General features: G+C 37.8%; 211 protein-coding genes, 3 tRNA genes and 1 other RNA gene. 32 read left to right on the top strand and 183 right to left on the bottom strand.

Features of this window, described 5'->3' with window-relative positions:
• Positions 1-223 precede the first annotated feature (223 nt).
• The 7 genes from NHH15_RS04710 (at position 224) to NHH15_RS04680 (ending at position 4,490) form a co-directional block, all read left to right on the top strand.
• The gene (locus tag NHH15_RS04710; protein WP_262065497.1) at positions 224-538 is read left to right on the top strand and encodes a LysM peptidoglycan-binding domain-containing protein; all 315 of its coding nucleotides are present in this window, start codon (positions 224-226) and stop codon (positions 536-538) included.
• A gap of 428 nt (positions 539-966) precedes the next feature.
• The gene (locus NHH15_RS04705; RefSeq protein ID WP_262065496.1) at positions 967-1,503 is read left to right on the top strand and encodes a V4R domain-containing protein; all 537 of its coding nucleotides are present in this window, start codon (positions 967-969) and stop codon (positions 1,501-1,503) included.
• Positions 1,504-1,529: 26 nt separating this feature from the next.
• Positions 1,530-2,774 (top strand): sensor domain-containing diguanylate cyclase, encoded by a 1,245-nt coding sequence (locus NHH15_RS04700; RefSeq protein WP_262065495.1) that lies wholly within the window; start codon positions 1,530-1,532, stop codon positions 2,772-2,774.
• A gap of 65 nt (positions 2,775-2,839) precedes the next feature.
• The gene (locus tag NHH15_RS04695) at positions 2,840-3,061 is read left to right on the top strand and encodes a hypothetical protein (RefSeq protein WP_262065494.1); all 222 of its coding nucleotides are present in this window, start codon (positions 2,840-2,842) and stop codon (positions 3,059-3,061) included.
• 24 nt (positions 3,062-3,085) lie between these two features.
• Positions 3,086-3,211, top strand: coding sequence for a hypothetical protein (locus tag NHH15_RS04690; RefSeq protein WP_262065493.1), 126 nt, complete (start codon positions 3,086-3,088; stop codon positions 3,209-3,211).
• Between the two features lie 38 nt (positions 3,212-3,249).
• Entirely contained in the window at positions 3,250-3,399 is a 150-nt protein-coding gene (locus NHH15_RS04685) for a hypothetical protein (RefSeq protein WP_262065492.1), read from the top strand.
• A gap of 29 nt (positions 3,400-3,428) precedes the next feature.
• Positions 3,429-4,490, top strand: coding sequence for a tyrosine-type recombinase/integrase (locus tag NHH15_RS04680; RefSeq protein ID WP_262065491.1), 1,062 nt, complete (start codon positions 3,429-3,431; stop codon positions 4,488-4,490).
• Between the two features lie 2 nt (positions 4,491-4,492).
• Here the strand turns inward: NHH15_RS04680 and NHH15_RS04675 are convergent, their stop codons facing one another.
• On the bottom strand, positions 4,493-5,149 hold the full coding sequence (locus NHH15_RS04675) for a hypothetical protein (RefSeq protein ID WP_262065490.1): 657 nt from the start codon (positions 5,147-5,149) through the stop codon (positions 4,493-4,495).
• Positions 5,150-5,265: 116 nt separating this feature from the next.
• On the opposite strand from NHH15_RS04675, the gene NHH15_RS04670 reads away from it, so the two are divergent.
• A complete protein-coding gene (locus NHH15_RS04670; RefSeq protein ID WP_262065489.1) occupies positions 5,266-6,000 on the top strand; it encodes a tRNA lysidine(34) synthetase in 735 nt (244 codons plus the stop codon).
• 40 nt (positions 6,001-6,040) lie between these two features.
• Here the strand turns inward: NHH15_RS04670 and NHH15_RS04665 are convergent, their stop codons facing one another.
• From NHH15_RS04665 to NHH15_RS04525, 29 genes are read right to left on the bottom strand one after another with little or no spacing between them, the layout of a single operon-like run.
• Positions 6,041-6,673, bottom strand: coding sequence for a cytidylate kinase-like family protein (locus tag NHH15_RS04665; RefSeq protein ID WP_262065488.1), 633 nt, complete (start codon positions 6,671-6,673; stop codon positions 6,041-6,043).
• Between the two features lie 40 nt (positions 6,674-6,713).
• Complete coding sequence (locus tag NHH15_RS04660) at positions 6,714-7,619, bottom strand: RluA family pseudouridine synthase (RefSeq protein ID WP_262065487.1); 906 nt, start codon at positions 7,617-7,619, stop codon at positions 6,714-6,716.
• Positions 7,591-8,091, bottom strand: a complete 501-nt coding sequence (gene lspA / locus NHH15_RS04655; protein ID WP_262065486.1) for a signal peptidase II — start codon at positions 8,089-8,091, stop codon at positions 7,591-7,593. Before lspA ends, NHH15_RS04660 begins: the two co-directional genes overlap by 29 nt.
• Before the next feature lie 10 nt (positions 8,092-8,101).
• Positions 8,102-8,857, bottom strand: coding sequence for a YlmH family RNA-binding protein (locus NHH15_RS04650; RefSeq protein WP_262065485.1), 756 nt, complete (start codon positions 8,855-8,857; stop codon positions 8,102-8,104).
• A gap of 2 nt (positions 8,858-8,859) precedes the next feature.
• Positions 8,860-9,408, bottom strand: a complete 549-nt coding sequence (locus NHH15_RS04645) for a cell division protein SepF (RefSeq protein WP_262065484.1) — start codon at positions 9,406-9,408, stop codon at positions 8,860-8,862.
• 25 nt (positions 9,409-9,433) lie between these two features.
• Positions 9,434-10,144, bottom strand: a complete 711-nt coding sequence (locus NHH15_RS04640; RefSeq protein WP_262065483.1) for a YggS family pyridoxal phosphate-dependent enzyme — start codon at positions 10,142-10,144, stop codon at positions 9,434-9,436.
• A 24-nt stretch (positions 10,145-10,168) separates the two neighbouring features.
• Positions 10,169-11,542 carry a biotin/lipoyl attachment domain-containing protein gene (locus tag NHH15_RS04635; protein WP_262065482.1) on the bottom strand — a complete coding sequence of 458 codons (1,374 nt, stop codon included), beginning with the start codon at positions 11,540-11,542 and terminating at the stop codon, positions 10,169-10,171.
• 1 nt (position 11,543) lies between these two features.
• Positions 11,544-12,491, bottom strand: coding sequence for a tRNA modification radical SAM protein MnmL/YtqA (gene mnmL / locus NHH15_RS04630; protein ID WP_262065481.1), 948 nt, complete (start codon positions 12,489-12,491; stop codon positions 11,544-11,546).
• Positions 12,484-13,455 carry a D-alanyl-D-alanine carboxypeptidase family protein gene (locus NHH15_RS04625; protein ID WP_262065480.1) on the bottom strand — a complete coding sequence of 324 codons (972 nt, stop codon included), beginning with the start codon at positions 13,453-13,455 and terminating at the stop codon, positions 12,484-12,486. Before NHH15_RS04625 ends, mnmL begins: the two co-directional genes overlap by 8 nt.
• Positions 13,439-13,834, bottom strand: coding sequence for a methylglyoxal synthase (gene mgsA, locus NHH15_RS04620; protein ID WP_262065479.1), 396 nt, complete (start codon positions 13,832-13,834; stop codon positions 13,439-13,441). The genes NHH15_RS04625 and mgsA overlap by 17 nt, the downstream gene beginning before the upstream one ends.
• 13 nt (positions 13,835-13,847) lie before the next feature.
• The gene (locus tag NHH15_RS04615; protein ID WP_262065503.1) at positions 13,848-14,960 is read right to left on the bottom strand and encodes an FtsW/RodA/SpoVE family cell cycle protein; all 1,113 of its coding nucleotides are present in this window, start codon (positions 14,958-14,960) and stop codon (positions 13,848-13,850) included.
• A gap of 53 nt (positions 14,961-15,013) precedes the next feature.
• A complete protein-coding gene (locus tag NHH15_RS04610) occupies positions 15,014-17,881 on the bottom strand; it encodes a penicillin-binding transpeptidase domain-containing protein (protein ID WP_262065478.1) in 2,868 nt (955 codons plus the stop codon).
• A gap of 55 nt (positions 17,882-17,936) precedes the next feature.
• On the bottom strand, positions 17,937-18,455 hold the full coding sequence (gene mreD / locus NHH15_RS04605; protein WP_262065477.1) for a rod shape-determining protein MreD: 519 nt from the start codon (positions 18,453-18,455) through the stop codon (positions 17,937-17,939).
• A 3-nt stretch (positions 18,456-18,458) separates the two neighbouring features.
• The gene (mreC, locus tag NHH15_RS04600) at positions 18,459-19,319 is read right to left on the bottom strand and encodes a rod shape-determining protein MreC (protein WP_262065476.1); all 861 of its coding nucleotides are present in this window, start codon (positions 19,317-19,319) and stop codon (positions 18,459-18,461) included.
• A gap of 1 nt (position 19,320) precedes the next feature.
• The gene (locus NHH15_RS04595; protein ID WP_262065475.1) at positions 19,321-20,343 is read right to left on the bottom strand and encodes a rod shape-determining protein; all 1,023 of its coding nucleotides are present in this window, start codon (positions 20,341-20,343) and stop codon (positions 19,321-19,323) included.
• Between the two features lie 19 nt (positions 20,344-20,362).
• Positions 20,363-21,052 (bottom strand): RadC family protein, encoded by a 690-nt coding sequence (gene radC / locus NHH15_RS04590; RefSeq protein ID WP_262065474.1) that lies wholly within the window; start codon positions 21,050-21,052, stop codon positions 20,363-20,365.
• Positions 21,053-21,076: 24 nt separating this feature from the next.
• Positions 21,077-22,693: an NAD(P)/FAD-dependent oxidoreductase gene (locus NHH15_RS04585; RefSeq protein ID WP_262065473.1), complete on the bottom strand. Its 1,617-nt coding sequence runs from the start codon at positions 22,691-22,693 to the stop codon at positions 21,077-21,079.
• Positions 22,690-23,904, bottom strand: coding sequence for a BaiN/RdsA family NAD(P)/FAD-dependent oxidoreductase (locus NHH15_RS04580; RefSeq protein WP_262065472.1), 1,215 nt, complete (start codon positions 23,902-23,904; stop codon positions 22,690-22,692). Before NHH15_RS04580 ends, NHH15_RS04585 begins: the two co-directional genes overlap by 4 nt.
• On the bottom strand, positions 23,901-25,166 hold the full coding sequence (locus tag NHH15_RS04575; protein ID WP_262065471.1) for a methionine gamma-lyase family protein: 1,266 nt from the start codon (positions 25,164-25,166) through the stop codon (positions 23,901-23,903). The genes NHH15_RS04580 and NHH15_RS04575 overlap by 4 nt, the downstream gene beginning before the upstream one ends.
• Entirely contained in the window at positions 25,159-26,091 is a 933-nt protein-coding gene (miaA, locus tag NHH15_RS04570; RefSeq protein WP_262065470.1) for a tRNA (adenosine(37)-N6)-dimethylallyltransferase MiaA, read from the bottom strand. The genes NHH15_RS04575 and miaA overlap by 8 nt, the downstream gene beginning before the upstream one ends.
• Position 26,092: 1 nt before the next feature.
• The gene (gene mutL / locus NHH15_RS04565; RefSeq protein ID WP_262065469.1) at positions 26,093-27,940 is read right to left on the bottom strand and encodes a DNA mismatch repair endonuclease MutL; all 1,848 of its coding nucleotides are present in this window, start codon (positions 27,938-27,940) and stop codon (positions 26,093-26,095) included.
• A complete protein-coding gene (gene mutS / locus NHH15_RS04560; protein WP_330639148.1) occupies positions 27,927-30,587 on the bottom strand; it encodes a DNA mismatch repair protein MutS in 2,661 nt (886 codons plus the stop codon). Before mutS ends, mutL begins: the two co-directional genes overlap by 14 nt.
• 11 nt (positions 30,588-30,598) lie before the next feature.
• The gene (miaB, locus tag NHH15_RS04555) at positions 30,599-32,056 is read right to left on the bottom strand and encodes a tRNA (N6-isopentenyl adenosine(37)-C2)-methylthiotransferase MiaB (RefSeq protein WP_262065468.1); all 1,458 of its coding nucleotides are present in this window, start codon (positions 32,054-32,056) and stop codon (positions 30,599-30,601) included.
• Between the two features lie 18 nt (positions 32,057-32,074).
• Complete coding sequence (locus tag NHH15_RS04550; RefSeq protein ID WP_262065467.1) at positions 32,075-32,257, bottom strand: DUF4250 domain-containing protein; 183 nt, start codon at positions 32,255-32,257, stop codon at positions 32,075-32,077.
• Complete coding sequence (locus tag NHH15_RS04545) at positions 32,254-32,799, bottom strand: 5-formyltetrahydrofolate cyclo-ligase (RefSeq protein WP_262065466.1); 546 nt, start codon at positions 32,797-32,799, stop codon at positions 32,254-32,256. Before NHH15_RS04545 ends, NHH15_RS04550 begins: the two co-directional genes overlap by 4 nt.
• The gene (locus tag NHH15_RS04540) at positions 32,777-32,998 is read right to left on the bottom strand and encodes a DUF896 domain-containing protein (protein WP_262065465.1); all 222 of its coding nucleotides are present in this window, start codon (positions 32,996-32,998) and stop codon (positions 32,777-32,779) included. The genes NHH15_RS04545 and NHH15_RS04540 overlap by 23 nt, the downstream gene beginning before the upstream one ends.
• A gap of 20 nt (positions 32,999-33,018) precedes the next feature.
• Positions 33,019-34,674: a putative polysaccharide biosynthesis protein gene (locus NHH15_RS04535; protein WP_262065464.1), complete on the bottom strand. Its 1,656-nt coding sequence runs from the start codon at positions 34,672-34,674 to the stop codon at positions 33,019-33,021.
• Positions 34,675-34,685: 11 nt separating this feature from the next.
• Positions 34,686-35,174 carry an rRNA maturation RNase YbeY gene (ybeY, locus tag NHH15_RS04530; RefSeq protein ID WP_262065463.1) on the bottom strand — a complete coding sequence of 163 codons (489 nt, stop codon included), beginning with the start codon at positions 35,172-35,174 and terminating at the stop codon, positions 34,686-34,688.
• On the bottom strand, positions 35,171-36,163 hold the full coding sequence (locus NHH15_RS04525) for a PhoH family protein (protein ID WP_262065462.1): 993 nt from the start codon (positions 36,161-36,163) through the stop codon (positions 35,171-35,173). Before NHH15_RS04525 ends, ybeY begins: the two co-directional genes overlap by 4 nt.
• A 353-nt stretch (positions 36,164-36,516) precedes the next feature.
• On the opposite strand from NHH15_RS04525, the gene NHH15_RS04520 reads away from it, so the two are divergent.
• A complete protein-coding gene (locus NHH15_RS04520; RefSeq protein ID WP_262065461.1) occupies positions 36,517-39,021 on the top strand; it encodes a helix-turn-helix transcriptional regulator in 2,505 nt (834 codons plus the stop codon).
• A gap of 201 nt (positions 39,022-39,222) precedes the next feature.
• On the opposite strand, the gene rlmH is transcribed toward NHH15_RS04520, so the two are convergent.
• The 14 genes from rlmH to NHH15_RS04450 form a co-directional block, all read right to left on the bottom strand.
• Positions 39,223-39,702: a 23S rRNA (pseudouridine(1915)-N(3))-methyltransferase RlmH gene (gene rlmH, locus NHH15_RS04515; protein WP_262065460.1), complete on the bottom strand. Its 480-nt coding sequence runs from the start codon at positions 39,700-39,702 to the stop codon at positions 39,223-39,225.
• A gap of 5 nt (positions 39,703-39,707) precedes the next feature.
• Positions 39,708-41,096: an NADPH-dependent glutamate synthase gene (gene gltA / locus NHH15_RS04510; protein ID WP_262065459.1), complete on the bottom strand. Its 1,389-nt coding sequence runs from the start codon at positions 41,094-41,096 to the stop codon at positions 39,708-39,710.
• A complete protein-coding gene (locus NHH15_RS04505; protein WP_262065458.1) occupies positions 41,096-41,989 on the bottom strand; it encodes a sulfide/dihydroorotate dehydrogenase-like FAD/NAD-binding protein in 894 nt (297 codons plus the stop codon). Before NHH15_RS04505 ends, gltA begins: the two co-directional genes overlap by 1 nt.
• Positions 41,990-42,132: 143 nt before the next feature.
• Positions 42,133-43,314 (bottom strand): iron-containing alcohol dehydrogenase, encoded by a 1,182-nt coding sequence (locus NHH15_RS04500; RefSeq protein WP_262065457.1) that lies wholly within the window; start codon positions 43,312-43,314, stop codon positions 42,133-42,135.
• 97 nt (positions 43,315-43,411) lie between these two features.
• A complete protein-coding gene (locus tag NHH15_RS04495; protein WP_262065456.1) occupies positions 43,412-44,572 on the bottom strand; it encodes a chitobiase/beta-hexosaminidase C-terminal domain-containing protein in 1,161 nt (386 codons plus the stop codon).
• A gap of 24 nt (positions 44,573-44,596) precedes the next feature.
• A complete protein-coding gene (locus tag NHH15_RS04490; RefSeq protein WP_262065455.1) occupies positions 44,597-46,267 on the bottom strand; it encodes a formate--tetrahydrofolate ligase in 1,671 nt (556 codons plus the stop codon).
• Between the two features lie 15 nt (positions 46,268-46,282).
• Positions 46,283-48,529 carry an FtsK/SpoIIIE family DNA translocase gene (locus tag NHH15_RS04485; RefSeq protein ID WP_262065454.1) on the bottom strand — a complete coding sequence of 749 codons (2,247 nt, stop codon included), beginning with the start codon at positions 48,527-48,529 and terminating at the stop codon, positions 46,283-46,285.
• A 21-nt stretch (positions 48,530-48,550) separates the two neighbouring features.
• The gene (locus tag NHH15_RS04480) at positions 48,551-49,831 is read right to left on the bottom strand and encodes an O-acetylhomoserine aminocarboxypropyltransferase/cysteine synthase family protein (protein WP_262065453.1); all 1,281 of its coding nucleotides are present in this window, start codon (positions 49,829-49,831) and stop codon (positions 48,551-48,553) included.
• A 16-nt stretch (positions 49,832-49,847) separates the two neighbouring features.
• Positions 49,848-50,612 carry a CFI-box-CTERM domain-containing protein gene (locus NHH15_RS04475; protein WP_262065452.1) on the bottom strand — a complete coding sequence of 255 codons (765 nt, stop codon included), beginning with the start codon at positions 50,610-50,612 and terminating at the stop codon, positions 49,848-49,850.
• A 9-nt stretch (positions 50,613-50,621) separates the two neighbouring features.
• Positions 50,622-51,347, bottom strand: a complete 726-nt coding sequence (locus NHH15_RS04470) for a YebC/PmpR family DNA-binding transcriptional regulator (protein ID WP_262065451.1) — start codon at positions 51,345-51,347, stop codon at positions 50,622-50,624.
• Between the two features lie 39 nt (positions 51,348-51,386).
• A complete protein-coding gene (locus NHH15_RS04465; protein ID WP_262065450.1) occupies positions 51,387-52,181 on the bottom strand; it encodes a hemolysin family protein in 795 nt (264 codons plus the stop codon).
• 21 nt (positions 52,182-52,202) lie between these two features.
• Positions 52,203-53,366, bottom strand: a complete 1,164-nt coding sequence (gene alr, locus NHH15_RS04460) for an alanine racemase (RefSeq protein ID WP_262065449.1) — start codon at positions 53,364-53,366, stop codon at positions 52,203-52,205.
• A complete protein-coding gene (locus NHH15_RS04455; RefSeq protein WP_262065448.1) occupies positions 53,363-54,868 on the bottom strand; it encodes an NAD(P)H-hydrate dehydratase in 1,506 nt (501 codons plus the stop codon). Before NHH15_RS04455 ends, alr begins: the two co-directional genes overlap by 4 nt.
• A gap of 69 nt (positions 54,869-54,937) precedes the next feature.
• Positions 54,938-55,585 carry a redox-sensing transcriptional repressor Rex gene (locus NHH15_RS04450; RefSeq protein ID WP_262065447.1) on the bottom strand — a complete coding sequence of 216 codons (648 nt, stop codon included), beginning with the start codon at positions 55,583-55,585 and terminating at the stop codon, positions 54,938-54,940.
• A gap of 124 nt (positions 55,586-55,709) precedes the next feature.
• On the opposite strand from NHH15_RS04450, the gene abc-f reads away from it, so the two are divergent.
• Entirely contained in the window at positions 55,710-57,608 is a 1,899-nt protein-coding gene (gene abc-f, locus NHH15_RS04445) for a ribosomal protection-like ABC-F family protein (RefSeq protein WP_262065446.1), read from the top strand.
• Between the two features lie 14 nt (positions 57,609-57,622).
• Here the strand turns inward: abc-f and NHH15_RS04440 are convergent, their stop codons facing one another.
• The 12 genes from NHH15_RS04440 to mgtE form a co-directional block, all read right to left on the bottom strand.
• A complete protein-coding gene (locus NHH15_RS04440) occupies positions 57,623-58,819 on the bottom strand; it encodes an NADP-dependent isocitrate dehydrogenase (protein WP_262065445.1) in 1,197 nt (398 codons plus the stop codon).
• A gap of 22 nt (positions 58,820-58,841) precedes the next feature.
• Positions 58,842-60,056 (bottom strand): threonine ammonia-lyase, encoded by a 1,215-nt coding sequence (gene ilvA, locus NHH15_RS04435; protein ID WP_262065444.1) that lies wholly within the window; start codon positions 60,054-60,056, stop codon positions 58,842-58,844.
• Between the two features lie 20 nt (positions 60,057-60,076).
• Positions 60,077-61,012, bottom strand: coding sequence for a signal recognition particle-docking protein FtsY (gene ftsY / locus NHH15_RS04430; RefSeq protein WP_262065443.1), 936 nt, complete (start codon positions 61,010-61,012; stop codon positions 60,077-60,079).
• Positions 61,013-61,026: 14 nt separating this feature from the next.
• Positions 61,027-64,587 carry a chromosome segregation protein SMC gene (gene smc, locus NHH15_RS04425; protein ID WP_262065442.1) on the bottom strand — a complete coding sequence of 1,187 codons (3,561 nt, stop codon included), beginning with the start codon at positions 64,585-64,587 and terminating at the stop codon, positions 61,027-61,029.
• A gap of 8 nt (positions 64,588-64,595) precedes the next feature.
• Complete coding sequence (rnc, locus tag NHH15_RS04420; protein WP_262065441.1) at positions 64,596-65,291, bottom strand: ribonuclease III; 696 nt, start codon at positions 65,289-65,291, stop codon at positions 64,596-64,598.
• Positions 65,292-65,338: 47 nt separating this feature from the next.
• Complete coding sequence (gene acpP, locus NHH15_RS04415) at positions 65,339-65,572, bottom strand: acyl carrier protein (RefSeq protein ID WP_262065440.1); 234 nt, start codon at positions 65,570-65,572, stop codon at positions 65,339-65,341.
• Between the two features lie 3 nt (positions 65,573-65,575).
• A complete protein-coding gene (gene plsX, locus NHH15_RS04410) occupies positions 65,576-66,586 on the bottom strand; it encodes a phosphate acyltransferase PlsX (RefSeq protein ID WP_262065439.1) in 1,011 nt (336 codons plus the stop codon).
• Between the two features lie 88 nt (positions 66,587-66,674).
• Entirely contained in the window at positions 66,675-66,854 is a 180-nt protein-coding gene (gene rpmF, locus NHH15_RS04405) for a 50S ribosomal protein L32 (RefSeq protein ID WP_262065438.1), read from the bottom strand.
• A gap of 3 nt (positions 66,855-66,857) precedes the next feature.
• Positions 66,858-67,310 (bottom strand): YceD family protein, encoded by a 453-nt coding sequence (locus NHH15_RS04400; RefSeq protein ID WP_262065437.1) that lies wholly within the window; start codon positions 67,308-67,310, stop codon positions 66,858-66,860.
• Between the two features lie 59 nt (positions 67,311-67,369).
• Positions 67,370-68,557 carry an acetate kinase gene (locus NHH15_RS04395; RefSeq protein ID WP_262065436.1) on the bottom strand — a complete coding sequence of 396 codons (1,188 nt, stop codon included), beginning with the start codon at positions 68,555-68,557 and terminating at the stop codon, positions 67,370-67,372.
• 18 nt (positions 68,558-68,575) lie between these two features.
• A complete protein-coding gene (gene pta / locus NHH15_RS04390; RefSeq protein WP_262065435.1) occupies positions 68,576-69,577 on the bottom strand; it encodes a phosphate acetyltransferase in 1,002 nt (333 codons plus the stop codon).
• A 117-nt stretch (positions 69,578-69,694) separates the two neighbouring features.
• Entirely contained in the window at positions 69,695-71,032 is a 1,338-nt protein-coding gene (mgtE, locus tag NHH15_RS04385; RefSeq protein ID WP_276008663.1) for a magnesium transporter, read from the bottom strand.
• Positions 71,033-71,133: 101 nt separating this feature from the next.
• On the opposite strand from mgtE, the gene NHH15_RS04380 reads away from it, so the two are divergent.
• The gene (locus NHH15_RS04380) at positions 71,134-72,342 is read left to right on the top strand and encodes a nucleotidyltransferase (RefSeq protein WP_262065434.1); all 1,209 of its coding nucleotides are present in this window, start codon (positions 71,134-71,136) and stop codon (positions 72,340-72,342) included.
• Here NHH15_RS04380 and NHH15_RS04375 read toward each other — a convergent pair.
• The 14 genes from NHH15_RS04375 to NHH15_RS04310 all read right to left on the bottom strand — a co-directional run bounded on the left by NHH15_RS04375 (position 72,334) and on the right by NHH15_RS04310 (position 85,731).
• Complete coding sequence (locus NHH15_RS04375; RefSeq protein ID WP_262065433.1) at positions 72,334-73,188, bottom strand: DegV family protein; 855 nt, start codon at positions 73,186-73,188, stop codon at positions 72,334-72,336. The genes NHH15_RS04380 and NHH15_RS04375 overlap by 9 nt on opposite strands.
• 18 nt (positions 73,189-73,206) lie before the next feature.
• Complete coding sequence (locus NHH15_RS04370) at positions 73,207-74,571, bottom strand: PFL family protein (RefSeq protein ID WP_262065432.1); 1,365 nt, start codon at positions 74,569-74,571, stop codon at positions 73,207-73,209.
• Positions 74,572-74,586: 15 nt separating this feature from the next.
• On the bottom strand, positions 74,587-74,859 hold the full coding sequence (locus NHH15_RS04365; protein WP_262065431.1) for an ACT domain-containing protein: 273 nt from the start codon (positions 74,857-74,859) through the stop codon (positions 74,587-74,589).
• 19 nt (positions 74,860-74,878) lie between these two features.
• Positions 74,879-75,676: an MBL fold metallo-hydrolase gene (locus NHH15_RS04360; RefSeq protein WP_262065430.1), complete on the bottom strand. Its 798-nt coding sequence runs from the start codon at positions 75,674-75,676 to the stop codon at positions 74,879-74,881.
• Between the two features lie 12 nt (positions 75,677-75,688).
• Positions 75,689-76,279, bottom strand: coding sequence for a dephospho-CoA kinase (coaE, locus tag NHH15_RS04355; RefSeq protein WP_262065429.1), 591 nt, complete (start codon positions 76,277-76,279; stop codon positions 75,689-75,691).
• 21 nt (positions 76,280-76,300) lie between these two features.
• Positions 76,301-78,847 carry a DNA polymerase I gene (polA, locus tag NHH15_RS04350; protein WP_262065428.1) on the bottom strand — a complete coding sequence of 849 codons (2,547 nt, stop codon included), beginning with the start codon at positions 78,845-78,847 and terminating at the stop codon, positions 76,301-76,303.
• Between the two features lie 111 nt (positions 78,848-78,958).
• The gene (locus NHH15_RS04345; protein ID WP_330639146.1) at positions 78,959-79,729 is read right to left on the bottom strand and encodes an SDR family NAD(P)-dependent oxidoreductase; all 771 of its coding nucleotides are present in this window, start codon (positions 79,727-79,729) and stop codon (positions 78,959-78,961) included.
• A 114-nt stretch (positions 79,730-79,843) separates the two neighbouring features.
• Positions 79,844-80,260 (bottom strand): YbaN family protein, encoded by a 417-nt coding sequence (locus tag NHH15_RS04340; RefSeq protein ID WP_262065427.1) that lies wholly within the window; start codon positions 80,258-80,260, stop codon positions 79,844-79,846.
• A 68-nt stretch (positions 80,261-80,328) separates the two neighbouring features.
• Positions 80,329-80,952, bottom strand: a complete 624-nt coding sequence (locus NHH15_RS04335; RefSeq protein ID WP_262065426.1) for a GNAT family N-acetyltransferase — start codon at positions 80,950-80,952, stop codon at positions 80,329-80,331.
• A gap of 151 nt (positions 80,953-81,103) precedes the next feature.
• Positions 81,104-81,186 (bottom strand) — tRNA-Leu (locus NHH15_RS04330).
• Between the two features lie 75 nt (positions 81,187-81,261).
• Positions 81,262-82,557 (bottom strand): diaminopimelate decarboxylase, encoded by a 1,296-nt coding sequence (locus NHH15_RS04325; protein ID WP_262065425.1) that lies wholly within the window; start codon positions 82,555-82,557, stop codon positions 81,262-81,264.
• 1 nt (position 82,558) lies between these two features.
• Positions 82,559-83,269, bottom strand: a complete 711-nt coding sequence (locus NHH15_RS04320; RefSeq protein ID WP_262065424.1) for a TrmB family transcriptional regulator — start codon at positions 83,267-83,269, stop codon at positions 82,559-82,561.
• Positions 83,270-83,404: 135 nt separating this feature from the next.
• On the bottom strand, positions 83,405-84,841 hold the full coding sequence (gene pyk, locus NHH15_RS04315) for a pyruvate kinase (RefSeq protein ID WP_262065423.1): 1,437 nt from the start codon (positions 84,839-84,841) through the stop codon (positions 83,405-83,407).
• Between the two features lie 20 nt (positions 84,842-84,861).
• On the bottom strand, positions 84,862-85,731 hold the full coding sequence (locus tag NHH15_RS04310) for a diguanylate cyclase (RefSeq protein WP_262065422.1): 870 nt from the start codon (positions 85,729-85,731) through the stop codon (positions 84,862-84,864).
• Between the two features lie 171 nt (positions 85,732-85,902).
• Here NHH15_RS04310 and NHH15_RS04305 point away from each other — a divergent pair, with 171 nt between their 5' ends.
• Complete coding sequence (locus NHH15_RS04305) at positions 85,903-90,159, top strand: 2-hydroxyacyl-CoA dehydratase (RefSeq protein ID WP_262065421.1); 4,257 nt, start codon at positions 85,903-85,905, stop codon at positions 90,157-90,159.
• A 66-nt stretch (positions 90,160-90,225) separates the two neighbouring features.
• On the opposite strand, the gene gpmI is transcribed toward NHH15_RS04305, so the two are convergent.
• The 23 genes from gpmI to NHH15_RS04190 all read right to left on the bottom strand — a co-directional run bounded on the left by gpmI (position 90,226) and on the right by NHH15_RS04190 (position 114,736).
• Entirely contained in the window at positions 90,226-91,761 is a 1,536-nt protein-coding gene (gene gpmI, locus NHH15_RS04300; protein WP_262065420.1) for a 2,3-bisphosphoglycerate-independent phosphoglycerate mutase, read from the bottom strand.
• Between the two features lie 13 nt (positions 91,762-91,774).
• Entirely contained in the window at positions 91,775-92,524 is a 750-nt protein-coding gene (gene tpiA, locus NHH15_RS04295) for a triose-phosphate isomerase (RefSeq protein ID WP_262065419.1), read from the bottom strand.
• A gap of 23 nt (positions 92,525-92,547) precedes the next feature.
• Entirely contained in the window at positions 92,548-93,741 is a 1,194-nt protein-coding gene (locus NHH15_RS04290; protein WP_262065418.1) for a phosphoglycerate kinase, read from the bottom strand.
• A 75-nt stretch (positions 93,742-93,816) separates the two neighbouring features.
• Positions 93,817-94,830, bottom strand: a complete 1,014-nt coding sequence (gene gap / locus NHH15_RS04285) for a type I glyceraldehyde-3-phosphate dehydrogenase (RefSeq protein ID WP_262065417.1) — start codon at positions 94,828-94,830, stop codon at positions 93,817-93,819.
• A gap of 143 nt (positions 94,831-94,973) precedes the next feature.
• Positions 94,974-95,792 carry a histidinol-phosphatase HisJ family protein gene (locus NHH15_RS04280; RefSeq protein WP_262065416.1) on the bottom strand — a complete coding sequence of 273 codons (819 nt, stop codon included), beginning with the start codon at positions 95,790-95,792 and terminating at the stop codon, positions 94,974-94,976.
• Positions 95,779-96,864, bottom strand: coding sequence for a tRNA 2-thiouridine(34) synthase MnmA (gene mnmA / locus NHH15_RS04275; protein ID WP_262065415.1), 1,086 nt, complete (start codon positions 96,862-96,864; stop codon positions 95,779-95,781). Before mnmA ends, NHH15_RS04280 begins: the two co-directional genes overlap by 14 nt.
• Positions 96,864-97,304 carry a Fe-S cluster assembly scaffold protein NifU gene (gene nifU, locus NHH15_RS04270; protein ID WP_262065414.1) on the bottom strand — a complete coding sequence of 147 codons (441 nt, stop codon included), beginning with the start codon at positions 97,302-97,304 and terminating at the stop codon, positions 96,864-96,866. Before nifU ends, mnmA begins: the two co-directional genes overlap by 1 nt.
• 16 nt (positions 97,305-97,320) lie before the next feature.
• The gene (gene nifS / locus NHH15_RS04265) at positions 97,321-98,502 is read right to left on the bottom strand and encodes a cysteine desulfurase NifS (protein ID WP_262065413.1); all 1,182 of its coding nucleotides are present in this window, start codon (positions 98,500-98,502) and stop codon (positions 97,321-97,323) included.
• Between the two features lie 9 nt (positions 98,503-98,511).
• Positions 98,512-98,973: an RrF2 family transcriptional regulator gene (locus tag NHH15_RS04260; protein WP_262065412.1), complete on the bottom strand. Its 462-nt coding sequence runs from the start codon at positions 98,971-98,973 to the stop codon at positions 98,512-98,514.
• 87 nt (positions 98,974-99,060) lie between these two features.
• On the bottom strand, positions 99,061-99,609 hold the full coding sequence (locus tag NHH15_RS04255; protein WP_262065411.1) for an NUDIX domain-containing protein: 549 nt from the start codon (positions 99,607-99,609) through the stop codon (positions 99,061-99,063).
• A gap of 15 nt (positions 99,610-99,624) precedes the next feature.
• The gene (locus tag NHH15_RS04250; RefSeq protein ID WP_262065410.1) at positions 99,625-100,824 is read right to left on the bottom strand and encodes a pyridoxal phosphate-dependent aminotransferase; all 1,200 of its coding nucleotides are present in this window, start codon (positions 100,822-100,824) and stop codon (positions 99,625-99,627) included.
• 230 nt (positions 100,825-101,054) lie between these two features.
• A complete protein-coding gene (gene rny, locus NHH15_RS04245) occupies positions 101,055-102,608 on the bottom strand; it encodes a ribonuclease Y (RefSeq protein ID WP_262065409.1) in 1,554 nt (517 codons plus the stop codon).
• A gap of 65 nt (positions 102,609-102,673) precedes the next feature.
• Complete coding sequence (locus tag NHH15_RS04240; protein ID WP_262065408.1) at positions 102,674-103,276, bottom strand: regulatory protein RecX; 603 nt, start codon at positions 103,274-103,276, stop codon at positions 102,674-102,676.
• Positions 103,273-104,298, bottom strand: a complete 1,026-nt coding sequence (recA, locus tag NHH15_RS04235; protein WP_262065407.1) for a recombinase RecA — start codon at positions 104,296-104,298, stop codon at positions 103,273-103,275. The genes NHH15_RS04240 and recA overlap by 4 nt, the downstream gene beginning before the upstream one ends.
• 187 nt (positions 104,299-104,485) lie before the next feature.
• Complete coding sequence (locus NHH15_RS04230; RefSeq protein ID WP_262065406.1) at positions 104,486-106,009, bottom strand: sodium/proline symporter; 1,524 nt, start codon at positions 106,007-106,009, stop codon at positions 104,486-104,488.
• Positions 106,010-106,105: 96 nt separating this feature from the next.
• Positions 106,106-106,582 carry a methylglyoxal synthase gene (locus tag NHH15_RS04225; protein WP_262065405.1) on the bottom strand — a complete coding sequence of 159 codons (477 nt, stop codon included), beginning with the start codon at positions 106,580-106,582 and terminating at the stop codon, positions 106,106-106,108.
• A 10-nt stretch (positions 106,583-106,592) separates the two neighbouring features.
• Positions 106,593-107,258 carry an LbetaH domain-containing protein gene (locus NHH15_RS04220; protein WP_262065404.1) on the bottom strand — a complete coding sequence of 222 codons (666 nt, stop codon included), beginning with the start codon at positions 107,256-107,258 and terminating at the stop codon, positions 106,593-106,595.
• A gap of 10 nt (positions 107,259-107,268) precedes the next feature.
• Positions 107,269-109,227, bottom strand: coding sequence for a DNA topoisomerase III (gene topB / locus NHH15_RS04215; RefSeq protein ID WP_262065403.1), 1,959 nt, complete (start codon positions 109,225-109,227; stop codon positions 107,269-107,271).
• Positions 109,228-111,354, bottom strand: coding sequence for a polyphosphate kinase 1 (gene ppk1 / locus NHH15_RS04210; RefSeq protein ID WP_262065402.1), 2,127 nt, complete (start codon positions 111,352-111,354; stop codon positions 109,228-109,230).
• 81 nt (positions 111,355-111,435) lie between these two features.
• Positions 111,436-112,521, bottom strand: coding sequence for an aspartate-semialdehyde dehydrogenase (asd, locus tag NHH15_RS04205; protein ID WP_262065401.1), 1,086 nt, complete (start codon positions 112,519-112,521; stop codon positions 111,436-111,438).
• Positions 112,522-112,535: 14 nt separating this feature from the next.
• On the bottom strand, positions 112,536-113,918 hold the full coding sequence (gene argH / locus NHH15_RS04200) for an argininosuccinate lyase (protein WP_262065400.1): 1,383 nt from the start codon (positions 113,916-113,918) through the stop codon (positions 112,536-112,538).
• 74 nt (positions 113,919-113,992) lie between these two features.
• The gene (locus NHH15_RS04195) at positions 113,993-114,607 is read right to left on the bottom strand and encodes an epoxyqueuosine reductase QueH (protein ID WP_262065399.1); all 615 of its coding nucleotides are present in this window, start codon (positions 114,605-114,607) and stop codon (positions 113,993-113,995) included.
• A gap of 56 nt (positions 114,608-114,663) precedes the next feature.
• A tRNA-Thr gene (locus tag NHH15_RS04190) sits at positions 114,664-114,736 on the bottom strand.
• Positions 114,737-114,844: 108 nt separating this feature from the next.
• Here NHH15_RS04190 and NHH15_RS04185 point away from each other — a divergent pair.
• Positions 114,845-115,720, top strand: a complete 876-nt coding sequence (locus NHH15_RS04185; protein ID WP_262065398.1) for a DegV family protein — start codon at positions 114,845-114,847, stop codon at positions 115,718-115,720.
• Here NHH15_RS04185 and NHH15_RS04180 read toward each other — a convergent pair.
• The 17 genes from NHH15_RS04180 to NHH15_RS04100 form a co-directional block, all read right to left on the bottom strand.
• Positions 115,690-116,568 (bottom strand): mechanosensitive ion channel family protein, encoded by an 879-nt coding sequence (locus NHH15_RS04180; protein ID WP_262065397.1) that lies wholly within the window; start codon positions 116,566-116,568, stop codon positions 115,690-115,692. The genes NHH15_RS04185 and NHH15_RS04180 overlap by 31 nt on opposite strands.
• Positions 116,569-116,582: 14 nt before the next feature.
• Entirely contained in the window at positions 116,583-117,416 is an 834-nt protein-coding gene (gene pgeF / locus NHH15_RS04175; protein WP_262065499.1) for a peptidoglycan editing factor PgeF, read from the bottom strand.
• A gap of 13 nt (positions 117,417-117,429) precedes the next feature.
• Entirely contained in the window at positions 117,430-117,783 is a 354-nt protein-coding gene (locus NHH15_RS04170; RefSeq protein WP_262065396.1) for a YraN family protein, read from the bottom strand.
• Positions 117,784-117,794: 11 nt separating this feature from the next.
• Complete coding sequence (locus NHH15_RS04165; RefSeq protein WP_262065395.1) at positions 117,795-118,430, bottom strand: ribonuclease HII; 636 nt, start codon at positions 118,428-118,430, stop codon at positions 117,795-117,797.
• Positions 118,423-118,977, bottom strand: a complete 555-nt coding sequence (lepB, locus tag NHH15_RS04160; RefSeq protein WP_262065394.1) for a signal peptidase I — start codon at positions 118,975-118,977, stop codon at positions 118,423-118,425. The genes NHH15_RS04165 and lepB (NHH15_RS04160) overlap by 8 nt, the downstream gene beginning before the upstream one ends.
• Before the next feature lie 32 nt (positions 118,978-119,009).
• Positions 119,010-119,858 carry a ribosome biogenesis GTPase YlqF gene (gene ylqF, locus NHH15_RS04155; RefSeq protein WP_262065393.1) on the bottom strand — a complete coding sequence of 283 codons (849 nt, stop codon included), beginning with the start codon at positions 119,856-119,858 and terminating at the stop codon, positions 119,010-119,012.
• Between the two features lies 1 nt (position 119,859).
• Complete coding sequence (lepB, locus tag NHH15_RS04150; RefSeq protein ID WP_262065392.1) at positions 119,860-120,435, bottom strand: signal peptidase I; 576 nt, start codon at positions 120,433-120,435, stop codon at positions 119,860-119,862.
• 63 nt (positions 120,436-120,498) lie between these two features.
• Positions 120,499-120,846, bottom strand: coding sequence for a 50S ribosomal protein L19 (rplS, locus tag NHH15_RS04145; RefSeq protein ID WP_262065391.1), 348 nt, complete (start codon positions 120,844-120,846; stop codon positions 120,499-120,501).
• Between the two features lie 89 nt (positions 120,847-120,935).
• Entirely contained in the window at positions 120,936-121,679 is a 744-nt protein-coding gene (trmD, locus tag NHH15_RS04140; protein WP_262065390.1) for a tRNA (guanosine(37)-N1)-methyltransferase TrmD, read from the bottom strand.
• Positions 121,680-121,690: 11 nt separating this feature from the next.
• Positions 121,691-122,194, bottom strand: coding sequence for a ribosome maturation factor RimM (gene rimM / locus NHH15_RS04135; protein ID WP_262065389.1), 504 nt, complete (start codon positions 122,192-122,194; stop codon positions 121,691-121,693).
• 41 nt (positions 122,195-122,235) lie between these two features.
• Positions 122,236-122,466 carry a KH domain-containing protein gene (locus NHH15_RS04130; RefSeq protein ID WP_262065388.1) on the bottom strand — a complete coding sequence of 77 codons (231 nt, stop codon included), beginning with the start codon at positions 122,464-122,466 and terminating at the stop codon, positions 122,236-122,238.
• 16 nt (positions 122,467-122,482) lie between these two features.
• Positions 122,483-122,728, bottom strand: coding sequence for a 30S ribosomal protein S16 (gene rpsP, locus NHH15_RS04125; RefSeq protein WP_262065387.1), 246 nt, complete (start codon positions 122,726-122,728; stop codon positions 122,483-122,485).
• A 32-nt stretch (positions 122,729-122,760) separates the two neighbouring features.
• A complete protein-coding gene (ffh, locus tag NHH15_RS04120) occupies positions 122,761-124,113 on the bottom strand; it encodes a signal recognition particle protein (protein WP_262065386.1) in 1,353 nt (450 codons plus the stop codon).
• 1 nt (position 124,114) lies between these two features.
• Positions 124,115-124,429 (bottom strand): YlxM family DNA-binding protein, encoded by a 315-nt coding sequence (ylxM, locus tag NHH15_RS04115; protein WP_262065385.1) that lies wholly within the window; start codon positions 124,427-124,429, stop codon positions 124,115-124,117.
• A 69-nt stretch (positions 124,430-124,498) separates the two neighbouring features.
• Positions 124,499-125,197, bottom strand: coding sequence for a hypothetical protein (locus NHH15_RS04110; protein ID WP_262065384.1), 699 nt, complete (start codon positions 125,195-125,197; stop codon positions 124,499-124,501).
• Complete coding sequence (locus NHH15_RS04105) at positions 125,197-126,732, bottom strand: DUF1538 domain-containing protein (RefSeq protein ID WP_262065383.1); 1,536 nt, start codon at positions 126,730-126,732, stop codon at positions 125,197-125,199. The genes NHH15_RS04110 and NHH15_RS04105 overlap by 1 nt, the downstream gene beginning before the upstream one ends.
• Before the next feature lie 70 nt (positions 126,733-126,802).
• Complete coding sequence (locus NHH15_RS04100; RefSeq protein ID WP_262065382.1) at positions 126,803-127,279, bottom strand: acyl-CoA thioesterase; 477 nt, start codon at positions 127,277-127,279, stop codon at positions 126,803-126,805.
• Positions 127,280-127,377: 98 nt separating this feature from the next.
• Here NHH15_RS04100 and NHH15_RS04095 point away from each other — a divergent pair, with 98 nt between their 5' ends.
• Positions 127,378-128,115, top strand: a complete 738-nt coding sequence (locus NHH15_RS04095; RefSeq protein WP_262065381.1) for a tRNA pseudouridine synthase A — start codon at positions 127,378-127,380, stop codon at positions 128,113-128,115.
• On the opposite strand, the gene NHH15_RS04090 is transcribed toward NHH15_RS04095, so the two are convergent.
• Entirely contained in the window at positions 128,112-128,966 is an 855-nt protein-coding gene (locus NHH15_RS04090) for a patatin-like phospholipase family protein (protein ID WP_262065380.1), read from the bottom strand. The two genes, NHH15_RS04095 and NHH15_RS04090, sit on opposite strands and share 4 nt — an antisense overlap.
• Positions 128,967-129,084: 118 nt before the next feature.
• Here NHH15_RS04090 and NHH15_RS04085 point away from each other — a divergent pair, with 118 nt between their 5' ends.
• Positions 129,085-130,722, top strand: coding sequence for an ABC-F family ATP-binding cassette domain-containing protein (locus NHH15_RS04085; protein WP_262065379.1), 1,638 nt, complete (start codon positions 129,085-129,087; stop codon positions 130,720-130,722).
• A gap of 112 nt (positions 130,723-130,834) precedes the next feature.
• Here NHH15_RS04085 and trpS read toward each other — a convergent pair whose 3' ends face one another.
• Both trpS and NHH15_RS04075 read right to left on the bottom strand, forming a co-directional pair.
• Positions 130,835-131,839: a tryptophan--tRNA ligase gene (trpS, locus tag NHH15_RS04080; RefSeq protein WP_262065378.1), complete on the bottom strand. Its 1,005-nt coding sequence runs from the start codon at positions 131,837-131,839 to the stop codon at positions 130,835-130,837.
• Between the two features lie 10 nt (positions 131,840-131,849).
• On the bottom strand, positions 131,850-132,485 hold the full coding sequence (locus NHH15_RS04075) for a histidine phosphatase family protein (protein ID WP_262065377.1): 636 nt from the start codon (positions 132,483-132,485) through the stop codon (positions 131,850-131,852).
• A 90-nt stretch (positions 132,486-132,575) separates the two neighbouring features.
• Between NHH15_RS04075 and NHH15_RS04070 the strand changes: the two genes are divergently transcribed.
• Positions 132,576-133,055: an S-ribosylhomocysteine lyase gene (locus NHH15_RS04070; protein ID WP_262065376.1), complete on the top strand. Its 480-nt coding sequence runs from the start codon at positions 132,576-132,578 to the stop codon at positions 133,053-133,055.
• Here the strand turns inward: NHH15_RS04070 and NHH15_RS04065 are convergent.
• From NHH15_RS04065 to trpE, 14 genes are all read right to left on the bottom strand, one after another.
• Positions 133,048-133,899: a magnesium transporter CorA family protein gene (locus NHH15_RS04065; RefSeq protein WP_262065375.1), complete on the bottom strand. Its 852-nt coding sequence runs from the start codon at positions 133,897-133,899 to the stop codon at positions 133,048-133,050. The genes NHH15_RS04070 and NHH15_RS04065 overlap by 8 nt on opposite strands.
• 12 nt (positions 133,900-133,911) lie before the next feature.
• The gene (locus tag NHH15_RS04060; protein ID WP_262065374.1) at positions 133,912-134,541 is read right to left on the bottom strand and encodes a cytidylate kinase-like family protein; all 630 of its coding nucleotides are present in this window, start codon (positions 134,539-134,541) and stop codon (positions 133,912-133,914) included.
• An 11-nt stretch (positions 134,542-134,552) separates the two neighbouring features.
• Complete coding sequence (locus NHH15_RS04055) at positions 134,553-135,263, bottom strand: ABC transporter ATP-binding protein (protein WP_262065373.1); 711 nt, start codon at positions 135,261-135,263, stop codon at positions 134,553-134,555.
• 20 nt (positions 135,264-135,283) lie between these two features.
• The gene (locus NHH15_RS04050; RefSeq protein ID WP_262065372.1) at positions 135,284-136,042 is read right to left on the bottom strand and encodes an ABC transporter ATP-binding protein; all 759 of its coding nucleotides are present in this window, start codon (positions 136,040-136,042) and stop codon (positions 135,284-135,286) included.
• Entirely contained in the window at positions 136,043-137,083 is a 1,041-nt protein-coding gene (locus tag NHH15_RS04045; protein WP_262065371.1) for a branched-chain amino acid ABC transporter permease, read from the bottom strand. It lies immediately after the preceding gene.
• 14 nt (positions 137,084-137,097) lie between these two features.
• The gene (locus NHH15_RS04040) at positions 137,098-137,982 is read right to left on the bottom strand and encodes a branched-chain amino acid ABC transporter permease (protein WP_262065370.1); all 885 of its coding nucleotides are present in this window, start codon (positions 137,980-137,982) and stop codon (positions 137,098-137,100) included.
• Between the two features lie 107 nt (positions 137,983-138,089).
• Positions 138,090-139,265: an ABC transporter substrate-binding protein gene (locus NHH15_RS04035; RefSeq protein WP_262065369.1), complete on the bottom strand. Its 1,176-nt coding sequence runs from the start codon at positions 139,263-139,265 to the stop codon at positions 138,090-138,092.
• A gap of 67 nt (positions 139,266-139,332) precedes the next feature.
• Positions 139,333-140,103, bottom strand: coding sequence for a tryptophan synthase subunit alpha (gene trpA, locus NHH15_RS04030; protein ID WP_262065368.1), 771 nt, complete (start codon positions 140,101-140,103; stop codon positions 139,333-139,335).
• Positions 140,096-141,280, bottom strand: coding sequence for a tryptophan synthase subunit beta (gene trpB, locus NHH15_RS04025; protein ID WP_262065367.1), 1,185 nt, complete (start codon positions 141,278-141,280; stop codon positions 140,096-140,098). The genes trpA and trpB overlap by 8 nt, the downstream gene beginning before the upstream one ends.
• Complete coding sequence (locus NHH15_RS04020; RefSeq protein ID WP_262065366.1) at positions 141,267-141,872, bottom strand: phosphoribosylanthranilate isomerase; 606 nt, start codon at positions 141,870-141,872, stop codon at positions 141,267-141,269. The genes trpB and NHH15_RS04020 overlap by 14 nt, the downstream gene beginning before the upstream one ends.
• Positions 141,869-142,654: an indole-3-glycerol phosphate synthase TrpC gene (gene trpC / locus NHH15_RS04015; protein ID WP_262065365.1), complete on the bottom strand. Its 786-nt coding sequence runs from the start codon at positions 142,652-142,654 to the stop codon at positions 141,869-141,871. The genes NHH15_RS04020 and trpC overlap by 4 nt, the downstream gene beginning before the upstream one ends.
• Positions 142,651-143,670 carry an anthranilate phosphoribosyltransferase gene (trpD, locus tag NHH15_RS04010; RefSeq protein WP_262065364.1) on the bottom strand — a complete coding sequence of 340 codons (1,020 nt, stop codon included), beginning with the start codon at positions 143,668-143,670 and terminating at the stop codon, positions 142,651-142,653. The genes trpC and trpD overlap by 4 nt, the downstream gene beginning before the upstream one ends.
• A 4-nt stretch (positions 143,671-143,674) precedes the next feature.
• Positions 143,675-144,241 (bottom strand): anthranilate synthase component II, encoded by a 567-nt coding sequence (locus NHH15_RS04005; protein WP_262065363.1) that lies wholly within the window; start codon positions 144,239-144,241, stop codon positions 143,675-143,677.
• Entirely contained in the window at positions 144,238-145,689 is a 1,452-nt protein-coding gene (gene trpE, locus NHH15_RS04000; RefSeq protein ID WP_262065362.1) for an anthranilate synthase component I, read from the bottom strand. The genes NHH15_RS04005 and trpE overlap by 4 nt, the downstream gene beginning before the upstream one ends.
• Before the next feature lie 634 nt (positions 145,690-146,323).
• Between trpE and NHH15_RS03995 the strand changes: the two genes are divergently transcribed.
• The 3 genes from NHH15_RS03995 to NHH15_RS03985 are packed head-to-tail and all read left to right on the top strand — an operon-like array spanning position 146,324 to position 148,155.
• Entirely contained in the window at positions 146,324-146,695 is a 372-nt protein-coding gene (locus tag NHH15_RS03995) for a GntR family transcriptional regulator (RefSeq protein WP_262065361.1), read from the top strand.
• Between the two features lie 3 nt (positions 146,696-146,698).
• A complete protein-coding gene (locus NHH15_RS03990) occupies positions 146,699-147,502 on the top strand; it encodes an ABC transporter ATP-binding protein (RefSeq protein WP_262065360.1) in 804 nt (267 codons plus the stop codon).
• A complete protein-coding gene (locus NHH15_RS03985) occupies positions 147,502-148,155 on the top strand; it encodes an ABC-2 transporter permease (protein WP_262065359.1) in 654 nt (217 codons plus the stop codon). Before NHH15_RS03990 ends, NHH15_RS03985 begins: the two co-directional genes overlap by 1 nt.
• A gap of 72 nt (positions 148,156-148,227) precedes the next feature.
• On the opposite strand, the gene NHH15_RS03980 is transcribed toward NHH15_RS03985, so the two are convergent.
• The 6 genes from NHH15_RS03980 to NHH15_RS03955 all read right to left on the bottom strand — a co-directional run bounded on the left by NHH15_RS03980 (position 148,228) and on the right by NHH15_RS03955 (position 154,884).
• Positions 148,228-149,235 (bottom strand): Gfo/Idh/MocA family protein, encoded by a 1,008-nt coding sequence (locus NHH15_RS03980; protein ID WP_262065358.1) that lies wholly within the window; start codon positions 149,233-149,235, stop codon positions 148,228-148,230.
• 58 nt (positions 149,236-149,293) lie between these two features.
• Positions 149,294-150,193 (bottom strand): myo-inosose-2 dehydratase, encoded by a 900-nt coding sequence (iolE, locus tag NHH15_RS03975; RefSeq protein WP_262065357.1) that lies wholly within the window; start codon positions 150,191-150,193, stop codon positions 149,294-149,296.
• A 19-nt stretch (positions 150,194-150,212) separates the two neighbouring features.
• Entirely contained in the window at positions 150,213-151,223 is a 1,011-nt protein-coding gene (locus NHH15_RS15575; protein WP_262065356.1) for a Gfo/Idh/MocA family oxidoreductase, read from the bottom strand.
• A 12-nt stretch (positions 151,224-151,235) separates the two neighbouring features.
• On the bottom strand, positions 151,236-152,225 hold the full coding sequence (locus NHH15_RS03965) for an ABC transporter permease (protein ID WP_262065355.1): 990 nt from the start codon (positions 152,223-152,225) through the stop codon (positions 151,236-151,238).
• 21 nt (positions 152,226-152,246) lie between these two features.
• Positions 152,247-153,749, bottom strand: coding sequence for a sugar ABC transporter ATP-binding protein (locus NHH15_RS03960; RefSeq protein ID WP_262065354.1), 1,503 nt, complete (start codon positions 153,747-153,749; stop codon positions 152,247-152,249).
• A gap of 97 nt (positions 153,750-153,846) precedes the next feature.
• Positions 153,847-154,884, bottom strand: a complete 1,038-nt coding sequence (locus tag NHH15_RS03955; RefSeq protein ID WP_262065353.1) for a substrate-binding domain-containing protein — start codon at positions 154,882-154,884, stop codon at positions 153,847-153,849.
• Positions 154,885-155,327: 443 nt separating this feature from the next.
• Between NHH15_RS03955 and NHH15_RS03950 the strand changes: the two genes are divergently transcribed.
• On the top strand, positions 155,328-156,344 hold the full coding sequence (locus tag NHH15_RS03950; protein WP_262065352.1) for a LacI family DNA-binding transcriptional regulator: 1,017 nt from the start codon (positions 155,328-155,330) through the stop codon (positions 156,342-156,344).
• A 150-nt stretch (positions 156,345-156,494) separates the two neighbouring features.
• On the opposite strand, the gene NHH15_RS03945 is transcribed toward NHH15_RS03950, so the two are convergent.
• The 11 genes from NHH15_RS03945 to NHH15_RS03895 form a co-directional block, all read right to left on the bottom strand.
• Positions 156,495-157,064, bottom strand: coding sequence for a Fic/DOC family protein (locus tag NHH15_RS03945; protein ID WP_262065351.1), 570 nt, complete (start codon positions 157,062-157,064; stop codon positions 156,495-156,497).
• Positions 157,065-157,394 carry a type II toxin-antitoxin system RelB/DinJ family antitoxin gene (locus NHH15_RS03940; RefSeq protein WP_262065350.1) on the bottom strand — a complete coding sequence of 110 codons (330 nt, stop codon included), beginning with the start codon at positions 157,392-157,394 and terminating at the stop codon, positions 157,065-157,067.
• A gap of 137 nt (positions 157,395-157,531) precedes the next feature.
• A complete protein-coding gene (locus NHH15_RS03935; protein WP_262065349.1) occupies positions 157,532-158,533 on the bottom strand; it encodes a GGGtGRT protein in 1,002 nt (333 codons plus the stop codon).
• 18 nt (positions 158,534-158,551) lie between these two features.
• Positions 158,552-159,244 carry an iron-sulfur cluster assembly scaffold protein gene (locus tag NHH15_RS03930; RefSeq protein ID WP_262065348.1) on the bottom strand — a complete coding sequence of 231 codons (693 nt, stop codon included), beginning with the start codon at positions 159,242-159,244 and terminating at the stop codon, positions 158,552-158,554.
• Between the two features lie 66 nt (positions 159,245-159,310).
• Positions 159,311-160,762 carry a GNAT family N-acetyltransferase gene (locus NHH15_RS03925; protein WP_262065347.1) on the bottom strand — a complete coding sequence of 484 codons (1,452 nt, stop codon included), beginning with the start codon at positions 160,760-160,762 and terminating at the stop codon, positions 159,311-159,313.
• Between the two features lie 2 nt (positions 160,763-160,764).
• The gene (locus tag NHH15_RS03920) at positions 160,765-162,012 is read right to left on the bottom strand and encodes a competence/damage-inducible protein A (RefSeq protein ID WP_262065346.1); all 1,248 of its coding nucleotides are present in this window, start codon (positions 162,010-162,012) and stop codon (positions 160,765-160,767) included.
• 1 nt (position 162,013) lies between these two features.
• Positions 162,014-162,556: a CDP-diacylglycerol--glycerol-3-phosphate 3-phosphatidyltransferase gene (pgsA, locus tag NHH15_RS03915; protein WP_262065345.1), complete on the bottom strand. Its 543-nt coding sequence runs from the start codon at positions 162,554-162,556 to the stop codon at positions 162,014-162,016.
• The gene (gene rimO, locus NHH15_RS03910) at positions 162,540-163,880 is read right to left on the bottom strand and encodes a 30S ribosomal protein S12 methylthiotransferase RimO (RefSeq protein ID WP_262065344.1); all 1,341 of its coding nucleotides are present in this window, start codon (positions 163,878-163,880) and stop codon (positions 162,540-162,542) included. Before rimO ends, pgsA begins: the two co-directional genes overlap by 17 nt.
• A gap of 60 nt (positions 163,881-163,940) precedes the next feature.
• Positions 163,941-164,177 carry a DNA-directed RNA polymerase subunit omega gene (gene rpoZ, locus NHH15_RS03905; RefSeq protein ID WP_262065343.1) on the bottom strand — a complete coding sequence of 79 codons (237 nt, stop codon included), beginning with the start codon at positions 164,175-164,177 and terminating at the stop codon, positions 163,941-163,943.
• Positions 164,174-164,800, bottom strand: coding sequence for a guanylate kinase (gene gmk, locus NHH15_RS03900; RefSeq protein WP_262065342.1), 627 nt, complete (start codon positions 164,798-164,800; stop codon positions 164,174-164,176). The genes rpoZ and gmk overlap by 4 nt, the downstream gene beginning before the upstream one ends.
• Positions 164,801-164,811: 11 nt before the next feature.
• Positions 164,812-165,693, bottom strand: a complete 882-nt coding sequence (locus NHH15_RS03895) for a YicC/YloC family endoribonuclease (protein WP_262065341.1) — start codon at positions 165,691-165,693, stop codon at positions 164,812-164,814.
• A 135-nt stretch (positions 165,694-165,828) separates the two neighbouring features.
• Between NHH15_RS03895 and NHH15_RS03890 the strand changes: the two genes are divergently transcribed.
• Positions 165,829-167,565: an Rqc2 family fibronectin-binding protein gene (locus tag NHH15_RS03890; protein ID WP_262065340.1), complete on the top strand. Its 1,737-nt coding sequence runs from the start codon at positions 165,829-165,831 to the stop codon at positions 167,563-167,565.
• Here the strand turns inward: NHH15_RS03890 and NHH15_RS03885 are convergent.
• Together NHH15_RS03885 and pheA are read right to left on the bottom strand one after the other, a co-directional pair.
• On the bottom strand, positions 167,562-168,824 hold the full coding sequence (locus tag NHH15_RS03885; RefSeq protein ID WP_262065339.1) for an ATP-binding protein: 1,263 nt from the start codon (positions 168,822-168,824) through the stop codon (positions 167,562-167,564). The two genes, NHH15_RS03890 and NHH15_RS03885, sit on opposite strands and share 4 nt — an antisense overlap.
• 12 nt (positions 168,825-168,836) lie before the next feature.
• Complete coding sequence (gene pheA, locus NHH15_RS03880) at positions 168,837-169,967, bottom strand: prephenate dehydratase (RefSeq protein ID WP_262065338.1); 1,131 nt, start codon at positions 169,965-169,967, stop codon at positions 168,837-168,839.
• Between the two features lie 123 nt (positions 169,968-170,090).
• On the opposite strand from pheA, the gene pyrB reads away from it, so the two are divergent.
• Positions 170,091-171,017, top strand: coding sequence for an aspartate carbamoyltransferase (pyrB, locus tag NHH15_RS03875; RefSeq protein ID WP_262065337.1), 927 nt, complete (start codon positions 170,091-170,093; stop codon positions 171,015-171,017).
• 3 nt (positions 171,018-171,020) lie between these two features.
• On the top strand, positions 171,021-171,467 hold the full coding sequence (locus NHH15_RS03870) for an aspartate carbamoyltransferase regulatory subunit (protein ID WP_262065336.1): 447 nt from the start codon (positions 171,021-171,023) through the stop codon (positions 171,465-171,467).
• On the opposite strand, the gene rnpB is transcribed toward NHH15_RS03870, so the two are convergent.
• The 9 genes from rnpB to der form a co-directional block, all read right to left on the bottom strand.
• An RNA gene (rnpB, locus tag NHH15_RS03865) (RNase P RNA component class A) lies at positions 171,461-171,805 on the bottom strand. The two genes, NHH15_RS03870 and rnpB, sit on opposite strands and share 7 nt — an antisense overlap.
• Entirely contained in the window at positions 171,799-172,257 is a 459-nt protein-coding gene (gene rnhA / locus NHH15_RS03860) for a ribonuclease HI (protein ID WP_262065335.1), read from the bottom strand. Before rnhA ends, rnpB begins: the two co-directional genes overlap by 7 nt.
• 12 nt (positions 172,258-172,269) lie before the next feature.
• A complete protein-coding gene (locus tag NHH15_RS03855) occupies positions 172,270-172,956 on the bottom strand; it encodes an MBL fold metallo-hydrolase (protein ID WP_262065334.1) in 687 nt (228 codons plus the stop codon).
• Between the two features lies 1 nt (position 172,957).
• Positions 172,958-173,428, bottom strand: a complete 471-nt coding sequence (locus tag NHH15_RS03850; protein ID WP_262065333.1) for a MogA/MoaB family molybdenum cofactor biosynthesis protein — start codon at positions 173,426-173,428, stop codon at positions 172,958-172,960.
• Between the two features lie 54 nt (positions 173,429-173,482).
• Positions 173,483-174,172 (bottom strand): LrgB family protein, encoded by a 690-nt coding sequence (locus tag NHH15_RS03845; protein ID WP_262065332.1) that lies wholly within the window; start codon positions 174,170-174,172, stop codon positions 173,483-173,485.
• Positions 174,156-174,539, bottom strand: coding sequence for a CidA/LrgA family protein (locus NHH15_RS03840; RefSeq protein ID WP_262065331.1), 384 nt, complete (start codon positions 174,537-174,539; stop codon positions 174,156-174,158). Before NHH15_RS03840 ends, NHH15_RS03845 begins: the two co-directional genes overlap by 17 nt.
• Position 174,540: 1 nt before the next feature.
• On the bottom strand, positions 174,541-175,554 hold the full coding sequence (locus NHH15_RS03835; RefSeq protein ID WP_262065330.1) for an NAD(P)H-dependent glycerol-3-phosphate dehydrogenase: 1,014 nt from the start codon (positions 175,552-175,554) through the stop codon (positions 174,541-174,543).
• A gap of 11 nt (positions 175,555-175,565) precedes the next feature.
• Positions 175,566-176,207, bottom strand: a complete 642-nt coding sequence (gene plsY, locus NHH15_RS03830) for a glycerol-3-phosphate 1-O-acyltransferase PlsY (protein ID WP_262065329.1) — start codon at positions 176,205-176,207, stop codon at positions 175,566-175,568.
• 2 nt (positions 176,208-176,209) lie between these two features.
• On the bottom strand, positions 176,210-177,538 hold the full coding sequence (der, locus tag NHH15_RS03825) for a ribosome biogenesis GTPase Der (RefSeq protein ID WP_262065328.1): 1,329 nt from the start codon (positions 177,536-177,538) through the stop codon (positions 176,210-176,212).
• 143 nt (positions 177,539-177,681) lie between these two features.
• On the opposite strand from der, the gene NHH15_RS03820 reads away from it, so the two are divergent.
• Positions 177,682-178,854 (top strand): ribose-phosphate pyrophosphokinase, encoded by a 1,173-nt coding sequence (locus NHH15_RS03820; protein ID WP_262065327.1) that lies wholly within the window; start codon positions 177,682-177,684, stop codon positions 178,852-178,854.
• A 58-nt stretch (positions 178,855-178,912) separates the two neighbouring features.
• On the opposite strand, the gene NHH15_RS03815 is transcribed toward NHH15_RS03820, so the two are convergent.
• The 13 genes from NHH15_RS03815 to NHH15_RS03755 form a co-directional block, all read right to left on the bottom strand.
• Positions 178,913-180,376: a polysaccharide deacetylase family protein gene (locus NHH15_RS03815; protein WP_262065326.1), complete on the bottom strand. Its 1,464-nt coding sequence runs from the start codon at positions 180,374-180,376 to the stop codon at positions 178,913-178,915.
• A 90-nt stretch (positions 180,377-180,466) separates the two neighbouring features.
• A complete protein-coding gene (locus tag NHH15_RS03810; protein ID WP_262065325.1) occupies positions 180,467-181,630 on the bottom strand; it encodes a phosphoglycerate dehydrogenase in 1,164 nt (387 codons plus the stop codon).
• A 1-nt stretch (position 181,631) separates the two neighbouring features.
• Positions 181,632-182,714: a 3-phosphoserine/phosphohydroxythreonine transaminase gene (gene serC / locus NHH15_RS03805; protein ID WP_262065324.1), complete on the bottom strand. Its 1,083-nt coding sequence runs from the start codon at positions 182,712-182,714 to the stop codon at positions 181,632-181,634.
• A gap of 4 nt (positions 182,715-182,718) precedes the next feature.
• Positions 182,719-184,398, bottom strand: coding sequence for a biosynthetic-type acetolactate synthase large subunit (ilvB, locus tag NHH15_RS03800; RefSeq protein ID WP_262065323.1), 1,680 nt, complete (start codon positions 184,396-184,398; stop codon positions 182,719-182,721).
• Between the two features lie 14 nt (positions 184,399-184,412).
• Entirely contained in the window at positions 184,413-186,089 is a 1,677-nt protein-coding gene (gene ilvD / locus NHH15_RS03795; RefSeq protein WP_262065322.1) for a dihydroxy-acid dehydratase, read from the bottom strand.
• 13 nt (positions 186,090-186,102) lie between these two features.
• A complete protein-coding gene (gene leuB, locus NHH15_RS03790; RefSeq protein ID WP_262065321.1) occupies positions 186,103-187,188 on the bottom strand; it encodes a 3-isopropylmalate dehydrogenase in 1,086 nt (361 codons plus the stop codon).
• Positions 187,189-187,335: 147 nt separating this feature from the next.
• Positions 187,336-187,734: a cytidine deaminase gene (gene cdd, locus NHH15_RS03785; protein WP_262065320.1), complete on the bottom strand. Its 399-nt coding sequence runs from the start codon at positions 187,732-187,734 to the stop codon at positions 187,336-187,338.
• Between the two features lie 12 nt (positions 187,735-187,746).
• Positions 187,747-188,445 carry a purine-nucleoside phosphorylase gene (gene deoD, locus NHH15_RS03780; protein WP_262065319.1) on the bottom strand — a complete coding sequence of 233 codons (699 nt, stop codon included), beginning with the start codon at positions 188,443-188,445 and terminating at the stop codon, positions 187,747-187,749.
• A 70-nt stretch (positions 188,446-188,515) separates the two neighbouring features.
• Positions 188,516-189,253 carry a pyruvate formate-lyase-activating protein gene (pflA, locus tag NHH15_RS03775; protein ID WP_262065318.1) on the bottom strand — a complete coding sequence of 246 codons (738 nt, stop codon included), beginning with the start codon at positions 189,251-189,253 and terminating at the stop codon, positions 188,516-188,518.
• Positions 189,254-189,278: 25 nt separating this feature from the next.
• Complete coding sequence (gene pflB / locus NHH15_RS03770) at positions 189,279-191,531, bottom strand: formate C-acetyltransferase (RefSeq protein ID WP_262065317.1); 2,253 nt, start codon at positions 191,529-191,531, stop codon at positions 189,279-189,281.
• Positions 191,532-191,727: 196 nt separating this feature from the next.
• Positions 191,728-192,033, bottom strand: coding sequence for a preprotein translocase subunit YajC (gene yajC / locus NHH15_RS03765; protein WP_330639144.1), 306 nt, complete (start codon positions 192,031-192,033; stop codon positions 191,728-191,730).
• A gap of 60 nt (positions 192,034-192,093) precedes the next feature.
• Positions 192,094-193,224, bottom strand: coding sequence for a tRNA guanosine(34) transglycosylase Tgt (tgt, locus tag NHH15_RS03760; RefSeq protein WP_262065316.1), 1,131 nt, complete (start codon positions 193,222-193,224; stop codon positions 192,094-192,096).
• Positions 193,225-193,232: 8 nt separating this feature from the next.
• Positions 193,233-194,939, bottom strand: coding sequence for a L,D-transpeptidase family protein (locus tag NHH15_RS03755; protein ID WP_262065315.1), 1,707 nt, complete (start codon positions 194,937-194,939; stop codon positions 193,233-193,235).
• Between the two features lie 106 nt (positions 194,940-195,045).
• Here NHH15_RS03755 and aroC point away from each other — a divergent pair, with 106 nt between their 5' ends.
• From aroC to NHH15_RS03730, 5 genes are all read left to right on the top strand, one after another.
• A complete protein-coding gene (aroC, locus tag NHH15_RS03750; protein WP_262065314.1) occupies positions 195,046-196,155 on the top strand; it encodes a chorismate synthase in 1,110 nt (369 codons plus the stop codon).
• 121 nt (positions 196,156-196,276) lie between these two features.
• Complete coding sequence (locus NHH15_RS03745) at positions 196,277-196,813, top strand: helix-turn-helix domain-containing protein (protein ID WP_262065313.1); 537 nt, start codon at positions 196,277-196,279, stop codon at positions 196,811-196,813.
• A 21-nt stretch (positions 196,814-196,834) separates the two neighbouring features.
• The gene (locus tag NHH15_RS03740; protein ID WP_262065312.1) at positions 196,835-197,908 is read left to right on the top strand and encodes an ABC transporter ATP-binding protein; all 1,074 of its coding nucleotides are present in this window, start codon (positions 196,835-196,837) and stop codon (positions 197,906-197,908) included.
• A complete protein-coding gene (locus NHH15_RS03735) occupies positions 197,898-198,728 on the top strand; it encodes an ABC transporter permease (RefSeq protein WP_262065311.1) in 831 nt (276 codons plus the stop codon). Before NHH15_RS03740 ends, NHH15_RS03735 begins: the two co-directional genes overlap by 11 nt.
• A complete protein-coding gene (locus NHH15_RS03730; protein ID WP_262065310.1) occupies positions 198,728-200,593 on the top strand; it encodes an extracellular solute-binding protein in 1,866 nt (621 codons plus the stop codon). Before NHH15_RS03735 ends, NHH15_RS03730 begins: the two co-directional genes overlap by 1 nt.
• A 39-nt stretch (positions 200,594-200,632) precedes the next feature.
• Here NHH15_RS03730 and NHH15_RS03725 read toward each other — a convergent pair whose 3' ends face one another.
• Genes NHH15_RS03725 through pap form a run of 7 tightly spaced genes read right to left on the bottom strand, consistent with a single transcriptional unit; the run spans position 200,633 to position 209,168 of the window.
• Positions 200,633-202,297 (bottom strand): nucleoside kinase, encoded by a 1,665-nt coding sequence (locus NHH15_RS03725; protein WP_262065309.1) that lies wholly within the window; start codon positions 202,295-202,297, stop codon positions 200,633-200,635.
• Between the two features lie 16 nt (positions 202,298-202,313).
• The gene (locus tag NHH15_RS03720) at positions 202,314-203,090 is read right to left on the bottom strand and encodes a Nif3-like dinuclear metal center hexameric protein (protein ID WP_262065308.1); all 777 of its coding nucleotides are present in this window, start codon (positions 203,088-203,090) and stop codon (positions 202,314-202,316) included.
• Positions 203,080-203,775, bottom strand: a complete 696-nt coding sequence (locus NHH15_RS03715) for a tRNA (adenine(22)-N(1))-methyltransferase (RefSeq protein ID WP_262065307.1) — start codon at positions 203,773-203,775, stop codon at positions 203,080-203,082. Before NHH15_RS03715 ends, NHH15_RS03720 begins: the two co-directional genes overlap by 11 nt.
• Positions 203,776-203,788: 13 nt before the next feature.
• A complete protein-coding gene (gene rpoD / locus NHH15_RS03710) occupies positions 203,789-204,901 on the bottom strand; it encodes an RNA polymerase sigma factor RpoD (protein ID WP_262065306.1) in 1,113 nt (370 codons plus the stop codon).
• A gap of 18 nt (positions 204,902-204,919) precedes the next feature.
• Entirely contained in the window at positions 204,920-206,692 is a 1,773-nt protein-coding gene (dnaG, locus tag NHH15_RS03705; protein WP_262065305.1) for a DNA primase, read from the bottom strand.
• A gap of 20 nt (positions 206,693-206,712) precedes the next feature.
• Complete coding sequence (locus NHH15_RS03700) at positions 206,713-207,714, bottom strand: deoxyguanosinetriphosphate triphosphohydrolase (protein ID WP_262065304.1); 1,002 nt, start codon at positions 207,712-207,714, stop codon at positions 206,713-206,715.
• The gene (gene pap, locus NHH15_RS03695) at positions 207,711-209,168 is read right to left on the bottom strand and encodes a polyphosphate:AMP phosphotransferase (RefSeq protein WP_262065303.1); all 1,458 of its coding nucleotides are present in this window, start codon (positions 209,166-209,168) and stop codon (positions 207,711-207,713) included. Before pap ends, NHH15_RS03700 begins: the two co-directional genes overlap by 4 nt.
• Before the next feature lie 167 nt (positions 209,169-209,335).
• Here pap and NHH15_RS03690 point away from each other — a divergent pair, with 167 nt between their 5' ends.
• Together NHH15_RS03690 and NHH15_RS03685 are read left to right on the top strand one after the other, a co-directional pair.
• Positions 209,336-209,743, top strand: a complete 408-nt coding sequence (locus NHH15_RS03690) for a DUF4430 domain-containing protein (RefSeq protein ID WP_262065302.1) — start codon at positions 209,336-209,338, stop codon at positions 209,741-209,743.
• Positions 209,712-210,248, top strand: coding sequence for a hypothetical protein (locus NHH15_RS03685; protein ID WP_262065301.1), 537 nt, complete (start codon positions 209,712-209,714; stop codon positions 210,246-210,248). Before NHH15_RS03690 ends, NHH15_RS03685 begins: the two co-directional genes overlap by 32 nt.
• Before the next feature lie 71 nt (positions 210,249-210,319).
• Here NHH15_RS03685 and NHH15_RS03680 read toward each other — a convergent pair.
• From NHH15_RS03680 to NHH15_RS03665, 4 genes are all read right to left on the bottom strand, one after another.
• Positions 210,320-210,404 (bottom strand) — tRNA-Leu (locus NHH15_RS03680).
• A gap of 66 nt (positions 210,405-210,470) precedes the next feature.
• Positions 210,471-211,007 (bottom strand): DUF5662 family protein, encoded by a 537-nt coding sequence (locus NHH15_RS03675; protein WP_262065300.1) that lies wholly within the window; start codon positions 211,005-211,007, stop codon positions 210,471-210,473.
• Positions 211,007-212,701: an alpha-amylase family glycosyl hydrolase gene (locus NHH15_RS03670; RefSeq protein WP_262065299.1), complete on the bottom strand. Its 1,695-nt coding sequence runs from the start codon at positions 212,699-212,701 to the stop codon at positions 211,007-211,009. The genes NHH15_RS03675 and NHH15_RS03670 overlap by 1 nt, the downstream gene beginning before the upstream one ends.
• The gene (locus NHH15_RS03665) at positions 212,701-213,714 is read right to left on the bottom strand and encodes a substrate-binding domain-containing protein (protein WP_262065298.1); all 1,014 of its coding nucleotides are present in this window, start codon (positions 213,712-213,714) and stop codon (positions 212,701-212,703) included. The genes NHH15_RS03670 and NHH15_RS03665 overlap by 1 nt, the downstream gene beginning before the upstream one ends.
• A gap of 137 nt (positions 213,715-213,851) precedes the next feature.
• Here NHH15_RS03665 and NHH15_RS03660 point away from each other — a divergent pair, with 137 nt between their 5' ends.
• A complete protein-coding gene (locus NHH15_RS03660) occupies positions 213,852-214,145 on the top strand; it encodes a DUF1292 domain-containing protein (RefSeq protein WP_262065297.1) in 294 nt (97 codons plus the stop codon).
• Here the strand turns inward: NHH15_RS03660 and NHH15_RS03655 are convergent.
• From NHH15_RS03655 to NHH15_RS03640, 4 genes are read right to left on the bottom strand one after another with little or no spacing between them, the layout of a single operon-like run.
• Positions 214,140-215,972 (bottom strand): ATP-dependent helicase, encoded by a 1,833-nt coding sequence (locus NHH15_RS03655; protein WP_262065296.1) that lies wholly within the window; start codon positions 215,970-215,972, stop codon positions 214,140-214,142. The genes NHH15_RS03660 and NHH15_RS03655 overlap by 6 nt on opposite strands.
• Positions 215,973-215,976: 4 nt before the next feature.
• Positions 215,977-217,431 carry a glutamate--tRNA ligase gene (gene gltX, locus NHH15_RS03650; RefSeq protein ID WP_262065295.1) on the bottom strand — a complete coding sequence of 485 codons (1,455 nt, stop codon included), beginning with the start codon at positions 217,429-217,431 and terminating at the stop codon, positions 215,977-215,979.
• Positions 217,424-217,900, bottom strand: coding sequence for a threonine/serine exporter family protein (locus NHH15_RS03645; protein ID WP_262065294.1), 477 nt, complete (start codon positions 217,898-217,900; stop codon positions 217,424-217,426). The genes gltX and NHH15_RS03645 overlap by 8 nt, the downstream gene beginning before the upstream one ends.
• The gene (locus tag NHH15_RS03640; protein WP_262065293.1) at positions 217,897-219,135 is read right to left on the bottom strand and encodes a GNAT family N-acetyltransferase; all 1,239 of its coding nucleotides are present in this window, start codon (positions 219,133-219,135) and stop codon (positions 217,897-217,899) included. The genes NHH15_RS03645 and NHH15_RS03640 overlap by 4 nt, the downstream gene beginning before the upstream one ends.
• Positions 219,136-219,290: the final 155 nt, after the last annotated feature.

Here is a 219,290-nt window from a genome sequence, read left to right as displayed (position 1 = left end):
AAAGCCACTTAAGGCTTTTACGAGGGTGGAATGCAAATAAGGTGTCAAAGACCCGATTTTCCCTTTACTCATCAAATCCACCTCTCAAACTTTTTCTTTATTCTATCACAAAAAAATGAGATAGGCAAACAAAAGTTCGAAAAAAGCATTGACAAACATTTGTTCTTTTGATATTCTAATACCAGAACAAATGTTTGATATATTGATGTCGGGGGAATTTACAATGAAAAGTAAAAAGAGAAAAAGAGAAATGTATATTAAGAAATTTACGGCGGTGGTTATATCTCTTGCCTTAGTTGGTACTTTAAACATAGTTTATGGCAGTCAAATTACTGCAAAAGGCTCTGAAAATGCCTTGAAAAAATATTATAAGAGTGTAGAAATTGAGGCGGGCGATACCTTGTGGGATTTAGCTCAAAAGCATAAAGGTGATGCTGATATTAGAGATTATATAAATGAGATTAAGCAATTAAATCAACTTGATTCTGATACAATACATTATGAAAATTACTTGACCGTATCTTATTACGGAGAATAAATGCTATGATACAGTGTTCGCACTGATCATATATACAACTCACCCTGGGACAATGCTTATCACATTGTCCCAATTCAAATTCTTAAGTATATCTTCATAATTTTTTATAAGGATTCTTCACTATATAACCACATAATGGTAAACAATAGCAGAAAAGTAATCAGTGAAGAAATCGGAGGAAAATGATGAGTGGAGAAGATAAAAAAGGACTTTATAAGATTGCGATAACTTTAATAGTTTTAATGGTAATACTAATTATATGTAATTTTTTTCAATAAATAGAGATTGAACGAAAAGTTTATGTAATATGATAGATAAACAAATAAAAACTCCCGATAATTTTCGTATCGTGAGTTTTTATTTGTTAAAACGCTTTTATTGCACTATAATATATATGATTGATTAAAATTAAACGGGGGAAGTAAAATATGGAAAATATTTTTAAGAGTGGTACAAAACACAGTAAATTTTGTTGGGAGAATTTAGGTGATATCAAAGAAGGCAGAGGTGAGTTAGGGGAGGATATGCCAGTGCTGGTCTATCGCCTTATGCAATATACGATGCTCGATGCTTTGTCGAAGGATTTAGGAGAGGAGCAGGCCAATATTTATTTTCGCAAGGCAGGTCATTTAGCAGGGGTTGAATTTGCAAAGAATACATTGGATTTAAATGTTGATTTTGATGCCTTTGTAGCCGACCTTCAGAAAGCGCTTGAGGATTTAAAGATTGGAATATTAAGAATGGAAGCATATGACAAAGAAACAGGGGATTTGATTTTAACAGTTGGTGAGGACTTAGATTGTAGTGGAATACCTGTATCGAATGAAAATGTATGTACTTATGATGAAGGATTTATTTCGGGGATTCTTTATGCATATACAAATAAGAAATATGAAGTTAAAGAAGTTGATTGTTGGGCTAATGGAGATCGGGTTTGCCGTTTTACCGGTGCAATTCAAGAATAAATATTTGGTTGAGAAGAGGTAATAAAATGGTAAATGATACAGATATTCTTTTTGAATATTTGAAGAACTTAATGTATAACCCTAAAGAAGCCCATTTGGATTTAGCAGAATTGGGAGAGGATTTCCAACATTTAGGGCAAGGACTGTTGTATTTCGGAGAGTGTATAAATGAGCAACGGGATTTTGCAAACGCTTTGGCAAAAGGGAATTTGAGTCTGGAACCTCCTTCTCGTGAGAATGAGTTGGCGGCACCTCTTAAAGCCCTTCAGGCATCCTTGCGTCATATTACGTGGCAGTCTCAACAAGTGGCCAAAGGGGATTATGGTCAAAAAATAAATTTTATGGGTGAGTTTGCAGAAGCATTTAACACAATGATTCAGCAGTTAGATCACCGGCAGAAAGAATTAGTTGCTAAAATCGAAGAAAGCCAAAGAAAAACTGCAGCGTTGGAACAAAATAATAAATTATTAGAAGCCATGGGTGCTGGGTTGCCAGATTGGATTATTGTGGTCAATAATAAAACAAAAGAGTATATGCATTATAATCAGTCAGCCCTTTTGGCTATGGACAGCGATAAAATCGTTGAATTAGAGGTTGAAAAATTGATTCTTGATTATCTTGCACAGGAGAATCCAAATTATCACAATAAGCAGTTAAGCATAGTAAATAGCAGGACTGGAAAACGATATTTAGAGATCAATACATACAATATCCAATGGGATGAGGAGAAAGCAACTACTTTTGTTTTCTCTGATGTAAGTAAAGAGCTTGCAGAGAAAGAGCAGTTGGAAAATTATGCCTATTTTGATGAGCTTACACGATTGGATAATCGACATCGCGGTATGATGATATATCAGCAGTGGCTCGCAGAAAGAAGAGAATTTTGCCTCTGCTTTATTGATTTGGATAATTTGAAATATATTAATGATACTTTTGGTCATAATGAAGGAGATTATTACATCATTACTGCAGCTAAATTATTAAGTGGTTTGGCCAGCAAATATTCGGAGGTATTAGTTTGCCGTCTGGGTGGAGATGAATTTATGCTTTTAATTGATGAAAAGGATCCAACACTGATTGAAACGCAGCTAATCAATTTGCGAAAGAAGCTTGGGAGTAAAACACGAAATAAATCATCTAAATATCCATTCAGTTTAAGTTTTGGTATTGTTAAAATTAAAAAAAATGAAAAACGTGATGCATCAGAACTTTTAAGACTTGCAGACGAACGAATGTATCTTTACAAGCGTGCAAATAAAAATATGAAATAGAAGAAAAACCGCTTAATATAGGGCGGTTTTTAAATAGATATTAATGGCCAAAGGGGGCTTTATAAATGAAAAAGAAATCAAAGTTGGATAAAGAACTTGATAAAATAGTAAAAAAACGCAAAAAAGAAAAGGGCGTTCCTTTTGGTTTGAAAAAATATGTTTTGAACTTATATAAAAAGTTTGTGAAGACAAGTACTTTATATAAAATAATCATTATTACGGTTGTATTATATTTTATGATTGTGATATTACAAGCTATTAGATATGGTAAAATACCACAACTTTAGGAATAATACAAAGGGGGCAATTTGATGGGAATATTACAACGTGATTATATGGGTGAATCATACGAAAAGAAACAAGCAAGTAAAAAGTATTGGCAAAAAAAAAGACCGCTTAAGAAACGAATTATTTGCATTATATGGAAAGCAAAGTAAAAGCATCTTGGATAGATATAAAATCAGAAGAATAGAGAATGAACTTCGTAAAATGTCACAAAATCAACCGTCTTAAAATGACGGTTTTAAAGGGTATTGTATTGGGAAAGACATATCTGCAGAATACAATCTATACTACAAATACAGATTTTACCAATAGACATACGTATAAAAAGGTGATAAAATAGAATTACCATGTGATTAGGAGGTTTTATATATGGCAGATAAAAACAAAACATATCATGAAGAAATTGATATTAAAAACACATTACGGCTTCGAGAGGTTCTTTCTAGTTTGCCACCATTTGCAAAGGATTACTTTCGGGCAATTGAGCCAACCACATCATCTAATACAAGAATTAATTATGCATATGATATCCGGGTGTTCTTTCGTTTCTTAACAGAGGTTAATCCAGTCTATCGAAACTATGAATTGAATCAATTTAAATATACAGATTTAGATCGTATTGAGGCTGTCGATATTGAAGAATATATGGAATATCTTAAAGTTTATACCGACGATAAACAAGATTTACAGACGAATAAGGAACGTGGTCTGGCAAGGAAAATGTCCTCTTTACGTTCTTTTTACGCTTATTATTTCAAACGTGAAATGATAAAAACAAATCCAACTGTTCTGGTAGATATGCCAAAACTACATGAAAAAGCCATTATTCGTTTGGATGCAGATGAGGTGGTTGAGCTTTTGGACTTTGTAGAAAGTGCTGGATCCAAATTGTCGGGACAAGCGCTTAATTATTATGAAAAAACAAAAGAACGTGATTTGGCTATTCTAATTCTGTTATTGGGAACAGGTATTCGTGTCTCAGAATGTGTTGGATTAAATATTAAAGATGTTGATTTTAAAAATAATGGAATTACCGTAACAAGAAAAGGTGGAAACCAGATGGTTGTCTACTTTGGTGAGGAGGTTGAAAAGGCTCTTTTGAACTATATAAATGGGCAGAGAAAGCATACTACTCCTCTTCCTGGCCATGACGATGCTCTGTTTTTATCAACCAGAAAAAGTAGAATGGGTGTCCAGGCTATTGAAAATATGGTGAAGAAATATGCCAGACAAGCAACACCAAATAAAAAAATAACGCCCCATAAGCTAAGAAGCACCTATGGAACTGCGTTATACAAGGAAACAGGAGATATTTACCTGGTTGCTGATGTTTTAGGTCATAAAGACATAAATACCACGAGAAAGCATTATGCAGCCCTTGACGACGAAAGGCGCCGCCGGGCTGCATCTGCTGTAAAACTTAGAGAGTAGGGTTAATTCTTCCTGCTCTTTTCTTTTTTATATAATAGTGTGGCGATAACTAAATATACAACTCCAAATAGAAGCCAGAAAATATTTACACCGGTATTCAGTGCATACTGGCTTCCTGAAGAATTCAGTATGTAAGCACTACTAAAGTGTATAATAAGCAATAGAATGTTCAAAATAAGTAGAATCACGCCCATCAAAATACAATGAGGCAATCGTTTGTAATTACCAGAATATTTTTTGCCCATATACCCCGCCAGAATATAAACGGCATTCTTTAAGATTAAAATTACAAATGTTGTATGATAAACTGCTATAGCATCCACACCCAAAATTGCAAACAAAGAAACGATATTGATAATGGTAGAAAGCATTGCAATAGCCCCCACAATTAAAAATAAATTACTAATCATATAAAGAATTTTCTCTTCTTTCGGTATTTTATACCCTCTCTTCTCTTCTACAAGCTGATCACAATATTCGGTCTCACTTTTTCCTAAATACTGTTTAAGAGATACTCCTTGTTCTTGTGCCATTAGTGCATCTTGTGTTAATTTTGCCCTTAAAGATGAGAAATCTTCCTCGGAAAAAGAAAAACGATCAATATACTTTAGCATTTTTTCCAGAGTTTCCTGATCTTTTTTGTTTGTTAATTCACTCATTAAAATCCCCCCATTTTTTTATTTACACTAATATAATACCGTTTTATCTTCTCTATGTCTAGCAATCTGCTGAGAAAATGTTATACTGATAAAGGATTTGTTTTAAGGAGGTTTTTATGAAGTTACAAGAATTATTAAGTCATACCAGAAAAGCAGTTGATGAATATCAGATGATACAGGAGGGTGATCACATTGCAGTAGGCATCTCAGGAGGCAAAGATTCCCTTACATTGCTGTATGCGCTCCATGGATTAAAACGCTTTTATCCAAAGAAGTTTGAGCTCAGTGCCATCACAGTTGATTTAGGATATAAGGATACTGACTTTACAGAAGTCAGTAAATTGTGTGAGGAAATGAATATTCCATATAGAATCGTAAAATCAGATATTGCCAAAATTCTTTTTGAGGATCGAAAGGAAAAGAATCCTTGCTCTCTTTGTGCAAAAATGCGGAAAGGTGCTTTGAACCAAGCAATTAAAGAAATGGGGTGTAATAAAATAGCTTACGCTCATCATAAAGATGATATTATAGAGACCATGTTACTATCCCTTCTATATGAGGGTAGATTTTATTCATTCTCACCCATGACCTATTTAGATCGAATGGATTTAACTGTAATTCGTCCAATTATGTTTGTAGAAGAGTCTGACGTAATTGGTTTTAAAAATAAATATGATTTACCAGTTGTAAAAAGCCGCTGTCCTGTTGATGGGTATACAAAACGTGAATACGCGAAAAACCTGGTAAAAGAGTTAAATAAAGAAAATCCAGGAGCAAAACAAAGAATGTTTACAGCTATTTTAAATGGAGATATTAAAGGCTGGCCACAACGTGTTATTCGGACACGATGACAAAGAAACAGCACACACCTATAAAGGTATGTGCTGTTTTTTATAATGATTTATCCTTACAATTTTCTTTTGCATCAATTAAGTATTTGATTGCATCAACGGTACCATTTATACCAAGTGCTGAGCTGTTTAAACATGCATGATAGCTTTCTGCAGCACCCCATTTTTTATTGGTATAATAGTTGTAATAGCTTGCTCGCTTTTTATCAGTTTTATGAATCATTTCTTTTGCTTTACCTTCGGTCAGGTTATAAATACGAGCAATACGCTTTGTTCTGGCTTCAATTGAAGCATGGATATAAACACTGAGAAGGTTTTCATTATCGGCTAAAGCATAATCTGCACATCGGCCAACTAAAATACAAGGCTCTTCTGCAGCCATTTTCTTAATTGCATCAAACTGTGCAAGGAAAATTTTATAATTAATAGGCATATCAGAATATGCAGTTGAATACCCTAAAGAATAAGTATCCATCACTAAGGAATATAAAAAGCTGCTGGTAGGTTTTTCGTCATGAGTTTCGAATAGCTCTTCCGCAATTCCGCTTTCTTTTGCAGCGCGATCAAGCATCTCTTTATCATAGAGCTTAATCCCTAAATCCTCAGCCACCTTGTAGCCGATTTCTCTTCCTGCACTGCCAAACTGTCTTCCTATTGTAATAATTGTTTTCATACTACCACCCCTTTTCTTTGTTACTATTATAGCTGAAATATCAAAGAGTTTCCAGCAATTTTATAAAATATTCAGGAAGTGGACTGATCACTTCAATGTATTCCTTCGTACGGGGATGAACAAATCCCAATATTTTTGCATGGAGAGTTTGACCGATTAATTTGGGAAAAGGATTCTTTTTTGGTCCATATAAGGTGTCTCCAAGAAGTGGATGTCCTATGCTTTTTAGATGAACTCGTATCTGATGGGTTCGTCCTGTTTCTAAGATACATCGAATATAAGTATAATTCCCAAATCTTTTTAATACCTTATAATGAGTAATTGCGGTCCTGCTTACTCGGGCATGAGTACTCATCTTCTTTCGGTCATTGGTATCCCGGCCAATGGGACAATCAATCGTGCCTTCATCTTCCTTTATATTTCCAAATACAATAGCTTCATATTCCCGCCGTATCGTATGCTCTTTTAACTGTTGGGAAAGAGAATTATGAGCGAAATCATTTTTACAAACAATGAGTGCTCCTGTTGTATCCATGTCAATACGATGAACAATTCCAGGACGAATGTCTCCATTTATACCAGAAAGCTCGTCTTTACAGTGGTATAAAAGAGCGTTCACTAGAGTTCCGCTGCTGTGGCCAGGTGCTGGATGGACAACCATACTTTTGGGCTTATCAATCACAATAACATCTTTATCTTCATAGAGAATGGATAGTGGAATATTTTCAGGCAAAATCTCAACCTCTTTTGCTGCAGGAAACTCCACTTCTACTGTGTCACCAGAATCCAAGCGGTAATTTGGCTTAATACTGTGGCCATTTACAAGGACACAGCCCTCTTTTATTAGTCTCTGAAGAAAAGATCGGGAGGAATCGGGAAGCATCTCAGATAAAAATTTATCGATTCTTCCTTCCTCATTATCCTTTACGGTGAAGTAATTGCTCAAAATCTTCCTCCTTGTAATAAAACAAACATAAAATAATAAGTAAAATCATAGATACTGTTACATAGATATCTGCCACGTTAAATACTGGAAAATCAATCAACTTAAAATAGATAAAATCAATTACGTAACGAAGACGGATACGGTCAATGAAGTTACCGATTGCTCCAGCTAAGACAAAAACAAGTAAAATACGTAAAGGCTTCATTCTCTGAGTTAAAGGTACTCTCATTGCAAAGAAACACATAAACACAGCTAAAACAATAAATGTAAATACAAAGAAGACAAAGCCACCTTGAAAGGTTCCAAAGGCAGCGCCCCTATTTTCAACATAATCCAAAACCAATACATCTTTAATGATTGGAATTGCGTTTTGATTCTTTAAGTGGATATCAGCCAGGAGCTTCGTTACTTGATCAAGAAGAATCAAAGGAATGAGTGAAAGGATAATGCCTATATAATATTTTTTTCTCATAATCGCTCCTTTATAAATATTTTCGTATTTGTATCATTTGTCTTTTTTTCTTTGTTTCCGACAGAATGCCCAAGTACTGGACTCTGCCCATTTTTCTTAGGGTAATTAAATCTCCTTCTTTTAAAGGATGACCATTGTTGGTAACAAGCTTTCCATTTACAAAGGTTCGTCCCTCTTGAATAAACAAGGTGATTTTACTTCTGGACAAAGGAAAAGCCAGGGTAAGAACAGTGTCTAAACGAATAGAAGCAACACTTCCTTTGATTAATTCAAAAGAAGGTTCATAAGTAAAGTCTGTCTTAGTTTCCTCACGTACTATTACTGTTGTATGGCGTACTCGCGTTAATTCATCTGTGATATAAGAACTGAGCTTTTCAGAGACAAACAAAAATGTCCCTTCTTCTGCCATTATAATATCCCCAAGATTACTTCTCTCAATTCCCAAATTCATAAGAGAACCAAGATAATCTCTGTGAGAAAGGTTTTCAGCAAAGCGCTTATTTACGGGAGAAATACGTAGGATTTTAATTGGATAATTATACTCATAACAAAGAGCATCAGGTAGAAATGCAACCATCTGACGCTCTGCTAATTTATAGCCTCCAAAAGTCTTATATTGCGTAGGCAACAGAGACTTATTGATACTGTTTAAAATATGTAATTCATTTAGATTCAGAAAATCTGAAAACATCACAATATTTTTATGATAGGATACGTTTGACAATTCAATCAAACGGTTCTGTATCATTTGCTCTTCTTTATTCATCTTTAAAATCTGGTTCTCATAGAGGAATTATCAAAAGAGGTATTTAATAAATCCTGCAAATCTCCTGATATTTCCACATTATTTGGAGTTACCAAGAAAATATAATTCGAAATTTTCTGCAGATTACCACCAATTGCAAAAGCAGCTCCAGATGTAAAATCAATGGTTCTTTGTGCAATTTCCAAATCAAGACCCTCAAGATTAAGGATTACTGTTCGTCCAGTTATTAATGTCTCAGCAATTTCTCTGGAATCATCAACAGAATTTGGTTTAATCACAACAACCTCCATATTTCTGCCACGTCGAGAGCTATTTGCGGGACGCATTGGAGTAACGTTTGAATTTAAAGAACTGTTGTTGTCAACGAATTCGTCCTCTTCATCCTCGAATCTAGTTTTACTTTTTGTGCTTTTTTTATTTCCGAATAATGATTTTTTAGGTTTGTCTCCGAAGTCTTCATCCTCAAAATCATCCTCGTCATAAAAATCATCTTCGTAGTCATCATCATCTGTCATCTTAATGAAGTCTAAGAATTTATCCAGTACTCCCATAATTATTAATCTCCTATCGTCTCTTTTATTCTTCTATTTCTTCGTGTAAAGTATATTCCCGTTCTCCAAAGAGTCCTGTTCCAACTCTGACCATTGATGCCCCTTCTTCTATGGCAACCATGTAATCTCCGGTCATACCCATGGAAAGTATACTCATATCTGTATTATCAAGGTTTTTCATACTGATGTCAACAGATATTTTGCGCAGCTCCTGGAATACCCCTCTATTTTCCTCGGGATTATGAACATATGGTGCAATTGTCATCAATCCTTTTATCTCGATATGCTGAAACTGTCTGACTTCATCAAAGAAATCATCTAATTCTTCAGGATATAGTCCAAATTTACTCTCTTCTCTTGCAACATTTACCTCAATTAAAACCGGCATTCTTAAATTGTGCTTTTTCCCTTCTTTCTCTATTTCACGGGCAAGCTTAATGGAGTCAACGGAATGAATAAGGGAAACCTTATCAATAATATATTTTACTTTATTACGTTGAAGATGTCCAATCATATGCCAGCGAATGTCTTTGGGCAAGGCTTCGTATTTTTCAACAAGCTCTTGTACCTTGTTCTCACCAAAATCTCGGATTCCAAGCTGATAAGCTTCTTCCAGTTTCGGGATGGGTTTCGTCTTACTAACAGCAATTAAAGTGACATCCTCTGTGCTGCGTCCGGAATTTTTACAAGCGGCAGAGATATTCCTCTGAACCATTTGATAGAGTGTTTTAATCATTTATCATTCATTCCTTTCCCAAATTTAGAATACAACATCGTTTTCTTTTGTGGTTTTTCCGTCAAGGGCAATATGATCATAATTACTAAGTCCGTAATTGCTGCCACTTTTTACAATATAGTAATCGTCACTTTCTGTTAAAATATCAATTTTATTAAAAACCGAATACCCTTTGTTAATATTATAGACACCCTTCATAGTCGTTGTTTTTCGAAGCTTATAGGTTTCATCGGAATCGGTTTTAATTAAGGTGGAATGGGTTTTCGAGAAGCTGTTCATATCAAGATAAACTGTGCCATCTTCCTGATTTTCACCATAAATTTTTACGGAAACAAATTCCGGATTACCATTCTGAGTGTCCACTAATACGCCATCACTTTTTGAATTACCACCTTGCGTAATAAAATCTTTTGGTACAACGTAGAACTCCTTTTCTACTACAGACGTCTTGGGTATTTTGAGACCTGTCACATCTTCTAAAACCAGCTCAATATCTAAGTAACGCTCATTAAAATAACGAGTCATTCCTTTGTCGAAACTTAATATGCCGTAGTATGCATCTTCAACCGTTGCAGTTGAAAAGCTGGCAGTTGCTGAGGTTCCGTCTTTTACGAAGGTTATTTTCATGGTCTTCTTCTCACTATACTCTTTTGCCTCTTCCTCACTTAAAGGAATATAAATCTCCCAATAGTCACTGTTCAGTATTTTATAAACCGGTTGGTTAGCACTTAGCTTTTCGTTGTTCTTGAAGACGTTTTTCTTATAGTTTTTCTTTTCCATAATATCTTCGGTGAGACTATTTAAATCTATATTCTCATAACCATCAATACTATAGCTTATAACTCCATCTACAGCACTATTATAAACATCTAAGCCTTCAGCCCCGTTTTGGAGCATTTGATCTAAGAGAAGCCCCCGGCTTTGATTGGACTTATTGTCAATTGCAGAAGCAATTGTATCCTTTAAAAGATATACATCATCAAAATGTACCGAGTTGTAAGAGGATGCAAAAGACCCGACTTTTCCGTAAAGCTGAGTTTTTTCATCCTCAGAGAGACTGCCCTCCTCATCAGAAGTGTTTGTAAAGTCTAATTTTTCGTTTGAAGAGGCATACACTCTTGTGCGCACACCTACCTTGCTTCCCTCCGAGGCAAAATAATTAACATAACCTTCTCGATCAGTATTCACAATGACCTCACTACGATGTATAAAGCCAGTATAGGAAGTATCGCGATAAACACTACCCTCTCTCACTTCGTAGATTGTTACGTGCTTATTGGTTAAGAAAATAAGGATATTAAAGAAAATATAGATAAATGTGATTCCAAAAATCACAATGCCTACATTAAATCCAGTTTTTCTTTTATATGCATTTATATGTTTGATATTATTTTCCATGTTATAAATTCCTTACTTTGTCTCCCCCTAAATAGTTAAAGTCTTTTCCTTGAAAAGAACCTTGGTTCGTCATATACAGTAAAAATTCGTCCTTTAATTTCCACCAGCTGGTACCCCAGTTAGAAAAACAGGATTCTTCTTTTGGAATACGGCTAAAAAGACGTTCTATGGCTATATTTGGATTCAAATGATTTAAAAAAACCTCCAACCCTTTGAAATAGTCTTCTTTTGAACACAAAGTGAATTCCTTAGCTTCGAACATTGCTGCAAGCTTGGTTTCCCGAGCAAGATACAGGGAATGAACTTTTACAATATCCACTCCAAGAGCAGAGAGAATTTTGGCTGTTTCCACACTGTCTCGTATATTATCCCAAGGTAAATTCAGGATAATATGAGTACAAATAGCGAAGCTATATTTCTTGATTTGTAACACAGCATCTATAAATTCAGCCAGTGAATGACCACGGTTAATTTTATCTAAGGTATGGTAATTTACAGTCTGTAGTCCCAATTCAATGGTTACGTTTTTACTGTACTTCTCAGATAATTCTGCCAGGATATCAAGATATTCTAAAGAAATACAATCCGGCCGTGTAGAAATAGATATTTCTACAATATCACTTACTTGTAAGGCTTCATCTACAGATTTCTGAAAATCCATAAGGGGCATATAAGTATTCGTATAATTTTGAAAATATGCAATATACTTATTGGCTTTGTATTTTTTGTGAATATGTGCTTTTGTTCTTTCCAACTGCTCTTGAATGGAAATATTGGCTTCCATTGCTTCAAAACCAGTGCCTAAATCAGAACAGAATATGCAACCGCCATTTCCATTTTCTTTGTTGGGACAACTAACAGGCAGGTTTACAGGAAGCTTGTAAACTTTCTCCAGATATTTTTCTTTTAAGTATTCAGAGTATGGATAGAATATTCTTGCATTATTCATAATCAACACTTTCTAAAAGTCCCGTTGTAGTTTCATAACCGATATTTTTGGCTTCAGCACCTAAGGTTATAACAATATACTGTCCGTTATTGATACTATTTTGGGCAAAAGTTAAAAGACAATTTCCAGCTTCTAATGTTGTTCCGGTTTTGTTGCCTAATATTTGATAATTAGAGGGAAAAGGTATTTCTCCCTTTTTGTATAGGCTTGTGGTAGTCCATGTTACTTCCCGCTGGCTTTGATCGGCCTGTGTTATGGAAAGTGAATAAGTACTTTTTCCAGCAATTTCTGCTAATTCAGCATTTTTAAGATAAGCATTGAAAATCAAATACATATCATAAGGAGTTGTATAATGATTTTCATCATGAAGCCCATGGGAATTTATATAATGGGTTCCAGTGGCCATAAGTTCCTGGGCTTTTTTATTCATTAATTCTACGAAAGCTGTTTCGCTTCCCGCAATATGTTCTGCTATGGCTACAGCCGCATCATTTCCAGATTGCAGCATCAATCCATTAATTAAGTCCCGTAACGTTAAAACATCTCCTGAGGCTAAATAGCATAGAGAGGAGTCAGGTGATACATTTACAGCGTTCGGTGATACCGTCACGAAATCATCAAGATTTCCGTATTGGCTGGCAACTAATGCTGTCATGACTTTTGTCAGACTTGCCGGATACATTTGCTGAAAAATAGACTGACCAAACAAAACTTTTTGATTTGTTACATCAAAAAGTCCGCCACCATAAATGGTATTAACATTGGGAAAGCCTGTTTCATTTACATCACCTAACGTTACGCACAAATCCTGAAAGTTAAGTTCTGCTAAAAACAAGCTTTTATCATAGGTAGATAATTCATAGTCTACAACTACCTCTTCTGGAGTTCTTATACACCCTGTCAACAAAAAGATAAGAGTGCACAAAAGCACCAATAGATTCATTTTTTTATTTATACATTTCACGCCAGTCCAAATCTCCTCTATCCAGAGCTAAAATTACAATTTCTGCAGTAGCTAAATTTGTAGCCATTGGGATGTTATAAACATCACATAGGCGAATGACATCATTTACTTCGGGTTCATGAGGTTTTGGGTTGGTCGGTTCACGTAAAAAAATCAGAGCATCAATTTCATTTTGAGCAATCTGAGAACCCATTTGCTGTTTTCCCCCTAAAGGACCTGCTAAATACTTATGGATATTTAAATTTGTAACCTCTTCGATTAAGCGTCCAGTTGTTTCTGTTGCATATAAAGTGTGTTTACTTAAGATACCACGATACGCAATGCATAAATTTTGCATCAGTGATTTTTTTGAGTCGTGTGCAATTAAACCTATATTCATGGGTAAACCTCTCTTACTTATATTTTTTTTGTTGCAAACCAATATTTAAGACCACTCCGATTGCTAGAAATAAGCATACCAGGGATGTCAAACCATAACTCACAAAAGGAAGTGGTACACCGGTATTAGGCAATAGCTTTGTTGCAACCCCGATGTTTATAAAACTTTGAATGCCAATCCAGCCCCCTACTCCACAGCAGACTAAATATCCTGCAAAATTTGAGGCTTTTATCCCTATCAACATACATTGTATCACAATAAACAAGATTAGTGCAATAACAAGGGAACAACCTATAAAACCTAATTCTTCTCCAATAATTGCAAAAATGAAATCTGTCTGTGGTTCTGAGATGAAATTCCCGTTTTTAACAGAGGTTGTTGTGTTATTATTTAAACCTTTTCCTTGTAATTGACCGCTTCCAATTGCCATGACAGAATTATTTTGTTGGTGAGCCAGGGTGGACTCATATTTCTCCGGCTGGATAAAGGCCATTATTCTTCCACGTTGATAGTCTTTTAATAGTTTTTGATCTGGTTGAACAACAATGCTTAAAAAGATAATGGCAAGGGGGGCTAACACTAAAAGAACTCCACCAATTAGCTTGAAACTTAAGCCACCGGCCAAAATCACTGTAATTAAAATCAGGGAAATGGTTATAGTACTACTTAAACTAGGTTCGACTACGACTAAGAACAAAGGAATTCCACATAAAACAGCATATTTAAATAAAGTCCATTTTGAATTTAAGTTGTCCTTATGCTTCATAACAAATTGAGAAAAAAACAAAATGAGTAAAACTTTCGATAGTTCGGAAGGCTGAAATTGGACAAAGCCTATGTCAATCCATCGAGTAGCCCCTCCTCTTTCCACACCAAAAATAAGTACAGAAACAAGAGATAATATTGTAAATGCATAAGTAATCCAATAGAAGCTTAAAATCCATTTGTAATCAATTAAGGAGACAACAACCATAATGACAAGACCCATTGCCACCCCCATAATTTGGCGGTTTCGCAAATCAGGTCTTGCGCTGCCTACTGCTAAAATTCCAATCGTAGACAGTATTAAGATGCTGATAATAAGCAGGAATTTGTAATCTCGTAAATGATAGGACTTAAATATCATTTTATATATTCGTTTTAGTTTATCCGATTTCAATGGAAAAATCTCCTCACTTTTTAGTCTCGCTGGGCCGTGCTGGTCGTCGAGAGGTCTTTTGCTGATTTTGTCAGAATTTCTTCTTCTGATGCAATCTGATAATAGTAACGTAAGATATCGCTGGCAACTTCTGCGGTATAGGTTGAAGTATAACCATTTGCAATTCTTGTGGCAAATGCAATCTGTGGAGTATCGCTGGGAGCAAATCCAATAAAGAGTGCGTGGTCTGCATGTTCGTCACTTTGCTGAGCAGTACCAGATTTACCGGACACTGCAATACCATTGGCTTCCAGAGGACTAAAAACAGTGCTGAGTCCTTCTGTTACGACTCTTCTCATACCATTTTGAACAACACCCCAAGATTCAGATGCAATATCGGTAACACGGTTTTTTTCAACGGCATCAAAGCTTTCCACAATCTCTCCTTTTTGATCTACTACCTTATTCAAAACAGACAAATCGTATAACACGCCTCCGTTTGCAAGGGTTGTTGTATATTTGGCAAGCTGACTAGTTGTAAAGTTATTTGTGCCCTGACCAATGGCGGAAGGGACACTCATTTCGGTGGATACATGGGGTTCTGTTTCTGATATTTCGATACCGGAAGGTTCTCCCAGACCAAATTTATTTGCGTAGGTTTCTAATTTATTCGTTCCCAGTGTGCTGGAGTAATAAGTCTCAGTTTCATCTCCTGTCGCATTCTCGGTGCCATCATTGATACTGAGGCCATTTCCTTTTAGACTGAGGCGATAACCAATTTCGTTGAAAAATTCATTACAGGAATTTGCCAAGGCAGAAGTAATGTCTTGATTTCCGTGAGAACCGGGATAAATCCAACAACGGATATTGGGCTCAACTTTTTTATAAACACCATCACAAGCTACAATGGTATCCGTCGTTACAACACCCTCTGACAGCCCTGCAATGGCTGCGATAGGCTTGTAGGTAGAACCGGGAGCCGTTGCTTCCTGTGTTGCGTTGTTATAGAAAGGCTTTGCCTTATCATTTACCAGCTTGTTGTAATAAGTGGAATCCATTGTATTCGCAAGGCGGTTGTTATCGTAGCCTGGATAGGAGACACAAGCTAACACCTTGCCCGTATTTGTATCAGTCATAACAAATGAGCCGGTACAAGGCTCTAAGGCCAATTGACCAGGAGTTAACTCCAGGTTTGTAATCTTAGCAACAAAAAAATCATTGGAAGTCAGACTTCCATTATTAAGAGCCTCTACAGTTCCTTCGTCAGCAGGAAGTACACCTTGTTCATACAGAATCAAAGCCAATTGTGAACCGGATACTTCGCCAGAACGAATTAACGACTCGTAAACCAGTTTATCGAAACCATGATCTGTATTTAGTTCCGTACGTATATAGTTACTCATGCCTTCATAAAGCTCCGTGGAGTCGGAATATTTCGCTGTTTGATCTTGACTGACATTTAATTTTGACGAATCAATCCAGTTTTTGGAAATCAAATAATTCAAATAGGTATGAATGTTTATACTTCCATCCAGCCAAGCCAGATAGGTCTCGTCTTCTGTATCAATACTTTTTGCCTGTATAACCTGATCAGCAGATGTAAGCATGTTGTTGACAATATAGCTTAGATAGCCCTGAATCTCCTTGGACTGTTCGTTATACGTTCCAGAACTTGGGTCATTCAAGATTCCGGAAACAGTCTCCAGAACTTGGGCCTTTTTTACATCGAAAATTCCTTGAACTTCTTTTTCTTTCACGCCGGCGTCGTCAGAAGTAAAGTGGCGAATGTTTAAAACTTCATTTGCAATTAATGCATTATACACATCACCAATGGGGATGGGAATATCTTTACTGCTTTCTAAATTAGAACGGTCAAAATCCAGCACATTCGTAAGCTTTGATACAATAATTCCTGCCAACTCCTGTTCAAGTACGTGATAAGCCACTCTTTGTAAATCTGCATCAATGGAAAGGTATAAATCATTACCAGCCTTCGGTTCTTTTTCGGATTCGGCATCAATCACCTTCCCAACGTTATTAACGTAGATTTTATTTTCTACTTTTTCTCCCTGTAAGTAGGAATCCATTTTCTGTTCCAGTCCAGATTTCCCTACAATATCTGTTAGAGAATAGTTCTTTTTCTCTTCTTTGCTTAAAGAATTATATTCATCCGTTGAAATGTGTCCTGTATATCCAATCAGAAAGGCCATTGTTTCACTGTCGGTATAGCGTCTTAATGAGTCTTCTTTGATATCGATGCCTTGAAGGGAGCTTAAGTTTTCCATGATATCTGCCACAGTCTCGTCGGACACATCCTCCGCCATTGTAATTTCAATATATTTTTCAAAGCTGTGCAAAGCAATGGCGTAACGTATGGTGACAAGCTTTAGAACTTCTGTCTTTTCCAGCTTTTTCGTATTAATTCCATAGCCATAGGACTTATCAGTACATAGATAGTCCATCATTTCTTCGGCAGTGCTGTTTTGTTGTTCTGTGGTAAGCTTATCGATCGTAGTCAAACCATAAATATCCGCTATAAAACGAAGTCTTTGGGTTTCATCCTGGGCAACGAATTGATAGACATTGTCTTGATCCAGAAAAATCCCAAAATCATTCACCATGGAATCGCCATTACGTTCCACAATCTGAATAACAGAAGTAATGACTTTATTAATTTCTTCGTTACTGCTTTCGCCATTGTCTTCAATGGTAACAGAGTAGGATAATTCACTATAAGCCAGCAGTTTTCCATTACGGTCATAAATGTTTCCTCGCGTACCCTGGACTCTTTTGGTCTTCAATATTTGTAGTTTATAATCATCAGAATACCCTTGGCCATTTATGATTTGCAAATTAAAAATGCGGCCAAGGAGAATAGAAAACAGTATGCATATTATAATTATTATCATATAGACTCTCGTTTGAGTAAGAAACGAGAGTCCATTCCGAATTTTATTCCATAAATTAGACAAATTTGCTTGCACTCCTTTGTTCTTCTTTTGTTAGTTTTTTGTTAATATAAAGAATGATTTGATACAGTACCAAGGTAATTACTATTGTATATACAAGCTCGGGTAAAATGACATGGAGAAGATAATAAGGAAAACGGAAATCTCCCTGCAGCAGAAAGGCTGTTAAATACACCACGACTCCATACAGGAAATCACTGATGCCAATGAGGGCAAGGGGAAGCTTTATATCATCGTCAAAAAAGATACGATGGAAAAATCCATTTCCATATCCAATAAGAGTGAAAATAATTCCATCAAAGCCTAAAATATTACCAAAGGCCATATCACTTAATAAGCCACAGATAAAACCTACAAACATACCGGATTTTTTCCCTCGCATAAATCCAAAAGATGCAGTAACGATTATGAGTAAATTGGGCTTTATATGGGAAAATGAAAGAGCATCAAATACCGTTGTCTGTAAGAGAAAGCAGAGGACAATAATAATGCCTGTAATTATTTTTCTTTTCATAGCCTACTCCTTACTCTGAGTGAGTTCTTCCTTTGTAGTTGTAATGACTAAGACCTCTTGCAGTTTTGAAAAATCCACCGCTGGTGTAATATATCCAGATCGGGTTAGTTTGTTGGCATCAACATTGACTTCACTCACATATCCGATTAAGATACCCTGTAAAAAAGAAGGGCTGATGTGAGAAGTTACAATCTGCTCTCCTACCTCTACCACATTATCATTGTTGGCCAGTTTTTCGAAGGGGATTTTTCCATTGGAAAGTTCCGTTAAATCACCTCGGACCACACAAGTATCTGACGTAGATAAAATCATTCCACTTACATTGCTGGCATCATCGATAATGGAGCGCACAATGGCAGTATGGCTATTGACTTCCGTAACAATCCCAACAAGACCGGCACCGGCTAATACAGTGGCATTTTTCTTAATGCCGTCTTTGCTGCCTTTATCAATAAGAAAATCACTAAACCAATTACTTCCGTTGTTTGCAATCACTCGTGCACCCACTTTTTCATAATCCGAATAATCTTCGTCTAATTTGTAGAGATCTCGAAGTCTTTCTAATTCGAATTGATTTTGATTCAAACGAATATTCTCTGTCGTAAGCTCATTTACACGATTTTCCAATTCCTTATTTTGTTCCTTCATCTCAGCCAGTGTTTTGTAACTGTCTGAAAAATCATTCATCCAGGCACCTACGTTGCTAATTCCTTTTTGCAGAGGAACAATGGTGTAGCTTGTTAAATAGCGAATCGGAGTTTTTCCATCTGTCAGGGAATCAATTCCGACCAAAAGCACTCCTACTGCCAGGAGAATAAGCAACCAATGTTTACTTTTTATCGAATTTAAATTTCTGATTTTCATATTATCTCATCCACCTGTAGCTTTCGTTTAACATCGAATAAGCCATTTTCTTTAATTCTTTTGACATGACAATTTTGTTCAAACCACGGATCGCGGTAACACTTGGTTTTGCAGCCACTTTTGTTTTGATATTAATAGAGCGTTCGATATAATGCTCAAGGCCTTTCATATTGGCAATACCACCTGTAATATAAAGTCCATTTTCATAAATAGCCTTACGTACTTCAGGGGGCGTTCGATCCAAAAGGGAGAACATAGCGCGCACGCATTCATTTAGAGGATCTTTTATAGAAGCTCGTACCACATTGATTCCGATGTTTTTCTGCATAGGAACACCGGTAATCAAATCTCTTCCTGAGACCACCTTACCGGATAAAGTATCATCACTAAATACAGAAAATTCTTTGCGAAGCACCTCAGCAGTTCTCATTCCAATTAAAAAGTCCTGACTGCGTCGTACCAGGTTTACAATGGCTTGATCATAATGATAACCACCGATTTTAACCAATTTATTCAGAACCATACCGCCACCGGCTAATACAGAAATCTCCGTAGTCTCACCACCGAAGTTGGCAATCATAACACCGTTTGTGTTTTCTACATCAATATTAAGACCTATCGCATCGGCAATAGACCTTTCAACAATATTTACCTCTTTGGCTTTTGCATTCGAATGAATTACTAAATCAAAGAAGGCCTTCTTCTCAACTTCAGTTACATCAGTAGGAACTGCAACTACGTAGGCAGACCCTCTTGAAAAGTTCTTGTCTTTTCTCAAAAGCAAAGAAAGTAAATTCTGCATATTGTCAAATTTTGAGATAACACCCTCTTTCATGGGAAAGACAACCTCGATATTACCGGGAGTTTTTTCGTACATTTCAAAGGCGTCGTTGCCAAAAGCGAGAATATCCGTTCTATTAGAGAGGGCTAAAACCGTCTTTTCTGACCAAATTTTATCCTGTCTTTTGTCGTAAATCTTTATTTCACTGGACCCTAAATCAAGTCCGTATACATTTCGCACCACAGTTGCTCCCCTTTCTCTGTTACAGCAAGTTTTTTTGCCTGAGACTAACATAGCATTTGTCACCAATTATAATGTGATCTAAAAGATCAATTCCAATTAGTTTTCCACACTGTTCTATCCGCTTGGTAATCACAATATCCTCGCTGCTGGGAGTTGGATCTCCACTGGGGTGATTGTGAATCAGGATAATGGAAACTGCCTGAGATTTTAAAGCCTCAATAAATAATTCTCTTGGTGTTATCATACTTGCATTGACTGTCCCCTTAAAAATATCTCTCTCCCCAATAAGTCCTGCTTTTGTATTTAACATCAAGAGTTTTACTTGTTCTTGCTTTTTGTGTCGTAATTCTTCCATATAATAGCTTGCAATGGTGGAAGGATTGGTAAAACATAAAGGCTCTTTCGCTTTCGCTTGCGAGAGCCTTCTTGTAAACTCGGAAAGACACAATATCTGAACTGCTTTCACGTGACCGATGCCTTTTTTTTGAATCAAGGTTTCATAGTTATAGTGGTGAATCGATAAAATACCATCTCCAGAACCTTGATAGAGAAGGGATCGTGCCAAATCTAAAACATTGATTCCGCTGGTTCCACTTCTTAAAAGAACAGCTAGAAGTTCTGCATCTGTCAGGGCGCTGACACCGTGTTTTAGACATTTTTCATAGGGACGTTCAGACTCATGAATTCCTTTTATATTTGATTGTTTCATTATTAATTACAGACTCGTACTATCCTAGGTATCATAGCATATCTTAAAATCCTTTGCAATGAATTGTGCAATCTTGAGACCGTCCATAGCGGCAGAGGTAATGCCCCCTGCATAGCCTGCACCTTCTCCACATGGGTAAAGTCCCCGGACATTACTCTGGCCCTTTTCATCCCGTTGTATACGTACTGGAGAAGAGGTCCGGCTCTCGATTCCGGCAAGAAGTGTATCAGGTGAAGCGTAACCTTTGATTTTTTGATCAAAAGCCAAAATACCTTCTTCAATAGCATCCCCTAATTCTAGAGGGAAAATGCCTCTGACATTCCCCCATTTGATTTGGCCTTTTACAGCACCACAAAGAGAGGGACCGGTTTGGGAAGGTTTGTTTTTTTGATAATCTCCAAAGGTTTGCAATAGGACACAGCCTGTTCCCATCCTGTAGGCCTTTTCTTCTAAAGTCCGTTGAAATTCAATGCCAGCTAAGGGATGCTCGGAAGCATAGTCCTTCGGTGAAACCGTTACAATAATTGCTGCGTTTGCATAATCTCCTCCACGATCATGATAGCTCATACCATTGATTGCCAGACGTCCTTCTTCTGATGAGGCATTTACAACATAGCCACCTGGACACATACAAAAAGAATAGACTCCTCTTCTATTGGGCAGATTAGCCGTGACTTTGTAAGGGGCAGCAGGAAGTTTATCTGCCATTTCGATTCCATACTGGGAGCGGTTGATTAAAGATTGCTTATGGAGAACACGAACCCCCAGAGCAAAAGACTTCGGCTCCATACAAACCCCTTCATTGAAGAGTTGATAAAAGGTATCTCTGGCACTATGGCCAATAGCCAGGACACAGATAGAGGTTTTTATTGAATAGGTCTTATTTTCTTTGAGATTCTTTACAAGAATCTCCTCGAGACAATTGCTGGAGTTTTTGATAATGCCTTCAAATTTTTGGTTGAAAAGAACCGTACCACCAAGAGATATTATCTCCTCCCGGATTCCTTTTACAACTTCACGAAGAAGATCGGTGCCAATATGTGGCTTGTGGTCATAAAGAATGTCTTTCGGAGCACCGTGACGTACAAAAAGTTCCAATACATATCGGCCTCTTTTATCCTTATCCTTAATAAGAGTGTTCAGTTTTCCGTCGGAAAATGTTCCTGCACCACCTTCTCCAAATTGTACATTCGTAAAAGGGTCTAGTTCACCAGTTTCCCAGAAGTAATCTACGATAGCAGCTCTCTTATCTACGTCATCCCCTTGCTCGATTAAAATTGGCTGATAGCCCAAACTTGCAAGGAGGTGGGCAGAAAACAAACCTGCCGGTCCGCTCCCAATTACAACAGGAGGATGACAAAGAGGTCTCTCTCCTTCTATTTCTACAGAAAAAGGAACCTCCTTACTGACAGAAGTAACATTTGGTCCGTGAAAGTAGGATGATTTTTTTTCGTTTTTTAAGAGGACATCAATGGTATATACATAAAAGATATTCGGTTTCTTTCTTGCATCCATTGAGCGTTTACGAATTTCAAAGGAAAGAAGAAAATCTTCTTTTATTTTTAATGTTTTCAGTATTTTTTGCTTCAGTTCCTCGTCACTGTAGGTAACGGGAAGCTTTAATTGACTAATTCGAATCATACATTTCTCCCTGCAAGATTTCCTGTTGCCCAAGCCCACTGGAGGTTATATCCTCCACAAATCCCGTCGGCGTCTAAAACCTCTCCTGTGATATAAAGCCCAGGATACTGATAAGATTCCATAGTTTGAGGGTTGATTTCTTTGAGAGAAATTCCACCCTGACAAATTTGTGCGCTGTCAAAGCCTTTTGTGTCTGTGATTGTTAATTTCATTTCTTTGATATTTTTCAAAAGAACTTCCAAGTCCTTTTTGGAGATGGTTGTGTTCTTTTTGTTACCATCTATACCACTTTGCTTTAACAAAACCTTACCAACCTTTCGATGGAAAAAACCTGCCATTACATTTTCACAGGAAGTAGTCCGTGAGTGATAAAAGTATTTTGTTAATAGACGAAGGACTTCTTCTTTGGTGTACTCGGGCATAAAATCAAGAAGTACAGAAGCCCTCTTCTTTTCCCATAAGGCTTTTGAAATATGTCTGCTGATTTGAAACACTAAGATGCCAGAGATACCGTAATCAGTAATTTGAAGCTCTCCTTTGTGGGAATCACCTTCTTGCTGGTCAATCACGGAAGTAACTCTTGCATAACAGCGCGTTTTTGCAGCCGTTTTTAATGGATTGTTGGCAACTACAAGCTGTACAAGAGCGGGAAGAACGGGGACAATTTGAAGACCAAGTTTTTTTCCAAACAAGTATCCATCACCGTAACCACTTAACTTAGGATTTGCTTTGCTGCCTGATGCAATGATTATTTTATCGAAGAAAAAATTTTGTTGTTCCGTTCGAAGACAGTATCCCTGCTTAGTTCTGTCCACTGCAGTGACAGCCGCGTTACAATGAAGTACAACGCCAAGATGGTTAAGTTCCTGGGTAAAGGCATCTACCACGGTTGCAGCTTGTTCGCTTCTGGGATACGCATAGGTATCTTTTAAATGATAAAGAACACCTAGATCATTGAAAAAATCAAGGGTATCATTTGGAGAGAAAGCTTCTAATATGGAAAGGATTCTATCCCTCTCCTCGCCAAAATAAAAATTTTTATCAAAACAGAGATTTGTAAAGTTGCACCGTCCATTGCCTGTGGCGTTTATTTTACGCCCAAGTATCTCATTGCGTTCAAAAATATGAACTTCATATTGGGGATTTTTTCTTTTTGCGGAAATGGCAGCCATCATTCCAGATGCGCCGCCACCTATAATTCCTATTTTCATATAGAAACAAGCCCTCCTCTGTGGAGATATTCTAAGGACATTAAAATACCAAATTTTGCATGTGGCCAAGTAAGGCCACCTTGAAAATAGACGTTGTAAGGCGGTTTTATAGGACCGTCAGCACTTAATTCAATGGAAGAACCTTGCACAAAGGCTCCAGCAGCCATAATAACATCGCTGTCATAACCAGGCATTGGCCAGGGTTCTGGAGAAACGTAAGAGTCCACCGGGGCAGCAGCTTGGATTCCTTTACAAAAGGCGATTACTCTTTCCGGGCTATTAAGAGTAACAGCTTGAATAATATCAAAGCGGTCTTCTCTTCCATTTGGATAAACCGAAAAGCCAAGAGCCTCATAAATATTTGCTGCATAGATTGCTCCTTTTAGAGCAGATGCGACTACGGTAGGAGCTAAAAACAATCCTTGATAAAAGGATTGCATAACAGAAAGGGAAGCGCCTACTTCTTTTCCTAGTCCTGGGGCACTTAACCGATATGCACAAGCTCTTACGTACTTTTCTTTTCCGGCAATATATCCGCCAATCGGTGCCAAACCACCACCGGGATTCTTAATCAGAGAACCAACCACTAAATCTGCACCAACATCAGAAGGCTCAATATTTTCGACAAATTCACCGTAACAGTTATCAACCATGATAATGACATCTGATTTTATTGTTCGGATAAATGAAATAAGCTCGCCGATTTTTTGGACGCTAAGAGTAGGCCTTGTCTGGTATCCTTTTGACCGTTGAATGGTAATCATTTTTGTTTTTTCGTGAATGGATTTTTTGATGTTTTCGTAATCAAAATCTCCACTTTCCAGTAAATCCACCTGCCGATAGGTAATACCGTACTCAGCTAGAGAACCTTCTTCTTTTCGGATGCCAATCACACCTTCAAGGGTATCGTAAGGTTTTCCCACCGGTGAAAATAGTTCGTCTCCCGGTCTTAAATTTGCAGATAACGCGATATTAAGAGCGTGAGTTCCACAAGCAATCATAGGACGTACCAAGGCATCCTCTGTATGGAAAATGCTTGCATATACCTTTTCTAATGTGTCCCGTCCCACATCATCATAGCCATATCCACTTGCAGATTGAAAGCAAGAAACGTTTACTTTATTGTCTTGCATTGCTTTGATTACCTTAAGTTGATTGTATTCTGCAACATCATCAATTTTTTGAAAGCGATTTGTGAGCTTCTCTTCTATTTTCGTCCCAAATGTTTCTACAAGTTCGCTGATTCCAAGTTCTCTATACATAAATATTCATATCTCCTTTTAAACAAGACAAGATTGTTGCCAGAGAATCTTCATTCTTCTCAATCCAGATCACATCTTTTTTCCCATTGTGCCATGTGAGCTGTCTTTTTGCAAAATGTCTTGTGTCTCTTTTAATTAAATAGATTGCCTCTTCCAGTGTGATCTCACCTTCTAAAAAGGCTAAGATTTCTTTATATCCCAGGCCTTGCATAGAGACCATGTTTTTAGTTAATCCTAATTCTTTCAAGTGGGTAACTTCTTCAACAAGACCCTCTTCTATCATAATATCCACCCGTTTGTCAATCCGATCATAAAGAATTGCCCGTTCCATATTTAAAACAAAGTAATAATATTGATAGGGAGATTCTTTTTCTTTTTCACGCTTATTATGCTCCGAAATAGGAGAACCTGTTTCGTTGAAAAATTCCAGAGCACGAATGACTCGTTTTACATTATTAGGATGAATAATTTTCGTACTTTTTTCATCCACTTTTTTTAACATGTCAAAAAGAACTTCTTTACCCTCCTCTTTTGCAATGTTTTCTAAATAATTACGGTAAGATTTGTCTTCTTTGTTTTCTGCGAATTCCGTATCATAGAGCAATGCCTGAATATAAAATCCTGTACCGCCTACAAGAATAGGGATTTTTCCTTTTTGGTAAATCTTATCCATTGCTTCGAGTGCCATTTTTTTGAATGTCACCACATTAAAATCTTCTCTCGGATTTAAAACATCAATCAAATGATGGGGAATGCCTTCCATTTCCTCCGAGGTGATTTTGGCAGAACCAATATTCATTTCCTGATAAACTTGCATGGAATCAGCAGAGATGATTTCACCGTTTATTTTTTTTGCCAATGCAACTGAAAGTTCTGTTTTTCCAACTGCAGTTGGTCCAGATATTATAATTAAGGGTTTTTTCATTTTAAATAATCCTTTTAAACATTTTTTCGATGTCTCTTTTTGTCATAGACACAATTGTTGGACGTCCATGTGGGCAGTGATAAGGGTTGTCCAATTCAAGAAGCTCGCTGATTAACTGATCAACCTCGTTTTTAGACAGAAGCACATTTCCTTTTACAGCAGCTTTACAAGACATGGATGCGATTTTTTCATCCAATATATCTGGTGTCAATTTTTGATTAAAATCATCAGATAGGGAGTCAATCATTTCCATTAACAAATCTTTTTTTGCAATACTGTAAAGGTTACCAGGAACGCCTCTTACAGTAAAAGCATCCTGACCAAAATCTTCAATTTCATATCCAATTCTTTCAAAGGCCTCCAAGTTCTTTCGCAGAAGGTCTGCTTCTTTCATCGAGAGCTGCAAAATAATAGGGGGCTGAATCATTTGAGAAGTATGATCCTTTTCCTTAAGCTGCATCATGATTTTTTCATACAATACTCGTTCGTGGGCAGCATGTTGATCGATGATATATAGCTTTTCATCTTTTTCAATCATCCAATAGGTTTCAAATGCTTGGCCAATCAAACGATAGGTTGTTTTAACATCTCGTTTCAATAATTTTTCTTCAAAAAGATCGAGCTGAACTGGAGCACTTGGGGTGTCTTTTGGTGACACTGCTGGCACTACAGAAGGAGTCTCCTCTTTTGGTTTTTCATGATAAGCAGAAACACGCTTTTTCATTTCTTCCAGATAGTAATTCAAGTTTGGAGATGGCTTTTCCTCTTTCACAATATTGGGTTGTGAGGTAACCGGTGTAGAATAGGCTGGTACTTTTTCTATCATAGGCTTTACAGAAGGCTCCACAACAGGAATCAGTTCCTTTTCATGTAAAGCAGTGCTAATGCCCTCATAGATGCCATCGTAAATCTCGCTGGAGTTGGAAAAGCGCACTTCCATCTTTGTGGGATGGACATTGACATCGACTGCCTCTTTATTCACTTCAATATTCAAAACAACAAAAGGGAAACGATGGAGCATTGTAAAGTCTTTGTATGCATCTTCAATTGCTTTTGAAATGATATGGTTTTTGATATATCTTCCATTTAAGAAAAATGTCTCATAGCTGCGGTTCCCTTTTGTGATTTCTGGCTTCCCGGCAAATCCGGATATGGAAATCCGGCCATTATCAAAGGATACCGGGAGCAAATTAGTGGCAATTTCCCGGCCATACATATGGTAGATCGTATCCTTTAGATTTCCGTTTCCGGCAGTATGAAGCTTTGTCTGATTATTGTTCAGAAAATGAAAAGAAACCTCAGGATGGGACAAGGCAAGTCTTGAAATAACCTCAGAAATATGACCGGCTTCTGTCATTGCTGTTTTTAAAAATTTCCTTCTGGCAGGTGTATTATAAAATATTTGACGAATCTCGAAGGTAGTGCCGTTGGGCGCACCTGTTTCAGAAAAATCCACTTCTACTCCGCCGTGAATCTGATAGCGAATTGCGAAATCCTGTGTCTTTGGTTTGCTCACCATCTCTACCTGGGATACTGCTGAAATACTGGAGAGTGCTTCACCACGAAAGCCTAGTGAAGAAATGGAGTTCAAATCAGCTTCCGTTCTGATTTTACTGGTGGAATGGCGCAAAAAAGCTTTTCGCACATCCTCACGTGAAATACCTTCTCCGTTATCCGCTATACGAATATAGGAAATACCACCATCATTGATTTCTACAATAATGGAGCTGGCATTTGCATCGATGGCATTTTCCAATAATTCTTTTACAATAGACGCAGGTCGTTCTACTACTTCACCGGCGGCTATTTTATCAATTGTAAGTTGATCCAAAACGTTAATTTGATTCATAATCCCACCTGTTCTTTAACTTGTTTTGTAATTGAAAAAGTGTGTTTAGGGCTTCGAGAGGTGTTAAGTTTGATATTTCCAGTTCTTCGATTTCTTTTAAAACATCATCATCTTTTATGGTGTCAAAAAGTGACATTTGAGCAAGATCCACCTCATCATAATATACTTTTTTCTGGGTTCTCTTTTTCCCGGATATTTCAATGTCTTTTATTTTATTTGTAATATCTGCATGATCCAATTCTTCCACAATGACTTTTGCCCGTTCGATTACAGTGGTTGGAACACCGGCCAGTTTTGCTACCTGGATTCCATAACTTTTATCAGCTCCACCTTTTACAATTTTCCGGAGAAAAACAATATCATCGCCTTTTTCTTTTACGGCGATACAGTAATTGTTTACATTTTCGATTTTTCCTTCTAGTTCTGTTAATTCATGGTAATGGGTTGCAAACAATGTTTTTGCACCGAGAAGTTTTGAATCACTGATGTGTTCAATTACAGCCCAGGCTATACTTAAACCATCAAAGGTACTGGTTCCCCGTCCAATTTCATCAAGAATCAATAAACTTTTCCCAGTTGCATTTCTGAGAATATTTGCAACCTCGTTCATTTCAATCATAAAAGTACTTTGCCCGGAAGCCAAATCATCAGAAGCTCCTACCCGGGTGAAAATACGGTCTACTAAGCCAATATTTGCTTTTGCAGCAGGCACAAAGGAACCAATCTGAGCCATTAATACAATAAGAGCAGTTTGTCTCATATAAGTTGATTTACCTGCCATATTTGGTCCGGTAATAACAGAAATCCGATCCTTTTTATCGTTTAAGAAGGTATCATTCGTCACAAAGGAACCACTTGGAATCATTTTTTCTACGACAGGGTGTCGTCCTTCTTTTATATCTATGATACCTCTTTCATTTAAAGAGGGTTTTACATAGTTGTTTTTTTCAGCCACGTAAGCCAGGGATGCAAGCACGTCAAGTGTTGCGATAATTCCTGCCGTCTTTTGAATACGACGGACTTCATCAGAAATGGTTTGCCGTATCCCGGCAAAGAGTTCATATTCTAATGCGTAGAGTTTGTCCTCGGCGTTTAGAATGGTATCTTCTAATTCTTTCAGCTCGGGAATAATATAACGCTCAGCATTTGCAAGAGTTTGCTTTCGAGTATAGTAATCTGGAACCATATCTTTAAAGGAATTGGTTACTTCAAGATAATATCCGAAAACCTTATTGTACTTTATACGCAAATTTTTAATTCCTGTTTTTTCCCGCTCTTTATTTTCCAGTTCAACCAGCCATTCTTTCCCTTTTGTTTTGGCACTTCTTAAGGTGTCGACCTCGCTGTGGTATCCCTCCTTAATTATATTTCCTTCTTTCATAGCAAGAGGGGGATCCTCTTGTATCGCGTCATAAATCAAGGTATATAAGTCCTCCAGAGGATCTAAGGTATCATGGAGTGTCTTCAAAAGAGGACTTGTAAACTCGTCCATAACAGTTTTGATATGAGGAAGCATACGAAGGGAGCTTAAGAATGCAATTAAATCCCTGGGATTTGCAGACTGATAGGTTACCTTACTAAGAAGACGCTCTAAGTCATAAACAGGGTTTAAATATTCACGAATTTCTTCTCGTTCGAAAACTTGATTTTTAAGTTCCTCAACGGCTAGTAATCGTTCGTTAATCTTAGATTTTTCAAGAAGAGGCTGTTCGATTTGTTTGCGAAGAGCTCTTGCTCCCATGGCAGTTTTGGTTTTGTCCAAAACCCATAAAAGGCTGCCTCTTTTTTGTTTTTCTCTTATGGTTTCTGTCAGCTCCAGATTTCGTCTTGCCACGTTATCTAAGATCATATGACGACCAGATGAATAGATTCGAAGCTCTGAAATATGAGAAAGAGAATTCTTTTGTGTTTCCCGAAGATAAGAAAAGAGGCTTCCTGAGGCGATAAGACCGCAATCTAAATCTTCTAAACCAAGAGCTGTTGTGCTGCTTGCATGAAAATGCTCTAACAAGACCTTTTTACAAATATCTTCATCAAAATACCAGGTATCCAAGGTGGCAATGGAGAGCTGAATTCTGCTTTTCAGGTCATCAATATCCAATCCGCTCATGTAGAAGGAATCGTTACATATGATTTCAGCAGGCGCATATTTTAAAATTTCATCTAATACTTTTTCGGGATTATCCAATTCTGTTACCAGGAACTCTCCTGTTGTTACATCGGATATGGCAATTCCAAAGCGCTCCGTCATGTAAACAATACACATAAGGTAATTATTTTTTGTTTCATCCAACACCTTTGTATCCAGATTGGTTCCTGGAGTTACAATTCGTACGACTTCTCGTCTGACAAGACCTTTTGTTGTCTTGGGGTCTTCTACTTGTTCGCAGATTGCAACTTTATAGCCTTTGGATACAAGCCGGTTTAAGTAGCCATCTACAGAATGATAAGGAACTCCACACATAGGAGCCCTTTCTTCCAGTCCGCAACTTTTTCCGGTCAGTGTGATTTCTAATTCCTTTGAGGCAGTTAAAGCATCCTCGAAAAACATTTCATAAAAGTCTCCCAGTCGATAAAATAAGATACAGTCCGGGTTTTCTTTTTTTGTGTTCATATATTGCTGCATCATTGGGGTTAATTCAGCCAAAATAATCTCCTTTACACTATTTCTCCAGCATAATAAAAGCCTTTGCATTCTGTAAGTTTCACATTAATCAGTTCACCGATTAAGTCTTGATTTCCTTTAAAGTGAACCAATAGATTATTACTAAGCCTTCCGGTCATGAGGGTGGGGTCTTGTTGGTTTACGTCTTCCACTAAAACCTCCATCACTTTTCCTTCATGAATTTTCGTGACTTCCGCAGATATTTTCTGTACTTCTTTTAATAAACGGTCAAATCGATTTTTGACTACATCTTGGGACACTTGATCCGGGAGAGCTGCAGCCGGTGTTCCCGTTCTTTTTGAGTAAATAAAGGTAAACGCTGAGTCGTAGCGCACTTTTTTTACGATATCCATAGTCTCTTCGAAATCTTCTTCGGTTTCCTCAGGGAATCCTACAATAATGTCTGTTGTTAATGACAAATCAGGGATGGCAGCTTTTAGCTTTGATACCAGCTCAAGATAACCTTCCTTCGTATATTTTCGATTCATTTTCTTTAAAATCTGATTGCTCCCTGCTTGCACTGGAAGGTGAAGATGTTTGCAAATCTTTTTTGAGTTCTTCATTACAGCAATGAGTTCATCGGACAAGTCCTTTGGATGAGAAGTCATAAACCGAATGCGTTTTAAGCCATCAATTTTCTCGATTTCCTGTAAAAGCTGTGCAAAGCTCATAGGCTCTTCTAAGTTCTTACCATAGGAGTTTACATTTTGTCCCAGAAGCATGACCTCTACCACGCCGTCTGCAACTAATGCTTGGATTTCTTTTATAATGTCTTTGCTTTTTCTGCTTCTCTCCCGTCCTCTTACGTAGGGAACAATGCAGTAACTACAGAAATTATTACATCCAAACATAATATTGACACCGGATTTAAAAGAGTATTTTCGTTCTGAAGGCAGATCCTCCACAATATTATTGGTATCCTCCCATATATCAATGACGGAGCTCTTTGATTCCAGGCGGTTCACAATTAACTCAGCCAGTTTATATACATTGTGGGTGCCAAAAATAAGATCTACATAGGAATAGCTTTGACGTAGTTTTTCAACTACGTTTTCTTCCTGCATCATGCAGCCACACAGACCAATCATCATATTTGAATTTTTCTTCTTCAATGGTTTTAATCGTCCTAAGCGGCCGTACACTTTTGTGTTGGCATTTTCTCTTACGGTACAGGTATTAAAGATAACAAAGTCTGAATCTTCATCTTCTCCTTTTACGTATCCAATTTCTTCTAAGATTCCCTCGAGCTTTTCGGCATCTCGAGCATTCATCTGACAACCGAAATTTACAACCTTATGAGTCAAAGGGCGTCCCAGCTTCTGGGATAAGGCTGTAATATAGCTCTTTGCTTTTTTTATGTAATAATACTGTCTTTGTGGCTCTTCTATTGGTGCTTCGCTATTTAAGTCAATATTTTCAATTTTGTCATGTAGTTCTTTATTGTATGACATCGCTTTATTTTTTCCTTCCTAAACAAACTGATTTCTTTTCTTATCGTATTGGTAATCTATACTGTTTAAGGTATTCTCCAATTCCGTCTTTTCAATCGACATATCTTCACACAAATCATCTAAAGTGGAATAAAAATCCCGTAATTTTGTATTGATAACACTTAACAAAATAACAGGGTCTGTAGGTAGTTTCATTATCATATTAATCTCCTATCTGTTACAATGTAATCCATAGGAACATCATAAGACTCTTTTGGGAGCGTGGCAAGAAGCTGGAAATCATATGCAATTCCAGCTTTTGTAAGCGTATTATGTTCCTTTAAATACTGGTCATAATAACCCATTCCATAACCTAAACGGTGCTTTTTCAGGTCAAAGGCTAAACCTGGGACTAAAACGAATCCATTTTCTTCCCTGGGAACATCCCGATTATTTGGCTCACGTACTTGAAAATTTCCGATAGTTAAATCATCAAATCCTGTAAAACGGTGAAACTTCATGGTCTTACCATAGGTTTTAGGAAGCCATACTGTTTTATTTTGTTTCATGGAAATTTGTATTAAATTTGTTGTAAGAACTTCGTTACGCATATCACAGTAAAGATAAATATTATTCGTATTGATAAATTCTTTTAAAGTAAGAATTTTTGCTGTAATCTCTGCACTGCTTTGTAACATAAAGTCCTTGGAGAGCTCCCCGCGTTTTTTCAATAAGAGCGCTCTAATTTCCCTTTTTGTCTCCATACTTTTCTCCAAGATGTGTGATACTCCCGTCCTTTTCTTTAATGGATATATTATGAAGATGATTTTTCAGATTCCCTTTCACACTTTCAATATATTCTTTCCGTAAAATTTGCTGTTCCTTTTGTTCCTCTACCGAGAGTTTACCTTCTTTTGATTTTTTATATAATTCATTAATGCGTTTGATTTTTTTTTCGTCCATAGAATCCTCTTTTTTTTATACTATCTATATAGATGTAATTTTTTTGCGATTTTCACTAAGGTGCGTCCCTTAGGCATTGCATTCATTTCTTCTTGAGTGATTCCACCAAGTAATACCAGTGAAATGCTATAGGTACTTACGGCAACCAGGCAAGCAATCAGAGTTGCCAGCTTACCAGGGATAAATAATTCGATCACTAAATGTATGAGGAATGTAACAACTCCCATAATAAGTGATGCAATACCTGGAATAATAACTGCTCTTTTAAGCTCTTGTACGTACCCGATACAATGCTTAATAGAACGACTATTAAAGATGCTTAATGCCAAAGAAAAAATAATACGTCCCCAAATAACCGAATAGATTCCCCATTTAAATACGATTAGCATAAGACATAAACTGGCAATATAAATAATAAGGGCAATTACTGAGTTTTTCACTGGCAGCAGCATCTCGTCTAGTCCAATTAAGATAGAGGTTGTAATATTTCCCAGACAGAAAAAAATCACACTGACTGCACCTAGATGAAGCATACTGCCCGCCAAGGTATTATCCGAAGTAAAAAGTAAATCTAGTATAGGACGTGCCAGGACAAAGAGACCTACGGCACTTGGAATTGCAATCATCATATTAAAGCGTATGCTAGCATCGATTTTCTGAAAAACAGGCTTTTTCTTTCCTTCCTGCATTGCAGCTACAAGGCTGGGAATAAAGGAGGAAGATACTGCCATGGAAACCGACAAAGGAACAAGAGTTATTGTTACGTATTTTCCACTGAATTCACCTAGGATTTTAGCAAATTCCCGTTTTGGTACACCTTGAGCGGCCATCACACCGTTGTAGATGGCAACATCTAAAATATCGCTGATACTATTGATTGCCGAACTTAAAATAACAGGGGTTATGGTTAGTATTAATGCAATAAAAAGACTTTTGTAAGATTCTGTCTTTTTCGTTACGTCCTTTTGCATTTTCCTTTTGTAGTATTTTTTGTAGCTAAAGAAAATTAGAGCCATAAAAACAAGGGCAAAGAAAGCACCCATTACTGTTCCAAGTGTACCACCAGTGGCTCCATATGCATAAGCAAGGGAAGGGTTATTTTGTTCTTTACCAAGGGCTGTTCCTGCTTTAAATAGCAGATAAGCTCCGGAAATACTGACAACTGCATTTACAATTTGTTCAATGACTTGGGAGATTGCCGTTGGAACCATAGAGCCCATTCCTTGAAAAAAACCACGTATTACACCAAGCAATGCAACAATCACGATGCAGGGTGCTAAAACACGAAGGGAATAAGCGGCCATGGCCATATTCATAACGTAAGACGAAAGAAATCCTGCGCCAAAAAACAAAAACAGAGTCGTGAGCCCGCCCACGACTAAAGCAAAGAAAAGTGCTCCTAAGAATACCTTGTATGCATTTTTATACTGTCTTTTTGCTACACGTGCTGACACAAGCTTTGAAACAGCCAATGGCAGACTGTAAGATGTGAGCGTTAGAGCGACGACATAGATTCCGTATGCAACGGAGTAATATCCCATCCCCTCTGGTCCGATAATATTATTTAATGGAACCCGGTAAACAAGTCCAATGATTTTTGTGATGATTCCTGCGATTGCTAAAATAGAACCTTGTAATAAAAAGTTGTTTCCTTTTGACTTATTTGTATTGCTCATTCTTCACTCCACTATCTACTAATTTTCAAATATTCCATAATGGCTTTTTGAATCCGTTCCATTGTTTCTTTTTCATCTTCTTCCATATGGTCATATCCAACTAAGTGTAACACAGAATGAACGATTAGAAAAGCGTATTCTCGCAGGGGGCTGTGACCATATTCATCCCCTTGTGACAGAACTTTTTCTTTTGATATTACGATGTCACCCAGAATTAATTCTTTGGTTTCAGGGTTTAAATCAAAGGTTGAGACATCCGAGAAATCACCTGGAACTTCAAAATCAATTGCAGGAAAAGACAAAACATCAGTTGCCTTATCTATATTTCTATGTTCCTGATTGATTTCACGTATTTCATTATTCATGGTTAATAATAGATTTACCTCGGCATCATATGGAGACTCCAGATAACGTAATGTTCCTTGTATAACGGTTTCAGCAATTGATAAAGATTCAAAAGGGAGCTTCGTGTCCCCGGTCTCATCGTAGTATAGTGTCATAGTCGTTTCCTCTTCCTCTGTCCTCTTCCCTTTTCTTTCTTTTCGAAATCTTCATAAGCTTTTACGATTTTCTGCACCAAGGGATGTCTTACGACATCTTTACTGCTTAATTGACAGATACCAATGTCATCAATTTTACCAACAATATTTACGGCTACATCTAGTCCGGAAGCTTGTCCTTTCGGTAAATCTTTCTGGGTTGCATCACCAGTGACAACAACTTTTGAGCCAAACCCAATACGGGTTAAAAACATCTTCATCTGCGCTGGGGTGGTATTTTGTGCCTCGTCTAAAATAATAAATGCGTTGTCCAGAGTTCTTCCTCTCATATAAGCTAAGGGAGCTACTTCTATTAGACCCTTTTCCGAGTTCTTAATAAAGCTCTCTGCCCCCATAATCTGATAGAGTGCATCATATAATGGGCGTAAATAGGGATCGATTTTACTTTGTAAATCACCAGGAAGAAATCCTAGCTTTTCACCGGCTTCAATAGCAGGTCTGGTTAATATAATCCGACTTACCTCATTTGTTTTAAATGCTGCAATAGCCATAGCCATAGCAAGGTAAGTTTTACCGGTTCCGGCAGGTCCGATTCCAAAAGTAATCATGTTTTTTCGTATGGAATCGATGTATTTTTTTTGACCAAATGTTTTCGGTTTAATGGGTCTTCCCTGAAGGGTATGGTTCACAACATCTTTATCAATTTCAACCAAATCGGCATTACTATTTTCTAAAACAAGAGACAATGCATAATCGACATTCTGTTCCGTAATGTCATTCCCGCGTTTTGCAAGATCAACCAGAGCTTGTAATACTTTTTTTGCCCCCTCAACTTGAGGCGGGTTTCCCATAAGTTTCACATGGTTGTCTCTGGATATTAATGTAACATGAAGTGTTCTTTCGATTTTTTTTGCATATAAATCCTGTATTCCAAAAACATTACTTTCATATTCTGAAGGTATTTCTATTACTGCTTCCATTGTATTCATAAAAAAATCTCCTTAAAGTGGTATGTATAACATATACATTTTACCATCTTTAGGAGAAATTTCCACGTTTATTTTATTATGAGTGTACAGGTAATGGCTGAATCATATAATACTAATATTTGCTTTATTGGGGATAAGGCAATAAACGAAGTTATTTAGTGTGCTTACAACAAACGACATACACAATGAAACAGCCATTTATGGAGTGAAATCCATTCCTTTGTACAGGTATAATTTATCATGGTATGAAAGTGCATGTACTAACCTTTTGAAGAAAAAATTCTAAAAAACACTACCCTTTTGGGTACCAAATGTCTTTTTAATCATGATATTATAAGTCTAGAGGTGATTGTATGGCAGAACATATTTTAATTAAAGAAAAGGTTGAAGCATTATTAACGACTGGACTGCAGAGTCCATTGATTACAGTTGTGGCTCCTCCGGGATACGGCAAAACTACTGTGGTTCGAGAGTATATATCGCGACTATCTACTCCATGCATATGGATAAATATAACAGAATTAGAAAATGATATCGATTTTTTCTGGAATACTTTTTCTCGTGCTCTGATTGGTAGTTTTCCAGGAGTTGCGTCTGTTTTGAAAAACATATCCATGCCGGTGAATATAGAAGATTTCACTCAATTTTATCACCTTTTGCGTTCCTGTAGCAAGGAGCAAATCGAAATTACAGTGATCTATGACAATTATGAAATCTTAACCAATAGAGATATCCTTCAATTTATCAACCGCTGTATTAAACTTGACACCTTTGAGAAGGCATTTATTCCCCATCATATATTACTCAGCTGTGAGCGGCTCTCTTCCTACAAAAATCCATTTTATGATGATTATAAAAATCCGGGATCTTATACAAGAATAACAGCAAATGATTTGGCTTTTGATTATGAAGATGCAAAAAAATATATGGAAATAAATAACTATGTACTTGATGGGAGATTTTTAGATGAGGTTCTCAAAAAAACAGATGGCTGGCCGATTTTTTTGGATATGCTTTGCGAAACAATGGATGAAAATAAAACGTATATGATCTTATTTGAACTGTTTGAAAACCATTATTATGGAAACTATAGTCAGGAGATACAGATTGCCTTGATTAAATGCTCCCTCTTTTCTTCCTTTTCATTAGGACTAATGAAGCAGATTCTTCCAAATCCGTCAGAAGAGACTCTTTCGGAAATTTCATTGAATATACTGGTAGATTTTAACTTCAACACAGAGGTTTTTACGTTTCATAAAGTCTATCACACCTTTCTAAAGGGGAAATTGATTGTTTTAAGTGAGGAAGACAGAAGAAACATCTTAAATGCTGCTGCTGAATGGTATTTTAAATGCAAAAAATATGAAGAGGCAATGGAAATGTTTATGAAAGTTGAAAACCACGAGGGCTTTTTAAAAACATTACCTCTTGTATCACTCGACCGTTCTTCTTATACATTATCTAAAGACTTACAAAGTTTTTACGGTTCCACTCCTCAGGAATTATTGGAGGATAATTTATGGATTGATTTTTATCTGGCGCAAACATATGTAACCTGTGGACAAATAGATTATGCTAAAGGAATGTTTTTAGCTTTGCTGAAAACCGTAGAAAAGAAAAAGAATCCTTGCAAGAAGCTAGTTGTGGAAATATACTGTATGCTGGCTGATATCAGCTTGATTAAGAATAACACAATGGCTATGGAATACATAAATTGTGCTCTTAATGAATGGGAAGAGAATATTTTGATTGGCAATCGAACCCTTGCAAATTTTGATGAAAATCCAGTTTTCTATCTTCCAAGTGATGGAAGTAAAAATGTGGAGGAAATGATTGATTATATTCATACTTTTGTCAAACTAAGAGATAAAATACGTGTGAATTGTAATTATGGTTTCGAACATCTATTTGAAGCAGAGGCCTATTATTACACAAAGGAATTTAATAAATGCAAAGTGGCAGCAAGACTTGCAATAAGTAAATCTGTTTTAACGAAGCAGTTCGATATTACGATGCAAGCTCACTATATTTTAGCTCTTATTGCGCTGTGTGAGAAAAACTACGAGGGTGTTGTACAGGAAACGAATTTATTAAATACGTATGTATCCGGAGACCAAAATTTGTCACTCTCAAAATTGAAAGAACTCTTAAATGCTGGAATTTACTTTCAAGTTGATGATGAGAATAAGGTGGCTGATTGGATTAAAGAAGGAGAATTTGAATCGTATAAAGAGTATCCAATTCGCAATGGGCGGAATTATTTCTTTAGTGCACTTTATAATATGCATATAAGCAACTATACAAAAAGTGCCTCTATGCTCTTCCACCTTGAGCCACTCTTCGGGCAAAGAGGCCTCTTTATTTTGAAAATATATTACCATGTCATCAGTGCAATTTATTTTATGCAGGAACAGGAAAAAGAAAAAGCGGTAGAACATTTTCTCAAGACCTATAATTACGTATATGAAAATAAAATTGTGATGCCTATAGTAGAATTTGGGAATCAAATTGTTCCCACTCTTTATTACGTTAAACAAAGAACAGATTTAGACATTGACTTGGAGTGGGTAAAAGAATTAGAAGTTCAAGCAAAAAGACATGAAGACAGCCGACAATATATTCGAAGTGCATATAAAAGCGCTAAAAGAAAAATTGGAAGCAACACCTTCGCCCTGACAAAAAGAGAACGCGTTGTTTTAAATCTCCTATCCCAAGGGTTTACAAGAAACGAAATTGCAGAACAACTAGGCATTTCTCTTAATGGAGTAAAAAAATTTATTAATAACATTTACATTAAACTAGGTGCTAAAAATAGAGCCGACGCAATCTACATTGCGGTACAAAATCACATCATATGATACCAAGACTTTCAAAGTCATGCTTGCATACGCGTATGCAGAAGCATGACCTTGAAAGTCGCAAAAACATGAGGAAGTAGCCCGATCGGGCGGATTCCGAATGTTTTTAGGATTGTGAGAGCACGAAGTGGGAAACAATCCGTAGGTATCATAATAGAAAAGGAGGTATTGTAGAACTTACTACAACGCCTCCTCTTCTATTTATTTATGGTACGGTTGATTATGAATGATACGATAGCTACGATAAATCTGTTCCAAAAGTATGACCCTCATCATCTGGTGAGGAAATGTCATATCTGAAAAACTAAGAGAATAGTCCGCCCGTTTTAAGACCGTCTCGCTAAGCCCTATTGATCCACCAATTACAAAGCATATATGGCTGCATCCACTAATTCCAAGAGAATTGATTTTCTTAGATAATTCCTCAGAAGACAGTTTATATCCTTCGATTGCAAGAGCAATCACGTAAGAATCCTCTCGAATCAATCGAAGAATACGCTCACCCTCTTTTTCCCGAATCTTATTTTCAACAGCCTCACTTGCCTGATCAGGAGTTTTTTCATCCGGAACCTCAAGAACCTCCAGTTTACAGTATTTTTGAAGTCTTTTTGAATATTCAGCTATCCCATCTTTCCAATATTTTTCTTTTATTTTTCCGACGGTTATAAGGGTTATTTTCATTCGTCTTATTTGCCTGAAAGAGCCTCATCAATACCCTTTGCCCCTGCTCTTCCAGCTCCCATAGCAAGAATAACAGTTGCGGCACCTGTAACAGCATCTCCGCCTGCGTACACAAGAGCTTTAGATGTTGCACCATTTTCTTCATCTGCAACGATACATTTTCTGCGGTTTGTTTCAAGTCCTGTTGTAGTGGAAGCGATTAATGGGTTTGGTGAAGTACCAAGAGACATAATCACTGTGTCTAATTCGATTTCGAATTCTGATCCAGGGATTTCTACAGGTCTTCTTCTTCCAGAAGCATCTGGTTCGCCAAGTTCCATACGAATACAGCTCATTCCCTTTACCCAGCCTTTGTCATCAACAAGAATCTCAGTTGGATTAGTCAATAAATCAAAGATAATACCCTCTTCTTTTGCATGGTGAACTTCTTCTACTCTGGCAGGAAGTTCTTCTTCACTACGACGGTACACTACATGAACCTCTGCGCCTAGGCGAAGGGCGGTTCTGGCAGCATCCATTGCAACGTTTCCACCACCAACTACTGCCACTTTTTTTCCAGCAGATATTGGAGTATCATAAGAATCATCAAATGCCTTCATCAAGTTACTTCTTGTTAAATACTCATTTGCAGAAAATACACCATTTGCTGTTTCGCCTGGAATTCCCATAAACATAGGAAGACCTGCTCCGGAACCAATAAATACAGCTTCAAATCCTTCTTCTTCCATAAGTTGATCGATGGTAGTAGATTTTCCGATTACAACATTTGTTTCAAATTTTACGCCAAGACTTTTTACCTTGTCGATTTCTTTTTGTACTACTTTTTGCTTTGGTAAACGGAACTCAGGAATGCCGTAAACCAAAACTCCACCAAGCTCATGTAAAGCTTCAAAAACAGTAACTTCATAGCCCATCTTTGCAAGATCGCCGGCACAAGTTAATCCAGCAGGACCAGATCCGATTACAGCAACCTTATGTCCGTTTTTATTTTCAGGTGTCTTAGGGTTAATGTTGTTTTTCAATGCATAATCGGCAACAAATCTTTCTAATTTACCGATGGATACAGCATCTCCCTTTATACCACGAACACATTTCGCTTCACACTGTGACTCCTGAGGACAAACACGTCCACATACTGCAGGCAAAGCAGATGATTCACTAATTACATCATAGGCACCTTTGATGTCACCATCTTTTACCTTCATAACAAAACCAGGAATATTAATCGACACCGGGCACCCTTGAATACATCTTGCATTCTTACAGTTTAGGCATCTGGTTGCTTCGTCCATAGCTTCTTCTTGATTATATCCATAACATACTTCTTCAAAGTTTCTTGCTCTTTCAGCAGGATCCTGCTCACGCACAGGCGTGCTCTTTAATATATCAGCCATTATTCATCACCTCCACAATTTCCACATCCACCATGGTGGGTATCGCCTTCTTTTAGCTTAAGCATTGCACGGCCTTCCTGTGTTTTGTAGAGTGCCTGTCTTTGCATTGATTCATCAAAATCCACTAAATGTCCATCGAACTCAGGTCCGTCTACACAGGCAAATTTCACTTCGTCACCTACGTGTAACCGACAAGCTCCACACATCCCGGTTCCATCAACCATAATTGGATTCATACTAACGATGGTAGGGATTTCAAGTTTTTTTGTAAGGAGACAGACGAATTTCATCATGATCATCGGACCAATTGCCACACATACATCATACTTTTTGCCTTCATTTACTAAAGCTTCTATTTTTGTCGTAACCATTCCACTATGACCATAAGAACCGTCATCTGTACATGGATAATAGTTTCCTGCAACGGCTTTCATCTCATCCTGCAAGATCAGCATATCCTTTGTCTTGGAACCGATGATAACATCAACATCAACATCAACACCTTGTTCTTTTAACCACTTTACCTGAGGGTAAACAGGCGCGGCCCCAACACCACCACCTACAAAGAGTATTTTCTTCTTTTTCAACTCTTCTAAATCTTCGTGGACAAACTCTGATGCAACACCAAGAGGTCCAACGAAATCTCTGAAGTAATCTCCTTCTTTTAATGACGCCATTCTTTCAGTTGAAGCTCCTACTGTTTGCAAAACAATTGTAACAGTCCCTGCTTCTCTGTCATAGTCACAAATAGTTAAGGGAATACGTTCCCCTTTTTCATCAATTTTAACAATCACAAATTGACCCGGTTGACAGTGCCTAGCTACACGGGGTGCTTCTACGTCCATCAGATAAATCAGGTCGGCCAATTTTTCGGCTTTGACTATCTTGTACATCCTTTCTCCTCCTAAATTCAAATATTCTTTATACATCATACTGGATTTATGTGAAAATATCAACAAATTACGCGAAAAATAAGTGAGTATCCTCGAAACAAAAACTTTGCTTCAATAGATACTCACTTTTTTTTGAAAAATGATTAAAAATCAACCTTTGTTCCGTAATAAATACAGTTAAATAATTTCTCCATTGAAGCAGCATCTATGGCACGTGGATTTGAACCTGTGCATGCATCCTCAATGGCAAGGGCTGATATGTTGGAGATTTTTTCCTGGAATTCTTTTTCATCAATACCAAATTCTTTTAATGTTTTTGGAATACCCATTGCTACATTATAAGCATCAATTTTATTGCAAAGAGCATCAATATATTCTGTCGTGGTATTTCCTGTAAGCCCGACTCTTTTTGCAATATAAGCATAACGTTCTGCTGCTTCTTTCTCTTTTGCATTATACTTAATTACATAAGGAAGATATAATGCATTTGCACAGCCGTGTGGAATGTGTCCTGTGGCAAAAGCAGCTCCTGTCTTATGAGCCATAGAATGAACAATTCCAAGAAGTGCGTTGGAAAAAGCCATTCCTGCAAGGCACTGAGCATAGTGCATTTCTTCTCTTGCTTTCATATCTTTGTTATAAGAGTCTAATAAATAACTGAAAACCATTTCAATAGCCTGCATTGCAAGAGGATCTGTAAAAGGTCCATGAAGGGTTGAAACGTAAGCCTCAATTGCATGAGTCAATGCATCCATACCGGTATAGGCAACTTGGTTTAAAGGAAGTGCAGAAACTAAATCCGGGTCAACAATTGCAACATCCGGTGTTATATTAAAATCAGCAAGAGGATATTTGATTCCTTTATCGTAGTCTGTAATAACAGAGAAAGCAGTTACTTCTGTTGCAGTACCTGAGGTAGAGGGAATAGCAGCAAATTTTGCTTTTGTCCGCAACTCTGGAAAATTAAATGGGATAATCAACTCTTCAAAAGTAGTATCTGGGTACTCGTAAAATGCCCACATTGCTTTTGCAGCATCAATAGGTGATCCGCCACCCATAGAGACAATCCAGTCCGGTTCGAACTCTCTCATTGCCTGTGCACCTTTTTGAACTGTTTCTACCGATGGATCTGGTTCAACACCCTCAAATAACAACACTTCCATGCCAGCCTCTTTTAAGTAGTCTTCTGCTCGTTTGAGAAATCCCTGCTTCTTCATTGAGCCTCCGCCAACTACCAGAATCGCTTTTTTACCTTTTAAGTTCTTTAACTCTTCCAGTGTTCCTGCACCATAATAAATGTCTCGTGGCAATGTAAATCTACTCATGATAATACCTCTCCTTCGTTAAAATTTTTTCGAGTTAACCATAGTATACTCCTGTTAATAATTTAACGCAATAGAGATTTGTTTTTTTATATTTATTTCACTCAAAATTAAGAATATAGTTTCTGGTGGTAATTGCACTTAATCTTCCTTTTCCGTCAGCGAGTACGGCTTTAAAGATGGTTGAACCTTCAGGCATATCAATAGGTCCTTCGTAAAGGGTTGATTCCAATGTGGGTTCACTGGTGTCTGTTGTATAATAAGCAGTATATCCTTCCGGTACTTTTATTTCAATCTGTGAAGCAGTATCATACTGCCCTGTTGAAGGAGACACACTGGGGGCATCCATGTTCGGAAACTGAATGGTATAAGTTTTCGTAGTGGGCAGGCTGGGAATACCATCACTGTTTACTGCAATTGCTGAAACAACGGTTTCCCCTTCGTCATTTAGTTGAATCGCCTCAACGTATGGCGTACTGGCCAGACCTGCCTTGGATCCATCGGTACTATAATACATATGATCCTCATCCGTTGTTATTTCCACTTGTTGTACTTCGTCAAATACGGTTTCATCTGACAGACTAAATTCAGGAGGATTTACAATATACTGGGACAGTTTCCCCCGAACATTATCTTCGGCATCTTGAAGAAGATATGGAATATTATCGGGCCAATCATTTTCAATATAAAAATTGATAAAAGCACGATACAAGTCTACATTGTCTTCTCTGCCTTCTACGGCATTTAGAAACATTTCTTCTCCTGCTTCTAAATCATCTGTTTTTGAATAGACCTTACCCATACCTGAATAAGCCGGTGCTTTGTCTGGATTTATGCGAATCCCTTTTTCAAAATAAGAAGATGCGGTTTCATAGGAACCTGCGTCTAAAGCACGATTTCCAGCACTTACAATCCCTGCATATGAATTTTTATATACGAAAAAAGTTGTTATACCTACTACAAAGATTAGAAGTAAAACTGTTATTAGTATCATTTTTCGTTTCTTTTTTTTCTTGCGCAGACGCTCCTCTTCTCTTTGCCTTCTATGATTCGTTTGTGCTCTTCTTAGGCGAGCGCCCGTAATATCCCGGTCGCTTTCTAGCCTGGTAGATGGACTATTTCCATTTAGCATGTCCTTTAATCCATTTTCCAATTCATCCTCAATCGGATTATAATCAGGAACAATACGAACTTCTTTACCACAGTAGGGGCACGAAAGAGCGCCGTTTTTTATTTCTTGCTCACAATATCGACACTTCATGATAGCTTGGCCTCCATAAAATATTTAAAATAAACCTGTGATTGTTCCATCATTGGAAACATCAATATGGTTTGCGGCAGGAACCTTTGGAAGTCCTGGCATTGTCATGATACTTCCGGTTAATGCAACAACGAAGCCTGCACCTGCACTCACATAAACTTCTCTTATATGAAGAGTGAAATTTTCTGGTCTTCCAAGTTTTGTTGGGTCATCCGATAAGGAATATTGATTCTTTGCCATACAGATTGGAAGAGTATCAAATCCCATCTCCTTTATTTTTTTAAGTTGTCTTAGGGCAAGGGGCTCATATTCTACCTTTGCGGCACCGTAAATTTCTGTGGCAATTTTCTCGACTTTTTCTTCCAGAGGAAGATTGAAGGGATAAAGAGGTGTGAAATTTCCTTCCTCTCTCTCCAGAACATCTAATACCTTGGTTGCCAGTTCAATTCCACCCTGACCGCCGGACTCCCATACTTTTGATAATGCAAATTCGCAGCCTTTACTTTCGCAAAAATTCTTAACAAATTCATTTTCGGCCTCCGTATCACTTACGAATGCATTCAGTGTAACAATTACAGGCACATTGTATTTTTTGATGTTTTCAATATGCTTTTCAAGATTTTTTATACCACATTTTAGAGCTTCTAGATTTTCTGTATTCAATTCAGATTTTGCCACTCCGCCATTATATTTTAATGCACGTATTGTCGCTACTAGTACGACTGCATCAGGTTTCAAATCGGCCATTTGACATTTGATATCGAAAAACTTCTCTGCACCCAAATCAGCACCAAAGCCTGCTTCTGTGATAGCAATATCTGCAAGTTTTTGTGCAGTTTTAGTTGCCTTTACACTATTGCATCCGTGAGCAATATTTGCAAAAGGTCCACCGTGGACGATGGCTGGAGTATGTTCTAAGGTTTGTATTAAATTTGGTTTTAAAGCATCTTTTAACAAAGCGGCCATAGATCCAGTTGCGTTTAATTCGCCGGCTGTTACTGGTTCGCCTTTAAAATTATATGCTACCACAATACGACCAAGACGGTTTTTTAAATCTTCAATGTCTTTGGCAAGACAAAGAATTGCCATTATCTCAGATGCAACAGTAATAACAAAATGATCTTCTCTTACCATCCCATCCATTTTGTTTCCAAGGCCTACAACGGTATTGCGCAGAACCCTGTCATTCATATCGAGGCAGCGTTTCCAAACCACTTGTCTTGGATCAATATTTAACTCATTTCCTTGTTGAATATGGTTGTCAAGAAGAGCACTTAAAAGATTGTTAGCAGTTGTGATTGCATGAAAATCTCCGGTGAAGTGAAGGTTCAAATCTTCCATTGGAACGACTTGAGCATACCCGCCACCAGCAGCGCCACCTTTAATACCAAAGCATGGGCCAAGAGAAGGTTCGCGAAGAGCAATGATGCTTTTCTTTCCAAGCTGAGTCAGGGCATCTCCTAAACCAACCGTTGTGGTTGTCTTTCCTTCCCCTGCGGGAGTTGGATTAATCGCTGTTACTAAAACAAGCTTTCCTTTTTCTTTATCTGCAATTTTTTCCAAGGCAGAATCGGTGATTTTTGCCTTGGTTTTTCCATAAAGTTCTAAGTCATCTTCGTGAATGCCAATACTTTTTGCGACTTCACGAATATCGACTAAAGTGGCTTCCTGTGCTATTTGAATATCTGTTTTCATTCTATATTACCCTCCTTATTGTTGCTCTTCCATATACTGATTGAACTCTTCTGCATTCATTAGAATTTTTCTGGGCTTTGTGCCTTCTTCCCCACCCACAACACCGGCAGAGTGAAGCTGGTCCATAATTCGAGCGGCCCGATTAAATCCTATTTTAAAGTTTCGTTGAAGCATCCCGATGGATGCTTTTTCTTTTTCGATAATCAGAAGACCGGCTTCTTTAAAGTAAGCATCATTTCCTTCTTCTTCCGAAGAGGAAGGAATGGATGCACTGGCAATTGCAGAGGTATTAATAGCCTCTTGAATTTCCGTATCATAAACCACTTCTTCACTCTGATTTTTTAAGTACTCAACAACTTGCTGTACTTCTTTGTCAGAAACATAAGCCCCCTGTACACGTACGGGTTTTTGATAGCCTTGGGGATAGAAAAGCATATCACCATTCCCCAACAGTTTTTCTGCTCCATTCATATCAATAATCGTTCTTGAGTCTACACCAGAAGTAACAGAAAGGGCAATTCGGGAAGGCATGTTTGCTTTAATCAATCCAGTAATTACATTAACAGATGGACGTTGAGTTGCAATAACCAGATGAATTCCTGCGGCTCTTGCCAGTTGTGCCAAACGTATAATAGCCTCTTCTACTTCATTGGAAGCCACCATCATTAGGTCGGCAAGCTCATCTACAATAATTACGAGCTGATACATTTTCTTAAGTTCTTCATCGGATTCAGCAAGTTTATTGTATCCCTTCATATCCCGTACTTGATGTTTTGCAAATTCCTGATACCTTCTTTGCATTTCCACAACAGCCCAGTTAAGAGTATTGGCTGCTTTTTTAGGGTCTGTAACCACATCATGAAGAAGATGAGGGATTCCGTTATAAACACTGAGCTCAACAACCTTTGGATCAATCATTAAAAACTTGACTTCGTCCGGACTTGCACGAAATAGAATACTCATAATCAATGTGTTAATACAGACCGATTTACCAGATCCGGTGGCACCTGCAATTAATACATGGGGCATTTTGGCAATATCAGCAATAATAATTTTTCCGCCAATATCTTTTCCTACACCAAAAGCAATTTTTGAAGAGGATGCCGAAAATTCCTTGGACTCAATCAATTCACGGAGACTTACCATGGAAGTTGTTTTATTTGCTACTTCGATTCCTACAGCAGCTTTCCCCGGTATAGGAGCTTCAATTCGTATATCAGGAGCTGCCAGGTTAAGCTTAATGTCATCAGCCAGACCAACAATTTTGCTTACCTTAACACCCATTTCTGGCTGCAGTTCATAGCGGGTAACGGATGGTCCACTACTTACATCTGTTACGGTAACATTTACACCGAAATTTTGTAAAATTTGTTCCAGTTTATTGGCTGTCTCTTGTAAATGATTATCAGACTCCCCAGTAGAAGGACGAGCCTTTTTTAATAAATCAGTGGATGGAAAATGATAATCTGAATTTGGTGCAACGGTAGGAAGCTTCACATCAGGAAGAACAATTTCTTCCGGTTTATCAATCAGAGGTTTTCGAACGGTCTTTGCCTTTTTTACTTTTTTCTTAGGTTCTTCAACCTTAACAGGCTCTTCCTCTGGGACTTCCAGTTCTATAATTGGTGGAGTGGTTTGCTGTTCTGTTTTTAACGTTGTATCAAAAGAAACGCCCTGAGCTTTTGTACCAACCCTTTTTAAGTTTGCTGCCTTGGGTTCTTTTGGCTTTCGAGGTGCAGTGACTTTTGTTTTGGCTCTGGTATAAGCTTTTTGGCTGTTTTGCTTTAGGGGCTTTAAAAGTGATTTTCCGCTTAGCAACACAATTCCAATCAAAATAGATATAATTAAAATAACGTAAGTACCAGCCTTACCAAAAGCCGGAACTAACAATCTCTGTAAAAAAGCACCAATAACACCGCCCTCATCGAAAATAAGGGCACAGAAGGTACATACAAAGACAAAGAGTACAGCTGATACCGTTAGTTTCAGATAAACTCTCTTGTCTTCCATATTTGAAATTAGGAAGGCGGTCCAAAGGAAAAGGAAAAAGGGGAATATATAGGACATGTATCCAAACAAGATATCCATGATATTTCCGATTCCTTTTCCAATAAATCCTCCAACCCCGAACACACTTAACATCAAAAGAATACTGACAGCAAGAGTGACCCAAATGAAAATTTCCTTTGAAACAGAATTATCATTTGGGTTTGTAGTTGTCTTTTTTTTAGTTCCCCTTTTTTTTCCCGACCTAGCAGCCATTGTTATACTCTCCTACTTCCCTTATATTGCATTTAATGCCTGATCGATATCTGCAATAATATCCTCTGCATTCTCGATTCCTACACTAAAACGTACTAAATCCGGTTTTACACCGGCAGCTTTTAATTCTTCCTCAGACATCTGTCTGTGGGTATGGCTCGCTGGATGAAGCACACAACTTCTTGCATCTGCAACGTGTGTAGCAATCCCAACAAGTTTCAGTTGATCCATTACTTTTACCGTATCCTCTTTTGTTCCTTTTATTCCAAAGGTTAGAACACCACACGTTCCCTTTGGAGTATATTTGTTTGCAAGGGCATGGTAAGGATCGTTCTTTAATCCCGGATAATTAACCCAGGCTACTTTTGGATGGTTCTCTAAAAACTCAGCAACCTTTTGGGCATTTTCACAATGTCTTTCTACCCGAAGATGTAAGGTCTCTAATCCAATATTTAAAAGAAAAGCATTCTGAGGGGAAGGTATTGAACCAAGGTCTCTCATAAGGTGTGTCGTTGCCTTAGTGATATAAGCTCCTTTTCCAAATTGCTTCGTATAGATTACCCCATGATACGTTTCATCAGGAGTGGTAAGTCCGGGAAACTTCTCGCTGTAAGCATCCCAATCAAAATTACCACTATCCACAATAGCTCCGCCCACACTTGTGGCGTGACCATCCATGTATTTCGTTGTAGAATGGGTTACAATATCCGCCCCCCATTCAAAAGGTCTGCAGTGAATAGGTGTTGCAAAGGTATTATCTACAACAAAAGGAACACCGTGGTTATGTGCTGCTTTTGCAAATTTCTCCAAATCCAAAATGACAAGAGCTGGATTTGCGATGGTTTCACCAAATACAGCCTTTGTGTTTTCTTTGAAGGCAGCGTTGAGTTCTTCTTCACTGCAATCAGGATCTATAAAGGTAGCATCAATTCCCATCTGTTTAATTGTATGAGCAAAAAGATTATAAGTTCCTCCATAAAGTGCAGAGGCGCAGAGGATGTGATCCCCTTCCTTTGCAATGTTCAAAATCGCATAAAAGTTTGCTGCCTGTCCAGAGGAAGTAAGCATTGCAGCTGCTCCTCCTTCTAAATCACAAATTTTTGCAGCAACACAATCATTTGTAGGATTCTGTAAACGAGTATAAAAATATCCTGCTTCCTCCAGATCAAAAAGTCTTCCCATTTGTTCACTGGAATCATACTTAAAAGTGGTACTTTGATAAATTGGCAGAACTCTTGGCTCTCCATTTTTAGGCTGATAACCGGATTGGATACATTTTGTTTCGATTTTGTAATTGTTCATTCTTTATCTCCTAGCTTTATGATGGAAGGTATCTTGATTTCAAATCCAGAACCATAGTCTTATAGGTGTCTTCGCAGTCCGAGAATTTGTTTTCCTCGATTTCCTTTAGACACTTTAAAAGATAATCTTGATATATTTTTTCATAAATCAAGCTGCTGTTTGTCTGCATGTTCATTATATAAACCAATATGGGAGCAATATCGTAATATTCTTCTACGAGAGCTTTTCCTTCTTCGAAATTCATAAGATAGGAATCCCGGTACTGGCGTAAGGTAGAAAGTTCATAGCAATCATCTGGTTTGTTCATACTATCGCAAACAGCTGTTGTAATAAAGCAAAGCTTCTTTTTGAAACCAGAAGTTATGGTTTCATATCGAGACTCGCTTAAGTTAAGAGAGGTTACCTCTTTCTTATTCCACTCCTCCACCGTTTTTTTCGCTACTTGATTCCAATATGGATTTTCCAACTGGAATATACCAGGAATCACATAGACTGCCATCGTCATATTGTAATCAATTGCCAAAGAATCTTTTTTTCGTTTCGTTTCACGATTTATTTTTTCATAAGCATACTCAGGAATCACTAAGGAAATTTCTTCAATAGCGGCTTCTCGTTCTTCTTCTGGAAGCTCTTCAAAATAAGAATTAAATGCTATAAGCTTCGGTCTGTATTTCTCCATCATGCCTTTAAATGCATCATCATAACTTTTCTTTTTGAAGTTTCCGATTTCTCCCAAATTCTCATCAAAGAATTCTTTCAGTGTGGTTTTTATAATTTCCATGATTTCTCCTTATTCCTCCCAGTTATGATAGACATTTTGGACATCATCATCTTCTTCCAAAAGCTCCAGGGTCTTGTTTATATTTTTTATATCATCATCTGCTGTTAAGGATACATAGGTTTGAGGAATCATTGTGATTTCTGCATGAACCATCGGAATTTTATTTTCTTCTAAATTCAAACGTACCCGGCTGAAATCCTCTGGAGTAGTCAGAATTTCATAACTGTCTTCTTCTTCCAGGAAGTCCTCAGCACCAGCATCTAATGAAAGCATCATAAGCTCGTCACTGTCTGTCTCATAAGCTTCTTTATCGATTACAATTTGACCTTTCTGATCAAACATAAAAGAGACACAACCTGGAGTACCCACATTCCCACTTCCTTTTGTAAATGCATTCTTAACATTGGAAGCTGTCCGGTTTTTATTATCCGTTAAGGTTTCAACAATAATTGCTGTTCCATTGGGACCATATCCTTCGTAGGTAATGTGCTCATAGTTTGAACTATCCATATTCCCTCTGTTGATATTACGTTCAATCGTATCGTTGGGCATATTATTCGCTTTTGCTTTTGCGATTACGTCTCGAAGCCGGCTGTTGTTAGTGGGATCAGTGCTGCCTCCTTCTTTAACAGCAACAGCTAATTCTTTACCTATTTTTGTGAAAATCTTTCCTTTTGCTGCATCATTTTTTTCTTTTTTATGTTTAATGTTTGCAAATTTTGAATGTCCTGACATTGCGTTTCTCCTTTTCAATTAAAAATACAATCTATTTTATCACTCTTCCATCGCTTTTTCAATCTTCACACGATCAATTGTATTGTTTTCAATTGATAAGACCTTAAATCGATATCCTTGATAGAAAACTTCACACTCTTCTCCCTCTGTGGGAATACGATCTAAAAGATCGATAATAAAACCATTAAGAGTTCCATATTCTTCTTTCTCGAAGTGAAGGGGAAGAATTTCTTCCACTTCTTCTAAATCCATTAATCCATCCACAATCAGACTTCCATCCAGTTGTTTTGCAACGGTCTCTTCTTCATCATCGTGCTCGTCTAAAATATTTCCAACGATTTCTTCCAGAATGTCTTCCATGGCAACGAGGCCAGAGGTTTGTCCATACTCATCTAAAACAATGGCAATATGATTCTTTTCGTTTTGCATTTCTTTGAATATTGAATCGATGCTTTTTGTTTCAGGAATAAAGGAAACATCTCTTAGGCATTCGCCAAGATCTTTTAAAGGAAGCTCTTTTTTTTCGGGATTGAGATAACATTTCATTCCTTCTCTCAGGTGAATTATTCCTACGATTTCATCAATACTTTCTCTATAAACAGGAAATCGAGAATAATTTTCATCTAACATAAAGCGAAGTCCTTCAGATAAAGGGGTGTCTTCATCAATTGCAACTATATTTTTTCGATGTGTCATAATATCTTTTGCATCTTTTGACATATAACGAAATATATTCTTGATTAAACCTTTCGCTTCCTGGGTTAATATTTCATCCATTTCCTCTTCTTCTGAAAAAATATTCTTCATTCGCTGAAATATACTGCCTTCTTCCATTTTTGTTTCTCCTTCTTTTGTCTAAAAATAATCCTTTTGATTTATTATTTCACCGTGTCTTAAATACTCTCTTGGTATTCGTTTTCCCAGACAGCAGACAAACTCATAGTTAAAGCGTCCGCTTAAATCTCCTAAGGTTTCCACGGTAATACACTCATTTTGGTCTTTTCCCACCAAGGTCACTTCGTCAAACATTTCCACACCATCGATTGCTGTTATATCTACCATGAATTGATCCATACAGACGCGTCCAAGGATAGGGGCTTTTTTCCCTTTAATCAACACATGCCCTTTGTTTGAAAGGCTTCTGGGATAACCATCACCATAGCCAACTGGAATCGTGGCAACATGGGTTTTCCTTTGGGTGATATGGGTTCCGCCATAACTAATAGGTGTTCCGGCTTCTACCCATTTGGTGAAAATCACATGACTTTTTAGTGTAAGTGCGGGTTTTAGAATCACTTGTTCTTTTTTTACATCTTCAGAAGGATAAAGACCATAGGTAGCGATGCCTGCCCGTACCAAATCATAATTTCCTTCCTTAACATCAATAATACCTGCACTATTTGAGGCGTGATAATAGGGGAATTCAATGCCTTTTTCTCCAAGGCTGCGAATCATTCCATTAAAATTTTGAAGCTGTTTATCTGTAAAAGTTTTATCTGTTTCATCAGCCTTTGCAAAATGTGTAAATAATCCCAAGATTCGAAGTCCATCTAGCTGACATACTGTTTTTATGTCAGCGACACCTGCTTCGTTACACGGAAAGCCAATTCGTCCCATACCACTGTCTACTTTTATATGAGCATTGATTGCTGCCTCATTTTCGAGAGCAAACTTTGCAGCCAGCTCACCCAGTTCTTTTGTATAAATTGTCATCTGAATATCATATTTTACAAGGTCATTAAATTGTTCAGGGAATACACATCCCAAAACCATAATATTTTTTTGAATCCCCTGTTTTCTAAGGCTTACAGCCTCATCAAGTGTAGCAACAGCGAATCCCCACAGACAATCCTTTGCTTCTAAGGTTTGTGCAACTTCAAAAGCTCCATGTCCATAACCATCACTTTTTATAACGGCCATCATCTTCGTTTTGTTCTCTACGTTTCCATAAAGTTTTTCAAAGTTCCATTCAATTGCATCTAAATCTACCTGGGCTATGACTCTTCTGTACTCTTTCATTTTCTCACCTCTTTAACATAGTTGATTGCATCCTTTAAATATACGGCCAGGTCACTTGCCATTAAACCAAATTCACCCTTATGTTCCCGTCCAATATCTCCACAAAGCCCGTGAAGATAGACGCCGAGTACTCCACTCTCATAAGCATTGAGTCCGTGACTGAGCAAACCACCGATTATTCCCGTCAATACATCACCTGAACCTGCCTTTGCCATGGCATTATTTCCACTTGTGTTTAAAACAGGATTCTGATTACTTGCTCCAACAAGTGTTCGTTCATCTTTCAGAACACAGCAAAGTTGATTCTTGTTAACATATGAAGTTAATACTTCTGTTCGGTTTTCTTGAATGGTTGAAACATCACAATGAAGAAGCCGGCTCATTTCTTTCATATGAGGTGTCAAGATGATTTCTTTGGCCTTTACCCGTTCCCGCCAATTTGAACATTGACTGATAAGCGTTAATGCATCTCCATCTATGACCAGCTTCTTTTCATGGTTCTCTAATACACAAAACAGTATTTCTTTTGCAGTTTCGGAAAGTCCCAGTCCTGATCCAATAAGGACCACATCAGCCCAGGACAGAAGCTCGATACATTCCTTTTCATGAAAAGATTCATAGGTTGTCATAATCCCTTCACATAGAAGAGTTTGTAGAATGGATCTGTTCGTCTCCGGCGTATAAAAGCGTACCAGTCCGGCTCCCATTTTGTAAGCCGAAAAAGCATTCAAATAGGCCGCGCCAGCCATACCTTTTGAACCGCCAATTACCAACACTTTTCCAAAAGTCCCTTTGTTTGCATGAGCGGGTCTTTCTGGAAGAAGATTGTAATAATCATCATTATGAAAGCATAAAACAGTCTTTTTCTCCTTTTCAAAAGGTAAGGTACTAATTCCGATTTTTTTTGTGATAATCCGCCCACAATACTCATTGCCTGGATAAAGTGCCATGCCAAGCTTTTGACATTGTATCGCAATTGTTAAATCTACTTGCAGTGCAACACCTAAAACTTGACCATTTGCGGAAGAAATACCGCTTGGAATATCCACGGCTACCTTCGTTACTTTCTGTTGGTTTAGAAAGGAAATACATTCCTTATAGCTTCCTTGAATTTCACGTTTTAGTCCAACACCAAAAATTGCATCTATAATCAAAGAATAAAATCCTTTTGGATATTGTGAGTCAATGATTACTTTTGTGTTTTGAAGCTGTGAAAGCTGTTCTTTTGCTTCAAAGCTCATACGGGTGGTATCCCCAACAAGCCAAACCGCAACGGATAAGCCTTGTTCAGATAAAAGCCGTGCAATTGCAAGACCATCTCCGCCGTTATTTCCCACACCACAAACAATGAGTGTGGATGAAAGATCTAACTCCTCTTCTATTAACACATCTACACAGGAAGAGGCTGCTCGTTCCATCAGGGTTCGTGAGGGAATGTTTTCTTTTTCAATCGTATAGAGATCTGCCTCACTCATCTGTGAGCCAGTCGGCAAATAAATCATTGTGTCTCCTTCACATGGCAAAAGAACGTGCAAGATAGTTCTCACTCATCTATACACGTCCACTTCAGATTATTTTACGTTATTTTTGTTTTCTTCTTGCTTCAAATTATAAGATAAGCGCATTAAACTTTCAGATAAATGTACATTTTCAACAACAACATCGTCTGGAACGTTTAAATCAGTATGAGCAAAATTCCAAATACCCTTTATTCCGAAATCCACTAACATCGTAGCTACTTCTATAGCACGCTCTTTTGGAATTGTTAAAATTGCCATATCGATAGAATGTTCTTTGATAAAATTCTGCATTTCATCCATCCTCTTTACAGGAATACCTCTCACTGTTATTCCGTTAAGTTTGGGATTAATATCGAAAAGACCTTTTATTACAAAACCAATTCGTTCAAATGAAGTATAGTTTGCAAGTGCTTGCCCCAAATTACCTGCTCCTATAATAATGAGATTGTGTTTATCATCCAATCCAAGAATTTTACCGATTTCAGTATGTAAGTATTTTACGTTATATCCATAGCCTTGTTGACCAAAGCCACCAAAATTATTTAAATCCTGTCGGATTTGTGAAGCAGTTACCTGCATTCGTTTACTCAGTTCGTTTGATGATATTCTTTCGATACTATTTTCTAACAGCTCACCTAAATATCTATAATACCTTGGCAATCGAGTGATTACCGCCTGAGATATTTCTTTTTTTTCCACAGATTCCCCTCCTGTCTTGTTTCTACAAGCTATTATATTAAAATATAGTAGATAAGTCAAACTTTTTGGTTGTTTTTTATACTATATCCGATATAATTAGTCGTGAAGATATGGAGGATAAATTATGTTATTGCAAACAAATAAAATTTCAAAAGCTTTTTTAGAAGACAGTATCTTAAAAGAAGCTTCTTTTAATATTGAGGATTATGAGAAGGTTGCAGTGGTTGGTGTAAATGGTGCAGGAAAGTCTACGCTCCTAAAGATTTTAATTGGAGAAATCAAGGCGGACTCTGGTTCTTTTTCTATTGCCAAAAATAAGACGATTGGTTATCTTCCACAGCACCAAAATATTGATTCTCATCGCAGCATTTATGAAGAGGTAAAAACAGCAAAAAGGGAGCTCATTGCCTTAGAAGAACGCATCCGTGATTTGGAAGGGATATTAAGTGTACAAAAGGGTGAGGAGCTAGAGAAAACCATGGCTTTGTATCATAGCCTTATGGCTGAATTCGAATACCAAAATGGCTACGCAGTAGAAAGTGAAATAGCTGGTGTAATAAAAGGCCTTGGCTTTTTGGAAGAAGACTTTTCAAAAAGTGTTAACACTCTGTCCGGCGGGGAAAAAACCAGGGTAGCTCTGGGAAAACTGCTTTTGACGAAGCCAGACTTACTTCTTTTAGACGAGCCTACCAACCATTTGGATTTAAGCTCTGTATCCTGGCTGGAAACGTATTTGCTAAACTATAAAGGCGGCGTCATTATTGTATCCCATGACCGCTATTTTTTGAATAAAGTAGTCACAAAGGTTCTTGAAATAGATATGGGAGTGTTGAATGTTTATAAGGGCAATTATGAAGACTATGCCAAAAAGCGAAAAGAAATACGGCATGGAAAAATGAAAGCCTATTTAAAACAGCAAGATGAAATCAATCATCAGAAGAAAGTGATTGAAAAACTAAAATCTTTTAATCGGGAAAAATCCATTAAACGTGCTGAAAGCCGTGAAAAGATGTTAGATAAAATTGAACGGATTGAAAAACCCCAAGAGGTTAATTCCAGGATGGGACTCGAATTCTCCCCCGGTAGCCGCAGTGGAAATGATGTTTTAAAATGTGAAGGCTTAAGCAAGTCTTTTGGTCATCAGCTTCTTTTTTCTAATTTGAGCTTTGAGATTAAAAGAAGGGAAAAGGTGGCCATTATCGGAAATAATGGAACCGGAAAAACCACTCTTTTAAAGATTATAAATGGAATGGTGAGTCAAGATGCCGGAACACTTTCCATAGGAGCAAGTGTGGATATTGCCTATTATGATCAGGAACATCATATACTAAACGAAAAGAATACAGTGTTCGAGGAAATATCAGATGCTTATCCTGATTTAAGCAATACCGCAATCCGTAACCTTCTGGCAGGATTTCTATTCTTTGGTGATGATGTGCAAAAGCTGATTTCATCTCTTAGTGGTGGAGAAAAGGGACGGGTCTCTTTGGCTAAATTAATGCTTTCAAAAGCAAATCTTCTCATATTGGATGAGCCTACAAACCATTTAGATGTTGATTCAAAAGAAATCCTGGAAGAAGCATTACAAAGCTTTGAAGGTACTGTGTTATATGTATCTCATGACCGTTACTTTATTAATCAGACAGCAACAAGAATTTTAGAATTAAAAAATCATGGGTTTGAAAATTATATTGGAAATTATGATTATTATCTGGAAAAGCATCTGGAGAGAGAGTCCTTGATTGAATTGGAGAATACAGAAAGCGCTGATGATAATAAGGGAAAGCTTTCATGGCAGGAACAAAAAGAAGAAAAAGCACGTGAATTAAAAAGAGAGAATGATCGTAAAAAGATTGAAAACGAAATATTAGAGGCAGAGGCAAGGGTGGAGGAAATTGATGGACTCTTGTGTCAGGAAGAAATTTATACAAATAGTGTGAAATGTCAGGAGCTCGCTACAGAAAAAGAAGCTTTAGAAAAAACTTTAGAAGATGCCTATAAAAAATGGGACCAGCTCATGTGAGCTGGTCTTGATTTTTATAGATTTTTTGCAACTTCTTTAATGAAATCTTCGCTGTTTAGTACAACGGGATTTTCAAATGTTGTGATAAGAGCTAAATCTTTTGTCATTTTACCATCTTCTATCGTCTTAAGAGTTGCGTGATCCAGTTTGTCAGCAAATGCCATCAATTCAGTGTTGTTATCAAGTTCTCCTCTTTTTCGAAGTGCACCTGTCCAAGCGAAAATAGTAGCTACAGAGTTGGTGGAGGTTTCCTCTCCCTTCAGATGTTTGTAGTAATGTCTTTGTACCGTTCCATGAGCTGCTTCATATTCGTAGTAGCCTTCAGGAGACACCAAAACAGAAGTCATCATAGCAAGGGAACCGAATGCGGAGCTTATCATATCACTCATAACATCACCATCGTAGTTTTTGCATGCCCAAATATAACCGCCTTCTGACTTCATAACTCTTGCTACCGCGTCGTCAATCAAAGTGTAAAAATACTGGATTCCAGCTTCTTCGAATTTCGTTTTAAAATCTTTCTCAAAAATTTCCTGGAAAATGTCTTTAAAAGTATGATCGTATTTTTTTGAAATGGTATCTTTTGTTGCGAACCAAAGATCCTGCTTTACGTCTAAAGCATAGTTAAAACAACTTTTTGCAAAGCTTTCGATGGATTCATTAACATTATGCATTCCTTGTACAATACCTGAGCCAGTAAAGTTGTGAATGCATTCCTTTTCTACTTCGCCGTTTTCTTTCGTATAAACGAGCTCCACTTTTCCTGCTTCGGGAATTTTCATTTCCACACCTTTATATACATCACCATAAGCATGTCTTGCGATTGTGATTGGTTTTTTCCAATTTTTAACACAAGGTTCAATTCCTTTTACAACGATAGGAGCACGGAAAACGGTACCATCTAAGATTGCACGTATTGTTCCGTTTGGACTTTTCCACATTTCTTTCAAGGTATATTCGTCCATTCTGGCTGCATTTGGAGTGATTGTTGCGCATTTAACTGCTACTTTATGTTTTTTTGTTGCATTAGCCGAATCAACAGTTACCTGATCATTCGTTTCATTACGGTGCTCTAAGCCTAAATCGTAATATTCTGTGTTAAGCTCAATGTATGGAGTAAGAAGATGATCTTTAATCATTTTCCATAGAATTCTTGTCATTTCATCTCCATCCATCTCTACTATTGGGGTTGTCATTTTAATTTTTTCCATTTGAGTCTCCTTTAAGTTAAGTCTAGTATAATTTTGCTCCAATTAATCGTGGTCTATATCCTGCGTCTTCTAAAGCCTTTAATATCTGTTCTTTATGCTCAGTTCCGAAAGACTCCATTGTGATACGAAGTTCTACCGCTGCATTTCGGTTGGTGCTTACAAACTGATTGTGGTCAAGCTTTATAACATTCCCTTGTACCTCAGCAATAATAGACGCAACTTTCACTAATTCTCCCGGCTTATCAGATAGTAATACCGATACAGAGAAAATGCGATCTCTTTTAATAAGCCCGTGCTGAACAATGGAGGACATGGTAATAACATCCATATTTCCGCCACTTAAAACACAAACAACTTTCTTGTCTTTCAAATTAAGTTGTTTCAATGCTGCAACAGACAGTAGTCCTGAGTTTTCAACAATCATTTTATGATTTTCAACCATATCTAAAAAGGCTGCAATCAAATCATCATCTTCCACCGTAATAATTTTATCAATGTTTTTCTTTGCATAAGGGAAAATTTTCTCTCCAATTCTCTTTACAGCCGTACCATCAGCAATGGTGTCGGCACTTCCTAAAGTAACTGGTTCGCCTTCTTCAAAAGCGGCAGACATACTAGCGGCATTTGCCGGCTCTACACCAATGACTTTAATACTTGGATTAAGCATTTTTGCGAGAGTTGCCACACCAGTAGAAAGCCCACCACCTCCTATTGGAACGATAATATAATCCACTGTTGGAAGTTCTTTTACAATTTCCATAGCAATACTACCCTGCCCCGTTGCAACGGCTAAGTCATCAAAGGGATGTACAAAGGTATAGCCCTTTTCTTTTGCTAATTCATAAGCATAGGAACAAGCATCATCATAGACATCTCCATGAAGTATCACTTCTGCTCCATAGCTTTTGGTACGATTTACTTTAATCAGTGGCGTAACCATGGGCATTACAATAACGGCTTTACAGCCATATTTTTGCGCTGCGTAGGCAACTCCCTGAGCATGGTTTCCGGCAGAAGCCGTAATTAATCCCTTTTTTCTCTCCTCATCAGATAATTGACTAATTTTATAATATGCACCTCTCACTTTGTAAGAGCCTGTATATTGCATATTCTCTGGCTTTAAATATATCTTTGCACCGGTTTGTGCGGAAAGATATTCACTTGGTACGAGTTTTGTTGGGCTTGTGACTTTTTTGACAAGTTCACTGGCACGTTCAAAACTTTTTAGTGTTAACATATTTTTTCCTCCTTTTCCTTTTATGATTCAGCAAATAAAGCTGAGACGAAGGTTTCGGGATCAAATCTTTGCAAATCATTGATTCCTTCTCCTACCCCGATATATTTAACAGGTATCTCAAGTTCTGACTCTATGGCAATCGCAATGCCGCCTTTTGCAGTTCCATCCATTTTTGTTAAAATGACTCCTGTAACATCTGCAACTTCGTTAAATTCCTTAGCCTGCATAAGAGCATTTTGTCCTGTGGTTGCATCTAAAACGACAAAGGTTTCCCGATTAACACCTTCAAATTCCCGATTAATAATTTTATTTAATTTCCCTAATTCATCCATTAGGTTCTTTTTGTTATGGAGTCGTCCAGCCGTGTCACAGATTAAAATGTCTGCATTTCGCGCTTTTGCTGCTGCAACAGCATCAAACACTATTGAGCCGGGATCGGCGCCCTCACTACCGCTTATAATATCAACACCGGCGCGATTTGCCCATTCTTTTAACTGTTCTGTCGCTGCAGCACGAAAAGTATCTGCCGCTGCTAAAATAACCTTTTTCCCTTTTTCTTTAAATTGACTGGAGAGCTTTCCAATGGTTGTTGTTTTTCCTACTCCATTTACACCGATCACTAAAATGACAGTTCTTTTATCCTCAAAATCATACGCATCTTCCGATAAAGACATTTGATTTTTAATACTTTCTAAAAGTAATTCCTTACAATCCTTTGGCTCCTTAATATGATTTTCTTTTACCTTGGCCTTTAACTCGTCTAAGATATTTTCCGTGGTTTCAACTCCTAAGTCTCCCATAATAAGGATTTCTTCCAGTTCTTCATAAAATTCTTCATCGATATTTGAGAATCCGTTAAAAACACTGTCAATACCTGAAATAATATTATCTCTTGTTTTCGTAAGTCCAGATACTAGTTTTGAAAAAAAACCTTCCTTTTTATTTTCGTTTTCCATTTACAATCCTTTCCTTATTTACTCAATTCGTTTTCCAGTAAGCTAACAGATACTAAGGTTGATATTCCTTTTTCCTGCATGGTAATACCGTAGAGTCTATCTGCAGCAGTCATGGTACCACGTCTGTGGGTAATGACAATAAACTGGGTGTTTTTCGTCAGCTTATGGAGATAATTGGCGAAACGGCCGACATTACTATCATCTAATGCCGCCTCAATTTCGTCTAAGAGACAAAATGGTGAAGGCTTTAAGTTTTGAATGGCAAAGAGTAATGATATAGCTGTCAATGCTTTTTCTCCACCAGACAACTGCATCATGTTTTGCAGTTTTTTTCCAGGTGGTTGCGCAATGATTTTAATGCCAGCCTCAAGAATGTCTTCACCTTCCGTTAGCTCTAAAGTCCCTTTTCCACCACCGAACAACTCCTTAAACACCTTATTAAACTCTTCACAAATGCGGCCGAATTGATCGTTGAATTGTTTCCTCATTGCTTGATCTAATTCTTCAATGATTTGCATTAATGTTTTTTCGGCTTCAATTAAGTCATCATGCTGTGTCTTTAAAAATTCATAACGGCTTTGAACCTGCTTATAATCTTCGATTGCATTAACATTAACATCTCCAAGGCTCCGTATTTCACTCTTGAGCTCTCCGATTCGTTTACGCATTTTCCCAAGATCAGTAAGAGTTTCATCTTTTAATTCCATTGCTCCGTTAAGAGTGAGTTCATATTCTTCCCACATATATCCAATCAGTTTATCTTTCGATTGGTTCAGATTTTCTTCACGGCTTTCTAGACGGAAAATTTCTTTTTCCAGCTCACTCATATGAGCAGAGACTTCATCTCGGTTCTCAAGAAATGTTGAGTTTTTACTATTGAGCTCTTCACGCAGCTTTTTTTGTTTTTCAATTTCACCATCGATTTCAATGACGATTTCTTTTGAATCCTCAATGTTCTTTAAAAGTGCTTCAATTTGGGCTTCCTTTTCTTCAACTTCTTTTTTTGAGTCTCCTTTGCTTTGAGCAAGTTCTTTCAAAGCCTCATTGTCCTTCGCAATTTCTCCCAATACACGCTCAATATTTTCTTGTGTATAAGAATGTTTTTGCTCCATTGCGGCAAGATCCAGTTGCCCTTTTTCGGAAAGGGTTAGGGCCTTTTTTTCCTCATCATTTAAAGTACGCAAAGAATTTTGGCGTTCCTCGATTTCTTTTTGTAAATTTTGCTCCAGATTCTCAGAGGTATCCAATTCCACTTGAATCGATTCCTGGTTTTCTTTAATCTCATCAATTTGACGGTTGGTATCCTCCAGATTTGCAAGGTTGTTTTCAAGTTTAAATTCCAATGATTTCTGTCTTGCAATAGAGGCATCTAAATTCATTTTGGCGGTGTTTTGCCGTACAAATTCTTCCTTCAAATTTGCATTTATTTCATCAATTTCCTTGTAAAGTTTGGCTCTTTGTTCTTTGATCTGAGAAATTTCACCTTCCAAGGCATCCATTTCTTGCTTCAAAAGCTTAACGGATTTTTCAAATTCTTCAATCTCTCTTTTTCGACTAAGAAGGTTGCTGGTATTTTTAAAAGCACCTCCAGTCATACTCCCACCGGGATTGATAAGCTCTCCTTCTAACGTAACAATCCGCAGAGATTGCTTGTATTTTTTTGCGATTTTTACGCCAGAATCAATGTGATCAACGACTAAGGTTCTACCCAACAGGAATTCACATAGGTCCTGATATTTGTCCTGTGTTTTTGCCAGGCTGCTGGCGAGTCCAACTACCCCTGACTCATTTAAAGCATCTTGATTGTAAAATGATTTATAAGTACGAATGGAGGTAAGAGGTAGAAACGTAGCACGGCCGAATTTGTTTTTCTTGAGATAATTTATCATTCTTTTGGCGGTACTCTCATCTTCCGTAACGATGTTTTGAATGCTTCCTCCTAGTGCCGTCTCGATTGCAATCTCGTAGTCCTTATCTACCTGGATGATATCAGCTACAACACCTACAAGACCGATTTCTTCCTTTTTTCGTTCCATGACCTTTCGGATACTATTGCCGTATCCATCGTATCTTTCCGTAATATTCTTCAAAGATTCAAGTCGGGAATGCTCTCGGTGAAATGTTTTTTGTCCTAAAGCAAAAGAATCATTTTTTTCCTTTAAAAGAGTTTCTTGCTCTTTTATTCCAGCTTCTCTACTGTCAATGTCTGCTTTTTTCTCCAGAATAATTCCGGAAATATTTTTCAACTCAGACTCATGCTCTTTCACAGCGTTTTCAACGCTTTTTTCTTCGTTTTTTTCATCAATAATACGGGTTTTTAGTTCCTTACTTTTGGCCTCCAGCTGTTCCAGCATGGTTCGGTACTTTTGTATTTTACCCTTCGTAGACGCTCTTGTGTTTAACAGGTCGATGATATCTGCCTTTTTTGTTTCCACTTCATTACTTAAGGTTGCAATTTGAGTTTGAGCATCAACCAATGAATTTTTTTGGAGGTCTCTTTCTTCTTTCTTTTTTGCAAGTGTTAAGAGCAGCTCCTCTTCTTCCTTTTTGTAATTCGCCAGCACTTCTTCTTTTGTCTGAATGTCATCCAACAAAGTCTTCTGTCTGCTTTCAAAGTGTTCATCGCTTTGCTTGGCACTTCGAATCTGTTCATTATAGAGAGCAATTTTATTTTCCAGTTCTTGCTTTAAGAGAAGGGTTTCATTTCTCTTACTGGAGAATTGTTCAACTTCCTGCTCAATTTTTTCCAGGGCATTTTCAATTTCTCGATATTCTATTTTCATTTGGTCATACTTTTTGGTATTTTCTAAAAGTTCTGATTTTGCATTTGCTAAAAGAGCCTCTTGCTCTTTTAACTGCCCTTTTATACGTTGGCTTTCCACCAAAAACAGATTGATATCATAAGATTTTAGCTCGGCTTTTTTTTCTAAGTACTTTTTTGCTTTTTCAGATTGCTTCGCTAAAGGTCCGACCTGCATTTCTAATTCAGATAGAATGTCTCTGACACGTACCAAGTTCTGTCTTTCATCATCCAGCTTTTTCAAAGACGCATTTTTCCTGCGTTTAAACTTAACAATTCCTGCTGCTTCATCAAAAAGTTCTCGTCTTTCCTCTGGTTTTCCGCTGAGAATCTTATCGATTTGACCTTGTCCAATGATAGAGTAACCTTCTTTTCCGATTCCAGTATCATAAAAAAGCTCATTAATATCTTTTAGACGGCAAGTTGAGCCATTAATCAAATATTCACTTTCACCAGAGCGGTAGAGTTTTCGTGTTACCGTAACTTCTTTATAATCAATTGCTAATTGGTGATCTGTGTTATCCAAGGTAATGGCAACAGAAGCATAGCTTAGTGGCTTTCGATTCTCTGTGCCAGAGAAAATAACGTCCTGCATTGTTCCGCCTCGAAGCTGCTTTATTCTTTGCTCTCCTAAAACCCAGCGAACGGCATCCGCAACATTGCTTTTACCGCTTCCATTCGGACCAACAATTGCAGTAATTCCATTACTGAAATCAAATTTTATCTTATGGGCAAAGGACTTAAATCCTTGCACTTCTATACTTTTTAGATACATACTATCCCCTATCGTTTGATTTTCTTATTCAAGGACAATATCGTATGATATGCCGCCTCTTGTTCAGCCGCTTTTTTCGTACGTCCTTTACCTTTTCCAAAGGTTTGTTTTCCCACTTTTACTTGAGCGTAAAAGGATTTATCATGGTCAGGTCCTTCTTCTCCCAAGAGTATATATTCTATTGGATCTTTATAGTTGCTTTGTATCAGTTCTTGAAGGATAGTCTTGCTATCATAAAAGAGCTTCTTTTTTTCAGCATCATCTAAAACAAATTGATGAATAAACTCTTTTGCACTAGCAAGACCACCATCTAAGTATATTGCTCCAATCAAAGCTTCAAAAGCGTCAGACGTTACCGAATCACGTTTTCTTCCACCGGTATTGTCCTCACCTTTACCTAAATATAAATAGTCACCTAAGTTTATTTTTCTTGCACTGTATGCCAGAGCCGGTTCACACACCATGCTGGCTCTTTGTTTCGTGAGATTTCCTTCTGCCATACCTGGATGCTCATAAAACAAAAATTCACTTGAAATCAATTCTAAAACGGCATCTCCCAAAAATTCCAAACGTTCATTGCTATCCTCCTTTGGTAAATTGTGTTCATTAATATAAGAACTATGCCTCAGTGCGTTTAGTAATAGTTTTTCATCGTGAAACCGATACTTGATTTCTTCCATTAATTTTTGATAATCTTTTTCCATATGCGCCTCATAAAAGGGGTTGTCGTAAAACAACAACCCCCAATCCTCTAATCATTTGATGCATTTTTTATCTGCTCAACTGCATCTCCAACTGTTACAATTTTTTCGGCATCTTCATTGCTGATTTCAATATCGAAGGTTTCTTCGATTCCCATTATTATTTGAAAAATATCTAAAGAATCTGCTCCTAAATCATCCACAAAAGTGGTGTCTGTGGTAATTTCAGATGGGTTCGTATTTAGAACATCCACAATAATCTCCTTTAACTTTTCAAACTCCATACCTTAGTCCTCCTTTACGATACTTTCTCGAATTTTATCGCTTATTTTTTGTTCTTTAAAGGTGATACATTGAATCAAGGTGTTACGAATTTCTTTCGATTTTGCATTCCCATGGGTTTTTACAACCAGAGCGTTTAAACCTAACAGCGGCGCACCGCCATATTCCGTTGCATCAAAGGATTTCATCATTCCTTTTAAGGCTGGTTTAATGAGTAATGCTCCTATTTTGCTTCTAAGATTCGATAATAAACTGTCCTTTATCTTCTTAAAAAGTACTCCGCCAACACCTTCATACATTTTTATAATAATATTGCCGGCAAAGCCTTCTGCTACAACTACGTCCACTTCTCCATAAGGAATATCCCGAGCTTCTACGCTTCCAACAAAATTAATATCTTTTTCTGCCTTAAGAAGAGGAAAGGTTTCCTTTACAAGAGCATTTCCTTTTTCTTCTTCAGCACCCACATTAACAAGGGCGACTTTTGGATTCTTTTTCCCAATTACGTGTTCAATATAAATAGAGCCCATCTTTGCAAACTGTACTAAATGAGAAGCTCTAGCATCTACATTAGCACCACTGTCCACCAAAAGTGAAATTCCTTTATCGGTTGGAATCAGCGGAGCCATTGGAGCGCGTTCCACTCCCTTGATACGTCCAATAATGACTTGCCCACCTACTAAAATAGCACCGGAACTTCCTGCAGATACAAAGGCATCGGCTTTCTTTTCCTTAACCAATTTCATTCCCACTACAATAGAGGAATCTTTTTTCTTTCGAATGGCATTTACTGGGGCTTCAGAAGTTTCAATTACTTCACTTGCCGGGACAATCTCTATCTGGTTCTCTTTATAGCTGTGAGAAGAAAGAGAATTTTTTATCGCCGCTTCATCTCCTACCAAAAGAACTTTTAAATCCCTTCTCTCATTTGTTGCTTTTACGGCACCAAGAACAATTTCCTGGGGTGCATTATCACCACCCATAGCATCTAGGGCTACTGTTGTTATTTCCTGCATCTTTTATTTCCTCCTAGTACTCTAAAAGTAATTCTACTAGAAAAACAGAAAAGATGCAACGTTTTGCGTTGCATCTTTTGCATATTCCTTAGTCTACACTAATTACTTCCTTTTTGTTATAAGAGCCGCAAGCCTTACATACTCTATGAGGCATCATAAGTTCACCACATTTACTGCACTTTACTAAGTTTGGTACGCTCATTTTCCAGTTTGCTCTTCTCTTATCTCTTCTGCCTTTAGAAGATTTATTCTTTGGACAAATTGACATAGGTTACACCTCCTTACAATTCTTAAATATATCGCGGATAACTGACATTCGTGGATCCAAATCTGCATCTGGATTATCCCATGAAATTCCTTTGCAGTCATCCTTACAAAGAATCTTTGTGGGCCACCCTACAACAAGCTCATCCATGATGAGTTCGTTAATATCCAGGCTATATCCGTCAATTTCATTTGTATCAAGCCTTCTGTCAATATGAACAGGTATTATTTCTTTCACTTCCGATAAGCATCTGTCGCAGGGAATCATAAATTCAAGACAAGTTTCTCCTTTTACATCTACTTTTCCTTCGCCTGCATACTGAATGAACACAGACAGAGAAGGATTATTTAGAACTTGGAAAACTTTTTGTCCAATTTCAAATTCCTTTAAATCAACATGAACCTGTAGGTCAATATCATTATGATTGTCAGACAAAACATCGGATAGATTAATCAACATCGTTCGCTCCTATTCACACCTAAACTATTATATCAAATAAAAAGGATTTGTCAATAAAATTAAAGAAGATTTACAGTTTCTCTTGCAATTGCCAATTCCTCATTTGTAGGAACAACCATTACTTGCACTTTTGAGTCCTTTGTTGAGATTGTAACTTCTTCACCTCTAATATTGTTTGCCTCTTCATCCAGTTCGATTCCAAGATATCCAAGATATGGCATAACATCAGCTCGCACAAGCTCATCATTTTCTCCAATTCCTGCTGTAAATGCAATTACATCAACACCGTTCATGGCAGCTACATAACTTCCAATGTATTTTGCAACACGGTAAGCAAATACAGTTAATGCTAAGGTTGCCTTATGGTCGCCTTTTAGTTTTGCATCTGTTAAATCTCGGAAGTCACTGGACAATTTAGAGATTCCATATACTCCAGATTCTTTATTTAATACCTTCATGATATCATCTACATCAAAACCTTTTTTATTATGAAGATATTCTAAGATAGCAGGATCTACGTCCCCGCATCTTGTTCCCATTACAAGCCCCTCAAGAGGAGTAAGACCCATGGATGTATCTACAGATTTTCCGTTTTTAACTGCACAGATACTGGATCCATTTCCTAAGTGACAAACGATTATTTTTAAATCTTCAACAGGTTTTCCTACGATTTCAGCTACTCTTTTAGAAACAAAGCTGTGACTTGTTCCGTGGAAACCATAGCGTCTCACTTTATAATCTTCATAATATTCGTATGGCAGACCATAAATGTAAGCATGTTCTGGCATTGTCTGATGGAATGCTGTGTCAAAAACACCAATCATAGGTGTGCTTGGCATTGCATCCTGGCATGCACGTACACCGATTAAATTTGCTGGATTGTGAAGAGGTGCTAAATCATTACATTCTTCAATCTTTGCAAGGATTTCATCATTTAAAACAACAGATTCAGTGAAATTTTCCGCACCATGGACAATTCTATGCCCAACTGCACCAATTTCATCCAACGACTTGATTACACCAGTTGCCTCATTTTGTAATGCTTCCAGCACATATTTGATTGCCTCATTATGTGTTGGCATAGCCTTGTCTGATTTTTCCTTTTCTCCGCCTGCCTTTTGATACACAAGTCTTCCGTCAATACCGATTCTTTCACAGATACCCTTTGCAAGCATATCCTTGCTGTCTGTGTCAATTAATTGAAATTTCAGTGAAGAGCTTCCGCAATTAATTACCAATACATTCATTTTCTCATTTACCTCTCTTTATTCGTTGATAGTTGCCTGAACAGCAGTAATTGCTACCACACCTACGATATCCTGTGCGCTACATCCTCTGGACAAATCATTAACTGGAGCTGCAATACCTTGTGTAAGTGGACCATAAGCTTCTGCATTTCCTAATCTTTGTACGAGTTTGTAACCGATATTTCCAGCATCTAAATCTGGGAAAATTAATACATTCGCATTACCAGCTACTGGGCTATCGGGTGCTTTGGATTTTCCTATTTCGGGAACGATTGCTGCATCAAGTTGGAATTCTCCATCAATCATAAGACCTTCAGGTGCATCTGCTTTTGCAATTTTAACAGCTTCCACAACTTTATCAACGTCAGGATGCTTTGCGCTTCCTTTTGTTGAATGAGATAATAAAGCAACAATGGGCTCTTTTCCAACTAAGGAACGGAAAGATTCCGCTGCAGACAAACTAATAGACGCTAACTTTTCTGAATCTGGATTTTGTTCCAAACCACAGTCTGAAAATACAAATGTACCATCTGCTCCCATATCGCAATTTGGAACAACCATTACGAAAAAGGAAGATACTAGTTTTGTACCTGGTTTTGTCTTTAAAATTTGAAGACTTGGTCTTAATGTCTCAGCAGTTGAATGACAAGCTCCTGCTACCATTCCATCTGCATCTTTCATCTTAACCATCATCACACCGTAGTAAAGATAATTTGTTGTTAAAAGTTTTTCCGCTTCTTGTGCTGTCATTCCCTTTGCCTGTCTAAGTTCTACAAGCTTTTCGATATAAGCACTTGTGTGTTCGTCTGTTTTTGGATCAACGATGGTTGCCCCACTCACATCAAAAGACCCTTTGTTTTGTTCTACCTCTTCCTTACTCCCAACTAATACAACATTTGCAGTACCTTCTTTTAAAATTGTTTCACATGCCTCGTAGGTACGGATATCTTCGGTTTCTGGTAGTACGATAGTTTTTTTGTTTGCTCTTGCTTTTGCTTTAATCTCATCTATGAATCCCATGATTAATAGACTCCTTTCTTTTTTCAGTAGCTTAATTATAACATAAAGACCTTGATTATCAAGGTCTTTAAAAGGCTTATTTTGTGCATTTTTACGTACAATCCCTTGTTATTATTTTCACAACGAGAATACGACGCTTACAATCGAAAAATATACGGTTACTGTACTGATATCAACGAGAGTTGAAATAAGAGGTGTTGCCATAATAGCTGGATCCAACCCTACCTTTTTTGCAATCAGCGGAAGGGAACATCCTACGACTTTTGCAATGACAATCGTACAAGCCATTGTTAATCCTATTGTCAGAGAAATAAGCGGGTCACCTTGTTTCATAAGTAAGATACGAAGTCCATTTATGACCGATAAAATTCCACTGATAATAAGAGCGACTCTTATCTCTTTGAAAATAACACGAAATAAATCATTAAATTTTATTTCTCCAACTGCAAGTCCCCGAATTACAAGAGTTGAACTTTGAGAACCACAGTTTCCGCCCGTACCCATAAGCATAGGAATAAATCCAGCAAGCTGAGGCATAACAGCAAGAGCCATTTCGTAATGTCCCATAATCATTTGAGTGACAGTGGCCGAAAGCATTAAAAAGATAAGCCAGGGCAGGCGGTTTTTTACGTGCTGCCACACACTTGTCCCAAAATAAGACTCCTCATTTGGACTTAAACCGGCCATGATACTAATATCTTCGGTGGTCTCATCTTCCATAACCTGCATAGCGTCGTCAACGGTTACTAAACCCACCATCCGATTCTCATGGTCAACGATGGGCAGAGCCATCATACCGTATTTGTGAATGGTTTGTGCAACCTCTTCCTTGTCATCGGTGGTTGTGGCATACATAACATTCGTATCCATAACCTCTTCAATGGTTCTTGATTCTCCAGAGGTTAACAAATCTTTCAAATCTACCGTTCCAATCAATTCCCTTTTTTCCGTAACATAACAAGTATAGATGGTCTCACGATTTAAACCCACTTGCCTGATTTTCAAGATTGCTTCTGACACAGTCATTTCTTTTCGAAAAGCGATGTAGTCAATATTCATAATACTTCCCGCACTATCCTCCGGATATTGCAGAAGTTGGTTTATTTGAGCACGTTTTTCTACATCGGTAGCCATTAGCAAACGATCAACTACGTTAGCAGGCAGCTCCTCCAGAACATCTACGGTATCATCTACATACATCTCTTCCATTACTTCTTCTAGTTCAGAATCCGTTAAGGCGTTGATTAGATGTTCTCTCATATCACTATTTAAATTTGTGAAAGTTTCAGCGGCATCATCCTTTGGAAGCAAACGAAATATAATTACCATATGCTTTTGATCAAATTCTTCTAACAGTATTGCCAGATCAATGGGATGCATGTGATTTGTCAGGGCTTCTCTCAATTCTTTGTACTTTCTCTCTTCTAAAAGCGTTAGAATCTCTTCTTTTGTCATTCGATCTTCCACTTCTATTTCCCCCTTTCAAATCCTGTCTTTTGCACAATTATACAACATATAGTATAATCAATTTCATACTGAGTTACAAGGAGAAATATATGAAAACGGTAGGTTTAATTACAGAATACAACCCATTCCACAAAGGACATTTATACCATATACAAAAAGCAAAAGAAGTTACAGGTGCAGATGAAGTTGTTGTTATTATGAGTGGAGATTTCGTGCAAAGAGGTGCACCAGCTCTTATGCCCAAACATTTACGGGCACAGATGGCACTGAAGTGTGGTGCTTCGCTTGTCTTGGAACTTCCTCTTCTTTTTGCTACTGGGAGTGCGGAATTGTTTGCACAGGGAGCCGTAACCATTTTGGATAAATTAGGTATTGTAGATGTTCTTTGCTTTGGAAGCGAAACCGGAAATTACAGTAGACTAGAAAAAACTGCAAGGATTCTTCTTGATGAACCGAAAGAATATCGACAGGTATTAAAAGAAAAGCTTCGTGAAGGAAACACTTTTCCAAAGTCTATGCAATATGCTTTAGCGGCTTGTTTTCCGGAAGAAAGCTTTGGTGTGAAGCAGTTTTCTTCTAATGACATATTAGGAATTGAATATAGTAAAGCACTGCTCTCTTTAAACAGCTCAATGAAAGGGGTTGCAATCAAACGTGAGGACTCGAATTATCATGATGAAGATTTAAGCCCAATCTATAGCTCTGCGACGGCAATACGCAAGCTTTTCAAGGAGGGTTATCCAGTGGAAATAGAAAATCATATTCCGCCTGAACTGTATTCTATTTTCAGGGATGCATATAATATTCGGTATCCTGTTTTTTTGGATGATTTTTCCCTTCTCTTAAAAACGAAGCTTTTAAGGGAAACGAAAGAAAGTTTGATTTCATATTTAGATGTTTCTACAGAACTGGCAAACAGAATTTTAAATAAACGTGATTCTTTCACTAATTTTAGCGGCTTTTCCATGCTTCTGAAAACAAAAGAAATGACATACTCCAGAATCAGCCGTTGTCTGATACATATTTTATTGGACATAAAAAAGAATATGCTTTCTGTCTCTTTGGAGACCTTAATTGACGCAGTTCGTGTTTTGGGATTTCGAAAGGATTCCCAGGAATTGCTTCGGAGAATTAAAGAGGCTGGGAATATTTCTCTGGTAACAAAAATCAATTCTGAGAATAATTCCAACTTAATTTCACAAGACATTGCCGCTTCTGATTACTATGAAAATGTTGTCAGCTATAAATTTCAAAAAAAAATGCTCCGGGAACCTTCCCAGAGCATGGTATTACTTTAATTTTTTTGTACAGGCTATTGCTAAAGCTCCTGGTCCAATGTGACAGGAAACACTTAGAGAAAGAGGATCCACCACGAAAGGGGTGTCAGGGAAGCGCTCTTTTGCTTCCTCGACCCATTTTTCCACCTCTTCTGTCTCGCAGGTATGGGCAATTGCCATATGTACCTCTTCGCCAGAAAAGCGTGTCATAATATCTTTTTCAATCGCATCCAGCATAATACGCTTTCCGCTCTTTGTTCCTCTTACTTTCGCAAAGGCATCTAGTTTTTCACCTTGAATCTGAAGAACGGGTTTGATTTTTAAAACCGTACCGATTGCAGCACCTGCCGGTGTAATACGTCCACCTTTTTTTAAATACTTTAATGTATCTACCATAATATAGATGCTGGCTTCTAACTTGTTCTTCATAAGTCTTTCTTCAATCTCAGCGGCACTGAATCCCCCATCTACCATGTCAATTGCCTCAAGAACAGATTGCTTTTGTGTAACAGAAATTCTTTGATTATCAATGACATGAACACGTCCCTTAAACTCTTGGGAAAGCACATAGGCTGTTTCACAGGATCCGCTTAAGCCGCTGGACATGGGAATGTGAATAATCTTATCGAAGGATTCTAAAATTGAGTTCCAGAGTTCGATCAAATCCCCAACAGCAGGTTGAGATGTATGAATATCACTATCGTCTGCTAACCGTTGATAAAACTCGCTTTGAGACAATGTCACATCTTCAAAATAGACTTCTCCATTTATCGTAAATGGCATAGGAACCACCCATATTCCCAGCTGCTTTGCTTCTTTTTGTGTAATTCCGCTGTTACTGTCTGTAACAATCGCTATTTTTTCCATTTTTATAGTTCCTCTCGATTAATTTTTAAAGCTGTGGATCGGAGCTGGTATTCTACCTTTTCTTTCAACTAATTTGCTGCAATCAAATTCATTGACTGGCATAATTGGTGCATAGCCTAATAGTCCACCAAATTCAACAATTTCTCCCACATCTTTTCCAATGACCGGAATTAATCGAACGGCAGTTGTTTTTTGATTTATCATACCAATTGCCATTTCATCGGCAATAATCCCAGATATTGTCTGGGGTTTTGTCTTACCTGGGATGGCAATCATGTCGAGACCTACAGAACAAACACAGGTCATAGCCTCTAGTTTTTCCAAGGTAAGTGCACCGGCATTGACTGCATCTATCATCCCCTGATCTTCGCTGACGGGAATGAATGCACCGCTTAACCCGCCCACATAGGAAGAAGCCATAACTCCACCTTTTTTAACTTGATCATTTAACAGAGCAAGTGCTGCTGTTGTACCAGGAGCGCCGACTCTTTCCAATCCAATCTCTTCTAATATCTCAGCAACACTATCACCAATTGCTGGAGTAGGAGCCAAGGACAAATCAACGATTCCAAAAGGAACCCCAAGACGTTTTGATGCTTTTTCTGCAACAAGCTGTCCCACTCGTGTTACTTTAAAAGCCGTTTTCTTAATGGTTTCACAGAGAACTTCAAAACCTTCTCCACGCACTTTTTCGAGGGCTTTTTTCACCACTCCCGGACCACTGACACCAACATTTATGACTGCATCTCCTTCTGTTACACCTAAAAATGCACCTGCCATAAATGGATTATCATCTGGGGCATTGCAAAAGATAACCAATTTTGCACATCCAAGAGAATCTTGATCTTTTGATGCCTCTGCTGTTTCCTTTACGATTTCACCACATAGACGTACTGCATCCATATTGATACCGGTTCTGGTAGAACCAACATTAATTGAGCTGCATACTCTTGCGGTACAAGAAAGTGCTTTTGGAATGGAGTGAATCAAAAGTTCATCGCTTCTCGTCATCGCTTTGGATACTAATGCGGAATAACCTCCAATAAAGTTTACTCCCACTTCCTGGGCACAGGTATCTAATACTTTCGCAATTTCTACAAAGTCCTCTTCGCTTTTACAAGCAGAACCGCCAATCAAACCGATTGGCGTAACAGAAATTCTTTTATTTACAATAGGAACGCCAAATTCTTTTCCAATCTCGTCTCCCACACGTACCAAATCCTTTGCCATGGTAGTTATCTTGTTATAAATGTTTGATTTGACCTTTTCTAAGTCAGAATCAATACAATCCATAAGACTAATTCCAAGAGTAATGGTACGTACATCCAGATTTTCGTTTTCTATCATCTGTAAAGTTTCATTTACTTCATATATATTAATCATTCTCGGTTATCCTTCCTATATTCTATGCATTTTTTCGAAAATTTCTTCTCTTTGGCAACGAATGCTTACACCGATTGATAATCCAATTTCTTCTAACTCACTGTTTACAATTGCGATATCTTTTGTTGCATTGCCTGCATCTACAATTGCCATCATGTTAAAGTATCCATCTACAATTGTCTGGCTGATATCTAGAATGTTTATGTTTGCATCTGCTAAATAATTACAAACTTTAGCAATAATACCAACTCTGTCTTTTCCTACCACTGTTAATACACATTTTTTCATTATCTTTTCTCCTTAAAAACTATATCGATATTATCTCTGAAACACAGTTTCGCTTTGCTACCATTAAAGGAAAGTCCTCACCTTTATAAGGATTATCTCCCATGCTTATTTCAAGCTTCACAGTTTCATAGGCTAATTCTTCATAATTATTTTCTTTGCTTAGATGACCAAGAACTATGCACTGCATTTTATCATGTAGTATATCACAAAGCAATCTTCCTGACAATTCATTCGATAAATGCCCTTTGTCTCCTAAAACCCGACGCTTCAAGGGATAGGGATATGGTCCTAATTCCAGCATATGAGTGTCGTGGTTTGCCTCTAATAAAATCGCATCCAAATCTGTTAGTGCATGAACGATGTAATCATCATATTTTCCAAGGTCTGTAGCGATAGCCACTTTTTTATTTCCACTTTCAACCCGGTATCCACAAGGCTCCATTGCATCATGAGAAATCGCAAAGGGGTGTATCTCTAAGTTTCCAAGTGAAAAGGACTTGTCTGTTTCGATTTCATTAAGAAGACCTTCCGGCATTTTCCCCAGACTTTTGCAGCAGGAAATCCCTTGCAGAGTTCCTTTTGTCCCATAAATAGGTACTCCATATTTTCTACTGTAAACGCCAAGCCCTTGTATATGATCAATATGTTCGTGAGTCACTAGTATTCCGTTGATTTCATCCCCTTTGATCTCCAGTTCATTTAAGCCTTCTTCTATCCTTTTTTTACTGATTCCCGTATCTACTAGGAGATGTGTATTTTCATTTCCCACATAAACACAATTGCCACTGCTTCCACTGGCGATACTGCAAAGTCTCATCTATTTATACTCCTATAATGTTTTCATTATGTCATCCACTTGCTCGGTGGTTTCTAAAAATGTACTGTTATTATCAATTACACGGTCACAATTTTTGAAAAAGGCATCCTTAGATTCTTGGTTTTTCATAATGCTCATAGCTTTCTCAGAGCTGTATCCCCGCGCATATTTAAGCCGCTGCATGCGTATATCATCTTCCACATAGATATACCAGATTTCTTCACATATTTCTTCATAATGATCTTCAAGCAAAAGGGCAGCTTCAATAAAAAAGAAGTTTGTTCCCTTCTTTTCTTCCTTTTCAATCATACGCTTAACCTCTGTTTTTACACCGGGGTGCATGATTTGGTTTAGTTTTAGAAGTTTGTCATTATTGGAAAAAACAATTTGCGATAGTTTCTTACGGTCTAACGCGCCGCGTCCATCCAGAACATCCGCGCCAAATAGTTCAACAATCTGTTGAAATTGGTCTGTTCCTTTTTTTTGTAGTTTCTTGGCCACTTCATCTGCCTTTACAATAGTTGCTCCGTATTGATCGTGTAGATACTCCAGTACATCTGATTTTCCGGAACCAATTCCTCCTGTTATGCCAATCACCATCATAATAGTCTACCTTCCTTCCGCTTATTTTGCTTCGTACCAGTTTTCACCCACGTGTATATCAATTTCTAAAGGAACACTTAAATCCACAACTTTCTCCATGTGGTTGACCAGTATTTCCTTTACTTTTTGAACTTCGTCTTTATGGGTCTCAATTAAAAGCTCATCATGAACTTGTAAAACAAGCTTTGATTTTAAATTTTGTTTTTCCAGTTCATCACTTACTTGATTCATTGCCATTTTCATAATGTCGGCTGCCGTCCCCTGAATCGGTGCATTCATAGCAACTCGTTCTCCAAAGGATCTTTGCATATAGTTGCTTGAAGACAACTCTGGAACTGGCCTTCTCCTGTGATACAGAGTCGTAACATATCCATTTTCTTTGGCTTGTTCCACTTGTGTATCCAAAAACTTTTTAATGCCAGGATAGGTTTTGAAATAATTTTCAATATAGGTTTCCGCTTCTTTTCTCGTAATACTTAAATCTTGGCTTAAACCAAAGGAGCTGATACCATATACGATTCCAAAGTTCACTGCTTTCGCATTTCTTCGTTGCAAAGGTGTTACTTCATCAAAGGGAACATTGAAAACATTAGAGGCCGTGATTCTATGAATATCACTTTGATCTTGATAGGCTTTTATAAGGTTTTCATCCTTGGACAAAACTGCCAGTATTCGTAATTCGATCTGTGAATAATCGGCATCTACAAAGACGTAGTCTTCTTTTGCTTTGAAGACTTTTCGAATTCTTCGTCCAAGCTCCATACGGATGGGGATGTTTTGAAGATTAGGTTCGGTACTGCTTAAACGTCCGGTTGCAGTAATCGTTTGATGGAATTTGCCGTGAATCCGACCATCTGTACCTATAAAGTGGGCTAACCCATCTGCGTATGTAGATTTTAGTTTTGTTAATTGACGATATTCTAATATTTTGTCTACTATTGGAAATTCTTTTGCTAGTTTTTCCAGAACATCGGCAGCGGTTGAATAACCGGTTTTTGTTTTCTTTCCATGAGGAAGTCCTAAGTTTTCAAACAAAACAACTCCCAACTGTTTAGGTGAATTTATATTAAATTCTTCCCCGGCTTCTTTATAAATATCTGTTTCCAACAGGGATATACTTTTTTGTAATTCGTTTCCATACTCTTCCAACTCTTTTGCATCTACCATCACACCTGCTTTTTCCATACGATCCAAGGTGAGAACCAAGGGCATTTCCAGATTGGTGAAAAGCTCGTACATATTACTTTGCTTTAAATTTGCTTCCAGAATTGGCTGGCTGTGGAATGCCGTGTATGCCTCATAACCCAAATCTTTTTGCGGTTCCATCTCGTCTAACATAAGATTTAATTGTTCTCTCGCCACATCTTTGTAGGTATAGTCGTTTTTCAATGGATTCATCAAATATGCAGCAATAATGCCGTCGAAAAGATTTGAGGATGTGTGGATTACAAGCTCTTTTGAGATATCTTTTATCTGAAAAGCACCTATTTGGGTTGGGGAAGAAAATAATTTTTCGACCTCATCTTTATAATCCCCTAAAATTACATAGGTTTGCTCATTGTAGCACAGGCTGATTCCATAGTTTTCTTTCAATGCAAAACCAACGAGAGGTACCTTCTTCGCTGCATCAAAGATTTCAAGGGCTTTTTTCTTGTCTTCTACAACTTTAAGGTTTATATCATGAGAGTTTTCTTTGTCTTCCTCCTCGAACTTAGAAAAAAGATTTTTAAACTCCAGTTTTTGAAACCATTCATAGGCTTCCTTTGTAAAGATATTTTCAAGTTTGGCTTCACTTAATTCAAAGGGAAAATCTCCATTTTTTTCGATGGTTGCCAATTCTTTACTTAGTGTTGCTAAGTCATAATGTTCTTTTAATGCATTTGCAGCTCTTGGGGGCTTGAGCTCCTCAATATGTGCATATGCATTCTCAATGCTTTTATATTCTACAATAATTTTTGTGGCTGTTTTTTCACCAATGCTAGGGACACCAGGTATATTATCAGAAGAGTCTCCCATCAACGCTTTTACGTCGATAAATTCGTCTGGTGTAACGTGATATTGGGCTACTACATCTTCATCATAGTAGGTATATACTTCTGTTTTTCCTTTGCTGGTTTTCGGAATACGAATTTTCACGCGCTTTGTTGCTAACTGTAACAAATCTCGGTCTCCAGACAGAATTACCACATCGAAATCCTGAGATTCACATTTGACAGATAAGGTTCCTAAGATATCATCTGCTTCAAGACCTTCTTTTTCAATAATGGTAATACCCATAGCAGTTAAAACTTCCTTCATAATAGGAACTTGTTCCCTCAGTTCATCTGCCATGGGTTTTCTTGTGCCTTTATATTCTTTAAACATCTCGTGCCGAAAAGTTTTTGCTGATACATCGAATGCTACCGTTAAATAATCTGGTTTTTCTTCGTCCATGACTTTAAAAAGCATTGTCAAAAAACCGTATATTGCATTTGTGTGTAACCCTTCAGCATTTGTAAGGTCTGGCAGACCATAAAAAGCCCGATTCAATATACTATGGCCGTCAACTAATAATATCTTATCCTTCATAGTGTCTTCCTTTCTTTATTACATACACGTTAAGTATATCATATCCTGAATAAAGATACCAAATAAAAGAGGTTACTATTTTAGCAACCTCTTTCATGATCCAACACTTTTTTATACAATACTTGTTCCGCCGTCTACAATTACAAATTGTCCGCTTACATAACTGGACATTTCGCTTGAAAAGAATAAAATCACACCGTTTAATTCTCCTCTTTTTCCTGGTCTTCCCATAGGGCATTGATAATTGTATCCGTTTAGGAAATCAGAAGATTTAAATAAAGTATTCTCCGTCATTTCTGATTCAAATAATCCTGGTCCTACAGCATTAACTGTGATATTGTATTTTCCGTAGGATGCCGCCATTCCTTTTGTAATTCCCAATACTCCGCTTTTGGATGCATTGTATGAGTGACGAATAAATACATCCTGCTTATCTGCAATCACAGCATTTATAGATGCAATATTCACAATTTTCCCATACTCTTGCTCCATCATATAAGGAATTACATATTTTGAAGACAAGAAAATTCCTTTCAAGTTTGTGTTCAGAGATTTGTCCCAGTCTTCCACTGACATGTCGTGGACACCACCTCTTACTGCAATCCCGGCATTGTTTAGGAGAATATCCACTCTTTTAAAGTGACTATGTACTGCTTCCATTGCAGTTTTTACACTCTCTTCATCTGTAACATCGCAGGAGTGAATGAAAACATCAACGTTGAATGCTTTTAATTCTTCTGCTAGAGCCTCTAGTTTTTCGACTCTCCTTGCTAAAAGAGCTACATTGGCTCCTTCTTTGGCGTAACCTCTAGCTGCGTCAGCCCCAAGACCGCTAGAAGCTCCAGTTATAACTGCTACCTTACCTTTTAAATCATACATCATAGTTTAAAACCTCCCTTTTAATATGAATTAGGAGTATACTCCTTTGTTCAAAAGAGAATATACTCAGGTTGTTAAATTCATTGTATCATATCATGGTAGATTCATTAAAGAATTTTAATCATAACGTATTTCTTCTTTGCTCTTTCTATTTTCATGCTTTAATGTTTTTACACCAAAGATAAAATACAGGACATGAAAAACCCACACGAATCCAAGAACAATTCTGCCAACAGGAACTTTATCCATCATATAAAAGCCAAACCCCATAACGACTGTAACGGTAAAAATAATTCTAATCTTGGTACTCATCTTCATAGATTTACTTACAACATAAGATTCAAGATTCTCTTTATAAATTTTGGTGCCAAGAAACCAGCTGTGTAGTTTTTCTGAGCTTTTTGCAAAACTGAATAAGGTAAGCATTAAAAAAGGAAAGCTTGGAAGTAAAGGAAGAATCGCACCAATTATTCCAACGCCCAAGCTAATTAATCCTAAAGTAATCCAGAAAATTTTAAGTGGACCCTGTTTCATCGATAATCCCTCCCTTTTATTCTATTCTTATACCATATCTAAAATGGAACGTCAATTAAAGCACCCTGTTAGAGAAGCAATTCATATATCATAGATTTTCCTTGTCTTTCATCAAAGGAATAAGGTTTTTCATATATTTTCGTAAGTCCGTATTTGTCATAAAACTTGTAGGAAGCATCTGTATTCGTAAATAAACGTATATTTTTGACTTTCTCGTGAGTGCATTTCTCTACCATTCCATTTACAAGGGCGGTTCCTAATCCTTTTCTATAATCTTTTCTTGAAGACAAAGCGGCTAGTTCACAATCGCAGTAACCGAATGTTGAAGGTTCTCGTTCCATCATTTTTTGAAAGAATAGTTCAAACTCTTTTTTGAAATCAGGAGACGTATTGTATCTCTTTAAATAGAATTTTAGGCTTAGTTTTATAAAAGCACCATAATGTTGTTTTTGTTCATAAGTTTTGGCCAGTTTTTTATTGAATGATTTGTTATAGATTCCACTTACGAAACCTACTACCATTCCATCCTTTTCAGCGACCAGATTAAAATTGCTTTTTTCCAACATGACCTGAGTATAGTCTTTTAATAAAAGCCAATCCCTTTCTTCTGCTTTCGATTCAAAAAAGCCTTCATAAAAGCACTTTGTACAGTCCTTTAAATCTTTTTCCTTATAACTTCTAATTCTATACATTTAACACCTCGAATTTTATACAACAGAATAGTTATCTACAACTAACTATTCTATCATACTCATTCGATTATTTCAATTCACTCAATTTTAATATTCTGTATTACAAAAATGCCCCAACCTAATATACAAGGTTGGAGCATTTCTATTATACTGCGGATGGAGGGACTTGAACCCTCACGTAGTCACCTACGCAAGATTTTGAGTCTTGTGCGTCTGCCATTCCGCCACATCCGCGCATCTGGCTTTGTCAGCCAGAAACTATAATATCATATGATTTGATAATTTACAAGCAAAATTTTTGCAATGGTTTTAGATTTTTGACTCTCTCTCGCTTATCTCTTTTATTTTCTTGTGGAAATCCGAAAAATCAAAAGTTGCATAGTAATCCATTGGCTTTTCTGCTCTTCGTATTAATTCAACATTTCCGTCTTCTTTTAAAAGTAACTCAGCAGATTTCAATTTTCCATTATAGTTATATCCCATGGCAAAACCATGTGCTCCAGTATCATGAATCACCATATAGTCACCCATTTCTACTTTTGGAAGCATGCGATCAATAGCAAATTTATCATTGTTTTCGCATAGTGAACCCGTTACATCATACTGATAATCCCGGGGTTCTTCTTCTTTTCCTAATACAGTAATATGGTGGTAAGCGCCATACATAGCAGGGCGCATTAAATTCACTGCGCAAGCATCAACACCAATATATTCTTTATACGTGTGTTTTTCGTGAATTGCTTTTGTTACCAGGCAGCCATAAGGACCCATCATAAATCGACCAAGCTCTGTATAGATGGCAACATCTCCCATACCGGCAGCAGTTAAAACTTCTTCATAGACTTTACGGACTCCTTCTCCTATCACTTTAATATCATTACCTTCTTGACCAGGCTGATAAGGTATTCCGATTCCCCCAGAAAGGTTAATGAACTTGATGTGAACCCCTGTTTCTTTCTGCAAATCCACAGCAAGCTCGAAGAGTACTTTAGCAAGAGTAGGATAATATTCATTTGTAACGGTATTACTTGCTAAGAATGCGTGAATACCAAACTCTTTTACACCTTTTGATTTTAAAATCTTAAAAGCTTCATAAAGCTGTTCTGTTGTAAGTCCATATTTAGAATCTCCTGGATTGTCCATGATATCATTGGAGATTTTAAAGAGTCCACCTGGATTATAACGACAACTCATCGTTTCTGGAAACGTACCAATCGCCTCCTCGAGAAAATCAATATGAGTAATGTCATCTAAATTAATGATTGCACCTAATTGATTGGCATATACGTATTCTTCCATCGGTGTATCATTAGAAGAAAACATGATATCTTTCCCTATAGCTCCAATCGCTTCTGAAAGCATCAGCTCTGTATAAGAAGAGCAATCACAGCCGCAGCCATACTCTCTTAATATATTTATTAAAAATGGATTTGGGGTCGCTTTTACTGCAAAATATTCCTTAAATCCATTATTCCAGGAAAAAGCATCTCTTAAGGCCTTTATATTTTCCCGTATCCCTTTTTCGTCATAAAGATGAAAGGGTGTAGGATATGATTTAACAATTTCTTCAACTTGCTCTTTTGTTACAAATGTTTTTTTCTCCATTTTAATAACTCTCCTCATTTAATGATAATAATTTAATTTCATTTCCCAGGGCATTTTTAAACAACTCAACAAATACTTTTTGCCCGGAATACAAGCAAGTATTTTGACTCCCCTCACCATATTCTCCTGTAATCGCATATTGGGAATCAATAATCAGGCCAATGCTTGTTCCTCTATCTTCGCTGAAATATACTTTAAAATCTTCAACGGAGACTGCCTGATCCGTTAAAATCACAACTTTTTTTCCTTGTTCACTTAGCTCTCTTAGTTCTCTTACAAAATAAAGAAGGTAACTCCTGGTACAGGATAAATATGCATGCTCCTTTGTGCTCTTTAAAAGATTCTTGAGCTTATTTAAGATGTTATTCTCTCCTTCAATAGTAATATAACCTTCGGATACTTCTTTTTGTTCTGGCATATGACTAATCAGCCACATTCTGGCATCTTCTATCTCACGAATATGATTTCTTGTAAATTCTCTTAACTCAACCGGAACGTATTTTTTAGTGCTACCCTCTTCAACTGTATAAGCACCGCCTTTTTCCGCTAAAGACGCAAGAGAATTATAAGCGTTTGACCGAGAAATACCTAATTGCTTTGCTACTTCATACCCGGAAATTGTCCCTTCCGTAATTAAGCATTGATAAACCAAAGACTCTTGTCTTGTTAAACCGAATTGCATTAAACTTTCTACAAATTTTGTGGTATACACACCATCACCTCCAACGTAGTTTTGTACAGGAACACCTTACTCCTTTTTTGGGATTTTGTCAAGAGCTATAATTATCAAAACGTATAAAAAGACAAGATTTCAAAAAGATGAAATCTTGTCTAAAATATTTGTCTTTTATTCTACAACGGCAATTCTCATCGTATTGCTTGAAGTGCTGGAACGTGCTTGCACTCTTGTAGGTGGAATACCCGCAGTAATGACAACAACATCACCTATTTCAACTAAAGATTTTGCACGCACAAGGTCTAACACACCGCTGCAGACTTCTTCCGTTGAATTGTATTCCATTGTTCGAAGAGGATATACTCCCCAGTACATCTGCATTCTACGAAGTGTTCTTTCATCTGGGCTTAAACCATAAATTTGAGTTTTGGGTTTAAACTTTGATACAACTCTTGCAGTCGCCCCAGATACAGTTGGAGTCACCAGACACTTTGCCTGAATATTATATGCAGTATTAACGGAAGCATGTCCTATTGCACTGGAAATACTCTTCATATGGAGGTCTTTTCTCTTATACAAAAACTCTTCATAATCCAGATGCTGTTCTGTGTCTTTTACGATATGTACCATCATATCAAGAGCCTCTATTGGATACTTTCCTTGAGCCGTTTCACCTGAAAGCATAACGGCATCTGTTCCATCATAAACAGCGGTAGCCACATCCGTTACCTCTGCTCTGGTAGGACGGGGATTACGGATCATAGAATCTAACATCTGTGTTGCCGTAATAACCGGTCTGTAATTTTCACTGCATTTTTCGATAATCATCTTTTGCAAATAAGGAACCTCTTCTGCTGGAATCTCAACTCCAAGATCTCCTCTTGCTATCATGACGCCATCAGAGCTTCTTACGATTTCTTCTATATTTTTAATACCTTCTGCATTTTCAATCTTTGCAATGATTGGTGTGAAAGGCGCATCCAATTCATTTAAATAAGCACGTATTTCAAGAATACATTCAGCATTTCGTACAAATGAAGCTGCAATGAAATCAATGCCTTGTTCTACTCCAAAACGGATATCATCCTTATCTTTTTCGGTAATGGCTGGCAGGCGGACGGGTACATTCGGTATGTTTACACCTTTCTTCTCTCCTAGTTCCCCGCCGTTTGTAACACTACAGACAATGTCATTTCCTGTCACACTTTCTACGTTAAGTCCAATTAATCCATCATCTATTAATATTACATTTCCAACTTCTACATCATCTTTTAATCCTGTATAACTAATACTTACCTTATCCTTAGATCCTTCTACAATATCAGTGGTTAAGATAAATTTATCCCCTGTTTTCAGCTTGACTTTTTTTCCGTCTTTCAACATACCGGTTCTGATCTCCGGTCCCTTTGTATCCAAAAGAATTGCGACTGGAACGTTTTCCTCGTCACGAATTTTTTTCAATAAATCCATACGAGATTTCTGTTCTTCGTAATCTCCATGAGAAAAGTTAAACCTTGCTATGTCCATACCTCGTTTTACCAGTTCTCTCATTAATTTGGGATCATTCGTGTTTGGTCCCATGGTACAAATGATTTTTGTTTTCTTCATACTTTAAAATTTCTCCTTGTCTATTGCACATGATTATGTGTAAATAAATGTTCTTGGCAGTATTCATAACTGCCTTTACATTTTGAACAATATCTGAATTCCAAATTGGGATCATCCAATTCGGTTCGACCACAAACAGCACACTTATGCCTTGCACCATTTGGGTAAATAACATTTCTGTCTTTCGCCTGTTTCATCTTTTTTCGATATTCATTTCTTTGTCTTGTCATTTTGGGTGATAATTTCCCATGTCCTCTTGTTGTAAGGAAGAAAAGCAAGAAATTTAAGAGTGATATAAATGCTGCCAAAGCATTTGCCTTATAATAAATTCCATTATAAGCTCCTCCATATGCAGGTAAAAATGCCTGCAATATTGCATAGAGGAAAAATAATCCATCTACAAGAGCTAACCACTTTATTTTTACCGGTATCACAAAAAACAGTAAAAGTTCTGTGTCTGGATATAACATTGCAAAAGCCAAAAACAATGAAAGATTTAGATACGTTGTTCCCAGGTGCAGATTTAAACCAGTGAACGCATAAGTAATCAATGCCGCTAAGACATGTAGGATAATACCCAAGAATATATACACATTAAAGCGGAATGCACCCCATGTCATCTCAACCTGTCTTCCAATAACATAGTACAGATTCAGGGAAATTAGGAAGAATAGTATATTGTAGGAAGGTGGCATCATAATAAATGTAATTACACGCCATATTTGTCCTCTTAATATTGCTGCAGCATCTAAACTCAAATACATTGTATAAAAATCAGGGTTCATAAAATAAATCAAAAACCCCGCTGCGTATAGAATTATGATGTACATCATAAGATTTGGAATTGCATACCTGCCAAACTTTCTTTCTAATTTGTTTAACCAATTCATGTCTATCAACCTCTTACTTTCTTTCTTAAACATTCTAATCTAAGGCCTCTCTTTTGTCAAATTATGGAGTGTTTGTTTTTTTAAAATAATTGGTGTATAATACATTAGATTGTCTTTCCTTCTTTTAATAGGAAGAAACCAAAAAGTTTTAATTACGTTAGGAGATAATATATGAATCAGCATAATACATATGCTTTAGGAATCGATATTGGTTCCACAACAGTGAAAATTGCGATTATAAATAAAGAAAACGAGATTTTATTTTCTGATTATGAGCGTCATTTTGCAAATATACAAGAGACTTTGTCGGATTTATTAGGACGAGCAGTTTATAAGTTGGGCTCTATAAACGTTTCGCCAGTTATTACAGGGTCAGGTGGACTTACTCTTGCCAAGCATTTAAATGTTCCATTTGTACAAGAGGTTATCGCTGTGTCTGCAGCACTATCGGACTATGCACCTCAAACAGATGTGGCTATTGAACTGGGTGGAGAAGATGCGAAAATCATTTACTTTGAAGGTGGAAATGTAGAGCAGAGAATGAATGGGGTTTGTGCCGGTGGAACAGGCTCATTCATTGATCAAATGGCATCTCTTTTACAGACAGATGCCTCCGGTTTAAATGAATATGCAAAAGATTACTCGGCACTTTATTCTATTGCTGCAAGATGTGGTGTTTTTGCCAAATCAGATATTCAGCCCCTTATTAATGAAGGCGCTGCAAAAGAAGATTTAGCTGCTTCTATTTTTCAAGCAGTAGTGAATCAAACCATCAGCGGCCTGGCATGTGGGAAGCCTATAAGAGGACACGTGGCATTTCTTGGTGGTCCTCTCCACTTTTTATCCGAACTAAAAGAGGCCTTTGTCCGTACGCTAAAACTGGATGATGAGCATATTATTGCACCAATACACTCTCATCTTTTTGCAGCCATTGGTTCGGCTATGAATGCAGACGAAAAAACCTCCGTTCCTCTGATTGAAATGCAAGAACGCCTTGCCGGACGAATTAAAATGGAATTTGAAGTGGATCGCCTTGATCCTCTCTTTCAAACTGAGGATGAATACCATGCTTTTATAGCACGTCATGAAAAACATCAGGTTCCTGTAAAGGATCTTGCTTCTTACAAGGGAAATGTATTTCTTGGAATCGATGCTGGATCAACGACAACAAAAGCTGCACTTGTTGGCGAAGATGGAACTCTTTTATACTCTTTCTATAAGGGAAATGAAGGAGACCCTCTTGGGACTACAATTGAAGCAATTAAAGAAATTTATGATCATATAGGTCAAGATACCAAAATCGCCTATTCCTGTTCGACTGGTTATGGGGAGGCTTTAATTAAGTCTGCTCTTCTATTGGATGAGGGTGAAGTAGAAACAGTCTCTCACTATTATGCTGCTTCTTATTTTGAACCTCAGGTTGACTGTATCCTTGATATCGGTGGACAAGATATGAAGTGTATCAAGATTAAAAATCAGACGGTGGACTCTGTGCAGCTTAATGAAGCATGCTCTTCCGGTTGTGGTTCTTTTATCGAAACATTTTCAAAGTCCTTGAATTATTCCGTAGAGGATTTTGCTCATGAAGCTCTATTTGCAAAGAACCCTATTGATCTTGGTACAAGATGTACTGTGTTTATGAATTCCAAGGTAAAACAAGCCCAAAAAGAAGGTGCAGATGTTTCTGATATTTCTGCCGGCCTTGCTTATTCTGTTATTAAGAATGCTCTTTATAAGGTTATAAAAGTATCGGATGCAAAAGAACTTGGCCAACATATCGTAGTACAAGGTGGTACCTTCTACAATAATGCTGTCTTAAGAAGCTTTGAAATGATATCTAATTGTGAAGCAATTCGCCCTGACATAGCAGGTATTATGGGAGCTTTTGGTGCGGCTTTGATTGCAAGAGAGCGCTTTACGGAAGAGAAAGAAACAACCATGCTTTCCATTGAGGACATACGTGAGTTGGAATATTCAACAACGATGACAAAATGCCGTAAGTGTACCAATAATTGTCGTTTGACAATTAATCATTTTAGTGGAAATCGTAAGTTCATCACAGGGAATCGCTGTGAACGAGGAATCGGTAAAGAAAAGATTGAGAACAAACTTCCAAATCTTTTCGATTACAAATTAAAGCGCTATTTTGATTACACTTCTCTCTCGGATGAGGATGCAACGCGTGGAGAAATAGGAATTCCCAGAGTTCTGAACATGTATGAGAATTATCCATTCTGGCACGTATTATTTACAGAACTTGGTTTTAAGGTAACGCTATCTCCTTTATCAAACCGGAAAATTTATGAGCTTGGTATTGAATCCATTCCCAGTGAATCGGAGTGTTATCCTGCAAAACTTGCCCATGGCCATGTACAATGGCTTATCGATAAGGGAATTAAGAATATCTTTTATCCTTGTATTCCTTATGAACGAAATGAGTTTGAAGATGCAAATAACAACTACAACTGTCCGATTGTAACCTCTTATCCGGAAAATATAAAAAACAATATTGATGCTATTGTCAATAAAGAAGTGAATTTCATGGGATTCTTTTTATCCTTAGCAAACCCTGATACTATTTCAGAACGATTATTTGATGAAATGGGTGAGGCTTTCACACTATCCAAAGACGAAATCGATACTGCTGTTTCAAAAGCTTGGAAAGAATTGGAAGATGCAAGACAGGATATGTGTCGTAAGGGCGAGGAAACCATAAAATATCTTGAAGAGACCAATCAACGGGGAATTGTTTTGGCAGGTCGGCCCTACCATATTGATCCAGAAATTAATCACGGTCTTCCACAATTAATTAATTCCTACGACATTGCGGTTTTAACAGAAGACAGTATTTCTCATCTGGGAAATGTGGAACGGCCTTTAAATGTAATGGATCAATGGATGTATCACTCCAGACTTTATGCTGCTGCATCCTATGTAAAGACAAGAGATGATTTGGATTTAATTCAATTAAATTCCTTTGGATGTGGCTTAGATGCTGTAACAACGGATGAAGTTTCAGATATTTTAATTGGTTCCGATAAAATTTACACCTCCCTGAAAATTGATGAGGTCAGTAATTTAGGTGCTGCTCGAATTCGCGTACGTTCTCTTCTTGCAGCGATTCGTGTTCGAGAAGAACGAAAAGGAAAAAGAAAAATAAATCCTTCCGGTATTAAAAAAGTAGAATTTACCAAGGAGATGCGTCAAAAATACACCATTCTTTGTCCGCAAATGTCTCCTATCCACTTTAATCTTTTGGAACCAGCATTTCAGGCAAGTGGATATAATTTACAGGTGCTGCCAAATGATAATAAACAAGCCGTTGATGTAGGACTTAAATACGTTAACAACGATGCTTGCTATCCTTCGTTGATGGTTGTCGGACAGATTATGGAGGCTATTCTTTCCGGTCAATATGATACCGATAACCTTGCTGTTATCATCAGCCAAACTGGTGGTGGCTGCCGCGCCTCTAACTACATCGGATTTATACGAAGAGCCTTAAAGAAAACTGGTTATGAGCACATACCTGTAATCTCAATGAACCTGAGTGGTCTTGAAAAGAATTCTGGCTTTAAAATCACACCTTTTATGGGAATTCGACTCGTGTACGCCGCAGTATTTGGAGATATCTTTATGAAATGTACGTATCGGATGCGTCCATATGAACAAGTACCTGGAAGTGTCAATGCTCTTCATGAAAAATGGGAGAAAAAATGTATTGAGTTTGTCTCCAAAAGATATCCTTCCAGAAGAAAGTTCAACCATATGTGTCAGGAAATCATTGAAGATTTTGACCAAATTCCTATTACAGATGAGGTGAAACCCCGCGTTGGAGTGGTTGGCGAAATATTAGTAAAATTCTTGCCGGCAGCAAATAACTATTTGGTTGAATTATTGGAGCGTGAAGGTGCAGAAGCCGTTGTTCCCGACTTAATCGATTTCTTTTTATATAGCTTTTATAACCAAAACTTTAAATCTTCCCATCTGGGATTTGATAAATCAAAGGCTCGAACAGGAAATCTCGGTATTAAGGCAATTGAATGGCTTCGAAAATCGGCTACTCAAGCTTACAAAAACAGCAAGCACTTCACTCCACCTGCTAAGATTGAAGAGTTGGCTGATATGACCTCGGAAATTGTATCCATTGGAAATCAAACTGGTGAAGGCTGGTTCTTAACGGGTGAAATGCTGGAACTGATTGAAAATAATGTTCCAAATATCGTTTGTACACAACCATTTGCCTGCTTACCGAATCATATCGTAGGAAAAGGTGTAATCAAGGATTTAAGAAGAAGACATCCTCTCTCCAATGTTGTGGCAATTGATTTTGATCCGGGAGCCAGCGAAGTAAACCAGCTCAATCGTTTAAAACTAATGCTCTCCACAGCAAATAAAAACTTAAAAGCACAGGAAGCAAACACATAGAAACTCCCCAACCAATGCCTGCATCGCCTCAGCATTGGTTGGGGAGTCTTCTATATGTTTATTACCTTACTTTTCAAGTAATGAATGCCCTGTCATTTCAGCAGGCTGCTCCATTCCCATCATATCGATAAGCGTTGGAACAATATCGCAAAGAGCGCCGCCTTCTTTTAATTTATAAGAAGGGTCTGCATTTACTAAAATGAATGGAACTGGATTTGTAGTATGTGCTGTAAAAGGCTCTCCGTCTTTTGGATCAATCAGTTGCTCTGCATTTCCATGATCTGCACAGATAAACATCTGTCCATCCACCTCTTTAATCGCTTGAACAGTCCTTCCAACGCACTCGTCTACGGACTCTATTGCTTTAATTGCTGCGCTTTCAATTCCAGTATGACCTACCATGTCCGGATTTGCAAAGTTTACAATAATCACATCATATTTTTGTGAAACAATCGCATCTACAAGCTTATCGCATACTTCAAAAGCACTCATTTCAGGTTGTAAATCATAGGTAGCAACCTTGGGTGATTTAACAAGGATACGACTCTCTCCTTTGTTTGGCTCTTCGACCCCTCCATTAAAGAAGAAGGTTACGTGAGCATACTTTTCAGTTTCTGCAATTCTTGCTTGAGTCATATTATGAGATGCAAGGAATTCACCAAAGGTATTTGTGATTTCATCTTTGGTAAATGCCACGAACTTGTTTGTGATAGTAACATCATAATCTGTAAAACACACAAAGGTTGTTTTAATTCGTGTTCCTCTATTGAAGCCTTCAAATTTATCATCACAGAATGTTCTTGTAATTTCTCTTGCACGATCAGGTCTAAAATTAAAGAAAATCACAGAATCACCGTCTAATACATGTGCAACCGGTGCTCCATTTTCCATAATTACTGTCGGTCTTACAAATTCATCCGTAACGCTATTGTCATAAGATGCTTGAATTGCATCCGTTGCACTGGTAGACTCTTCTCCATTACCTTTTGCTATAGCATAATATGCTTCTTGTACTCTTTCCCAGCGATTATCTCTGTCCATAGCATAGTATCTACCCATCACAGTAGCTACTTTTCCAACTCCAATTTTTGCCATTTCATTTTCTAATTCCTGAACAAATTCTTTTCCTGATTCAGGTGGCGTATCTCTGCCATCTAAGAAGCAATGAACATAGACCTTTTCAATCCCTTGTTGTTTTGCAAGTTTTAACAGCCCATAAATATGTGTATTATGGCTATGTACTCCACCATCCGAGACAAGACCCATCAAATGAAGAGCACTATTGTTCTTCTTTGCATTTTCACAAGCTTTCAAAAGCGCTTGATTTTCGAAAAAGTCTCCGTCTTGAATTGCTTTTGTAATTTTCGTTAAATCCTGATAAACAATACGTCCGGCACCCATGTTCAAATGACCAACTTCAGAATTTCCCATTTGTCCTTCTGGAAGACCTACCGCCATTCCGCTGGCATTTCCTTCAACGAAGGGATATGTGCTCATCAAATCATCCATAACAGGAGTATTTGCTTCGGCAACGGCATTTCCTTTCGTCTCACTATTTAATCCATATCCATCTAGAATCATTAAAACTGTTGGTTTTTTCATGTTTTTGTCCTTACTATTTATAATTTACGATTTTTCCAAAATCTGCCTTCAAAGAAGCTCCACCTACCAAGCCTCCATCAATATCATTCTGGGAGAATAAGTCAGCAGCAGTATCTGCATTTACAGAACCGCCGTATTGAATACGAACTGCCGCTGCAGTTGCTTCATCATACACTTCTGCGATGCACTTACGAATATCAGCACACACTTCTTGAGCTTGAGCTGTTGACGCTGTTTTTCCTGTTCCAATAGCCCAGATTGGTTCATATGCAATAACGGCTTTCTTTGCTTGCTCAGCTGTTACATTCAGGAAACCAATTTTAACTTGCTGACGAATGAAATCCATCGTAACACCTTGTTCTCTTTGCTCTAAAGTTTCTCCACAGCACATAATAGGTGTCAATCCATGTTCAAAAGCCTTTAACATCTTCTTATTTACAGTTTCATCTGTCTCTGCAAAATACTCTCTTCTTTCAGAGTGTCCTAAAACAACGTATTCTACACCAGCATCTGTTAACATAGCTGGAGAAATCTCTCCGGTAAAAGCGCCGCTCTCTTCGTAGTACATATTTTCAGCACCCACCTTAATATTCGTTCCCTTTGTTGCCTCAACAACTGGAATAATATCGATTGCAGGTACGCAGAATACTACATCAACATCCTCACTTTTTACAAGTGGCTTAAGCTCTTCAACTAATGCTACTGCCTCACTTGGTGTCTTATTCATTTTCCAGTTTCCTGCTACAATTTTTCTTCTTGCCATTTTCTTATTCTCCTCTTTTGGTTTTATTTATCGTTTGCTGCTGCAACTCCAGGAAGTTCTTTTCCTTCAAGGAATTCCAGTGAAGCACCACCACCTGTTGAAATATGAGTCATTTTATCCCCATACCCAAGCTGATTTACTGCTGCTGCTGAATCTCCACCACCGATAATTGTTGTTGCATCCACATCTGCTAAAGCTTTTGCAACTGCCTCAGTACCGTGAGCGAATTTCGGCATTTCAAAGGTTCCCATTGGACCATTCCAAACAACTGTTTTTGCATCTTTTACTGCATCCACAAATATTTCTTCACTCTTTGGTCCAATATCAAGTCCTAACCATCCATCAGGAATTTCATCAATATTAACTGTTTTAGAATTAGCATCATTTGAAAAATCGTCTGCAATAATGGTATCAACAGGAAGTAAAAACTTAACGTTCTTTTCTTCTGCTTTCTTTTTCATCTCTAAAGCATAGTCCAAATAATCAGCCTCCAATAAAGATTTTCCGATTTTTCCGCCTTCTGCTTTGATAAATGTATACGCCATACCACCACCGATAATTAGTACGTCTACTTTATCTAAGAGATTTTCAATAACAGATATTTTACTTGAAACCTTTGCTCCACCTAAAATTGCAACAAAAGGTCTTGCTGGATTATTTACTGCATTTCCCAAAAAGTCAATTTCTTTTTGCATCAAGTATCCAACAACTGCCACATCCACATATTTTGTAACACCAACATTCGAGCAGTGTGCTCTATGAGCAGTACCGAAAGCGTCGTTTACAAAAATATCTGCAAGTGAAGCCAAATCCTTTGAAAATGCTTCGCCGTTTTTCGTCTCTTCGCTACGATATCTTGTGTTTTCAAGAAGAATTACATCTCCATCGTTCATATTTTGGACTGCATTTTTTGCGTTTTCGCCAACCACTTCCTTGTCAGCTGCAAATTTCACGTCTTGTCCCAGTAGTTCACTTAAGCGAGCTGCAACTGGCGCAAGTGATAACGCAGGAACTGGCTCTCCTTTTGGTTTTCCAAGATGAGAACAAAGAATTACTCTTCCGCCATCAGCAATTAATTTCTTTATGGTTGGAAGTGCTGCAACTAATCTATTTTCATCTGTAATTTTTCCATCGATTAAAGGAACATTAAAATCACAACGAACCAAAACTCTTTTCCCTTTTACATTAATATCATCAACTGATTTTTTGTTTAGCATGTATTTCCTCCTTACATAATTAAAGAGGTCCGGTCTGGATAGACCGGACCCCATTCTTTTTTGAGTCTACTTATATTAGTTTAATTCAGCTAAATACTTAATTGTACGAACCATTTGGCTTGTGTATGAATTTTCATTATCATACCAAGAAACAACCTGTACTTCTGTTGTTCCATCACCTAAAGGCATAGCCATTGTTTGAGTCGCATCAAATAATGAACCATATTTGATACCTACGATATCAGAAGAAACGATTTCGTCTGTGTTATATCCGAAAGATTCATTTGCAGCTGCTTTCATAGCATCATTAATCTGATCAGCTGTAACTTCACCTTCAACTACTGCCATAAGAAGTGTTGTAGATCCTGTTGGTGTAGGAACTCTTTGAGCAGCTCCGATTAATTTTCCGTTTAACTCTGGAATAACAAGACCGATTGCTTTTGCAGCACCTGTACTGTTTGGTACGATGTTTTCAGCAGCAGCACGAGATCTTCTTAAATCACCCTTCTTTTGAGGTCCGTCAAGAGGCATTTGATCTCCTGTGTAAGCATGGATTGTAGCCATGATTCCACCTTTGATTGGAGCCAATTTGTTTAAAGTGTCAGCCATAGGTGCTAAACAGTTTGTTGTACAAGAAGCAGCAGAAATAACTGTATCTTCTGGTTTTAAAATTTTGTGGTTTACATTGTAAACGATTGTTGGCAAATCATTTCCTGCTGGTGCAGAAATAACAACCTTTTTAGCTCCTGCTGTAATGTGTGCTGATGCAGCAGCTTTAGATGTATAGAATCCAGTACATTCAAGAACAACGTCTACGTCTAAGTCTCCCCATGGAAGTTTTGAAGCATCCGCTTCAGCATAAATTCTAATTTCATGTCCATCAATAATGATAGAATCATCTGTGTTTGTTACTTTATCATACAATTCAAATTTTCCTTGAGTTGTATCATATTTTAATAAGTGAGCAAGCATCTTTGGTGATGTAAGGTCATTGATTGCTACTACCTCATATCCTTCTGCTACAAACATTTGTCTGAATGCAAGACGTCCAATACGTCCAAATCCATTAATCGCTACTTTAACTGCCATCTTTAATTTCCTCCTAAGTAATTTAACTGTTATCAGTCATTATTTGTGAATCCCTTTAACTTCGTTAAAGAAACATCAACCACTGTTTATTGTACTAAAACGCATACAATATTTCAAGGGTTTTGCGTGTTATTTGTGAAAAACTAGGAAACTTTATAAAATTTTTTGTTTCCGTCCAAAAATATTGTGTAATAATGTATATCCAGCGCCATTAAAATGTCTCGTATGACAGAAAAACCACTGCCAACATCCGAAGCGATATGTGCGTCTGAACCAATGGTTAGTATTTCGCCACCCAATTCTTTATACCTTCTGATAATTTCTATAGAAGGATGGGGACCTTTTAATCCCTTTCTGATTCCAGCACTATTGATCTCAATACCTTTACCTTTTTCAATAATTGTTTTTAATATCGAATCAATCAAATCAAAATCTTTTTCGACATTATAATTTTTATCCATGTCATTACCATAACGTACCACATAGTCCAAATGACCTAACACATGGTATTCATCATGGAGCCGAACATTTTCAAGCACTGCTTCAAGATAAGCACGATATACCTCTTGATCTCTTTTTCCTTTGAATACGTTTTTCAAATAAGGATCCCTGCCGTTCATAACATGCACTGAACCTATAATAAAGTCAAACTGGTGTTTTTCGAAATAATGACGATAATATTCTACCAACTGAGGTTGAAGTCCAATTTCAATCCCTGCATTAATATGAATTTTATCTTTGTAGCGCTCTTTTAGCTTTCCAATTTCATGAAAGTATTCCTTTTCATCAAAAACTGTATCTTCTGGATATTCCAAACATTTTATGTCGTGATGATCTGTCATACTTATATGAGTAAAGCCTCTATTTATTCCTTCCAGTACCACATTTTCTGGAGTTTCTTTTGAATCAAATGAAAAGCAGGAATGCAAGTGATAATCCGCTTTAATGTTATTTGTTTCCAATGATTGTTCCTCCCATAAGAATATAGTCCTCTCGGTATAAAACAATAGCCTGTCCAGGTGTAATGGCTCTTTGAGCTTCTTGGAAAACACAGAGTATTTCGTCTTCACCAGTTCTTTTCACACGACACATGGCACCGCGATGGTTATATCTTATTTTAGCAAATACTTCTTCCTCTTCATCAATGTCTTCTGCTCCCATAAAATTTACATGATTTGCACGAACATAGTAAGACTTTGATTCTTCATCACTTCCAACCACAATCTCATTTGTGTCTGGGCGAATCTCAAGTACAAACACAGGATAACCAAGAGCAAGTCCTAATCCTTTTCTTTGTCCTACTGTGTAGTGTATAATGCCTTTGTGTTGTCCGATTACCTCACCTTTGGAAGTAACAAAATTGCCGGATTTGATTTCTTTGTCTGTATTTTCCTGAATAAATTTTGCGTAATCACCATCTTCTACAAAACAAATGTCCTGGCTATCCGGTTTGCTGGCGATTTGCAGATTTATTTTTTCTGCAATTTCCCGCACCTCTTCTTTACTATAATCGCCTACTGGCATAAGGGTTTTCTTGAGTTGTTCCTGGGTTAGATTATAGAGCGCATAAGTTTGATCCTTTGCCAGGGTTTTTGCTCTTTTTAAAGTAAGACGTCCATTCTCTAAGCAATGTACTTTTGCATAATGCCCCGTTGCAATATAATCTGCACCAATATCCATACTACGCTTTAATAAAGATTCCCATTTTACAAATCGATTACACGCAATACATGGATTCGGTGTTTTTCCATCCAGATATTCATTGATAAAATAATCGATTACAGAATTTTTAAAATCCTCTTTAAAGTTCATAACATAGTAAGGAATGCCAAGAGAGGCTGCAACTCTCCTGGCATCGTCAACAGCACTTAAACCACAACAACCACCCTGTTCTTGCACTTTTATTTCATCTTCATCCTGCCAGATCTGCATGGTAACACCAATCACATCATATCCTTCTTTTTGTAAAAGATAGGCAGCCACAGAGGAGTCAACTCCTCCTGACATACCTACTACAACCTTTTTCTTTTCCATTAATACTCTTCTTCCTCTTCTTCATCCTCATGAATATCTGATTTCGGCTTCTTAAGTCCTTCAATTGTCAACCCCTTCTTTTCAGCATAATCCCAGAGAGCGGCATGTATTGATTCTTCTGCCAATAGGGAGCAGTGCACCTTCACCGGTGGCAGTCCATCCAAGGCATCCATAACGGCTTTATTGGTTACTTTTAAAGCTTCTTCTACTGTTTTTCCTTTTACCAATTCTGTTGCCATTGAACTGGTTGCAACAGCAGCACCACAGCCAAAGGTTTTAAATTTAACATCTTTTATAACATGATTTTCATCAATGTCTAAATACATTCTCATGATATCGCCACACTTTGCATTTCCTACTGTGCCTACACCACTGGGATTTTCGATCTCTCCAACATTTCTAGGATTTTCAAAATGGTCCATTACTTTTTCTGAATACATAGCTCTTCCTCCAACTCTATTTGTTTTTCTTTAAAAAATCTTCATATAAAGGTGACATTTCCCGAATCCCTTTTACGATTTCTTTTAAGTTATCAACTACGTAATCAATATCTTCTTTTGTAGTATCTTCACCTAAAGTCAATCGAAGGGAACCATGGGCAATTTCATGGGGAAGCCCAATTGCCAGAAGCACGTGAGAAGGATCAAGTGAGCCCGAAGTACAGGCAGATCCACTGGATGCACATATGCCCTTCATATCCAAACGAATCAACATTCCTTCTCCTTCAATGAAACGAAAGCAGAAATTTGCATTATTAGGTAATCGTTTCGTGGGATGCCCGTTTAATCTGGAATAAGGAATCTCCTTTAAGACACGGTTAATAAGATAATCTCTCAAATCACTTTCTTGTTTTGCCCGTTCAGCCATGGAATCCTCTGCAAGCTTTGCTGCTGCTCCCATTCCTACAATACCCGGTACATTTTCCGTTCCTGCCCGCCTCTTTCTCTCCTGCGCTCCACCGTGTATGAAAGAGCGAATCTTAACCCCTTTGCGTATGTATAAAAAACCAATTCCTTTTGGTCCATTAAACTTGTGTCCGCTGGCACTTAACATATCGATATTCATCTCATCTACATGGATTGGTACATGACCATAAGCTTGTACAGCATCCGTATGAAAGAGAATGTTGTGCTTCTTTGCAATTTCCCCAATCTCCTTAATTGGTTCAATTGTTCCAATCTCATTATTTGCAAACATGATAGATATCAGAATCGTTGTAGGACGAATCGCATTTTCTAGTTCGTCTAAATCAATAAGTCCATATTCGTCTACATCTAAATACGTTACTTCAATCCCATGTTTTTCCAAATAATCTGCACTATGCAAAATTGCATGATGCTCAATTTTTGTAGTAATAATGTGATTGCCTTTCTCTTTATAGGCCTCAGCTGTTGCCTTTAATGCCCAATTATCCGACTCCGAACCACCAGCTGTAAAGTATATTTCATTGCTTTTTGCTCCAAGACTTTTTGCGATTCTATCTCTTTGTTTTGTTTCCACTTCCTTATTTGCAGCTGCAAAACTGTATATACTGGATGGGTTTCCGAATTTCTCCGAAAAATACGGCAGCATCTCTTCCACAACTCTGGGATCTGTCTTTGTTGTTGCTGCATTGTCTAAATAAATCAATTTATTCATAAGAACCTCCTACTTTCCCTTACACATTGATGCGTCTAGTTCACCTGTGGGATCTATTTCAATACTTTCTTCCACTAATTCCGAGAGCATAATTTGGTCTACTGTTTGATTGATGCTATCATTTATTTTCTGCCATACATACTTTGTTACACATCCCTTCGATGCGCTGCATCCCTCGTCTTCATCAAAACCAGTACACTTTACAGGATCCAAATCACCCTCTAAAGCACGTAAAACATCGCCTACCGATATGTGGCTGGCATCTTTTCCAAGAAAATATCCGCCACTTGCACCTCTTAAGCTATCCACTAAACCAGCTTTTTTTAGGCGGGATACGATTTGTTCAAGGTATCCCTCAGAGATATTTTGTCTGGTAGCAATACTATTAATTGAAACGGGCTCGTTTTGGCTGAAGCGTGCAAGGTCAATCATTGCTCTTAATCCATATCTTCCTTTTGTTGAAAGCTTCAATATCATCACCTCTTTAATCCCTAGTTTAATACTAGGAATTAAGAATGTCAATATTGTATTTCATAAAATACAAAAACTCCACCTCAGTTAAGAGATAGAGCTTTTATATTTCGATTCATAAGCCAGTATAGCAGCTACTGTCTTAGAATCTTGAATTTCACAGTCAAATATTTTTTTCTTCAATTCTTCTAAAGTAAATTTCTCGATTTCGACATATTCATTTTCATCCAGATGGGGAGTGCCGGAAATTAAATTCTCTGCCAAGTAAACCTCAATGTTTTCATCACAAAAGGCAACTGTGGTTTTAATTGTCAGTAAGTGGGACCATTTTTCGCTACGATATCCCGTCTCCTCTTCCAATTCTCTTTGGGCGCATTTGATCGGATCCTCATCAGGAGAATCCAACTTTCCAGCTGGAATCTCTAAGGTGTCTCGCTCTAATGCATTGCGATATTGTCTTACCATCACAATTTTTCCATCCTCTAAGACAGGCAGAACAGCGGTTGCACCGTCATGGTGTATAAAATCCCATTGGGAAGTATTACCATTTTCGAATTTCATATAGTCCTTGTAAAGGGTTAAAATCCGCCCCTTATACACTTCTTCACGCTTCACTCGTTTAACTTCGTTGCTCATGTCTTATCTCCTTTGCTATGAAAGGGTGTTTAAAAAATCCTCGATACGATCTAACCCCTTCGTAATTGCTTTCATTGATATAGCATAGGACAAGCGTATGTGTTTGTCAAACCCAAAATCTTCACATGGAACAACAGCGACATTATAATCTTCTATCAGTATATTCGCGATACAGTTTGCACTCTCGATTTTTCTTTCTTTGTAGCTACGTCCAATTAATTCACTGCAATCTACAAACACATAGAAAGCGCCTTCTGGCTCTAAGGTGTCCACAAGAGGCATTGCTTGAATTCGGTCAGACATGAATTTACGTCTTTCATCAAATTCCTTTTTCATCTCACCAACCGTATTTTGACAACCGTTGATAGCTTCCGTGGCTGCTTTTTGAGCAATGGAGCAAGGGTTAGAAGTTTGATGACTTTGAATGCTTGACATCAGTTTAGCAATTTCAACACTTGATCCTGTATAACCAATTCTCCATCCTGTCATAGCATAGCTTTTAGATACACCACTGCAGGTAATGGTTCTTTTATAGATTTCGTCTCCTAATGAAGCGATGCTTACATGTTTTTTATCTCCATAAATTAGATATTCATACATTTCATCTGCGACAACGTAGATATCATTTTTAACAACAACATCTGCAATTGCTTTTAGCTCTTCTTCCGAATAAATCATCCCAGTTGGATTGCTGGGTGTATTTAAAATAAGTGCTTTTGTCTTTGGAGTTATGGCATCCTGTACTTGCTCTGCTGTGATTTTATATCCTGTTTTTTTGTCTCCATATAAGTATACAGGAACACCATCACAAAGCTTCACAATCTCAGGGTAGGTCAGCCAATAAGGTGCTGGAATGATTACCTCATCCCCTGGATTCATAATAGCTTCAAATATATTTGTAAGAGAGTGCTTTCCTCCATTACTTACCACGATTTGATTTTTTTCGTAGTTTAATCCGTTGAACTCTTTGAATTTTTTTGAGATAGCAAGTTTTAGCTCGTCTGTTCCTGATGCCGGAGTATACTTTGTAAACCCTGAATTAATAGCATCTGATGCTGCATCCTTTATATTTATAGGAGTGTCAAAGTCTGGTTCTCCTGCTCCGAACCCTACAACATCCACACCTTTTTCTTTTAATTTTTTTGCTTTGGCCGTAATTGCTAAAGTTGATGACGGCTTTACTTTCAGTGCTTTTTCTGATAACGCTAATGACATCTTATTTACCTACCTTACTTTTGAAATTTTAATCACTAATGGAATTATATCTCTTTTATCGAGAAAATGCAAGATTAATTACTGGTATATTCTATTTTCGGAGTTTTGTATACGTATTTATCCTTGTTCTCTAAATATTATGCAAGAGCATACAATGCATCCTTCATAAAATGCATCGTATTAAAGTATGGATAAAAAAAGAGAATCGATTACTCGATTCTCTCATTTTACTATTTCGCAAAGTCTGTCACTCGTGATTCACGAATCACATTTACCTTTATTTGTCCAGGATATTCTAATTCATACTCGATTTGCTTCGCAATATCTCTGGCCATCAATACCATGTCGGCGTCAGATACTTGTTCAGGAACTACCATAATTCGAACCTCTCTACCTGCCTGAATCGCAAAAGATTTATCAACTCCCTTGAATTGATTTGTAATATCTTCTAATTGTTTCAATCTGTTTGTGTATGTTTCTAATGTTTCTCTTCTAGCGCCCGGCCTAGCTGCAGAAATTGTATCAGCTGCTTGAACAATCACTGCTATTAACGACGTGGGCTCAACATCTCCATGATGGGCTTCAACTGCATTGATTACAACTGCCGATTCTTTGTACTTACGGCACAAATCAACGCCTATTTGTATATGCGAACCTTCCACATCATGATCGATGGATTTTCCAATGTCATGTAATAAACCTGCTCTTTTGGCAATTCGAACATCAAGTCCAATTTCACCTGCCAGTAATCCGGCAAGATGTGCCACTTCAATCGAATGTTTCAGTGCATTTTGACCGTAACTGGTACGAAATCTCATTCGTCCCAATAATTTAATCAATTCCGGATGAATGCCATGTACTCCTACTTCCAGAGCGGCTTCTTCACCTTCTTCACGAATCATTACTTCTACTTCTTTTTGTGCTTTTTCGACCATCTCTTCTATTCGAGCCGGATGAATTCTTCCGTCTACAATTAGTTTTTCAAGAGCGATCTTAGCTACTTCTCTTCGGATTGGATCAAATCCTGATAATACCACAGCTTCTGGTGTATCATCGATAATTAATTCCACTCCAGTTAAGGTTTCGAGAGCTCTAATGTTACGACCTTCTCGTCCTATAATTCTACCCTTCATCTCATCGCTTGGAAGTTGCACAACGGAAATCGTTGTCTCTGCTACGTGATCAGCTGAACACCTTTGTATCGCAGTAATCACATATTCCTTCGCTTTTTTGTCAGCTTCTTCCTTTGCTTGTGTTTCTAATTCTTTAACTAATTTCGCAGCATCATGTTTTACATCATCTTCAACAGTTTTTAACAAATACTCTTTTGCTTGTTCAGAGGTTAATCCTGAGATTCTCTCTAGTTCCTGTACCCTTTGCCTGCTAAGCTCCTCAACTTTTGCTTCTTTACTCTTTAACTGCTCTTCTTTGGTAGAAAAACTATTTTCACGTTTTTCTAATGCATCAGAGCGTTTTTCCAAAGTTTCTTCCTTAGACAGTACTCTTTTTTCATAACGCTGTAATTCTGCGCGCCGTTCCTTTGTCTCCTTTTCAAGCTCATTCTTCGTCTTTATGGACTCTTCCTTTACTTCTAATAGAGACTCCTTCTTTTTGGCCTCCGCTGTTTTAACCGCTTCATCAATGATTTCTCTCGCTTTTGTTTCTGCATTTCCGATTTTGCTTTCAGCATTACTTTTTAAGCTTGAAATCGTTAGAACACGACTAATTAGCGCAGCCAGAATGGCAACTACAATAATTGCAGCAATTCCGATTCCTATTGGCACAGGAGCACCTCCTTATTTGATTTTCATTGTACAAATACAACACTTCAATTTTAACCTTCTTTTGCCTATCTGTCAAGAAAAAGGCGTTTGACAATATCATAAGAAAATCCCTTGCGCAGAAAATAAGCTTGGGCCTTTTTTATTTCTTTTTCATTTTGATCTTCCCGAGTAAATTTTCTTTTATGCATCAAATTTTCCAGTGCAATTTCTTCATCAACATCCTCTTGATAGCCACTGGAAAACGCAGCAGAAATATCTTCTTTATCAAAGCCTTTTTGAAGCATAAGATAATAAAGCTCTTTCTTACTCTTTTGATGCTTTTTACTTTCCAGAAAACGTAGTGCAAAGTTCGCATCATTGATGTATCCAAATCCCTTTGCATAAGAAATAGCAGCATCTGACGTTTCCTTTGTATAGTCCTTATCTTTTAATTTTGTACGCAGCTGCTCTTCTGTTCGATCCATATCTTCAAGGAGATGTAGAATATACTTTTTTGCTCTTTTTGTAACTGCACTTTGAATCTCATGAAGTTTCTCTTGAGAAATTTCCTTGTTTTCCTCAATAAAAAAGCGAGAAAGCTCACCTTTCGTTAAGCGAAAGGCAAACTCCTCGTCTATATATACTTTAAAATAAGTAGATTTTATTTTTTCGATTTTGGTGACAATCATTCTTTGTTCTCCGTCTCTTCACCACCCTCATCAATTTGATAACTTTCTCGGATTTGTTCCTCTAATGTTTCCAAAACTTCGGGATGTTCCATTAAATAAGCTTTTGCATTTTCTCTGCCTTGTCCAATTTTTTCATTATTATAAGCAAACCATGCCCCGCTTTTTTGAACCAAATCAAGTTTCGTTGCCAAATCAAGGATATCTCCTTCCTTCGAAATTCCTTTGCCGAACATAATATCAAATTCCGCTTCTTGGAATGGCGGTGCAATTTTATTCTTTACAACCTTTACTCTTGTCCTGTTTCCTACCATCTCACCGGCTTGTTTTAATGTTTCAATTCTACGAACATCCAGTCGAACAGAAGCATAAAATTTCAATGCTCTACCTCCAGAGGTGGTTTCTGGATTTCCAAACATTACACCGACTTTCTCTCTCAATTGATTGATGAAAATTACGATACAGTTTGATTTACTAATGACTGGAGTTAGTTTACGCAGAGCTTGAGACATAAGTCTCGCTTGCAATCCCACGTGACTATCCCCCATATCGCCTTCAATCTCTTGTCTGGGAACAAGAGCTGCTACGGAGTCAATTACGATAATATCAATTGCGCCGGAACGAACCATCGTTTCCGCGATTTCAAGTGCCTGATCTCCACTGTCTGGTTGTGAGATGTAAAGCTCGTCAATATCCACACCAATATTTTTTGCATATTTAGGGTCAAGTGCATGCTCTGCATCTACAAATCCTGCAATTCCTCCTCTTTTTTGTACTTCTGCTATTGCATGAAGTGCAACGGTTGTCTTACCGCTTGATTCTGGACCATATATTTCAATCACTCTTCCTCGGGGAAATCCACCGAGACCTAAAGCTAAGTCTAAGCTTATTGAACCGGTGGGAACTGTTTCCACTGCCGCTCTGGCCTCTGGATCACCCAGCTTCATAACGGTTCCTTTCCCGAAATCTTTTTCAAGTTTTGCAATTGCTGCATCCAATGCTTTTTTCTTATTTTCACTCACCATGTTTTTTCTCCTTTAAGAACGTTTGTTCGTTCAATGGTTAAATTCTATTATATCCTTCCTAAAATGTCAAGTAATCTTGGGAAAATTTCTGTAAGAATTACAGTCGATAAAAAAAGATATCTTAAAGTCATACGTCTTCCTGATGACCTTAAGATATCATGCAATTTGCGCTCACGTCAATAATTTTTTATTTTAGTGTACGCTTTTGAATTTGTTCTACTTTGGTGTCGTATACTGCAAACATTTTATCGACTGTCTCTTTGTCTGGGCGTGGTGTTATGAGACTGACAATCGGAAGAATGATAAGACCACATATCATAGCCAGCGCACCAGCATTAATTGGTGATTCAATATACTTAAAAATAAGATTTGATACTGTAATTCCTGTTCCACAGAAAAAACTTACCCACACAGCAGCTTTTGTTGCCCCTTTCCAATAGAGTCCATATAAGAATGGTGCCAGAAAAGATCCTGCCAATGCCCCCCAGGACACTCCCATCAGCTGAGCAATAAATGTACTTGGATTTAAAGCCAGTAAAACGGATATTACAATAAATACTACAATTAATATCTGCATAATTAAAACTTGTTTCTTTTCTGACATCTTTTTAAATACAAAGCCCTTTAAAAAATCCAGAGTTAAGGTAGAGCTAGAGGTCAGTACTAAAGATGCAAGAGTTGACATAGATGCAGACAGTACTAATATCACAACAATACCGATCAAAATATCTGGCAGACCGGAAAGCATATGAGGCATCACGCTATCATAGACAACATTTCCCATTTCATCTTTTATCTCCGGACCATCAAACAAGCGTCCGAAGCCTCCCAGAAAATAGGAACCACCTGCTACTACAAATGCAAATACAGTAGAAATAACAGTTCCTGTATTAATTGCCTTCTCATCTTTGATTGCATAGAACTTACTAATCATCTGTGGCAATCCCCAGGTTCCAAGAGATGTTAATACTACAACTCCTAAGAGATTGATAGGGTCTGGACCAAAAAAGGAGGTGTATGCCCCTGCTTGTCCCAGTGTAGCTGAAGCTTCACTGTCAATTGTTGACAGTGTTTTTATTGCCTCCATAAATCCACCTTGAGTATTTAATGTTGCAGCAATAATTACTACAATACCAAACAGCATAATAATTCCTTGAATAAAATCATTAATTGCAGTTGCCATATAGCCTCCCAGAATAACATATATTCCAGTAAAGACCGCCATTCCTATTACGCAGTAGTGATAGGGAATATGGAATGCCATTTCAAAAAGTCTGGAAAGTCCATTGTAAATAGATGCCGTATAAGGCACCAAAAATATAAAGCAAATTCCTGATGCAGCAATTTTAAGTGCTTTGCTTCCATATCTTCCTTCAAAAAATTCCGGCATTGTTCTTGAATTTAAATGTCGGGACATAATCTTCGTTCTTCTCCCCAGAATAACCCAGGCCAATAAACTACCAATCAGTGCATTTCCAATTCCAATCCAAGTAGATGCAACACCATATTTCCAGCCAAATTGTCCGGCATATCCAATAAACACTACTGCCGAAAAATAAGAGGTTCCATAGGCAAAGGCCGTTAGCCACGGTCCCGCACTTCTTCCCCCCAACACAAATCCATCAACACTTTTTGTGTGCTTTCTTGCATAAATTCCAACCAAAACCATGATTAAAAAAAAGACAATCAGCATACTGATTTTAATTCCCATGTCTTTACTCTCCTTTTTTTGCTTTAAACCGTTACGCATTAATGCGCTAAAGCTAAGAGCAATCATAGCATAGGAATAATAGTCTGTCAAATGAATTTATTTCATTTTCTCCACTCTGTCTTGAATGGTTTTATTAAAGTTTTCAACTTTTCTCGAATAAACTTCTCCCATGTACTGAGAATGAAGCATAAAGTCTGCTGTTGCCAGGTTGTTTGCAATGGGAATATCATAAACCACAGCAATACGAAGCAATGCTTTTACATCTGGATCATGAGGCTGTGCTTCTAACGGATCCCACAAAAAAATCATAAAATCAATTTGTCCTTCTACAATTTTAGCTCCAATTTGCTGGTCTCCGCCTAAAGGGCCACTATTATATCCTTTGACAGGAAGTCCTGTCCTCTCAGTAATGAGTCTGGCCGTTGTTCCCGTTCCACAAAGGAAGTGTTTGCTTAACTCCTCCTTGTTACGATCACACCATTCTACAAGCTCCTTCTTTTTTCCATCATGAGCAACAAGAGCAATTTTCTTTGTCTTTCCAATCTCAAATGATACATAATTTTCTTTTAACATACTTTTCCTCCTAATTCTTTTGTACTATTTCACCTTGCTTTTTATAAATACTGCCTTCATCTATGTAAGAACGTACACTGGAAAGGGGATAGATATTCGAATTTTTTCCAATAACAGAGCCTGGGTTTAAAATGCTCCCACATCCAACCTCTACTTCATCCCCAATCATTGCACCAAATTTTTTAAGACCTGTCTCAATTGTTCCATCTTTTCCTTTTACTACTACTAATGTCTTATCTGACTTTACATTTGAGGTAATAGAACCAGCACCCATATGTGCTTTATATCCTAAAATAGAATCTCCTACATAATTATAATGTGGTACTTGTACGCGGTTAAACAAGATAACATTTTTAAGCTCTGTTGAATTTCCAACTACAGCATTATTGCCAATAATAGCATTCCCTCTAATGAAGGCACAGTGGCGCACCTCTGCTTGTTCACCAATAATAACTGGACCCGCTATATAGGCAGAATCAAATACCTTGGCAGACTTTGCCACCCATACATTTTCCTTTACTTCATCATAAGTCTCTTTGGGTAATGCTTTTCCAAGCTCAATGATAAAATCGCTAATCTTGGGTAACACCTCCCATGGGTAGGTAACTCCTTCAAAAATCTTTGCTGCAATTGTTTCGTTTAAATTATAAAGTGCTTTGATTTCCAATTCCTTCATGTGTATCCTCCTAATATTCGTTTCTGATATTCTGATAACTTTCTTTAATTACACCTTGATTATTCAACCCTTTTACTCCATTTGTACGGCGAAGAATATACTGATTTAATTTTTCCATATAAATCTTCTCACTGATTTGACCTTCTGCAACCTGGGTGAGTCCTTTTTCCCAGCTGGCTGTTAACTCAGGGTTTAACATAGACGGCAGAGAACTGTTCACCACATCATAGACCATTTCACCTTTTAAGTCCGGCGTGACAATCTGTGTTTTTTTGTTCAGCTTCAAGTATTTTATTGTAAACAGCTTTTTCAGTATTTCACCTCTGGTGGCACTGGTTCCAATACCACTCCCTTGAATTTGAGACCTTAAGTCCTCATCTTCAATCAACTTTCCTGCATTCTCCATAGCCAGAATCAACGAACCAGAGCTATAGCGTTTTGGAGGCGAGGTTTTCCCTTCTTTTATCTGTATCCCATCCACTGTTAATTCGGTACCTTTTTTTAGTTCTTTGACAAATTCAAAAAAAGAATTCTCTGTTTCAGGATTTTCCTGACTCTTAGGTCTTCCTGCCACTTTAAAATATCCTTCATCCTTTAAAACTTTAAAGTTTGAAAAGAAAGCTTCTCCCTTTATATGAATGCGAAGTGCCACCTTTTGGTATACAGCTTCCGGATAAAATATACTTAAAAACCGATATAAAATCAAGTTAAATATTTTTTTCCCTGTTTCACTCAAACTGTTTAATGCCCCTAAGCCTTGTCCGGTAGGAATGATGGCATAGTGATCCGTAATCTTTTTGTCATTAACGTATTTGGTCTTATCCAAGCTCTTGTAAGACTTCATTTCCAAGATGTCTTTTAAAAATACTTTTGCTGGTTCATAACTCATAAGACCATTTAGGTTTTTATGTATTTCCTTTGCCACGGCTTTTGAAAGTACCCGGGCATCGGTACGGGGATAAGTAACAATTTTCTTTTCATATAATTCCTGTGTGATTTTTAATGTTTCATCCGGACTAATCTTATAGCGCTTCGAACATTCATTTTGAAGCTCTGCAAGATTGAACAGTAAAGGTGCTTTTTGCTTTTCCTGTGTCTTCTTTACTTCTGCTACAATTCCTTTTACTGGCTCCTCTGCAAGCAGGGAGCTTACAAAGGCTTCTGCATCCTCTCTGGCTTTAAATCCACCTTCATTGTAAAGCATATGAGATTGGAAATAAGGAGACCCTTCAACGGCTTTCCATTCTCCTTCAATCTTCATCTCTTCTCCAAAAGCTGCTGCTATTTTATAGAAGGGTGTCTCTACAAAATCTCGAATTTCTCTTTCTCTGCGAACCACCATACCCAATACACAGGTCATGACTCTTCCAACTGAGATTACAACTCTCTCTTCATTGAGAAAGGCAGATAAAGTATTTGCATATTTAAGAGTTAGAAGCCTTGAAAAGTTTATTCCCATGAGATAATCTTCTTTCGCACGAAGATAGGCCGAAGAGGATAAGTTATCATATTCTTCTAAGCTTTTGGCATTTTTTATACCTCTTAAAATTTCTTCTTCTGTCTGAGAATCAATCCAAACTCTTTTTCTTTCTTTTTTTTCCATCAGTGCCATCTGTTCCACCAGTCGATAGATATATTCTCCCTCTCGTCCGGAGTCTGTACAGACATAGATGGTGTCCACATCTTTACGATTCAGAAGCTCTTTTACAATATTAAACTGTTTTGAAACTTGGGGAATCACCTCATATTTAAAACTCTCTGGTAAGAAAGGGAGTGTTTCTAAGCTCCACCTTTTTAGCTTTGTATCATATTTTTCAGGATAGCTCATGGTCACAAGATGTCCTACACACCATGTGATTACTGCTTCATCTCCTTCCATATAACCATCTTTATTCTTGGTGTTCATGTGGAGAGCCTTGGCAAATTCTCTGGCTACACTTGGCTTTTCCGCTATATATAATGATTTCATCTAATAATTTATCTCCTGATTTTTCTTCAGGATACCTTTAATCCAGGAAAGGAATCCCCCCTGTTGTTTCTCCTGATTTTGCTGTTTTTTCGCAAATAATGCTTCCTTCATAAATACCTTTTGTGCATCAATAAAGGGTTCTACTTGTTCGGGCTTTTCATACAAACCATTTTGGGTTAAAACCCGCCCTTTTACATTATCCTTTAACAAAACATCTAAATAGTGATTGATTTGTTCTTTTATGTCCTGATCCAATACCGGAAGGGCAACCTCCACTCTCTTTTCTGTATTACGAGTCATCATATCCGCTGAACCAATATAAATTTTTTGCTCGTCGCCTTTTCCGAAACTGAAGATTCTTGGATGCTCCAAATATCTGCCCACCACACTGGTTACTCTTACATTTTCTGTGGCACCTTCCACCCCAGGCAAAAGACAACAAATTCCACGCACTTGCAAATCGATTTTTACACCAGCATTCGATGCTCTATGAATGCGTTCAATAAAATCCACATCTGTCAGGGAATTCATTTTCATGATAATTCTTCCGTCGCTCCCCTTTTTCGTTTCTTCATCTATTAAATGCAGTACGGTTTGTTTCAGCGTGTAAGGGGCAACAATTAATTCTTCATAAATACCATTTAAGTTTCCAATGCTCATATTCTTGAAAAAGTTATTCGCATCTTCACCAATCCTTTTATTGGCAGTCATTAAGGACAAGTCTGTGTACATAGCTGCTGTTTTCTCGTTGTAGTTTCCTGTACCTACCTGGGTAATGTATTCAAATCCCGTTTTTGTACGATAAGTAATTAAGCAAACCTTCGAATGTACTTTGTAATCATCAAAACCATAAATCACACGGCACCCGGCCTCCTCTAATCTTTTGGACCAGCGTATATTATTTTCTTCATCAAATCTTGCACGCAATTCGATGAGCACCGTGACCTCTTTCCCGTTTTCAGCTGCAGCACATAAATATTCCACAAGGCGTGCTCTGCTGGCTAAGCGGTAAATTGTGATTTTAATTGTTAAAACACTGGTATCTGTAGAGGCTTCCTTTATTAAGCTTAAAAAAGGATTCATACTCTCAAAGGGATAAAACAAAAGAATATCCTTTTTCTTAATCTGATTTGTAACATTACCCTCTTTTATACGGGGTGAATTTTGTGGTGCAAATGGCCTGTAGGTAAGGGTTTGCTGTACGCCTTCTGGAAGCTTGCCAATCATATCAAATATATAAGACAGCTTCATGGGCATTTTTGTACGGAAAATTTGATTCGGTGCAATATCGAATTTCTTACAAAAAAATTTCTCCTGCTCTGGAGAAAGCTTTTCTGCTGTTTCAAGTCTTACTACAGCCATTCTTTTTCTCTTACTGATCGTTTGCTCCATAAGATATCGGAAATCTTCTGTCAGCTCTAATCCTTCATCTTGAGGGGAAATATCTGCATTCCTTGTGACACATATATAATTCCTTTCACTCACCTCGTATTTTCCGAAGATTATATCAAGGTATTCAAGCATCACTTTTTCCATACGAATGTATCTGGTTTTCTGTCCTGGTAAATAAAGAATATCTGAAATGTACTGAGGAACCGGTACAATTCCCAGCCGGGACATTGTCTCATCTTTCAAAGTAGCTGTTACATATATCTCCTTGTTTAAGAGATGGGGAAACGGATGATTTGCATCCACAATTTGAGGAGATAGAACGGGAAGCACCTGATCCTTAAAATACTTTTTGACATACTTCTTCTCACTTTCCGTGAGCTCCTTATAGTCCAGCCCTAGTATTCCATAAGGATTTAATTGCTTTTTTATTTTTATATAAGTTTGATCTCTTTCTTTATACAATGGTGCAACTAAATCAAAAATTCGATTCAGCTGCTCTTTTGGCGTCATACCGGAACGACTGTCAACCGTCTCATTGTTAACATGGGCAATATCAAAGAGACTTCCCACTCGTATCATGAAAAATTCATCCAAGTTGCTGGTGAAAATCGCAACAAATTTCATTCTTTCAAATAAGGGGACCGTATCATCTTGTGCTTCTTGCAATACGCGCTGATTAAAACGTAACCATGAAAGCTCACGGTTCTGTGTATATTCTAATAGCTCTTTATTCATCTGCCATCATCCTTTCCGTTTTCTTTTTCGTATTCTATTTTAACATAAGAACGGAGTTTGCGCTATGCAAACTCCGTTGTCCTATTTCCCTTGAATAAATCCTTTTTTTGTAAGTGTTTCTGCACAAAGGACAGCACCACCTGCCGCACCTCTTAGTGTATTATGAGAAAGACCGACAAATTTAAAATCATAAATACTATCTTCTCTTAAACGTCCAATGGATACACCCATACCGTTTTCGTAGTCTACATCCATTGTTACTTGAGGGCGGTTGTCCTCTGTTAAATATTGAATGAACCGCTTAGGAGCACTTGGAAGTGACTCTTCTTGAGGATAACCTTTAAAATTTTCCAGTTTTTCAATTAATTGTTCTTTCGTTGGCTTTTTCTTGAAATTCACAAACACTGCCGCCGTATGTCCATTCAAAACCGGTACCCGTATACACTGTGTTGTAATTCTTGGTTCTGACGCAAGTACAATTTCTCCGTCCTTTAATTCACCAAGTACGCGGAGAGGTTCTTTTTCACTCTTTTCTTCTTCTCCACCAATAAATGGAATGATATTTCCAACCATTTCTGGCCAATCTGTAAAGTTTTTACCGGCACCTGAAATAGCCTGATAAGTTGTTGCAACAACCTCAGTCGGTTCAAACTCAGCCCATGCTGCAAGACACGGTGTATAGCTTTGAATCGAACAATTTGGCTTCACTGCAATAAATCCTTTTGTTGTTCCTAGTCTTTCCTTTTGTGTTTGAATCAACTCAAAATGCTGATCATTGATTTCAGGAACTACCATTGGAACATCCTTTGTCCATCTGTGAGCACTATTATTTGATACCACAGGTGTTTCTGTTTTTGCATATGCTTCTTCAATTGCCTTGATTTCATCCTTAGACATATCTACCGCACTAAAAACAAAGTCTACAGTCTCAGCAACTTTTTCCACTTCATTTACATTTAATACCACTAGTTTCTTTACATTTTCAGGCATTGGTGTTTCAAGTTTCCAGCGCTCTCCCACTGCCTCTTCATATGTTTTTCCTGCCGAGCGTTGGCTGGCTGCCAAAGTGCACACTTCATACCATGGATGGTTCTCCAATAAAGAGATGAATCTTTGTCCAACCATACCTGTTGCTCCTAATATACCTACTCTTAACTTTTTATCCATTTTAACATCTCCTTTTATTCGTATTTATTTATGTATTCCTTATAATATTCAATTGCATGTCTCATTGCTTCCTCACCAGGAGCCCCCGTTGTAATTCGTTTGTTCACACAAGTCTCCAGACTGATTTCCTGATAAATATCTTCTTTAAATACCGGACATATACCCTGGTATTCCTCTAAAGAAAGTTCATCGAGTGAAATTCCTTTCTCAATACAAAGAAGAACCAATTGCCCCACATATCCATGGGCATCTCGAAAAGGAACTCCATTTTTCACCAGGTAATCAGCGGCATCTGTAGCATTTGTAAATCCTTTTTTGGCACTAATTGCCATTCGGTCTTTGTTGTATTTCATGGTTTCCAACATACCACTAAAAAGTATCAAACAGCTTTTCACTGTGTCGATTGCATCAAAAACACCTTCTTTATCCTCTTGCATATCTTTATTGTACGCCAAAGGAATGCTCTTCATAGTAGAAAGAAATGCCATCAATGTTCCATACACTCGTCCTGTTTTTCCTCTTACAAGTTCCGCAATGTCTGGATTCTTTTTCTGAGGCATAATGCTACTTCCTGTGCTAAAAGCGTCGTCGATTTCCACAAATTGGTATTCATTCGAATTCCATATAATTACTTCTTCTGAAAACCTGCTTAAATGCATCATAATCGTTGAAAGTGCTGATAATAGCTCGATGATATAATCTCGATTCGATACACCATCCATGCTATTTAAGGTTGGACCTTCAAAACCAAGCAAAGAGGCTGTATAATCCCGATCCAAAGGATACGTCGTTCCCGCAAGAGCTCCACTTCCTAAAGGACAGGTTCTAAGTCTTTTTTTAACATCTAAAAGTCTTTCGTGATCTTCCTTAAACATCTCAAAGTAGGCCCCCATATGATGAGCCAAAGTAATAGGCTGTGCCTTCTGCAAATGGGTAAATCCTGGCATATAGGTATTTAGATTTCCTTCCATCGTTACGAGAAGAATGTTCAACAGTTCTTTTAATAAGGTATTGATTTCTACTACCTCTTCCCGGACATATAGTTTCATATCAAGAGCCACCTGGTCATTCCTGCTTCTACCAGTATGAAGCTTTTTCCCCGGCTCACCAATACGGTCAATCAATGTCGCTTCAACAAAACTATGTATGTCTTCGTATTCTGATGTGATCTCTAGCTTTTGTGCCTCAACATCCGACAGAATACCTTCTAAGCCTTTGATAATTTCCTCTTTTTCCTGAATGGTTAATATCCCTTGCTTTGCAAGCATTGTTACGTGAGCAATGCTCCCTGCAATGTCTTGCTTATATAAGCGTTTGTCAAAATTAATAGACGCATTAAAATCATAAACCATCTGATCTGTCTTTTTTGTAAACCTTCCACCCCATAGCTGTGCCATGTTTATACTTCCTTTCTTCATTGATATATCAATAGATTTTATCACATCACAGTGATACATTACAACACCTATTCTTATTTCCTTCCATTTTTTGAAAACTCACATCCACAATAATCTTGTCTGTAAAGCCCATATTCTCTGGAAAGTTCAATACTTCTTTTATATCCATCCTTTTTTTTGAAATCCGAATATAGGTATGGTATTTCATACTCTTTTTCAAGTTCTTTGCCTATTTCATTTAATAATCTTGCATTTTTTAACGGACTAATGCTTAAGGTTGTTGTGAAATAATCCATCTCTAATTTTTTTGCTGTTTCTGCTGCAAAAGTCAATCTTAAACGAAAGCATTTTTCACAACGAACGCCCCCTTCTCTTACATCTTCCAATCCCTGTGCCATCTGATAAAACTTTTCGCTTTCGTATGGTCCTCCCATAAATGTAATGGGATTTTGGGGCTTCAGTTTCCCGATGAAATTTCGTTCTTCTTCTTCCCGCTTTTTAAATTCCTCTTCTGGAAAAATGTTTGGATTATAAAATAAAACGGTTATATTAAAATAACCGCTTAAATATTCCAGAACATAACTACTACAGGGTGCACAGCAACTGTGTAACAAAAGATTTGGTACTTTATTTTGTTTTTTTATATTATTCAGAGTATCCTCTAATACCTTTCCATAATTACAATTCATCGTTATTAATCCTTTATATAGAATTTAAGAGGAAGTACAAAGCACTTCCTCTTAAAAGCTGGAAATCGGACTTGAACCGACGACCTACGCATTACGAATGCGTTGCTCTACCAACTGAGCTATTCCAGCACGCATATTTTATTATATACATTTTCCTCGGAAATGCAAGTGTTTTATTGACAATTTACTGGTTTTGAAATATACTTTGAGAGTCAAATTAATTTGAGGAGGACGTATATGAGAGATTTTATTATTACAACTGATTCGAACGCTGATTTACCTGCTGATTTTATAAAGGAACATCAACTTACTATTATTCCACAGTATTATGCCTTTGGCGATGTTGTATATGGTGATGAAAGGAACTTAACCCCTGAGGAATTTTACACAATGATGGAAAAAGGTGATTTACCCACTTCGATGGCTAATAATCCTGCTGTTATACGTGACAAATTCGAAAAAATTCTTCAAGAAGATAAAGATATTCTTCATATTGCATTTTCCTCTACACTGAGCGGAAGTTATAACAACGTTGTAATGATTGCAAAGGAACTCATGGAGGAATATAAAGATTCTACTATCTCCGTAGTAGACACATTAAACGTATCTCTTGGAGAAGCTTTTTTTGTTATGGAGGCAATCGACCGAAAGAAATCTAATCAAACCATGGATCAAATAAAACTTTGGCTTGAAAATAACCGGCAAAATTCCCATGTAGAATTCACAGTTGATGATGTAAATCATTTGTACCGTGGAGGGCGTATATCGAAAACAACCTCTATTGTTCTTGGCATTGTGAACATTAAACCATTACTATACTTAACTCCCGAAGGAAAGCTTGCTTCAAAAGGTACCATCAGAGGAAGAAAGCGCTCTTTGTCTGCCCTTGTAAAAAATATGGGAGATCATATTACCTCTGAAACAAGATGTAAAAGAGTAGGCATCGTCCATGCAAAAGCAATAGAGGATGCCCAGTTTGTCGCTTCTTTAGTTGCAGAGACTTATCCTGATGCCGAGGTGATTATCAATGATATTAGTCCCAGTATTGGTACACACGCCGGACCAGGAGCAATCGGTATCTGCTATTTAGTTTTACCTGAAGAATCCATGTGAATCTCTAACTGCGGATAAGGAATCAGAATCTGCTTTTCATCGAATGAATGCTTTATCTCCTCTAATAATTCCCATTTAGTGGTTAAGTAATCTTCATTCTTTGTCCAGGCTCTGATTCCTAGCACAACAGAGCTGTCTCCCAAATCATCCACGAACACTCTTCGTTCTTCATCTGACAGGATGGTTTTCTTTTGATCTAACAGATTTTCCAAAATAGATTTTGCAAGACGTACATCGGATTCATAAGATATGTCTATGCGTATATCCAGCTGCCTCTCATTCATTGCAGAAGCATTGGTTAAACTATTGTTCGTCAGCATCCCATTTGGAATCAGAACTGTTCGATTATCGATTGTCGTAAGCTTTGTGTAAAAAAGCTGAATTTCTTTTACGGTACCTTCGTTTTTGTTTGTATCTTCTTTAATGTAATCCCCTACAACAAAAGGACGCAGCAACAAGATTAGTACACCACCTGCGAAGTTTGACAAACTTCCTTGAAGAGCAAGACCTATCCCTACTCCTAAAGATGCTATAACCGCGGCTATTGAAGTCGTATCAATACCAAATTGGGTAATAATCAGAATAACCAATAGAATATACAGACCGTACTGTACAAAAGATCTGGCAAACTGAATCACACCCTTGTCCACTTTTGCTTTCATTAAGGATCGATTTACGATTTTCACAATCAATCCGATTAGCCATCTTCCAATAATAAAAACTAAAATAGCCAAGACAACCTTTATTCCAAAATTCAAAAAATCCGGGATATGATTTGTAAGGTATGTTACAACGTGATTTGTCTTTTCTACTACTTCTTCTGTTGTTTCCTTGATTCCTTCTTCCATGTTATATACTCCTATTATTTAAGCATTAATATGGCACTTAAATTGCCTCTCTTACCTTTTGATCCACGATGAGAAAATAACGCGTCTGAATTACAGCACGTGCAGATATTTGTTGTATATATATTTTCTTGTCTGATTCCTGCATTCACTAAAATCAATTCATTTGCCCGCCATAAATTCAACTGATATTTTCCATTTTCTTTCAAATAAAATAACTCATTATAGCTTTCTGGCGGAAAAGCAGCTTTGAATTCTTCAATCACATCTTCGCTTACTTCATAACAATCCTGACAAATGGATGGTCCAATACAAGCAATCAAGTCTTCCGGTCTGGTTTGGTATGCTTTCTCCATAACCTTCACAGTTTGAGCACCCATATGGCAAACGGTCCCCTTCCATCCCGAATGACTAAGACCTATTGCTTTCTTAATGGGATCCAAAAAATATAAAGGAACACAGTCTGCGTAAAAAGTAACCAATGGAATTTCTGGTACATTCGTTACCATTCCATCCGTATTTGAAAACACCTTTCCTACATCTCCCTTTTGAACCACGGCTACATTGGTTGTATGCTGCTGATCTGTATAGGTGAATTTTTTACCATCGATACCCAACGCTTTTCCCAGCCGGTTAATGTTCTCCAAAACAGCTTCTTTTGTATCCCCTCTTGTGGTACTGATATTCATAGATTTACAATCGCCTATACTTACGCCACCATACCTTGTTGTAAAACCATCTGTTACCAGACCTGTTCTTTTTAATGCTGTGAAACGAAGGTAAGGAACACCTTCCGATACCACTTCCTCAAATACATTAGCTGCGTTCTTCTTTTTCAAATTCAAATCCATCATTATCTTCCTCTTAATTTCCCCAAAAATGAAAGGCATCCTGAATAAGAGATATCTCCTCATCATGAATACCTATCACATCAAATCTACAGGAAATATTTTCCATCTTGTTTTGTGCTAAATAATAAAGCAAACATTTCGAAAGTTTCTTCTGTTTACGATAGTCTACTGCCTCTAAACCGCTTCCATATTCCAAGCCCTTTCGATACTTAACCTCTACAAAAACCAAGCATTCATCATCAAAAGCAATAATATCCACCTCTCCAATCGGACACCTGTAGTTAAACTCTACAATTTTATACCCCAGTTTATGCAGAAAATTACCGGCTTTTTGTTCGAAGTAAGTCCCTTTTGCTCTATTATTCATCTTCAAATTTCCTATACAAATTTCTTAATAAACGTTTCTCTGTGAATTGGTGATTTTCCCAGCTCTTTTAAGCCTTCAATGTGTTTTTTTGTTCCATAACCTTTATTACTTGCAAAATCATAGCCTGGAATAATAGCATCATATTCTATCATCATGCGATCTCTCGTAACTTTCGCTAAGATACTGGCAGCGGCTATAGAAACACTTTTTCCATCTCCCTTAATAATCGGAACTTGCTTAATGTCCACTCCCGGAATTGTCACCGCATCATTTAAAAGAATATCCGGCCGAACACTCAGCTTGTCGATTGCCTGTCGCATTGCCTCATAGGTAGCTTGTAAAATATTGATTTCATCAATTTTAGCAGGTCCAACTATACCAATCCCGAAAGCAACTGCTTTTTCACAAATTTCATCATATAAAAGGTTTCTTTTCTTTTCTGAAACCTTTTTTGAATCATTTAAATATAATATTTCTACATCTTTCGGTAATATGACTGCGGCAGCTACAACAGGACCAGCCAATGGTCCTCTTCCCACCTCATCAATTCCACATATATAAGGAAGAGATGCATACTCCTCTTCATAGCAACACATCTCTTTTAAACGTAATTTTTCAAGTCTGATTTTTTCTTCTTTCTTATTCATGCTTTATTACTCCGAATTTGTTAAATGGATAAATTCGAATCCACGCTTTTCCTGTCATATCTTCCTTGTGCAATACACCAACGTTAGGATACCGGCTATCTGCACTGTGGTTGCGATTATCTCCCAATACAAAATACTCATCTTCTCCAAGAGTAATCCCGTCCTCTGCTGTTCCTGCAAAAGTCATTTTTTCATATCCGTAAATATCACTCTCTAAACGTTGATTATTAATATAAGTCTCTCCATCAATAATCTGAATTGTCTCTCCAGGTAATCCTACGATACGTTTGATATAATGAATCTTTTTATCTTGTGGATATGGAAAAACGATGATATCGAAACGGCTGGGATCTCGGAACCGATAGCTGATTTTATCAACGATCAAATTGTCTCCATCGCTTAAAGTCGTTTCCATCGAATGCCCACTTACTCTTGTTCGTACTCCGACAAAAGTAATTATTAAATACGTAATGACTATAATAATACCCACGTAAATAATCCACCCTAAAAGCTCTCGCATAACAGATTTTTTCTTCTTTTCACTCATGAATTTTCACCTCGTTTTGCTTCTCTATATTATCATACTACTTCTGGAACTTCTAGTGTTATTCTACCAAGTCTTCCGTTCCGGAAATCATCTAAAAGAAGCATTGCAGCCTTCCTTATATCTAATTCATTTCCACGAAGAAGGGCGTGTCTGTTCACCGCTATCTGTTCTAATATCTCATAAGATTTTCCTTCTTCTTTTATTTCATATTTTTTTGCTAATACACCACTATAATTTGCAGTTATAAAATCAATCAGATGGTAGGCCAGCTCTTCTGTCTGTAAGATTTCATCCTTAATCGAACCGATAAAAGCCAAGTCTAACCCAACTTGTTGATCTTCAAATTTGGGCCACAAAATCCCAGGTGTATCTAAGAGCTCTACATTTTTGTTTAAACGTATCCATTGTTTCCCCTTCGTGACTCCTGGTTTATTACCGGTCTTCGTTACCGATTTCTTGGCCAATGCATTAATAAATGTGGATTTTCCCACATTAGGAATCCCAACCACCATTGCACGTACAGGTCTATTTAATATGCCTCGTTTTCTATCTTTTTCCATCTTCTCTTTACAGGCATTTTGAATCCCTTGTTCCACCATTTTAATGCCAGAACCTTTTTTTGAATTAACCGATACCACCATAAATCCTTGGCTTGTAAAATGCTCATACCACAAATCGTTCTTCTTTTCATCTGCTAAATCTGCCTTGTTTAAAACAATCAGCCTTGATTTGTTTTTCCCCAGCTCATCTATATCTGGATTACGGCTGCTAAGAGGAACCCTTGCGTCTACAAGTTCGATTACCAAATCAATTAATTTTATATTCTCCTGCATCATACGTTTTGCTTTTGTCATATGACCTGGATACCATTGAAAATGCATACTATTTACTCCTTACGAAACCAAAATGCTTACTAGGCGAAGCAATGAACCACACTTTTCCATAAATGTAATCTCGCTTCACATTTCCTATATCTGCACTTCGACTATCTTCACTGTTGTTACGATTATCACCTAAAACAAAATATTCATCATTTCCCAGCCGCACCTTTTCCGACAGTACCCCCGCCTCTTCAATCGGTGATGGTTCATAACTTTCATTTATCTTTTTACCATCTACATATATTTTACTTTCGATTACTTCTATAGTCTCTCCAGGGAGTCCTACAATTCTCTTAATATAATAATGAGCGTCTTCGTTTCCTTTTGGTTTAAACGCTATAATATCTCCTCGCTTTGGACTCATCGCATTATAAACAATACGATTCACCATGGTAATATCACCATTATGCAAGATAGGATTCATTGAATCACCAACCACACTGACCCTTTGTCCAAAGTACCAAACAAACACGAAAGCAAATAGAAGGGTGACAAAAATTTTAAAGATCCATTTTGCAATCAGGGAAATATAAGATACATCAAACTGTAACTTCTTTTTTCTTCTCTTAACCTTCATAATTTTCCTCTATAAGAGTGAAAAAAGGACGAAACACACAATGTATTTGTCCTTTCTTTTTTCCTATTTTACTAATTCTTTTACCTTAGCTCTCTTACCTACTCTATCTCTTAAGTAGAATAATTTCGCTCTTCTTACTTTACCTCTTCTTATCACTTCAACTCTTTCAACATTTGGAGAATGAACTGGCCATGTTTTCTCTACGCCAACTCCATTAGAGTTTTTACGAACTGTAAAGGTTTCTTTTGTACTTCCACCTTGTTTCTTTAAAACAGTTCCTTCGAAAACCTGAATTCTTTCACGGTTTCCTTCTTTAATTTTTCCGTAAACTTTAACCGTATCACCTACGTTAAATTCTGGCTTGTTTTCCTTTAATTGTTCTTTTTCAATATTTCTTAAAATTTCATTCATTGCTTTTGTGCCTCCTTAATATTTGGACGTTCTTAATACTCTTTTGTACCAGAGGACCATCTCTTACATTCACAACATATTGTATAATATCATAATTCATCTCTTGATGCAAGGTTTTTTCCCAGGAATTCCTGTTCTTTTTCGCTTAAATCCGCTTTTTCCAGTAAGTCTGGACGACGAAGAGCCGTTCGTAGGATAGACTGTTCTCTTCTCCACTCCTCAATCCTCAGATGATGACCGGAAAGTAGTACCTCAGGAACTTTCTTACCTCTCCATTCTTCTGGTCTTGAATAATGTGGATATTCCAGCAAGTTCTCTTGAAAACTTTCAAATTCTGCTGAAGCATCATTGTGCAAAACTCCTGGAATCAAGCGGGAAACCGCGTCAATAAGTATCATTGCCGGCAATTCTCCACCAGTCAATACGTAATCACCAATGGAAACGTAATCCGTAACCACTTCTTCCAAAACTCTTTCATCAATTCCTTCATAATGCCCACACAACAAAACAAGTTCCTCTTCTTGAGCAAATTCCTCTGCCATTTTTTGAGTGAAGGTTTGTCCTTGGGGTGTCAGATAAATACACCTTGGCTTTTCCTTTGATTCCTTCGTAATATCCTGGTACGCCTGAAAAATCGGTTCCGCCTGCATCAGCATGCCTGCACCACCACCGTAGGGATAATCATCCACACTTTTATGCTTATTAAAAGCATAGTCCCGGATATCGTAGGCAGATACGTTTAAGCACCCGCTTTCCATCGCTCTTCCCGTGATACTTGTTTTAAGTGTATTCAGAATCATATCAGGAAACAACGTCAGTACTTTGAAGTTCATCCAGTTCCCTCCTATAACAAGCCGTCCATAATATGGACATCCATCTTATTTTCAGATATATTAACAGCTAAAATACACTCTTTTATTGCTGGCAGTAATATTTCTCCTTGTTCTTCTGTGGTAATAACGTATACATCATTGGCTCCAGTTTCCAGAATGTCCTTTATTTCACCAAAATATTCTTCATTCGTATATACTTTCATGCCAATCAAATCACCATAATAATACTCATCCTTGGAGAGAGGTGTTGCATTTTCCCTATTTACGTAGAGCTCGCACCCTTTATACTTCTCAATATCATTAATATCATCAATGCCTTTGAATTTTAAAATCACAAATTTCTTGAAGAACTTCACTCCCTGTATATGAAGGGGAATTTGTTCGTTTTTTGTTTGAAGCAGGACCTCTTTAATATCCAGAAATCTTTCTTTGTCATCTGTAGTTGCAAATATCTTTGCTTCTCCCTTTAAACCATGGGTAGATGCAATTACTCCCACTCTTAACAATTCTTCCATATATATCTCCCTATAGTAAAAAAAAGGGTTAACCCCTTTTTTTAATCCAAAATATCAACAATGACTTTTTTGTCTTCCTTGCTGGCTGCCGCTTTTACAACTGCACGAATTGCTTTTGCAATTCTACCTTGCTTTCCGATAACCTTACCCATATCAGACTCCGCAACGCGTATTTCATAAACGGTTGCACCATCGTCTTCTTTTTCGTTTACGACCACTTGATCTGGCTGATCAACTAATGCTTTGGTGATTGTAAGAATCAATTCTTTCATTTCCTACACCTCCTGCTTATTTCTCAATCCCAGCGGCTTTAAATAGCTTTCCTACGGTTTCAGTTGGTAATGCACCGTTGTTCAACCATTTCTTTGCAGCTTCTTCGTTTACATGGAATTCGCTTGGATCTTTGGTTGGATCGTATGTACCGATTTCTTCGATAAATCTACCATCTCTTGGGGCTCTAGAATCTGCTACGATAATTCTATAAAAAGGAGCTTTCTTTTGTCCCATTCTCTTCAATCTGATTTTTACTGCCATCTTGCTTTCACCTCCATAATACTTAATTTATGTTAAAAGGGAAGTTTGAACTTTCCTCTTTTACCACCTTTGGTCACACTTTTCATCATTTTCTTCATTTCATTAAACTGCTTATTCATACGGTTTACTTCACTAATATCTACCCCTGCTCCTCTGGCAATTCTATGTTTTCTAGAGGGATTAAGAACGTCTGGATTCTCTCTTTCGTGGGGAGTCATAGAATAAATCATTGCTTCCATTCTAGCCATGTTTTTTTCGGCTTCATCGGTTTGGTCGTCAGAAAGCCCTTTCATTTTACCAAGAGCCCCGCCTCCCATTCCAGGTAGCATATTCATAATACTGCCAAGTCCACCCAAATTTTTCATCTGCTTTGTAGCTTCGAGGAAGTCATTGTAATCGAAGGAAGCTTTTTTCATCTTCTCTCCCATTTCTCTTGCTTTATCCTCATCTATTTGAGCTTCTGCCTTCTCAATAAGAGAAAGTACATCTCCCATACCGAGTATTCGTGAGGCCATGCGATCCGGATAAAATTGTTCCAAATCCGAAAGCTTTTCCCCCATACCAACATAAAGAATTGGTTTTCCGGTAACTGCTTTAACAGAAAGAGCCGCACCACCTCTGGTATCACCATCTAATTTCGTGACGATTACACCATCAATACCAATTTTATCATTAAATTCTTTCGCAACATTAACGGCATCCTGACCTGTCATTGCATCAATCACTAAAATCGTCTGATGGACACTAACTTCATCTTTGATTTTTATCAATTCATCCATCATGTCCTCATCGATATGAAGACGTCCAGCCGTATCTAAAATCACAAGATTATTTCCGTTTTTCTTTGCATACTCAATGGAAGCTTTGGCAATGTCCCATGGTTTGTGATTCTCTCCCATTGAAAACACATCTACGCCCTGCTTTTCACCATTTACTTGCAATTGTTTGATTGCTGCCGGTCGATACACGTCACAAGCAACCAAGAGAGGTTTCTTGCCCTTTAACTTAAACTTGCCTGCCAGCTTTGCAGTGGTAGTCGTTTTACCTGCACCCTGTAAACCGGCCATCATAATAACTGTGATCGCGCTTCCTGGTTCAAACTTAATCTCGGTTGTCTCAGCACCCATTAAATCAACCAGCTCTTCGTTTACAATCTTTATCACCATTTGTCCCGGGTTTAGACCCGTCATAACATCTTGGCCAATTGCTCTTTCTTCAACCTTTTTTACAAAGTCTTTAACGATTTTAAAGTTAACATCAGCTGCAAGTAATGCTCTTTTAATCTCTTTTAACGCTTCTTTTACATCCGCTTCTGTCAAACGTCCTTTGCTTTTTAGGTTTTTAAATATATTTTGTAGTTTTTCAGTCAAACTATCAAATGCCATATTATAACTCCCTTAATAATTCTTCCGAAATCATCTTGATTTCTTTCAATTCATTACTGTGGTTAATTTCAATTAATTTTTCTTTCATGTATAAAAATTTTTCTACCAGATGTAATTTTTCTTCATAATCTTTCAAAGTCTTTAAGCTTCGATTCACCATGTCATGGACACCTTGTCTCGATATTTCCATCTCTTCTGCAATCTCACTTAATGAAAAATCTTCAATAACGAAACGTTCATATACATCCTTTTGCTTCTTCGTCAGCAATTCTCCGTAGAAATCATATAATAAATTTTGTTCTAAAATTCGATTCATAACTATCACCTACGTAATCATAGTACAGACTCGAAGCGCTGTCAAGTGTTTTTTCTTGACAGCGCTTGATTAATTCAATTTAACAGCTGCTTCTACAGGTACACTACAAATAATCCCGTTTGCATCAGACATAAGTCCAAAATCCTGATTAATCGTGTCCATTATTTCGTTTTTCTTTTCCGATGTCGTAAGAATAAATACCATTTCCCTTTCATCTTGCAATGTAATTCCATGATATTGTTCCAAATGCTCCCCATCGGCCCATCGGCCTCTGACAATCGTTCCACCTCTGGCTCCTGCTTTTCTCGCTGCTTTCATCATCTCATCTGTATATCCTTGGTTTATTGAGACAACAATTAAACTGTTGTTCTTTTTATCTTTATCCATATATCTCACCCCACAATAATTTTCTTTAATTACAGGTTCATTAATTACAATGGCCACCAGAGAATTTAACGCATCTAATCCCATAGAAAAAACAATACCACTGCTTTTTATCTTACGACTTACACGATCATTTCCAAATTCATCCAGAATACACTGGATTAGTTTTGTTGAACCGATGCTGATAATTAAATCCTTCTCCTGCACATCAAGTCCAAGCATATCCATCATTTTTGCCGATGCGGTTCCTTCTCCTGCAACGAAGGTATGGCAAAATAAATTATGTTCCATATAAAGTTTTATAGTTGAATTGCCCCTACCTCTGTCCACAATCGAAATCAAAAGGGACATCCTTTGTTTGCATTGTTTATTTTTTTCTGCCATTATTCATTTACCTCATTGTTTGTATCATCATAATATACCATTGTATCTTCCATAGCTTCCAATCGTCTTCGCAGTTTTCTTCTGACTGCTTTTCTTTTTAACTCTGCTCGGAAACCTAAAACCTGAATCGTAATCAGTGGAGTCATGGCAACCATTGCTACAATACCAAATGCATTGGTCATAATATTCCCTCCAACAGCCTGGCAGGCACCCATGGCAAGAGGCAGCAAGAATGTTGCTGTCATAGGTCCACTGGCAACACCACCGGAGTCAAATGCAACACCGGTATAAATAGGTGGTACAAAAAAGCTTAGGGTTAATGCAATAAGATATCCTGGTAACAAAAATAAGAAAAGGGGAAGGTCGAATAAAATTCGCACCATGGAAAGTCCAACTGAAAATGCAACTCCAATGGAAAGACTGTATTGAATGGCACTTTGAGAAATTAACCCATTGGATATTTCTTCAACCTGAGCTTTCAGCACGTGTACTGCCGGCTCTGCAGCAACAATGAAGTACCCAACTATCATACCGATTGGAATCAGCAGATACTTAAACCCACCTCCTGCCAATCGTTCGCCAATCAACTGTCCTGTTGGCATAAACCCAACATTTACTCCCGTCAAAAAGATAACCAGACCCACATAGGTAAACAAATATCCTATCACAACCTTCAAAAGCTTCGCCTTGTGGAATCTACGATATATCATCTGAAATAGTGCGAAAATAACAGCAATAGGCAGAAGTGCCAGAGATATTTCTTTCAAGTAATGAGGCGTTTCTGATCGAAACGCGTGCATTGCTTCCATTGTTGTTGCCACACTTACGATACTGGTCTCCTGAGCTGCCGGTTCTGGATTATAGAAGATTCCCAATAGCAAAACGGCTAAAATCGGACCAATACTACAAAGGGCAATCAATCCAAAGCTGTCATCCCCGGAATCCTTATCACTACGCAGGGTCGCCAAACCAATACCAAAAGCCATAATAAACGGAACCGTAATGGGTCCTGTGGTAACTCCGCCTGAATCAAAAGCTGCAGGCACGAAATCTTGGGGAGCAAACATCGAAACAACTAGTGCGATTGCATAGAACACAACAAGAAGAACTGATAACCTGATTTTAAATAAGATACGTAATAATGCAACAACTAAAAACACACCAACACCGATTGAAACAGCAATAATCAAAACCAGATTGGGCACCGAAGGTATTTGATTCGCAAGTACCTGTAAATCCGGCTCCGCCAAAGTAATAATTACACCCAGTATAAAACAAATAACAACCGGACCAATCATATGCTTTGCTTTACTCATCTGTATACCAATACCTTCGCCCATGGGTGTCATGGACATATCTACTCCTAAGGTAAAAAAGCACATCCCCATAATCAGAAGCACCGCTCCAAATAAAAACAATACCATAACTCCAGTTTCTAAAGGAACTAAGGTAACACTGAGAAGCAAAACAATGAGGGTGATCGGCAATACCGAGGCAATGGACTCTTTCATCTTTTCTTTAAACAGTTTCTTCAAACAATCATCCTCACTTTCATATATTCTTTGCTATTATAACATTTGTGAAGTCAAAAGTGTAGGTCACGTGTTAAAATCCAATCTCCTTTCGTCTCTTTCGCTCGGCCTTTCTTTGATTTGCTCTTTCCCACTCTTCTTCTTCCTCTTTTGTCTGAATTTCCAGTTTTGGCAGTGGTGTGGGTTTGTCATTTTCATCTAATGCAACCATTGTAAAAAAAGCTCTGTTGATTTTTTTTCTGGAACCATCCATAAGCTCTACAAAGGTATCTACTCGCACTTCCATAGATGTATTTCCTGTATGGGTTGCTTTGCCAATCACAACAATCACATCATTCTGATGGGCAGACTGTATAAAGTCAAGATGATCTACCGACGCAGTAATAACATTGGTTTTTGCATGGCGTCTGCCTACAAGAGCAGCCACCTCATCAATCCATTGTATTAATACTCCTCCAAAAAGTCTACCCGCCCCATTTAGGTGATTTAATCTCACAAAATGCACGGTTTCAACTAAAGAGTCTGCTACTGTTCTAGTCTTTTCATTCATTGATTTGTCTCTCCATTAAATTTTTGGTAATCTTTGTCCCTTTCATTGTAACATAAGATTTGTTATACTGTTACTAAACTTGCAAAGAGGTAAATGTAATGCGAAATATATTATTAAAAATTGAATACGATGGAAGTAGATACCAGGGCTGGTCACGTCACGGAAGTGAAGTCTCCACCAACACTATTTCTCATAAAATAATCGAAGTAATAAAAAAGATGACAGATGAAACAGATGTAGAATTATACGGTGGAATTCGTACAGAAGTTGGCGTACACGCCTATTCTCAATATGCAAATTTCAAAACTTGTTCCACGATGGTAATCGCGGATATGAAACATTATATGAACAAATATCTTCCTATGGATATTGCAATTGTAAACGTAAAAGAAGTTCCCGAAAGATTTCACGCAAAATTAAATGCCCGTTCCAAAACCTATCTATACCGAATGACAATTAGTGACGTCCCTAGTGTCTTTGACCGAAAACATACATTCTACTGTTTTAAAGAGCCTGATCAGCTTGCTATGAAAGAAGCTTCTATGTTACTGGTTGGTCAACATGATTTTCAAAATTTTTCTACTGGAAAATCCAATAAAGCGACGATAAAAGAAATATTTGAGATTGAGATTTATGGAGATAATGAAGAGCTCCAGATTTTAATTCATGCAGATGATTTCCTTTATAATATGGTACGCATTATTATTGGAACTTTGTTGGAAATCGGATTTGGCACAAGAAAAAAAGAGGATATCACGAAGATTTTCAGCGGAACAGCAAAACCAAGTACTCCCTGTGATTCAAAGGGACTATTTTTACAGGATATCTCCTACTAAAGGAGGTATCCTGTAATTTTATCTAACTCTTCTTCCATTTTGTGATATCCATGGAAGTAAAATTCTTCCAGTTTTTCTGTTTTCGTTTCCAATCTTGAAATGGTCTTCATTTCTGGTCGGATCACTACAATTTTTCCTTCTTCTTCCAATTCTTCAATTTTATTTATTGTTTGGTTGTATCGCAGATTCCTTTTCAACAACGTATCTAAAAGCTCTGGATAGTCTTTATACATTTTACGATACGCACCTGCAATTGCTTTTTTAATTGGTTTTTTTCGATACCCTTTATTTCTGGTTAACACAATTACAATTTTTCGATTGCCAATTTCAACTGCTCTCTTTATCGGAATGGAATCAGCTAATCCTCCATCCAAATATAGTGTCCCATCTACATCTACCATAGGTGATACCAGTGGCATACTGCAGGAAGCTCTTGTAATAGTCATTAATCGTTCCCTATCTGATTGTTCTGTCATATATTCAGCTTCTCCCGTCGAACAATTGGTTGTTACGATTTCACAATTTATATCCGACTTGAAAAACGTTTCAAAATCAAAAGGGTACACTTTTCTTGGAAACTCTTCAAAAATCAGGTCCATATCCATCAAACTTTTATTCTTAATCATTCGAATTGGATTGTTAAAATTTGCTCTTTTATCCTCTTCGTGAATAATGCAGTCTTTCGTTCTTTTCGGTTGTTTGGATACGTAATCGATTCCATTACATGATCCCATGGATACTCCAATAACATCGGAAAAATAGATGTCTTTTTCCATCAAATAATCTAAAACACCAGAAGTAAATATTCCTCTGTTGGCTCCGCCTTCTAAAATAATTGTCGCCTGATACATAATTTTCTCCTTTGTCACTTTTTTGTTCTTACCTATTATAAACCTTTCCCTTGCCTTTTGCTACCGAATTTGGTAAGATATGCAAGGTATATGAACCCAAAAAAGGAGTTTTAGAAAAATGATAAGTACAAGTAATATCACTTTAAGAGTCGGGAAAAAGGCTCTCTTTGAAGATGTAAACATTAAATTCACACAAGGAAATTGCTATGGGATGATCGGCGCAAATGGAGCTGGTAAATCCACATTTTTAAGAATATTATCCGGTCAGCTGGAGCCTACTAAAGGCGAGGTTATTATCACCCCGGGAGAAAGGCTGTCTTTCCTGCAGCAGGATCATTTTAAATATGATGAATTTCCTGTTCTTGACACCGTTATGATGGGAAATGCACGTCTCTATGAAATCATGAAGGAAAAAGAAGCTCTTTATGCAAAAGAAGACTTCTCTGAAGAAGATGGAATTAAAGCCAGTGAGTTAGAGGGAGAATTCGCTACCATGAATGGATGGGAAGCGGAATCTGATGCTGCAAACTTATTAAATGGACTTGGTATTTCCACAGAGCTTCACTACTCTTTTGTAAAAGACTTACCTGGCCCGGAAAAGGTAAAGGTACTATTGGCTCAGGCTTTATTTGGAAATCCGGATATTTTACTTCTTGATGAGCCCACTAACCATTTAGACTTAGATGCGATTGCATGGTTGGAGGAATTCTTGATTGGCTTTGAAAATACTGTAATCGTAGTATCTCATGACCGCTATTTCTTAAATAAGGTATGTACACAAATTGCAGACATCGATTACGGAAAAATCAAACTTTATGCCGGAAACTATGATTTCTGGTATGAATCAAGCCAGTTAATCATCCGTCAAATGAAGGAAGCAAATAAGAAAAAAGAAGATAAAATCAAGGAATTGCAAGACTTTATTTCCCGATTTAGCGCCAATGCTTCAAAATCCAAACAGGCTACTTCAAGAAAAAGAGCCCTGGAAAAGATTGAGCTGGATAACATTGTTCCTTCCAGCAGAAAGTATCCTTATATCGATTTTAAACCGAATCGGGAAATTGGTAACGAAGTGTTGTCCGTTGAAAATTTGAGCAAGACGATTGACGGTGAAAAAGTATTAGATAATATTTCTTTTAACTTAAATCGGGAAGACAAAGTTGCTTTGGTTGGTAGTAATGAACTTGCAAAAACAACTCTCTTTAAAATTTTATCCGGAGAAATGGAACCGGATGAAGGCACCTACAAATGGGGGGTTACGACTACCTTTGCCTACTTCCCATTGGATGGAAGCCGTGAATTCGATAATGACTACTCTATCGTAGATTGGTTGATGCAGTATTCTGATGAGAAAGATGTAACCTATGTACGTGGTTTCCTTGGAAGAATGCTCTTCTCTGGTGACGATGGTATTAAAAAAGTGAAAGTATTGTCTGGAGGAGAAAAAGTACGTTGTCTTCTTTCCAAAATGATGATTTCTGGTGCAAATGTTTTACTTTTAGATGAACCAACCAACCACCTGGACATGGAATCCATCACTGCACTGAATAAAGGCCTGACCAACTTTAATGGAGTTGTAATCTTTACCTCCCACGACCATCAAATCGTAGAAACAACAGCCAATCGTATTATGGAAATTTTACCAGGAGGACATCTCATCGACAAGATGACAACCTATGATGAATATCTGGAAAGCGATGAAACGGCAAGAAAGAGACAGAAATACACTGTCCAAACCGAAGAGGACTATCAATAGTTTTACGGTATACATAGTAAAAAGTAAAAATCATCCCAACTGATACTAAGGCGTTGCAGGCATCAGTTGGGATGATTTTTTACTCTTATATATACTTTTTAAAATTTTGTGCTTATCTCACTCTTTCAGGATACCCAATCTTCTTTTTCACCTTACGAAGAGTTTTCTCAGCAAAGTAATTCGCCTTCTCTGCATTTTCTTTTATGATTCCATCGATATATCCTTTGTCTTTTTCCAGACGTGCCACTTCTTCCTGGAGAGGTTTTAAAACACTGACCACAGCTTCTCCAACCGCCATTTTAAAGTCGCCATATCCTTTTCCATCAAATTCTTTTTCCACGTCTTTTGGCGTTTTATTTGTACATACGCTATAAATATCAATCAAATTTTTAATGCCCGGCTGTTCATCACGATAGATGACACTGGCTTCACTGTCTGTTACTGCTCTTTTGAATTTCTTCATAATCACATCTGGTGTATCCATCAGGTAAACACTGGCATTTGGATTCTCATCTGATTTTGACATCTTCTTACTAGGTTCCTGAAGACTCATTATTTTGGCTCCAGTCTTTCCGATATATGGTTCTGGTACCGTAAATACATCTCCGTATATATTGTTAAATCGAAGCGCCACATCTCTTGTAAGCTCCAAATGCTGCATCTGGTCGATTCCGACCGGAACCACATCTGCCTGGTACAATAAAATATCCGCCGCCATTAAAACAGGATACGTAAAAAGTCCTGCATTGATATTATCTGCATGCTTTGCTGATTTATCTTTAAACTGAGTCATACGGTTTAGCTCTCCCATATAGGTGTAACAGTTTAAAATCCATGCAAGCTCTGCGTGGCCACTTACGTGTGATTGGTAATAGATACAATTTTTCTCAGGATCAAGACCTGCACCTATGTATAATGTGAGAAGGGCTCTCGCTCTTTTTCTTAAAACACTGGGGTCTTGCCGCACTGTGATTGAGTGCATGTCTACAACTCCATAAAAACATTCGTATTCATCACTTAAGCTAATCCAATTTTTTAATGCACCCAAATAATTTCCAATTGTCAAATTTCCTGTTGCCTGCATTCCACTATAGAGTATTTTCTTATCATTTAACATATCAACATCCTTACCTTTCCCATGGTTCTATTTTATCATCATAATAAACCTTATTTTCAAAAACAATGTTTGTACGATCACCATAAAATTCCACTTCTGTAACTGCACAATTTTTATGAACTCCCGTCCCCCAAAAATTTTCCATTGATTCTTGCTTTATGGAATAGAGCATTGCTCCCAGTGCCGCTCCATGAGTTGTTACAAGAATGGTTTTATCTTGAAGCTCCTTATCCTTTTTGATTCGCTCTATGAATTTCTCTGTTCGGTCAACTAAATGCCTAATTGATTCCCCGCCCTTTGGAGGAACGTATTTTCCAGGAGCGATAAAGAAATCCTCAAAAGAGTCTGGTATTTCACCCTTCTTTTTTAAAATACATTTTCCTTCGTATTCTCCAAAAGACATTTCCTCAATACATTCTTCCTTAATAATTGGAACTTCTCTTCCCTCTAAAATAATCTGGGCTGTTTGATATGCCCTGCTCAACGGACTTGTAAAACAACAATCAAAGATAACATCCTTTAATCCGTCCTTTGTTTTTTGAGCCAAATGGATTCCAAAATCATTCAACGGAATATCAACCTGACCCTGTATCTTCTTTTCTTTATTCCAATTTGTCTCGCCATGACGAACGAAATATACTTTCACAAAAATTACCTTCCTTTCAAAGCCTCACTTAGTATAGCATATTTCTATTGTATCTGCTATAATATGCAAAAAACTAAGGAGTAAAACTCAATGGAAAAAATAAAAAGCTTTACCATCGATCACAATAAGCTGGGAGTGGGTTTGTACGTATCTCGTGTCGACTATTTTTCAGAACATCCGATTACAACTTTTGATATAAGAATGACCAGTCCAAATGATGAACCGGTCATGAATACCGCTGAAATCCATGCCATCGAACACCTGGGAGCAACTTTCCTTCGAAATAATACTGAGTTCAAAGAGAAAGTCGTATATTTTGGCCCTATGGGGTGTCGCACCGGATTCTATCTTCTGTTGTCTGGAGAATATAAGTCCACTGATATTTTACCTCTCATGAAAGATTTATTTGAATTTATTGAAAACTATGAAGGTGATATTCCTGGCGCATCCTCAAAGGATTGCGGAAACCATCTTGATCTCAATCTTCCCATGGCAAAATATCTTGCTGGTAAATACCGAAGACAGGTTTTGAACAGTCCCACAGAAAGTCAACTTATTTATCCTATTTAAACCAGTTTTTAAATTTGAAAATCAATATTTCAATTACGATTATAACAAGTGAAAGAACAATAATTGTGAAATATCCATGTTGGTTCTCCAGTTCTGGCATATTTCTAAAATTCATTCCATACCACCCTGTAATCAAAGTCAATGGCATGATTAGAGATGTGACAACTGTTAGAACCTTCATGATTTCATTTTGACGCAAATCAATTTGTGACTGATATAGTTCACGAAGCTGTATCGTATATTCTTTTAAACGATTTACCGTATCAAAAAGCCGATCTACTCTTCGTGAGTACAAATCAAACAACCGGGTCTGAACATCATTAATGATAAGATTATGGTTTTCTACCAATGTATCTGCAATATCAATAAGCTGCTGATAGTAAAACTGGAGCCGCAGCAATTCTTTTCGAATCGTCAAAACATCTTTATCAAAATTTTTCGACTCGCGCTCTAAAAGCATCTCTTCAAGGTCATTTAGACGGGCTTCGAAATCTTGCAAATATTCAAAATCATCTTTAATAATATACTCCATAAGCCAGAACAGCATGTTCATTGTATTGGTTTCATTGGCCTCTTTGATTTGTTCCAGAACCTGAGACATTTTTAGCAAATCCTCATCATCCCCAATCAAAACAAAATTGTCACGGGTAACATGATAACCAATATAAATCTCCCGCTCCAAAAGCTCTTCTTTCTGTGGAATCAGGAGAACTCCTGCCACGCTGTGTTCCAGCAGCTCGATCTTACTGTTTTTCGTATTTTCAAAAGCAACCTTCAATCTGAAATAATCATCTCTATCCTTAATCTTATCCAGATATGTCTCAACTCCATAAGTTTCAATCATGGAAATCCCCCCTTATTTTTCCAAATCAAAACGGATGTTTCGATAGGCTAAAATTTCATCCATGCATTTTTCAAACCCAAGTTTTCCACTATTCAGACACAAATCATAGTTTCGGGCATCCCACCATTCTTGTCCTGTATAATGTTTGTAATAATCACCACGGAATTTGTCTCTCTTTAGCATATAACGAAGCATCTCTTCTTCAGTCATAGAGTTTCGCTCCATAGCTCTTTCCAGGCAAAATTTTTCATCTGCATGAACGAATACGCTCATCACATTCTCATAATCCTTTAAAACAAAATCCGCTGCTCTTCCAACAATTACACAGCTTTCAGACTCTGCAAGCTCCTTAATAATTTTTGCCTGAAAGTTAAACAAGTTTTTTGTAGAAGTATAATCATCTGAGTCTGGAGGGATTATTTTTCCATCATATAAATCCTTTGAGATTCGAAAAAGACTGTTTTTTTCCAGTTTTTCGTCTACCTGGTTAAACAAACTCTCATTAATACCACTTTCATCGGATGCCATTCTTAGAATTTCCCGATCGTAAAAAGGGATGTTTAATTTTTCTGCCACCATTTTACCGACGGTTCTTCCACCACTTCCATATTGTCTTGCTATTGTAATCACAATATTTTCCACAAAAACACCTCCTACTCACCTAAGTAAGCTTTTTTAATTGAATCATCATTCAATAAATCGTCTGCATCTCCTGATAGAACAATCTTACCCGTCTCCAGCACATATGCCCGATTGGCAATTGACAATGCTTTTTTAGCATTTTGTTCCACCAATAAAACGGTCGTTCCAGCAGCACTTACTTCCTGTATAATATCGAAAATTTCATTTACAAATATTGGCGAAAGCCCCATAGAGGGCTCATCCATCACGATCATTTTAGGCTTTGACATTAATGCCCTGCCCATTGCCAGCATCTGTTGCTCTCCTCCTGATAAGGTTCCTGCTCTTTGACTTTGTCTTTCCTTCAACCTTGGGAAACGTTTATAAACCTGTTCAATACTCTCTTCAATTTCCCCTTTATCTTTTCTGGTGTAAGCACCCATTTTAAGATTTTCCAATACATTTAAGTCTGCAAAAATACGTCTGCCTTCCGGAACATGAGCAATTCCCATTTCAACAATTTTATGTGCAGGTATCTTTGTAATATCTTGATCCTCAAATACAATTCGTCCTTTTTTTGATGGAATCAAACCAGTTAAGGTATGAAGTGTCGTAGTTTTACCTGCTCCATTTGCTCCAATCAGCGCAATAACCTCTCCTTGATTAACCTCAAAGGAAACCCCTTGCAAGGCCTGTATAATTCCATAGTAAACATCTAAGTTTTCTACCTTTAACATTGCCATTTCGTAAACCTATCCTTTCATTATTCCCCTAGATATGCTGTAATAACAGCAGGTTCATTTAACACTTTACTGGTTTTTCCTTTGGTTAAAACTTCTCCAAAGTTTAATACCGTTAATTCCTCACAAATACCACTTACTAATTTCATATCATGTTCGATTAGCAGAACCGTAATATCAAAATGATCTCTGACAAATCGAATGGTATTCATTAGCTCTATGGTTTCATTTGGGTTCATACCTGCCGCAGGCTCATCCAGTAAAAGAAGCTTCGGATTTGTCGCGAGAGCTCTTGCAATCTCTAATTTCCGTTGCTTTCCATAAGGAAGGTTGCTTGCCAAAATATTTTTTTCTTTATCCAAATCAAATACTTCAAGAATTTCCGTTGCCTTTTCATTCATCAATTTCTCTGTTTTGAAATAAGAGGGTAATCGGAAAATCCCCGCAAAAGTTGAGTATTTATAAATATCTGTTAATGCAGCTTTTACATTGTCCAACACACTCATATCCTTGAACAGACGAATGTTTTGAAAGGTTCTTGCCACGCCAGCCCGATTGATTGCCGTTGTCTTAAGACCTGTAATGTCTTTCCCCTCTAGCTTTACAATTCCTTCATCCGGCTTGTATACACCGGTCAAAAGGTTGAAAACCGTAGTCTTTCCTGCTCCATTCGGGCCAATCAATCCATAGAGTGCACCCTTTTCGATGCTCAAATCAAAACCTTGTACAGCCCTTAATCCTCCAAAAGAGATACATAAGTTTTTTACTTCTAATGCTTTCATTTATGCGGCCTCCTTTTTGTTGGATTTAAACTTGTCTTTCACACGCTCTCTAAATGCAATGGCAGAAGGTGCCCAATTAAACAGCATCATTCCAATCAATAAAATTGCATAAATCAGCATGCGGTAATCCTGCAGCTCTCTTAAAAGCTCTGGTAATGCCGTCAATAGTATCGCCGCAATAATAGAGCCTTTCACATTACCAATTCCTCCAAGCACCACAAATACCAAAATTAATATTGAAGTATTGTAATTAAAGAATTTTACATTTAAAGTGGACAAGTTGTGAGAATACAATACTCCTGCAACTCCAGCTAATGCTGTTGATATAACAAATGCCATCAACTTATATTTTGTCACGTTCAATCCAATGGATTCCGCTGCAATTCTATTGTCACGAATTGCGGTAATTGCACGACCCGACCTTGAATTCACCAAATTTAAAACAATAAATACCGTGAGAAAAAGTAAAATAATTCCTATGGTAAAGTTTGCATTTTTGGGCGTACCTGTTATTCCTAAAGGCCCATCAATCAAAACGCGTCCTTCTTCGTCCAGGTTTAAGCTTGCCGCATCCTTCACGGAAAAATGAATTCCACTTTTATCTACACCTACATGAAATACGCTCACTAGGTTTTTAATAATCTCACCAAATGCAAGGGTTACAATAGCAAGATAATCGCCACGAAGCCGTAATACAGGTATTCCAATTAAGAATCCAAAAATCGCTGCAACTACTGCTCCAATTAAAATCGCAATCAAAAATCTTGGACCCTCTGGAAGAGTCTCTTCTGTTAATTTTGTAAAAAATGCACTGGCATAAGCTCCCACACACATAAATCCTGCTTGACCAAGACTTAATTCTCCTGAGAAGCCAACCACAAGATTCAATGAAACCGCTGCAATCGCATACATACACAATGGTACCAATAATCCTTGTAATAAACTGGATATGCTTCCTGTCGAAATCATCACCTGCATAATCACATAGAATAATAGGATCATGCCATAAGTTATCATATTGTTGCTAATCTTTTTTTTCATTTATCGTCACCTGCCTAAACTTTCTCTTGAATATTTTTACCGAATAATCCGGTTGGTTTAACAAGTAACACGATGATTAAAACGGCAAATACGATGGCATCCGCAACTTGGGAAGAGATATAAGCTTTTCCAAGAATCTCAATGACTCCAAGGAGAATTCCTCCTATCATCGCTCCGGGAATGGAGCCGATTCCTCCAAATACTGCAGCTGTAAAAGCCTTAATGCCTGGCATTGCCCCTGTATATGGCGTCAATGAAGGATAGGCTGAGCACAGTAAAAAACCTGCAATGGCTGCAAGTCCTGAACCAATTGCAAAAGTTAAAGATATGGTTGCATTCACATTAATGCCCATAAGCATTGCCGCTCCCTTATCCTCCGAAACTGCCTTCATTGCTCTGCCTTGTTTTGTTTTATTTACAAAGAAGGTAAGACCCAGCAAAATAATTACACAAGTAATAATCGTTGCAATTGTTGTACCTGTAATCACTAATTTTCCATCTGCTAAAGAGATTGATGGTAAAGTAATAAGATTTGGAAAAGATTTTGCATCTGCACCAAAGATAATCAATGCTAGATTTTGTAGAAAATAGCTCACTCCTATTGCCGTAATCAACACAGCTAAAGGGGAACTTGCATTACGCAGAGGTTTGTATGCAATTTTTTCAATTGCCATTCCTAAGAGGGTACAAACGGCCATTGATATTAGAACCGCTATAATCGGATTAACTCCTGCTAAAGTTACCATGTTAAGAACGACAAATGCTCCAATCATAATAACATCTCCATGGGCAAAGTTCAGCATCTTGGCAATTCCATATACCATTGTGTATCCTAAGGCTATAATTGCGTATATACTCCCCAAACTTATACCATTAATTAAATAAGATATAAAACTCATATTTATGGTCTCCTTCTAAAATTATTTCAAATGCCATTATACCATAGATAAGAAATGCTGTGCAATAAAAAAGAAGCCCTTTAACAGGCTTCTTCCTTATCTTTTCACTAATCCAGTGACTGATATTCTCCATCTTCAATAATAACTGCTTTTGGTTCTTTGTTTGGCTCTCCATCTTCTTTCCATTGAATGGTACCAGTCAAACCTTCCACCTCGATATTCAGCATAGATGCCTGCATCTTATCACTGATGTCTGAAGCACTCATATCTGGTGTAATCTTAGCATCTTCTGCTGCTGCTTTAATCGCATAGATAGCATCATACGCATCTGCTGCAAACTGGATTGGAGTTTCTTTATAAGATGATTTGTAACTTTCCACAAAATGTTTTGTCAACTCATCATCTGCATTTGCAACGAATGGTGTTAATAACATAACGCCTTCTGTTCCCTCTGCATCAAAGTTTAAAATTCCATCTAATCCATCACAGCCAAATACTTTTGGTGCGTATCCCATAGCATCTGCTTGCTTTAAAATAAGAGATGCTTCTTGATAATAAATTGGAAGGAACAATAAATCCGCATTACTATCTTTTGCTTTTTGCAGCTGTACTTTAAAGTCTTTATTGGAATCTGTTGTATAAGCCTCTGCAGATACGATTTCTAATCCTTGGTTCTTTGCTTCTTTTACAAAGTTATCGTAGATTCCTTTTGAATATGTAATTGAGCTATCATAAATAACCGCAATCTTTTTCCCTAAATCGTGGTCTGCAATAAACTCTGCTGATTTTGTTCCCTGATCTGGATCTGAGAAACAAACACGAAATGCATTTGGTCCTTTAATTGCATCGACTGCTGTTCCTGATGGAGTCAATAAGAAAATATTGTCATTTGCTGCTTCTGACTGTACAGCGATACATGGATCGGATGTTACCGTACCCATTACCATCTGCATACCCCAGTCTTTAAGAGTGTTATATGCGTTCACTGATTTTTCTGCATCATGAACATCATCTTCCATTTTGAATTCAATTGGAACTCCATCGATACCACCTGCTTCATTAATTTCTTTCACTGCAAGCTCTGCACCGTTTTTAACTGCAACTCCGTATACCGCTGCTTCTCCTGTAAGAGGTCCGATTCCTCCAATTTTGAATACAGATTCATCACTGGATGATCCACTTCCGCCGTTATCAGAGTCTTCTTTTTTTCCGCATCCAGCTACCGTTGACACAAGCAGCACTGCTACGAAAAGTAATGCTAATACTTTTTTTAGGTTTTTCACTTTTAATACCTCCCTTTCTTTCCTACACCTGTTCATATTAACGGCAAAAGAGGCTTTTTGTCAATCCCTATGAAATAGCATCCTTCATCTCTTTTACGTATTTAAAGAGTGAATCCCCTGCATTTTTACCTTCTTTTGCAACAATATTCACAATAGCACTTCCAACAATAACCCCATCTGCAATCTCTGTCATTTCCTTCGCCTGAGCCGGTGTACTGATGCCAAAGCCTATGGCCACTGGTATGTCAGAAACCTTTCGCACATCCTCCACCATGCCTTTTAACCCCTGATTAAATTCATTTCGTACTCCCGTAACGCCCATAGATGAGACCGTATAGAGAAAACCTTCTGCATCTTTCGCAATCTTTTTCACCCGGTTTGCTGACGTAGGTGCAATCAGGGATATAACCTCCACCTGATACTTCAGTGCAACTCCTCTTACTTCCTCCTTTTCCTCATAAGGCAAGTCGGGAATAATCACCCCATCAATCTTCACCTCCTGGCATCTTTGGAAGAATTTATCATACCCATAATGAAATACCGGATTTAGATAAGTCATAAAGGCCAGAGGTATTTGTGTTGTTTCTCTTACTTCTTCCACCATATCAAATATCTTATCCGTTGTCGTTCCGGAAGCAAGCGCTCGAATATCCGCCGCTTGAATAACCGGCCCTTCTGCAATTGGATCAGAAAATGGAATTCCGATTTCTATTAAATCCGCACCGGCTTCTTCCATTTTTAAGATGAATTCCTTCGTACTTTCAATATCTGGATCTCCAGCAGTTATAAATGGTATAAAAGCTTTTTTATTTTGAAATGCATTCTTTATTCTACTCATAAACGTCCACCCCTCTGTATCTGGCAATGGCTGCCACATCTTTATCTCCTCTTCCTGACACACAAATAATTACACTGTCCTCTTTTGACATGGTAGGTACTACCTTCATTGCATAAGCTAAGGCATGAGAACTTTCGATTGCTGCAATAATTCCCTCTTGTTTTGCAATGTATTCAAAGGCATTTACCGCCTCCTCATCTGTAACCGGAACATAAGTTGCTCTTTTGGTATCCCGAAGGTAGGCGTGCTCAGGCCCAATCCCCGGATAGTCAAGGCCTGCAGATATCGAGTAAACCGGAGCAATTTGTCCATAATCATCTTGACAGAAATAGGATTTCATTCCATGAAAAACCCCTAGGCTTCCTGTAGTCAGAGTTGCTGCTGTTTCTTTCGTGTCTACGCCTTTCCCTGCCGCTTCACAACCGATTAGTTCAACCTCTTTGTCTCCTATAAAATGATGGAACATTCCCATTGCATTACTTCCACCCCCTACACAAGCAAAAACTTTCTTCGGAAGTTTTCCTTCCTTTTCTAAAATCTGTTCTCTTGCCTCTTTGCTGATTACAGCTTGAAAATCCCTTACAATGGTTGGAAATGGATGTGGTCCCATAACAGATCCCAAAACATACAGAGTATCTTCGACTCTTGAAGACCATTCTCTCATGGTTTCGTTTACTGCATCCTTCAAAGTCATAGTACCTGTCGTTACAGGATGTACCTTTGCTCCTAAAAGATTCATACGATACACATTTAGTGCTTGCCTGTCTGTATCTTCCTTTCCCATAAATATTTCACACTCAAGACCTAAGAGTGCTGCCGCTGTCGCACAGGCCACACCGTGCTGCCCTGCACCTGTTTCTGCAATTACTCTTGTTTTTCCCATTTTCTTCGCAAGAAGCACCTGTCCCAGTACATTATTGATTTTATGGGCTCCGGTATGGTTTAAATCTTCTCGTTTCAAATAAATTTTTCCGCCCCCTAAATCCTTGGTCATATTTTCTGCAAAATAAAGCAAGGATGGTCTTCCTGCATATTCATTGAGAAGAGTGCTTAGCTCCTTTTGAAAGTCTGGATCCTTCTTGTAATACTCATACTTCTCTTCTAAAACAATCACCTCATTCATCAAGGTTTCCGGTATGTACTGACCCCCATGAATTCCAAATCTACCTTTCGACATTTTTTATCCTCCTAATAAACTCTTTGATTTTTTTCTTATCCTTTACTCCATCTGTTTCCAGAGATGAACTCGAATCTACCCCATAAGGTTTGAAACGATGAATGGATTCTTCTACATTATCAATTGAAATTCCTCCTGCCAGAAAGAATGGACGTTCAATCTTTTCAACTAAATCCCAGTTGAATTTCTTGCCACTTCCTGGACTTCTGTTGTCCAACAAAACATAGTCTGCTGTGCTGTCTCTCACTGAATCCATATCCTCTTTTTTCGTAATGGAAATACTTTTAATGATTGGTACGGCGCTGTACCGGCGTAGAAAATCAATGTAGTTATTCCCTTCTTCTCCGTGTAACTGTATCATTTGAACAATACCTTGTTCCACACAGTCTAAAACCACCTCTGGATTTTCATTTACAAATACTCCCACTACAGGAATCATTCCATCCAGCCTACTTCTCAGAAAACTCCCTTCTTCTTTCGAAATTTGTCTGGAGCTTTGTGCAAAAACAAATCCTGCATAATCTGGCATTAATTCATTTAAATACTCCACATCTTCCAGTCTCTTAATTCCACAGACTTTTATTTTTGTCATATCTCGTCACCCCTGAGCTTTCGAATCATTTCCTTTTTGTTTTCACTCCTCATAAAGGTTTCTCCAATTAGTACAGCATCTACATTGTTTGCCTGCAGCCTTTGAATATCCTCTGGAGTCTGAATCCCACTTTCCGATACAAAAAGTATATCCTTTGGCACAAGTTCTCTTAATCGGATACTGTTTGTGAGATCAACAGTAAAATCTTTCAAATTTCTATTATTTACCCCAATAATATCTCCGCCGCATTCTATCGCTTTTTTTACTTCTTCTTCATCATGAGCTTCTATTAATGCAGAAAGCCCCAGTTCCTTTGTAATTTTGTTGTAGCTTTTTAGCTCTTCAAGGGTAAGAAGAGAACAAATCAGAAGAATTGCAGAGGCTCCCAGCAGCTTTGCTTCATATATCTGGTAAGGATCAACAGTGAAATCTTTTCGCAGTGTAGGTATTTTTACCTTTTCTGATATCTGAAGTAAGTATTCATCTTTTCCTTTAAAATATTCCGGCTCTGTTAAAACCGAAATAGCAGAGGCTCCCACTGCTTCGTACTCTATTGCGATATCCATATAAGGGAAATTCTCTGCAATAATACCCTTTGATGGAGATGCTTGTTTAATTTCACAGATAAAGGATATCCCATCCTTTCTTATCGCCTCATAAAAAGACTTGTCTTGATTGATTGACAGAGACAGCGCTTCTCTTTCTATTTCTTTATAGGATTTGATTTTCTTCTTTTCTTCCACACGTTTTCTTGTGCTTTTTGCCAGCTTATCTAAAATCATATTTCATTCCCCTTTTCATTTGATAAACGGATAAATTCTTCCAGCTGTCTTAATGCTTTTTTGCTATCAATTACTTCCTCAACCTCTCGAATTGCTTCTTCTATTGTAATGTCTTTCGCAATGTGAAGGGCAGCCGCAGAATTTAGTACAACAGCATTTCTTTTAGGCCCCTTTTCTCCCTCCAGGATACTTCTCGTTATCTTAGCATTTTCATCTGCATCTCCACCTACTAAATCTTCTTTTTTACATCGTTTCATTCCAAACTGTTCCGGTGTGATTTCATAGGTCAAATAGTTGCCATCTTTTATTTCGCATACCGTCGTTGGTGCACTCATAGATATCTCATCAAGACAGTCCTGACCGTATACTACCATTCCTTTTTTTACTCCAAGGTTCGCTAAAACATGAGCCAAAGGCTCAACTAAACTTTCGTCATATACTCCCATCAGCTCCATGTTTGCACCTGCGGGATTCGTAAGAGGCCCTATAATATTAAATATCGTCTTTACCGTTAGTTCTTTTCGAACTGGAGCCACGTACTTCATTGAGAGGTGGTAGTTCTGTGCAAAGAGAAAACAAATTCCTATTTTATCAAGAATCTCGCGGCTCTTCTTTGGAGAAATGGTAATATTTACCCCGAGGGCTTCCATTACATCTGCTGCACCACTTTTAGAAGAGGCTGCCCTATTTCCATGTTTTGCTACCGGTACTCCGGCTGCAGATATAACCAGCGCAGATGTGGTTGATATGTTAAAGGTATTTGCCCGATCTCCTCCTGTACCCACAATCTCTAATACATCCCTTCCATGAAGAAGACGAATACAGTGTTTACGCATACCGGATGCACACGCTGTGATTTCTTCAATGGTTTCTCCTTTCATTGACATGGCAACCAAGAATGCGGACATTTGTACCTGTGTGGCCTGACCGCTCATAATTTCATTCATTGCCTCCTCAGCCATTTCATAACTTAAATCCTCTTTATTAGTCAACTTTACGATTGCTTCCTTTATCATCTTGTTATACCTCCATAAAATTTCGTATTATTTTTTCTCCCTCTGGTGTTAAAATAGATTCCGGATGGAATTGTATTCCAAATGTAGGGTATGTTTCATGTTCTACTGCCATTACTTCATCTTCTTTTGATTTTCCAATCACAATAAGCTCCATTGGAATTTTCTCTCTTTTTGCTACTAAAGAATGGTATCTTGCTGTTTTTATTTCTGAATCCATTTCTTTAAACAACTCACTTTTGTTCTGTATAATGGTCGTATCCTGCTTTCCATGCATCAGTTTTTTTGCATATGTAATTTTACCGCCATAGGCTTCGCAGATGGCCTGATGACCCAAACAAATCCCTAAAATCTTTGTTTTACCTCCCAGCTTTTTAATCACTGCCTCACATACTCCAGCATCTTCTGGTCTTCCCGGTCCTGGTGATAAAACAATTCCTTCTGGATTCAGTTCTTCTATTTCTTCAACGGTAAGATCGTCATTTCGAATTACCTTAATATCAGGTTGGTATTTTCCAATCATTTGATATAAATTGTAGGTAAAGCTGTCATAATTATCAATTATTAATATCATAACCTTCCCTCCATTTTGTCCACCTGGTTCAAAGCTCTTAAGAGTGCTTGTGCTTTGTTCATGCATTCTTCGTACTCTTTTTCACCTATTGAATCTGCCACGATTCCAGCTCCTGACCGAATAAATATTTTATTGTTCTTCTTAAACGCAAGACGTATTCCAATACACGTATCCATGTTACCAGTGAAATCCAGATAACCAACGGCTCCACCGTATACTCCTCTTTTGTTGTTTTCTATCTCGTTAATGTAAGAACAAGCCTTGATTTTCGGTGCACCGGACAATGTTCCTGCCGGTAAAACACTCTCAATCCCATCCATTGCATCACAGTCCTTCCGAAGTTCTCCTTCTACCGTAGAGCCGATGTGCATTACGTGAGAAAATTTAAGGATATCTTGGTAGCTTGTAACTTTCACACTGCCAAATTCACACACGCGCCCAAGATCATTTCGGCTTAAATCTACAAGCATGTTATGCTCTGCCAGTTCTTTTTCGTCCTGGAGCAAATCTTCTTCTAGTTGGTAATCTTCTTTCTCGTTTTTTCCTCTTGGTCTCGTTCCTGCTAACGGAAAAGTCGTTATTTTATTTTCCCTTACTTTTACTAACGTCTCAGGTGAAGCTCCTGCAAGCTCCATATCCGGGCTGGAAAAATAGAACATGTAAGGGGATGGATTAAGGGTCCGCAGCACACGGTACACATCCAATAAATCTCCTTTAAAGTCTGCATCTAGGCGATTAGACAGTACCAATTGAAAGAGATCCCCTTCCCTTATTTTTTCTTTTATATATTCTACCTTTTTACAATATTCATCTTTATCAAACAGTGTTCGAACCGGAGATAAAAGTCTTCCTCGCTGAGATGGTCTGGGTTTCCCATTACGGATTATTTCCTCCATTTCATCCAGCTCTTTTAATCCTGTTTGATAGGCTTCTTCCTGATTCTCTGTCTCTATATTGGTTATTAGTAAAATCTTTTGCTTGTAGTGATCAAACACAATTACCTTGTGAAAAAGCATAAGATCCACATCTTTAAAATCCTCTTCATCTTTGCTGTCCAAGTGAAGGCTCGGCTCTGCATATTTTATGTAATCATAGGAGAAATAACCTACAAATCCTCCTGTAAAAGGCGGCATATCTGGAAGCTTTGGTGCATTGTAGTCTTCCAATATTTTTTTGATGATTTCTTTCGGGTGTTCAACTTCCATTTCCATCGTCTCTATACCTTTGATTGTCAATTTATGATTCCTGCAGGACAATTCAAGCAATGGATTATAGCCCAAAAATGTATATCTGCCCCAAACCTTATTATCCTCTGCACTTTCTAGTAAAAAGCAGTGCTTGCTAACATTTAAAAGTTTTTGAAGCAGGTGAATTGGGGTTACAGTATCTGAAAATATTTCTCTTTTGATTGGAATACGTTTATATTCCTTGCTTACGGTTTGAGACATTTGGTCTTACTCCTTTCTTTTTTTGTATTAAAAAACGCCCTCAGCAAAAGAATTGCTAAGGGCGAGTATTGGTATACCCGTGGTGCCACCTTGGTTTGTGAAAATCACACACTTATAAGATACTATCATATCTTTGACAAATAACGCATGTCTCCTGCGTTGCGAAATACTTAGGCAAATGCCCTTTGATCGCACCCTCTGTGGTCCATTTGAAACATCGCTGCTGCTTGATTCCCACCATCACAAGCTCTCTGTAAGTGCTCTATGTAACGTTATCTCCACTTCATCGGTTTACTTTAATAACTTTTTTGCAATTATACGTGAAATAAAATCCATTGTCAACACTAAATAATCCAAGACTCTTTAATTTTTACATCTGCATACTTGGATAAATAGTCTTTTCCAAATGCCTTGTAGGCCAATCTGGACTCTCTGATATTGGGGATATCACCAATTCCATACTCAAAAATAGCATCTTTTACTTTCTTCTTCTGGGTATTGTCCTGATTTAGATATTACATCACATTATTTTATTTTTTATCACTAAACAGTATATAACACTTGACAACTGTTCTGTACTGTTCTGTACTGTTCTGTACTGTTATATGCTGTTTATACAAAGGAGGATACTTCAATGCAAATTATAGTAAATAGTTCCTTGATGGTTCCGATTTACGAGCAGATTGTTGAGCAGATAAAGACTTTGATCCGCGACGGAAAATTAGAAGAAAATAGCGTTTTACCTTCGGTGCGAAGCCTATCAAAAGATTTGAAAATCAGCGCTCTTACCGTAAAAAAAGCTTATGATACTCTCGAAACTGAAGGATTTACCATTACCGTTCATGGCAAAGGTACTTATGTTGCTCCCACTAATACAGAGGCTTTGTTTGAAGAACAGAAAAAAGAAGTAGAGAAAGATTTGGAAATGGCGATTCAAAAGGGACGACGAATCGGGATTGATGATGAAGATATTAAAAAATTATTCGACTTAATAATGGAGGGATAAAACATGTTAAAAATTGATCATTTGAAGAAAAATTACAACTCATTTTCTTTAGACTGCTCACTTGAGGTTCTCCCCGGCTGTGTCACCGGACTTATCGGACAAAATGGAGCTGGAAAAAGTACTACGTTTAAAGCTATTTTAGGATTAATTTCCAATGACGGTGGTTCTGTTACCCTTTTAGGAAAAGACCTTGGTGCCATTAATACAAAGGATAAAGAGAAATTAGGCGTTGTTTTATCCAACTCAGGTTTTAGTGGACATCTAACTATTAAGGATACCATTCCCATCCTGAGTCATCTCTTTCACCATTTTGATAAAGATTTCTTTTTAGAACAAGCAAAAAAGTTCGGACTTCCTTTGAGCAAAGAAATCAAGGAGTTCTCGACGGGAATGAAAGCAAAATTAAAGGTTTTGGTTGCGATTTCCCACGGTGCAAAGCTATTGATTTTAGATGAACCGACTGCCGGACTTGACGTAATTGCAAGAGATGAATTGCTTGGAATACTAAGGGATTTTATGGAAAGGGATGAGAACCACGCTATTTTAATCAGCTCTCATATCTCAAGTGATTTGGAGACTCTTTGTGACGACCTCTATATGATTCATGAAGGCGAAATTGTTTTTCACGAAGATACAGACGTACTCTTGAGCGACTATGCTCTGCTCAAAGTAACGGATGAACAATTTCTTTCTCTTGACAAACAATATGTACAGCGCTACAAACGGGAAAGCTACGGATACCGTTGTCTCACGAACCAGCGCCAATACTTCGTGGAGAATTATCCGAAAATAGCGATTGAAAAATAATGACTGGATTATTAATTAAAGATTTTAAATTATTAAGAATACAAAAAACTTTTTTTCTTCTGATTGTCTTTATCTCAGTTGCACAGTTGGCTTTTTCTGATGATCCAACATTTGTTGTGGGCTACATGTCTTTCGTTATGACACTATTTACTCTTAGCTCCATTAGCTATGATGAGTTTGATAATGGCAACGCTTTTCTCTTTTCATTGCCAATCACAAGACGTGGTTATGTGAGAGAAAAATATGTTTTTGGAATCATTTTAGGAGGAGGCTCTTGGGCATTGTCTTCTATAGCGGTAGCCATCTCTCAACTCGTTAAAAGCAATGCATTAACCATAGATTTGTTTGTCGCTGTTTTTGTTATCCTGCCTCTTATCATCATTGTTTTGGCTATTATGCTTCCCTTTCAACTGAAATTCGGTGGTGAAAAAGGCCGCATTGCTATTATTGGTACGGTAGGCATTATATTTATTCTTTGTTTTCTGATTGCTAAAATTGCACAGGCATCAAATATTGATTTCATTGCATTTTTGAACAATCTTCCCACTTTAGGAATCGGCACATTACTTTTTATCGTTTTTATACTCAGTACATTGTTGCTTTTGCTTTCCTATAAAATCAGTGTAGCAATTATGAACAAAAAAGAATTTTAAAACAACTCCGGGACAAGCACCTTGCTTGTCCCGGTTTTTCCCCATCATTGTTATCCGTCCTTGTCAAAAAGGTTATTTATAGAATTCTGGTTTTTCGATGGTAAGTACCTTCTCAGGTTTTCCTGTTTTTCTGGACGTTATAAGCGCATCCGCTGTCACACAAGCAGCATAACCATCCCATGCACTTGGTCCCTCTACACAGTTTTTATGGACACCTTTCACCCATTCCTGCAGTTCTACAGTATAAGCATCTATAAAACGTTCCGACCAATCCGTCATTAAAGGTGTCTCTGTATGCGCCTCTGTACGCATGTATGCCCGGGATGGATCCGGCAAGTTTATTACCCCCAGCTCGCCGACAACCTGACACTGTATATCGTAAGCATACGCATTCGTCGTCTGGACTTCGATGATAACCCGTGCCCCTGCCTTAGTTTGTAGTATACACAGTTGTGGGTTCAAATGGTCACTATTTGTTTTTGTGTTTTGACGAACTTTTAAAACCTGAGCATCTTCATATTCATCTGAGAGCAACCATCTGGAAATATCCAATTCATGAATCGCAACATTTGTAATTGCCATATCTGTTTTGAAATTCTCTGGTTGATAAAAATTTCTATGGGCACAATTAATCATTAGTGGCGTTCCTAATCTCCCATTTTCAATTGCTTTTTTCATTTCAACGTATCCACTATCATATCTCCTCATAAATCCTACCTGTACAAGATGACGCTCCGCCATCATCTCTTCATGAAGAATTTTTTCACAGTCTGATGCCGTCAATGCCAAAGGTTTTTCACAAAGAACAGGCTTCCTGTTTCGAATACATTCTAATGTATATTCTGCATGTGAGGGATCCGAGGAAGCAATTAATATTGCATCTACTTCATCACATGCAATTAAGTCTTTTGCACTTGCAAAAAATTGTGCATCATATTCTTCTGCAACTTCACGTGCCGTATCCTGTACATAATCCGAAACGGCTGTAACTTTTGCCCCTGCAACTTCATTGGAGAGCCTTTGAACATGTGCTTTCCCAATTGCTCCACAACCAATTACTCCAACTTTTAATTCCTTCATCACTATTCTCCTATCAAAAAGAAAAGGAAGAGGAAAACTTCCCTCTTCCCTCCTGTTTTTAGATTCCAGTTTGCTCTTTTACATATTTCCGTGCTTTTACTGCATAATCAAATGGGTTATATTTATAAGGATCTTGTTCCGCTTCTACGACCAACCAACCTTTGTACTCTCTTTCTTCTAAAATCTTAAAGATTGCCGGAAAATCAACAGATCCTTCTGGATCTCCTGGAATTGTAAAGGCACCTTCTAATACAGATTGAAGGAAGCTGAGTTTCTTTTCTCTGCAGCGATCTACAACATCTTTTCGAATATTTTTTAGATGTATATGTTTTACACGATCAAAATGCTTCTCCAGTACTGCCACTGGGTCATCTCCGGAAAAAGCCATATGTCCTGCATCAAAAATCAAACTTACATACTTTGGATCAGTAACTTCCATCAATTTATCAACTTCCGCCGCCGTTTGAACTGTTGTCGTCATATGATGATGGTATACAATCTCCATATCATTCTCGACTGCAATTTTTCCTAATTTGTTTAAGCCTTCACCAAGCTCCTTAAACTGTTCTTCATTCAAAATCGGTTTTTCCGTAAAACAAGTGCTTGATCTATGTTGAACCGAAAAGCTTTGATCCGATACGTTAATTATTTTTGCACCAGTTGCTTTCAAATAGTACATATGATCTTTAAAATCTCTTTCTACCTGCCAAAATGGCAATTCATTAATATAAGAGCTAAACCACTGTGTGATACATTCTAAATTTCTTCTTCCCAGTTCTTCCTGAAGTATTTTAGCATCATGCGGAAATTTGCATCCTATTTCTGTTCCTTCATATCCTGTCAGGGCAATTTCACTTATTGTCTGTAGAAATGTCGCCTCTTTTCCATATTCAGGCATATCGTCTTCTGTCCATGCAATCGGTGCAATACCTAATTTGATATTTTCTCGTTTTAACATCTTTTTCTCCTTTTCAAAGTTAAATGTGTACCACTTCTCCTGTTTCAAATGCTTTTGTTGCAGCCAATGCAACTTTTGTTGTTGCCGTACCATCTTTTGCTCCTGCTATTGGTATTGTATCATTGATAATACAATTTAGGAATGCGACCTTTTCATTAAAGAATGCTTCATTAAATCGATATGGCCATGATTCATCACACTCAACAAGAACCCCTTCCCTGTTATAGGTTTGCAGTCTATTCTTTGCCGGAACAGCCGAAATACGTATGTTTTCTCCTTCACCAAATATCTCTGTTTCCACTTGATAGCCATGTGGTGAAGAATAGCCAACATGCATTTGAGCCATAGCTCCATCTTTAAATTTCAAGAGTGCACATGCATTATCTGCACATCCTATTTTTTCTAACTCCGGATATAGATATCCTCCGCCAATGGCATATACGGATTCCACTTCCCCACCCAGAAACCAAAGAGCCAAATCAATGTCATGAACCGCCATATCCAGCCATGGACCACCACTATGAGGTGCATATCCCAAGAAACCGTCTATTGTTGCCAAGGGGTCATTACTGGTTGATTTAAATAGAAATGGTTTCCCCAACTCTCCTGCATCAACTTTTGCTTTTGCAGCCATATAAGATGCATCAAAACGTCTCATAAACCCAAGCTGAAATTTTAAATCCGGATGCAACTCTACACACTTTTCAACCTTTTCACATTCTTCAAGAGTTACTCCCATAGGTTTTTCACTAAATACATGTATTCCTGCATCCATTGCCTCGATAATTTGTTCTGCATGTGCCCCTGAGGACGATACAATAACAACCGCCTCTAAATTCGCGTTTTTAATCATCTCAGAATAGTCTGTATATACATTTTCCAAGCCCCATGTACGTACTTTTTCTAATTCTTCCGGTATCACGCTACACGCAGCAACTAATTCCGCTTGTGGAATACGAAACATTAAGTCCTGTGCATGATGATATCCCAGTCTGCCTAAGCCAACAATTCCCACTCTAATGTTTTTCACCTCTTTATCCTCCTATGCCTTCTTAACATTTTTTCTCATATCAAGTATAACTGCACCTACGATGATGGCTCCACGGACTACATTTGTCATATTGTCATCTACCCCAAGAAGTACCAACCCATTATTAATCACTCCAAGAATCAAAATTCCACAAAGTACACCTGAAACCCGGCAAATACCTCCGCTATGAGATGTTCCACCTACGGTTGCAGCTGCAATTGCATCGGTTTCATACATTAACCCATTTGAAGACGGGTCAGCTGAACCCGTTCTTGCAGCCAATAATATCCCACCTAATGCTGCACAAACGGAACAAATAATGTAAACCATCACTAGATTTTTCTCAACATTAATCCCAGCAAAACGAGCTGCTTGAGAATTTCCGCCAATTGCATATACATTCTTCCCGAATCGAGTCTGGGTTAATAAAAATGCTGTTAAAATATACATGATAATAAATACGACAACAATCATCGGTACCGGTCCAATTTTTCCTTTTGCTATCCAACGGAAGCTATCCTCTAAATTTGATACGGGACGATCCGTATACATTTTCGCCAAAGCTCTACAAATCAACTGAGTTCCTAAAGTCGCAATAAAGGGTGGTATCTGTGTATACGCTATTATCACACCAGTTATCAAGCCTACAACTGCACCAATAAGTAGTCCCACAAGCATTGCTAAAGGAGCACTTAAATGCAATCCATTTTCTCCCAGCAGCCGGCCGGTCACACCGGTTTGCTGAACCAGGGAAGCTACAACTGCAGATACTAATGCCACAACAGAACCTGGCCCTAAATCAATACCTTTTGACAGGATTGCCCACATAATTCCAAAGGCCAAAATACCTTTGATTGATTCGGACTCTAAGAGCGTCTGCAGGTTCATTCTGGAAATGAATACCGGTCTTACAATCGTTAGTAAAATTACCATTACAATCAAAACTCCCCATATACCATTTTGGGAAAGGAATTTTTTTGTATCAAAACTTTTGCTTTTCATCTTTCTCTCCTCTATCCTCTACTATTTATCATTCTGATCTTGTGGTTCCATGGTTGCATATTGCATGATTAATTCACTGGTTGCTTCGTCACGGTTTAGTATTCCTGTCTGCCTTCCTTCATGCATAATTAACACTCGATCTGACATTCCCATTACCTCTGGCATTTCTGAAGAAATCATTATGATGGCTTTTCCTTCTCCTGCAAGCTTTGTAATAATAGAATGTATTTCAGCTTTTGCACCTACATCAATACCTCGAGTAGGCTCATCAACAATTAGGATATCCGGATTTGTTAAGAGCCAGCGTCCCACAAGAACTTTTTGTTGATTGCCTCCTGATAAATTCATTACCGGAGTTTCTAATGATGGTGCCTTTATACTAAGCATTTCTTTATATTTGTTCCCATCTTGATTCATTTTTTTATGATTCAATGGAAAGCCATACCTCTTAAGGTTTGCCAATCCCACATTTTCCTTAATACTTAACAGGCCTACGATTCCATTCTCTCTACGGTCTTCCGTCAACAATGCAATTCCGTTTGAAATAGCATCTTCTGCACTTTTAATGTTTAATTCTTTACCATCTTTATATATGGTGCCGCCTGTTTTACGTCGGACTCCAAATATGGTCTCTACAATTTCCGTTCTGCCTGCACCTACTAATCCTGAAAACCCTAAAATTTCACCTCGATGCAATTCAAAAGATACATTTTGAAAAGCAGTTCCTGATGAAAGATTCTCAACCTTTAATATCGTCTCCCCTATTTCACACTCTACTTTCGGAAACATCTCTGTAACTTCTCGTCCTACCATCAAGGACACTACCTCGTCTGTAGTTAATTCTTCAGCTGGTTTTGTTGTAATATACTCTCCGTCTCGATAGACAGTTATATCATCACTAATTTGAAAAATCTCAGCCATCTTATGAGAGATATAGATAATCGCAACATCTCTTGACTTCAACTCCTCAATGATTCGAAATAAATGTTCAACTTCCCCTTCAGTAAGAGCCGATGTTGGCTCGTCCATAATAACAATCTTTGAATCGTATGATACTGCTTTGGCAATCTCTACCATCTGCATTTTCGCAACGGTCAAATTCCCCATCTTTTCATCGGGGTCTAAATCTAAACCTAGTTTCTCAAATAGTTTAAAGCATTCCGTTCTCATTTTTTTGTGGTCTACACAGATTCCCTTACGTGGTTCACGTCCCATCCATACATTTTCACAAACACTTCTTTCTGGAACCGGAGACAGTTCCTGATGAATCATGGATATTCCTGCATTCATCGCTTGAAGTGTACTTTGAAAATTTACTTCTTTTCCATCAAATACAATTTGACCAGAAGTCTGTTTGTAGATACCAATAAGGCATTTCATCAATGTGGATTTCCCTGCGCCATTTTCCCCCATTAAAGTGTGTACTGTTCCAGGCCGGACTTTCAGTTCTACACCTTTTAATGCTTTAACCCCAGGGAACTCCTTGACAATATCCTTCATTTCAAGGATAAACTCTTGACTCATTATTAAATCTCCTTCCTGTTGTTATATACTTTCTATGGAAGGTATTAAATTACAATACCCTCCATTAAAAATATAAAAATCTAAAATTTGAGATTTCTTAGTTGTAGTAATCTACAAAATCCTCTGCATTGTCCTTGTAAATCGCTTCAAATGCAATCCATACCACTTTTCCGCTTTCATCTAATTCATAGTCTGTTCCGTCGTTAATTGGGTTTCCTTCCACCAAATTAATCGTAGCCATGATAATTCCTTTTCCTTGTCCTTTTGCATCCTGTAAGGTAGTCATCAAAAGTTCCTCGTTTTGAACTGCCTTTACACCGTCTGGTGTTCCGTCCAGCCCAACAACCGGTACTTCTTTTGGATCGATATTATTATTTTTCAATACCTCAACTGCACCGATTGCCATAGCATCATTATTCGAGATTACACAATCAAACTCGGTATTAGCAGATACAATTGGAGAAAACTTATCAATTGCTTTTGCTCTGTCCCAGTCACATGCTATCGGAGCAGTTGCTTCTGTCGCTTTAATTCCTTCTGCTTCAAGTTTTGCCAAGCATGCTTCTGTTCGCTTTATTACGGAATCATTTCCTAAAATCCCCTGAATCAGCACATATTTAATCTCTTTTTGACCTTTTTCATTAAAGAAATTTGCAAGAGCCTCTCCTTGTTGTTCTCCACCTTGGCTTTCATTTGAGCCTACGTATACTACATTATCATTGTCTTTAATTACCGAATCATCCGTTGGATAACGATTCACAAAAACAACTTTCATATCTCCTGCTTTTTCCACAATTTCTCCAGCAGTAGATGGATCCACTAAATAAACAATTACAACTGGATCTCCATTATTACGCGCTGTCTCTACGAACTGAATCTGCTTTGCCGCATCATTGGTGGCATCCTGTACCGTAAAGTTTACTCCTGTCTCCTTTGCTGTTGCCTCTGCTTCGCGAGACATAATGGAATTAAATTCATCTCTTGCAGATAAAATCAACGTAACATTAATATCCTTTGACGAATCTCCTCCATCGGAATCCGTGCTTTCAGTTTTACTCTTTCCATTGCTGCAACCAAGTAATAATCCTGCACACATCACAACTACCAGTAACAAACCTAAAATACTTTTTTTCATACCTCTTTCCTCCTTGTTCTTGCTTATGCATAATTTGATTATTTATGCACAATTGTTTTTGTTGTTATATTGTTTTTATCATCAATGATGCATAATTGTCAATGCAATTGTATAAAATCGTCATTTTAAATATATTTTAATTTATATTTTATACAGTTTTACCATGGATTTTTTTGTGATATATTTACACATACTCTTTCATTCTTGACTATTTATTGTCAATCTTTTTAATTTAATCTTTAATCAATTAAAATCCACTCTTTTATCAATGCATTTGCGTTTTTATTTTTTCGAAATATTATGCATACAATTTATGCACAACTATTAATTATGAATATGCACAAAAAGATATCATTTCTTTACGTTCTTAATTGACTAGTTCTTCTATTTGTTATATTCTGAATACAGAAAGAAAATCAGGAAGAAGCTTTTTAGAGGTGTTTATGATTACAACAAAAGAATTAGCAGAACTGGCTGGAGTAAATCAATCAACGGTTTCACGAAGCTTGAGTAACTCACAGCATATATCGAAAGAAACCCGGGATAAGATTCAAGAATTAGCCAAAGCTCACGGGTATACGAAAAACAAAAAAAAATCATCTCATTCTAATGGCGGAATCGTCATTATTTTGAATGCAAAAAAAATGCAAAACAAGGTACTTGATTTATATATTGAACATTTATGCAACCACGTCATCGAACAAACAGAAGCTCATAATTATTTCTCTATCATTCTGTCTGATGATGGTAGCGAAAAGGCATTGAAACACATAATATCTGTGATAAAATCCGGAGTTTCCGCAGGCGTTGTCATTATTAATGACGATTATAATGCAGCCCTTGAAGAGGCTTTGGGACTTTGTAAAATTCCCCGTGTCTACACTCAATACTTTTCACGTCCCATGAAAAAAAGTGTAAATGTTATTGATATGGATCATTTTGCAGGAGGTTTAATTGCAACAAAGCATTTGATTTCTCTGGGCCATACACGAATTGCAACTTTAACCAATGTAGGGAGCTCTGACTTCTCGGAACGGACCACTGGATATTTAACTGCCTTGGAGGAAAATTCGATTCCCTCTAATGCAGATTGGATTATCGATGCTGGCCTTACTTATCCCAGTGGTTACAAATCTCTTGAAATGAACTGGGATAAAATAAGTGATTGTACGGCTTTTTTTGCCCAAACAGATCCAGTCGCATTTTCTCTTATAAACTTTTTAAAAGATCGTGGATTTTCTGTACCAGAACAGTATTCCGTAATGGGATTTGATGGATTACAGGAAGGGATTTATTTTCGTCCCGAATTAAGCACTGTTGTCCAGCCAATAGATGAGATTGCAAAGATGAGTTTAAATCGCTTAACCCGTTTAATTGATCAGGAGGATACCAAAGCAACTCATTCCTTCGTTCAACCCAAGCTCCTTTTGCGCGCATCAACTGCTCCACCCTTAGAATAAACGAAAAAAAACGCACCAACTATAAAAGTTGGTGCAGCCCTTATAAACCTTATATTTACGCTATTCCTTTAGAATTTGTGAGTTGCATGTGTGCTACTATCCACATCTGACGGCAACTCAGGACACCATTCAATAATCACTGAAAAACAATTATCGTAAAATCTTTTCAAATAAAGCTTCCATCTTACCATATTTACAGACAAACGAATCCAAACTAGCCTCCAACATCTCTTCTGCTGAAATTCCTGCAAAACAAACCGTATATCCCTGCCGAATAGCTAATTGACGTATAAATTCTCTTTGCGAGCGCCCATTTCCCTCTCTGAATGGATGCAGGGCATTAATCTCTGAAAAATAGTAAGCAATCTTCTTGATAAACATATCCTTTGGCAAGCCAGCCAAATAATCATCATCCCTTAACTGCTTAAATATTTCATCAGCTTGTGTTTCAATAAACTGAACTTTACAAAACATATTTGACTTAGCAATTTCCACTGTTCGTATTTTACCGGCCCATCCATAAAGATCCTGAAAAATATATCTGTGTATCTTCTGCAAATGTTTCAAATCATAGCTTCCACGTACTGGTGAAGTTATCAAATCACTCAGTCTAAGTTGCGTTAACTTTCGTTCCGCTTCATTAAGTTTATCTAGTTCATGAATATTCAATTTATTTATCAGAACATTTGATTCTGGATAGCAATAAATTCTATCACTCATTTACTCCTCCGTAAGTTCAGCTATTAACTGATTCCTAATGCTTTCCTTCTCAGAATCTGTCGATATCTGATATGTCTTTAGTAAATTGATATCATCTTGTGTAAGTGGCATATTCTCCATCGCCATAGACGCTTTTACTTCTTCAGTTACTTCCGATGTTGAATAACCAGACGGCATTTTCACTTCAAACGGAATGCTTTTCGTCAAGATAATTTGCTTCAACAACATATTAACTACAGATGATAGGTTTGTTCCTAAGCTTTCAAGTATATCACTTGCTTTTTCCTTGTCAGATTTTTCTGTTCGAACCTGTAAAAATGTTTTTTCCATTTTGTTCACCTCCATCATCTTAATTATAATACATAGTATTGACATTGTAAATACGTTTCATTCAAAAAACTGTTCCAACCATGAAAGATTGGAACAGCCTTTACAAATCCTTATTTTAAGCCGTTTCTAGCAACTTTTTATTTTTTGAAACATTCCTCAATCGAAACCGCTACAGCTACAGTCATTCCTACCATAGGATTGTTACCTGCGCCAATCAGTCCCATCATTTCCACATGAGCTGGTACAGAAGATGAACCTGCAAACTGAGCATCAGAATGCATACGTCCAAGTGTATCCGTCATACCGTAAGAAGCAGGACCAGCAGCCATATTATCTGGGTGAAGTGTACGTCCTGTACCACCACCAGATGCTACTGAGAAGTATTTCTTTCCTTGCTCAATACATTCTTTCTTATAAGTTCCAGCTACTGGATGCTGGAAACGTGTTGGGTTTGTTGAATTTCCTGTAATCGATACATCAACACCCTCTTTAAACATAATTGCAACACCTTCACGAACATCGTTTGCACCATAGCAGTTAACCTTAGCACGAAGTCCTTCTGAATAAGCAGTTCTTCCAACTTCCTTTAACTCACCTGTATAATAATCATAGTCTGTCTCAACATAAGTAAAGCCGTTAATTCTTGAGATGATTTTTGCAGCATCTTTACCCAGTCCATTTAAAATAACACGAAGAGGATTCTTACGTACTTTGTTCGCTTTTTCAGCAATACCGATTGCACCTTCTGCTGCTGCAAAAGATTCATGACCTGCTAAGAACGCAAAACATTCTGTTTCTTCTTCCAGAAGCATTTTTCCTAAGTTTCCATGTCCCAAACCAACTTTTCTTTGATCTGCTACAGATCCTGGGATACAGAAAGCTTGAAGCCCTTCACCAATTGCTGCTGCTGCATCTGCTGCTCTCTTACAATCTTTTTTGATTGCAATCGCTGCACCTACAACATAAGCCCAACAGGCATTTTCAAAACAAATTGGTTGAATGGATTTCACTTGGTCGTATACTTCTAATCCAGCATCCTTTGTAATCTTTTCTGCTTCTTCTATTGAAGCAATGCCATAGCTATTTAGTACAGCATTGATCTTATCTATTCTTCTTTCATATGATTCAAATAAAGCCATTATCGTCTTCCTCCTGTACTATTCTTTTCTCGGATCAATAATCTTAGCCGCTTCTTCTACACGTCCATATTGACCTTTCGCTTTTTCATATGCAACATTTGGTTCATCACCTTTTGCAATAAAGTCTGTCATTTTTCCAAGGCTTACAAACTGATATCCAATGATTTCATCATTTTTATCAAGAGCAATACCTGTTACATAACCCTCTGCCATTTCAAGGTAACGTGGTCCTTTTGCTAATGTTCCATACATAGTACCTACTTGAGAACGAAGTCCTTTTCCTAAGTCTTCAAGACCTGCTCCTACTGGAAGTCCATCTTCGGAGAACGCACTTTGTGTTCGACCATAAACGATTTGTAAGAACAATTCTCTCATAGCTGTATTAATTGCATCACAGACAAGGTCTGTATTTAAAGCTTCTAATATGGTTTTTCCTGGAAGAATTTCTGAGCACATTGCTGCTGAATGTGTCATACCTGAACATCCAATTGTTTCAATTAGTGCTTCCTGAATAATTCCCTCTTTTACGTTTAAGGTCAACTTACAGGCTCCTTGTTGTGGTGCACACCAACCCACACCGTGTGTTAAACCGGAAATATCTGTTACTTCTTTTGCCTTTACCCATTTTGCTTCTTCCGGGATTGGGGCTGGTCCATGGTTAGCACCTTGTGCTACTGGACACATCATCTCTACTTCATGTGAATAAATCATGTTAAGACTCCTTTCAAACTACTTTTGTGTCATACCTTGACATTATCTCATATTTAACAATCTATTTCAATCAAAAAAGTCTTCTAAAAATCCCCAAAAATCACTATTATTTTTAAAGTCTTTTATCTCTTTTGGTGTAAACGGCGCAGTTACCCATGCGTAACTATATTCAGCTGCAGTATCCTTCCCATTATTAACATCGAAGCCAATCTCAATCCCTTCCTTATCAAGGAAAAATACAGAGCTTAAAATCCCTTCCTCATCTTTCCCTTTCAGTGCATCAATCACCTCATCATCGCTTTTTTGATTTAAAAACTTACTATCTCCCGTTTCTAACTGCATAATAATACGGAATTCATCGACAAAATCACTATCTAAGTTTACAATATCTTTCGTCTCATAAATTTTACCATTTTTTAGGCTGATGTTTAAAGTCCGCAGCTCAAGATTAACATCAACTACGTCACCTTTGCAGCAATTATCTTCAAATGCAATACTCAGGAAATCATTAGAAGCATACGTTACCTTATAATCTACATAGCTTACAAGATAAGGGGTTTCCACCTCCAACATTTTTTCCTTGAAATCCTGACTGGGATTTATGTATATCTCATCAGTCGTTCTCATGGCCGTGGATCTTATTGCATCATTGACTTTCTTTTGTAATTCTCCATCTTTCATACCCGATATCTGAGGATAGTTAACCTCAAAATCCAAATAGCTATTACCAGTAGGGGTATCATCATTTTCATAGGAATCTTCTAAGATATTAATGCTTAAATCCTTCGCTTCATAGGCTTCAACAGCGGCTATTCCGCCTAAATCCTCATCCTCATAATCATCTTCGAAATCATCCTCATAATCATCTTCAAATTCATCCCTATACTCTTCATCCGGTGTATCATTATCATAGCCTTCTATTATTTCTGTAGATGTTTGAGAGGTATAGAATTCTCTTGCTACATTTATAAAAAGAACACCGCAAAGGATAGAACAAAGTATAATCACCCCGACAACAATGCCCACAACAAGCCCTGTTTTATTTTTCGCCCCTTGATCCAAAGTTGTCATTGGAACAAATTCAATTCCATTACGAACCGTTCTTGGTCCAACTACCTGCATTCCAAACTGCTGATATTGTTGAACAGCATTTGGAGCAGCATTCACCGTAATACGCTGCACTTTCAAGGTGAATATTCCATAATTTTTAACCACATTGAAAAGTTGACTTTCAACACCCTTTTCCTGATATTCTTTTTTTACACCAAAAAGAGTAATATGTCCTCTGGTTTCCAATGCCAAAGCTCCTGCAAGCTCCTCATTCTCAAAGGCTCCAAATAAAACCAAGCTTCCTGACATTGCCTGAGGCATAATATTTTCATATTTAATGATATTTTGAAAGCTTTTCACTCCCTCATCTTTATTTTGGTAGGTAGGTGCAACCTCTGTAATAAACACATCCCAAAGAAGATTTAAGGCTGGTAATATTTCCTCTTGTCTTAATACTCTAATCTCCATAATTATTCCTTTCCATTGATCAAACATTGTCTTAACACAGTTAATGCTTTCACGACGCCATTATCTCTGTTTTTTTCTCTGTTTCCTCTCAACTGAAAACGAAAAACCTCTGTTTTTCCTTTTATAAAACAGCCGATAAAAATCAATCCAACTGGCTTTTCATCTGTGCCGCCTGTTGGTCCAGCAATTCCTGTAATACCAACTCCAACATCTGCATGTGCTCTTTTCGCCGCACCAATTGCCATTTCCATCGCCGTTTCTTCACTGACTGCTCCATGCTTTTCAAGTGTCTCTTTTGAAACCCCTAAAAGTCTTTCTTTTGCTTCATTTGAATACGTGATATAGCTTTCTCCTACTACGTTAGAGGCTCCACTTACATTAATAAGCCGCCCCATAAAGAGTCCACCAGTACAAGACTCAGCCGCCGCAATTTTATACTTCTTTTCTTCCAATAAATGTACCACTACTTCTTCTAGTGTCTCTTCCTCTTTTGTCGTAAAAATTTTATCGCCAAAACGACGAAATAACTCCTCCACCGTGGGCCTCATTATTTCCGTTGCTTCTTCCTGGTTTTTTGCACTGGTTGTGATTCGAAAGTGAACCTCACCAATTTTGGCATAGGGTGCTATCGTTGGATTTGTTTGTTTGTCAATCAAGTCCTTTATCATCATTTCAGCTTTGCTCTCACCAATTTCAGTCACCTTAATCATATAAGAAAAAAATCTTAATTCTTGCAGGTTTTCCAAATAGACTTGTATGTCCCGCTCAAACATGGGTCTGATTTCACCTGGAGGTCCCGGCAAAAGTATCGCCGTTTTGCCATCTTTCTCTACAATAATTCCTGGAGCTGTACCATTATGATTGTCCACAACAATAGAGCCTTCCGGTATCATTGCCTGCCGCCAATTATTACTCGTAATATCCTTGGCACCAATCTTGTCAAAATATTTCTGAATTCGTTCTTTTGAATGTGCATCTTCCACCATAGGAAGTCCCATTGCCTGCGCAACCACATCCTTCGTCAAATCATCCTCTGTGGGACCAAGGCCTCCTGACAAAATAACAATATCGGAACGATTCAATGCAACTTTAACACTTTCTTCCAACCTTCCTCTATTGTCTCCCACAACACTTTGATGATAACAAGAAAGTCCCAAAGCAGCACATTTCTCTGCTAAATACGCCGCATTTGTATTGACAATAGATCCAATTAGAATTTCCGTACCTACAGAAATCAATTCCACAACCATCTTACATGCCTCCTTTTGTCAATACTTCTAAGTTTTTTATAATATAATCCAAAAGGGAAACAATTGTCAGAATCAACGCAATCCAGATTAAAATCACTTCAATTGTTGTAAATATACCACCAAAATCGGCAATCAAAAGAATTATCATTGCCATCTGTGAAACTGTTTTAAACTTTCCCCAGTAGCTTGCAGCAATGACAATTCCTGCGTCCGATGCCACTAAACGAAATCCACTAATAATAAATTCTCTGGATATAATCACAATCACCACCCACGCCTGAAGCTTTCCTTCTGGAATCAAACAAACAAGGGCCGAGCAAACCAATAATTTATCCGCTAAGGGATCCATAAATTTTCCGAAATTTGTTACCAGATTATTGGCTCTGGCAATCTTACCATCCAGCCAATCCGTAATACTTGCAATGCAAAACAAAGTAAGGGCTATCCACTTATTTGCATCGCCTCCAATATCTGTCAGCATGAAAACAACAAATACTGGAACCATACACACTCTTAACAATGTTAGTTTATTTGGTAAATTCATCTACTTTTTCTCCTATCAAGTCATATTCTAGTGCTTCTGTTACTTTTCCCCAGACAAAATCTCCTGAGTTTAAAACATCTTCTGAGTGAACAAACATGTATCCATCTACTTTGGGAGCATCCATATAGGTTCGTCCAATATATATATTATCTTCCGGAATGTATCCCTCTATCATAACCAGGTATGTCTCATCAATTCTATCTTCACTCTTCTGACAGACAATTTCATGTTGAATTTCCATGATTTCATCTCTTCTTCTTTGTTTTACCTCTTCCTCAATCTGATCTTCCATATCCGCCGCAGGTGTATTTTCTTCCTGTGAATAGGTAAATACCCCTAGCCGATCGAAACCGATTTCCTTTACAAAGGCCTTCAACTCATCATGTTCTTCTTCTGTCTCTCCCGGAAATCCCGTTATTAAACTTGTACGCAAGCATATATCTGGTACATTTTCACGCAGATTCGTAATAAGTGACACAATATCCTCTTTAGAGGTTCTTCTTCCCATACGTCTCAAGATTCTATCATTACAGTGTTGAATTGGAAGGTCTAAATAATGACAGATTTTTTTCTCACTTTTAATTGTTTGAATCAACTCTTCATTAATTTCCTCTGGATAACTATACAAGATTCGTATCCACTGCAGTTCTTCAATCTTGCAAAGCTCTTTTAATAATTGAGGTAAATATTTGTCATTATAAATATCTTTCCCATACACAGTTGTTTCCTGAGCCACTAAAATGAGCTCTTTCACTCCACCTTCTACGAGATATTCAGCTCTCTTTATTACCTTCTCCATCGGGATACTACGATAAGCTCCACGCAGGCTTGGTATAATACAATAGGTACAATGCTTGTCACAGCCTTCTGCAATCTTTAAGTATGCATAATGGCCTCCTGTTGTAACAAGAGGGTTCGTTTCCTCCTGGGGAAAGCCTCTTAATTCACTCATATAAAGGCTTCTTTTTCCATCTCCGGATTCCTCAATAGCTTCAACAATTTTATCATAAGAATTGGTTCCGAGCACTCCATCTACCTCTGGGATCTCTTCCAATACTTCTTCCCGATATCTCTCGGCCATACAACCGGTCACAATAAGCTTAGAAATACTTCCCTTCTTTTTAAGTTCTGCGATTTCTAAAATATTTTCAATGCTCTCTTCTTTTGCATCATGAATAAAACAACACGTATTGATGACTACCACATCTGCATCTTCTTCATTATCTGTTATGATATAACCTCGGTCATTTAACAATCCCAGCATCACTTCTGAATCCACAAGATTTTTATCACATCCAAGAGAAATAAATAACACTTTCTTCATAAAACTTACACCTTTCTTTTATAGAAAAAACAGATACCTAAGCATCTGTCTCCTCCCTCTTTATTCCTCTTCTGCATGGATTGTTATTTTGCCTTCGTTTAGTTCTTCAATTGCAATCGAAAGTGGTTTCTCACCCTCTTTTGCTTTTACCAAAGGTAAATCACCGTCAATTATTTCCCGTGCCCTTTTTGCCGTCGCCATAACAATTGAGTATCGACTATTTACAACTTTTGTCTGTCCTTCCTCAACGTCCTTATTTACCACTTTCATTAAATCTGTATAAGATGGGTGTATCATAGCAAATCTCCTTTCAAATCTTCCATAATGCATTGTATAAACTCTTCATTTCGCGAACATCTTAAATGCTCATTTTGAATAATCTGATGCATCTTTTGTACGGTATCATCCAAATTGTCATTCACAATCAGATAGTCATATTGGTTCATAACCTTTGCTTCATCTTTGCCTCGGTTCAACCTGGAACGAATCACCTCAATCGACTCTGTTCCTCTCCCGATTAGCCGCTTCTTAAGCTCCTCTACATTGGGTGGTGTAACAAATAATAACAATGTATCTGGATACTTTTCTTTTACCTTTAGTGCACCAATCATTTCTATTTCCAAAATCACATCTTTTCCTTCGCAAAGCTGGGATTCAACGTAATCTCTTGGTGTTCCATAGTAGTTATCTACGTAATTAGCATACTCTATCAATTCTTCTTTATCAATCATTTTTTCAAATTCTTCTTTTGTTTTGAAAAAATAATCCTTCCCATGCACCTCTCCCTCTCTGGGGTTTCGTGTGGTTGCGGATATTGACAGTGCATACTCTTCATATCGTTGAACCAGATTTTTCATAAGGGTTCCTTTTCCTGCGCCAGAAAAACCTGAGACAACCGTTAATATGCCCTTTTGTTTCATCTTTTACCTCTTTACTCTATATTCTGAATCTGTTCTCTTACCTTCTCGATTTCTGTTTTTAAATCAATAGCCTGATTGGAAACCATTAAATCATTTGCCTTTGAAAGAATGGTATTTGCTTCTCGATTCATTTCCTGTGCAATGAAATCAAGCTTTCTTCCAATTCCTGAATCCTTACTGTTTAGCGTATCTTTCATATGGCCAATGTGGCTTTCCAAACGAACCGTTTCCTCATCTGTACAAATCTTTTCTGCAAAAACCACAACTTCTTGAACAATTCGGCTTTCATCCATCTGGGTATCTTCCAAAACTTCTTTCACCTTATTTTCAATTTTCGTTCGATAATTACTGACAATCTCTGGTGCATGCTCATTGATAATATTAATATTATGAAGCATCCCATCAAGCTTTGATAAAATGTCCTCTTTTAGGTTTTCACCCTCTAAAATTCTGGTTTCTACAAATTGAGAAATTGCTCCTGAAAGAGCCTTCTCCAATTCACTCCACAGCTCATCTTCATCAATGGTTTGCTCTTCCATCGTTAATACTTCTGGAAATCTTGCCATGGTAGATACCCGCACATCATTATCTAAGTTGAATTGCTCCTTAATAACCATCAGCTTTTCCATATATTCCGCCGCAAGAGCCTCATTATACCGAAGAGACATTTGCCCATCTGCTGTATCCTCATAGCTAATGAATATATCCACCTTTCCTCTGGTTACAGACTTTTTCAGAAGACTACGTATTGCAGTCTCAAAAAAGTTTAATTTTTTAGGCATTCGGATATTCACATCGAGATAGCGGTGATTTACACCTTTCATCTCAACTGTTATTTTTCTGCTTTCACTTACCTGTTCACATCGTCCAAATCCAGTCATACTTTTAATCATGATTTCTACCTCGGTATCTTTTTTGATAACCTATTAATTATATGCTATTTCCACCTAAGCGTCAACTTATCTATTTGATTTTTCTTTGGCATATGCTAGGATATAAGAGTATTGAAAACGAAGGAGAAAATGAAAATGGCATTAGATGGAGTTACCGTAGCAAATATTGTATATGAATTAAATCAAAAACTAGCAGAAAGCAGAATAAATAAAATTGCACAGCCTGAAACCGATGAACTTTTACTGACGTTGAAAACAAGGGAAGGACAAGTACGTCTTTTGATTTCGGCAAACCCTTCTCTTCCTTTGATTTATCTGACGAAAGAAAATAAACCCAGTCCCATGACAGCACCAAACTTTTGTATGTTTCTCCGAAAACATATCGGAAGCGGGAAAATTCTGTCGATTACCCAGCCTGGCTTAGAGCGGGTTATATTCATTGATGTAGAACATTATGACGAATTGGGAGATTTAAAAAGAAAACGTCTGGTTATAGAACTTATGGGCAAGCATAGTAATATTATATTCCTTGATGACCAGAATAAAATATTAGACAGCATAAAACATGTTTCCCTAAGCATGAGCTCTGTACGAGAGGTGTTGCCAGGAAGAGATTATTTTATTCCAGACCAAAATCAGAAACGGAATCCTTTCGATGTTTCTGAAGGAGATTTTGCTGCAATACTACAAGAAAAACCCATGTCAATTTTAAAGGCTTTGTATCAAAGCTTTACCGGCATAAGTCCTGTAATTGCCGAGGAAATTTGTTTTTTATGTGGAATTGATACCGCTATTTCTCCCAAGGATTTAAGTGAGGATTTTTATTTCCATCTGTACAAACAATTTCACTATTTCTTTGAAAACGTAAGGAACAACAATTACACCCCCACTCTTTACTTAGAGGGACAAAAAGCAGTTGAATTCTCAAGTCTTACTCTTTCCCATTTATCCTATTTAAGAGAAGAAAGATACACTTCCGTATTCCCTTTGCTTTTTGATTATTATGAGAAGAAAAATCAACAAAGCCGAATCCGGCAAAAGTCTACCGATTTACGACATATTGTCCAAACAGCTCTGGATCGAAACGGAAAAAAATATCAGCTTCAGATGCGTCAGTTAAAAGACACGGAAGACCGGGATAAATACAAAGAATATGGCGAGCTGATTCATACCTATGGCTATAATCTTGAAGAAGGTGCGGAAAAGCTTCAAGTATTAAATTACTATACGAATCAGGAAGTAACAATTTCCTTAGATCCTCAGAAAACACCTCAAGAAAACGCCACCAAATATTTCGACAAATATAATAAGAAAAAACGAACAGCCGAGGCGTTGCAATCTCTTACCCTGGAGACAAAACAAGAAATTGATTATTTAGATTCTTTAAGTAATTCTCTTGACATTGCCGCCAAGGAAGAGGATCTTCTTGAAATCAAAGAAGAACTCGTTGAATCTGGTTACATAAGAAAACGGCCCTCCAAGAAAGGAAAGAAAGTTAAAAACAAACCTTTTCACTATCTTACAAAGGACGGTTTCCATATCTACGTTGGGAAAAACAATCTGCAAAACGATGAACTCACATTTAAGTTTGCAACCGGTGGTGACTGGTGGTTCCATGCAAAGGAAGCTCCAGGCTCTCATGTTATTCTCAAGACAGATGATCGGGAAATCCCTGATTCCGCTTTTGAAGACGCTGCAAGACTTGCTGCATTTTATTCAAAAAAGAGAAATAACGACAAAGTCGAGGTGGATTATTCCTTGAAGAAAAATATCAAAAAGCCCAACAAGGGCAAACCTGGATTTGTCGTTTATTATACAAACTACTCCATTGTAGTTGATTCTGATATCAGCCACTTGGAACAGCTTGATTAATATTTGCCCAGCAGGTAATCAACAAACTGCTGGGCTGTTCTTCCAGACATCCCACCATGGGTAAGCTCCCAACGATTTGCTTCTAGCAAAAGCTCCTCTTCTTCCATATGAATTCCATTTCTCTTAGCAAGCCCTATTACAATTTCCTGAAACTCTGTTTTTTCCGGTCTTCCAAAATAGATTTTGACTCCAAATCGGGCAGAGAGCGAAAGCTTCTCCTGAACGGTATCATTGGTATGTAAATCCTCATCTCTTTCCCTCTTGTCACGGAAAGATTCCCGAATCAAATGCCGACGATTTGATGTGGCATAGATTAATACGTTTTCCGGTTTTTTCTCCAAGCCTCCCTCAATCACTGCTTTTAAATACTTATATTCGATTTCAAATTCTTCAAAAGACAAATCATCCATATAAAGTATAAATTTGTAATTCCGATTTTTAATTCGGGCAATCACATCATTTATATGCTTAAATTGATGTTTATATATTTCAATCATACGAAGTCCATCTTCATAAAATTGATTTAAAATTGCTTTAATCGAGGAGGATTTTCCCGTTCCCGCATCTCCATATAACAGACAATTATTTGCCTTCTTCCCCTCTACAAAGGCTCTTGTATTCTCTAAAAGTTTATTTTTAGCTGTATCATATCCAATCAAGTCGTCCAGATTCACATGGGCAATTTTATTGATTGGATAAATCTCAAGCTTTTTGTTTTCTTCTACAATTCGAAATGCCTTATGTAAACCAAAGCTTCCGACTCCAAATTTATGGTAAAATTTCAACACTTCACTTTGGAAATCTTCTTTTGATTCTGCTTGCTCTAACTTTTTGCACAAATCTAGAATCTGGTTCCGAATACGTCGATTGAATACACGCCCTTCTTCCGTATTTCCTTCGAACTCTTCAATCATTGACAGCTCCGATACCCCCAGCCTCTCTCCTTCTTTTTTAAAATCAAATTTGAATAACTGATGAAAAATACCAAAATCATGAGAAGCAATCCTAGACACGCTGCCCTTTGTACCCTCTCTAAGTTCGCAAGACAGAGAATAGGCATTTTCATGTCCTGTAAGCAGATAGGTTAAATATGCATGCCACAAATTTCCGTAAAATCCATGCTCTACAGAAAACTCATAAATCTTATGAAGCCATGCATATACAGGTTCTTTTGCTTTATTCCTTAAGATTTGAGGAAAATCATATAAAATTTCTCCATCCTTCATGTCTTTATAAAAAATAAATTCTTCAATTCTCATTCTTTTATCCTCTTAATAATTTCCAAATATTTTAAGCTTTCTACTTTCATTCTCGATTCCGATTAAAGCGTTTTGCACAGAACCATCCTTCAAATTCCCTTCAAAATCCAGGAAGAATCGATATTCCCACGTCTTATGTTTGATTGGTCTACTCAGTATTTTAGTCATGTTTAATCCATTAAAAATAACGTGTGAAAGAATACGATAAAGAGAGCCTGTCTCATGGGGCAGCTCAATGCAGACACTTATTTTTTCGGCATCCTTTCTATAAATCTTAGCTTTTGAAACAACCACAAATCGCGTAGAGTTATTATCAACCTGATTAATTTCCTTTGCTAAGACCTTCAACTGATAAAGCTTGGAAGCTTCCTCACTGCAGATTGCTCCATACCGGGGATCATTAGCTTCTGAAACGAACTTCGCCGCTAAGGCAGTGTTTTCCATACTATTCAACTCCCACTTAGGGTGTTGATTCAGAAATTCTTTACTCTGCATAATTGCTTGATTATGGGAATATACCCTCTCAATGCTTTCTATGCTAGATGATTCTACACCGGATAAGGTATGGGAAATAGGAAGTACTATCTCTCCTACAATTGACAAATCATATTTCACTAATAAATCGTAGACATCTCCCACTTTTCCAGCAGATGAATTTTCCATAGGAAGAACTGCATAGTCACCTCTTCCTTCTCGAACCGCTTCAAAAGCGTCTTTAAAGGTCGTTACATTTGTATAGAATGCATCTTCCCCGAAGAAGTCTCTTGCTGCCTGATGTGAATACGCCCCCTGGACACCCTGGTATATAACCCTTTTTCCCTTTCCTGCAATCTCATCCACTTCTTGAAAGCCTTGCTTGGCATCTTCTCCCCGGTTAATAAATACCTGATATTGAAGCATTCGGCTTTGGGTGAAAAGTTGTTGGTACAATTCTGCAATGCCTGTTTTAAGAAATGGATCTTGAAACCCTTCTGTCACTTGATTTATCTTTTCCTGCTCTCTGATGGGATCTAAGACTTCTCGCCCCATCTCCACTTTAATTTCTCCTACCTCTTTCGATATTTCCATTCTCTCTTTATATTTTTCAATAAGCTCTTTATCTATTTTATCCAATCGATTTCTTAATTCTTCTAAAGTATTCATGTTTTTACTCCTTTATATATGCTTCTCTTCATTCGCAATATAGTATATCATAATTTTGGTTGAAAAACTCTCATAGATATTATATTATTATTTGAAGTATAAAATAACAAATTGGAGGTAATCATGAGACATTTAATCAGCCCTTTAGATTTTTCCGTCGAAGAAATCAACGCCCTTATGGACACAGCAAACGATATTGAAAAGAATCCCCAGAAATATGCTGAAGCTTGTAAAGGCAAAAAACTAGCCACCTGTTTTTATGAGTCCAGTACTCGTACAAGATTAAGCCACGAAGCAGCAATGCTAAATTTAGGTGGAAGTGTTCTTGGCTTTTCATCTGCAGATTCCAGTTCTGCTTCAAAGGGAGAAAGTGTTGCCGATACGATACGTACCATTTCCTGCTATGCTGATATATGTGCAATGAGACATCCGAAAGAAGGTGCTCCTCTTGTGGCAAGTAAATATTCATCAATTCCTGTTATAAATGCCGGTGATGGTGGACATCAACATCCAACTCAAACCCTTACCGATTTATTGACAATTCGTACTTTAAAAGGCGAAATTAGTAATACGACTATTGGTATCTGCGGCGACTTAAAATTTGGTCGTACCGTCCACTCATTGATTAATGCTCTTGTCCGCTATCCTAACGTTACATTCTATCTTATTTCACCGGATGAATTAAGACTCCCTGATTATATACGTGAAGATGTTTTAGAGAAAAATAATATTCAGTACAAAGAAATGGTTCGTATGGAAGACGCTCTTGATAAACTAGACTTTTTATACATGACCCGGGTACAAAAGGAACGCTTTTTTAACGAAGATGACTATGTACGCATGAAAGATTTTTATATTCTGGATACCGATAAAATGAAGCTGGCACCAAAGAGTATGTATGTTCTTCATCCTCTTCCCAGAGTCAATGAAATATCTGTCGAAATTGACAAAGATGAACGGGCAGCCTATTTTAAGCAAGCGCAATACGGCGTCTACATTCGTATGGCTCTAATTTTAAAGCTATTGGAAATCAAAGTGGAGGAGGAATAAGAAATGACATCTAAATCAGTAAAAAACACATTAAATGTAAGTGGACTCTCAGAAGGCTTTGTTCTTGATCATATACAGGTTGGAAAAAGCATGGAAATTTACAAATATTTAAATTTAGACCGTTTAGATTGCGTCGTTGCAATTATCAAAAATGCAAAAAGCAATAAAATGGGAAGAAAAGATATTATGAAAATAGAATGTCCTATCGACGTTGTAGATTTAGACGTGTTAGGATTTATTGATCATAAAATTACAATCAATATTATAAAAGATGAAGTGATTGTTGAAAAGAAATCACTTCATCTTCCTGAAAAAGTTACTAATTTAATTAAATGTAAGAATCCTAGATGTATCACTTCCATTGAACAGGAACTGGATCACATCTTCGTTCTAACAGACAAAAAGAATAAAGTTTACAGATGTAAATACTGTGATGAAAAAAATAAATAAGCAGTACTATAAGCCGGGTTCTGTATCTGGTAATCATCTATCTGATTCTGTCGTTGCCGACAGACTTTAGCAACCTACCAAAGACGTGACGGGCCGCCACATAGTCTCAATTCGGTTTTGCTTCGGATGGGGTTTACATATGCCCTTCCTGTTGCCAGGAAGGCGGTAGTCTCTTACACTGCCCTTCCAACCTTACCTTATAAAAGGCGGTATATTTCTGTTGCACTAGCCTTGGAGTCACCTCCACCGGACGTTATCCGGCATCCTGCCCTACGAAGCCCGGACTTTCCTCAACTGCAGCCTTTCGGCTTTACAGCTGCGATTACCTGTACTACTTATCTTCTATTAAATCATCTCCATCCGCCGCTGTGGTGGCGAGTTGATCACATCGTTCATTCTGAGGATGCCCATCATGTCCCTTCACCCAATGAAAGGTTACTTGGTGGGGATCCTTTGCTTTTAACAGTCTTTTCCAAAGGTCAATATTTTTCACCTTTCCCTTTTTCCAATCCGTTTTTAGCCAATTGTCAATCCAAAATTTATTAAAAGCATCCACAACATATTTAGAATCCGAATGAATCCTTGCACGGCACGGCCTGTTTAATTCCTCTAAGCCTGCAATAACAGCCATCAATTCCATTCTATTATTTGTGGTTTTAATGTACCCTTGAGAGAGCTCTTTCCTATGAAGTATCCCTTTTCCATCTACATATTCTAAAACCGTTCCATAGCCGCCTGGTCCTTCCGGATTTCCTCTTGCCGCACCGTCGGTATAAATATCTACTAACATTTGTATGCTCCCTTAATTAAAATTAAAACTCTCGTTCTCTCTTGTAATCCTAATAATTTTATCCCTGTAGGGTTGCATTTCCTGCTTTTCCAGAAGCTCTGTAACAATACGGTACCGTCCCCACATATGCATGGGAAACACATAAGATACATCCATATTTTCCAGGAAATAGAGCATCCCCCAATAGTATGCGTTTTGCTGTCTTGGATCTAAGGGTATAAACGCAAAATCAATATGCTCTCCCTTAACTTCCTCAATATATTTCTTATAGTCTCGTTCCATTTCCTGATTAAATAAATCCGTCTCTCCATTCCAATGCCACCAGTGCAAATCACCAGCATGAAACAAGGTCTTCTTATCTACATTTATCAAAAAAGCAACCCCTTCATCTGTTGATGGTAATGTACGAATTATAAACTCATCTGAAAGCTTAATCTCTTGATTCGGAAAAACACTAATCGTCTCATCCCAGCTGGAATCATTAATTTCTGATGCTAAGATATAAACCACTTTTTGAAACTTTGATTTCCATTTAAATATCTCTTGATTAAAATGGTCTTCATGTCCATGACTCACAAAGACGTATATACTTTTGCTCTTGTCGAATTTGGGAAGCTCTCCCCTGTAATAATCAAATACAAGAATCTTATCATCAAACTCAACCACAAAACCAGAGTGATTCACATACGTTACTTTCATCCTAATCCGCCTGGCGAATTACACCAACGGCATGGGTTAATGTAGGAAGTAAATATTTCAAAACACTGGCTGCCGCTTTCGCTTTTCCTGGTAAATTTACAATAAGGGTCTCTGTACGAATTCCTGCAACACCTCTACTGAGCATTGCTCTCTTTGTTTTTTGCAAAGTGTAAGCTCTCATTGCCTCAGGAATTCCCCACAGCATACGATCTGTAATGTCCATTGTTGCCTCTGGAGTAAAGTCTTCCGGTCCACAACCCGCACCACCTGTAGTCAGAATCAAATCCGCCATATCACTGTCGGCAATTCTTTGCATTACTTTCGACAAAACTTCTCTGTCACTTGGTAATGCTTTTGAAAAAACAACTTCAATATTATCTTCTTCCAGAATCTCTTTCAGCAAAATTCCTGCTGCATCTTCTTCTTCGTTTTTATATACCGCTGTATTAACTGTAATAAGCGCTACTCTCATGATTTTTCCTCAACTTTCCTTCGTATTTTGTATCTATATAAAATATTATACTACTTATAAAAATAAAGCAATAATTACAGTGCAAATTCCTGCAACACCTATGGATACACCACTAATTGCACCTTCCACTTCTCCCATTTCAAGTGCTTTTGTTGTTCCCACTGCATGAGAAGAGGTTCCAAACGCTGCACCAATCGCTACTTTATCCTTTAATTTCAGAAATTTAATGATAAATGGATGAAAAATTGCACCCATCATACCACAAACCATAATTGCCAAAATTGTAATGGAACGATTTCCTCCCAGCTGCGCTGATAAGTCCACGCCAATTGCTGTGGTTACAGACTTTGGTAATATTGAATAAATCACCTTATCATTAAGGTTAAATACCTTTCCTAAAAGAAAAGCACTGGATATCGAAACCAAACTACCTACCAAGCATCCTAAAAAAACCGGAATAAACTGTTCCTTTAAAATTTTTCTCTGACGGTAAATAGAAAGTCCTAAAACCGCTGTTGCCGGTAAAACGAAACTTGCCAGAAAATTTCCGCCTTGACTGTAATCTTCATAAGATATACCAAATATATTTAAAATACAATAACAAAATAATGTCCCGATTAAAACAGGATTGAGCAATGGATTTAATTGAAAGTTCTTAAACTTTTTTTGAAGCCAAACCCCCAGTAAAAATCCCATTGTCGTAATTAGAATTCCAAAAAGCGGGTTTTTAAAGACTTCTTCCATGTTTTTTTTCCTTCTTTCTTTTTGCAATAAGCTTTTGTACAAAATAAACCGTGTAATATGTGCTTAAAAAGGTAAGAAACAATGACAGTATAACAACAAAAAAGAATACAAGCAATTGTCCCTTTAATACTTTTAATTCATACAAAACTCCTACAGACCATGGAATAAATACGAGACCTATATTCACTAATAAAAAGTCTGCTGTTTCCTGTATTTGTTTTTCTTTTATAAGCCCACTTACTAACAATATAGCAAGTAATACTAATGCAACAACACTTCCTGGAAATGAAAATGGTAAGGCTTTTGCTATCCCATCACTTACAACGCATATGGAAAGAATAATAACCAGCTGCTTTACAATCTTCATTTTAAGACTCCCATTCCATGGCTATATGCTCCGGTCTTTCTTCTCTTAGCATTAAATCATTCACAGCTTGTTTTGGACTCTTATCTTCAAACAAAACACTGTTAACTTCTTCAATAATCGGAAGAGAAACTCCATATTTTTTACCAAGGGCAACTGCAGCTTTTGTAGAATAAACACCTTCCACAACCATTTGAACCTCATCCATAGCCTCCTGCATTGTCTTCCCTTGTCCCATCAGATAACCTGCTTTACGATTCCTGCTGTGTACACTTGCACAAGTAACAATCAGATCACCGATACCGGTCAAACCATTAAAGGTCTCTGCCCGGCCTCCCATTGCGATTCCAAGCCTTGAAATTTCTGCAATTCCTCTTGTGATAAGAGCCGCTTTCGTATTATCACCATAGCCCATTCCATCTGCAATTCCAGCTGCTAAAGCAATGACATTTTTTAAAGCTCCTCCTAACTCAATTCCAAGTACATCTGAGCTTGTATAAACACGAAATACTTTGTTCATAAATTCTTTTTGCAAATAAATCGCCGTTTCTTTCTTTGAGGATCCAATCACTACAATCGTAGGCAAGCCTCTCCCTACTTCTTCTGCATGACTTGGTCCTGATAAAACAGCAACATCCGCCTGAGGAATTTCATCTTCAATCTGTGCAGAAAGAGTTTTTAAGGATGTCTCTTCAATTCCTTTGGCAACATCTACAATAATCTGTCCCTCTTTAACGTATGGTGCTATCAGCTTTGATGTACTTCTGGTGAACACAGACGGTACAGCCATTACAAGAAAATCTTTGTCTTCCACAGTCTCCTTGGCATCTGATGTAAACCTAATATCTTCCGGAATTTTTACACCTGGAAGCTTCTGCACATGCTCTCTTTGCTCGGACAACATTTTTACTTCATCTTCATTGATAGACCATACGGTCACTTCACTTCCATTCTCTCTTAATAGTAACGCTAAGGCAGTTCCCCAACTACCAGCACCTAGAACTCCTACCTTTGCCATAACGACACCTCCTACTTTTTTTTCGCTCCGATTTTATTCTCGTTTCCTTTAATTAATCTCTTAATATTCTCTCTATGTTGAAAAAAGGCAATGATAACCACGAAAAATGCAACTCCATATATCTCACCTAAATAGCGTCCTGTAGTATGATAATATCCGTTTTGTCCCAGTATTACAACTGCCGCAAAAAAAATACTAACAACCAGCAAAGAACCTACTGACACATAGCGGCTGATTGCCACAATTCCAACGAATGCAACGAGACAAATTAATACAATCCATATATTCGTTGTACTGATAATGAGCCCTGCCGTAGCGGCAATTCCTTTTCCACCTTTAAAACCTAAATAAAAAGGGAAATTGTGTCCCAATATCACCCCGGCACCTGCGTACATGGACAATACGGGTAACAAATCAGCAGCTCCATTTCCAAAAATGAAATGAACAAGCAAAACTGCAGCAACACACTTGAAACAATCTCCTAACAACGTTACAGCCCCTGCTCTCTTTCCTAGAGTACGGAGAGCGTTGGTTGTTCCTGCATTTCCACTTCCCATCTTTCGTATGTCAACATTATTTAATCGCCCTATAAAATACCCTGTCTGCAATAATCCAAATAAATATCCGATTAGCACACATATAATTCTTTCCATTTCTACTTTTCTTTTTCCTTTCTTTCCCGAATGAAGAACTTTAACGATGTGCCTTTAAATCCAAAGGCTTCTCTAATTTTATTTTCCAAATATCTTTGGTATGAAAAATGCATTAACTCTTTGTCATTTACAAAAATGACAAAAGTCGGCGGTTTAATTCCAACCTGAGTAATATAATACAGCCTTAATCTTTTTCCTTTGTCTGAAGGTGGCTGCTGCATAGCAACCGCTTCCATCATAATCTCATTTAAGACTCCCGTAGCAATACGAAGCGTTTGATTTTCAATCACCACATCTATCATATCAAAGAGTTTTGGTAACCGCTGCCCTGTTAACGCAGATACGTACATAATCTGAGCATACGGCATATAAGATAGTACACGACGCACCTCATGTTCATATTCCTTCGTGGTCTTATTGTTCTTCTCAATGGCATCCCATTTGTTGACTACAATAACGATTCCCTTTCCTCTTTCATGGGCAATCCCTGCAATTTTCGCATCCTGCTCTGTAATACCTTCTATTGCATCGATCACAATCAGAACAATGTCTGCCCGCTCCACAGCCGTTACCGTTCGAATAATACTATAACGCTCCAGCTCTTCTTTAATCTTGGATTTTCGGCGCAGTCCTGCTGTATCAATGAATACATAATCTTTTTTATTATGCCGTATTTGAGTATCAATAGCATCTCTCGTAGTCCCTGCAATATCAGATACAATAACCCGTTCCTCACCTAAAAGCTTATTAATAATTGAGGACTTTCCTACATTCGGCTTTCCTACTATGGCAATTCTTGGACGATCATCTTCTTCCTCTTCTTTTGCATTTGAAGGAAAATGCTTCACCACTTCATCCAACATATCTCCGATTCCCAAACGAGATGCTGCACTAATCGGAATTGGTTCCCCAATCCCCAGGTTGTAAAACTCATAAACGTCTGGTAAAAACTTGTTGAAATTATCGACTTTATTGACAACTAGTAAAACCGGCTTTCTGGAACGTCTTAATAAATCTGCTACTTTCGCATCTGAATCCACAAGACCTTGCCTTACATCCGTTATAAATAGAATAACATCTGCTGTATCAATAGCAATTTGGGCTTGTTCTCTCATCTGGGAAAGAATAATATCCTGACTATCTGGTTCAATCCCCCCTGTATCAATTAAGGTAAAATCTTTATCCAGCCAGTTCACTTCTGCATATATACGATCCCTTGTTACACCGGGAGTATCTTTTACGATTGATATTTTATCACCTGCTAATAAATTAAACAATGTTGACTTCCCTACATTTGGGCGTCCTACAATTGCTACAATTGGCTTACTCATTCTTTTCTCCTATTTCTATTCCTGGTTCAATCACTTCTAACCTAACAATTATATATCAGAATAGAGAATTTGTCATGTTTTATTGCTTACTCTCTTAAAAAATGATATAAATAATAGGAGAATATAACTGAGGAGAATCAAAAATGTCTAATATAAAACTAATAGAAGAAGCTATGCCCGTCGCTTCACTTCGTATCGCTGCTTTAGACAGCTGCAAGGATTTAGGCGAAAAAGTGAATAATCATATCGTTAACTTCAGAAAAGAGTATAAAAAAGAGTGTGAAGAAAAATCCAGAGACTATCTGGAATGTGATCGAGACAATTACTTAATTGATATTTCCACTCCACGTTTCGGCTCTGGAGAAGGAAAAGGTGTCATCGGGGAAACCATTCGTGGAAAAGACTTGTTTATTATGGTAGATGTTTGTAACTACAGCCTTACCTATACTGTAAATGGTCACATTAATCATATGTCTCCGGATGATCATTATCAAGACTTAAAACGTATTATTCAAGCCACCACCGGCAAGGCAAAAAGAGTTAATGTAATCATGCCTTTCCTTTATGAAAGCAGACAACATAAAAGAACCAAAAGAGAATCTTTAGATTGTGCAATTGCTTTAGAAGAACTGATTCAAATGGGAGTCGATAACATTATCACTTTTGATGCTCACGACCCTCGTGTTGTAAATTCGATTCCTCTCCATGGTTTCGATAACTTTAGCCCTGCTTACCAGTTCATCAAAGCACTTTTACGAGTAGAGACAGACTTACAGGTAGACAAAGATCATCTCATGATGATCAGCCCTGATGAAGGAGCTATGCACAGAGCAATTTATTTTTCAAATGTACTTGGAATTAATATGGGAATGTTTTATAAAAGAAGAGATTATTCTACCGTTGTAAACGGAAAAAACCCTATCCTTTCCCATGAATACCTTGGCGATGATTTAAATGGCAAGGCTGTAATCGTTGTGGATGATATGATATCCTCTGGAGACAGTATTCTAGATGTTGCAAAACAAGTGAGTACACAAGGCGCAAGTAAGGTTATCCTTTGCACCACATTTGGCCTTTTTACAGAGGGATTAGATAAATTCGATGAATATTATGAAAAAGGATATTTTGACCGGGTTATTACAACCAACCTTACTTATCTTCCCCCAGCTATTTTAGAAAGACCTTATTTTACCATTGCTGATATGAGTAAGTTTTTAGCACTGATTATCGATTCAAATAATCATGATGTCACGATGAGCAGCGTGTTGGATCCTACCACAAAAATCAAACAACTCTTGGAAAAATATAATAAGTAATACAAAAGGTCTCCTACGATAAAATTGATTATCATAGAAGACCTTTTATAATGAAATACTATTCCGCCCTTGGAAAACTGGTATAGCTTTCTCCTGGCACTAAATTAATCCCTCTTGCAGCCGCCAATTCCGAGACCGTCACTAACTGGAATCCTCTTTCCATAAGCTTCGGAACAGCTTCTATTGCTGCATCAACCGACTCTTTATAAATATCATGCAGCAGAATAATATCTCCATCTTCTGCAGTCCCTAATATATGATCTACAATTTGTCTTTTGTTCTTCGTTTTCCAGTCCAGCGTATCCCGATTCCATAGAATCATAGGTGTACCCACATGTGTCCGAACCTTATCATCAATTGCTCCATAGGGAGGGCGAAGAGACGTTCCCCTCTTTCCGATTGCACCGGCTATTAAGTCATTGGTTCGGTTAACCTCACCTGCTATCTCTGCCCCGCCAAGCTTCGTCAGCTGAGGATGGGAAAAGGAATGATTCGCTACTTCGCAACCAATTTTATCCATTTTTTTCAATGTCTCTTCATATCCCGGTATATTCGACCCAAGCAAAAAGAATGTAGCGGTTGCATCATACTTTTCTAATCCGTCCAAAAGCTCATCTGTAAATTTCCCTGGACCATCATCAAAGGTAAGTGCAATCATCGGCTTGCTGGTATCAATACCTTCCACCTCCCGCTTCGTCATCTTTCCAGCTTTTCCAAACACACACTTGAATCTGCCAATTGTCTGCTTCCCTGTAAGCATTTGTCCTTCTTCATCAAAGTAGTAGGTTGCTCCATCTATATCAGAAAATCCTACGGTTGCGGCACCACTATCCTGAAAATAATAACTCTTATCCTTAATGTCTTTCCAGCCTCTTTGCATTACCCCGTTTTTATTAAAATAATACAATACACCTGTAGTATCTCTTTTTAAGCCTACTGTCTTATCACCGTTTTCGTCAAAATAATAGTATTTGTTTTTATAAAAAATAAATTCGTTTAAAACATATCCACCTTCGTAGCGCTGGAATTTATCTCCCTTCCATTTCCCTACAGGATGGACGATTGTAAGCTGTCCATTTTTAACAACTACATTCACCTTTTTCTTCCAGTCAGAATGCAGCTTTTCCTTTATATCTTCGTCTAAAAGAATCTTTACCCCATACTTTCCTTCCATCGTTGCTTTCTCCGAATCAAAAGATATTTTATAACCTTTCTTTCCTTGAAATTCCTCCAATAAATCCTTTGAAGTAAGGCCCGCTTCTTTCGATAACGGTTTATCTTTTAAATCTTTTCCTTTCACTTGTACTTCAAAGCTTGGAATTTCCTCTCCTCTTTTAATTTGGATACTTTTAACTGTAAGAGTGATTTCAGGATGTTTGATTTTTGATTTCACAAACTTAATTCCTTGTATTAATAAAATAAATATCAAAAAAAGAATGCCCAGTAACATTAGTATTCTGACATTCCTTTTTTTTCTTCTACGTGCTAAAACACGTTTTCTGCTCATTCCTCGACTACTCATACTGTTCTCCCCTATAATAAAACTCTAATTCCAGTATACTGTGACGAGATGCTTTTTTCAATTTAAATATCTATTACGTTTTTCTTACGTTTATGTTAACAAACGCACTTTTTTTACTCCATCTACAGATGCCAATTTATCAATCACATCTTGAGGAACCTCGCTGTCAATATCAATCATCGTATATGCAAAACTCTTTTTCCCTTTATTTGACATATCCGCTATATTCATAGAAGCTTCTCCCAGAATATTAGAAAATTGCCCAATCATGTTTGGCTTATTCTCATGGAGAAGAGTGATTCTTGAATTTTCACCCCGGAATCCCATATCACAATCCGGATAATTCACCGAATTTTTAATATTTCCATTTTCAATGTAATTCATCGTTTCCTTGACAGCCATTTTTGCACAGTTATCTTCCGACTCCTCTGTTGAAGCCCCTAAATGAGGAATTACAATCGCACCCTTCACTCCAACAATTTTAGGTGTTGGAAAATCCGAAACATAATTTTTAACTTTTCCGGAAAGCAATGCATCTACCATATCTTCTTCATTTACCAAGGTATCTCTTGCAAAGTTTAAAATCACAACATTTTTTTTCATTAAGGTCATTGCATTTTTATCAATCATTCCTATGGTAGACTCTAATGCTGGTACATGTACGGTTATATAATCACACTCTTTGTAAAGTTCATCCAAGGTTTTTGCATGATGTATGCTTCTGGAGAGTCTCCATGCCGCATCAACCGATACATAGGGATCGTATCCATAAACATCCATTCCCAGATGGGTTGCTGCATTTGCTACCAATACACCAATCGCACCTAAACCAATAACTCCCAGTTTTTTTCCATCTAATTCCCGTCCTGCAAAAGCTTTTTTTGCCTTTTCTGTTTCTTTCGCAATATTACCATCTTCTTCTTTTTCCTGAACCCAATTAACTCCACCGATAATATCCCGGGAAGCCAACAGCATTCCTGCAATAACAAGCTCCTTAACCCCATTGGCATTGGCACCTGGAGTATTAAAAACTACAACTCCTTCTTTGGTACATTGATCTAATGGAATATTATTAACTCCTGCTCCTGCACGAGCGATGCACAGAAGCTCTTTTCCCAGCTCCATTTCGTGCATAGACGCACTACGTACAAGAATTGCCTGGGCATCTTTCGCGTCTTTAACTGGTATGTAATTTTCTGTAAAACGATTTAATCCAACCTCTGCAATTGGATTTAAGCAATGATAGTGATACATCTTAAAGGTTCTCCTCTTCAAACTTCTTCATGAATTTTATTAATGCTTCAACACCCTCTTTCGGCATGGCATTGTATATGCTTGCACGCATACCGCCTACACTTCGGTGTCCTTTTAGATTCTCAAAGCCTTCTTCTTTTGCTTCTTCTACAAATTTTTTATCGAGTTTTTCATCTCCCGTTATAAAACAAACGTTCATAAGAGATCGGTCCTGCTTTCGTGCAGTTCCTTTGAACATATGACTGCTGTCAAGAAAATCATAAAGAATCCCGGCCTTTTCCTCGTTCATCTTCTTCATACCTTCTAAACCGCCCTGAGATTTAATCCATTTAAAAACCAGCCCGCAAATATATATCCCATATGCCGGTGGTGTATTATAAAGAGAATCTGCTTTGACATGAGTATCATAACGCAGCATAGTTGGCGTACCCTCAAATACCTCATCTCCTAATAAATCCTCGCGGATAATTGCAATTGTGACTCCTGCCGGTCCAATATTTTTTTGTGCCCCACCAAAGAGCATTCCATATTTTGTAACATCCATAGGTTCTGATAGAAAACAAGAGGATATATCCGAAATCAGGGGAATTCCTTTTGTATCCGGAAGGGTACTATACTTCGTACCATAAATTGTATTATTCTCACAAATATAAACGTAGTCTGCATTTTTCGAAAATGCCAAATTGTCCAAGTCCGGTATGTAGGAAAAGGTCTTATCCTCTGAAGAGGCAATCACATTTGCCTTTCCATACAACTGCCCTTCCTGAGCCGCTTTCTTCGCCCACTGCCCTGTTACAATATAATCTGCTTCATGGTTTTTCATAAGGTTCATGGGAATCATTGCAAATTGTGTTGAAGCCCCTCCTTGCAAAAAAAGAATCTTATAGTTATCAGGTATTGATAAAAGTTCTTTCAAATCAGCCTTTGCCTCATTTAAAATCCCTTCATATACCTTCGATCTATGGCTCATCTCCATAACGGACATCTGACTTCCCTTATAATCCAACATTTCATTTGCTGCTTCTTGCAATACCTCTTTCGGAAGTACCGCTGGACCTGCCGAAAAATTATAGACTGTTTTCATTTTCTTACTCCTTTTTTTCCATATCAGTTTCATCAAACACTTCATCAATTGCTGCTCCCGGTGCTACCATAGGCCAAACCTTTTCATCTGAATCAATCTGACAATCAATCACAACCGGTTTCCCAAAAGTCAGTGCTTCTTTTAATGCCTTTTTAAATTCTTGCTTTGTCGTTGCGCGGATTCCCTTTGCCCCCATTGCTTCTGCAAGAAGAACAAAGTCAACCTGATCATTGAGTACCGTAGCCGAATAACGCTTTCCATAAAACAAATCCTGCCACTGTCTTACCATTCCCAGTACATGATTATTTACTACAACCTGAATAATAGGAACATTATATCTGACTGCAGTCGCAATCTCATTCATATTCATACGGAAGCACCCATCTCCTGCCACATTGATGACCACCTTGTCCGGGCATCCTATTTTTGCCCCTATGGATGCTCCAAGACCATATCCCATAGTTCCAAGACCTCCTGAGCTTAAGAAAGTTCTTGGCTTTGTATATGCATAAAACTGGGATGCCCACATTTGATGCTGTCCTACTTCTGTAACAATAATTGCCTCTCCCTTGGTTTCTTTGTAGATTTCTTCTACAATACCAGGACCCGTCAAGCCATGTGTCGGATAACTGAGAGGATATTTTTGTTTGTATCCCAAAATTCGATTCACCCATGTTTCATGATTTTGAGGCTCCAGCTTTTCATTCAACTTCTGTAATACTTCTTTTATATCTCCTATAATAATGCCTTGAACCAACACATTTTTATTTATTTCCGCTTCATCTATATCAATCTGAAGAATTTTTGCATTCCGGGCAAATTTCTTGGCATTCCCTGTAACACGATCACTGAATCTGGCACCTATTACCACAAGTAAATCACATTCACTCACACCATAATTGGCGGTTTTTGTTCCATGCATCCCAAGCATTCCTGTGTATCGTTTATCATTTCCGGGATACGCTCCTTTTCCCATTAACGTATCACAAACCGGTGCATCTATCTTCTGGACAAACTCCCAGATTTCTTGATCTGCCTCCGAAATAATTGCTCCGCCTCCTACAAATACATAAGGTGCTTTTGACTTTCGGATCATTTTCAATGCAGCATCAATCGACTTTTCGTTCAATACACGTTCTACTTTATTTGTCTTAACAACACCAGACTTAAAATCTGTTTTACTTGCTGTAACATCCTTTGGTATATCCACCAATACAGGTCCTGGCCTTCCCTGCTTCGCAATAATAAAAGCTTTGCGAATTGCAGTTGCAAGGTCCTTCACATCTTTTACAATATAATTGTGCTTTGTAATTGGCATGGTAATGCCTGCAATATCAATTTCCTGAAAGCTATCCTTTCCAAGAAGAGAAACTCCCACATTGCAAGTGATTGCCACCATTGGCACTGAATCCATATATGCCGTAGCAATCCCAGTAACCAGATTGGTTGCACCGGGTCCACTTGTTGCCAGACAAACTCCGACTTTTCCTGTTGCTCGTGCATACCCATCTGCAGCATGGGACGCCCCTTGTTCATGGGAGGTTAACACATGGGTGATTTCATCACTGTGTTTATACAATTCATCATATACATTTAAAATTGCTCCTCCCGGAAACCCAAATACAGTGTCTACACCCTGCTCCTTGAGGCATTCAATTACAATCTCTGCTCCTGATTTCTGCATGAATGTAATCCTCCTTACTCTTCACATTTAGGTACTTCTAATATCGCACCACGATTTCCGCTGGTTACCATGCTTGCATATCTGGTTAAATAGCCGGATGTAATATTCGGCTTTCTCGGTACCCAGTTTTGCTTTCTTTTTTCCATTTCATCATCACTTACTTGAACCTCCAGGGTATACTCTGGTATATTGATGCGAATAATATCCCCTTCTTCAATCAACGCAATAGGACCGCCGACTGCCGCTTCCGGTGATACGTGTCCAATTGAAGCGCCTCTGGACGCTCCACTGAATCGTCCATCTGTAATCAATGCAACAGAAGAACCCAGTCCCATACCTGCAATTGCTGAGGTAGGATTCAGCATTTCAGGCATGCCAGGGCCACCCTTTGGACCCACATAGCGAATTACCACAACATCTCCTGCTACAATACAACCCTTCTTAATTGCATCAATTGCATCCTCTTCACAATCAAATATCCTTGCCGGTCCTTCATGCACAAGCATTTCTTCAACAACAGCCGATCTCTTTACCACGCTTCCATCTGGTGCAAGGTTTCCCTTCAAGACCGCAATTCCACCTGTTTCACTGTAAGGATTCTCAATTGGCCGGATGACATCTGCATCTAAATTTTGTACTCCTTCCAAATTTTCCTTTACTGTTTTTGTCGTAACAGTCATGCATTCTGTATGAAGCAATGATTTTTTATCCAGCTCTTTCATGACAGCGTATACTCCACCTGCCCCATTTAGGTCTTCCATGTAGGTGTTTCCTGCTGGTGCTAAGTGACACAGGTTCGGTGTCTTTTCACTGATTCCGTTTGCAAAATCAATCTCAAAATCCATTCCTATCTCATGAGCAATTGCGGGTAAATGAAGCATACTGTTTGTAGAACATCCGAGAGCCATATCTACCGTTAAAGCATTTAAAATTGCTTCTTCTGTCATAATGTCTCTTGGCTTGATTCCTTTTCTATATAACTCCATAACCTGCATTCCTGCATGCTTTGCCAAGCGAATACGATCGGAATAAACAGCAGGTATGGTTCCATTACCACTTAATCCCATTCCTAAAACTTCTGTCAAACAATTCATGCTATTCGCCGTATACATCCCTGAGCAGGATCCACAAGTTGGACATGCTTTATTTTCAAACTCCTCCAAATCCTCATCTGACATAAGTCCTGCCGCATTCGCCCCTACCGCTTCAAACATACTGGATAAGGAAGTTTTCTTTCCAAACATTTTTCCTGCCAGCATAGGGCCTCCGCTTACAAATATCGTAGGCACATTGACTCTGGCCGCTGCCATTAAAAGTCCCGGTACATTTTTATCGCAGTTAGGCACCATTACAAGAGCATCAAATTGGTGCGCGATGGCCATTGCCTCTGTTGAATCTGCAATTAAATCTCTTGTTACAAGAGAATATTTCATTCCTGTATGTCCCATGGCAATCCCATCACAAACAGCAATTGCCGGAAAAACAACCGGTGTTCCCCCTGCCATGGCAACTCCTAGTTTTACGCCATCTACAATCTTATCCAGATTCACATGACCTGGAACAATTTCATTATAAGAACTTACGATTCCCACCAATGGACGCTCTCGTTCTTCCTTTGTAAACCCTGCCGCATTAAAGAGCGAACGATGGGGTGCTTGTTGCTTCCCTGTTTTTACAGCATCACTTTTCATACTTTGCCTCCTCTTATTGTATCCCTTCAGCGATTTTACTTCCCATTTCTTCTGTCCCAATCAGAGTTGTGCCTTCTGACACAATATCAATGGTACGGTATCCTTGCTTTAATACATTTTTAACACTTTCTTCTATGGCTTTCCCTTCTGCATCCAAGTCAAAGGAATAACGAAGCATCATTGCAGCAGATAAGATTGTCGCAATCGGATTTGCTATTTTTTGTCCCGCAATATCCGGTGCCGAACCACCACTTGGTTCATAGAGCCCAAACTTCGTTTCATTAAAACTAGCACTTGGCAGCATGCCAATAGATCCGGTTACCATACTCGCCTCATCAGACAGGATGTCTCCAAACATATTTTCAGTTAAAATTACATCAAATTGCTTTGGATTTTTCACCAGCTGCATTGCACAATTATCTACAAGCATATGTGTCAATGTTACCTCTGGGTAGTCTTTTGCAACTTCTTCTACGACATTTCTCCACAATCTGGAAGAATCCAATACGTTTGCTTTATCAACACTGATGACTTTACAGCTTCTTTTCTTTGCAATTTCAAATGCCTTTATACTGATTCTTCTTATTTCTTCTTCACTGTATGTAAGACTATCATATGCTACACGCATACCGTTTTCATTTACCGTTTTTCTCTCACCGAAATACAAGCCACCTGTCAGCTCCCGCATAATCACCATATCAAAGCCGCCTGATATAATGCTCTCCTTTAGAGGGCACGCCTCTTTTAGTTCTTCATACAAGGTAGCCGGACGAAGATTGGCAAAAAGATTAAAGGCCTTCCGGATTTTTAAAAGACCTGCTTCCGGTCTCTTTGCTGGTTCTAATTGATACCATGGCGAAGTAGTGGGATCCCCACCTATAGACCCCATTAAAATGGCATCACACTGTTGTCCTTCTCTTATGGTCTCATCCGTTAGTGGTTCTCCGTATACATCAATGGAAGCTCCTCCCATTAAAAGCTCTTTATATACAAAAGTGTGACCGAAAGAACCAGCAATCTTATCAAGAACCTTAATTGCTTCCTGTACGATTTCCGGACCGATTCCGTCACCTCTTATCACTCCAATTGTTGCTTTCATTTCATCACCCTTCCTTTTAAAACTATACAGTACATCATATCTTATTTTTATATTCCTTTCAAGACTTTACTTCACTAAATTGTTAAATTGTCACATCAGCACAGTAACTCTCTTCTGTCGAATACTCTCTTTGGACATTTTCACCTCTTATAACACCTCTTTTACAAAACGAAGAGGCAATATCTGTGCCAGACTATATTCTTTGATTTCCCCTTTCTCCTCCAGAAAAATCTGAAAATCATCCTGACAAAATTCACTCATTACCTGACGGCACACTCCACAAGGCGAAGCCATCACTTCTTCCCCTTCACTGTTTTTTGCCGTTACAGCAATTGCAGCAAACTCTTTGTGTCCTTCACTGACTGCTTTGGCAATTGCAACTCTCTCTGCACATATTGTTGGTGAATAGGCTGCATTCTCAATATTGGTTCCTTTAAATATACTACCTTCTTTTGTAAGAACAGCTGCTCCTACTTGAAAACCGGAATAAGGAGAATAGGAATTTTCCATCGCCTTTTTGGCCTCTTGTATTAATTTCTCTTTCACGCTCCAAACCTCCTATATATCTAAAGCGATTTCCATCATTTGAGTAAACCCGGTTTCCCGTTCTTGAGAAGTCAAAGCATCTTCTTTGAATAAGTGATCGGATATACTGGCTATGCAAAGAGCCTTCTTTTTAGCCCATGCTGCATTCATATATAAGGCTGCCGCCTCCATCTCTACTGCTAATACACCCATTTTCTGCCATCTCTTATTTACCGTCTCGTCTGCATTATAGAAAACATCTGAAGACACCAAGTTCCCTACCTTAACAGAGACTTTCATATCTTTTGCCTTTTTTACAGCTCTTTCCAATAAATCATAATCTGCTATCGGTGCAAAAGTTCCCGGCAAATTAAATTGTCTTTGGTAACTGGAATCGGTACATGCCCCCATACCAATTACTACGTCCTTTAAATTCAAATCCATGGCAAGACCTCCGGCTGAACCCACTCGAATGATCTCCTCCACATCGTAAAAATGAAACAACTCATAGGAATAGATACCAATCGATGGAATTCCCATTCCACTTCCCATAACGGAAACTTCTCTTCCTTTATATGTTCCTGTATATCCCAGCATATTGCGAACGGTATTAAATTCCCGAACGTCCTCCAAATAAGTCTCTGCAATAAATTTTGCCCGCAGAGGATCTCCCGGCATTAATACTTTTTTGGCAATTTCACCTTTTTCTCCCGAATTATGTGGTGTACTCATATGCTTTTCCTCCTTTTTTTGACATTTCTACTATCATATCATTTTTTAACACAAAAAAACAGGGACGGTATTAATCAACCTTCCCTGTATGTAATATCCTGTTTGCATTATCCACTCTATCTTTTTCAGGTGGCTCAACTCCTTTTAATGGATAATCCAGCCCCAATTCCTTCCACTTGTATTCTCCTAAGTTATGGTAGGGAAGCACTTCTACCTTCTCAACATTTTTTAAGGTTTGAATAAATGAATTTAACGCCTTTAAATCTCTATCATTGTCCGTTAATCCAGGAACCAAAACGTGGCGAATCCAGACTGGCTGACGAATCTCACTTAAATATTGAGCCATATCCAAAATATTGGAATTCTTTTGCCTTGTCAGCTCTATATGTTTCTCTTCATTAATCTGCTTAATATCTAATAAAATCAAATCCGTCACTTCCAACAGCCGTTGGAATTTCATAAAAAAGGGATTCTGTCTGGTAAAAGGATTCCCACTGGTATCTAAGGTCGTGTGAATGCCCTCTTCCTTGGCCAGGGTGAATAATTCAATCAAAAAGTCAATCTGAATCAAAGGTTCTCCACCGCTTACAGTGATTCCCCCTTCTTTCCCCCAATACGAGCGATACCGGAGAGCTTTTTGAATCAGCTCTTTTGCCTCATAAGGTGTTCCGCCTTGTATATCCCAAGTGTCTGGGTTGTGACAAAACTGACACCTCATGGGACAACCTGCTGTAAAAATCACATATCGTACCCCTGGACCGTCAACTGAACCAAAGCTTTCCAAAGAGTGCACATATCCTTTTGCCATAAAAATCCCTTCCTTTCTTCAAACTCTATAAGGTATTATGACACGTTCTTGCTATTACGTCTAGTTGCTGCTCTTTTGTTAAGTCAATAAATTTAACCGCATAGCCTGACACACGAATGGTAAAGTTTGCATACTCTTCCTTCTGAGGATTTTCCATAGCATCTTTTAGCTTCTCTACCCCAAAAACATTGACATTTAAGTGATGGGCTCCCTGAGAGAAATATCCATCCATAATAGTCGTCAGCTTATTGATTCTTTCTTCCTCTGTGTGTCCCAGTGCTCCCGGATTAATTGTTTGTGTGTTAGAAATCCCATCTAAAGCCTCCTCATATGGAAGTTTTGTAAGAGAGTTCAGGGATGCCAGCAAACCACTTTGTTCTGCACCGTAAGATGGATTTGCTCCAGGCGCTAAAGGTTCTCCTGCTTTTCTTCCGTCAGGTAATGATCCGGTTGCTTTTCCATAGACTACGTTTGATGTAATCGTAAGAATTGATGTCGTTGGTTCAGAGTCTCTGTAAGTGTGACACTTTTTGAGCTTACTCATAAATGTCTTTAAAAGCCAAACCGCAATATCATCTGCTTTATCATCATCATTTCCATAACGTGGAAATTCTCCTTCGGGTATGTAATCAACTGCGATTCCTTGTTCATCACGGATGACCTTTACTTTTCCGTATTTCACAGCGCACAGAGAATCTACTACATGAGAGAAACCTGCAATACCTGTTGCAAAGGTACGTCTTACATTCGTATCAATAAGAGCCATTTCTGCCGATTCATAATAATACTTGTCATGCATGTAATGAATCATATTCAAGGTATCAACATATAATTTCGAGAGCCATTCCAGCATCACGTCATAGCGTTCCATTAACTCATCGTAGTCCAAATATTCTCCTGTAATTGGTCTGTATGCCGGTGCAACCTGTTCTTTTGTCTTCTCATCTACACCACCATTGATTGCATAAAGTAAGCATTTTGCCAAGTTTGCTCTTGCTCCAAAAAATTGAATTTCTTTTCCTGTTTGGGTTGCAGATACACAACAGCAAATTGAATAATCATCTCCCCATACCGGTCTCATCACATCATCATTTTCATATTGTATAGAACTGGTTTCCACTGAAATATAAGCTGCATATTTCTTGAAAGTTTCTGGTAAACGTTCTGAATAAAGGACCGTTAGGTTTGGTTCTGGAGAAGGACCCATATTCTCCAGTGTATGCAGGAATCGGAAATCATTTTTTGTCACCATGCTTCTGCCATCCTGACCGAGTCCTCCCACTTCCAATGTAGCCCATACCGGATCACCTGAAAACAACTCATTATAGGCGGTATGTCTTGCGAATTTAACCATACGGAACTTCATAACCATGTGGTCAATTAACTCTTGTGCTTCATCCTCTGTTAAAATTCCTTTTTCCATATCTCTTTTAATGTAGATATCTAAGAAGGTGGATATTCTTCCCACACTCATTGCAGCACCATTTTGAGTTTTAATTGCTGCAAGGTAGCCAAAGTATAACCACTGAACTGCCTCTCTCGCATTTTGGGCTGGTTCACTAATATCAAACCCATAGATTGCAGCCATTTCTTTCATTTCTTTTAAAGCCTTAATCTGATCTGCGATTTCTTCTCTTAAACGGAAATCTGTCCCTTTCATCCCATGACGTTCACCTTCTATAAAATCAGCTTTTTTGCATTCAATCAGCTCATCAATGCCATAAAGGGCAATTCTTCTGTAATCCCCTACAATTCGTCCTCGTCCATAGGTATCTGGAAGTCCTGTAATGATTTTGTTATGTCTTGCTTTTTTCATTTCCGGTGTATAAATATCAAATACACCTTGATTGTGTGTCTTGTGGTACTTTGTAAATATTTCTACCATCTTTTCATTCGGCTTATAACCATATGTTTCACACGCTTTTACTGCAAGATTAATTCCTCCATAAGGCATAAAAGCTCTTTTGAGGGGTTTGTCAGTCTGGATGCCCACTACCTTTTCTAATTCCTTTAATTCCTCATTAATATATCCAGGTCCATAGGCTGTTAAGCTGGATACCACTTCTGTCTCCATATCCAAGACACCATTTTTTTCTCTTTCAGCTTTTTGTAATTTTTGCAATTCTCCCCAAAGCTTATTTGTTGCCTCTGTAGGATCACTTAAGAAAGATTCATCTCCTTCATAGGGTGTGTAATTCTCCTGAATAAAATCACGTACGTCTACACCATACTTCCATAACCTACCCTTAAAACCGTCCCATTGTGTCCATTCTTTCATATGTTATTTCTCCTTTCAAAATAAGGTGATTAATCTTTTCACATGAAGTATAGCATTTTAAAAAGCCAAGTCAATGGTTTTATTGATAATAGTAATCAATACTTACTTTGTACGCGATTTAGTACAATTTATGTACGGGGATTAGTACAATAAAAAGAAGACCCTTCATAAAAATGGGTCTTCTAAATCTTATAACTTATTCTTGTCCTGGTTTTTCAACCTGAGAAATTGCTTCTTTTTTCATTGGAATTCTACAATTCTTATTACTTCCAAATTCTACAACAACGTCTTCATCCGTCATGTCAATAATCACACCGTAAAAACCACTTGTTGTAAGTACTGTATCTCCAACAGCCATTTCAGACAGCATAGATTGTACTCTCTTCTGTTCTTTTCTTTGTGGTCTCATGAAAATAAACCAAAAACCACCAATAATTACAGCATATATTACGATGAGCAATGCCGAATTCATTCCGCCGCCCGCGTTTGCTAAAACATACATGTTCTTTCCTCCTGACTTTTTTTCACACTAAGGATATCATACACAATTTATATCCTTACATCAAGTATTTTTCGTCATTTCCTCTATTTTTCTTTTCTTAAACTCTGTAAACCTGCCCTCATCCAACGCAAGTCTGATATCCTCCATCAAATGATTGTAAAAATACAAATTATGAAGTACTAACAAGCGCATACCCAACATTTCTTTTGCTTTTAGCAAATGTCGGATGTAGGCTCTGGAATACTTGCTGCAGGCTGGACATCCACACCCCTCTTCTATTGGTCTGGCATCCAATTCAAACTTTGCATTAAATAGATTGATTTTCCCTTGATTTGTATAGGCGTGTCCATGCCTGCCATTGCGGCTGGGATAGACACAATCAAAGAAATCAACACCTCGCTCCACAGCCTCTAATATATTGATAGGAGTACCCACTCCCATTAAATAGGTGGGTTTGTTCTGAGGAAGATGTGGCACGACCGCATCCAGTATACGATACATCTCTTCGTGACTTTCCCCTACTGCCAAACCACCGATTGCATATCCTGGTAAATCCAATTCCGCGATTTCCTTCGCATGAGCAATACGTACATCTTCTAAAACACCTCCTTGGTTAATACCAAAAAGAAGCTGCTCCTTATTCACTGTATCCGGCAAATCATTTAACCGGCTCATCTCTGCTTTACAACGCTTAAGCCATCTGGTTGTACGTTCTACCGACTGCTCAATATAAGCTCTTTCATGGACGCTTGCCGGACATTCATCAAAAGCCATGGCAATCGTAGATCCAAGATTGGATTGAATCTGCATGCTTTCTTCCGGACCCATAAAAATTTTCCGCCCATCTATATGGGATTGAAAATGTACACCCTCTTCTTTTATTTTCCGAAGACCTGCAAGAGAAAACACTTGGAAACCACCTGAGTCTGTTAGAATAGGACGATCCCACACCATAAATTTGTGGAGTCCTCCAAGTTTTTTTACAACTTCATCCCCTGGTCTCAAATGAAGATGATACGTATTCGATAACTGGACCTGTGTATCAATCTCCTTTAAATCTTCTGTAGAGACAGCTCCTTTAATCGCCGCCGCAGTTCCTACGTTCATAAAAACCGGGGTTTCTATCACCCCGTGTACCGTGTGTAGACGCCCCCGTTTTGCTTTACCTTCTGTTTTTAATAATTCGTACATTTATTCTCCTAATAATAACAAACAACTGGAACACCAGAATATACAAGACTATACATCAACGCTGCCTGATCCGTAGGCATATTAATACACCCTCTCGAACCATAAGTCAAATAACGATCTCCTCCAAACACTGGCTGCCATGAAGCATCGTGAAATCCGATTCCACCATTGAAAGGCATCCAATATTGAACTGGTGACTCATATTCATAAGAACCATCTGGCATCTTCTTGCCACGAAGAACTTGATCCGTTGTCTTATAAGCTAAAAAGAACAGTCCCGGAGGAGTTTCCCATCCTTTGTTCGGATTTCCAGTTACAACTGGAGAATCTAAAACAACCTGTCCGTCTTGTACAAAAAATGCTCTCTGTCCACTCAAATCAACGGCTGCATACGTATTGCCAAACCCATTATTTTCATGGGTAATACCTCTGCTGCTATAAGCCGGCTCACGCTTGATTTCTTCCTTGTTTTTTATATTGTTTGTTAACGCTGTAAATTCTTCTTCCTGATTAATATTCCATCCAAAACTACCACTATTCACCTGTGCCGCTCTTCCATCAGGCGTGGTAAAGTCAACTGTTTGTCCAACTGTATTATATTTTTCAGCTAAAGACGCAATATAAGCACGTACTGCATCCTCATTAAAAGAAACATTCATTTTCCCGTCTGTACTAAGCCATTGAGAAATCAGTGTTCCATCTACTACCTCTTCACTGGGAGTAAAGTCATAGGTGACTTTTGCTCCTAAATAGTTATTCATCGTATCCTTTGCAGCTATGACCTCCTTTGATTCAGAGGTGTATGCTGGCGTTTCATAAACTCCCGCTTTTTGAAGATTGATTTCAGAATTAAATCCATTCAGTGCTGTTTTAATGGCTTCATCAAACTTTTCCCGAACCACCTTTGATCCAACTACCTCATTCTCTACTTCAAAGCTTCCATTCTTAAAAACTGGATGGGCATTAACTGGCGCAACCTGATTTTCCTCTTTTAGACACTCTAATGTTGCAAGCCTTGCTTCCAGCTTTTCTTTATCATACTCTACCCCAACATTCGCCTTCATTTTAGGATGATCCCAAAGCGCTTTAAACCAAAGCATAGAATTCTGTTTGTCAACAAGCTTTTTCACATCATCTCCGGCAACATACTTTAAATCTATATCTGTTCCTAATATTTTTTCTTCAATATCACTATTTCCTTGTAGTGTCAAAGAGTAATTATCCACTTGTTCTTCAAAGTAGGCCTGCACCTGTTCGACACTCTTTAGTGAAAAATCCGTTCCATTAATTTTGGTAAAGAAAAAGAAGTGACTTGAAAAATAAAAGCTGCCTGCTAAATAAACCACCAAAATCAACCCTAGTATCGTTCCTAAGGTTATCCCTATTGCTTTCTTCTTTTTTCGGCGCTTTTCAAGCTTTTCTTCTATCGTTACGGTCTCATCTACCATGACGGTCTCATCCGTTACAGTCTCTTCTATGACTTCCTCATCGACAAGATTCGTAACCACAGGCTCAGGCTCAGGTACAGGCACGCTAGAATTATGCTCTGCTTTCCTTTTCCTATTTTTACTTTTCTCTTTTTCTTTTTTGTTTTCATCCTTTTTTGACAAACTTTCATAGAATTCATTCATTGTTTCTTCAACAATATCATCCTTATGTGTACCATTAGTACCCATCGCTATCGACTCCTTACTCATATCTCCCTTTGTTTTCACACACTTACATGCTCCATTGTATTACATTTTCCTTCATAAGTATAGTAGTATTTTTAAGTTTTTCATGTATAATAGTAACTACATATTGTGTTAAAGGAGAAAAATTATGGCAGGATCTAATTTTGGAAAGAATTTTCGTGTTACAACCTGGGGAGAATCCCATGGAAAAGGCATTGGCGTTGTAGTTGATGGGTGCCCCAGCAACCTTCCTCTTTCAGAGAAGGATATCCAAGAATACTTAGACCGTAGAAAGCCTGGTCAAAGTCAATACACAACCAAACGTAATGAAGATGATCAAGTTGAAATATTATCTGGAGTCTTTGAAGGTAAAACCACTGGCACCCCTATCTCGCTGCTAATCCGAAATAAAGATCAACATTCCCGGGATTATGGAAACATAAAAGATGCATTCCGTCCCGGACACGCAGATTATACCTTTGATTCTAAATACGGTATTCGTGATTACAGAGGCGGCGGCCGCTCCTCTGGCCGGGAAACAATTGGCCGTGTGGCAGCTGGAGCAATTGCGTCAAAAATATTAAAAGGTTTGGGAATCACCCTTATTACCTACACGAAAGCCATTGGACCTCATGTGATTGATGATAAAGATTATAATCTCAATGAAATATTTTGCAATCCCCTCTATATGCCTTCTAAAAATATTGCCGCAAAAGCCGGGCTCTATTTAGAAAACTCTATTAAAGAAAAAGATTCCGTTGGAGGAATTATAGAAGGACAAGTATTGGGACTTCCCCCGGGTATTGGAGAACCTGTTTTTGATAAATTAGATGCTTGTCTTTCCAAAGCACTTATGAGCATTGGCGGAGTGAAAGGAATTGAGATTGGCAGTGGTTTTGAAGCAGCTAAAATGCCTGGAAGCCTTCATAATGATTCCTTTCAGATAAAAGACAACAAAGTCGATAAGGCTACAAACCATGCAGGAGGTATTCTTGGTGGGATAAGTGATGGAAGCCCGCTGACCTATCGCCTTGCAGTAAAACCAACCCCCTCTATTGCCCAGATGCAAAGAACAATCAATCAGGATCATACTGAAATCAACCTTGAAATCACCGGCAGACACGACCCAATCATTGTTCCACGGGCAGTTGTGGTTGCAGAGGCGATGACAGCTATTACAGTGCTTGATTTACTTATGGAAAATACCCATGCAAAAATGGAATATCTGGAAATCATTTACAAGCAGACATTTGTGTAAACTTTGTCTGCTTTTTCTATTGCTTCTTCAAAAAAAATATGTATAATAGTACTAGTCACTTGTTTACTAATACTAAATTCAAAGTTTATTTTTACTGTGTTTATTACACTAAGGAGAACCCATGGAAATCGGTCAAAAACTAAAAGAGCTGCGTGTATCAAAAGACTTAACTCAGGAGGAGCTGGCAAATCGTGCAGAACTGTCCAAAGGCTTTATTTCCCAATTAGAAAGAAATCTAACCTCTCCCTCGATTGCTACTTTAGTGGATATATTGCAGTGCCTTGGCACTAGTATTCACGAGTTTTTTGAGGAGGAAAAGGAGGAACAAGTTGTTTTTCGTTATGAGGACTATTTTGAAAAAATCGACTCTGAACTCTGTAATAAAACAGAATGGATTATTCCAAATGCCCAAAAGAATATGATGGAGCCTATTCGAGTCACCTTAGAAGCGAACGGTTCTACCTATTTGGATATGCCACACGAAGGTGAAGAATTTGGTTATGTCTTACGGGGTGATATTAAAATTTTTATTGGAAAACATAGTTACAGTGCAAAAAAAGGTGAATCTTTTTACTTTGTACCAAGCAAAGAACATTATATTAAAGCTGGGAAAAAAGGTGCTTCTCTTCTTTGGGTAAGTACACCCCCTAGCTTTTAAACACATTGTGGGAGGTTTGTGATGGCAAATAAATTAATTGATATTGTGAATATTTCAAAATCTTTTGGAGACAATCTTGTTTTAGACAATTTGAATCTATACATAAGACAAAATGAATTTTTAACCCTTTTAGGCCCCAGTGGTTGTGGAAAAACCACTCTCTTGCGTATTCTGGGCGGATTCGAATCAGCGGATCATGGAGAAATAATTTTTGAAGGGAAAAATATAAATAGTCTCGCTCCAAACAAGCGTAAGCTAAATACAGTTTTTCAGAAATATGCGCTTTTTACCCATATGACAATTGCTGAAAATATTGCATTCGGACTAAAAATTAAGGGGAAGACCTCTTCCTATATCAGTGACAAAATTAAATATGCACTAAAACTGGTGAATTTAGATGGATTCGAAAATCGTATGCCGGATTCTTTAAGTGGTGGTCAGCAACAGCGTGTTGCCATTGCCAGAGCCATTGTAAACGAGCCGAAAGTTCTTTTGTTGGACGAACCATTAGGGGCTCTTGATTTAAAACTTCGACAAGATATGCAGTACGAGTTGATCCGCTTAAAAAATGAGCTGGGTATTACCTTTGTCTATGTGACCCATGATCAAGAAGAAGCCCTTACTATGTCCGACACAATTGTGGTTATGAACCAAGGATACATCCAACAAATCGGGACTCCAGAAGATATTTATAACGAACCACAAAATGCCTTTGTTGCTGACTTCATTGGGGAGAGCAATATTCTTTCCGCTCTCATGGTTGAAGATAAGCTTGTAAAAATCCTCGGAGTTGATTTTCCCTGTGTTGATATAGGATTTGGTAAAAACAGACCCGTAGATGCCGTAATCAGGCCGGAAGACGTAGAACTTGTGACTCCTGACAAAGGAATTCTCCAAGGTATCGTCAGCCACTTAATATTTAAAGGGGTACATTACGAGATGGAGGTAGAAGCGAATAATTTCACTTGGCTTGTACACAGTACTGATATGTTTCCAGTGGGAACAAATGTAGGAATTTATGTAGATCCCTATAATATCCAGATAATGAAGAAACCAAAAACAGAAGATGCGGAGGCGGTAGGCGTTGAAGAATAAAAGAAAAATTTACAAACAATTACTTGCAGGACCCTATTTATTGTGGTCAATTGCTTTTATCTTAATACCTCTTTTTATGATTGTATATTACGGACTTACCACATCAGACAATACCTTTACCCTCCGTAATATTGCTCAAATTACAACAGACGAAAACTTAAAGGCTTTGGGCCTTGCCCTGCTTCTTTCTTTTATAAGCACAGTGATTTGCTTGATTTTAGCTTATCCATTAGCAATGATTTTAACAAGTTTCAATGTCAATCAATCCAGTTTTGTTGTTTTGATTTTTATTCTTCCTATGTGGATGAATTTTTTACTTCGTACACTGGCATGGCAGAATCTATTAGAAAAAAATGGAGTCGTCAATACTATTTTAAACGCACTTCACTTGCCGACTCTTAATATTATCAATACGCCCTACGCAATCATTCTTGGCATGGTATACAACTTTTTGCCTTTTATGGTACTGCCTATTTATAATGTTCTTTCAAAGATTGATAAAGATGTGGTTCATGCTGCCCAGGATTTAGGTGCGAACAGTATTCAAACCTTTATGCGTATTATCCTGCCTTTAAGTGTACCAGGTATTATCAGTGGTATTACCATGGTCTTTGTTCCTGCCCTTACCACCTTTGTGATTTCTGACCTTTTAGGCGGAAGTAAGATTTTACTAATTGGTAATGTCATCGAACAAGAATTTAAACAGGGAAGTAACTGGCATGTAGGAAGTGGTCTTTCTCTTGTCATGATGGTTTTTATTATTATCAGTATGGCCTTGATAGCCAAATACGATAAAGAAGGGGAGGGAAGTGGATTCTAATGAAAAAGTTTATACAGAGATTCTATCTCATTTTGATTTTAATACTATTGTACTCTCCTATTGTTACACTGATTGTTTTATCCTTTAACAACTCAAAGACCAGAGCAAAATGGGGTGGGTTCACAGTAAAGTGGTATGCCTCTCTTTTCCAGAATCAGGACATTATGAACGCCCTCTATACCACATTAATCATCGCCTTTGCAAGTGCCTTTCTCGCTACCATTATTGGTACCGCCGCCGCTATTGGCATACAGGCAATGCGCAAAAGTGTACGGACACCTATTATGGCTGTTACAAATATTCCCATGTTAAATGCCGATATTGTAACCGGTATTTCACTTATGCTGCTGTTTGTGGCAATTCGGTTCTCCCTTGGATTTACAACAATTTTATTTGCACACATTACCTTTAACATTCCTTACGTAATTTTAAGCGTAATGCCAAAGTTAAAACAAACCAATAAAGCTACCTATGAAGCCGCATTAGATCTCGGCGCTTCTCCTATTTATGCTTTTTTTAAAGTAGTGTTTCCAGACATCTTTCCTGGAATTTCTTCCGGATTTTTACTCGCCTTTACGATGTCCCTGGATGATTTTATTATCACACACTTCACCAAAGGCCCGGGAGTAGATACTTTGTCCACAAAAATTTATGGCGAAGTCCGTAAAGGGATAAAGCCGGAAATGTATGCTCTGTCTACACTTTTATTTGTCTCAGTTCTACTATTGCTTTTTGTTGTCAATCTTTCTCCTTCTGATAAGGAAAATAAAAAGGTGGTAAAACATCGAAAACAAAAGCAGTTTATTTTCCGCAGGCTGGTTCCTGCCCTTCTCCTTCTTGTACTTATTGGAGGTGGAATCTTCTACGGACGCAGCTCTAACCTCACCGGTAAAGAGCAGGTAATTGTATATAACTGGGGAGAGTATATGGATCCTGAGGTCTTAGATTTATTTGAAGAAGAAACAGGTATTCAAGTAGTTTATGAAGAGTTTGAAACCAATGAAATCATGTACCCCAAAATTCAATCCGGTGCCATTGCCTATGATGTAGTTTGTCCTTCTGACTATATGATTCAACGGATGATTGAAAATAATCTACTTGCAGAATTGAATTATGACAACATTCCAAATGCCAAAAATATTGGAGAAACTTATTTTATACAATCCAAACAATTTGATCCCGAAAACAACTTCTCCATTCCCTATTGCTGGGGAACAGTGGGTATTCTGTACAATAAAACGATGGTAGAGGAACCCATCGACAGTTGGTCTGTGCTTTGGGATGAGCAGTATAAAGATAACATATTAATGCAGGATAGTGTTCGTGATGCCTTTGGGGTTACTCTAAAATATTTGGGCTATTCTCTTAACTCAACAGATTTAGATGAATTGGAAGCCGCTAAAAAACTTCTCATTGAACAAAAGCCCCTTGTACAGGCCTACGTTATTGATCAGGTTCGGGATAAAATGATTGGTAATGAAGCAGCACTTGGAGTGATTTACTCGGGTGAGGCTATCTATACACAATGGGAAAACGAAAACCTTGAATATGTCATTCCAAAAGAAGGCTCCAATGTTTGGATTGATTCATGGGTCATTCCGAAAAACTCAAAGAATAAAGAAAATGCAGAGGCGTTTATAAATTTCCTCTGCAGAGCTGATATTGCGAAAATGAATTTCGACTATATTACGTATTCCACACCCAATGATGCAGCCCGTGATCTCATTGAAGATGAAGCTCTCAAAAACAGTCCTATAGCTTTTCCTCCAAAAGAGGATTTAGAAAGATGTGAAACCTTCTCCTTCTTAGGAGATGAAAACGACGCCCTCTATAACCGGCTATGGCGAGAAGTAAAAAGCAACTAATGTTAAAGTCCACGGTTCAATCCGTGGACTTTAACATTTCTAAATCCGAAAACTTCCACCACCTACAAACTCACGTAGTAAAGAATTTTTCGGAACATGCTCACTTCCAATTGTTAAGAAGTAATCCAAAAACTTAAGAAGCCTTTTTGCCTCCAAATACTCCTTACAATCCTTGTCAATTGCAAACAACTGAGCCTCCACATAGGGTTTGAGAACTGCCAGCTCATATATAAGGGCTGAATTAAACATAATATCTGCATCTTCCTGATAAGGAAAAATATTTGCTTCTTCTCCTTTTCTTACAGATTCCCACATATCAATTGTTTTTCTTGCATCTGCACCTCTCGTCCTTGCATCTCTGACAATTCTTCTAAGCAAGCGTCCATCTGTTGTCGGAATTCGATTATGTTCATCAATGTTTAACTGGGTTAATGCACTAATATAAATGCGAAACTTATTTTTATCATCTAAATCCTTTGTCAGTAAAGGATTTAAGCAATGTATTCCTTCAATTACCAAAATATCATGAGGTCCAAGTCTTTCTGCCGGACCTGAAAAATCCTTTCGTCCAACAATAAAATCAAATCGGGGAATTACAACCTCCTCTCCTCTCAGGAGAGCATTCATATGTTGGTTAAACAGTTCAACATCCACGGCATGGATGCTTTCAAAATCATATTTCCCATTTTCATCCACAGGATTTTGATCCCGCTCTACAAAGTAATTGTCTACTGCAATTGGATGGGGTTTCATTCCGTTTGCTTTCAATTGAACACTGAGTCGATGGGAAAATGTTGTTTTTCCCGAGGAAGACGGACCAGCAATCAAAACAAACTTCACATCTGGTTTACTTGAAATCATCGTTGCGATTTCTGCAATCTTCTTTTCTTGTAACGCTTCCTGAACCAAAACGAGTTCACTAATATTGTGATGGGCAATTTGTCCATTCAGTGCGCCGACTGTTTCAATTCCAAGCATATCTCCCCATTGTGTGGATTCTTTTTGGACTTGAAATAATTTACTCTGAGGTTCAAAAGCTGGTACCTCTTTGGTATTGGCGACAGAAGGCATTTGAAGAACAAATCCTTCATCATAAGCATAAAGTTTAAAGTACTTTAAATATCCTGCGCTGGGCACCATATATCCATAATAGTAGTCTTCAAATTCATTCATACTATAAATATTTACTCTGGATACTCGCCGATAGCGAAACAGCTCCTCTTTATCATACATTCCATGCTGATGGAAAATTTTAATTGCATCATCTGTATGCACTGATTTTTTTGCAATTGGAATATCCAAATTCACTAATTCCTGCATTCTACCTTCTATTTTAGCAAGTAATTCCTCTGTAATCCTTTGGCCCCCTTCTATTGTGCAATAATATCCCTTGCTTACGGCATAATGGATTCGAACCTTCATAGCAGGATTGTTCATCACATCATAAACTGCTTTCACCATCATAAGACACATGCTTCGCTTATACGTCTTATGGCCTGCATCATTCTTTGTTGTCTCAAATTCCACTTCGCAGTCTTCCGTGATTTCCTTTTGCAGCTCAATTAAACGTCCATTCGAAAAAGCTAATACAATATCATCTTCAAAACGACTCTGATGCTCTCGTGCCAAATCTTCAAAAGTTGTCCCTCTTGGATATTCTTTTATTTCCTCTCCTATTTTGACATGAAAAATTTGTTGTCCCATAATTATGCTCCCCTTTCTAAACAAATTCAAAGGGTTGACGAAAAGATTCTACCCTTGTCTCAATCTCCTTAAAACTTTGTTGGATATATTGCTCCATATCCTTTATAAATATATGCTCCAAACCGTAATGGCCTGCATCAATAACAATCAGTCCAGAATCAACAGCGTCTATTCCTGTATGATGATCAATATCTCCTGTCACTAATACGTCTGCTTTCTTTTGTAATGCCGGTTCTATCATATGCGTTCCAGAACCGGGAGAAATAGCCACACGTTTTATGATTTTATTCAAGCTGCCAAATACGCGTACTTCCTTCAAGGTAAAGTTTTTCTTGATTTTATCTGCACATTCTCTCACCGTTATTTCTTTCTCTAAATCAGCAATGGTGCCTATTCCCTTCTTCTCCTCAAGACACGTCACTTCTAAGGGCTCTAAACTCTTAATTCCGAATATTTCTCCCGCCAAGTCTCCCATTTTTAAAACATCATAATTCGTGTGCATCCCGTAGCAGCAGATATGATTCTCGATCAGCTTAAGAATTTTTCTTCCACTTAGACTCTCATTCGTTATCTGCTTCATAGACTGAAAAATCAATGGATGATGAGTAAGTAAAAGATCAGCACCAAATTCTATAGCATGATCAATCACCTCCTCTGTAGCATCCAGAGCAATATAGATTTTCTCAATCTTCTTATCAAAACTTCCAACTAAAAGTCCAACATTATCCCATTCGAGTGCATAGCTCTTATTGTAATGCTTTTCTATTTCTCTAATCAACTCTCTACATTTCATAAGCTTTTTCTGCCTCCCGTATTAGTAAGATTTCTTTTTTTACTTCTTCTATACGATTTTGAATCTTGTCTCCTTTTTGTTCTCCTAAAGAAGCTAAAATATTTTCTTTGATTTGAGATTCCCTTTTTAAATAGTTTAACAGTATTGGATTTTTGCTTTCTAAAAGTCTTCTTCCAAAGTGTTCTTCCACTTCACTATAAGGCTTTTCTTCACCCTTCATCACATGCATTATGAAATAGAACTTTCCATCCTCAAAAACCATCTCTTCCTTTTGAATCTTAAAGCCTTCGTGGTGGAGATATCTGCGAAATAGCGGCCACTTGGATTGTGGCTGAAGGATAAGAGTAGTCGCTTCTTTTACGACCTCCTTTTTCCTGTCTAAAATAGCCATCATCAAATCGCCACCCATGCCTGCTATAATGATGGTGTCCGTTTCACCTGGTTCTAATTGTTCTAAACCGTCTGACAAGCGTGTTTCAATCTTATTCTCCAAATTATATTTTATAATATTTTCCTTTGCCCTTAATAAAGGGCCACCATTAATATCCATTGCGATTGCTTTGGATGCAATATTATTTTTCACTAAATAGATTGGTACGTATCCATGATCCGTTCCTATATCTGCAACAGAGGCGCCCTCTGTCACAAGACTTGCAATCATGGCCAGTCTTTTTGATAGTTCCATAGGCGCCTCTTTCCTAATCTAAATAATCCCTTAATTTACGGCTGCGGCTTGGATGGCGCAGCTTCCGAAGGGCTTTTGCTTCAATTTGTCTGATACGTTCTCTTGTTACATCAAACTCTTTTCCCACTTCTTCCAAAGTTCTTGCTCTTCCATCATTCATACCAAATCGAAGACGTAGTACTTTTTGTTCTCTTTCTGTTAAGGTATCTAAAACCTCGTCTAACTGCTCTTTTAACAAAGTCTGAGCAGCTGCCTCTGCCGGAACCGGAACATTATCATCTTGAATAAAATCTCCCAAGTGGCTATCTTCCTCTTCACCAATTGGTGTTTCCAAAGATACCGGTTCTTGCGATATTTTGAGGATTTCTCGAACACGTTCTACTGGCATGTCTAAATTAGCGGCAATTTCTTCCGGCGTTGGTTCTCTCCCCAGCTCCTGAAGCAATTGTCTGGAAACACGAATTAGTTTATTAATTGTTTCAACCATATGAACCGGAATACGAATTGTTCTTGCCTGATCCGCAATAGCTCTTGTGATTGCCTGACGAATCCACCATGTAGCATAGGTGGAAAATTTAAATCCTTTGTGGTAATCAAATTTTTCAACTGCCTTAATAAGGCCTAAATTCCCTTCTTGAATTAAGTCCAGGAAAAGCATACCTCTTCCTACGTAGCGTTTTGCAATACTTACAACCAAACGTAAATTGGCTTCTGCCAGACGCTTTTTAGCCTCTTCATCTCCATCTGCCATACGCTTTGCAAGTTCTACTTCTTCCTCTGCAGTTAAAAGAGGGACTTTTCCAATTTCTTTAAGATACATACGAACCGGATCCTCGATGCTGATACCATCTGGCACAGACAAATCGATTTTTTCAACGTCTACCTCCTCTTCATCTGTTAATTCAATTGCATCATCATCAATATCTTCTTCATCTGCTGTAATGCGAAGAACATCAATCCCACTGAGTTCCAGACGTTCATATACCTTTTCCATATGCTCCGTTTCAAGCTCTATTCCGACGAAAAACTCATTAATCTCCTGAATTTCAAGAATGCTGTTTTTCTTCTTTCCTAAAACCACCAATTCCTTTAGACGTTCCTCAAACTTTACTACGTTTTCTTCCATTAAGCACTTCTCCTTTTCTTACTCTGCCTGAATCTGAATTTTGATTTTTTGTAATTCCTGCAGTTCCTTTTTATCTTTCATCAATCTTTGTAATCCCTCCATATCGGTGGGGTCTAACTCTTTTGTATTTTTTTCAATCGAAGCATTCTTAACCTTTATCAATGAATCCCTGATTGCTTTTTCCTGCTCTGTACTTGTGGATAGCTCCCTTATCTTTGTATGAAAAAGACTGGCCACTTCTTTATGCTCCGCTTCATCCGTAAAAAAGTTCATAAGCTTTGCAGGATTTGGCTCTCCTGTTTCATACTGTTCGTAAAGCTTTCTCGCAACTTCCCGATAAAGAGGTGTTGTAAAGTTTTCTTCCTTCAAATATTCTTTTAAACTACGGAATACACCTTCATTTTCTGCAATCCAAGTCAGCAAAAGTTTCTGGGCTGTAATAATTCCTTCTTCCTTCTTTGCACCCTTGTCTAAATTTTTCGGCCGGTTCACCGGTTTTGCCTGTCCTAAAGAAATGGCGGTTTTCGCAACTAATTTCTTTAAATCTTCGTAGGCAACATGATAAGACCTCGCCACTGCTTCAATATAGTTATTTCGTTCAATATCTTCTTCAAACTTACTCAGCCTTGTGGCAACCTCTTTAAAAAACATTGTTTTTTCTTCTGGTGAATTCAAATCATAATCCCGCTCTAAAACTTCCAGACTAAACAGAAATCCATTTCTGGCTTCTTTTATTCGTTTCTCAAATTCTTCCCTACCTGCCTTTTTCAAAAGCTCGTCTGGATCCTTGTAGGGTTCCATCCGTATTATTTTAGCAGATATCCCTGCTTCTTTCAAAATTGGCAAAGCGCGAAGCGCAGCTTTTGTTCCTGCCTCATCACTGTCATAGGTAAGATATATTTCTTGTACGTATCTTCGTATCAACGATGCCTGCCCCGATGTAAAAGCAGTTCCTAATGAGGCAACAGCCATTGGAAATCCATTTTGATGAAGGGATATTACATCCAAATACCCTTCACACAAAAGAAAATAGGGAGCTCTGGCCTTTCTTGCAAAATTCAGTCCATAAAGATTACGGCTCTTATCAAAAATTGGAGTTTCCGGAGAGTTTAAGTACTTGGGCTCACCACTGCCCATTACCCGTCCACCGAAACCAATTACTCGATTATTCCCATCCATTATAGGAAACATAATTCGATTCCAGAACTTGCAATAAGCACCATTTTTTTCATCCCCACTAAAAAGTCCGGACTTCAACAAAATCTCATCAGAATACCCTTTACTCTTTAAATAGCGATACAGCTCTCTGCTGTCTTTTGGAGAATATCCCAATCCAAACTCCACAATGGTGTCATTTTGAATTTCTCGATTTTCCAGATACTCCAGCCCTCTGTTGTTTTTTCTAAGGGCGGTATAGAAAAATTGTGCTGCCAATTTATTAATTTCTTTCAGAACCAATCTCTCATCCGACTTTTTCTTTTCCTCTTTCGAGTTGTTTTCTTCCGGTAAATCAATTCCCGCTCTGTCTGCTAATACTTTTAATGCCTCGGGGAAAGAGTAATTCTCATACTCCATTATGAAGGTCAGCACATTTCCTCCCGCGCCACACCCAAAACAATAATACATTTGTTTTCCTTGACTAACAGAAAAAGAGGGGGTTTTTTCATTATGAAAGGGGCATAATCCAAAGTGAGTACTTCCCTTTTTTTGTAACTTGACGTAACTGGAAATCACATCCACAATATCATTTCTGGAGCGAACTTCCTCAATTATCTCTTCTGGATAAAACATTCTCATCCTCTTTTCAGTCTCTATAATCTCCAAGCTTTGGGAACAAAAAATTCTTCAAACATCTTAACAGCAAAATTATCTGTCATGCCTGCAATATAATCACAAATAACCACATCTTTTTCTTGTTCGTCCAGCATCTTCTTATATTTCTCTGGTAAAAGACAAGGATGATATGTATAATACTCGAAAAGTTTTTTTATCATTTCAACTGCCTTATCTTCTTCCGCTTTTGCAACTGGATTTAAATACACATGTTCAAACATAAACTTACGTAATCCCATAGTTGCTTTGTTCACTTCTTGTGACATCTGTATTTTATCTTTATCCATACTATGAATAATCACATCGTGTACCATCGTGTCCAAACGCTCTTTACTGGAGCATCCTAAAATCTCTGCATATTCTTGTGGTATATCTTCTTCTTTCAATATTCCGCCTCGCATTGCATCATCAATATCATGATTGATATAAGCGATTTTATCGGAAAGCCTCACAATTTGTCCTTCTAAGGTCTGAGGCATTTTACTGGACTTATGATTCACAATGCCATCCAAAACCTCCCAGGTAAGGTTTAATCCCTGACCGTGACGCTCGATTCTCTCCACCACGCGAATGCTCTGTTCGTTATGGGAGAATCCATTTTCACTCACCTCATTTAACGCCCTCTCTCCAGCATGTCCAAAGGGGGTATGTCCTAAATCATGTCCCAGAGCAATCGCTTCAACCAGGTCTTCATTTAGACGCAGTGCTTTTGCCAAAGTTCTGGCATTTTGAGATACCTCCAGTGTGTGGGTTAATCGGGTTCGATAGTGATCGCCTTTTGGTAATAGAAATACCTGAGTCTTCTGTTTCATACGTCGAAAAGCCTTGCAGTGCAAAATTCGATCCCTGTCTCTTTGAAAAACCGGTCTGATATCACACTCTGACTCTTCTCTTTTTCGTCCCTTTGAGTCCTTGCTCAAAGTTGCGTAGGGACTCAGATATTCAATTTCTCTTAACTCCAGCTGCTCTCTGATTGTCATTTAGACTCCTTGCTTAATCGCTTTTCAATTGCTTCTACCACGGTTTCCAATACTTTTATTCGAGCATAATATTTGCAATTTCCTTCCACAACAATCCATGGTGCATAGGTTGTTGAAGTACGAAGAAGCATCTCATCAACGGCTTCTTCATATTGATCCCATTTTTCCCGGTTTCTCCAATCCTCATCCGTTATCTTCCAACTCTTGTCCGGATTGTTCTGTCTTTCTTTGAAACGTCTCTCCTGCTCATCTTTATCTATATTGAGCCAGAATTTTAAGACAATACAGCCAAAATCGGCCCAATCACGTTCCATATCATTCATTTCTTTATAGGCTCTTTGCCATTCCGAAGGTTTTGCAAATCCTTCAATTCTCTCGACCATTACCCGACCATACCATGTACGATCAAATATCGTAATATGCCCTGCTTTCGGAACGTCATTCCAAAATCTCCACAAATAGTGATACTGTCTTTCGACTGCATTTGGTGCCGCTGTAGGATGCACCACATATCCTCTTGGATCCATTTTCTTTGTCAGGCGCTTAATTGCCCCTCCTTTACCTCCGGCATCCCAGCCCTCAAAACCAATCACAAGGGGAATCCTTCGATAATACAGCTCATTGTGAAGCCTTTCTATTTTATTTTGTAACTCTTTCAATTTCTTTTTATATGTGTCTCGATCTAACGTTAAACTTAAATCAGATTTAGCAAGAATTTTCTCTCCTATATATTCCCGATTGTTTCCTGGATACTCTGTAATGCTTTTTCCGATTTTTCTTACTTCAACTTCCTGTTCTAAAATAGTAATAACATTTTTATATATGTTAAGGGTTGCATTTTTTCTGTCATTTCCATCGATTCGAATCCAAGGAGCACAGTAGGTATCTGTTTCCTCAAGCATTTCTTCGTTCATTTTTTTGTACTTCTTGAATTTATGATTTCTTTCTAAATCCCCTGCACTAACCCGCCATGCAGTATCCTTGTTTTTTAAAAGTTTTTTAAAACGCTTGCTTTGTTCTTCCTTTGTAATCGAAAGAAAGATTTTAATCAAAATCATTCCGTCATCCGTTAACTGTTTTTCAAACTCCCGAATCGATTCAAAGCTTCTTGCTACCTCTGCCTTTTTCACCTTCTTGTTAAACCGGTCAATTAATACTTTGCGATACCAGCTGCTATCAAAAATGGAGATACGTCCTTTCTCAGGAAGCTTACTCCAAAATCGCCAAAGGAATGGGCGAAGTTTCTCTTCTCTCGTTTCCGTTTTTACAGGAAACACTTCGAATCCTCTGGGATCCAGCGCCTGAATCAACTCGCTGATCTGCACACCTTTCCCTGAAGCTCCATAGCCTTCAAAAGCAATCATCACCGGAACTTCCAAATCTTTGAGCTCTCTTTGAAGCATTGAAAGTTTCGGTATTAGTATTTCCATTTGACTACGATAATCTTTTGGCATAGGCAACCTCCTAGTTTTCGTTTCAACATACATAGTATAGTATACACTATCTTGGCTCATTTTCCCAATAAAATGGGAGAATTTCATGTACAAAATACAAAATTCCTAAAATAATTACTATCCATTCTCTTTTTAATACACTATAATATCTTCAAAGGAGTCCCATTATGAAAAAAAATGTATCAAAAAAAATTATACTGGGAGTGATTTCGTTCCTCGTCATAATCTCAGCGCTTCTCATTGTGTATACCACACAAAAGCCAAAAACACAGCAAGGAGCAAAAAATGTAACCCTGACTGTTATTTCGAAATCCGGAGCGAAAACCGACTATACGCTCAAAACGAATAGCCAGTACTTACAAGAAGTTATGGATGAAGCCAAAGATCTAACTTATGACGGCGTTGATGGTGAATATGGATTTGTCGTCGAAAAAGTCAATGGGGAAATCGCTAAATTTGAAGATAAAGGGGCTTATTGGGCCTTTTCAGTCAATGGTGAATATTGCAATTATGGAATATCCACACAGCCTGTAGAGGATGGAGATGAATTTGAGATTGCCTATACAACAGAGTAGTCATAAAACAAAAAAGGGATTAACCGTCAAGGAACTGGCAGTACTGTCACTAAGTGCTGCCCTTCTTGTTGTACTGCAGATTTCTTTGGGCTTTCTCCCTAATATAGAGGTTATTTCCTTACTTATCATCGTTTTTTCTCTTGTATATAAATGGAAAACCTTATATGTAATCTATGGCTTCGCTCTTTTAGAAGGTCTGTTCTATGGATTTGGCATTTGGTGGTTTATGTATCTGTATGTCTGGACGATTCTTTGCATAATTGTCATAGCCCTGAAAAAAAACAAAAGTGTTCTTGTTTGGTCTCTTGTCAGCGGCTTCTTTGGACTTTCTTTCGGCTTCTTATGCTCGATTCCTTATCTGTTTGCTGGTGGCATTGGCGGTATGCTTGCATGGTGGATTTCCGGGATTCCTTTTGACATCATACATGGTGTTGCTAACTTCTTTATTACCTTATATCTTTTCAAACCAATTTATCATCTTGTAGGAAAGCTATACTATCAATAGCGGAGTTTTACAGATTCAAAAAAGGTCACCACATTCCTTTATAATAAAGAAATATAGTAACCTAGAACTACTGCGGAAGATGGGACTTGAACCCACACGAGCGCATTGCTCACAAGATCCTTAGTCTTGCTCGTCTGCCAGTTCCGACACTTCCGCTTAACAACTTATTTGTTGTCCAAGAGATATAATACTATGAATACCAAGTAGATGTCAATAACAAAATCATTTTTTTAGTATCTCTTTCCGAATATAGCGAAAGGTTTCCTTTTCGCCTTCCTTTGCCAGCTTCCTTAGCAAATGATGTAATAGCTTTGACGTATCTGGATGAATCATATTTCCTAATTTTTTCACCCCTTGTTCATAATAAAACAGGGGATGGTCATCCCTGTAATTCTCTTTCTGATATGTCTTCGATGCTGCCACACGATCGACAAACATTTCCACCACATATCGAACCGGCATTCGAATCCCTTCGAATGCGCTTTCCTTATTTGTACTGTAATCAATCCAATACTCAAAGTGGTGCTTGTTTCTTCCTTTATGATGAAGCCACGCGCTTGAATAGCCAAGCGCTTCTCTCTCTGCATTGTTCGGACTTCTATATCCTTGATAATACTTCGCTCCAACGCGTAGCTCCGTATAGGTATATTTCGACATATCATGTAACAATCCTTGCTTATAAAGGCCTACTTTAAACAGCATTTTCATGACCATTAGCTTATGCGTATTAATTGTGTGTAAGTGTTTTAATATCTTCATTATTTTTCCACCAAAATCCATATTGTTCTTTCTTCAAGTTCTATCATTCGCTGATTTTTCAGTAGCAGTGGCTTTTCAAGGACACCATCCTTTGTTGATGCTGCCAAATACCATTCCTTTGCCTTCTCTCCTGCCGGGATTGCAAACTTGTGACTCAGCCAGTGCATATTATATGCAATATATATGTCATTATCCTCTTCTAATTTTCCGCAGTAAAACACCCCGAAGTGTCTGCTGGCAATATCTTTGGGAACTATCCACGCGCTTTCTCCATGATAAGATACATCTGGTACACCGCAGCTTATCTGATCCTGTCCTATTAACGCCTGACTGGAATGCAGAATTGGATGAGACTTCCGAAATGCAATCAACTCTTTTACAAACTGATAGGTTTCCTTGTTTTTTTCGAAAACACTCCAATCTACCCACCCAATAGGATTGTCCTGGCAGTACACATTGTTATTTCCTTTTTGAGAATTTCCAAACTCATCTCCCGCTAAAATCAAAGGCACCCCTTGAGATGTTAAAAGCAGGAAAAATGCATTTCTGATTTGTCTTTGCCGTAGCTCCCTCACAGCTTTTTTACGACTGGGTCCTTCCGCTCCACAGTTCCAGCTGTAGTTAAACACAGGACCATCTGAGTTTCCCTCTCCATTTCCTTCATTGTGTTTTCCATCGTAAGAAACCAAATCCAATAACGTGAATCCATTTTGATTCGTAATATAATTATAGGTTCCCTCCGCTCCTGAAAATCTCCGGCTTTGGTACATTGCATCCTGTACCATTCCTTCATCCCCTTTTAAAAATCGACGCATAACCGTCTGGTAGCTTAGATCATGGTACATAATTTTAACACTACTAATCACACCATCACTCAGCAGAGACTCTCTGGACAATATTTCCGGATTGATGATAAATCCATCTACATGATATTCCATAACATAATATCTCAGACAATCTATCATCAACTGATAAGATGTTTGATTTGTAAATGGCATTTCAAGGATTACTTCTATTCCTGCTTTATGACAAGCTTTTATCATATCTTTTAGTTCTGTTTTTCCTTCCTTATGAGCAGCAAAGGTTGGTTTTGGCGCAAAGAAATTCCCTTCTCCATATCCCCAATAATTCTGATAACTCTGATTTTCCACGAAGTCATACAAAGGCATACAATGAATTTGATTGATTCCAAGCTCTGTCAGATATGGGATTTTTTCCACCAGCCCAAGATATGTCCCTTTCCTTTTCACTCCTGAGGAAGAATGCTTTGTAAATCCTCTCAAATGAAGACTGTAGGCAATCACACTGTGGTAAGGCAGATTCAGTGGAACGTCTCCCTCCCAGTCATAGGGTTTTGAAAAAACCTTTCCTCTTAATCTACAATCTTCCTCTGAAACTTTTTCTCCGAATTTCTCCCGCCCTGTTACTTCTTCTACATATGGGTCAAGACAAACTTCTGTATCAATTAAATAATTGTATTCATACTCCCTATCCTCTACATGCTTTAACATAAGAGTCCACATATTGCCAATTGGATTAAACATAGGCAGCTTATGCACCGGGTCTTTTGCTTCTTTTTTGTAAAGAAGAAGACTTACCTGCTGTACCTTATTTTTCACTGCCAAAGAAAAATTAACTCCTTCATTTGTTTCCTTTACCCCAAAGGGAAGTACACTGCCTTCGCTTTTTTCCATTATTGCCACCCGTCTGCACCGTATGCATCTACATTATCTTTTGTAATCAAAAAAACTGTTTCTAAGGTTTCCTTCTCATACTCTTCTTTTTCAAGCATTTGCCTTGCTATTTTATAGGCACTCTTTCCCATATTTATGGGGGATTGTGCCACAGTAGCCACAATCCTTGTATCCTCTTTAATTAACTCCTTTTTACTGTCGGGGGAACCATCCACACCATAAATTTCAACCTTGGTATTCCCTGCCTCTTTTGCTCCTTCATTTACCGCTAATGCCATCTGATCATTTCCGCATATAATTGCATCTATATCTGGGTTAGCAACCAGAAGTTCTTTGGCATAAGACTTTAATGAATCGTAATCCAAACCACTGCTTCTTCCAACTACTTCAAAACCTTTTTCTGCCTTTGCAATGGTTTCCTCTAATCCTTTCATACGATCGGTAATGGCATTTTGTCCTTTCGTTTCTATGATGGCAATCTTTCCACCTTCCTGGAAACGTTTTATCATATCCTCTCCTATGAGTATCCCTGCCGTTACATTATCTGAGCCTATATAAGCATCTGTCAGCTCCGTTTCCTTAACTCTTGAATCCACATTAATAACTTTAACTCCTGCTTCCTTTAATGCCTCCAGCGAAGGAGTAATCTCTTCCCAATTAACTGGGGAAAGAAATAGCAGCTCTATTCCACCATCTATCATTTCAAGAATTTGTTCTTCCTGCTTCTGTGCGTCTCCACCTGGATCTTTCGCAACCACCAACAAGTCCTCACTTTTTTCTATTTCCTCAGATATGGATTGATAAATAACACTGTAAAACGGATTGTCAAGGTTTACAACTGATATTCCTATTTTCGTCTTTTCAACCGTCTCATCCTTTTCTTTCTCTTCTTTAGCCTCTTCTTCCTTTACTGGATTGTCCTCTGCTGTCCCTACATTTTTCTTACATCCTATTAAAGACAGACTCAGAACGACAATTAGCAACAAAAAAATACTTCTATATTGTTTTTTCATTTTCCATCCTCCTGTGCGTTCCTTAAAACACATAAACATTCTACACTATTTCCTGCTTTTTTGCTACCAGTTAAAGAAACTTGCATTTTCCTCCGCCATTTGTTATTGTTGAAAAAAGAGAAAAAAAGGAGATGCTTATGAATCAAGATAATGACATGCTTGTAACACTAACACTTGAAAATGATGAAGAGGTTACCTGTGCAGTTTTAACACTCTTTGAAGTAGAAGATAAAGAGTATATTGCCCTTCTTCCTTTGGATGAAGATGGCGATAACGAAGATGGTGAGGTTTTCTTATATCGCTTTATACAAGCTGGAGACGAAGAGCCTGAACTTCTAAACATTGAATCTGATGAGGAATATGAAATCGTAGCAGACGCCTTCGACGAATGGCTCGATACGTTAGAATTTGACGAAACAGAAGAATCATAAAGGTTTTAATAACTCTTTTACAAAGAGGGAAGGATTTAAATCCTTTCCTCTTTGTTCTTTTATATAGGTTATAATAAGTTTTTCTTTGGCTCTTGTCATTGCCACATAAAACAATCTTCTTTCTTCTTCTATCTCCGCCCTTGTCTCTGCTTTCCTGTGAGGTATACTGCCTTCGTTACTGCGTAAAATAAAAACCACAGAGTATTCCAATCCCTTTGATGCATGAATCGATGACAAAATAATACCCTTCGTCTCTTTCTTCTGTTTTTGCTTATAAGATTCATCAATGTGATCCAGCCATTCATATACTGTTGTATATGATTTGGAAAGCTCCTGAATTTCATCTAATCTCACCAGAAATTCTCCCGGCTCCAGGTTTCTCTCTTTACTATACTCAATCAAATACTTGTCATATCCCATTTTCTCTCGAATATAAGAAATTGCTAAATAAGGGGACTTCCCTGATAAATTTCGAATATCTCGTTCCATCTCCTCGACACGCTTATGCATCCAATCCTGATTTACGTAATAATTCTTCAAATCTCTAAAACTCACTTCCTCTTTCGTAAAACTATGTCTGGATAGATAGCGCAGAGGCTTATTCCCAATCTGAATAAATAATTTACGGCTTCTTTCTCCTGCCGCCAAACGCAAATAAGCAACAATGTCTTTTACCGTAAAATGATTATAGATGTTTGGAATGTGGTCGCTCATTTGAAAAGGAATCATCTGGCCTTCCAATTTTTCCTTCAGAACGCGAACCTCCATATGCGTTCGGTACAAAACAGCAATCTCCTCTGGTTGAACTCCTTCTTCCAGATATCTGCGAATCATTTCTATTAAGTACTCACTCTCCTCATGTACATCCTTCACCTCTTGTACATGTACCGTTTCCTTCGAGTCCTTTCTTCCCATAATATCCTTGGCTAAACGTTTTTTGTTATTTGAGATTACCTTCATGGAATTTCGGATTATGTGTTTGGTGGAGCGGTAGTTCACATTTAAATCGTATCGCTCTGCCTTTGGATAATCCTGTAAAAAATCCTCCATAATACCTGGCTTTGCTCCTCGAAATCCGTAAATAGCTTGATCATCATCTCCTACTACAAAGAGATTATTCTCTGGTAACGCAAGCAATTTTAAGACTTCATACTGAGCCTTATTAACATCTTGAAACTCATCCACCAGAATATACTTGAATTTTTTCTGCCAAAATAAAAGCTCTTCCGAATTATTTTGAAACAGCTTGTAACAGAGTAAAATCATATCTTCAAAATCTATTTTATTTTCCTTCTTTTTAAGCCTTTGGTAGTCCTTGTACACCTCTACAACCGGTATTCTGCCCCTTTTCTTCTCTTCCATATCAGCAAGGGTCACAAGGCCATTTTTAATCTTCCCAATATCCTGCAAAAGTCCGAAAACTAATTCATCAAAATCCTCTAAAGAATACCCTTTAAACTGACCCTTTTGTTCGATTATTCCTTTAATCAGTATAAACTTTTCTTTTTCCGTCAGTATACTCTTTTCATTGAAAGAATAATTTCTCTTTAAAATGCTGTAATACACACCGTGAAAAGTTCCAAAAGTAATTTCATTTGAATGTAGGTTATCCTGATTCATGTGGCAATAGCGATTTTTCATTTCTTTTGCCGCATCTTTTGTAAAAGTAATGACCAGAATTTCTTCTGGCCTTACTTTACAAGTTTGAATCAAATATTTAATTCGTGTTGCTATGGTATAGGTTTTTCCCGAACCAGGACCCGCAACTACAAGACAAGGCCCATTTTCATGGGCAACTGCCTTCTCCTGACTTCTATTTAAATTCATCCTTTTATCCTAACAGCTCGATTCCTTTTTTGATACGTGCAATCGTCTCTTCTTTGCCTATTATTTCCATGATTTCCGTTGCTCCCCCTGGCGTGTTTTGCTTTCCAGATACAGCCGTACGGACTGGCCACATTACATACCCGTTTTTATATCCTTTTTCATCCACATAGGTCTTTAAAACTTCATATAATGCATCATTGGAATAATCTTCCTGTACTTCCAGCCTTGGAAGAATATCAATCAATACTTCTTTTGCAGTTTCAGCATTGGTTTTCATTTTTTTATGGCTGTACATCGCAATGTCATACTCTGGAAGCTCTTGAAAGAAATCAACCTGCTCTTTGATTTCCGGGAATGTCTCAATGCGAGTCTTGATGAGTGAAGCAATTTTTTTCAAATCATAATCTTTTGTGATGGCCTCTTTTATGTACGGAAGTGCCATCTTATAAAAATCATCAAACTCCATTTTTTTCAAGTACTCACCATTCATCCATTTTAACTTAACCATATCAAACACTGCGGGAGATTTACTCATGTGCCGATAATCAAAAGCCTCTACCAACTCATCCAGGCTGAATATTTCCTGATTATCTGATGGTGACCATCCCAGTAAAGCCACGTAGTTTACAATTGCTTCTGTGACAAATCCAGCCTCAACTAAATCTTCATAGGAAGAATGACCTAATCTTTTACTTAATTTTTTATGGTTCTCATCTGTAATCAAAGGACAGTGTACATAGGTAGGTACTTCCCAGTCAAATGCCTGATACAATTGATTATACTTTGGAGCAGAAGACAAATACTCATTTCCTCTTACAACGTGTGTAATTCCCATTAAATGGTCATCAATAACATTCGCAAAATTGTAAGTAGGATATCCATCCGATTTCATTAAAATCATATCATCTAGCTCATTATTGGGAACTTCAATATCTCCATAAATTTCGTCATGAAAAACTGTCGTCCCCTCTGTTGGCATGTTAATACGTACCACATGAGGCTTTCCTTCTGCTAAATTCTTTTCAATTTCTTCCTTCGAGAGTTTGGAGCAGTGCTTGTCATACATAACAATCTCAACTCCCCCATCGGATACCTGTGTTTTTAAGGACTCTAATCTTTCTTTATCACAAAAACAATAATATGCATGTCCACTATCGATCAGTTGCTTTGCATACTTTTCATAGATACCTTCTTTATTTCTATCACTTTGTACGTAAGGACCAACTCCTCCATCTTTATCAGGACCTTCATCATGTTCCAGTTTGGTCTCTTCTAAAGTATGATAGATAATCTCTAATGCACCCTCTGTAAATCGCTCCTGATCTGTGTCCTCTATACGAAGAATAAAATCTCCTTTTTCATGTTTTGCAATTAAATATGCATAGAGTGCTGTACGCAGGTTCCCCACATGCATTCTTCCTGTTGGACTTGGTGCAAATCTTGTTCTCACTTTAGTCATTTTTAAACTCTCCTTTTCTTTTCCATTTACGAACCCAGTACTCTATACTAAAAAATTGTCTGGGAATTGATACAATAACAACGATTCCTATTACAATTGCAAACGCTATTTTCAAAGATTCCAAGCCTTTAAATGCCGCTTGGTTTAACTGATTAGTAACTAAATAATAAGCAGTATAATAAACTCCTGATCCTGGAATCAGGGGGAAAATTCCCGCAACCAAAAAAATTGTAATGGGACATTTTTTTCGAACGGTTAAAATTCGGGATATTAAAACCACTACCAATGCTCCAAAAAAAGAGGCAATTGCTATGGATACATAGGGTTCTGTGAAATAATAAGCAAGCCAGCCCATTAACCCTGTAAGCCCGCAGCTTATAAAGTATTTTGATGGAACACTGAATAAGACAGCAAATGCAATTGTACCCATAAAAGGACATACAACATTCAAGAAAATATCCCATATCATAATAGCAGCCCTCCTATCATACCATCAAAAATCCCCAGAACCACCCCGACTCCTATTGCAATATATACAAAGACCAGCAAGGCATCAATCATACGAACCGTTCCAGACAAGAAATCACCATCTGCAATATCACGTATTGAATTAATAAATGCAACTCCTGGAATCAACGGCATAATTCCCCCTATAATAATCGGATCCATTTTAGGCTGAGAGGCAAAAAGAGGAATATTGGTTGCTGCTAATGCCAAGGTGGTAATAATAATCCCCCCCATAATGTTTAATATAATCTTTGGGACATTATGCTTTTTTGCGAATAGAACCCATACGTATAAAATGCATCCGATAAAAAATGCGATAATACTTTCAACCAGCGCTCCATTACTCAGCAAATATCCAAAAAATCCACTTCCCAATCCTCCAGCCAAAACACGATATCGTGCCCTTACCGGCAAGGTGTTTTCGATTTGATCCAATCGCTTAAAGGCTTCATCAATATCTACTTTCCCTGCTGAAATTTCTCGGGATAACTCATTTACTTTTGCTACAATTTCCAGGTTAGCTCCCGATAGGGGAACATGCTTTACCCTGGTATATACATCATTTTCACCATTACGAGCGCTAATAAATATACCATGGCTAATCACAAAAGTATCAACCTTATCTACGAAGAAACGATTACACACCCTGGTAATTGTCTCTTCTACACGAAAAATTTCTCCTCCATACTGCAAAAGTAGTTCCCCTGCCTTTAAAGCCAAATCTACAACTCGCTTTACATTGACCTCTGATTCCAATCGCTTTTTTAGATAAATGATATCTCGCAGCCGCTCCCCGTTTTCAAACAAGGGCTGCTGATAATAATTAATAAAAAAGTTTGCTTTTATATGGGAATTTTCAAACCCAAGCTTATGGTAAAAATTCAAAGCTTCTTTTGTGTTTCCCGCTCCTACATATATTAAATCACAGGTACCACTATAGTACTCACATATATAGTTCACTAAATAACTTCCATACCCTTTGTTTCTGTCTTCTTCCAGTGTAACGATATTCTTTAATTCACATTTCCGATTATTCAATAAGACGACAACACAAGCAGCCCTTAAGACTTCATCGTCATAAAGAGCAAACAACTCTCCCTTTTCCAGGTACTGCCGTACCATGCCTTCTTCCTGGTCTGCAATTAGCAGCACATCCAAGAAATCTTCCTTATCCTTTAAAATTGGTTCAACTCTCATTTTTTTACTCCTGTAATAGAAGATTATAGCACGGGAACCACCAAAAAAAAAGAGGGTGCAGCAAAGTTTAAAATCATTTACTACACCCTTACATAGATTCACTATTGAATATATCCTGCTTTACGAAGTTCTTCCATCGCTTTCTCAGTTCTTTC

Source organism: Aequitasia blattaphilus (assembly GCF_024721305.1).
Classification (GTDB): domain Bacteria; phylum Bacillota; class Clostridia; order Lachnospirales; family Lachnospiraceae; genus Aequitasia; species Aequitasia blattaphila.
Note: the sequence above shows the minus strand (reverse complement) of the source record. Positions and strands in the feature narration are given on the sequence as shown.

Excerpts from the sequence above, each read along its gene's own strand:
- NHH15_RS04700 (WP_262065495.1), top strand. The coding sequence starts at position 1,530 with ATGGTAAATGATACAGATATTCTTTTTGAATATTTGAAGAACTTAATG.
- ilvD (WP_262065322.1), bottom strand. The coding sequence starts at position 186,089 with ATGAAAAGTGATGCTGTAAAAACAGGGAAGCAACAAGCACCCCATCGT.
- NHH15_RS04130 (WP_262065388.1), bottom strand. The coding sequence starts at position 122,466 with ATGAAAGAATTGATTCTTACAATCACCAAAGCATTAGTTGATCAGCCA.
- NHH15_RS03690 (WP_262065302.1), top strand. The coding sequence starts at position 209,336 with ATGAAAAAAAATGTATCAAAAAAAATTATACTGGGAGTGATTTCGTTC.
- NHH15_RS04695 (WP_262065494.1), top strand. The coding sequence starts at position 2,840 with ATGAAAAAGAAATCAAAGTTGGATAAAGAACTTGATAAAATAGTAAAA.
- NHH15_RS04195 (WP_262065399.1), bottom strand. The coding sequence starts at position 114,607 with ATGAATTGTAATTATGGAAAGGTATTAGAGGATACTCTGAATAATATA.
- NHH15_RS04675 (WP_262065490.1), bottom strand. The coding sequence starts at position 5,149 with ATGAGTGAATTAACAAACAAAAAAGATCAGGAAACTCTGGAAAAAATG.
- ylxM (WP_262065385.1), bottom strand. The coding sequence starts at position 124,429 with ATGAATCGAATTTTAGAACAAAATTTATTATATGATTTCTACGGAGAA.
- coaE (WP_262065429.1), bottom strand. The coding sequence starts at position 76,279 with ATGATGGTGATTGGCATAACAGGAGGAATTGGTTCCGGAAAATCAGAT.
- NHH15_RS03990 (WP_262065360.1), top strand. The coding sequence starts at position 146,699 with ATGTTAAAAATTGATCATTTGAAGAAAAATTACAACTCATTTTCTTTA.
- recA (WP_262065407.1), bottom strand. The coding sequence starts at position 104,298 with ATGGTGAGTGAAAATAAGAAAAAAGCATTGGATGCAGCAATTGCAAAA.
- NHH15_RS03685 (WP_262065301.1), top strand. The coding sequence starts at position 209,712 with ATGAATTTGAGATTGCCTATACAACAGAGTAGTCATAAAACAAAAAAG.
- pheA (WP_262065338.1), bottom strand. The coding sequence starts at position 169,967 with ATGAATACTTTAGAAGAATTAAGAAATCGATTGGATAAAATAGATAAA.
- NHH15_RS03940 (WP_262065350.1), bottom strand. The coding sequence starts at position 157,394 with ATGGAAAAAACATTTTTACAGGTTCGAACAGAAAAATCTGACAAGGAA.
- NHH15_RS04365 (WP_262065431.1), bottom strand. The coding sequence starts at position 74,859 with ATGAAAAAATGTGTATTAACAGTGGTAGGAAAAGACAGAGTTGGTATT.
- NHH15_RS04055 (WP_262065373.1), bottom strand. The coding sequence starts at position 135,263 with ATGGCAATGTTAAAGGTAGAAAACTTAGATGTTTACTATGGAATTATA.
- polA (WP_262065428.1), bottom strand. The coding sequence starts at position 78,847 with ATGAAGGATAAGATATTATTAGTTGACGGCCATAGTATATTGAATCGG.
- NHH15_RS04225 (WP_262065405.1), bottom strand. The coding sequence starts at position 106,582 with ATGTTAAAAGAAAATTATGTATCATTTGAGATTGGAAAGACAAAGAAA.
- NHH15_RS04325 (WP_262065425.1), bottom strand. The coding sequence starts at position 82,557 with ATGGAGAAAAAAACATTTGTAACAAAAGAGCAAGTTGAAGAAATTGTT.
- lspA (WP_262065486.1), bottom strand. The coding sequence starts at position 8,091 with ATGAGAAAAAAATATTATATAGGCATTATCCTTTCACTCATTCCTTTG.
- ilvA (WP_262065444.1), bottom strand. The coding sequence starts at position 60,056 with ATGTTAACACTAAAAAGTTTTGAACGTGCCAGTGAACTTGTCAAAAAA.
- rnhA (WP_262065335.1), bottom strand. The coding sequence starts at position 172,257 with ATGTTAGTAGATATTTATACCGACGGTGCGGCAAGAGGAAATCCGGAA.
- ilvB (WP_262065323.1), bottom strand. The coding sequence starts at position 184,398 with ATGCAGAAATCAGGAGCAGAGATTGTAATTGAATGCCTCAAGGAGCAG.
- NHH15_RS03855 (WP_262065334.1), bottom strand. The coding sequence starts at position 172,956 with ATGAAAGTAACGTATGTGAATCACTCTGGTTTTGTGGTTGAGTTTGAT.
- NHH15_RS04610 (WP_262065478.1), bottom strand. The coding sequence starts at position 17,881 with ATGATAATAATTATAATATGCATACTGTTTTCTATTCTCCTTGGCCGC.
- NHH15_RS04110 (WP_262065384.1), bottom strand. The coding sequence starts at position 125,197 with ATGGCAGAAAAAAATAAACAATGCAAACAAAGGATGTCCCTTTTGATT.
- NHH15_RS04165 (WP_262065395.1), bottom strand. The coding sequence starts at position 118,430 with ATGAATAAGAAAGAAGAAAAAATCAGACTTGAAAAATTACGTTTAAAA.
- NHH15_RS03980 (WP_262065358.1), bottom strand. The coding sequence starts at position 149,235 with ATGAAGGAATTAAAAGTTGGAGTAATTGGTTGTGGAGCAATTGGGAAA.
- trpA (WP_262065368.1), bottom strand. The coding sequence starts at position 140,103 with ATGAGTAGAATAAAGAATGCATTTCAAAATAAAAAAGCTTTTATACCA.
- mnmL (WP_262065481.1), bottom strand. The coding sequence starts at position 12,491 with ATGAATAATGCAAGAATATTCTATCCATACTCTGAATACTTAAAAGAA.
- NHH15_RS04380 (WP_262065434.1), top strand. The coding sequence starts at position 71,134 with ATGAAAACGGTAGGTTTAATTACAGAATACAACCCATTCCACAAAGGA.
- NHH15_RS03700 (WP_262065304.1), bottom strand. The coding sequence starts at position 207,714 with ATGACAATCAGAGAGCAGCTGGAGTTAAGAGAAATTGAATATCTGAGT.
- NHH15_RS03740 (WP_262065312.1), top strand. The coding sequence starts at position 196,835 with ATGGCAAATAAATTAATTGATATTGTGAATATTTCAAAATCTTTTGGA.
- der (WP_262065328.1), bottom strand. The coding sequence starts at position 177,538 with ATGAGTAAGCCAATTGTAGCAATTGTAGGACGCCCAAATGTAGGGAAG.
- lepB (WP_262065392.1), bottom strand. The coding sequence starts at position 120,435 with ATGAAGGTTAAGAGAAGAAAAAAGAAGTTACAGTTTGATGTATCTTAT.
- yajC (WP_330639144.1), bottom strand. The coding sequence starts at position 192,033 with ATGTATGTTTTAGCAAACGCGGGCGGCGGAATGAATTCGGCATTGCTC.
- leuB (WP_262065321.1), bottom strand. The coding sequence starts at position 187,188 with ATGAAAGCAACAATTGGAGTGATAAGAGGTGACGGAATCGGTCCGGAA.
- NHH15_RS04100 (WP_262065382.1), bottom strand. The coding sequence starts at position 127,279 with ATGAATGAAAAGACTAGAACAGTAGCAGACTCTTTAGTTGAAACCGTG.
- NHH15_RS04470 (WP_262065451.1), bottom strand. The coding sequence starts at position 51,347 with ATGTCAGGACATTCAAAATTTGCAAACATTAAACATAAAAAAGAAAAA.
- NHH15_RS04455 (WP_262065448.1), bottom strand. The coding sequence starts at position 54,868 with ATGATTTATTTGCCGACTGGCTCACAGATGAGTGAGGCAGATCTCTAT.
- NHH15_RS04520 (WP_262065461.1), top strand. The coding sequence starts at position 36,517 with ATGGCAGAACATATTTTAATTAAAGAAAAGGTTGAAGCATTATTAACG.
- NHH15_RS03950 (WP_262065352.1), top strand. The coding sequence starts at position 155,328 with ATGATTACAACAAAAGAATTAGCAGAACTGGCTGGAGTAAATCAATCA.
- smc (WP_262065442.1), bottom strand. The coding sequence starts at position 64,587 with ATGTATCTAAAAAGTATAGAAGTGCAAGGATTTAAGTCCTTTGCCCAT.
- NHH15_RS04170 (WP_262065396.1), bottom strand. The coding sequence starts at position 117,783 with ATGAATAATAGAGCAAAAGGGACTTACTTCGAACAAAAAGCCGGTAAT.
- NHH15_RS04360 (WP_262065430.1), bottom strand. The coding sequence starts at position 75,676 with ATGAGACTTTGCAGTATCGCCAGTGGAAGCAGTGGCAATTGTGTTTAT.
- NHH15_RS04185 (WP_262065398.1), top strand. The coding sequence starts at position 114,845 with ATGAGAGATTTTATTATTACAACTGATTCGAACGCTGATTTACCTGCT.
- NHH15_RS04640 (WP_262065483.1), bottom strand. The coding sequence starts at position 10,144 with ATGATTAAAACACTCTATCAAATGGTTCAGAGGAATATCTCTGCCGCT.
- pgsA (WP_262065345.1), bottom strand. The coding sequence starts at position 162,556 with ATGAATTTACCAAATAAACTAACATTGTTAAGAGTGTGTATGGTTCCA.
- NHH15_RS04255 (WP_262065411.1), bottom strand. The coding sequence starts at position 99,609 with ATGAGCAACGAAGTTAAACGAGTGAAGCGTGAAGAAGTGTATAAGGGG.
- mgtE (WP_276008663.1), bottom strand. The coding sequence starts at position 71,032 with ATGACAAAAGAAGAGATTCTAACGCTTTTAGAAGAGAGAAAGTACAAA.
- acpP (WP_262065440.1), bottom strand. The coding sequence starts at position 65,572 with ATGGAGTTTGAAAAGTTAAAGGAGATTATTGTGGATGTTCTAAATACG.
- NHH15_RS04710 (WP_262065497.1), top strand. The coding sequence starts at position 224 with ATGAAAAGTAAAAAGAGAAAAAGAGAAATGTATATTAAGAAATTTACG.
- NHH15_RS04650 (WP_262065485.1), bottom strand. The coding sequence starts at position 8,857 with ATGAATAAAGAAGAGCAAATGATACAGAACCGTTTGATTGAATTGTCA.
- pyk (WP_262065423.1), bottom strand. The coding sequence starts at position 84,841 with ATGAAGAAAACAAAAATCATTTGTACCATGGGACCAAACACGAATGAT.
- NHH15_RS04400 (WP_262065437.1), bottom strand. The coding sequence starts at position 67,310 with ATGTTGATTAATCTATCCGATGTTTTGTCTGACAATCATAATGATATT.
- gap (WP_262065417.1), bottom strand. The coding sequence starts at position 94,830 with ATGGCAGTTAAAGTAGCGATTAATGGATTTGGACGTATTGGACGTCTT.
- pflA (WP_262065318.1), bottom strand. The coding sequence starts at position 189,253 with ATGGCAAAAGGATATGTGCACTCTTTGGAAAGCTTTGGTTCAGTTGAC.
- NHH15_RS03960 (WP_262065354.1), bottom strand. The coding sequence starts at position 153,749 with ATGAGTCAAGAGTTTATCCTTGAAATGAAGGATATTGTCAAGGAGTTC.
- rpoD (WP_262065306.1), bottom strand. The coding sequence starts at position 204,901 with ATGGAAGAAAACGTAGTAAAGTTTGAGGAACGTCTAAAGGAATTGGTG.
- NHH15_RS03645 (WP_262065294.1), bottom strand. The coding sequence starts at position 217,900 with ATGATATGGGATATTTTCTTGAATGTTGTATGTCCTTTTATGGGTACA.
- rpmF (WP_262065438.1), bottom strand. The coding sequence starts at position 66,854 with ATGTCAATTTGTCCAAAGAATAAATCTTCTAAAGGCAGAAGAGATAAG.
- pyrB (WP_262065337.1), top strand. The coding sequence starts at position 170,091 with ATGAGACATTTAATCAGCCCTTTAGATTTTTCCGTCGAAGAAATCAAC.
- iolE (WP_262065357.1), bottom strand. The coding sequence starts at position 150,193 with ATGTTAAAACGAGAAAATATCAAATTAGGTATTGCACCGATTGCATGG.
- NHH15_RS04575 (WP_262065471.1), bottom strand. The coding sequence starts at position 25,166 with ATGTATAGAGAACTTGGAATCAGCGAACTTGTAGAAACATTTGGGACG.
- NHH15_RS03840 (WP_262065331.1), bottom strand. The coding sequence starts at position 174,539 with ATGAAGATTGTAAAGCAGCTGGTTATTATTCTTTCCATATGCGTTGTA.
- NHH15_RS03890 (WP_262065340.1), top strand. The coding sequence starts at position 165,829 with ATGGCATTAGATGGAGTTACCGTAGCAAATATTGTATATGAATTAAAT.
- argH (WP_262065400.1), bottom strand. The coding sequence starts at position 113,918 with ATGGCACAGCTATGGGGTGGAAGGTTTACAAAAAAGACAGATCAGATG.
- trpC (WP_262065365.1), bottom strand. The coding sequence starts at position 142,654 with ATGATTTTAGATAAGCTGGCAAAAAGCACAAGAAAACGTGTGGAAGAA.
- abc-f (WP_262065446.1), top strand. The coding sequence starts at position 55,710 with ATGTTATTGCAAACAAATAAAATTTCAAAAGCTTTTTTAGAAGACAGT.
- NHH15_RS03985 (WP_262065359.1), top strand. The coding sequence starts at position 147,502 with ATGACTGGATTATTAATTAAAGATTTTAAATTATTAAGAATACAAAAA.
- gpmI (WP_262065420.1), bottom strand. The coding sequence starts at position 91,761 with ATGAAAAAACCAACAGTTTTAATGATTCTAGATGGATATGGATTAAAT.
- mreC (WP_262065476.1), bottom strand. The coding sequence starts at position 19,319 with ATGAAAATCAGAAATTTAAATTCGATAAAAAGTAAACATTGGTTGCTT.
- rimM (WP_262065389.1), bottom strand. The coding sequence starts at position 122,194 with ATGGAAGAATTGTTAAGAGTGGGAGTAATTGCATCTACCCATGGTTTA.
- mutL (WP_262065469.1), bottom strand. The coding sequence starts at position 27,940 with ATGAATCAAATTAACGTTTTGGATCAACTTACAATTGATAAAATAGCC.
- NHH15_RS04230 (WP_262065406.1), bottom strand. The coding sequence starts at position 106,009 with ATGGGAATTAAAATCAGTATGCTGATTGTCTTTTTTTTAATCATGGTT.
- NHH15_RS04495 (WP_262065456.1), bottom strand. The coding sequence starts at position 44,572 with ATGAAGTGTCGATATTGTGAGCAAGAAATAAAAAACGGCGCTCTTTCG.
- NHH15_RS04375 (WP_262065433.1), bottom strand. The coding sequence starts at position 73,188 with ATGGAAAAAATAGCGATTGTTACAGACAGTAACAGCGGAATTACACAA.
- NHH15_RS03720 (WP_262065308.1), bottom strand. The coding sequence starts at position 203,090 with ATGAAATGTAGAGAGTTGATTAGAGAAATAGAAAAGCATTACAATAAG.
- NHH15_RS04615 (WP_262065503.1), bottom strand. The coding sequence starts at position 14,960 with ATGATATTTAAGTCCTATCATTTACGAGATTACAAATTCCTGCTTATT.
- alr (WP_262065449.1), bottom strand. The coding sequence starts at position 53,366 with ATGAAAGAGTACAGAAGAGTCATAGCCCAGGTAGATTTAGATGCAATT.
- gltA (WP_262065459.1), bottom strand. The coding sequence starts at position 41,096 with ATGGCTGATATATTAAAGAGCACGCCTGTGCGTGAGCAGGATCCTGCT.
- NHH15_RS04680 (WP_262065491.1), top strand. The coding sequence starts at position 3,429 with ATGGCAGATAAAAACAAAACATATCATGAAGAAATTGATATTAAAAAC.
- trpD (WP_262065364.1), bottom strand. The coding sequence starts at position 143,670 with ATGATAAAGGAAGCAATCGTAAAGTTGACTAATAAAGAGGATTTAAGT.
- ylqF (WP_262065393.1), bottom strand. The coding sequence starts at position 119,858 with ATGCATTTTCAATGGTATCCAGGTCATATGACAAAAGCAAAACGTATG.
- NHH15_RS04645 (WP_262065484.1), bottom strand. The coding sequence starts at position 9,408 with ATGGGAGTACTGGATAAATTCTTAGACTTCATTAAGATGACAGATGAT.
- NHH15_RS04670 (WP_262065489.1), top strand. The coding sequence starts at position 5,266 with ATGAAGTTACAAGAATTATTAAGTCATACCAGAAAAGCAGTTGATGAA.
- rplS (WP_262065391.1), bottom strand. The coding sequence starts at position 120,846 with ATGAATGAAATTTTAAGAAATATTGAAAAAGAACAATTAAAGGAAAAC.
- NHH15_RS03815 (WP_262065326.1), bottom strand. The coding sequence starts at position 180,376 with ATGAGTAGTCGAGGAATGAGCAGAAAACGTGTTTTAGCACGTAGAAGA.
- NHH15_RS04045 (WP_262065371.1), bottom strand. The coding sequence starts at position 137,083 with ATGAAAAAAAAGATTAGCAACAATATGATAACTTATGGCATGATCCTA.
- deoD (WP_262065319.1), bottom strand. The coding sequence starts at position 188,445 with ATGAGTACACCACATAATTCGGGAGAAAAAGGTGAAATTGCCAAAAAA.
- NHH15_RS03965 (WP_262065355.1), bottom strand. The coding sequence starts at position 152,225 with ATGAAAAGCAAAAGTTTTGATACAAAAAAATTCCTTTCCCAAAATGGT.
- NHH15_RS04340 (WP_262065427.1), bottom strand. The coding sequence starts at position 80,260 with ATGAAACAGGGTCCACTTAAAATTTTCTGGATTACTTTAGGATTAATT.
- NHH15_RS04305 (WP_262065421.1), top strand. The coding sequence starts at position 85,903 with ATGAATCAGCATAATACATATGCTTTAGGAATCGATATTGGTTCCACA.
- NHH15_RS03745 (WP_262065313.1), top strand. The coding sequence starts at position 196,277 with ATGGAAATCGGTCAAAAACTAAAAGAGCTGCGTGTATCAAAAGACTTA.
- NHH15_RS03730 (WP_262065310.1), top strand. The coding sequence starts at position 198,728 with ATGAAAAAGTTTATACAGAGATTCTATCTCATTTTGATTTTAATACTA.
- NHH15_RS03660 (WP_262065297.1), top strand. The coding sequence starts at position 213,852 with ATGAATCAAGATAATGACATGCTTGTAACACTAACACTTGAAAATGAT.
- miaB (WP_262065468.1), bottom strand. The coding sequence starts at position 32,056 with ATGTCATACAATAAAGAACTACATGACAAAATTGAAAATATTGACTTA.
- mreD (WP_262065477.1), bottom strand. The coding sequence starts at position 18,455 with ATGAAAAGAAAAATAATTACAGGCATTATTATTGTCCTCTGCTTTCTC.
- NHH15_RS04465 (WP_262065450.1), bottom strand. The coding sequence starts at position 52,181 with ATGGAAGAAGGCAGTATATTTCAGCGAATGAAGAATATTTTTTCAGAA.
- NHH15_RS03895 (WP_262065341.1), bottom strand. The coding sequence starts at position 165,693 with ATGATTAAAAGTATGACTGGATTTGGACGATGTGAACAGGTAAGTGAA.
- NHH15_RS03665 (WP_262065298.1), bottom strand. The coding sequence starts at position 213,714 with ATGAAAAAACAATATAGAAGTATTTTTTTGTTGCTAATTGTCGTTCTG.
- NHH15_RS04500 (WP_262065457.1), bottom strand. The coding sequence starts at position 43,314 with ATGAGTAGATTTACATTGCCACGAGACATTTATTATGGTGCAGGAACA.
- miaA (WP_262065470.1), bottom strand. The coding sequence starts at position 26,091 with ATGAAAAAACCCTTAATTATAATATCTGGACCAACTGCAGTTGGAAAA.
- NHH15_RS04370 (WP_262065432.1), bottom strand. The coding sequence starts at position 74,571 with ATGATTAATATATATGAAGTAAATGAAACTTTACAGATGATAGAAAAC.
- gmk (WP_262065342.1), bottom strand. The coding sequence starts at position 164,800 with ATGAAACAAAAGGGCATATTAACGGTTGTCTCAGGTTTTTCTGGCGCA.
- NHH15_RS04480 (WP_262065453.1), bottom strand. The coding sequence starts at position 49,831 with ATGAACAATTACAAAATCGAAACAAAATGTATCCAATCCGGTTATCAG.
- rnc (WP_262065441.1), bottom strand. The coding sequence starts at position 65,291 with ATGGAAAAAGATTATCAAAAATTAATGGAAGAAATCAAGTATCGGTTT.
- NHH15_RS03655 (WP_262065296.1), bottom strand. The coding sequence starts at position 215,972 with ATGAATTTAAATAGAAGTCAGGAGAAGGCAGTTGCCCATGAAAATGGG.
- NHH15_RS04485 (WP_262065454.1), bottom strand. The coding sequence starts at position 48,529 with ATGGCTGCTAGGTCGGGAAAAAAAAGGGGAACTAAAAAAAAGACAACT.
- NHH15_RS04535 (WP_262065464.1), bottom strand. The coding sequence starts at position 34,674 with ATGAGCAATACAAATAAGTCAAAAGGAAACAACTTTTTATTACAAGGT.
- NHH15_RS04690 (WP_262065493.1), top strand. The coding sequence starts at position 3,086 with ATGGGAATATTACAACGTGATTATATGGGTGAATCATACGAAAAGAAA.
- NHH15_RS03640 (WP_262065293.1), bottom strand. The coding sequence starts at position 219,135 with ATGAGAGTTGAACCAATTTTAAAGGATAAGGAAGATTTCTTGGATGTG.
- NHH15_RS04505 (WP_262065458.1), bottom strand. The coding sequence starts at position 41,989 with ATGTACAAGATAGTCAAAGCCGAAAAATTGGCCGACCTGATTTATCTG.
- NHH15_RS03835 (WP_262065330.1), bottom strand. The coding sequence starts at position 175,554 with ATGGCAAAGGTAGGAGTTCTAGGTGCTGGTAGTTGGGGAACTGCCTTA.
- rpsP (WP_262065387.1), bottom strand. The coding sequence starts at position 122,728 with ATGGCAGTAAAAATCAGATTGAAGAGAATGGGACAAAAGAAAGCTCCT.
- NHH15_RS04005 (WP_262065363.1), bottom strand. The coding sequence starts at position 144,241 with ATGATATTAATAATTGATAATTATGACAGCTTTACCTACAATTTATAT.
- NHH15_RS04475 (WP_262065452.1), bottom strand. The coding sequence starts at position 50,612 with ATGGAAATTATAAAAACCACACTGAAAGAATTCTTTGATGAGAATTTG.
- NHH15_RS04705 (WP_262065496.1), top strand. The coding sequence starts at position 967 with ATGGAAAATATTTTTAAGAGTGGTACAAAACACAGTAAATTTTGTTGG.
- topB (WP_262065403.1), bottom strand. The coding sequence starts at position 109,227 with ATGAAATCATTATATATAGCGGAAAAGCCAAGTGTAGCCAGAGAATTT.
- pap (WP_262065303.1), bottom strand. The coding sequence starts at position 209,168 with ATGCCAAAAGATTATCGTAGTCAAATGGAAATACTAATACCGAAACTT.
- pgeF (WP_262065499.1), bottom strand. The coding sequence starts at position 117,416 with ATGGATTTGAATTTGAAAAAGAAGAACGCAGCTAATGTATTTGAGGAA.
- trmD (WP_262065390.1), bottom strand. The coding sequence starts at position 121,679 with ATGAACTTCAAAGTACTGACGTTGTTTCCTGATATGATTCTGAATACA.
- NHH15_RS04540 (WP_262065465.1), bottom strand. The coding sequence starts at position 32,998 with ATGGACGAAAAAAAAATCAAACGCATTAATGAATTATATAAAAAATCA.
- trpS (WP_262065378.1), bottom strand. The coding sequence starts at position 131,839 with ATGTTAAATGATAAGAAAATACTCTATAGTGGAATGCAGGCAACAGGA.
- NHH15_RS03870 (WP_262065336.1), top strand. The coding sequence starts at position 171,021 with ATGACATCTAAATCAGTAAAAAACACATTAAATGTAAGTGGACTCTCA.
- NHH15_RS03955 (WP_262065353.1), bottom strand. The coding sequence starts at position 154,884 with ATGAAAAAAAGTATTTTAGGTTTGTTACTGGTAGTTGTGATGTGTGCA.
- mgsA (WP_262065479.1), bottom strand. The coding sequence starts at position 13,834 with ATGAATATAGGTTTAATTGCACACGACTCAAAAAAATCACTGATGCAA.
- NHH15_RS04635 (WP_262065482.1), bottom strand. The coding sequence starts at position 11,542 with ATGGAAAATAATATCAAACATATAAATGCATATAAAAGAAAAACTGGA.
- NHH15_RS04335 (WP_262065426.1), bottom strand. The coding sequence starts at position 80,952 with ATGTATAGAATTAGAAGTTATAAGGAAAAAGATTTAAAGGACTGTACA.
- NHH15_RS04250 (WP_262065410.1), bottom strand. The coding sequence starts at position 100,824 with ATGTCATTAGCGTTATCAGAAAAAGCACTGAAAGTAAAGCCGTCATCA.
- NHH15_RS04180 (WP_262065397.1), bottom strand. The coding sequence starts at position 116,568 with ATGGAAGAAGGAATCAAGGAAACAACAGAAGAAGTAGTAGAAAAGACA.
- NHH15_RS04580 (WP_262065472.1), bottom strand. The coding sequence starts at position 23,904 with ATGAAAATAGGAATTATAGGTGGCGGCGCATCTGGAATGATGGCTGCC.
- mnmA (WP_262065415.1), bottom strand. The coding sequence starts at position 96,864 with ATGGAAAAGAAAAAGGTTGTAGTAGGTATGTCAGGAGGAGTTGACTCC.
- ffh (WP_262065386.1), bottom strand. The coding sequence starts at position 124,113 with ATGGCATTTGATAGTTTGACTGAAAAACTACAAAATATATTTAAAAAC.
- pflB (WP_262065317.1), bottom strand. The coding sequence starts at position 191,531 with ATGAAAGAATGGACACAATGGGACGGTTTTAAGGGTAGGTTATGGAAG.
- trpE (WP_262065362.1), bottom strand. The coding sequence starts at position 145,689 with ATGTCTCAAACCGTAAGCAAGGAATATAAACGTATTCCAATCAAAAGA.
- NHH15_RS04395 (WP_262065436.1), bottom strand. The coding sequence starts at position 68,557 with ATGAATGTATTGGTAATTAATTGCGGAAGCTCTTCACTGAAATTTCAA.
- ybeY (WP_262065463.1), bottom strand. The coding sequence starts at position 35,174 with ATGACACTATACTACGATGAGACCGGGGACACGAAGCTCCCTTTTGAA.
- ftsY (WP_262065443.1), bottom strand. The coding sequence starts at position 61,012 with ATGGAAAACGAAAATAAAAAGGAAGGTTTTTTTTCAAAACTAGTATCT.
- radC (WP_262065474.1), bottom strand. The coding sequence starts at position 21,052 with ATGAAACAATCAAATATAAAAGGAATTCATGAGTCTGAACGTCCCTAT.
- NHH15_RS03850 (WP_262065333.1), bottom strand. The coding sequence starts at position 173,428 with ATGAGAGTAGCGCTTATTACAGTTAATACAGCGGTATATAAAAACGAA.
- nifU (WP_262065414.1), bottom strand. The coding sequence starts at position 97,304 with ATGTATTCAGAAAAAGTAATGGACCATTTTGAAAATCCTAGAAATGTT.
- asd (WP_262065401.1), bottom strand. The coding sequence starts at position 112,521 with ATGGATAAAAAGTTAAGAGTAGGTATATTAGGAGCAACAGGTATGGTT.
- NHH15_RS04050 (WP_262065372.1), bottom strand. The coding sequence starts at position 136,042 with ATGAAAGCATTAGAAGTAAAAAACTTATGTATCTCTTTTGGAGGATTA.
- NHH15_RS04490 (WP_262065455.1), bottom strand. The coding sequence starts at position 46,267 with ATGAAAACAGATATTCAAATAGCACAGGAAGCCACTTTAGTCGATATT.
- plsY (WP_262065329.1), bottom strand. The coding sequence starts at position 176,207 with ATGGAAAGAATTATATGTGTGCTAATCGGATATTTATTTGGATTATTG.
- NHH15_RS03820 (WP_262065327.1), top strand. The coding sequence starts at position 177,682 with ATGTCTAATATAAAACTAATAGAAGAAGCTATGCCCGTCGCTTCACTT.
- NHH15_RS03920 (WP_262065346.1), bottom strand. The coding sequence starts at position 162,012 with ATGGTTGTGGAATTGATTTCTGTAGGTACGGAAATTCTAATTGGATCT.
- rlmH (WP_262065460.1), bottom strand. The coding sequence starts at position 39,702 with ATGAAAATAACCCTTATAACCGTCGGAAAAATAAAAGAAAAATATTGG.
- NHH15_RS04290 (WP_262065418.1), bottom strand. The coding sequence starts at position 93,741 with ATGCTAAACAAAAAATCAGTTGATGATATTAATGTAAAAGGGAAAAGA.
- NHH15_RS04040 (WP_262065370.1), bottom strand. The coding sequence starts at position 137,982 with ATGAGTTTTATATCTTATTTAATTAATGGTATAAGTTTGGGGAGTATA.
- NHH15_RS04550 (WP_262065467.1), bottom strand. The coding sequence starts at position 32,257 with ATGATAATGAAACTACCTACAGACCCTGTTATTTTGTTAAGTGTTATC.
- ppk1 (WP_262065402.1), bottom strand. The coding sequence starts at position 111,354 with ATGAATAAAGAGCTATTAGAATATACACAGAACCGTGAGCTTTCATGG.
- NHH15_RS04440 (WP_262065445.1), bottom strand. The coding sequence starts at position 58,819 with ATGGAAAAAATTAAAATGACAACCCCAATAGTAGAGATGGATGGAGAT.
- NHH15_RS04665 (WP_262065488.1), bottom strand. The coding sequence starts at position 6,673 with ATGAAAACAATTATTACAATAGGAAGACAGTTTGGCAGTGCAGGAAGA.
- NHH15_RS03675 (WP_262065300.1), bottom strand. The coding sequence starts at position 211,007 with ATGAAGATATTAAAACACTTACACACAATTAATACGCATAAGCTAATG.
- NHH15_RS03725 (WP_262065309.1), bottom strand. The coding sequence starts at position 202,297 with ATGGGACAACAAATTTTTCATGTCAAAATAGGAGAGGAAATAAAAGAA.
- dnaG (WP_262065305.1), bottom strand. The coding sequence starts at position 206,692 with ATGTTTTATCCAGAAGAGATAATTGAGGAAGTTCGCTCCAGAAATGAT.
- NHH15_RS04065 (WP_262065375.1), bottom strand. The coding sequence starts at position 133,899 with ATGATTGAAACTTATGGAGTTGAGACATATCTGGATAAGATTAAGGAT.
- NHH15_RS04525 (WP_262065462.1), bottom strand. The coding sequence starts at position 36,163 with ATGAATACAATGGAAGCAGTAATAGAAATACCTTCAGAATATGAAAGT.
- NHH15_RS03670 (WP_262065299.1), bottom strand. The coding sequence starts at position 212,701 with ATGGAAAAAAGCGAAGGCAGTGTACTTCCCTTTGGGGTAAAGGAAACA.
- NHH15_RS03845 (WP_262065332.1), bottom strand. The coding sequence starts at position 174,172 with ATGGAAGAAGTCTTTAAAAACCCGCTTTTTGGAATTCTAATTACGACA.
- serC (WP_262065324.1), bottom strand. The coding sequence starts at position 182,714 with ATGAAAACAGTCTATAATTTTTCGGCAGGTCCAGCGGTACTTCCGAAA.
- NHH15_RS04685 (WP_262065492.1), top strand. The coding sequence starts at position 3,250 with ATGAACTTCGTAAAATGTCACAAAATCAACCGTCTTAAAATGACGGTT.
- trpB (WP_262065367.1), bottom strand. The coding sequence starts at position 141,280 with ATGTCGAAAGGTAGATTTGGAATTCATGGGGGTCAGTACATACCGGAA.
- NHH15_RS03935 (WP_262065349.1), bottom strand. The coding sequence starts at position 158,533 with ATGGCTTTATTTGAATCATATGAAAGAAGAATAGATAAGATCAATGCT.
- NHH15_RS04545 (WP_262065466.1), bottom strand. The coding sequence starts at position 32,799 with ATGGAGACAAAAAGGGAAATTAGAGCGCTCTTATTGAAAAAACGCGGG.
- pta (WP_262065435.1), bottom strand. The coding sequence starts at position 69,577 with ATGGGATTCATAGATGAGATTAAAGCAAAAGCAAGAGCAAACAAAAAA.
- rpoZ (WP_262065343.1), bottom strand. The coding sequence starts at position 164,177 with ATGATACACCCATCTTATACAGATTTAATGAAAGTGGTAAATAAGGAC.
- NHH15_RS04585 (WP_262065473.1), bottom strand. The coding sequence starts at position 22,693 with ATGATTCGAATTAGTCAATTAAAGCTTCCCGTTACCTACAGTGACGAG.
- rimO (WP_262065344.1), bottom strand. The coding sequence starts at position 163,880 with ATGAAGAAAGTGTTATTTATTTCTCTTGGATGTGATAAAAATCTTGTG.
- NHH15_RS04095 (WP_262065381.1), top strand. The coding sequence starts at position 127,378 with ATGCGAAATATATTATTAAAAATTGAATACGATGGAAGTAGATACCAG.
- NHH15_RS03930 (WP_262065348.1), bottom strand. The coding sequence starts at position 159,244 with ATGATTTATTCACATGAAGTAGAGATGATGTGTCCAGTAGCACAAGGT.
- aroC (WP_262065314.1), top strand. The coding sequence starts at position 195,046 with ATGGCAGGATCTAATTTTGGAAAGAATTTTCGTGTTACAACCTGGGGA.
- NHH15_RS04240 (WP_262065408.1), bottom strand. The coding sequence starts at position 103,276 with ATGATTGTCACCAAAATCGAAAAAATAAAATCTACTTATTTTAAAGTA.
- tpiA (WP_262065419.1), bottom strand. The coding sequence starts at position 92,524 with ATGGCAAGAAGAAAAATTGTAGCAGGAAACTGGAAAATGAATAAGACA.
- nifS (WP_262065413.1), bottom strand. The coding sequence starts at position 98,502 with ATGAATAAATTGATTTATTTAGACAATGCAGCAACAACAAAGACAGAT.
- gltX (WP_262065295.1), bottom strand. The coding sequence starts at position 217,431 with ATGACTAAAGTGAGAACAAGATTTGCACCAAGTCCAACAGGAAGAATG.
- plsX (WP_262065439.1), bottom strand. The coding sequence starts at position 66,586 with ATGCAGGAAATAACAACAGTAGCCCTAGATGCTATGGGTGGTGATAAT.
- NHH15_RS04220 (WP_262065404.1), bottom strand. The coding sequence starts at position 107,258 with ATGAAGGAATTGGAAATCAAAGCACTTTATAATTTAAACGAAACAATT.
- NHH15_RS04090 (WP_262065380.1), bottom strand. The coding sequence starts at position 128,966 with ATGTATCAGGCGACAATTATTTTAGAAGGCGGAGCCAACAGAGGAATA.
- NHH15_RS04020 (WP_262065366.1), bottom strand. The coding sequence starts at position 141,872 with ATGACAAAAATAAAAGTCTGTGGAATTAAGAGACTGGAAGATGTGGAG.
- NHH15_RS03945 (WP_262065351.1), bottom strand. The coding sequence starts at position 157,064 with ATGAGTGATAGAATTTATTGCTATCCAGAATCAAATGTTCTGATAAAT.
- tgt (WP_262065316.1), bottom strand. The coding sequence starts at position 193,224 with ATGTACGAATTATTAAAAACAGAAGGTAAAGCAAAACGGGGGCGTCTA.
- NHH15_RS04345 (WP_330639146.1), bottom strand. The coding sequence starts at position 79,729 with ATGATGTATGATTTAAAAGGTAAGGTAGCAGTTATAACTGGAGCTTCT.
- NHH15_RS03925 (WP_262065347.1), bottom strand. The coding sequence starts at position 160,762 with ATGGAGATTAGAGTATTAAGACAAGAGGAAATATTACCAGCCTTAAAT.
- lepB (WP_262065394.1), bottom strand. The coding sequence starts at position 118,977 with ATGAGTGAAAAGAAGAAAAAATCTGTTATGCGAGAGCTTTTAGGGTGG.
- NHH15_RS04070 (WP_262065376.1), top strand. The coding sequence starts at position 132,576 with ATGGAAAAAATAAAAAGCTTTACCATCGATCACAATAAGCTGGGAGTG.
- NHH15_RS03810 (WP_262065325.1), bottom strand. The coding sequence starts at position 181,630 with ATGTATCACTATCATTGCTTAAATCCAATTGCAGAGGTTGGATTAAAT.
- NHH15_RS03715 (WP_262065307.1), bottom strand. The coding sequence starts at position 203,775 with ATGGAACTATCAAAAAGACTGGCCATGATTGCAAGTCTTGTGACAGAG.
- NHH15_RS03995 (WP_262065361.1), top strand. The coding sequence starts at position 146,324 with ATGCAAATTATAGTAAATAGTTCCTTGATGGTTCCGATTTACGAGCAG.
- NHH15_RS04085 (WP_262065379.1), top strand. The coding sequence starts at position 129,085 with ATGATAAGTACAAGTAATATCACTTTAAGAGTCGGGAAAAAGGCTCTC.
- NHH15_RS04310 (WP_262065422.1), bottom strand. The coding sequence starts at position 85,731 with ATGAATTGGTTAAACAAATTAGAAAGAAAGTTTGGCAGGTATGCAATT.
- NHH15_RS03885 (WP_262065339.1), bottom strand. The coding sequence starts at position 168,824 with ATGAGAATTGAAGAATTTATTTTTTATAAAGACATGAAGGATGGAGAA.